Origin of the sequence: Maribacter sp. HTCC2170 (assembly GCF_000153165.2) — a bacterium.
Taxonomy (GTDB): Bacteria; Bacteroidota; Bacteroidia; order Flavobacteriales; family Flavobacteriaceae; genus Maribacter_A.
In genome coordinates this window covers 3097401-3328086 of sequence record NC_014472.1, presented here as the reverse complement: position 1 = coordinate 3328086, position 230686 = coordinate 3097401, and the positions used below count along the sequence as shown (strand labels likewise).

The following is a 230686-nucleotide window of genomic DNA, read 5'->3' as shown; positions in this document are numbered from 1 at the left end:
CGTCCACTTCGGTGTGTGTAAGTTTCAATTTCGTCAGGTAGTTGATAATTAATTACATGGGTTATATCGTCAACATCGATTCCTCGGGCAGCGACATCTGTGGCTACCAGCATTTGAATTTGTTTCTTACGAAAAGAATTCATGACTAAGTCTCTTTGATTCTGACTTAGATCACCATGTAAAGCACCTGCATTGTATCCGTCCTCAATCAATTTTTCAGCCACCCTTTGAGTGTCTCTTTTTGTTCTGCAAAAAACTACAGAGAAAATATCGGGATTCGTGTCTGCCAATCTTTTTAAAGCCGGGTAACGATCCCTTCCGCCAACAACATAATACTCATGCTGGACGGTCGTAGCTCCAGAATTTTTATCACCAACAGTAATTTCTTTTGGTGAATGCATGAATTTTTTCGCAATTACAGATACCTCTCTTGGCATGGTAGCAGAGAAAAGCCAAGTAGACTTTTCATCTGGGGTATTAGATAGTATATCTTTGATATCTTCGAAAAAGCCCATGTTCAGCATTTCATCAGCTTCATCAAGAATACAATAATCGATTTTGGTAATATTTACCAACCCACGACTTATCATATCTTTCATGCGTCCCGGAGTTGCCACTACAATTTGGGCACCTCTTTTAATCTGTCTCGCCTGCTCCGTTATACTTGCTCCGCCATATATCGCAACCACGTTGATACTTTTTTCATACTTGGAGTATAGTTTAAGTTCATTTGTAATCTGCAAACAGAGTTCACGGGTAGGTGATAGGATTAAACCTTGGGTGGTTCTACTTTCGCTATCAATTTTTTGAATTAGGGGAAAACCAAATGCGGCTGTCTTTCCAGTTCCTGTTTGCGCCAAGGCAACAAGATCGGTTTCATCTTCCAATAAAATGGGGATTGCTTTTTCCTGTACTTCCGAAGGGGTTTCAAAACCCATATCGGCAACAGCATTTAATAAGGACTCTTGCAGTCCCAATGCTTCAAACTTTGTCATAATGTATGTTACTTAATCGCAAATATGTGTGTTGTATAGAGCGATTATCGATTATAACCCATTAGACTCAGCGCAACACCTGCCATACCGGCGGCAATTATTAAAGCGGCAAAGGTACTGTTATTTTATTTATTTGGTGGTTCATGCTGCTTATGGTGCCAAAATATAGCCGTAAATAGACATAATTAGGCCAATTGTCCCGAATACAACCATTAATTTTATGAACATTCGCTGTAGTTTGGGATTGTCATAAATGATGATGCAAACAGCGCCCAATACAATGCTTATTTGAAAAAAAAGCATACCTATATCGAACTTTTTTGTGGCAACATCATATTCATCAGCTAATACTTCCCATTCTCTAACTCCAACGATTACGCCCATTTTGCCATCAAGATCTTGGGTCCAATTTTCTTTTGGAATATTTGCAGAACCTAACATTAATTCAGTTTTCTCAGCACCATATTTAGCAATCTTATCCGAAGTTTCTCTGATTCTGGTTTTTACTATCTCTTGATTTTCCTGTGTAACTATTCCTGCACTTAAAAGCGTTTCAAGATAGTTAAGTTCACCCTCTTTCAAACTTTCTTTTATACTTTTGGATTGATACCAGCTGGAATAATGAACCACCTTGTTATGTGCTATCATCATTTCTTCTTCAAGTTCGCCATTGACCATTTGGGATATGGCCATTAAAGCGGCAAAAAAAGCGATTAAAACCCCACCTATGGCTTCGGCATTTTCCGATGCCACCGAAACCTGCATGGTTTTTTCTTCTTTGTCCTCCGGTAATATGCTCATTTTTTTAGATATGAAATTAAAAGTTGAATGGCTTTTCCTCTGTGACTTATCTTATTCTTTACTGCCAATTGTAATTCCGCAAATGTTTGATTGTAATCGGTTGGTTTAAAAACAGGGTCATAGCCAAACCCACCATCACCTTTTTTTTCTTTTATGATTTCTCCTTCAGCCGCACCTGTAAACAATTCTTGTTTTCCATTAAGATTTAGCGCTATTACTGTTTTGAACCTTGCCGTTCTATTTTTATGCTTTTTCAATTCACTCAATAATTTGTCCATATTGTCCTCAGCATTTTTTTGCTCTCCAGCATATCGCGCAGAATAGACTCCCGGCTCCCCATTCAAGGCATCAACCAATAGACCAGTATCATCCGCAAAGCAATCATATTCGTATTTATTGGTAATGTAGTTGGCTTTTATTATGGCATTTTCTTCTAATGTGTTTCCTGTTTCTGGTATATCCTCTGTACAACCAATATCTTTGAGCGATAATAAGACAATACCCTCAGGAACAATTTTTTGGACTTCTTTTATTTTATTCTCGTTATGGGTCGCGAATACAATCTTCATGGGGGTTTTCCTTGTCTTTTTATTTTTTTTGAGGAATTGGTTATGTGAAATCCTAGGCGGTTCTTTAGCTAATGATTCAAAAGTAGTAATTTTATTTCCTAATTTTTGTGTGGATCATGAAGTTAAGAATACCACCTGTTCTTGTTTTTGTTATTTTTTCATCACTTATGTATTTGCTGTCCAGATTTTTGCCTTTTGGTAATTTTGAGTTTTTTGGACGTGTCTTTATAATATTCTTTTTGTTAGTTATTGCGACTATTGTCGCTGTATTTTCTTTGGTTCAATTCTTTTCGTCAAAGACCACAGTTGATCCTCGTAAACCAGATGAGGCTTCGGTATTGGTTGTCAATGGAATATATAAATACACCAGAAACCCAATGTATCTGGCGCTGTTATTAGTATTGTTAGCTTGGGGCATATGGTTGGGCAACGCGTTCAATACAATATTGGCTGCTGGTTTTGTAGCTTATATGAACAAGTTTCAGATTTTTCCGGAGGAGGAAGCCTTAGCATACAAATTCCCTAAAGATTATCGTCATTATTGTACTCAGGTTAGACGTTGGTTTTGAATTCAGTTTATTAGCTTTTTAACTTATTTAATATTAATATTAGTATATTTACTTATAATTTAATATATTAGCGTTTTAACTTATATGATATGATAGCCGTATTAACAGCTGATATAATCAATTCAGAAGGGCATGCAAGTATAAAATGGATGCCCGAAGTAAAAAAAATCCTAAACCAATGGGGCGGTACCCCTCAAGTTTGGGAAATTTACCGAGGTGATGAGATTCAGTTAAAAACACCTTTGAAAGATGCATTAAAAGCAGCTATTCTCTTAAAGGCAACAGTTAAATCAATCAAAGGTTTAGATGTAAGAATAGGCCTTGGTATTGGGGAAGAATCTTATCAAGGCGGCAGTGTAAGTGAATCTAATGGCACTGCATACCAACGTTCCGGTAGAACCCTTGAGTCATTAAAGAAAAATAAGGTAAATTTAATGTTGGCAACAGCCGATGAAAACTACAATAATACCCTAAACCTTATGTTGAAACTGGCTTCTGATTTTATGGATGACTGGAGTCCTGTTTCGGCGGAGATTATTAAAATGAATATATTGAACCCTGTGGCATCCCAACAAGAAATGGCCAAGGAGTTGCAGATAAAGCAATCGGCAATTAGTCAGCGGAAAAAACGCGCTAGATGGCATTTGGTTCAAGAGATATTGGGGTATTACCTTAACACAATTGATACAGTCGATAAATGATATTATTCGTAAAACTATTTCTGGCACATCTCATAGGAGATTTTTTATTGCAACCGGCTCGATGGGTTATACACAAAGAAGCCAATAAAATAAAGTCAAAGTACTTATATCTGCATATTGTTATTCATTTTGCAGTTACCATGTTATTATTATGGGACTATAAATATTGGAAACTGGCATTGGTTATTGCCATTTCACACTATATAATTGATCTAGGCAAGCTATACTCAAATAAGTTATTTAAAAAAAGTGCAATACCGTTTTTTATAGACCAACTGTTTCATGTAGTTATTTTATACATCTGTGCTTATTATGGAAATGTTTTAGGTCAAACAATGTCGATAATTGATTCAATTGATTGGGCCTTGGTCACGGCAATTGTCTTTCTAAGTTTTCCATCAGCTATCATAATGGCGAAATTAATGGAAGGGATGTCAAGCAAGATAGAGTTGGATCACAAGTCTTTACCCAATGCAGGTAAGTATATCGGAATTATTGAGCGCTTATTTGTCTTGATATTTATAATCTTGGGAAGATGGGAGGCTATTGGTCTGCTGATTACGGCAAAATCGGTCTTTCGTTTTAATGATTTAAAAGAAAGCAACAACAGAAAACTCACAGAATATATTCTCATAGGTACTTTGCTTAGCTTCGGGATAGCAATTGTTACTGGAATTATTTATACAAATGCATTGAATTAATAAAAGATAAAAATGAAAAAGCTTATCATTCCACTATTATTGACATTGATTATTATCTCTTGTGGGGATAAAACGAAAGAGATAAAAGATTCAATTGTTGAAGTTGAAATTGCAGAACGTTGGTCAAAAGAAAAGGCTTGGGAGTGGTTTGAAAAGCAACCTTGGTTGGTAGGAGCAAATTTTAACCCCAGTTCATCAATCAACCAGTTGGAATTTTGGCAAGAAGATACATTTGACCCTGAAACCATAGATAGGGAGTTGAAATGGTCCGCTGATTTGGGAATGAACCTTCATAGGGTATATCTACATAATTTACTCTGGCAACAAGATTCAGTAGGTTTTCTAAATCGATTGGATAATTATCTTTCGTTGGCTGATAAACACAGCATTAAAACAATGTTCGTTTTGTTGGATGATGTTTGGCACCCTGTTCCAAAATTAGGAAAACAACCCGACCCAACGCCACATGTACACAACTCTGGTTGGGTACAAGCACCGGGTGCTGAAATATTGGGAGACCCATCAAGACATGATGAGCTTAAAGGCTATATAAAAGGGGTCACCAGTCATTTTGCAAATGATGACCGTGTGCTCATTTGGGATGTATACAATGAACCGGATAACTCAGCTCATCAGTCGGGAAGAAGAGAATTAGAAGTAAAGAATAAGCAGAAGTATTCCTTACAATTATTGAGAAAAGTCATTAAATGGACGCGCGAGGTGAATCCTTCACAGCCTTTGACATCCGGTATTTGGAGAGGGAATATAAATCATTGGGGAACACTGGATAGTTTACCTCCAGTAGATAAGTTCATGATTGAGAATTCTGACGTGGTATCTTTTCATGCCTATGATGGAAATATGGATGATGTTGAGAAAAAAATAGAATTACTCAAAAACTATGAACGCCCACTTTTTTGTACAGAATATGTAGCGAGAGGAGGAGGCAACACATTTGAGAGTGTAATGCCAATCTTGAAAAAGGATAAGATCGCAGCTATAAATTGGGGATTCGTCGCTGGTAAAACAAACACCATTTACCCATGGATAAGTTGGGATTCAACCTTTACTGGGGAACCTAAAATTTGGCATCATGATATCTTGAGAAAAGATGGTACTCCATATTCCCAGTCAGAGGTAGACTTTATTAAAGAAATAATTGTAAATCCTTAATAACTCAATCCATGTCCGTATTGATATAATGGGTCTTTAGAGTCGTAGGGTACATCTTCCTTTTGGTTTTTAACAGCTTCCCATGTTGATGGTAGTTCAAAAGGTAGTTTTCCTTCAGGTTTGACTTCCCCAAAAAGTACTTTGACCAAAACTTCATCGCTGGTGCCAAATTCAGCAAAAAGCGCAGCACTTGTCTCCGCAATTTCGGTTAAAATTGCTGGACGTTCAAGGTTGGCAATGACTATGGATGGTTTCTGGGAGATTAGATCCAAAATTTCTTTTTTCTCATTTTCTGAAAAGTACAAGCGGCCTTGATGAAAGAATTGTTCCAGAAAGAAATCGGAACGGTCATCAAATGGGGTGCCAATTCTTTTTATAATTACATCGGCATCTTCAGGGCGCTTTACAAGTATTCCTTTGCTTTCAAAATCCTCAGGAGTCAACATCCCTTCTACATAAACTTTTGTACCTTCTTTCAAAGGTAATATGGCGTCATTCTTCAATAATACCATTGATTTGGCTTGTGCAATCTTCCCTTTATCTCTAAATGTCTTTTGCCCTGCTATTTGAATCGCTTTTTGCTCATCTACATAAGGATTATTGAATAGACCCAGCCGAAACTTGTCTTTCATAATTCTTTTAACGGAAACGTCCAGTCTGTTTTCGTCGAGCAAGCCTTCGTTTACCAATTCCACAATCAATTCAGGATTGCTTTCACCTCCAAATTGATCACATCCGGCGTCGAGTACTTTTTTAATTCGTTCTTTAAATGTAAGATGTTCAACCCCCCAGGCGCGACCTTCACCCATTTTTGTGTCCGAAATAATATTCCAATCCGTGCACACAACGCCTTGGAAATTCAAAGAATCCCTAAGCAACCCCTTAATAATGTCTTTATTGAATCCAAATGCTACGTCTTCACTGGTTTGGCCTAAAGGAATACCATAATATGGCATTATTTGGGCGGTTTTCGCAGGGAAAGCACCCTCAGTAAAAGGAATAACATGGTAATCGAAGTTATCTCCGGGATATACTTGATCCTTTCCATAAGGAAAATGGGCATCTTCGCCATCCTTTTGAGGTCCTCCGCCAGAAAAATGTTTGGTCATGCACGCAACGCTATTTTGATTCAGAGAATCTCCTTGGAAACCTAATACGTAGGCTTTAGTCATCATCGCTGACAGATATGCATCCTCGCCAAAAGTGCCGTTAGCACGCCCCCAACGTGGTTCAGTAGCTAAATCTGCCATGGGATGTAAGGCCAAACGAATACCAACTGAATTGTATTCATGTCGAGCAATATCTCCAAATTCACGAACCAAAATTGTGTCTCTTGTTGCCGCCAAACCGAATGAACTTGGCCATTTTGAAAATGCGGGGGTAAACAAGCCTGCTCCAGGGTTGTTTTCAGTACCATGCCTTGGATCTGTAGCTAGGGTGATGGGGATGCCCAATCTGGTCCGCTCTGCCATTTTTTGAATTAGATTGTTATATTTTGCCATTTTATCGGCATCCAAAGAAGCAAGTGTATTAAAACTGTTCATTTTTTTCCTGGCGATCATCTCCGAGTTCGAAGGTAACGCAAAAGACATCATTAAATTGATAGGGTTTGTCGATAGCACAGGTGTTTCCATAGGTTCCCCATCAGGGGTAGTGCCTATCATCGTTATGTACATAGATCCCGCCTTCTCCTCTAGATTCATTTGGGACACCAAATCGTTTGCTCTATCATCAATGCTCGCATTCGGATTCTCATAAGTATCCATTTTACCGTTTTTGTTCAGATCACGGTAAGAAATACCAGACTGATTTAGGGTAGGGGCCTCTACTCCTAAAAGCTCCATATTACTGTTGGATTTACTCTTTTTGTTCAAATATATTACAGCGATTCCTACAATTAGAATAGCTAAAATGCCTAACAATAAATATTTTAATACCTTCCAAACTTTCCTCATGACGATTTTTATAGTGTAAATATGACACAATATTACAAAATAAATTTATATTGTGCGATTATGACACAATAAACTTATACATTTGCCTATATGGATCGAAAGTTAAATGATTTTACCAGTCATGTGCTTGATGAATGCCTGCCAGGTAAATCAATTGATTGCGTTATTATTGGGTTTGAAGGACAACAATTGAAAGTGTTGCTACTTAAATGGAAGTACGAGGATATCTGGTGTCTGCCCGGAGGATTTATCCTGAAGGATGAGGATATGGACCAAGCGGCGCACAGAATACTGGAAATGCGCACTGGTTTAAAAGCCGTATTTCTAAATCAGTTTTATACGTTCGGAAGTGAGAAAAGATCCAGAATGAATGAGGAGGTGCAATTAACAAGAATGCGCCATGTTCTTGAGGAAATACATGGCAAGAATAAAGAATTCGAAGCTTGGATAACTCAGCGCTTTATTACTACTGGGTATTTTGCACTGGTTGATCTAAAAAAAACCGCACCTCATCCTGATCTTTTAAGCGAGAAATGTGAATGGAAGTCGATCGATTGTATGCCAGAATTAATGATGGATCACGAGGAAATTCTTCAGAAAGCCTTGGACCACCTTCGCATACAACTAAACTATCTTCCAATAGGTATTTCGCTACTGTCTAGAAAATTCACAATGCAAGACCTTCAAAGGCTTTATGAAGCTATTTTGAAAAAACCACTGGAGCGGAGTAATTTTCAACGTAAGATGCTTAAACTTGGCATTTTCAATCGCCATGAAAAACAGCTGACCGGGGCAGCAAACAAAGCTCCTTATTTATATAGTTTTAATACTGATAAATATGAAGACTTACTCAAACAAGGGATAGGGTTTAGGTATTGATCCACCTAGTGCGTTAACTTAATACGAATTCTTCAATTTTGTACCTGTCAAAAAATGATTTCCGTAATTATTTCTATATTTCCAAGGATAGGGTTCAGTTTTAAGGGTAAATCAGGTATTGGATGCTTTTTATATTTATTTTTATGCCCTTATTCAAAAAATAAAGTAAGGTGGGTAGAAAGTATGTTTTTGATTTTGATAGCACATTAACTCGTGTGGAGGCTTTGGATGTTTTGGCTGAAATGACTTTACACGGCAAATCGAATAAGGACGAAATAATTCAGGAAATACAACATATAACCAATCTTGGTATTGATGGTGATATCTCTTTTACCGAATCACTTGAACGTAGAATAAAATTATTAAAAGCCCATAAAGATGATTTGAATGGTTTGGTTGAGGAGCTGCGTCAGAAAATTTCTAAATCAATAGAATCGAATAAAGAATTTTTCGAAAAATTCTCGGACGATATTTATGTAATTTCTTGCGGATTCAAAGAGTTTATAGATCCCATAGTTGATGAATATAACATTCCTTCGGACAGGGTTTTTGCAAATACTTTTGAATTTGATGAGCAAGGATATATTGTTGGTTTTGACGAAGATAACCCCTTGTCACAACATAATGGGAAGATTGATTGCCTGGAGCAGATGAATCTAGAAGGCGAAGTACAGGTGATTGGTGATGGTTATAGCGATTATGTTATGCGGGAGGCAGGCATAGCCCATAAATTCTTTGCATACACAGAGAATGTTCACAGAGATAAGGCGGCAGATAATGCAGATCATGTGACACCAAATTTAGATGAATTTCTTTTTGTAAATGACCTGCCGCGTAATATTTCATATCCTAAGAATAGAATAAAGATATTGTTGTTGGAAGATGTGCATCCTGCTGCTTTTGATAACCTTTCAGAGGATGGTTTTTCAGTTGAATTGGTAAAGACAAGCCTATCTGAAGAACAATTGATTGAAAAAATCAAAGGTGTTCATGTATTGGGAATTCGTTCTAAAACACAAGTCACCCAAAAAGTTTTGGATGCCGCTAACAAATTATTGGTAGTAGGAGCTTTTTGTATTGGTACTACCCAAATTGATTTAGATTATTGTAAACAAAAAGGTGTGGTGGTCTTCAATGCACCTTACAGCAATACCAGATCGGTAGTTGAATTAGCAATTGGTCAGATTATTATGCTGATGCGAAACGTATTTCCCCGCAGTACAGAAATTCATAGTGGACAATGGAATAAAACAGCAATTAATTCTAGGGAGGTTAGAGGAAAGAATCTTGGTATTGTAGGTTATGGTAATATTGGTAAACAGTTATCTGTTCTTGCCGAAGCTATTGGCATGCGGGTATACTATTATGATATTGAGGATAGACTTGCCTTGGGGAATGCCATAAAATGTGATACGCTTGAAGATTTATTGAATGTTTCAGACGTAGTGACTTTGCATATAGATGATAACAAAGCGAATAAAAACTTCATTGGTGAACGCGAAATCAACCAAATGAAAAATGGTGCAATGTTAATCAATCTTTCTAGAGGATTTGTAATTGATATCAATGCCCTGGTTGAAGCACTAAAGAGTGGTAAAATTGCTGGTGTTGCTGTTGATGTTTATCCAGAAGAACCTAGAAGCAACGGAAAATTCGTAACTGAATTACAGGGAATACCCAATGTGATTCTTACTCCTCATGTTGGTGGAAGTACTGAGGAGGCGCAACGAAATATTGCGGACTTTGTGCCAAACAAAATAATGGACTACATTAACTCTGGAAATACGGTCGATGCAGTTAATTTCCCAAATATCAGATTACCAAAACAGACCAACGCCCACCGTTTTTTACATATTCATGAGAATGTTCCTGGTGTAATGGCCAAAATAAACGAAGTGCTGGCCAAATATGAAATGAACATCGTAGGTCAATATCTTTCAACCGATATGGATCTGGGTTATGTAATATCTGATATGGACAAGGAATACAATAAAGATGTACTGAAAGCCTTGAAACAAATTGACCACACCATTAAATTCAGGGTATTGTATTAATATTGTTGTCAAATCTCCATAATAGCTAAAGGGGTGAAAATAACAGAATTATAAAAAATTGGCTACTACCTGTGATGGTAAGGCTCATTTTTAAGAATGGTAAATGACCTATAAATTTGTTCTATCGCAAATAACCTCACCATTTGGTGAGAAAAGGTCATTTTAGAAAGACTTACTTTCCCCTGCGCTTTATTGTACACGGTATTACTGAAGCCATAAGGTCCGCCAATGACAAAAACCAATTGTTTAATACCTGAATTCATCTTTTTTTGTAAGTAACTGGAAAATTCAACCGAACTAAATTGTTTGCCATTTTCATCTAAAAGAACCAACACATCTGTATTGTTTAATTTTTTAAGGATCAATTCACCTTCTTTTTCCTTTTGTTGGCTTTCAGATAGGTTTTTTACATTTTTTATATCAGGTAAAATATCCAACTCAAACTTAACATAGTGCTTTAGCCTTTTCTCATATTCGTTGATAAGTCCTCGCATGGGAGCGCTATCTGTTTTACCAATTGTCAGTAGTTTTATTGTCATGATTCAAATTTAGAACTTTCAAGTAATAGGATGTTAAAATTGGATTTAGATTTTAGTAAATTAGCGCAAACCAATTTTATTGATGATTTCAAAAACCCAGTTCCAAAAAGAAATTGATTTGATTATTGCCAATGCCATTCGCGAGGACGTAGGGGATGGTGATCATAGCTCATTAGCTTGTATCCCTGCCACTACGAAAGGTAAGGCCAAGCTTTTGGTCAAGGATGATGGTATAATTGCCGGAATTGATTTGGCTAAGCAGGTGTTCAACTACGTTGATGATAAAATGCAAATTGAAACTTTGATTAAGGACGGGTCAAAGGTTAAATATGGTGATATTGCTTTTTATGTTTCAGGCAGTTCGCAAAGTATATTAAAGGCGGAACGATTGGTTTTGAACGCCATGCAAAGAATGAGTGCAATAGCCACCAAAACCAATGAGTTCGTTCAACTTTTGGATGGAACCGGTACAAAGATTCTTGACACCCGTAAGACTACCCCAGGAATTCGTGCTCTGGAAAAATGGGCAGTAAAAATAGGGGGAGGAGAAAACCACAGATTCGCACTTTACGACATGATTATGCTTAAAGACAATCATATAGATTTTGCTGGTGGAGTTACGAAAGCTATCATCAAGACACAACACTATTTAAAAGAGACAAACAAGAATCTTAAAATCATTGTTGAAGCCAGAAATTTAAACGAAATCGAGGAGATTTTAAGAACTGATGGTGTGTATCGTATTCTAATCGATAATTTCAATTACGAGGATACGAGAAAGGCAGTAGCTATGATTGGGGATAAATGCTTAACAGAATCCTCTGGTGGTATCAATGAAAGAACTATTCGAAAATATGCTGAATGTGGTGTGGATTATATTTCTTCGGGAGCTTTGACCCATTCGGTTTATAATATGGACCTTAGTCTTAAAGCAGTGTAAATGTCAGCAGAAATTGAGGCTAAAATTGAAAAAATCCCCATTCTAAATTGGTTGGTTTTACTTTTGAAAAAGGTAAAATTACCTGCTTTTGAAGGGCTCTCACTCTACGACCTAATTGAAATGTACATTCTAGGTATTGTTCAAGGTGCCTTATCTTCAAGGGCGAGTTCAATTGCTTTTAGTCTTTTCATGGCGCTTTTTCCATTACTTATTTTTTTGGTAACACTTGTGCCATTTTTAATTCCGTATGCCAGTGTGGGCAATGAAAATTTTGATGCCCAGTTTTTACTTTTTCTAGAATCTTTTTTGCCAACGGCAACTAGTGAGTATTTTGGTGAAATTTATCAACAAATTAAAAATCAACAGCGGGGAGGATTATTGTCGTCAGCATTTTTCATCTCTATTTTCCTGATGGCAAATGGGGTAAATGCAATTTTCGGAGGATTTGAGAATTCATACCATATAGAACTTACTCGAAATTTCATAAGGCAATATGCCTATGCCCTAATGGTAGGTCTTATCCTCTCGGTATTATTGATGTTTGGTGCTGCGGCTTATGTGTATTTTGAGTTTTATATTGTTGATTACTTAAGCGAATGGGCGGCAAAAACGAGGGGCTATGATCTTACGGAAAATGATATAGTTGGAGCCCAAATAGGTAAAGTTTTGTTTTTTGTTCTCTTATCATATTTCACTACTGCAATTCTTTATTATTTTGGCACCGCGGAGGGCAAACAAGCCAAATTCTTTTCAGTAGGAGCTCTAATGACCACTATTCTTTTTTTGCTTACATCATATTTGTTTGGTGTATATGTTGAGAAATTCGCCCGCTATAATGAATTATACGGGGCATTAGGGGGATTATTGATTCTTATGGTGTTCATATGGTTAAATTCCAATATATTGCTACTCGGGTTTGAGTTGAATGCATCGCTCAATTCTCTACGAAAAAACATCAATAAGAATGACAAGAAAGAGTAAATTATGGTTATCGGGAATGTTGGTGTTGTTTTCACTCTCTGCTCAATCACAAAGCGTATTCGGCAAATGGAAAACGATTGACGATCGTACAGGAAAACCAAAGGCTGTGATTGATATCTACGAGAAAGATGGTTTGATGTATGGGCATGTTGTTAAAATTTTAGAAGAAGGTAAAGAAGATGCCGTTTGTTCAAAATGTGATGGTGATCTAAAGGATAAACCAGTTTTGGGAATGACCATTATAGAGGCAGCAAAAGAGAATAATAATGGTGAATGGAAAGGAAAGAAGCTCTTTGACCCTCAACAGGCGATGACATTTAGGTGTAAAATTTGGCTAAACCCCAAAAATTCTGATGAATTAAAGGTTAGGGGGTATTTGGCATTTATTTATAGGACGCAAACTTGGCTGCGTGTTGAAGGATAGGAGGTAATGAATTTATGCAACACTTCATCAATGTAATATTACCCATTCCATTAGAAAAACTCTTCACTTACAGCGTTTCAAACGCAGATTTTGATTATTTGAAGCCTGGTATGCGGGTGGCCGTCCCTTTTGGGAAATCTAAAATTTATACCGGTTTGGTTTATGAAATCCATTCTACACCTCCAGAGGTATATGAGGCCAAGGAAATCCACAGAATACTTGATGAACATCCAATTGTAAACCAATTACAACTAAAACACTGGAGGTGGATAGCCGATTATTACATGTGCACTATTGGTGAAGTGTTTCGTAGTGCTATGCCTAGTGCTTTTTTGTTGGAAAGTGAAACGTTAATTTTAAAAAACGAAAAGGGTGTTGTAAATGAGGGCGATTTGAATGATGATGAATTTTTAGTCTATGAAGCCCTTCTGCATCAATCTATACTTAAAGTACACGAGGTCAGCGCCATTGTTGAAAGAAAAAATGTTCTCCCGATTCTTAACCGTTTAATCGAAAAGCAAGTCATTCTACTTAAGGATGAGATTTATGAGCGCTATATACCAAAGTTGGTACGGTATGTAAAATTGGGAATCAACTATACTTCCGAGGAAAAATTGGAGGAGTTGCTTGAAGCTTTAACCAGAGCCCCAAAGCAAAGTCAAGTGGTATTATCATTATTTCAATTACAGGCCAGAGAAAAAAAACCAATAAAAATTGATGATCTATCCATTGCAAGTGGAGGTTCTAAGGCGGTTATTAAGGCATTGATAGATAAAGGGGTTTTGGAAGAATATCGCATTCAGACTGATAGGGTGAACTATGAAGGAATTCATACGGATTATGGCTTAAAATCTTTAAACAGTCATCAGAAAAAAGCTTTGGAAGATATTCGTCAAAACTTTGATAAAAAGAAGGTTACATTACTTCACGGGGTTACTTCCTCTGGTAAAACAGAAGTTTATGTGAAATTAATCGAAGAGTGTCTAAAAGAAGGGAAGCAAGCTTTGTATTTGCTACCTGAAATTGCCTTAACAACTCAGTTGATTTCAAGATTACAAGATTATTTTGGAGAAAAAATTGCTGTATACCATTCAAAATATAGTGTACATGAAAGAGTGGAGGTTTGGAACAATGTTATCCAAAAAAAATCAAAGGCACAGATCGTAATAGGGGCACGGTCCGCTCTTTATCTTCCTTATTCAAATTTAGGTTTGATTATAGTAGATGAAGAACACGAAGGCTCGTTTAAACAATTTGACCCTGCGCCAAGATACCATGCAAGAGATGCCGCCATTGTTTTAGCAAATTTGCACGGTTCAAATATTATACTGGGTTCGGCCACACCCAGTATAGAGAGTTATCATAATTCCCAAACAGGTAAGTATGGGTATGCAAGTATAGAAAGACGTTTCGGTAATGTGCTAATGCCAGATATTGAGTTGGTAGATTTAAAAGAACAGACTCGGAAAAGAAGAATGAAAGGGCATTTTTCAGAGCGATTACTGAATGAAGTTACAGAAAGCTTGGAAAATGGAGAGCAGGTAATTCTTTTTCAAAATAGGAGGGGTTTTGCACCAATTGTAGAATGTACTACTTGCGGTCATTCACCACAATGTCCCAATTGCGATGTTAGTCTAACTTATCATCAGTACAAGAAACAGCTTCGTTGTCATTACTGTAGTCATCATATAGCCTTACCTGAAAGCTGTGAGGCCTGCGGCAGCCAAACATTGGATACAAAGGGGTTCGGTACCGAGCAAGTAGAACAAGAATTTAAAACACTGTTCCCAGAAGCGAAGGTTGGGAGAATGGATTTGGATACCACCAGAGGTAAATATGGTTATGAAAAAATAATCACTGCGTTTGAGCAACAGGAGTTGGATGTTCTTGTTGGTACCCAAATGCTGACCAAAGGACTTGATTTTAGGAATGTGAGTTTAGTAGGGGTCATGAATGCTGATTCATTGTTGAATTTTCCTGATTACAGGGCTCATGAGCGTAGCTATCAATTATTGACTCAAGTCGCTGGTAGGGCAGGTCGGACCAAAAAAAGAGGAAAAGTGATTATTCAGAGTTATAATCCTTATCATCAAATTTTGAAACAAGTGTCAGTCAGTGATTATGAAAACATGTACAAAGAACAATTGTACGAGAGAGAGCAATTCTTATATCCGCCAGTAAATCGAATAATCAAAATCACCTTTAAACATAAGAATTACAATTCATTGAATGAGGCAGCAGAATGGTTCGCAAAATCTTTAAGAAATGTATTTGGTAAGGGCATTTTGGGGCCTGAGTACCCACCCATAGCGAGAATTAGAAACCAGTACATTAAAAATGTAATTATTAAAATACCACTAGGTCAACCTTTGGGCAAAACAAAAAATAGCATTAAAAGAATCGAAAGATCTTTTAATGCTATTTCGCAGTTCAAAAGTGTACGGGTAATCTACAACGTAGACCACATTTAGAAATTATTCCTTTTATAAGGACTTAAACATTGCTTAGCGCTTCGGCTAGCTCTGTTTTCTTATTTCTACTTAAAGGTATTGACCTTCCGCTTACTTCAACATTTTTACTATTGAATTTTTCAACCTTTTCAAGATTCACAATGTAGGATTTATGAATTCTAAGAAACTTTTCGGCAGGCAATTGCTTTTCGAAAGATTTCATTGTTGATAAAATTACGATATTAGCTTCATCAGTGACCAATTTAATGTAATCACCAAGGGCTTCTATCCACTTTATATCGTTTAAAATAACTTTTCTTTTCTTAAGATTACTTTTAACGAAGATATGTTCTTCATCTTCGTGAACCCTATGCATTTGCTCATATTTAGCCACTGCTCTTTTAACAGAGGCATCAAAACGGGCCATGGTGATAGGTTTGTGTAAATAATCTGTTACGTCGTAATCAAATGCTTTCAATGCATAATCAGGTTTTCCAGTAATCAATATTACTTGAGGACTGTTTTCTAGGGACTCGAGTAGGTCAAATCCGTTGATGATAGGCATCTCAACATCCAGAAAGATTAAATCAATTTCGTGGTTTTTAATTCCGTTCTTCGCCTCGATTGCGTTGCTGTATTCGGCTACCATTGCTAAGTTTGGATGGTTGTTCACCAATTTGGCGACTGCCATCCTCTGCATGGATGAATCGTCTACAATAATACTTCTTAATTTCATAAATGGGTTGATTTGTGGGGTTAAATCATCGACAAATTACCGAATAAACACGTTGAACTGCAATAAAAGTTGTAAACAATGCATGAAATCCTGTGTAATTTGCAATGACCATAAGTTAAGATTTGGTTAAGTTCATTTTTATGATTATTCTATCTATAACGAAGATTTTTTCGTTTTCTTGTGATTGCTCGTAAATATTCTTATTTTTGCGCTCCTTAAAAACAAAATATTTATGAACAATTACGAAACTGTTTTCATTTTAAATCCCGTTCTATCAGATGTTCAGATAGAGGAAACAGTTAAGAAATTTGAAGATTTCTTAATTAAAAATGGCGCCAAAATGGTAGCTAAAGAAAATTGGGGGCTAAAGAAATTGGCCTACGCAATCCAGAACAAGAAAAGTGGTTTTTACCATTTGTTTGAATTTACTGGTCCAGGAGAAATTATTACTCCTTATGAGCAAGAATTCAGAAGAGATGAGCGTGTTATGCGTTTTTTGACTGTAAAGTTAGACAAGCATGCCATTGAATGGGCAGAGAAAAGAAGAACAAGGTTAAAAACTAAAGCGTAAGTACTATGGCATCTATAGAACAACAGGCAAAAGGTAAGAAAGATGGGGAAATCAGATATTTAACCCCATTGAATATTGAAACCAACACTAAAAAGAAGTATTGTCGTTTCAAGAAATCAGGTATCAAGTATATTGATTACAAAGATGCAGATTTCTTAATGAAGTTGGTAAATGAGCAAGGTAAACTTCTTCCAAGAAGGCTAACAGGTACTTCTTTGAAGTATCAAAGAAAAGTTGCACAGGCAGTAAAAAGAGCTCGTCATTTGGCACTTATGCCGTATGTTGGTGATTTATTAAAATAAAAGAAACGAAGCATGGAACTTATATTAAAAGAAGACGTACAAAACTTAGGTTTTAAAGACGATTTGGTAAGTGTTAAGAACGGCTACGGTAGAAATTATCTAATACCGCAAGGTTTGGCTGCTATGGCAACCCCTTCTGCAAAAAAGGTATTGGCAGAAAACTTAAGACAAAGAGCCCATAAAGAAAAGAAAGTAATTGATGCAGCTAATAAGACAGCTGAAGCATTAAAAGCGCTCGAGCTGAAGATTAAAGCTAAAACTGGAGCTGGTGATAAACTTTTTGGATCTGTAACTTCTATTGATTTAGCAGCAGCGATTGAAAAAGAAGGTCATGAAATAGATAAAAAATTCATCAATATTCATGGTGGTTCTGTTAAAAGAACTGGTGCCGCAAATGCACAGATTAGATTACACAGAGATGTGGTAATAGAATTTCCGTTTGAAGTAGTTGCTGAAAGCAAATAACGATTACAAGATTTAAATAAAGGCCTTTCAGTATTTTCTGAAGGGCCTTTTTATTTTTGCAGAATGAAATATTCAAGACTTACAAAACAGCAGCTGGAGGAGTTGCATCAAGAGTTTATAAACTTTTTGGCAACCCAATCAATAACAGGGGAAGAATGGGCTAAATTAAAAGTGGAGAAGCCAGATGTGGCAGAAGAGGAGCTCGATATTTTTAGTGATTTAATTTGGGAAGGAGTCCTTGCTAAAGTCACACATCTTGAAAATGTTTCAGCAACCCAAATGCATTTGTTCGAATTGATTGATAAGGAAATGAAATTGATTTCAGTTAAAATTATGAATCCCGATATTGATTTAACCACAGAATTAGGTTTCGGATGGTTCAAGAAGAACTGGCAATCAGATTTTGTTGAATACCTCACTGCTTCAAAGGCCTATACAGATGACAAGAATCTGGACAAGTTTGGTTTGATCCAACAGGGTGCTGCCATTACCAAAGGAGATTTGTATAGATGGTTCGATTCGATGATTGAATAAGATAATTGTCCCAGCTACAAAAACAGGAGTACAATACTATATATTTGCATAAGAAATCAACCAAATGGCGCAAAAACCAAGCATACCCAAAGGAACTAGGGATTTTTCTCCCGCTGAAATCGCTAAGCGTGATTATATATTTGATATCGTAAAAAAGCATTTCAAGACTTTTGGTTTTCAACCCATAGAGACTCCGTCTTTTGAGAATTCTGATACTTTGATGGGCAAGTACGGTGATGAAGGCGATCGGTTGATTTTTAAAATATTGAATTCAGGAAATTACATAACCGACAGTGATAAAATCATTGAATTCGGTAATATTGTCAATAAAGGTATTAGCTATAAGTTGTTTGAAAGTTTCTATGTTGGATTTATTAAAGAAGCGGAGATACTCTTTATTGATAAAAATATTATACCAGGTAAGTTTAGTGATTTTCAGCTAGAGAAAATAAAAAGTTATTTAAATTCTCATTTAAAAAGATATGTATTCTTTAATCCTAAGTTCAAGAATTCAGAAAAGGATGAAAGGTTAATAAAAGAGATACTAGATCTACAGTTCGACTTATTTTTAAAATGGACAAACGATATCGTTTTAAAAATGGTTACTATGGGTGGTAATAGACTATATTGGAAACAAAAGTTTGTTGATGGTAAAAACTCCTTTATTAATTCTTTTTATTCAAGACTTCTTTCAAAAAGAATATCGGAAAAAGCACTGCGCTATGATTTAACGGTTCCTTTTGCGCGGTATGTCGTACAACACCAAAATGAAATTGATTTTCCTTTTAAACGGTACCAAATTCAACCTGTTTGGCGTGCTGATAGACCGCAGAAAGGTCGTTTCAGAGAGTTTTATCAGTGTGATGCAGATGTTGTTGGGGCAAACTCTTTATTGCAAGAGGTTGAATTAGTGCAATTATATGATGTCGTTTTCACTTCTTTAAAACTTGAAGGAGTAACTATCAAAATCAATAACCGTAAGATTCTTGCAGGAATAGCAGAAGTAATAGGTGCGCAACGCAATTTGGTAAACTTTACTGTTGCATTGGATAAATTAGATAAAATAGGAGAAGAGGGGGTTAAAAAGGAAATGCTCGCCAAAGGTATTTCTGAAAATTCCATCGCTAAAGCCGCACCTTTATTTAATCTTACTGGTTCAAGTCGTGAACAACTTCAAGCCCTAAAAAATTTACTTGCCAATTCGGACCAAGGTATTGAAGGAGTTGAAGAAGTAGAGTTTATTGTTAATTCTATCAACGATTTGGGTCTTAAATCTGCGAAAATTGCTTTGGATGTCACGCTAGCCCGTGGACTCAATTATTACACAGGCGCCATCTTTGAAGTAGCTGCACCTGAGGGCATTAAAATGGGGTCTATTGGCGGTGGTGGAAGGTATGATGACCTTACCGGAATATTTGGTCTTAAAAACGTAAGTGGTGTTGGTATTTCATTTGGATTAGACCGAATTTACCTTGTCATGGAAGAGTTAAATCTATTCCCAGAGACTTTGGATAAATCATTGGACGTACTTTGCATGAATTTTGGAGAGAAAGAGTCGATCGCATCTTTAAAATTGGTAAATGAGCTTAGGTCACAAGGGATTTTAGCCGATGTTTATCCTTCTAAGACCAAGATGCAGAAACAAATGAAGTATGCGAACAATCGTAATGTTCCTTACGTGGTTTTAATAGGAGAACAGGAATTGACAAATAATTCGTTTGTGGTTAAGAATATGAAGAACAGCGAACAAATCACCTATAGCCTTGATTCTATTCAAGACTTTGCCAAAACTTTATAGATTTTCCTTAATTGCCTTTATAATCGATTTATAATAATCGATATCGTGGGGAACATATTTTTTAATATTGGCCATTCCCCAGGTTTCCTCCGCAAATCTGGTAAGTGGAATCAAAGCTATATCCTCAACTTCGGAATCTTGTTTTTTTAATTGATTTAGCGGGACTTTCAATTCACAAAGATAGGTGTGGTGAAATTCGCAGTCTATCAATTCTTCATTATGTTTTTGCACTGATTTAAAAACGCCAATTTTTTGTAACTGGTTTTTGGTGATTTCCAGTCCAATTTCTTCTGAAACCTCTCTAATGGCAGAAATTTCAAAATCTTCGCCGGCACCTATGTGTCCAGCCACCGATACATCCCAGAGCAGGGGATGGGTGTCTTTGAATTCTCCTCTTTGTTGAATTAATACTCGGGCATTCTTGGTATAAAACCAAACATGGACTGTTGGATGAAACAGACCATGTTTATGTGCTTTTGATTTCATAGTGGTTTGGTCAGTGAAGTTTCCCTCATCATCCAATATGTCCACTAATTCATCCATTTTAATATTTATTCTTGTCATTCCTGTAAGGGCAGAAATCCATAAAACTTAGTACTTAGAACTATCAATCAAAATAAGAGAAAGTCTCACCGTTCTTTATGGTCAAAACTGTTTCATAAATCAAACGAATTACGTTTTCCACATCATCCTTGTGAACGGTTTCCACAGTAGTGTGCATATATCTCAAAGGCAACGAAATAAGAGCGGAAGCAACACCTCCATTGCTATACGCAAAGGCATCGGTATCTGTACCAGTTGACCTTGAGGCCGCCATTCGCTGGAACGGGATTTTTTTAGACTCTGCCGTTTCAATGATACGCTCACGTAACTTATTCTGTACCGCTGGAGCATAAGAAATAACAGGACCTGCACCCATTTCTGTATGACCTTGTGTTTTCTTTTCAATCATAGGGGTTGTAGTGTCATGGCACACATCAGTTATAATCGCAACATTTGGTTTTATGGTGTGTGTGATCATTTCAGCGCCTCGCAGCCCAATCTCTTCTTGTACAGAATTGGTAATATAGAGGCCAAAAGGTAGCTTCTTTTTGTTTTCATGTAAGAGACGGGCAACTTCTGCAACCATAAATCCACCAGCCCTATTATCAATAGCGCGACAAACGAATTTATCCTTGTTCAATATTTGAAATTCATCAGGGTAAGTTATTACACAGCCCACATGAACGCCCATTTTCTCAACTTCTGCTTTGTCTTTAGCACCTATATCTATAAAAATGTTATCCAATTTTGGTGGCTCTTCTTTCGCTTTATTACGGGTATGTATTGCAGGCCATCCAAATACACCTTTTACTATACCTTTTTTTGTATGAATGTTAACCCATTTTGAAGGGGCAATTTGATGATCACTACCGCCATTACGGATTACATAAAGAAGACCGTTGTCTGTAATATAATTTACATACCATGAAATCTCATCTGAATGCCCCTCTATGACAACTTTGAAGTCGGATTCAGGATTAATTACACCGACCGCAGAACCATAAGTATCGGTAATAAATGTGTCTACGTATGGTTTAAGGTAGTTCATCCAAATCTTTTGCCCTTCCCATTCATATCCGGTAGGAGCTGCGTTATTCAGGTACTTTTCTAAAAAATCCATTGATTTTTTGGTGAGAATCTTCTTTGCGCTCATTTAAAATGTATTTAGATACAAACTTAACAATATTCACTTTTATTTTATAATAACAGTGACTAATAATCGTTAATTTTGGCAAAGCTTTTGCTTTTACTTCAATGATGAAAAGGGAGATTTTATTTTTTATATTTAGTCTAACTGTTTTACTTGTCTCAGGACAGGTAGAAGAGCAACCCATGGATTCTGTGGTTGAAAAAATGATTATAATTGAAGGTGATTCTATAATGCGAAGTTCTATTGATCTAGATGAAGTCTATGTGTTCAGTAAGCTTAAATTTCCTTCTTACAAGGATAAACTCAGGTATTATATTTTAAGAAGAAAGACCATAAAAGTGTATCCTTATGCTAAAATGGCAGCTGAGCGTTTGCTGGAATTGAACGATAGTCTGACAAAAATAAAGAAGTCCCGTAAGCGAAAAAAGTATACGAAAAAGGTTCAGAAATATATTGAAGGTGAGTTCTCAGAAGAGCTTAAAAAACTAACACGTACAGAAGGACAAATACTTATAAAGTTAATATATAGGCAAACAGGTAAAACTGCTTTTGGTTTAGTTAAAGAATTGAGAAGTGGGTGGCGTGCTTTTTGGTACAGTACAACGGCCAAAATGTTCAAAATTAGCCTGAAAGAAGAATATAGACCTGATGTTGTTCAGGAAGACTATTTGATTGAGGATATACTTCAGCGAGCTTTTGCAGCCGGTAGATTAGAGCCACAAAAATCCGCGTTGGATTTTAGTTATGCAGACCTGGATAATAAATGGAGTTCAAAAAATAAGGCCAAGAATTAAACCTTTGAATCATTTACTTTTCGAGCTTGTATTGAACAAAGCATCCATAATTAATTTTACACTGTAGAAACCCATCGCTATTGCTGCGATTGCCAGAATAATCCCAACTATCAGTACGGGAATATAGAACGCATGTTCCTGATTCTTAAAAGCTTGCCATAAGACTACTGGCGCCGTGAACATAAGAATAAAAGTATATACAAAATGCTTTACTCCCTTTATCAATAAATCTTTGTTTGTTCTCACAGGTGCAATGGGATTATATGGTTCAAAAGTAGCAATTATTGATTGTTTGTTACATCAATCCACAACATACTTTTACGTTTGGATAACTTGGTTATTCGATTTTTTAAATATTCCTTAAATGATTAAAAAAAGCAACAAGATTCAATTATTCAATTATAATTGAACCATTGAAAGTCTGGCATACTGCAAAAAACCCTAAGGCAAAATTGTCAGAATCGGTCAAATTAACAATGTTCCCTTTAACCGTCGCCGCCGGTGTTTGAAATGGTCCTTGGTCACCACCGCTTTGGACAATCAATTGATTCATGTAATTGTAAAAAATTTCATCAACTCCTAAAATGCTAATATTGAGCTCTTGCCCTGGTTCTAAACCATCTTCATAAAAATAGGAGAACTCAAAAGCCTGCCCTAGATAAAAAGTATCCTCCGACACCAAATACTCTTCAAAGTCAAAGTCAAAAAGATAAAAATCCTCACGGTTGGGCTCATCAGTATAAGACACCAATATTTCAGTTTCATCTCCTGAGAACAAAGTGCCATCTCCCTGAATAAGATTATCAAAAGGAACCGTTGGTACAAATGTTGTCTTTGCTTCATATTGACTGCCGTTGTAATCGATACTTAAAACAAGCTCTCCTTGCATTAGTTGGTCTACCGACCACTCGGCAATGTAGATTCCAGAACCCAAGGGGTTTTCTGTTAGATTGATATTTTGATTGGTGAGTGAATTTGTTAATTCAATCCTATCTAAATTCGCAGAACCAATTTCCTCAAAGAAAGAACTCGTCTCAGTAGCTACTATGCGAATTTCCGTATTTAGAAGATTGGTATTCAAGCGAATAAGACCATCAATTGATAAACGTGGTTCATCATTGGGTACATCAACTTCAATCACGTCCTCACAACCAACAAGGAGGGCGAATCCTGAAATTAAAAACAAAAATCTTTTCATAGCCTAAAATTTAAAATTATAGGTAACTGCCGGCACCACGCCAAAAATAGAAGTACGAACCGCTTCATTCATATTAGTGTCCTGATTTCTATTAAAAGAAATTGATGCTGCATTTCTTCGATTATAGGCATTATATATACTAAAAACCCATTCGCCTTGCCAATTCCTGTCCATATTCTTTTTTGGGGTTAAAGTAGCGGAAACATCCATCCTATGATAATTGGGTAATCGCTCTTGGTTTCTTAAACCATAATAGGGTACGGTAAGTCCTTGGAATTGAAACTGACCAATTGGATAATTGGTTGGTTGTCCCGTTTGAAATACAAAATTTGTATTGAAACTCCATTTTTTATTAAGATCGTAATTACCATAAACCGAGAAATCATGAGTCTTGTCATACGGTGTGTTATACCATTCGCCATTGTTTATGCCTGTTTCTATCTCATTTCTACCTGGTGTTCTTTGTTCAGATTTTGATAATGTATAGGCCAACCAACCCTTAAATATTCCTTCGTTCTTCCTTAATAAAAACTCAAGGCCATAAGCTCTTGCTTCGCCATTTAGGATTACCTGTTCTATTGCATCATTGGCAATTAAATTCGCACCATCAATATAGTCCATTCGATTTTGGACATCCTTGTAAAACACTTCAGTTTCCAAAGCGTATTCACCATTGTTTATGTTTTGAAAATATCCAAGAGCGTATTGATCTAAAAGTTGTGGTTTGGAAAATGGCCCACTGGGCGTCCAAACATCCAAAGGGGTAGGGGAGCTTGTATTTGAAATCAAATGTAAATATTGGGCAAGCCTGGTATAACTTGCCTTTATTGAGTTTTTATCACTAATTGAATAAGATAGTGATATTCGAGGCTCAAAATTATCAAAAGTGGCAAGGCTTTTTTTTCTTCCTGGATCAATAACATCAACAGGTTCACCTTCCTGATAAATTTGTAAGGTTTCATTGAAAACAATCGGATTATCGTTTTCATAAACATTGAGTTGCTCTTGTCCAAGCCTATTAAAATGGCTGAAGCGTAGTCCGTATCCCAAACTAAGGTTTTGGGTTATACTGTGCTCAACATCAACATAGGCGGCAAATTCATTGGCGTATTTTTGGGTTAATCGCTCTTCAAGTATTCCAGAATTTGAATTACTTGGTTCGATCTTTCCTGGATTGAATTGATAATAAATATTGTTTACCCCATAATTGACACGCAATTTGTCACTTAGATAATGTTTCAGGTCATATTTGATGTTGAAATTCTGGATTCCTGAATTCCAATTAAAGCCCACAAAATCCAGTTTTAATCCGTAATAATAATCAGAATAAATAAGTGAAAGATTGGAGAACAGCTTATCTGAGAACAAGTGATTCCAGCGAAAATTGCCAACTGCATTGCCGTAGGTATTAACAAAACTATCGCTTATACTAAAGACGTCCCTGCCAAAATAACCAGATAGAAAAATATTGTTTCTTTCATTTAGTCTATAGTTTATCTTGGTGTTCAAATCATAAAAATAGGCCGTATTGTCTACGTCGAATAGGGGCAAAAAAAGATGCGCATATGATCCTCGCCCCCCAATAAGGAAGGCTGCCTTGTCTTTTTTTATAGGACCTTCTAGAAGTAATCTACTTGCCACTAATCCAATACCACCATTAGCTTTAAATTTTTTACTATTTCCTTCTTTTTGAAAAATGTCAAGAACCGAGGAAACGCGGCCACCATACCGAGCAGGTATCCCCCCTTTGTATAACTTTATATCCTTGATGGCATCTGGATTAAAAACCGAGAAAAAACCGAAAAGGTGAGATGAGTTAAAAATAGTTGCCTCATCCAAGAGGATTAAGTTTTGATCAACAGCTCCACCCCGCACATTGTAGCCAGATGCCCCTTCACCTGCGTTGGTAACCCCAGGGAGTAATAAGATTGACTTTATTATATCTGCTTCGCCCAAGATTACAGGAATATTCTTGATTGTGGAAACCGCCATAGTGTTTACGCTCATTTGAGGTTTACGAATGTCTAGTTTCTCACCGTTATCAGTAACAACAACTTCATCCAATTGCTCAGCCTGTTCAAACATGAGAAAATTCAATTTTCGATTCTCTCTAAGTTCTATATTCTGGACTTGATCCTGAAACCCAAGGTAGGTTACCTGTACTTCATATTCACCTTCAGGAAGTGTAATGGAATAAAAGCCGTACTCATTGGTAGTAACGCCCGTACTTAATTCAGGAATCGCAATGGTGACGCCGATCATGGTTTCATTGCTGGTGGCCTCAGAGACCGTTCCGCTCAGGGTAAATCTTTGTTGGGAAAAAGACGAAAATAAGAATGCAAAAAAGAAAGAAAAAAATAAAAACCCTCTTTGGTTCATGTGAGCAATTTTGGATAAATGTATAAAGATAACAAGTAGTTTTTTAGTCCATTAACATTAATTTTAGAACAAAAAAACCTCTGCCATGGGACAGAGGTTTGTAATTCTATTAATGGTCTTTACTGAATTTCGGCCATTATATTATTTAGAGTTGAACTTGGGCGCATTGCATTAGCTGCTATCTGAGGGTCAGGTAAATAATATCCACCTAAATTCTGAGAACTCCCTTGTGCGTTTTCCAGTTCTTTTATAATTGTATCTTCGTTTTCTTCCATTTTACTGGCAATAGTTGAGAACAATGCCTTCAAATCACTATCCTTTGATTGATTGGCTAGCGCTTGTGCCCAGTACATCGCAAGATAAAAATGACTGCCCCTTGTATCTAATTCCTTTACTTTACGTGAAGGTGATTTATCATTCAACAGGAATTTTTCTGTAGCACTGTCCAATGCATCACCTAATATTTGTGCTTTTGGATTATTGTTCTTTTCTCCAAAAAATTCCAATGATACTCCCAAAGCCAGAAACTCACCCAATGAATCCCAACGTAGATGACCTTCTTCAGTGAATTGTTCAACATGTTTTGGAGCGGAGCCACCAGCTCCTGTTTCAAAAAGACCACCGCCATTCATTAATGGAACAATGGATAGCATTTTTGCACTGGTGCCAACCTCTAAAATCGGAAATAGATCGGTCAAGTAATCTCTAAGTACATTACCTGAAACTGAAATGGTATCTTTACCTTCCTTAATTCTTTTGAGTGTGAACTTTGTTGCCTCAATAGGTGAATGTATTTGAAGATCTAGACCTGAGGTGTCGTGGTCGGGAAGATACAGATTCACTTTCTTGATTAATTCGGCATCATGCGCTCTTTCTTCATCTAGCCAAAAGATAGCAGGAAGTTGGGATGCACGTGCTCTTGAAACAGCTAACTTGATCCAATCTTGAATAGGTGCGTCTTTTACTTGGCACATTCTCCAAATATCACCTGCTTCTACAGTATGCTCAATTAAAGTCTCCCCAGTCTTTTGATCTACAACACATACGGTGCCATTAGAACTTATTTCAAAGGTTTTGTCATGAGAGCCATATTCTTCAGCTTTTTGAGCCATTAAACCAACATTGGGAACAGTTCCCATGGTCGTTGGGTCAAAAGCTCCATTTTCTTTACAAAAATCAATCGTGGCGGTATAAATACCTGCATAACTGCTATCTGGGATAACTGCCTTGGTATCCTGTGATTTACCTTCAGCATTCCACATTTGTCCAGAATTACGAATCATGGCAGGCATCGATGCATCAATAATTACATCACTCGGTACGTGTAAGTTTGTAATGCCCTTATCCGAATTTACCATAGCCAAGTCAGGGCCACTCGCCAAAACTGATTCAATCGCTGCCTCGATTTCATTTCTTTTATCGTTAGGCAATTCTTGCAATTTGTCTAATAGATTTTCTAACCCATCATTGGCATTTACGCCAATTGAATCCAAAGTCTCAGCGTGATTTGAAAAGACATCTTTTAAGAAAACTCGTAAGGCATGACCAAAAATAATAGGGTCAGAAACCTTCATCATTGTAGCTTTCATGTGTAGTGAAAACAATACCCCTGTTTTCTTCGCATCTGCCACTTGCTCATTTAAAAACGCGAGCAATGCTTTTTTACTCATTACAGTTGCATCTATTATTTCCCCTTTTAATAATGAAATGCCTTCTTTGAGGGTGGTCGTACTACCATCTTGTGCTTTTAACTCTATTCTTACAGATGTTGCTGAGGGTAATGTTATCGATTTTTCGTTCGACTTAAAATCACCCTGGTCCATTGTGGCTACATGTGATTTTGAAGAAGAACTCCATGCACCCATTGAATGAGGGTTTTGTTTCGCGTAATTTTTTACTGCTCTTGGAGCTCTACGGTCTGAATTACCTTCTCTTAGTACAGGGTTAACCGCGCTACCTTTTATTTTGTTGTATCTAGCCTTTATATCCTTCTCTTCGTCGTTCTTTGGGTCATCAGGATATTCAGGTAAGGCATATCCTTTTTGTTGTAATTCTTCTATTGCCTCATTTAACTGAGGTACTGATGCACTTATGTTTGGTAATTTAATAATATTTGCTTCTGGCATTTTTGCCATTTGGCCTAAAACGTCTAAATCGTTTTCAACTCTTTGCTCTTTATTCAAATAATCTGGAAATGTAGCAATTATCCTAGCTGCCAATGAAATATCCTTGGTTTCGATAGTGATTCCAGATGTTTTGGTAAAGGCTTGTACAATTGGTAAGAATGATTGTGTCGCAAGGGCAGGTGCTTCATCTGTTTTGGTATAGAAAATTTTTGGCATGTACAAATTTAGTTTTGATTTAAGAGCTGCAAATATACAATTTTATAACATCCTAAATCGCTGTAAACCATCCATTATTTGTTAAAGAAACGTGTTTTATTATGAAATTATTGATTGCACTTTCTCGCGTATTGCCATAAACAACAAAAGCCATATCAATGTACGAGTACATTTGATATGGCTTTTTAGGATTTGTTAATAACAATTGTCATGTATTTACAACATAACTGCAACCATTGATTGCTGTTAAAAACTCTTCCCACGTTACGAAATACGGTGCAATTCTTAATTATTCAACCAAGTAACCACGATGTATTTCTTTTTGTCGTCTTAATGGGTCTATCTTAAATATAGAACCGAAGTTTTATGTTTAACGCAAATCCATCCCCACTATGTTTAAAAAAGCGACAGCCTTTTTACATAAGGTTCATCTTTTTAGTCCGTACCAGTCTGATTAAATCATCCTGTAACTTCTTAAAATGATTAAACAACAATATAAAGAACGTAAACTCTATAATCTCTCAAAACGAATATCTAATGACATTCTTTTTAATTGATGAAATAAATATAAGGTGAATTTATCTAAATACAAAGAATTAAAAATCAACATGTTATGAACTGTCGTTGTTAACAATTGTTCATAAAAAAACACCTATTGAAAAATAGGTGTTTAGTAAATATTGTATTCTTAATAGTTAAGAACGAACCTCTTTGATTCTTGCTTTCTTACCTGTAAGACCTCTGAAGTAGTATATTCTTGCTCTACGTACTTTACCTTTTTTGCTAACCTCTATTTTTTGAAGAGCAGGTAAATTAATTGGGAATATACGCTCAACACCTATTGTTCCAGACATTTTACGGATGGTAAATGTCTCAGTTGCACCTGTACCTCTTCTTTGAATAACAACACCTTTGAAAAACTGTGTACGGGTTTTGTCACCTTCCTTAATTTCATAATAAACTGTGATTGTATCACCAGCCGAGAAATTTGGAAATTCTTTTTTGGAAATAAACTCGTTTTCTACGAAGTTGATTAATGAATCCATTATATTGTTTTATAATTATGTTCAATCAACATTCACGATTTTCGTCAGAGGTTGAATTAACCGGGTGCAAAAATAGCTCTTAATTTAGAAACTACAAGAATAATATATTTATTTTTTGTTAGGTAACTCTTCAATACTTTTAATTTGTGTTAAAATCTTAGAATACTTTGTGTTAATAAGACAACGAGCTATTAATTATTGGTTTGTGTCCTTTTCTTTTAAAAGATCCGGACGTAGTGTTTTTGTACGCGAATAAGCTTCGTTTTCACGCCATTCTTCAATTTTTGGGAAATTACCGCTTAAAAGTACTTCGGGTACCTTCATACCCTTGTATTCTGAGGGTCGGGTATAAACAGGTGGAGCCAATAGATTGTCCTGAAACGTATCTGTAAGTGCAGATGTCTCATTGTTTAGGACCCCAGGGATTAAGCGAATTATTGAATCACAAAGTATTGCCGCTGCCAATTCTCCCCCCGAAAGCACATAATCGCCCACAGATATTTCTTTGGTAATGAATGCATCCCTAACTCTTTGGTCCACGCCTTTGTAATGTCCGCATAGTATAATAATATTTCCTTTTAATGAAATGGTATTGGCGATTTTCTGATTTAATGTTTCGCCATCCGGAGTCATATAAATGACCTCATCATAATCTCTTTCAGATTTGAGTGCAGAAATACATTTGTCGATAGGCTCTATCATTAAAACCATGCCTGCACCGCCACCAAATTGATAATCATCTACTTGGTTATAACTCAACACAGTATAATCCCTTAAATTATGCATATGAACCTCAACCAATCCTTTTTCAATCGCTCTTTTTAAAATTGAGGCTTCAAATGGACTTTTCAGTAACTCGGGAAGTACTGTTATTATATCAATTCGCATTTTTAACGGAATTATTGATTAGAAGTCCAAAAATAGTAAAAACAGTCAACGTCTTTGATCCAACCTAATTTTTCATATAGTTTTTGGGCAGGATTGTCAATGGCAGTTTCCAATGCGAGGCCCTTGGCTTTATTTTGAATACAATATTCCTTTGCCTTATTTAGAAGCGCTTCACCTATCTTTTTATTTCTGAAATCTTCAACTACAAAAAGATCATTCAGTACATAAGATCTTTGCATTGATACTGAGGAAAACATGGGATACAATTGAGTGAAACCAGCTGGTTGGTCATTATAGAAAGCAATGAAAATTGTGCTTTCGTCCTTTTTGATTCTATGTTTTAAAAACCTACTAGCTCCATTTAGGTTACTTGCTTGTTTATAAAACACGCGATATTGATCAAAAAGAGGGGTAATAATATTTAGATCTTTAATGGTTGCTATTTCAATCTTGACCATTGGGAAATTATATAAAAAAAAGCTCCTTTCGGAGCTTTAAGATTATTTTGATTTTTTATACTTGTTTATCTCGTCTTGTAGCTGCCTACTTATTTTTTGTTCCCTTTCGAGAGCTCTACGTCTATGGTCTTCATATTCAGATTCCAGTTCGGTTAATGCTGATTTGGCATCTTGTGTCAAAGTATTACTTCTTCTGAATTTGTAAACAAATAACAAGAACAAGAGTAGTAAACTCGCAATTACAGTCCAAAGAATGATATTATAAGTGCCTTTGGATACCAACATTCCTAAAAACGACATACTATCTTTTTCTTCAGTAACTGAAGACAGACTGCTTGTGGTTTCATCCAATTTTTTGTTCAATGAATTTATGGTCGCTTCATGTCCTGAGATAGTTGCATTCAATTCCGCTTCTTTTTTAGATCCGGCGTTCAAAGAATCCAAAACATTTTTACGTAATTTATCCAATGAGATAATACGAACAACTTCGTATCTTTTTCCATCGGCGCGGTAATTCCCTGATTTTTTGTAAATAAATTCGAATTGGCTGTCAATAGATCCTTTATCTAACGACAGCTCTTGGGTTGTCGCTTCTTGTTCCTGTGCGTAGGAAAAGGTGAATGCGAACAATGTCAGTACAATAAGTAGTGATTTTAAACCTTTCATAATAAAATGGTTCTAAGTATTAGTTAATGATTTAGAGGGGACTAAAGTAACTCAATATAATTAATTACGAAAAAAAACAGCTCATAAGCTACCAATAATTTATCAACGTTTAAACCTAATGGGTAACGAACTTATAACGCAAGATTTGAGTTAATAATACGTGAACCTTCTAACTTTTGCGATATATTTTGCCAACCTAATTACCTGATGCGAATAACCATACTCATTATCATACCAAATATATAGTACTATGTTCTTTCCATTATCAGCAACAATAGTTGCTTTACTATCATAAATAGAAGGGGCGGAGGTGCCAACAATATCTGAAGATACCATCTCTTTACTTAACGAATATTTGATCTGCTCGACTAGGTTTCCTTCAAGTGCATATTTTTTTAGAATGGTATTTATGCCGTCTAGCGATGTTTTGTTTTTTATTTCCAAGTTCAAAATAGCCAGAGATCCATTAGGCACGGGGACGCGAATTGCATTGGAAGTCAATTTTCCATGTAGAGAAGGTAGCGCTTTTGAAACTGCTTTCCCAGCTCCTGTTTCGGTGATTACCATGTTCAGCGCTGCAGCCCTGCCACGACGATATTTTCCATGCATATTGTCTACAAGATTTTGGTCATTGGTATAGGCATGTATGGTTTCAAGATGACCTTTTTTTATTCCCAATGAATCATCAATAACCTTTAAAACAGGTGTTATGGCATTAGTAGTGCACGACGCCGCCGAAAAAATGTGGGTATTATCCGGGTCATATTCTAAATGGTTAACACCATGAACTATGTTTGGTACTTCCTTGCCAGGAGCCGTCAATAAAACCTTTGCAATCCCCTTTGATCTTAAGTGTCTAGATAACTGCTCTTGATCTCTGAACGCTCCTGAATTATCAATAAGAAGAGCATCTTCTATTCCGTATTTAATATAATCAATATCCTCGGGTTGTTTGGCACTTATAACGTGAACGGTGGTACCGTTGATAATCAATGCACTATTTTTAATATCAATATCCACTGTCCCCAAGAATCGTCCATGTACGGAGTCCGTGCGCAGTAAGTTCGCCCTTTTTTCTAAAATCTCTTCACTAATTATTCCTCTTGTAACTATGGCCCTTAACCTTAATTGATTACCCTTTCCGGTCTTCGCCATTAATTCTCTAGCCAACAATCGGCCAATTCTTCCAAAACCATAAAGAACAACATTCTTAGGTTTGATCTCTTTAGAGTTGTTCGCGTTTTTTAGTTTACCGATTACAAAGGCCTTTACATCATTATAGTTGTTTTCATCAGAATGGTATTCATAGGTCAATTTACCTATGTCTAATTTTGAAGGAGGAAGTTTTATATCATTGATTGCCCTTAGAATCTCAACCGAATCAAAAATGGATATCGGCTTTTGAACAAATTCACCTGCATATTCATGTAAATGAATGATGTCGCTAACACTTTTATCTATTATTTGATTTTTGAATAAAACAACCTCAATGGCTTTATCATACCAGAGATCACTCGTAATCTTAATGAATTCCGTTGTTGCTTTTCTTCTATCTGCCTGAAAGGCCAATTCTTTTTCGTAGGATTTTGTTTGTCCCATAAATTTACGGAGAGTTAAAAAATTTCGGCAAAAATATATATTTCAAACGTTATAGTAGATGTTTTTAGTATTAAAATAAAAACGCCCTGACTTGTTTGACAGGGCGCTTATACGATTGAATAAGTTTTTATTGAAAAATGATACGTTCCCGTTCACCTTTTTGATTGAGCATTGTAATGCTTGTTTTACCATATTTTGAAATACCACCAAACAAGGTCTTGGCATCTTGAATATCTTCTACTTCTTCACCATCAACGGCGATGATGACTTTTCCGTTCAAACCATAATCTCTATATAACTCAGGAACACCAACAATTTTCACTCCCTTTTTTGTTTTAAAAGTTTTTTTATCCTCTGCGTTTAGATTCTTGATTTCAAGTCCCATTTCAGGCACATGTAAGGTCTGTCGAGATTTTAACATCACAGAAATATCGATTAGTTCGCCATCGCGATCAATTGACAAGGCAACAGAATCTCCGGGTCTTTTTGTGGAAACATAACCAGTTAAATCTGCGAAACGCTGTACTTTTATTTCATCAACTTGTTTTATAATATCCCCTTCTAATAGCTCAGCATCATCTGCTCCTGAATCTTCCTGAACTTTGGCAATATAAACACCTTCAATTTCATTAAGTCCATTTTCAATGGCATAAGGCGAATTCATTCTGGGTGGGTTAATGCCAATATACCCCTTCTGTACATTCCCATATTCAATGATATCATCTATCACTTTTTTAGCAATATTACTAGGAACAGCGAAAGAATAGCCAACATATGAACCTGTACGAGAAGATATGGCGGTATTGATACCTATCAAATCCCCATTGGTGTTCACCAGTGCACCACCACTATTTCCTGGATTAACGGCAGCATCAGTTTGAATGAAAGATTGGTCGCTCCTCATCAATGCCCGTGCTTTCGCACTTACTATTCCTGCCGTTACAGTTGATGTCAAATTAAAAGGGTTTCCAACCGCAAGTACCCATTCTCCAATTTTTACATTATCAGAATCACCAAAAGCCAAATAAGGCAGTTTTTTTTTGGCATCAATTTTCAATAAGGCTATATCAGAATTTGGATCAGTCCCAATCAACTCGGCATCATAGGTTTTATTATTATTGAGAGTGACCTGCAGTTGGCTGGCACCATTTATTACATGATTGTTTGTAACAATATGTCCGTCAGATGAGATAATAACTCCAGAACCAGTTCCTACTTGGGCTTTTTGACTACCACCAGACCCATATTGAAACAATTCCATAAGGCTGGTTGGGCCTTTACTTAGAGTTACATTTTTTACGTGTACAACGGCATTGACTGTGGTCTCTGCGGCAGATGTGAAATCTACTTCGTTTATTCCAGAACCCTTTGCCGATGACGGTAATAAACTGGTATTGAGTATAGAAGTGGAATTGTCATCAGTGACAATGGCATAATTCGTTTTTTCAAAAAATAGTTTATAGGCACCTAAAGTAACAGCCCCTGCAAAAAGGGCGATTAGCAATGAACTTCCTATTTTCTTCATATTTTGTACGCTTTTAATAATTAGATTTATATGTAAAATTAATTTTTTTAAATAAGCAGTGGTTAGAGTTTAACGACATTTTAACTGCCAAAAAAGCCTTAAAATTAACCTATCTTTGTTCCACAAATTTAATTATGCAACATACCTTTTATAAATATCAGGGTACTGGAAATGATTTTGTGATGATTGATAATCGCTCAAAATTATTTCCTAAGGAGAATATCAATTTGATAGCTCGCTTATGCGACCGGAGGTTTGGAATCGGTGCAGACGGACTTATTTTGCTCGAAAACGACGAAACCGTCGATTTTAAAATGGTATATTTCAACTCTGATGGAAACCAAAGCTCTATGTGTGGAAATGGCGGAAGGTGTTTGGTTGCTTTCGCCAATTATCTAGGAATGATTTCAAAAGAAACTGTATTTAGAGCCATAGATGGTTTACATGAAGCCACAATTACTAATGGCGTTGTAAATTTAAAAATGAATAATGTTGATGAAATTGTGGTTAAACCAAGTTCATTTTTTCTAGATACGGGGTCTCCACACCATGTACAATTAGTCAAGGATTTGGGCTCATTTCAAGTTTTTGAAGAAGGCAAAAAAATTAGATATGGGGTTTATGGACAAGAAGGAAGCAATATTAATTTTGTAGAGTCTACTGGAAAGGCAACTTTTGCTGTTCGGACTTATGAACGAGGTGTTGAAGATGAAACTTTGTCTTGTGGTACAGGAGTTACTGCCGTTGCCATAGCAATGCACAAAGCGAAAAAGGTTGATTCAAACGTAATAGACATTACGACAAAAGGGGGCGCGCTACAGGTAATGTTTTTAGAAGAATTCAATAAATATAGTAATGTGCGTTTAATAGGCCCGGCCAAACAAGTTTTTAAAGGAGAGATGTCTTGGTAAATTTAAAGGGAGAACATATACAGCTTCGAGCAATAGAACCAAAAGATTTGGATTTTCTGTATGAATTGGAAAATAACCCAGCTATTTGGGAAATAAGCGGCACCACCAAACCATATGCCAAGCACGTATTAAAAGAATATTTGGACAATGCCCATAGAGACATCTTTGAGGTAAAACAATTGCGTTTGTGCATATGTAAAGAGGATAAGGTGATTGGCTTGATTGATTTATTTGATTTTGACCCCAAGAATAAAAGGGCTGGAGTAGGAATAGTTGTGATGGAAAAAGAGAATCGGGACCTCGGTCATGGTTCGGAGGCCTTGGAATTATTGAGCAAATACACGTCATCAATTTTGGGGTTGAGACAACTTTATGCCAATGTGATGGAGAATAACAAACGAAGCTTGCATTTGTTCAAGAAATTAGGCTATGAGGAGATTGGTGTGAAGAAAGATTGGATTTTTTCCAATGGAGAATATAAGAATGAGATTTTATTACAAAAGCTATTTAGATAATGTACATTAAGAAAATATTACTATTAATTGTTTTGGTTGGATTGATTATAGGTGGAGTTTTCGCCTATAATGTGTATGATGCCATTTTTGCCCCGAATACAAAGTTCAATAACCCAGAAGCCCATGTGTATATTAAGTCGGATGCTTCAATAGCCGATGTTTCCAAAATGTTGGAACCGCTGTTGAACAATACTCAGTCTTTTATGAAGGTTGCGGAAAGGAAGGGATATGTCTCCAATATAAAAGGCGGGAAGTATGTTATAACAAAAGGAATGAACAATAATGATATTGTTAATTCGCTTAGAAGTAATAACATACCCGTAAAAGTATCTTTCAATAACCAAGAAACCCTAGCTAGTTTAGCCGGTAGGATTTCAGCTCAAATTGAACCTGATAGTTTAACACTCTTGTCTTTGTTTAATGAAGATGATTTTTTTAAGTCGAACGGGTTCAATGATGATACTAAAATAGCAATGTTTCTTCCCAATAGTTATGAATTTTTCTGGAACACCTCAGCTGAAAAATTCAGAGAGCGAATGCTAAAAGAATACAATCGTTTTTGGAATGATGAACGCAAATCCAAGGCTAAAGCCCAAGGCCTTACCCCAAATGAAGTGGTTGCACTGTCTTCAATAGTTCATAAAGAAACGGCAAAAATTGATGAAAGACCTAGAGTAGCGGGTCTCTATTTAAACAGGTTGAAGAAAGGCATGAAGCTTCAGGCGGACCCAACAGTTATTTTTGCGCTTAAAAAGCATTCAGGTAATTTTGATCTTGTCATTAAGCGGGTGCTCTATAAGGATTTGGAGCTGGACTCACCCTATAATACTTATAAATACAGGGGTGTGCCTCCAGGTCCAATAACGATGCCCGATATTTCGGCGATTAACGCTGTATTGAATCCCGAAAAACATGATTATATATATATGGTAGCTAATGTGGAAAACTTTGGATATCATAAATTTGCAAAATCAGGAGCGCAACACAACCGCAATAAGGCGCAATACATCCGATGGATAAATAGTCAAAATATCAATAGGTAGGTAACTAATCGGCTATTTAAGACTTATTAACTAAAATCGGATATTTTTAACAAGAGCTTTTAATTCTTACATTTTAGTCGCCATATCTTTGTAGGGTGAAATTTAAGCAGGCCATTTTCCGGCCATAGGTCTTAAGAAAATAGAGATATGAGAAAGTGTTTAATCTTTTTTTGTTCTCTTATCATGCTGTTGATTTTTGTAAGTTTTAGCGGATTATCTACTGATCAGAAAGTCCCTAGCACTTTAAAAGTCAATGAACCTACGAAAGTTTTGTTTCCCAAAAACAAAACTATTACTGCTTCATCAATAGTGGTGCCTCCCTTTTTGGGAAGTTCCTTTATTGGTTTTAAAGAGGCCTTGGCCTTTAAAGAATCGTCAGGTAATTATTTTGCCACGAATACCTTGGGATATTTGGGTAAATATCAATTTGGCGTTGGCACCCTTCAATTGGTAGGTGTTAACAATGCATCCGATTTTTTGAACGATCCCATTTTGCAAGAAAAAGCTTTTGAAACTAATATTGCCCGTAACAAATGGATTATGAGAAGAGACATCAAGCGTTTTGTGGGTAAACAGATAAAGGGGGTTGAAATTACGGAGTCTGGAATGTTGGCTGCAGCACACTTGGCAGGCCCAGGTAACGTGATGAAATATTTACGTTCTTACGGCAGGACCAATACCAAAGATGCTTACGGAACAACTATTGATGATTACATCGAGAAATTTTCCGGATATGATTTATCATTTGTGGTTGCCAAACGTAACCCAAAGATTTAAGATTTTATATACATATGAAAATGGTAGGCCCTGGCAGTTTTGTCAGGGTTTATTTTTTATGCTTGTAAAATAAAAATGGCAGGCCTTTTATTCAAATCCAAACTAGTGTTTTTCCAGTCTGCAATACTTTTGGTGGCAATAAATTCAGTTGGTAAGGTAATGTCACAAGCTATACAGAGCATAGTATGACCTGATAAAGACTTTAGAAGTTCCTGAAATAATTTCTCATTGCGATAAGGTGTTTCAATGAACATTTGGGATTGCTTCAAGTCTCTTGATCTCTTTTCCAGTGATTTAATTGTTTTTTTTCTGTCGTTAGATTCAATGGGCAGGTACCCATTAAAAGCGAAGTTTTGGCCATTCATGCCACTTGACATCAATGCCAAGAGTAAAGAAGAGGGGCCAACAAGAGGCACAACCTGTATGTTTTTTTGATGTGCTATTTTCACCACCTCAGCGCCAGGGTCAGCAATACCCGGGCAACCCGCCTCAGATAATATACCAACATCTATACCTTTTAAACAGGGGTCTAGAAAATTAGGAAGCTCGGTGGGCTCAGTATATTTGTTCAATACTTCAATCTGTAATCCAGGTTGCGATTTTCTGGGACTTATTTTTTTTATGAACCGTCTTGCGGTTTTTTCATTCTCAACAATATAATGATCAATTTGTTCTATTGTCCTTTTAATAGAAATTGGTAAGACTTCCAAAGGTTCATTGTCCCCAAGTGTGCTGGGTATTAAAAATAGTTTTCCTTTGACCTTGCCTTTGTCTTGCATAAAGATTAATTAGAATTGAGATTATTGGCAATAACTTCGCATGCCTCATCAATAAGGTTGAACACATGTTCAAACCCATCGTCATCGTAATAGGGGTCTGGAACTTCCTTGTCACCCGGCCCTAATTCATTCAACAATAATCGAACTTTCACAATTTCGTGATTATGGTTTGCTTGTGCTATAACATTTGCATAGTTGCTCTTATCCATCACGTAGATTAAGTCAAAATCCTCAAAATCATTTGGGATAAATTTTCTACACCGCTGATTGCGAATATCAATTTTGTATTTAAGTCCGACTGAAATACTTCGACTATCAGGTTGACTACCAATATGATAACCACCGGTTCCTGCCGAATCTACGATTACAACATCACTGTCAACTTTACTTTGAAGAATACCTTCGGCCAATGGTGACCTACAGATGTTTCCAAGGCATACCATTAAAACCTTAGTTGCCATCAAAAATGATTTAGGTAAGTTTCTTTGTTAAATCTTCGATATACTTACGGAACTGCTTGTCAGTTTCTGCGAGGTTATCAACTGTCTTACATGCATGCAGCACAGTGGCATGATCCCTTTTTCCAATCTGTGAACCAATACTTGCCAAAGAAGCTTTGGTGAACTTTTTTGCAAAGAACATTGCCAATTGTCTTGCTTGGACAATGTGCCTCTTTCTTGTTTTGGATTGTAAGGTGGCTACATCCATTTCAAAGTAATCAGAAACCACTTTTTGAATATAGTCAATAGATACTTCGCGTTTGGTATTCTTTACGAATTTCTCAACCACCTGCTGCGCCAATTCAATGGTCACCTCTTTTTTATTGAAAGAAGACTGTGCAATAAGAGAGATAATGGCACCTTCAAGCTCACGAATATTTGTTTTTATATGCTTTGCAACATAATCAACAATATCATTTGGCATTTCAACACCATCGCGATATAACTTGTTCTTAAGAATTGAAATGCGAGTTTCGTAATCGGGGTTCTGCAATTCAGCGGACAATCCCCATTTGAACCTTGATAGTAAACGTTGCTCGATATCCTGCATATCAACCGGAGCCTTGTCAGAAGTAAGTATTACTTGCTTGCCGTTTTGGTGCAGATGATTGAAGATATGGAAGAATACGTCCTGAGTCCCGGATTTGCCAGAAAGAAATTGTACGTCGTCAATAATCAATACATCTATCAATTGATAGAAGTGAATAAAATCGTTTCTCGTGTTCTTCTTTACAGACTCAATATATTGTTGGGTAAATTTCTCAGCAGAAATATAAAGGACTGTGCGTTCTGGATACTTATCCTTGATTTCGACGCCAATGGCATGTGCCAAATGCGTTTTTCCTAAACCAACACCACCAAATATCAATAACGGATTAAAAGAGGTGCCTCCCGGTTTATTGGCCACTGCCATACCTGCAGAGCGTGCCAATCTGTTTGAATCTCCTTCAAGGAAATTATCAAAATTGTAATTGGGATTTAACTGAGACTCTATTTTTATATTTCGAATACCAGGAATTACAAACGGGTTGCGTAATTCAGGGTTTTTAGATTTAATGGGGACATCCATTTCTTGTGGGCCCATATTGCCTCTATTTGAGCTTGGTATTTTTTCTGTGAAAGGTTCACGGTTGCCATAAGTGTTTTCCATACGGATGATATACACCAATTTGGCAGTTTCGCCCAATTCCTTGGTGAGTGCAACTTTTAATAATTTCACATAATGTTCCTCGAGCCATTCGTAGAAAAATTTACTCGGGACTTGAATGCTCAAGGCATTCTCTGACAGCTTAACAGGTTTGATAGGCTCAAACCATGTTTTGAATGCCTGCGGTTGGATATTATCTTTGATAAAAGCCAGACAATTGTTCCAAACGGAATTTGCAGTTACACTCATTTATTAATTCTTTCTTGTTTTTGGTTGGTTTTTAAGCATAATCAGCGAAAGGTCATCAGATATACAAGCGTAATTTAGGTCTGGCAAATATGTGAACAAAAATTCTAAAAAAAAAATGAAATGGGGTTGAATTTACCCTTTTTTTTTCGCATGTTATGGTGCTGCTTTCACAAGCATTTAAATATATCATTTTTAGTTGAAAAAACATGGATTTTAATGAAATTTCTTTTCGGGTGAGATATGGCGAAACCGACCAAATGGGTGTAGTCTATCATGGGAATTATCCACAATACCTAGAGATGGGCAGGGTGGAGTGGCTTAGGGTGTTGGGAATCTCTTATAAATCTATGGAGGAGAATGGAATTATTTTACCGGTGATTTCAATAACCATAAATTACAAGAAATCAGCGCTTTATGATGACTTGATTACGCTGCGCACGATTTTAAGAAAAAAACCTATGGTCAGGATTGAATTTGACTATGAGATTTACAATGAAAATGGAGATTTGTTGGCAGAAGCAAATACGGTACTTGCCTTTATGGATGCCAAGAAAAACCGACCAGTTAAATGTCCGGACTACCTTTTAGAGAAACTGAATATTTAGTCCTTTTTCTCAATGGCTCTAATATCCTTAAAAACATTAAAACTTTCTAAAATCTGCTGCCCCGTACTTTTAGGGGTACTTATTGTAATACTACAATCCATCTCTAGGTTCTGAGAGATGATTTTCAGTTGATTTTGTTTAATGATGCGCATAACATTATTCATATTGGCATAACCAAACTTGATTTCAATATGGGCATTAATTGTTTTTTCAATAATATTGGATTCTTCCAGTGCCATTTGCGCCCCAGTTCTGTAAGCGCTTATTAGTCCTCCAACACCCAGTTTGGTTCCTCCAAATATTCTTACGACAGCTACAAGGATGTTCGTTATATCGAATGATTGAATCTGTCCATAAATAGGCATTCCGGCTGAATTGTTGGGTTCACCATCATCATTGGCCCTATATCGTATTTCTGAAGTTCCTAATTGCCACGCATAGCATACGTGGTTGGCTGCATGGTGTTTTTTCCTCAGGTTTTCAATTATAGGTTTAATTTCATCTTCATTGTTAATTGGAAAGGCATAACCGAAAAATTTACTTTTCTTTTCCTTGAACAAAATTTCGGGAGATGGTTTTTTCAGCGTTTTGTATTTATCCTGTTCAGCCATTAGAATATTGCAACCAAAATTATACTTATAACTGCCAGCACAATACCGCCCCAGTTCTTAAGACTGATTTGCTCCTTGAATAGAAGAATACCTAACAACGTTGACAACATCACAACAGCAACATTGTTAATGGTGAATATAGAAGAGCTAGTCAAAGACGGATTTTGTAATGCTCGTAACAAATAGTAAACAGAGAAATAATTGGGGACACCAAGGGCAATTCCTCCTAAAACATTTTTAAGATTTATTTTTAGCGAGGTTTTGAAACTTTTTACTAATATGAAGCAAATCCCAACAAAAGCCGCTGCACCAAATACTGTGGCCGAAAAAAGTGGAAATTCGTTTTCACTTATATGCGATTCCTGAACATATTTAATACTGGTATCTATAATACCTGAGCCAAGGAATACCAAAATAGGCAACAACAAGGCGGACTTTCTGATAGAAATTTTGCTTTCCTTGATTGAAGCAAAATAGACTGCGGCCAAAGCAAGCAGTATTCCAATTATTTTAATTAGTCCGAGTTCTTCTTTATATACCAAAACCCCAAAAATAACAGGGATGACCAATGACATTTTAGTAGCTACAGAGGCCACTGAAACCCCAACAGTTTGTGATGTTCTCGCCATTAAGTTAAATACTATTATAAAGAGAAAACCTAAAAGTAAAGTACCTAAAAACCATGGCTTCGAAGAAATTTCAATTGGGTTGATTTCTCCTGAATAAAAGAATAAGCCAACAATACAGGCAACAACGTAGTTTGAGATGATGGCATAGAATGTTTCAATTTTATACACATCAAAAAGTTTGAAAATAACAAAGATCAAACTTGAACAGCATACACTTAAGGCCAGGTCTAGCATTATAATTTGGTTTTTAAGTCGATGATATCTTCTTTCCCTACAATCAAGTTCCAGGTATTGATCCCTAATTTATCGGCGGCTTCAGTATTTTCAAGAGTATCGTCTATAAATAGTGTTTCAGAAGCATTTAGATTATTTTCCGAAAGTACAAATTCAAAAATGTCAGCATTGGGTTTTCTTAAATGTATCTCATGTGAAAGATAGAATTGTTCAAAACTGTTTTTAAATCGATTGTAATTAGAATCACCCATAATATTTACAACTTCGGGAATGTGAAGTGCATTGGTGTTACTCAATAAAAATAAACGGTATTTATTTTCTTTAGCAAGCTTTTCTAAAAAATCCAATCTGTAATCAGGAAAATCCAACAACATACCATTCCATATGGTAATGATTTGTTCGGAAGTTGCTTTGGGAAACGACGATTTAAGTCCACCTACAAAAGTCTGTGGAGAAATTTCCCCAACTTCAAATGCCAAACTAAGACTCAATATTTCGGGGTTTAAAGTCGGGACACCTTGATTTTGCATTTCACGAAAAACAATCTCCTTGTCTAGATTAATGAAGATATCCCCAAAGTCAAAAATGATGTTTTCAATCATTACTGTAAATATTTAAAATATCCGATTCAATCGTTATACTTTTGAAAGCTTCTTTGTTCATTCTTGGAGCTTTAAGTCCTTTTTTGAAGTTGTTTTTACCTGTAAAAACCCTTGCCTCATCCCATAAATTTTCATCAATGAATGTTTGAAGTGTTTTTGCGCCACCTTCAATCAAAACACTGATTATATTTCTTTTGTACAGTACCTGGCATATCTGAGTAGTTTGGTTTTTTGAAAAATCAATTACCTCATATGCAATATTGGCTGCCCGTTTATCTTCATCGGTGTTTTGGGTTATTACAATAGTAGGTGAGCTTACATCTAACACATGGTGATTTGAACCTATGTTAAGTTTTTTGTCCATCACAATACGAATTGGTGATGTTCCGGCCCATGAACGCGTATTTAATTTTGGATTATCATCCAATACCGTTTTGGTTCCGACCAATATTGCTTGTTCCTCGCTGCGCCATTTATGCACTATCTGGCGGGAATATGAATTCGTTATCCAGTAAGGTTCTGCTTTTGCCTTTCTTTTGTTTTTATCAGGGGCAATGAAACCATCACTTGTTTGTGCCCATTTCAAAATGATATACGGACGTTTTCTTTGGTGAAAAGTCAAAAATCTTTTATGATGCTCTTTACATGCATTTTCTAAAACCCCCAAGGTTACTTTGCAACCTGATTCTTCTAGCATTCTTTTTCCCTTTCCAGCCACTTTTTCATGTGAGTCCAAAGTTCCAATAACAACTCTGGGAATGTTGTGCTTTATTATTAAATCTGCGCAAGGAGGAGTTTTCCCATGGTGTGAACAAGGCTCTAATGTTACATATAGAGTTGAGTTGGCAAGAATCGACTTATCTTCAACCGAATTTATGGCATTCACCTCTGCATGTGCTCCACCATATGGGCTTGTGTACCCTTCGGCAATTATCTTTTCATTACAGACAAGTACAGCTCCAACCATTGGGTTGGGAGCAGTAGTTCCTAATCCGTTTTTAGCCAGCAGTAAGGCCCGTTGCATATATAAATGGTCTAAAGACATTTATTTTATATGGATTTCTTCAGTATGGTCAATTGGGTAATCAAATGAAAAACCAGCAAGTTTATAGGTAATGTCACCTTTGAAATTCACTTCAATCTTCTTGTTCAATACCTGTTTGATAATTGCTCCTAAAAGACCTCCGTTATTTTCATTGAATATTTTAGAACTGGGGAAATTGACCCTAAGAGGCACTGTGAAAGTATCCTGTGGGGGAACTTTGAATGCCTCTGATGATACGGTTGCGATATAGGCATCATCAATAAAAACCTCAATCTCATCGGTCAATAACGTTCCACCTAAATCATTCCCATTGTTGAAAAGTGCATCGGCCCTTACGGTGATTGAATCTAGAGTAGCTTGTTCAAGGTCAATTTTTTCAATACCTAGAAATACTGGTTGCTTGTTTATTTTACAACTGACAACAAAAAGTACTAAAACAACGATGGAAAATATTTTTTTCACTTACTATACATATTAAATTCATGTATCTTCACTCCGCTAAAATAGGATATTAAAACATAGGCTTTTTACATTACATGAATAACGCAAAAATACGTGAAATTGAGCCAAAGGACAATGAAGAAGTTGCTACAGTAATTCGCAAAGTACTTGTTGATTTAGGAGTGCCAAAAGTTGGGACAGCTTATGCAGACAAAGCTTTAGACCATATGTTCGAAAATTATAATGTGCCAAAAGCAACTTATTATGTAGCTGAGTATAATAGTAAGATTATCGGTTGTGCAGGGATTGCTCAGCTGGAAAATTTTGAAGGCAACGTCTGTGAACTTCAAAAAATGTACTTTTTGGAAGAGGTCAGGGGTAGAGGTATTGGTTCAGTAATGATGAATAAATGCCTAGAAAGGGCAAAAGAGTCTGGCTTTGAACAATGCTATTTAGAGACTATGCCCTATATGAAAGCTGCTCAACGGTTGTACAAAAAATCTGGATTTGAATATATAGATGCCCCAATGGGAAATACAGGACATTATTCTTGTCCGGTTTGGATGATAAAACAATTGTAATAGATGCTTTTAAAGGAAATAAAAAACATATATCACAAAGAGTTGGATTCCATTTATCCAAAAGATGAGGTAGCTAGCTTTTTTTATCTGGCAATAGAGCATTATTTAAAACTTGAACGTTTTGTACTGGCTTTGCAGCCATCATTGATTATTAAAAAAGAGGAAGAGCAACCATTATTTGAGGCACTAAGTCAATTGAAATTGGAGCGACCCATCCAGTATATTCTTGGGTTGACTCAATTTATGAATTTAGAATTTAAGGTAAACGAGAATGTGCTTATTCCAAGGCCTGAAACTGAAGATTTGGTTCGTTGGATTGTTTCCGATTTAGAACATGGTAAATCTGAAATAAATATACTTGATATTGGTACTGGTAGCGGGTGCATAGCAGTTTCTTTAGCCAAGTTGTTACCAAATTCAAAGGTTTACGCTTTGGATATTTCAAATAAAGCATTGGAAGTAGCAAAGAAAAATGCCATTTTGAACCAGGTCGAAGTTGAATTTTTGCAGGCAGATGTTTTGACCTTGAAAGAGCTTCATTTAAAATTTGATGTTATTGTTTCCAATCCGCCGTATGTAAGGATGTTGGAGAAAACTGAGATGAATAAAAATGTCCTTGACAATGAGCCTGAATTGGCCTTGTTCGTTGAAGACAATGATGCATTGGTATTCTATCGAAAGATAGTCGATTTTGCAAAGGAAAACCTAGATCAAAACGGATCCCTTTACTTTGAGGTTAACCAATATATGGGCGAGGAGACAAAATCACTCTTAAAGAGTTATTTTTCTGAGGTGGAATTACGAAAAGATATCTTTGGAAACAATAGAATGTTGAAAGGTATCTATCAAAATAATAAAAATCAACATATGAAAAGTATCGTTGTATTTTGTGGAAGTAGCGAAGGTATTGACCCGGGAATTCTAGAGGCAGCGGAGGAATTGGGTAAGGCGCTTGCCAAACGCAATATTACTTTGGTCTATGGGGCCGCAAAGATTGGGGTAATGGGCAAAGTTGCCCAAGGTGCATTGAGTCAAGGGGGTAAGGTAGTAGGGATTATTCCTGACTTTTTGAAACTAAAAGAGGTGTGTCATACAAGGCTTACCGAATTGATCGTCACTGAAAATATGCATGAACGAAAATTATTGATGCATGAACGATCAGAGGGTATAATTACTTTGCCTGGTGGGTATGGTACCTTGGAAGAGTTGTTCGAGATGATAACCTGGGCGCAATTGGGGCTTCATCAAAAACCGATCGGAATATTGAACACCAATGGCTTTTATGATGATTTATTAAAAATGTTGCGTAAAATGGTGGCTCAGGGATTCCTTAAGATTGAAAACTATTCGATGTTGCTGGTTGATGATACGATTGAAGGATTGTTGGAAAAAATGGAGACTTATGTACCAAAGGCATTACCAAAATGGATTAAAAAAGAGCAAGTTTAGATGAGTGTTAGACAAAAGATAGAGGCACTACGTGCTGAATTACGCGAGCATAACCATAATTATTATGTGTTGGATAATCCAACGATATCTGATTATGATTTTGATATGAAGCTCAAAGAGTTGCAGGAGCTTGAGGCAAAACACCCTGAGTTTTATGATGCTACATCACCAACCTTGCGTGTTGGCGGTGATATTACGAAGAACTTCAATACTATAGTCCATGAACATCGCATGTATTCTTTGGATAACTCTTATTCAAAAGAGGATCTTGAAGATTGGGAAAAGCGCATACAGCGTATTCTAGGTGATGCGGAAGTGGAGTTCACCTGTGAACTAAAATACGATGGTGCTTCAATTAGTTTAACATATGAAGACGGTAAGTTGTCCAAAGCTGTTACCCGTGGAGATGGATTTCAAGGCGATGAGGTCACCGCGAACATAAAAACAATCCGTTCGGTACCGCTTCAACTAAAGGGCGATTATCCGCCAAAATTTGATATTCGTGGAGAAATTATTTTGCCATTGGATGGTTTTGAAAAAATGAACCAGGAGCGTGTCGCTGCTGGTGAAGATCCTTATATGAACCCACGTAATACGGCTTCTGGCAGTTTAAAATTACAAGATAGTGCCGCGGTTGCCCAGCGTCCTCTGGATTGTCTATTATATGGTATTGTTGGGCCAAACACAGGAATTACCTCTCAATATGAGATGCTAGAGAAGTCACGTGATTGGGGCTTTAAAGTACCAAGCATTGCGCAGCTCTGTAAAACTATTGATGAGGTGATGGCTTTTGTTGAGTATTGGGATGTTCATAGACATGATTTACCCTACGAAACAGATGGTGTGGTTATTAAAGTGAATAGTCTACAACACCAAGATGAGCTTGGTTATACCTCAAAGTCCCCACGCTGGGCAATGGCCTATAAATTCAAGGCAGAACAGGTATCTACGGTTTTGAATGAAATCACTTACCAAGTTGGGAGAACAGGCGCAATTACACCTGTGGCTAATTTGGAACCGGTTCTATTGGCTGGTACAACTGTGAAAAGAGCTTCTTTGCATAATGCGGATCAAATAGAGAAGCTGGATATTCGTGAAAGAGATACTGTTTTTGTTGAAAAAGGAGGGGAGATCATTCCAAAAATCATAGGAGTAGATATTCCAAAACGACCTGCGGATTCAGAGCCTATAAAATATATTACCCTTTGTCCTGAGTGTGAAACGGAATTGGTGCGTACCGAGGGCGATGCAAAACACTATTGTACTAATTTTTATGGGTGCCCTACCCAGATTACGGGTCGTATCCAGCACTTTATTTCCCGTAAAGCAATGGACATTGAAGGTCTCGGAGGTGAGACGGTGGAATTGCTCTTTAAAGAAGGACTCATTAGAAATTATGCGGATCTCTACATTTTGACCAAAGAGCAAATAATGCCATTGGAACGAATGGCAGAGAAATCTGCTGAGAACCTAGTGAAAGGGGTGGCCGATTCAACGACAATTCCTTTTGAAAGAGTATTGTTTGCCTTGGGAATTAGGTTTGTAGGTGAAACAGTAGCTAAAAAATTGGCTAAGGCCTATAAAAATATTGATGCTTTAATGGCGGCCTCTTCAGAGGAACTGATTGCTGTAGATGAGATAGGGGAAAGAATCGCCCAAAGTGTGGTTGAGTTCTTTCAGAATGAAAGAAATTTAGATAATATAGCTCGTTTGAAAAGCTATGGGGTTCAATTCGAAATATCAGCGGACAAACTTTTAAACCAAACCGAAATACTCAAAGGAAAAACATTTGTGGTATCAGGAGTATTTGAAACAATCAGCAGGAATGACCTTAAAAAACTGATTGAGGATAATGGCGGAAAGGTGGGATCCTCAATTTCTTCCAAAACTTCATTCCTAGTGGCTGGTGATAAAATGGGCCCCAGCAAACGAACAAAGGCAGAAAAATTAGATATTCCCATCATAACGGAACAGGATTTCCTTAATATGGTTTAAGAATTAAGACAATGATAACCAACACTACAAGACGTTTTTGGTATGCACTATTGTCTTCAATAGCATTTTTGGTACGTTACAGATATTCCAAAAAATGGCTATTGGCCATCGCTTTGATATTGGTTATTGGGTTCATCATTCCACAGAAAATGATAATTCCTGTTCAGGAGGCAACAACAAACAGCTGGGCAGAAGACTCTTTTTGGGCATATCCTTGGGGAACTTCAATTACTCATAAAGGCGTTGATATCTTCGCTGAGAGAGGAACAAATGTGATTTCTTCAACACATGGTATTGTGGTTTATACCCATGAAGGAGGAAAAGGGGGAAAGTCTGTAATGATTCTGGGGCCCAAATGGCGATTTCATTATTATGCGCATTTAGATACAAATGATGCTTTTGCCTTTCAACCTGTAAAACCTGGAACGGTTTTAGGTACAGTGGGTGATACAGGAAACGCAAAAGGAAAACCACCACATTTGCACTATGCGATAACCACACCTTTTCCGTACCCGCAATTTTATGATTCGGAGTCGGTTCAAGGATGGAAGAAAATATTCTACCTAAGTCCTGATACTTGGTTGCGAAAAGATTAGAATACCTGTGTTTTTGTCTTGGTTTCTGTTAATTTTGAAGAATACAATATATTTTAACCCCTTCCAATGAGTTATTTTCTGATAGCCACTATTCTCGTTTTTTTATCTGCCATCTTTGGTTTTATCAATGTTCGTTTTTTAAAACTACCCAATACCATAGGCCTTATGGTTATTACCATTGTTTTTACCTTGGGGGTTTTTGCCTTGAGCTATTTTGATGACACCCTTCTGAATGCTGAAAAGTACATTATTAAGCAAATTGATTTCAAAACCTTGCTGTTGGATATCATGTTAAGTTTCTTGCTCTTCGCAGGGGCATTACACACCAATTTTCAACAATTGCATGTACAACGATGGCCTATATTGGTTTTTTCGACCTTAGGGGTTTTAGTTTCCACGTTTTTAGTAGGAATAGCAACTTATTACTTATTAATGGCTTTTGGAATGGATGTTGACTTTGTTTATTGCTTGTTATTTGGTGCTTTGATTTCTCCAACTGACCCGATTGCTGTACTTGGTATTTTAAAGAAGGCCGGTGCTCCTAAAAAATTAGAAACCAAAATTGTCGGGGAGTCCTTGTTTAATGATGGGGTAGGGGTCGTAGTGTTTTTGACCATCTTCCAGTTTGCATCATCAGGTGAAGCACAAGTATCCGCATTAGATGTTTTGGAATTGTTTGGTGTTGAGGTTTTCGGTGGAATTTTATTGGGATTACTAATTGGTTGGATTACCTATAGATTAATGAAATCTATAGATGACTATGATATTGAAGTCATTATCACCTTGGCAACTGTAATGGTAGGAACCACAATCGCTCATGAGTTTCATCTTTCAGCTCCTTTGGCAATGGTCGCAGCGGGGCTGGTTGTTGGCAATGATACATTGCGTGAAAGCTCAATGTCTAAAATCACTGAAACATACGTAGATAAATTTTGGGAATTGATAGATATTCTCTTGAATACGCTCTTATTTGTGCTGATAGGGATGGAAATGCTAGTTCTTACGTTTGAATTGGATTATATGATTGCGGGGTTAATTTCAATTCCCATCATACTTACGTGCAGATATTTATCACTATTGCTGCCCATTAATTTTTTCAAAGAGAAGCTGGACTTTGTCCCTAATACCAACCTCATTATGACTTGGGGCGGATTGAGGGGCGGTATATCCATTGCGCTTGCATTGGGCCTAACCCAAGACATGCATCGTGATTTGTTTTTGGTGATAACCTACATCGTGGTGGTATTCTCCATTATAGTTCAAGGGCTGACAGTAGGTAAACTGATTAAAAAGCTATCGTGATGATTCCAAATAATTACATGGAATTTGAAGAAACTTTTCAAAGAGAATATCCTCCGAATGATTGGCCTGAAGGTTTAAAGGCCCTATGGTTTGATGCTAAAGGAAATTGGAATTCCTCACACGATCTTGCCCAAGAAATGCTTAATGATTTGGGCAGTTGGATACATGGGTATTTACACCGAAAAGAAGGTGACGAATGGAATGCAGGATATTGGTATCGCATGGCCAATAAACCTTTTCCTAAGAATTCACTTAAGGAAGAATTAAAAGAAATAGTTGAATATGTCTTGGCTTCGAAAGTTAGTTAAACGATGATGCTTGTCCCTTTCGACTGTTTGTTTTTATCGCTATCAAAATAAAAGTCAATGCGCCCAAGGTTTATCCCATAACAACCAACCTGATTGACCAATATGTTCGTGCCCAACGCATTTTTGATTACTGTTGGTTTGTCCAGGAAAGTATGGGTGTGACCTCCAATAATCAGATCAGTATATTTTGTTTTTGCCGCAAGTTTTAAATCGTCAGGTTTGTTTTCGTTTTTATAATGATATCCCAAATGCGAAAGACAAATAACCAAATCACAATTTTCCTCTTCTTTTAGTTTGGTTTCAATATCGGTTGCAATATCATAGGGGTCTAAATATTTTGTTTCTTTAAAAAGTTTTTTAGTGACTAACCCTATGAGTTCAATACCTATACCATAAATACCAATTTTCAAGCCACCGACCTTGTATGTGTTATAGGGCTTAACATGACCGTTTAATACCGTATTGCTAAAATCATAATTGCCCGATAATAATTCAAATGAGGCATGTGGTAATTGGGCAAATAACCCATCAATGCCATTGTCAAAATCGTGGTTTCCTATTGTAGCTGCATCATATTTTAGCTTGCTCATCAATTTAAATTCTAGCTCACCTCCATAAAAATTAAAATAAGGGGTGCCTTGAAAAATGTCTCCTGCGTCCAGTAACAGTGTGTTGGGGTTTTCGGTACGTATAGTTTCAACTAATGTTGCCCTCCTGGCTAAGCCACCCAAATTTGGAAAGTGGGAGTGGGTTTTTGGAAAAGCGTCGATGTGGCTGTGTACATCATTCGTGTGTAAGATGGTAATATGATTGGTTGACAAACTTTTGCACGAGCCCAAAGAAAGTCCTCCCAGCCCAACAAAGGCAGTCGAAGCTGAGGTTTTTGTAATAAATTTTCTTCTATCCATACTAATTTTCTATATAAAACCTGTCATCAACTTTAGGGGCCAGGGTGTCTACTTTCTTAAAATAATCGATCATCGCATTTCTAATCAGATAGTCTGTATCGGTAATAGATGTATTGTTTTTAAAGAATCCCATGTTATCACCTCCTGAGACTAGGTAATCTGATGTGGCAACGTAATAGGTTTTATCTACATCCAATGGTTTTTCCTGTATTCGAATCGATTTGACGGTCTTAGTCTTATCTAAAATCAATTGCATTCCTGAAATTGGATGGGCCCTACCAGATTTAATCAAATAGGAAATCATATCATTCACATCTGATCCTTTGAGCTCGGCAACCACTATATTGTTTTCAAAAGGCATTACTTCAAAAGCATTACGTGCACTCACCTTTCCTTCTGAAATAATAGCTCTGATTCCGCCATGATTTAGCAAAACAAAATCAATACTTTTCCCTGTTCTTGCTTTGAAAACTGGATTTGATTGGTTAAAAACGATATCTGCCATCAAATTCCCTGCTGTGGTGTTCAGTTCGCCATCAGTCTTTGTTATAGCTTTTGGTGCGTACGCTAAAGTGCTGTCCAACACCTCATTGATGCGATTACGATATGGCGCAACAAATTCTTCGATCAATTCTTTTTTTGAAAGAGAACTATCAATTTGTATCTGCCTTCCTTCAATTTTCAAAAGTTGATAATTATCTTGTTTACAGGATAAAAACACAATAATTGTTAGAAATAAAACAAAATGTTTGATTTTTAAATGCATTATAGTTTTTACATTAGCCTCGTGAAGATGAGTGTTTATTATTTACATTTGTGTAAATGTAAAAATACATGTTTTTAAAAGGATTAAAGGACAAATTCAAGCATAAATCTGGCTCTAAGTTCTTAAAGGAGGAATTGTTGAAACCGGCTGCCAATGTTCAAAGAAGCACAGGTATTACGGCAATTGGTTGTCTGGTCGATTTGGACAATTTTGAAAAGCCAGAATTGTTTTTTGAGTTTGTAGATGAGTATAACCTAAGACCCAATGCCGTTAAGATTATTGGCTATAAAAGCTACTACGATAAAAACTCACCCTATTCAACTCCTGTCTTTTCTGATAAGGATTTGGGTTGGAAGGGAGAAATTGAAAATAGCTATGCGCTTGAATTTTTAAGTAGGGATTATGACTTATTGGTCAATTATTATAATGAAGAGAATTTGTTATTACAATTGATGACGGTAAAAACCAAAGCTCGTGTGAAAGTTGGTTTTAAAGAAGTAGATCAGAGATTGAATGATTTAATATTGGAAATACCAATAAAAGATTTTAAAACATTTAAACTAGAACTTAAGAAGTATCTGAAAGTTCTAAATGAAATTACATGATGGATAAATTTATCGGTACCGGAGTTGCGCTGATCACCCCTTTTAAAAGTGATTTTTCTATTGATACAATGGCTTTGACCAATATCGTGAATCATTGCATAGATGGCGGGGTGAATTATTTGGTTGCCTTGGGAACCACAGCGGAGACTGCAACATTGACCTGCACCGAGAAAGAACTGGTTATTTCTACCATTGTTAGTGCTAACGCAGGTCGTTTGCCTCTTGTTTTGGGAATTGGCGGGAATAATACAGCCGCGGTTGTTGAGGAGGTTAAAAATCAAAACCTACAGGATTTTGACGCGATACTCTCCGTTTCACCTTATTACAATAAACCAACCCAGGAAGGTATTTATAGACATTTTATGGCCATTGCTGATAATTGCCCAGTTCCAATAATAATGTATAATGTTCCAGGTCGGACGGGGAGTAATATGCTGCCCAAAACTGTTGTTCGTCTCGCACAGGATGCCAAGAATATTATTGGTGTAAAAGAGGCCTCAGGCAATATGGCCCAGGTATTACATATTATTAAAGAAAAGCCGAAGAAATTCATGGTGATTTCTGGAGATGATATGACTGCTCTGCCCACTGTTTTGGCAGGCGGTTCTGGAGTTATTTCTGTTTTGGGCCAAGGTCTTCCGGCGGAGTTTTCGAATATGATTCAATTAGGGTTGAATTCTTGGGTTGATGCCGCCAATAAACTGCAATCTTCCTTGCACGATGGAATGGATTTGATTTTTGAAGAAGGTAATCCAGCAGGTATCAAATCCGTCTTTGAAGTATTAGGGCTTTCTACAGCGGTGGTTAGGCTCCCCTTGGTTGAAGCTACTGAGCAACTTAAGAACAAAATCAGCGAGTTCATCAAACCATATGCAGACCTACATACTGAGAAAAGTTCGTAAAGAACGTTAAATCTAAGCTAAATAGGGTTGTAGAGTATTGTGACCGTGCTATTTTAGCACCATAAATTTTGTTTTTTATATCCGTTCAGAATCCCTAATTTTGCAAAATGTTTTTAAAAATGAGAAAACTATTATCTTTTCTTGCTATAGCCGTTGTCTTGTCTTCATGTAATGAGTACCAAAAAGCACTTAAAAATGAGGATGTTAAGGCTAAGTATGATTTGGCTCAAAAATACTACGAGGAAGAAGATTATAAACGTGCAAATCGTTTGTTTGAGCAAATTGCTCCCAAGTATGTAGGTAAACCTCAGGGGGAAAGGGTGATGTTCTTTTTTGCCAACACCTATTTTGAAACTAAAGATTATAACACAGCAGGGTATCAGTTTGAGCGTTTTATAAAATCGTATCCCAAAAGTGAAAAAGTGCCACAAGCCTCATTTTTAGGAGCAAAAAGTTATTTTCAGCTTTCACCTTTACATTCATTGGATCAAACCGATACTGATAAGGCATTGATAAAATTACAAAGCTTTATAAACACATTTCCAGATTCTGAGTATTTTGATGAAGCCAATAAAATGGCTAAAGAATTGACTACGAAGAAGGAGAGAAAAGCATTTGAAATTGGTAAACAGTTCAATAAACTGGGCCGTTTTGATTATTCATTCTTAACACCTGCAATGGCAGCTTTTGATAATTTTATTTCAGATTATCCAGGTTCAATTTATAGGGAAGAAGCTTTGTATTTGAAATTTGAAGCTGCAACTGAGTTTGGCATGAATAGTTTTTCGAGATTAAAGCCAGAACGTTTGGAAGAAGCAAAAACGGCATATAGCGTACTTAAAAAGCAATATCCTGAGACTAAATTTGAAGATGATGCGGCAAAATTGCTCAAGAAAATTGATAAGGAACTTGGCAATAAGATTATAAACGAAGTAGAAGAAAAAGAAACAAAATAAACTGCGGTTATTATGAACATGAATGATTTAAAGAATTCCAAAGCGGCCGTTTCAACGGTAACGATAAATAAGAATGAGTTTGATCAGAAGACAGATAATATCTATGAGGCGATTTCAATAACTGCCAAAAGAGCCATTCAGATTAATTCAGAAATTAAGAAAGAGCTTTTGGAAAAGCTTGAAGAATTTGCCACTTACAGCGATAGTTTAGAAGAAGTTTTTGAAAACAAGGAACAGATTGAAGTTTCCAAGTTTTACGAAAAGCTCCCTAAGCCTCATGCCATGGCCGTTGAGGAATGGTTAATGGACAAGATTTACCATAGAAATACGGAGAAAGACAAAGAGTAGTATGTTAGGCGGAAAGAATATTCTTTTAGGAATTACTGGAGGAATTGCTGCCTACAAGACTACTTTTTTAGTACGATTATTGATAAAAGCTGGCGCAAATGTCAAAGTAGTTTTGACAGAGAGTGCCAGCTCTTTTGTTTCTCCGCTTACCTTAGCGACGCTTTCAAAGAACCCTGCAGTTACCTCATTCATCAAAGAAGAAGGGTGTGAGACTGACTGGAACAATCATGTAGATTTAGGGCTTTGGGCAGATTTAATGATAATTGCACCGGCAACAGCCAATACCCTATCGAAAATGGCTAATGGGGCTAGTGATAATCTGCTACTGGCGGTTTATCTTTCTGCAAAATGCCCTGTTTTTTTTGCACCTGCCATGGACTTGGACATGTATAAACATGAAACAACAAAGATTTCTTTTAACAAGTTGAAATCTTTTGGAAATATTATGATACCAGCTACTTCGGGAGAATTGGCGAGCGGACTTCATGGAGAAGGCCGTATGGCTGAACCTGAGGATATAGTTGAATTTATAAAGGAATATTTGTCTACTGGTTTGCCTTTAAAAGGTAAAAGAGTAGTAATAACTGCCGGGCCCACGCATGAGGCCATAGATCCTGTAAGGTTTATTGGAAACCATTCTTCCGGCTTAATGGGTTTTGAATTGGCTAAATCCGCTGCAAATCTTGGCGCCGAGGTAGTACTAATTAGTGGGCCATCAAACTTCTCAATTGAACAAGATTCAGTAACATTGGTAAATGTGATTTCCGCTGAAGAAATGTATGCTGCCGCACATGAATATTACGAAAAAAGTGATATTGCTATATGTGCTGCTGCTGTGGCCGATTATCGACCTAAAACCATAGCTTCCCAAAAAATTAAAAAGACTAAAGATGATTTTACCATTGATTTGGTTAAGAACAAAGATATTTTAAAGTCACTGGGAGATATTAAAAAAGACCAATTCTTGGTAGGGTTTGCTCTTGAAACCGAAAATGAATTGGAGAATGCCAAGGGTAAATTGAAAAAAAAGAACTTGGATGCCATTATATTGAATTCTTTGAATGACCAAGGGGCTGGATTCGCTAGTAAGACCAATAAAATAACATTTATAGATAAGAATTTACAGATAAAACCGTTTGAATTAAAAACCAAGGCAGAGGTAGCCGTGGATATTTTAAACGAAATCTTAATTCGGTTAGATGCGTAATTTACTTTTAGCACTTCTTTTATTAGTTTCAGTAGTCACAGTTTCGGGCCAAGAACTGAATTGTTTGGTGACTATAAATTCTGACCAGGTTGCACAAACCAATCAACAGGTTTTCAAGACATTGGAGCGCTCACTCAATGATTTTGTGAATAAGAATAAATGGAGTAATCGTGTTTACAAAGAAAATGAGCGGGTAAACGCTCAAATGTTCATTACCATTACTGAATATGAGTCCAACAGATTCAAAGGTAACATTCAAATTCAATCCTCAAGACCGGTTTTCAATACTTCTTATGAGACCCCGGTGTTTAATTATAAAGACAATCAATTCAATTTTGAATACATAGAATTTCAACCACTGATTTTTAATGAGAATGTATATGAATCTAATTTGGTTAGCGTAATATCTTACTATGTGTATATTATCTTGGGATTGGATGCAGATACTTTTTCTTTGGAAGGCGGTAGCGACTATTTTAGAACCGCTCAGAAAATCGTAACCCAAGCACAAAGTAGTAATTCGGCTGGTTGGAGCCAATCTTCTGATAGAAGTAGATTTGAACTGGTTGATAACCTAATGTCCAACACATATAGAGAATATCGCGTTGCAATGTACAACTATCACAGAAAGGGCATAGATATTCTTGCCGACAACAATAGTACAGGTAAACAAGTGATTGCCGGAACTATGAAATTGTTTGAAACAATGATTAAAAGAAGGCCCAATGCATTTTTGATTTCGACATTCTTCGACGCCAAGTCAGACGAAATACAGAACGTTTTCTCAGACGGGCCAAAAGTTGATATTGTTAAGCTAAAGGAAACTCTAAATCGTATAGCTCCTTTATATTCCAGCACTTGGAATAATATAAAATATTAGCCTCCGTTTTTTTCAACTGAAATAAAAATTATCTTTACAGCAATCCTAAATTTAAGTTTTGCTGAGTAATCTTTCTATTAAAAATTATGCATTGATCGATGGGCTGAATGTTTCATTTGCCAATGGATTTACCTGTATTACAGGGGAAACGGGTGCTGGTAAATCAATTTTATTGGGCGGGCTTTCACTGGTTCTGGGTAAACGAGCAGATCTTTCAACACTCCGGGATAAAAACGAAAAATGTATAATCGAAAGTGAGTTTGAAATAGAACAATATAATCTTGAATCCTTTTTCAAGAACAATGATTTAGACTACGAAAAAACCACGATTATTAGAAGGGAGATTTTGCCAAGCGGAAAATCTAGAGCCTTTATTAATGATACACCCGTTAATCTTGATGTGTTGTCCAAACTTGGAGCGAGATTGATAGATGTTCATTCTCAACATCAAACCTTGCGATTGGCTGAAAATGAATTTCAGTTTAAAGTGATTGATTCCCTTGCAAATAATGGTGAAGCCTTGAAGGATTATCAGGGTCATTTGAGAACTTATCAAAGCATTGTAAAAGAACTGGATAGATTAATGGATTTTCAAAGCAACGCCATCAAAGAACATGAGTATAATAGTTTTTTGTTGAATGAGTTGGAAGGGGCAAAATTGGAGGATGGTATGCTTGAACAATTGGAAGAGCAATACCAGCAATTGAGTAATGTAGAAACCATTGTTGAACAATTGTCCAAAGGGCATAATGTTTTGAATGATGATCAAGTTGGCATTTTAAATTTACTTACTGAGTTAAAGCAAGTATCGACAAGACTTTCGGGGTATGGAACGGCCTATGAGGCCTTGAGCGAAAGAATTCAATCTGTTTTTATTGAGGCGGATGATATAAGTTCAGAATTTCAAGAACTTATGGAGCACGCAGATATGAATCCTGGATTATTGGATGAAGTAAATACCAAATTACAACTGCTTTATAATCTTCAAAAAAAGCACGGAACCCAGGAAATTTCAGTTTTATTGCAAATAAAGGAGGAGCTTGCGGTCAAAGTAGATGCTACAGAGAACATCGAGTCTGCGATTGATGCTAAACGTGATGAATTGGTCAAGCAGAAATCACTATTGAACAAATTAGCCGCATTGATTTCAAAGGAAAGACAAAAAGTAACGCCAGAGCTAAAAAAACAATTAGAAGAACAGTTAAGTTTGTTGGGGATGCCAAGTGCACAATTCAAAATTGAATGGAGTCCATCAGAAGATTTTAAAAAGAATGGTCAGGATGAATTATCATTTTTGTTTTCAGCTAATAAAGGAACCGATTTTGGCGATATTAAAAAAGTGGCTTCGGGTGGAGAACTTTCGCGAATTATGCTAACGATTAAATCAATCCTGGCAAAATATGAGAATTTACCAACAATGATGTTCGATGAGATTGATACTGGGGTTTCTGGAGAAATATCGAATCGAATGGCTGATATAATGCTCGAAATGAGTAAAACCATGCAGGTTTTCTCAATTACGCATTTACCACAGGTAGCATCTAAGGGCAACCATCATTTCAAAGTATATAAAGAGGATCGTGACCAATTGACCCATACCAATATGAAGGAGCTTTCGCAGGATGAAAGGGTAGTGGAACTTGCAGAGATGTTAGGCGGTAAGGATCTATCAGATTCGGCCCTTGCGCATGCCAAAGAATTACTGAATTGAGACCTTTTTCATTTCACTTTTTACAATCTATTTTATTCAACTTATTTAAATATCTTTGACCACAATATCAAACTAAGAAAACTAGAACATGGCTTATAATTTATTAAAGGGTAAGAAAGGAATTATTTTCGGGGCGTTGGATTCAAATTCAATTGCTTGGAAGACTGCAGAAAGAGTACATGAAGAAGGTGGTACATTTGTTTTGACCAATGCACCTATAGCAATGAGAATGGGACAAATAAATGAGTTGGCAGAAAAGACCGGTTCTCAAATTGTGCCAGCCGATGCTACCAACATGGAAGACCTTGATAATTTAGTAAGCCAATCTATGGAAATTCTTGGAGGAAAAATAGATTTTGTACTTCACTCCATCGGTATGTCTATCAACGTTCGTAAAGGGCGTGCATATACCGACCAGAATTACGATTTTACACATAAAGGATTTGACGTTTCAGCTTTATCTTTTCATAGGGTAATGCAAAGCTTGCATAAAGCGGATGCCATGAACGAATGGGGAAGTATTGTTGCTTTGACCTACATGGCTGCCCAGCGTTCTTTTCCTGATTATAATGATATGGCTGATAATAAAGCTTATTTAGAATCTGTTGCTCGTAGCTTTGGATATTTCTTCGGAAAAGAAAAGAAAGTTAGGGTTAATACGATTTCTCAATCGCCAACACCAACTACTGCAGGTCAAGGGGTTAAAGGGTTTGACGGTTTTATCAGTTATGCTGAACAAATGTCGCCTCTTGGGAACGCAACGGCTTTGGAATGTGCGGATTACACATTGACACTTTTCTCTGATCTTACCAAGAAAGTGACAATGCAAAATCTTTTTCATGATGGCGGATTCTCGAATACTGGAGTAAGCCAGGAGGTAATGGATAAATTTGTCTAAAGAGCGTTTCTATTGTTCCATTTCAACTGAATCTGGAATGGTAGATTACTATTATTTAGTTATGATAGGGTTTTGTAACCAATTTCAAGTCTTTGTATGAACCTTTCTTTTTCATTTATAATACCTGTTTATAATAGGCCCAATGAAATAAAGGAGCTGTTGGAAAGTCTGGTTGATCAAACCTATCAAGATTCCTTCGAAATTGTAATTGTTGAAGATGGTTCAACTGTTGATTCAGCGGAAATCATTAATATGTTCAATAATAATCTGAATATTTCCTATTTAAAAAAAGAAAATTCAGGGCCTGGGGACTCTCGAAATTATGGTATGGAAAGAGCCAAGGGTAACTATTTCATTGTTTTGGATTCCGATTGTATCTTGCCACCACAGTATTTGGACGAAGCAGCCAAATCGCTTGCAGATAGTTTTGTGCATTGTTTTGGTGGCCCAGACGCTGCTCATGAATCCTTCTCAACTGTTCAGAAGGCGATTAACTATGCCATGACATCTGTTTTTTCGACTGGAGGAATTCGTGGCGGTAAGTCTTCGGTGGATAAATTTCAGCCACGAAGTTTTAACATGGGAATTTCCAAGGAAGCTTTCGAAAGGGTAGGAGGGTACGGCAAGATTCACCCTGGGGAAGATCCCGATTTGACAATTCGTATTTGGAATAAAGGCTATGAAACTAAATTGATTCCTGAAGCATTTGTGTACCATAAAAGAAGAATAGATTGGAATAAATTCTTCATTCAGGTGAATAAATTTGGTATGGTGCGTCCTATTTTAAATAAGTGGCATAAGGGGACGGCCAAAATTACCTATTGGTTTCCGACCTTATTTTGTTTAGGTTTTATCGGGGCTACCTTATTGTTGATTGTTGGTATTCTATGGCCAATGGCATTCTACTTGTTATATTTTGCTTTGGTATTTTTTGATTCACTTAGAGAAAACAAAAACTTCTCTGTGGCTATCCTTTCTATTATTGCAGTATGCATTCAATTTATTGGTTATGGCTATGGTTTTCTTAAATCAACCTTTTGGATTAATTTTAGCAGTAAGAAACCTCAAGATTTGTTTCCCAAGCTATTTTTCAATTAGAACATTTACAAGGTGATACTAAAAATCAAGAACTTACTAAAAAGACGAAAAGCAAAAATGTTTTTGATGTTCTTGATTTGCTCAAGTTTGATTTGGTTTATCAGTAACCTTTCAGAATCCTATATAGATAATGCTACCTTCAACTTAGTGTACGTTAATGTTCCTGACAGTTTATTGTTGTCCAAAGTATCTAAAAGCCAAGTTGATGTTAAGGTACAGGCTAACGGGTTTCAGTTCCTTGGTTTTAATGTGAAAAACAAAGAGGTGAAAATTGATTTGTCTTCTGCCAGTCGAACTAATACCAAATACTTCATTCCACAGAGTGTTTATAGAAAGCAAATAGATAAACAATTACGTTCTATGACATTGCTAGAAATAGATCGGGATACTTTGTTTTTTGAGTTTACACAAGTGACCACGAAGAAAATCCCAGTAAATTCGAGAGTTAAAATAAACCTTGCCCAGAATTATATATTGGATGGGCCGCTGAAGATTGAGCCGGCTATGATTACGATAAAGGGACCAAGTACAATTATAGATACTATAACCAAGATTAGTACATTGGATATTGAGTTTCCAGAAGAAACCAAAAATTTCGCCCATAAAGTAGATTTGTTCAACTATCCGGAATTACAGGATGTCACGCTTTCTAACAACTCAGTTTTTATTTATGGAAAAGTTGCGCGATTTTCAGAAAAAATCATCGATGTGCCAATCAAAGTCATAAATCTCCCTGATGGTTTCGAAATAAGAACGTTCCCAGATGCAGCATCTGTATTGTGCAGAGCTAAAATTGATAATCTGAAGAATCTTGATAGTACGGGATTTGAAGTAGTGGCAGATTACAATTCAATAAAAGACAATACCTCTAAGACCATTAATTTACAATTATTGAAAGCACCAGAATCCCTGCATAGTGCTAGTCTTAACGAAAGTCAAATTGAATTTATATTAAAGCGCCAATGATGGTTATTGGATTAACAGGAGGTATAGGCAGTGGAAAGACCACGGTGGCTAAAATATTCAAAAAACTTGGAGTTCCCGTTTATAATTCGGATAAGAAGGCCAAGAAACTAATGAAATCTTCCAAGAAGCTTAGAATAAGCATTAAGAATCTTTTGGGAGAAGAAGCTTACCACGATAAAAAGCTGAATAAAGTTTATATCGCCCAAAAAATTTTTCAAGATAAAGCCTTACTAAATCAATTAAATTCTATCGTACATCCAGCGGTTAGGAAAGATTTTGTTAAATGGTCTAAAAAGAAAGACGTCCCATATGTGATCCAGGAGGCTGCCATAATTTTTGAAAATGGATTACATGATTTTTATGATAAAACCATTCTTGTAACGGCGCCCAAAGAAATTCGTCTTAAAAGAGTTATGGACAGGGATAAGGTTTCTGAGGCAGATGTTTTTAGGCGTATGAAGAACCAATGGGAAGATGAAAAAAAAATCAAATTAGCGGACTATGTGATAGATAATCTGAACATGCAAGATACGATTACAAAAGTAGACGCGGTGCATAAGCTTCTCCTTGCCCATAGCGAGCGTTGAGCCATTTTAACATTTTTGTTAAGGTTAGGTTAAACGTACAAAAGGCTAGATGTTAAATCTTTAATTTTACGAATAGATGAATAAGAGGTTATTTGTTCTTTTGGTCATTCTAATGAGCCTCTCACTGATTGGGATAATTTTTGTACAGGGTTATTGGATCAAAAGATCTGTTGAGGATAAGGAAGAGCAATTTTCCAATAGTGTATCCGAAGTGCTTGATAAGGTAACTGAAAAGATTGCCAAACGAGAGAGAAAGAACTATTTTGATAGGTATTTAAATATCAAGGACAGTATTGGGGATTTAAAGAGTTCCCATTTCAAAAACTTCTTTTTTATTGATAAAGATATTAGTTCGGATGAAATACATTTTTATTCCCATGGTATTTTAGAGGAGGAATATAATATCGCATCAACGTTCTTTGACAATGGTAATGGTGATGATGCCACGACCATAAAAAATTATACCAGTAAGCGGGTAAAAGCAACATTTAAAGAGGATTTTGGACTTGACGGAAGTCGTAGTAGGTTCACACCACTTGAAAAATTTGAAAAGATTGGGGGACTATCTTCAACTGAAATCGCTGTCTTTGAAGATATGTTTGGTGAATTTGCCAAGCGAGTGCCAATATATGACAGGGTTTCAAAGACAGAAATTGAGTTGTTGTTAGAAGGGGAATTAGGTAGTCGTAATATAAATACCGATTACGAATACGGCATATCTAGCAAAGGGCTTCCTACTAATGTGAAATCACGGAAGTTCAGTTTTAGAAATGCAACGCCATATAAATCTTTGATTTTCAAGGACTCTGAGGAAAAATCGAATTATTCTTTAATGATTTCTTTTCCTAAGAAGAAAACGTTTTTGATTCGTCAAATTTTAGGAATGGCTGCTTTATCTCTGTTGTTCACGCTTGTAATAATTGTAGCCTATTCGAGTGCTATTTATCAATTGATTCGCCAGAAGCAGATTTCAGAGATTAAATCTGATTTTATAAACAACATGACCCACGAGTTCAAAACGCCCATTGCGACGATAAATTTAGCAGTTGAGGCGATTAAAAATCCGCAGGTCATAGAAGATAAGGAAAGGGTTATGCGATATCTTCAAATGATCAGGGATGAGAACAAGCGGATGCACGCGCAGGTAGAGAATGTATTACGAATTTCCAAGCTGGAAAAAAACCAACTGGATATAAGTAAGGACAGAGTTGATGTTCACGACATAATACAGGATGCTATTGCCCACGTTGAGTTAATAGTAGCAGATAGAGGAGGTTATATTGAAACGCACTTAGAAGCTGGTAGAAGAGACGTTTTAGCCAACGAGATGCATTTTACCAATGTTTTGGTAAATATATTGGACAATGCAATAAAATATTCTCCAGAAGCGCCTAAAATTGATATTTATACCCAAGAGGTAAAGAACAATGTGGTTATTGAGGTTAGAGATCAGGGAGCCGGAATGAGCAAAGCGGTTTTGAAAAAAGTTTTTGAGAAGTTTTATAGAGAGCATACTGGAGATATACATAATGTAAAAGGTCATGGTTTGGGATTGGCCTACGTAAAAAGAATAATAGAAGATCATCAAGGTGAGGTCTATGCGGAAAGCGAAAAAGATAAAGGAAGCACTTTCTATATAAAACTGCCTTTAATTTAATGAATTATGGAAACAATTAATAAGAAAATACTTTTAGTGGAAGATGATCCCAATTTCGGGATTGTTTTAAAGGACTATTTGTCAATGAACAATTTTGATGTAACATTGGCCAAGAATGGTATGGAGGGCTTTGAAAAGTTCAAAAAGGATAATTATGACGTCTGTATTTTAGACGTTATGATGCCATATAAAGACGGTTTTACCCTTGCGCGTGAGATTAGGGAAAAGAATGAAAATGTACCTATTGTTTTCCTCACGGCCAAAACCATGAAGGAAGATGTTTTGAAGGGGTATAAAGCTGGCGCCGATGACTACTTGAACAAACCTTTTGATTCTGAAGTGTTGTTGATGAAACTTAAAGCAATACTTCAAAGAAAAGCCTCTAATACGTTAGCTGATAGTAAGAAATTTGAATTTCAAATAGGAGGATTTCATTTGAATTCGAAATTGAGATTCTTAAAATATAAAGATGAAGAGTCTATTAAACTTTCTCCAAAAGAAAATGAATTATTACGACTTTTAGCGTTGCACGAGAATGATTTAATGCCAAGGGAATTGGCCTTGACCAAAATATGGAGAGATGATAATTACTTCACTTCTCGTAGTATGGATGTTTATATTGCCAAGCTTCGTAAATATCTAAAACGTGATGATACGGTTGAGATATTGAACATTCACGGCGAAGGGTTCAGACTGGTAATCAAAACGGAATCTGAATAAAGAAGAATCTTTGAACTATATAAAAAAGCCTTGGCACACTGCCAGGGCTTTTTTATTGGACTTAGTTTAATATTTTGGATATTATGACCTCTGGTGATTCCAGAATTGAGATATGAATCGCGTTTTTTGGAATTTCCAGTGTTTCAAATTGTGATTTTAATAGTTCTATAGGCATGTAGTGACCTTTTCTTTTCTTTAGGCGGGAATGTATTTCATCAAAAGAACCTTCGAGATGCACAAAGACCATTTGATCTTTCAAATCCTGTTTTAGTATAGCTCTATAACTCTCTTTAAGCGCAGAACATGCAATTACAGCCCCTTTCTCTTTATGTTCAACAGCAAGCTTGTTCAGCGTCTTAAGCCAACCTTCTCTGTCTATATCGTCGAGCGCAAGCCCATTTTTCATTTTTTTAACATTGGCATCGGGATGAAAATCATCTCCATCAAAAAAAGGGATATCAAGTTTTTTGGACAATAATGTCCCAATGGTGGATTTACCACAACCAGAAACACCCATAACTACAAACACCACACTCTTATTCATTCTGTACAGTAATTATTTCCTTATCTATTTTTTGAAAAACATCAGCTTTGCTCATATTAAAATCAAACCAAATGATATCTTGATTTTTTCTATACCAGGTCAATTGTCTTTTCGCGAATCGCCTCGTATTCTTTTTTATTTCAGATATGGCAAATTCCAGATCCCATTCACCATCCAAATAACGAAATAGTTCTTTATAGCCAACAGTTTGCAAGGCATTTAAAATTCTATGGGGATAAAGCTTTTTTGCTTCTTCCACCATGCCTTTATCTATCATTATTTCAACCCTTTTGTTTATTCGGTCATAAATAATCGAACGATCTGCTTGTAGCCCAATCGTGATTGTTTTAAAAGGTCGTTTTTCTTTGTCTTTATTAAGGAATGATGAATATGGTTTTCCACTACCAATACTAACTTCAAGAGCCCGTATTAATCTATGCGGATTTGCAAGGTCAATTGAGTTAGAACTTTTTTCATCCAACACCTTCAATTGCCTTTGAAGGGGTCCTATGCCTTCTTTTTTAAGTATTTCATTCAGGTTTTTGCGAATATCCGGGCTTACATTCGGGAATTTATCAAGACCTTTTGTGATTACATCAGAGTAAAGTCCGCTTCCGCCAACCATTACAACATAATCATTCTTTGCGAATAGGTGGCTTAAGAGCGCAATTGCTTCTTTTTCAAAATCACCAACCGAGTAATTTTCATGAATACTTTTATGGTGGATAAAATGGTGTGGTGCAGATGCCAATTCCTGAGAATTCGGTGCTGCAGTTCCAATTTGCATTTCTTTAAAAAACTGCCGTGAATCTGCGGAAATTATTTCTGCATTAAAATGGTTTGCCAACTCAATTGCCAATTTGGTTTTGCCAATAGCCGTAGGCCCTACCACCGAGATAAGTATTTTTTTTGACATTAACCTTTTAGCAATTTCTGGCCGCATTTTCTACAATATTGGGCGTCATCCCTAATTATTTCGGCAGTGCAATTGTGACATGAACGACCTTCATCGGCATTCTTGTCATGTTTTGCAGATGCATATTCCGCAGAAACAATTCCTGTTGGAACGGCTATTATTCCATAACCAATGATCATTACAAATGTTGCTATGAACTGACCTAGAGCAGTTTCTGGTGAAATATCTCCGTACCCAACAGTTGTTAGGGTCACAATGGTCCAATAGACGCTATGTGGTATACTGTTGAACCCATGTTCAGGTCCTTCAACCAAATACATTATTGTACCTAAAAGCACAGATACAACAAGGACAAAAAATACAAAGACAAAAATCTTAGTCCTACTTGCTTTTAAGGCTCTTACCAAGTTATTGGATTCACCCACATATCTTACAAGTTTCAAAATCCGAAAGACCCTTAACAATCGCAGAGCTCTAAAGGCCGTGAAATATTGAGAGCCAACAAAAAAGAAAGAGAGGTATTTAGGTATAGTGGATAACAGATCAATAATCCCGAAAAAACTGAAGATATACTTACTAGGGCGCTTAATGCAAATTAGTCTTAAAACATATTCAACCGAAAACAATATGGTTACAACCCATTCAGATATGTTTAAAAAATCATGAAAACGACCATCTATTCGGGGCACACTCTCTAGCATAACAATTATGATACTATACAGGATGAGTGCTAGCAGAATAATGTCGAACATTTTGCCGGCTGGCGTATGTGTACCATAGATTATTTCATGTAATGTAATACGCCAATTTTTCTTTTTTTCGTTTGCGCCCAATACTTATTCGTTTAAGTCGATTATTTTTTTGACCCTCTTATTTCTTAAATAGGATTCAACAATAAAGGTTGAATAGTCGTCACCTTTCATTGGAGTGATAATAGATTCTAAGATATGAATATTATTTATTTGATGGTTCAAATCATAATAACCGACACCCTTAAGATTCCCATTTCTTATTAAAATGACACTATATTCACCTATTTCCCGACCTTTATCAACAATTACAATATTCTTTTTAGCCAGACTGAACTTGTCAAGAATAGTATTGATCCTACTATTGTATGATTCTACATTTTCCTGCCCAATACAAGCCCCATGACAATTTCCCTCTGTTTGGTCACTGCAGGGAATTTTGGAACTGGGTATATCCCCGATTTTGGTACAAAGCTGAAATTCATCAGTGATTTTTTGAAGAAAGTTTTGGGCACCCACATAACTTTTAAATGATGTAATGCACTCTTTATCTTTCTTTTTTACAGCGATATTAAAGTATTTGTAGCCTTGGTCGTTTGCACATAAATAAAGACCATATAAACGTTTTGGTCTTTTGTTGACATTATATTTAGGATGGTTCTTTCTAAGTTCTTCGTTTTCTTTTAACAAGGCAACAAGTTCACTTCCTGTTTTCTCAAAGGTTATTTTCTTTGTTTCTTTTTGCAGTTGACGCGCTTTTGCTCCATCTTTAGTGAAATGTTGATTCACTCTTTTTTTGATATTGGTACTCTTTCCAATGAAAAGGATTTCACCCTTTTTATCGTGCATGTAGTATAAGCCAGTTTCAGAAGGCATTTGCTCCACAATATCAAGTTGTCTTTGGGAGAGTTCACCATGGGTTTCTTCTCTAACAACATCTTTGATTATACTTTTTTCTGAGTCTTTGGCAAGTAACAATTTAAAAAGTTTTAGTGTTGCAATTGCATCACCATTTGCTCTGTGCCGATCACTCATAGGTATGCCTAGTGATCTCACCAATTTACCAAGACTGTAAGACTCCGCATCTGGCAATAGGTATTTTGAAAGGTCGACTGTGCACAAGGTCTTTCGTTCAAAGTTATATCCTAACCGCCTGAACTCGGTTCGTAATATTCGATAATCAAATTGGGCATTGTGTGCCACGAGAACGGAATCCTCTGTTATTTCAACTATTCGCTTGGCAACTTCATGAAATTTAGGTGCAGTACGCAACATTTTGTTATTGATTCCGGTAAGATTTACCACGAACGGTTGAATGTCTTTTTCGGGATTTACAAGACTAATGAACTTGTCAACAACTTGATGGCCATCAAATTTGTGAATAGCGATTTCTGTGATACCTTCTTCATTGTATTTCCCTCCCGTCGTTTCTATATCTAGTATCGTATACATTAATCGTTATCAGTATTTTTTTAATAATTCCTTGCTCCAAAGATACTACTTCCTATACGTACCATTGTGCTTCCTTCCTCAATCGCCACAGTATAATCACCGCTCATACCCATTGAAAGAGTCGAAACATGTGGTAATGACTCCTTTAATACGTCAAATACGTCCTTGAGATTTTTAAACTCTTTTCTGATTTGGGTTTTATTATTTGTGAATGTAGCCATACCCATTAAACCAATAATCTTGATATTTTCAAGTCGTTTAAATTCTTCAGAATTTGTGATGGTTTTCAACTCTGACTCATCCAAACCAAACTTTGTTTCCTCATCCGCAATATGTACTTGCAGCAAGCAACTTATTGTTCGGTTGTGCTTTTTCGCTTGTTTATTTATCTCTTTTAATAGCCTAAAGCTATCAACACCGTGAATCAAGGAAACAAATTCACTCATGTATTTGACCTTGTTTCTTTGCACATGTCCTATCATGTGCCATTGAATATCTTTTGGAAGTGCTTCCCATTTCTGGGCCATTTCTTGGATTTTATTCTCGCCAAAAATGCGTTGCCCAGCCTCGTAAGCTTCTAAAATGCTTGTGTTGGGCTTTGTTTTCGAAACAGCAACTAAAGTGACATCGTCAGGTAATGCTTGCTTTATTTTATTAAGATTTGTTGCTATTGACATTATTGATTCAATATTAAAACTCATATATGGCCATGCCACTTCTCAGTTTGGGTTCAATGAAAGTACTTTTTGGTGGCATAACCAATCCAGCATCCGCTATAGCTTTTATTTCTTCTATTTTTAAAGGCAAGAGACTAAAACCAACTAAAAATTTTCCTTGGTCAATTTCATCTTTCATACGTATAACATTGTGCTTTCCGTAACCATATTGAATACGTTTATCGTTTCGCAAATCTGTAATTCCTAAAATAGGGTCCAACACGGTTTTGTAAAGAATCTGCGTATCGAGTCTACTAAGAACATCAGCGAATTTATATACTTTTCTTCGTAGGAAAAGTGAATAAAACTCTCCGTCAAGATACATGCTAAAGTGATGCTTCTTTGTAGGTTTGTACAGTACATTCCCCTTTTTGGTTATTCTGAAAAATACGTCTAGTTTAATTAGGAACTCTTCTTTTGTAAGCCCATTCAAATCCTTGACCATACGATTGAATTCGAAAATCCGTATTTCCGATTCAGGAATCAAATAGCTCATAAAGTAGTTGTAGGGCTCATTACCGGTATGACTAGGATTGTTTTTTTCAGAAATTCGGGCCAATAAATCTGAAGATGCACTTCGGTGATGGCCATCGGCAATGTACAACGATTCGATTCCTTTGAATTCCTTAATTAGTTTATCGACAATGTTTTTATTTGAAACTTTCCAAAGGGAATGTTTTATTTTGTCAGGAGTTGTAAAATAGTATTCTGGTTCATTCAGTTTCTCCTTATTTATTATTGATTCAATAGAGGGTTTATCCTCATAAGTAATTAAAACAGGTTCTGCATTGAAACCAGCGATTTTCAAATAGTTTGCGAATAACTGTTCACGTTGACTTATAGTATCTTCATGTTTTTTGATTATATCAGTGCGGTAATCTTTTACGCAAGTGGCACAAAAAATACCAGAGCACTTAAACTTATTCTTTTCAATTTGGTATATGTAGAAGCTGTCTTTACTATCTTTTAGGAAAATATTGTCTTCTAAAAACTCCAAATAACGATTGTGTACCATTTTGAATCGTTCCTCACCGGAGACCTCTTTGTCAAATTTAAACCCAGGATTAATAATATGTAGAAATGAAAAGGGGTTAAAATTTAGAGCGGCCTCTAACTCTTCATCAGAGTATTCTTGATATGACCTTGAGGAAACAAAAGCAACTTTGTCCTTAGTAGGTCTAACTGCCTTAAAAGGTTTTATTGTGGCCATTGTTTTTATTTAAATTGGAAGGAAACTTTCTCAGCTTTTTTGGATTCTGAGTAATCATAAAACCCTTCACCGGATTTTACGCCAAGTTTTTTTGCCATTACCATATTGATGAGTAGGGGACAAGGGGCATATTTAGGATTTTTAAAGCCGTCATACATTACATTTAGTATCGAAAGACAAACATCAAGGCCTATAAAGTCAGCTAGTTGTAATGGTCCCATAGGGTGGGCCATACCCAGTTTCATTACAGTATCAATTTCTTCAACACCTGCAACTCCGTTATACAATGTTTCAATCGCCTCGTTTATCATCGGCATCAAAATTCTATTGGCTACAAAACCGGGATAGTCATTAACTTCCGTTGGTGTTTTGCCCAATTTTCTTGATAAATCCATTGTGGCAACGGTAGTTTCATTCGATGTGTTGTAACCCCGAATAATCTCAACGAGTTGCATTATTGGAACAGGATTCATAAAATGCATGCCTATTACTTTATCTGGTCTTTCCGTCGCTGCAGCGATTTGTGTAATAGAGATTGATGATGTATTGGTGGCCAAAATAGCGTTTGTCTCACAAAGTGCATCAAGCTCCTTAAAAATCTTCAGTTTTAAATCCAATCTTTCGGTAGCGGCTTCAATAACCAAATCAACATTTGCTACTCCCTTGGCCATTTCTGTGTGGGTACTTATGTTTTTAAGGGTATTGGTTTTATCTGAATCACTGATTTTTTCTTTGGCAATCATCCGATCCAGATTTTTTGTAATGGTGTCAAGGCCACGGTTTAGTGACTCAATGGAAATATCAATAAGACTAACCTTGAACCCATTTTGAGCAAAGACATGTGCAATTCCGTTGCCCATTGTACCAGCTCCTATTACAGCTATGTTTTTCATAATCAGTGCGATTCTAGAATGATTTGATGATTTGTAAGGCGATCTTTAAGGCTTGCGTACCTTGCTTTAAACTGACCACTGGAGTTGTGTCATTGTTAATAGCGTCGGCAAAAGTTTCCAGCTCATCAAGAATTGCGTTATTTGCTTCAATTTCAGGATTCTCAAAATAAATCTGCTTTTTCACACCCTCTGCATTCTGTAAGATCATATCAAAGTCTCCGGGTGTTTCAGGTGCATCTTTCATTTTTACAACTTCAACTTTTTTTTCCAAAAAGTCAACTGAAATATATGCATCGCGTTGAAAGAACCTAGATTTTCTCATATTCTTCAAAGAAATTCTACTGGCTGTAAGATTCGCAACACAACCGTTTTCAAATTCAATTCGAGCATTGGCAATATCGGGTGAATTACTGATGACTGAGACTCCACTTGCGTTGACTTGTTTTACTTCGGAATTCACAACACTAAGAATAGCATCAATATCATGTATCATTAAATCCAATACAACGGGAACATCTGTTCCCCTGGGGTTGAATTCGGCCAATCTATGCGTTTCAATGAACATAGGGTCTTGGATTTTATCCTTGACTGAAATGAATGCGGGATTAAACCTTTCTACATGACCTACTTGACCTTTTACCGAATATTTTTTCTCCAGTTTAATTAATTGTTCAGCTTCCTCGAGTGTATTGGTAATTGGCTTTTCAATAAAGACATGTTTTCTTTTTTCCATGGCTTTTTTTGCACAATCATAATGGGAAAGTGTAGGGGTAACAATATCTACAACATCAACACCATCAATAAGCTGATTAATATTTTCAAAATAGGTGTATCCAAATTCCGCTGCTACTTTTTTTCCATTGATCTCATCTGGATCGTGAAAACCAATTAAATCATATTTGGGCGATTCGTTGAGTAGGCGAAGATGAATTTTCCCTAAATGCCCTGCTCCTAAAACTCCGATTCTAAGCATAGATGATATTTTATTCAAAAATAAACATAGTTTGGTAGTTTATGTGGCTTGAAGTTTAAAAGTTTTGGTGCTGATTATAGCTACATTCTATATTCTTAAACCAAACTTTGTTAACTTCGCTTTTTTGAACCAAACCTAGATAATATCAATTGAAAGATACGCTGAAACACCGAGGAATGCGCAACAAACTGGCTGATGTGTTGATTGCCAAAGGAATAAAAGATACAAGAGTCTTGGATGCAATCAGGACAGTGCCTCGTCACCTTTTTATGGATAGCAGTTTTGAAGGTCACGCCTATCAGGACAAGGCCTTTCCCATTGCTGCTGATCAAACTATATCACAACCTTATACGGTAGCTTTTCAAACTGAATTGTTAAAAGTTGAGCCTGGGCATAAAATTCTCGAAATTGGCACAGGAAGCGGTTACCAAACCGCGATTCTTTTGTTGTTAAAGGCAAAGGTTTATACGATAGAAAGACAACAGACTCTCTTTAAAAAAACAAATCTATTTTTCAAAAAAATGGGGTATCGTCCTAAGAAGGTAATTTTTGGTGATGGTTACAAAGGTTTGTCAGAAGAGGCCCCTTTTGATAGTATAATAGTTACAGCTGGTGCCCCTGAGGTACCAAAAGCCCTGATGTCGCAGTTAAAAATAGGTGGAAGGCTAGTTATTCCTGTTGGTGTTGAAAAGCAAATTATGACATTGTTCATTCGTAAGTCTGAAAAGGAATTTGAGAAAAAAGAGTTAGGGGCTTTTAGATTTGTTCCACTTTTGGAGGACAAGAACTAGTGTTTACCTCCCTTTGATTCTAATTATTAAAACTCTTTTTGATACGGTCCAAGTCTCTTTTATTGTCCCGATCTTTCATGGTTTCTCTTTTATCATAAAGTTTTTTCCCTTTGGCCAAGGCGATATTCATTTTGGCCAAACCTCTTTCATTCAAAAATAGATTTAGCGGTATAATTGTTAATCCGCTAGAAGCTACTTCCTTTTGAAGTTTCTTTAACTCTCGTTTATTTAGTAATAGCTTTCGCTCTGCTTTAGGCTTGTGGTTGTAATGAGATGCATGTGAGTATTCATCTATCTGCATATTGATTATAAAAAGTTCACCATTGTCATTGAATTCACAAAAGCTCTCACTGATCGAGGCCTTGCTTTGACGGATAGATTTTATCTCTGTTCCGGATAGAACAATACCTGCGGTATACTTATCCAAGATTTCATATTCAAACCGGGCCTTTTTGTTCTTTATGTTGATATTAGTCTGCATTGGTGAACAAAAGTAGCAACAATAATTCTATCTACAACTTCATTAAAACAGATTTAATAGTTGATTTTTGTAAAGTTAAAAGCACATTTACGAACTCTATACAAAAGAAGAATATGAAAAAGATTTTGATGATTGTACTATTTGTTGGATTTATTTCTTGTAAAGAGAAACAACATTCTCAATTAAATGCACAACAAATTGTTGACAAAAGTATTGAGATAAGTGGAGGGGAGCTTTATGGGGCAAGTAATGTTTCTTTTGATTTTAGGGATAGGAATTATGTCATGGAGCGGGTTGATGGAAAGAAAGTGTTGAAACGAATTCGAAAAAATGATACATTGGATTTGATTGATATTAAAACTAACAATCGATTTGAGAGATATGTTGATGGGAAATTGACGCAACTTCCAGACTCCTTGTCAAATTCATATGGTAACTCGGTGAATTCGGTTCACTATTTTGCTTATTTACCTTACGGATTGAATGATCCTGCTGTTAAGAAAGAATATTTGGGTGAAATTGTGATAAAGGATAAAGAATATTATAAAATAAAAGTGACGTTTAGCCAAGAAAATGGTGGCGACGATTTTGATGACGTGTATATTTATTGGTTTAATGTAAAAACATTAAAGCCAGACTATTTAGCCTATGAGTTTCATGTGAATGACGGTGGATTAAGATTTAGAGAGGCCTACAATGAAAGAATAGTTAGTGGTATTCGCTTTGTAGATTACAAAAACTTGAAACCGAAGCTTAAAAATCAATCTATTTACAAAATAGACAGTTTGTTCATTAAAGGTGAGTTAGAGTTGTTATCCCGCATTGAATTAAAAAATATAATAATTAGTCCGAGCAGTTACAATTAAAGTTCAATCGCATATCGGTAGCAATATCATTTACAATTTCAACAATAAAAAGGCTACCGTTTTGATGATCATCAATTTGACTGTATTTTTCTTGACCGATCATTTTGTTAACAAAGTCTGGTGTAGTGTTGCTATGCCCCACAACTAGAACTTTTTTATTTAAGTTATCTGCTTTGAATTGTTCGATGTCGATGGTTCTGGGATCATAAATCTGCACAGTTAGATTCTTTTTTACCGCAGAAGGCGCAGCCGTCATCTGGGTTCGTTCATAATCTGTAGTGTAAATCGCATCAATAGGTACATCATCGATAATTTCTGCCCAATGCATTGCCCTGCCCAAACCATCTTGGGTTAATTCTGGATCAATATTTTCTTTGTCAGACCTGTCTTTTTCTGCATGTCTAATAAAATAAAAAGTTGAAACACTATCTTCAATCTTAGGTTCGTCTTCACAACTTAAAACACTTAATACAAAAACAAAAATGAATAACGTTTTTAAAACCTTCATAATAGATAATTAGTTTGGTTAGGATATTTCTTTTAATCTAACTAAAAATACCCTAAAAAAGTATGTAAAACCCATGGTTTTTCGTTTTTTTGCATATGCCAAAAGCCAAACTCTCTATTTTATTTTTTTTGATTGCCTGTGCAATGAATTCACAAGAAGTTGGCCTTCCTTTAGATTTGAGGCAGCATAATCTTACAAGTAGTAACTCTGTTCTTTTCAATCCGGCATTCTCGAGCAACTACGAAAGTTCTCAATCCATAGGACTATGGACTCGTTGGCAATGGCAAATGATAGATGGTGACCCAACCACTTTGTTTCTAAATTACACGGGTAGATTAGATGATTCATCATCAATGGGGGTAGGTTTTTACCAGCATAATACAGGGGTTTACTTAAACACTGGGGGTGTTGTTAATTATTCAAGGACATATGATTTCGCTGATAATGTGCAGATTTCTTTAGGAATAAATGTTTTTGCTTACTTAAATCAGTTGGCAGATGACCGTTTCCAGATAGATCCTCAAATACAATTGCCCTTACAAAGCAATACAGAAGATTTTATAGTTCAAATTGCTCCAGGTATACTCTTTAGATATGACAAGCTTAGTTTGGGTCTTGTATCTGAAAATTTGATTGGATATAACATTACTACTAAGGAAAATAGTCCATTTTCTGCGGATAAGATTATTCTGGGTACAGTAGGCTATGTTTTTCCTTTAAGTGTAGGTGAATTAGAAAATTCGGCATTTATTAGCCCTGTTATTTATTTCAAGGCCATACCTGGGTTTAGCAAACAAATCGGGTTGAACACAAGCCTTATTACTAATAGGTTTTGGGCCCAAGCCGGATATAATAGTTTTTATGGAATTTCCATTGGAGGCGGTGGTAAGTTTTTTAATAGATTTTCACTTGGGGTCTTGGCAGAATTTGGTACTGAATCTGGATTAAAAGAAAAAGACCCTACTTTTGAATTGGTTACTTCTTTTGATTTTGGAAGAATTAAACCAAGAAAAAAGATTAAATCGTTCGAAGAACCTAAAGAAGAGTCATTGGAAGAGATTGCTGAGAATGAAAAGATAAAAGATGAATTGTCGAAAGCAGAAACTTTAGCCCTTAAAAAAGAGAAGCAGCAGCAAGCCAAAGAATTAAAAAGAAAAACAAGAGATTCACTTGCTTTAGTTAAGAAAGAAGCTGATTTAGCTGCCGATTTAAAGAAGGAACAGAATCGAAAGGCAGATTCTATTAGCAGATCGAAGCAGAAAGAAGCTTTAGCATTACAAAGGATAACAAAGCAGAAACGCTTAGACTCAATTACTGCTGCTAACAAAGCAAAATCGATTGCGGAGGTAAATAAGCAAAAAGAACAAGTTAGGCAGGATTCAATTAAAAAAGCGAAGGAAGCAGACGCATTGGCCGATGCACAACAAAAAGAAATACAAAGAAAGGTTGATTCTATAAATGCAATCAAGGTTGCTGCCGAAGCAGCTGCTAAGGAAAAAGCGAGATTAGCTGAAATTGCGCAGAAGACAGAGGAGGATAAGCCACAGGCTGGTGAGAAATATGAGGAGGTTGTTGGTGAAGATGGTCTTACTCCAGGTTATTACTTAATAGCGAACGTTTTTGGAACTAAGAGATATTTCGATGCTTTTATGGCTGACCTAAATAAAAAAGGTTTACAGCCTAAATCGTTCTTTAGAAGCCGTAATAAGTATAATTATGTATATCTAGAACGATATGATACCATGGGGGAAGCAAGAAAAGCTAGAGATGGAAAATTTAATGGTCGTTATGCTGAGAAAACCTGGATTTATAGGGTGGTAGCGAAATAAGATAAATGTTTACTTCTTAATTTCTTTCTTAACCAAGACCTCTATATAGGCAACTGTGTTCATAAGGTATTTACGATCTTTTGTAATGGTACTCATTGTAATAGCACCTTGAAGCATAGTGTACAATTGTTTCGCAAATTGTAGGGGAGGTACCGGTAATCGAAGTTCATTATTATTGACTCCATTTTCAAGGATCAGAGCAATCTTTCCTTCAATTGTTTTGACGGTTTCACTTGCCGCAGCTGCTAATTGTTTGTTATTATGTTGTGCGTCAACACCAACATTCAAAACGGGGCATCCTCCCATTTCGTTAGTGAAAACATCGTAATTTCGATAAAATTTTGTGAGAGAGAAAAGCTTTTCCAGAGAACCTCCTTCAATATTCAATCGACTATCAATCTCTAAAAGCAATTTGTCGATACTGTATTCGTAGGCCGCTAATGCCAAAGCTTCCTTGTTTTCAAAATTACCATAAAGGGCACCTTTTGTAAGACCTGTCGCTTCTGTCAAATCGCTCATACTCGTGCCAATATAACCGTGCTTATTAAAGACTGGTGCAACAGTTTCAATTATAAAAGCGGTAGTTCTTTCGGCTTTTGTGGTCATTGGATGGCTATTTTATACGAATATAAAAAAAACTATATACTGTATGGTATATATTTTTGATAAAAAAAGGCATTCAGTTTACGAATGCCTTTTTATATGATAAAATAAATTAATTCACTAATTCACTTTGGTTTCTAAAGACCAGTTGGTCATCAAAAGAATCTATCAAAACTATGCTGTCAGTTTTTATGGATCCACTCAACAATTCTTTGGACAGACTATTTAGCACCTCTTTTTGTATTACTCTTTTAATGGGTCTGGCCCCATATTGCGGGTCATAACCCTTATTAGCGAGATGTGTGATTGCCTCATTGGTGGCATCAATTGTTATATGCTGCTTACTGAGCATTTTTTTCAATTGCTCTATTTGAAGAACCACAATCTGGGTTATATCTGATTTACTTAAAGGAGTGAACATAATAATGTCATCAATTCTATTAAGGAATTCTGGTCGAATTGTTTTTCTCAATAAACCTAGAACTTCAATTCTGGCAGTCTCCGAAGCACTATGGATGTCTTTATTGTTTTCAAACTTTTCTTGAATAATATGACTGCCCATATTACTGGTCATAATGATTATTGTGTTTTTGAAATCAGCGACTCTACCTTTGTTGTCAGTTAGCCTTCCTTCATCAAGTACTTGCAACAGAATATTGAAAGTATCTGGGTGTGCTTTTTCAATTTCATCCAATAATACTACTGAATAAGGTCTTCTTCTAACGGCTTCTGTTAACTGGCCACCTTCGTCATAACCCACATATCCTGGAGGTGCACCAACCAATCTACTTACAGAGTGCCTTTCTTGATATTCACTCATATCTATTCTGGTCATTGCATTTTCGTCATCGAATAAATAGGCCGCTAGGGTTTTTGCAAGCTCAGTTTTACCAACACCGGTTGTTCCTAAGAAAAGGAAAGATCCGATTGGCTTTTTAGTATCTTGTAACCCCGCTCTACTTCTTCGAATGGCATCTGAAACTGCCTGTATGGCCTCTTCTTGACCAACTACTCGTTTATGTAACACTTCTTCAAGCTTTAACAATTTTTCCCGCTCACTTTGAAGCATTTTAGTTAAGGGAATCCCTGTCCATTTGGCAACGACTTCAGCTATGTCCTCATTGGTGACTTCTTCTTTTATGAGTGTATCTCCTTTCTGTTGCTCTAGAAGTTCATTTTGCAAAACGTCCAAATTCTCCTGAGCTTCTTTAATTTTTCCATATCTAAGCTCGGCAACTTTTCCGTAGTCACCACTTCTTTCGGCACGTTCAGCTTCTAGTTTATGGTCTTCAATGTCCTGTTTAGCTTTTTGAATAGCATCTACGACAGATTTTTCACTTTCCCATTTAGCAAAAACTCCATTTCGTTTTTCCTTATAATTAGCAAGATCAACATTTAATAGTTTTAACTTGGCCTTGTCATCTTCACGTTTGATTGCCTCAATTTCAATCTCAAGTTGCATTATTTTTCTATCAAGTACATCTAGTTCCTCAGGCTTTGAGTTGATTTCCATTCTCAGTTTAGAGGCAGCCTCGTCGATTAGGTCAATAGCCTTGTCTGGCAAAAAGCGATTGGTAATATAGCGTTGAGAAAGTTCAACAGCAGCAATTACTGCTTCGTCCTTAATACGAACTTTGTGGTGTGCCTCATATTTTTCTTTGATTCCTCTCAATATGGAAATCGCACTTTCAGTTTCTGGTTCATTGACCACTACTTTTTGAAATCTTCTTTCTAAGGCTTTGTCTTTTTCAAAGTACTTTTGATATTCATCCAAAGTAGTGGCACCAATCGCCCTAAGTTCACCTCTTGCCAGTGCTGGTTTAAGTATGTTCGCTGCATCCATTGCTCCTTGACCGCCTCCAGCACCTACAAGGGTGTGGATTTCATCAATAAACAAAACAATGTTCCCATCGGAAGAAGTAACTTCCTTTATTACGGCTTTCAATCGTTCTTCAAACTCACCCTTATATTTTGCTCCGGCAATAAGTGCACCCATATCCAAAGAATAGATAATTTTATCTTTTAGGTTTTCGGGAATATCACCCTGAATTATTCTATGGGCTAATCCTTCGGCAATTGCTGTCTTACCCACACCGGGTTCACCTACGAGCATGGGGTTATTTTTGGTTCTTCTCGAAAGTATCTGAAGAATGCGTCGAATTTCTTCATCACGCCCAATGACAGGATCTAGCTTACCGCTATCTGCCATTTGGTTTAGGTTTCTAGCATACTTTTCCAAAGAGTTGTATGTTTCTTCTGCACTCTGTGAGGTGACTTTTCCGCCTTTGCGAAGTTCTTCAATGGCAGCCTTAAGATCCTTTTCGGTTACCCCTTGATCTTTTAGTATTTGCGAAATCTTGCTTTTGGATTTTAAAATGGCAAGTAACAGGTGTTCAATTGAAACAAACTCATCTTCCATTTTTTTGGCGATAATACCTGCTTCGGTCAAGCTTTTGCCTGCCTCTCGGGAAACCATGATTTCGCCTCCAGAAACTTTTGGCAAACTTTCCAGTTCTTTTTCAAGAATCTGATTCAATAAGTTTGAATTAACGCTTAGTTTTTTCAAAATAAATGGTAAAACATTTTCATCTACTTGTGAAATTGCCTTAAAAATATGTTCGTTTTCAATTTGCTGATGCTCCCTTTCTTGTGCAACTTGCTGGGCGAGTTGAATGGCCTCCTGTGATTTTATTGTGAAATTATTAAAGTTCATTTTATAGTGTTTTCTAGTTATAGTTTACTTTTGGTTCATTAATGTCAACAACCCTACCAAGCGAATCAAGCAGACAAAATGGCGTTTAAATCTAACAGAATCAGGACATTTCGGCAGTAGTAAGGAATTACTCTTTATGCGACTTAAAACAAAAATGAAATATGGGATTATTCAATAATCTATTTGGAAAGACAAAAGATGATGATGGAAAAACTGGCCACAGGGTACCTTGGAAACCATTGGTGTCTGTTGATCAATTGGATGAAATTGCAGAAAAATCAAGTGATAAAACGCAGCTTATTTTCAAACATTCTACAACTTGTGGGATAAGCAGGATGGTATTAAATACTTTTAATAATAGCTATGAATTTTCAGAAGAGCAATTTGATGTTTATTATTTGGATTTGCATAGTTATAGAGAAGTGTCAAATGAAACAGGATATAAATTCCAAGTAATGCACCAGTCGCCACAGCTACTTGTTATTCGAAATGGAGTTGCAATAGCACATAGTTCTCATGGGGGCATCAATGATGTAGGGCTAAGTGAATATATATAATAAAAAAGGCCCCGATATTTTATCGGGGCCTTTTTTATTAGTTGAACCTATGACTGGTAACAATACCTTTTAATCTATTTTTAAGGTCTTCACCTGCATCATAGACCATTTGTTCATTAGTCGGGAATGGTATTGCCGCTAGATTCAGCAGTGAAACTAAATCATTGTCCAAAGCCCTTTTGTCACCATCATAATTGGCATATACGTGTTCAAAAACAAACTCACTTGATAATGGGTAGGAGTTTAGTTGTTGTTTTGTTTCCAAGTCTAAAAAGCTAACCAAGCCTGCAACTTGCGCAGTTTTGAATTGTGTAAATTGATAAAAGTTACATTTCACTGTTTTGAACTTGTCCACTTTTATCTTATTACCTAAGCTATCTTTTACAACATTACCGTCATTGTCCAACGCATATTGGTAACCATCCTTGATTTGCTTTTCTTTTATGATTTGTTTTTCATTTACCCGCTCTGGAGAGATGTTAATGTCTCTCAATTCAATCTGCATGTCATAATCATATGAAATACTGGAAAGATGATTGGTATGGTACTTTGTCCATTTATCTTCTAATCCAAAGGTGTTGAAGTTTAATAACTCCTCTTCTAACTTCACAGGAATAATTTTTTCTGTGTTGTTGATCATACCAACTTTCACATAATCTTGACCTTTGTCATATGCTTCCTCCATTTTATCCTTGCTATCAGAATAACCTGGATTTATTTCATTTAAGTAAACAAAATCATCGAAAGACTTTCTGTAATCCCATTTATTGCTGGCGTTTTTCAATAGACCCAATGCATTTTGGTATAAATAGGAGGAAAGTTCTTCCTTTGCCGCAATTATGTTGGTATTGTAATTAATAAGAGCAAATTCTGCGTATCTTTTCTCCTCTTGTATTTGCAAAGGGAGTAAAGGTCTAATGGTTTCTTGAATACGATTCAAGTTTTTATAACCATTGTATATTGCCTCAAGATTGGCAGGGTTGCCATCTTTTTTGAGGTAAGCAATATGCTCCATCTCTCTTTCCACATTCTTTTGGAAAGCTTCCTCTAATAAAAGAACATAGGTTTGATTTCCTTTTTTGTCTTTATTGTTGGACAGTTTTTGAACGGCATTGTTGATGGCGTTCAAATAATTACCAGTGTTTACGGCCTGTTGGGTCTTTTTGACACCACCACAGGCAATAAGAAAAAGTAAAATTCCGCTTAATAGTAAAATTTTTCTCATGACATTTAGATTTACCGTTTCAATGTACAATTTCAACACTCGTGCCAAAACTGTCTTTGTTGATAACGTAAAACGATAAACTATCGTATTGTCTCGTTGAAAAAACCTTTTTGTGTATTATTTGTTGGAATTGGATTCGAATGCCGGGAGTAATTTTGTGGACACTTCACCAAAACCTAGTTTTTGACCGTTTTTTTCACAAAAGCCCCTAATTACAACGGTATCATTGTCATGAATAAACTTTCGTTCGCTACCATCATTTAGTTCAACTGGTTTGGTGCCTTGCCAAGCCAGTTCGAGCATAGAGCCATAAGAATCGGGTGTAGGGCCAGAAATGGTTCCACTGCCCATCATATCTCCACTATTGACTTTACAGCCATTTACTGTATGGTGAGCCAATTGCTGGGCCATGGTCCAATACATATATTTGAAATTAGATTTTGAAACTGTAGTTGAGACACCTTTATCAGTAACAATGTCTAATTCCAGTTGAATATCAAAACTATGATCGCCACTTTGAGTTAAATAAGGTAAAGGTTCTGGATTTTGGCTAGGACTCTTAGCTCGATAGGGCTCCAAAGCATCTAGGGTTATGATCCATGGCGAGATTGAAGAAGCGAAACTCTTGGCCAAGAAAGGGCCTAACGGAACATATTCCCACTTCTGTATATCACGTGCACTCCAATCATTGAACAAAACCATACCAAAAATGTGATTCTCGGCTTCATTGACAGAGATAGATTCGCCCATTTTGTTGGCATCAGTAGTGATAAAGGCCATTTCCAATTCAAAGTCCACTAATCTTGATGGTCCAAAAACAGGTTCTGTTGCTCCCTTTGGCATGGTTTGTCCTGTTGGTCTATGTACTGGAACTCCACTCGGAATAATGGTAGAACTTCTTCCATGATAACCAACCGGTATGTGAAGCCAGTTGGGCATTAGCGCATTCTCGGGATCACGAAACATAGTGCCAACATTTGTTGCATGCTCGCGACTTGAATAAAAATCAGTATAATCGCCTATTTGTACTGGTAATTGCATTTCTATTTCATCAATATCAAAAAGAACGGTGTTCCTGTGATCTTGATTATTCTGTAGTGTTTTGTTTTCAATATTGAAGATAGAACTAATACGATTTCGTACAAGTCTCCAAGTTTTTTTTCCGTCGGAAATAAAATCATTCAAGGTGTCTTGAAGGAAAATATCATCGGTTAACGGGATACCTTCAAAGTATCCCAATTGGTGCATTGCGCCTAAGTCAATTGCTGTATCTCCGATTCTGGTTCCAATTGTAATGATATCATCTCTGGTCAAAAAAACTCCAAATGGAATATTTTGAATGGGGAAGTCAGTGTTTTCATGAGTAGGAACCCATGTTTTTAAACTTGGATTATTTGCGGTAATAGACATAAATCGATTGTTAATTTGTGTTTGATAAATTCCTTATCAAATATATTATTTTCTATTAATAACCAATTGGCAATTTGTATTTTTACCGCTCATTTAACAGAACTAGTAATATGCAACGCGACCAACTTATTTTTGATTTAATAGAAGAAGAAAAAGAAAGGCAATTAAACGGAATTGAGCTCATAGCATCGGAAAATTTTACCAGTCCGCAGGTGATGGAAGCTGCTGGGTCCGTACTAACCAATAAATATGCCGAAGGCTATCCTGGTAAAAGATATTATGGTGGTTGCGAAGTGGTTGATCAAGTTGAGCAAATTGCCATTGATAGAGCCAAGGAACTATTTGGTGCTGCTTATGCCAATGTACAGCCTCATTCTGGTTCACAGGCAAATGCCGCTGTATTCCATGCTTTTTTAAAGCCAGGGGATAAGATTTTAGGTTTTGACCTTTCTCATGGTGGACATTTAACGCATGGTTCTCCGGTCAATTTTTCTGGAAAATTATATAACCCCGTTTTTTATGGAGTAGAAGCCGAAACAGGTATTTTAAATTATGATAAGATTCAGGAAATTGCCGAAAAAGAAAGACCAAATTTGATTATTGCAGGAGCATCGGCTTATTCACGGGATATGGACTTTAAACGTTTTCGTGAAATTGCCGATAGTGTTGATGCCATATTAATGGCAGATATTGCACACCCAGCCGGTTTAATAGCAAAAGGCATTCTTAATGACCCAATTCCTCATTGTCATGTCGTTACCACTACTACACATAAAACATTAAGAGGACCTCGTGGCGGGCTTATTCTAATGGGGCAGGATTTTGAAAACCCATTTGGTATCCGCTTAAAAAACGGGAACTTAAGAAAAATGTCAGGTCTTTTGGATTTAGCAGTTTTTCCAGGAAATCAGGGTGGGCCTTTGGAGCATATAATTGCTGCCAAGGCAATTGCTTTTGGCGAAGCTTTGACAGATGAATATTTAAATTATATGATTCAAGTAAAGAAAAATGCTGCTGCAATGGCTGCTGCGTTCGTTGCCAAAGATTATAATATTATATCAGGTGGTACAGATAATCATATGATGTTGATTGACCTGAGAAACAAAGATATTACAGGTAAAGATGCCGAAAAAGTCTTGGTAAAGGCAGATATAACGGCAAATAAGAATATGGTTCCTTTTGATGATAAATCACCTTTTGTTACATCTGGAATAAGATTTGGTACTGCCGCAATTACTACCCGAGGGTTGTTAGAGCCTGAAATGGAAACAATAGTTGATTTAGTGGATAGGGTTTTGACCAATCCTGAGAATGAAGAAGTAATTTCAAAGGTAAGAGAAGAAGTTAATGCGTTAATGGAAGGTAGGGCATTGTTCAATGCATAAAATCTGCCTAACTACTGATTTAACATATATAAATCTTCATAAATGATTCTAGATTTTTTTAAATCATAGATTACAGCATCTTCTTCAGAATCAAAATATAAGGCCCAAAAACTTGAATAATTTTGGGTCTTTTTTGTTTTCGGAACATCCAGTTGCACGCTTTGCAATAAATCTTCCTCGAATACAGCTACAAAGATTTCATACGGGACTTCTGAATTTCCCTTTGTAAGCTGGAATTGGTGTTTATTCAATTCATTGAAAATACTATCTAGTTGATTTGATATACTTCGGTTGTATATTTTATCAATGACAATATTAGTGTCCTTAAGTATTATTGAAAACTCATCTACATCAATTGAAACCTTGTTCTTTTCTTCCAGAACTTCAATTTCAGCATCAAGAGAGTATCTTGACTGATTGAAAGCGCCCCAATTTCCTTTATCAGAGTGTAATAGCATTTCAAACAAAGTTAAATTGCACTCTAATTCTATTACCAAATTGATTTGATGAACATTTGAGGAATTATCTCGGACCGTAATTTTAGAGAAAAAATGTTTTTCTAAACTTTGTACAAAATCCTTTAAGCCAACAAAACATGCGGTTTTGGTATTTCGATTTGGTAAGATATTATCAAACTTTTCTGAATCTAAAGGCATGTGCTAAAATTAGGTTGGCTTCTGGATAACCATAAATTTAACTTTATGCCGTGGAATTAGAACTTAGGAAAACCTTATAAAAACCAAGGTTTCCCTTTATAATTAATTATATTTTAAGTAAAAAGCTGAAAATCAGAAACTTAAAGATATGGTAGAAATAAAAAAATCAAATAAAACCGCGTTTCCTGGCCTCTTCTATCAGTTCAATGTCATTCCCATGTTCAATTCCGAACAAATGTTTCAATTGTCTTTTACGGGACTCAACCGTTGTTCCAGCAACTGAAATCAAAGGCCCAATGTCCTTTGTTCTTGTACCAGTGGATATATGATGAAGTATTTTTTTGTCCGTTTCATCAACCAAATCAAAATCGTTTGCCATTTTTTTACGAATAGCGGATAAGGCACTTGCTGTATAATATGGTGGTTTTGTCATCACAGTACGAACCATGGCGCAAAGTGATTTCTCATCTATTTCCGATTTTACCATATACCCATCGGGGTCAACCGTCTTGAAAAGACTATTAATCCGATAACTATCACTAAAAGAGGACATAAATACAATTTTGGATTCTGGAACTTTTTCTCGCGCATATATACCTAAATCCTCGCCACTTCTTGTATCATTCGAATGAGCAGGAAATAGTGATATGTCAAACAAAAGGATGTCATAGCGCAATGAACGGGCAGAGAAATCTATCTTTTCTATTGCTCCTTCAAAGGTATTTATGGTATCTACTTTGACTTGAAAATCTTCAAATTCTGAACCTTCCAAAATATACTTATAACCCATTGCCGTCATCGCGTGGTCATCAACTGATAAAAGTCGTACAATCTTCATTTTTCCTTTATTAGTACTATCCTATTTTTTGTAAATTCTGTTTCTCAACTAAAATTTGAGGGTTATCCAAGCTCTCTTTTAATGGTATGTTCAAGGTAATTTTTGTTCCTTCTCCAACTACACTGTTAATGTCCCAATTACCATTTAGTTTACCAATCCTAGATTCAATGTTACGCATACCAATGCCTTTCTTACCAGATTTCGATTTAAAGCCTTTGCCATCATCAGATATCGTAACATTCAATATATTTTTGTCCCTTACAAAGCTAACCAAAATATTCTTACACTCTGAGTGTTTCACAGCATTTTGAAGTGTTTCCTGAACTACCCGATACAAGTTTATCTTAATATCACCAGACATCGAATCCCAATCAAAGGCCTCATCATAATCAAAGGTATGGTCAATATTATTAGCAGTTCCTACGTTTTTCATTAATTCTTGAATAGAACTAATGAAGTTGTTTATGTTTTGGTATGCAGCATGGCTTAACTCATGGGAAATTGCCCTGACCTCCCCTTCAACATCTTTTAGGGCAGCAATTGCAGAGGCACGTTCTTCAATGGCTTCTTCATTTGATCTTTTGTTCAAGCCTGTAAGCACCATACGTGCACCTAGCATTTTGCCAAGAACACCATCGTGAAGCTCTTCTGAAATTCTTTTTTGTTCCATTTTCTTGGTGTCTTCTATTTTTTGTTTTTGTGATAACATTAAATCGAAGATTTCTTGATTACTTGCCTGCTGCTGCTGCTGAAAACGCAATGCTTGGTTTTTTGAACGTTGGTTCAGAATAATGTAAACGGCCAGACCCATAAGAAAAATAACAAAAGCAACACCTGTCCAAATTTGTTGTTTTCTTGTAAGCACCTCATTTTGAGCACTTACCTCATTAGTTTCAAAACGTATTCGAGTGAACTTATCCCTGGCCTGACGTTCTTCTTGAATTAATTTATCATTCAAAGCAATATAATCAGAAGTATGATCAACTATATTGGGCTTATCAATCAACGTTAGGAGCTTGAGACTCTCTAGTAAACGTGTATTATTGGTGCTCTGAATGGCATATTGTTTTGAAAGTTGGGCATTTAACAATGCTTTATCGATTTCCCAGTATTTTAAATAATATTCAGCCAAACTGTAGTGGCTTTTTGCCATTCCTGCTATATCTTTTTGATTTATCCTAATTTCAAGTGCCTCATTTAATTGTTGTTTTACACCAACCGTGTCACCAGATTTAAATCTACTATTGGCCAAATTATCAAGATACATGCTATAGCTATCAGGTCTTTTAAATTTTAAACTATCTTTTGATAATGCATTCTCATAATATGGAATTGCATATTTGAATTTTTTTTGCGACTTAAATACATTACCTAAATTATTCTGTAAACCTGCATATTGCCCAGCTTTAAATTGCTCATCGGCCAGTTCATTTAGGTGTTCTTCAGCTTTATTAAAATTCTCCAATGCTTTTTTATACTCTTTCAATCGTGTAGAAGTTGAACCCAACAGGTTATAGCATAAAAACAACCTTCTATTATCCTTCAATGGTTTAAAAATTTCTATTGCTTTGTACGCATTAATTTCCGCTCCTGTATAATCTTTGATACTACTCTGGGTGGTAGCCATATTATATAAAATCCTAGCGGCAAGATTCTCAATTTTCATTGCATCATAAAGAAGAAAAGAATTGCGATAATTAGAGTAGGCACTATCAGGTAAGCCATTATTCCTATAATATGTTGCAAGATCCCAATGCGATTCAGCAAGAGAAACACTGTCTCCAGTTTCTTTGGCGAGTTGCGTACTTTCCATGTTCATTTTGAGAAAAAGCAAAGAATCCCTTAATTTTAAATACGCATTTGATAGCTTTGAAAAGTGCTTTGGTTTTATAGAATCATTGGCTAACTGTGAAGCCTGTTCATAAGCCATTTCTAAATATCTAGTTCTTTCCTCTATGGAAATCTTTGTATTCTTACCGTGTTCAATCCAAATTGAAATACTATCGTTTTCAACAACTGTCGAAATATTGGATTGATTTCTATTTTGGTTACAAGCAACTGCTAATAATACGAATACTAATGTCAATAACCATTTAGGGATTAAGAAGTATTTTGATTTGTTCATAGAAATAGATAACAAGAGATAATATCTAAGATAACAAAAAAATGGCCTTGAAAATTAATTCAAAGCCATTTCGTAAAAAAAAATCTTACTTATTTATACGGTCTCACGATCATCGGAATCATGTGCGCAATCATCGCAAAATGCTAAAGTTTCCCTATCGTCAGAATCGTGTGCGCAATCATCACATACCAGAGTTTCCCTATCATCAGAATCGTGAGCGCAATCATCACATGCCAGAGTTTCCCTATCATCTGAATCGTGAGCGCAATCATCACATGCCAGAGTTTCCCTATCATCTGAATCGTGAGCGCAATCATCACATGCCAAAGTTTCCCTATCATCAGAATCGTGAGCGCAATCATCGCACGTGATTACTTCTTGATCTTGAATTTCGTTTTCTGTTGTTGTAGCCAATAATCCTAATGTCATTGCTACTACTGCTAAAATACTCAGTGCTCTTTTCATAATTTTGTTCTTTTTTAGTTTTGGTTTTATTATGACATAAAACTAATAACCTATGGCTGCTATAAGCAGCTTTTTTAAAAAGTGAGAGTATAAAGCCAGGGTTTGAGAGGATTTAACCCAATTTTGAGAGGATTTTTCTAAGTAAGTGCAGATATTGTGTTTTTAGACAATGCGGCTTTTAAGCCATCAACATTTGCCCTATACGATTTGGAGAAAGGCAATTGAAGGTTGCGAAGTTTTAATGAACATAAAGATTTACCATAACTGATGCCCGAAATATAATCAGTGTTCACAATGAAACTTTGATGAATTCTCACGAAATTATTTGGTAACATACTTTCAAACGTTTTGAGGGTTTTAAAAGCATTTCTCATTGACCCATCTTTCATTACGAATTTTGTTGCATTATTATCGGCCTGCAAATACATAATATCACTAGCGTTCAAATATTGGAAATCCCGGTACGATTTTAGACAAATGGTTTTGGGTTGTGAAATCCCCAGTACAGGTTCTGGTATATGTTTTTTAAGCCTTAGCAATGATTTTCTAATGTCAAATTCATTATATGGTTTAAGCCAATAATCAAAGAAGCCATTTTTTATTGCATCGTATGCATATTCCTTGGCCTTGGATATGCCTATAATGACAGGAATTTTTTTCACATACTGATGCATCTCCATGACCATTTGAAAATATTCGGAAGCATTTTCATTAAGATTTACGAAAACAACGTCGGGAGAAAATTTTAAAATCGAATTAAGACCGTCGTTACTATTTTTAGCTAAAGATGAACATGAGAAATCTCCATATTCTTCCAAAAAATGCTGCAATTGCAAATTGGAAGTTGCGTCAGAATCAATGATGGAGTAGTTGAATTCCAATTGTTTAGACTTTATAGGGGAAAATTAATAATAGTGTGCGACTAAGAACACCAGCAAAACCTTATAAAAAGTAAGGTTTGTCTATATAATTTACAAAAATTCCATGATTTGAAGGAAAAAACTTCCAAAAAAAATGAATCCATAACAAATTCACCTTCATATGTTGACTTGTAGGTTCTGATAGCTCGTAGCTAATGTGGCACTATTCATTTGTATTTTTTCTTCTCTTGGTATAGTTGCAATACTGTTGAGTCTAAAACAAAAGTATGGGGTTCAGGGTGATCAAAATGATGAGAGTGGGATATTTAAAAGAGAATAAATAGGTTCCTGATATACGATTCCTGTTTTTCTTGGATTTCTTGATTAATAAAAAATCACTTATTGGCGAAAATGGCAGACTGCGCTAACTTTTTCTTGAGTTCATCAATATTTTTAATATACGATTTAGAAAAAGGCACTTGGGAGTTATTGAATGCTATGGTGCAGAGGTTTTTTCCATAGTTAATTCCCGAAACACAATCTGTATTCAGGATGTAGCTTTGATGAATACGTTTAAATTGTTCTGGTAACTGTTTTTCAAATACCTTCAAGGTTTTATAAGCAATTATTTCGGAGCTATTTTTCATAGTGAAACATGTGGTATTGTTGTCAGATTTGAGGTATAGAATATCATCAGTGTTCAAATATTGAAAATCCCGATATGATTTTAGGCATAGAGTTTTAGGTTCGGTTTTCTCAGGTATTTGTGCTTTGGCATGTAGTAAGGACTTGCTTATGTCCCATTCGCTGTAAGGTAAAAGCCAATAGTCAAAGAAATGATTTTTTATTGCTTTAAAAACATATTGCTTATCGTTCGAAATACCAATAATAATAGGTAGATTATGAAAATACTGCCGAAGTTCTACTACCATCTTAAAATATTCTGGCGCATTTTTTGACAAGTTTATAAAAACAATATCAGGACGATGTTTTAGAATAACGAATAAACCTTCTGTTTTATCTTTTGCGAACGAGACGAATGCTAAATCTTCATACTTCTTCAGTCTAAACTTTAAATCTAAACTAAAATCGCGATCCGAGCATATGATAACATAATTGTATTCCACAAGCATTTAATTCTTTTACATCTATGGATCTATTTTTTTACCAACCTGTTCACTTTTTAAGAAGTGTCGTTATTCAGTTCAATTTTGACCTCATTCAATTTCTTGACGAGGCTATAATTTCTTATCTTAAGGTTACAATGAGCTCTGTTCATTGTCGAATTTAATCTTCTGTTGAATATTTTTATGAGGAATTTTAATACAAAATAAATAAGAATTTTAATAATAATCAATAATGGATATATATGAGAGGTTAAAAGCAATCCTTAAAGATTTAGAAATAAGTGGCAGTAAATTTGATTCATTATGCGGATTTTCAAGAGGTTATATTTTAAAAACAATAGAACGTAGAGCAGATATTGGGTACGAAAGATTAATGAAAATTTTAACAATATTTGAGGATTATAGTCCACAATGGCTTTTGTTGGGAAAAGGTGATATGAAACTACCGACTAATAGTGATGATCTTTTTATGAAGAAGTTAAGGGATATTAGGAAGGAATTTCCCGCCATTTGCATTGCAGACAAGAATGGCAAGGTTGTTAGTATAAATGATAAGTATGCGGAACATACAGGTTACGAACTTAAAGAGATTAAAGGTAAACGCCCTGGGGACTATCTGCGGCACACTGATTTTCCTGAGAATCTAAGAAGAAGTTTTAACTTGTTACAACACTCCAAAGACTCTTTTTTTACAGAAATATTCCCTAACTACCACAAATTGGGTTACCCTATAGTGTGCAGACTTTTAGTTTTTCCAATTATTTATAGAGATAATATTGATGGATTCCTTTCATTTGCCAATTTTGAAAAGAAGTAAAAGAGGAATTACATGCGTATATGGTCTTAATTTTCCTCTTTTCTTCGAAATAAAGGAAATCAAAACAATTTGTTTGCAGAGATGACAAATCTGATTTTGTATATCTGCCCTAAGTTTAATTATCTGTAAGACTTAATTCTGTAAGGGCAATTCATATGCTCCAATATCTGGTAAAATAGTCCTATCTGTGCCTAGAATATCAAATGGCACAAGTAGTGCATTTTCTTGTTCCCCTTTATCCTTGGCGAAGGAAGATTCGCCAATCCAAAAAATATTCTTTGTAACATCACTAAAATCCACATCTTCATTTAAAAAGACTTGTTTATATAATAAGGTATCATCAAAATCATATAAAGGGTTGTTGTTGGTTTGACCTGGCGCATCATTATATTTAATAATTGAATGGTCAAATTGGAAGTTGAATGGATTTACTCCATTATCCTGTAGTGACAGTTCTCTGGTATTATTACCGTCAACAATACAATTGTAGAAATTGGCTTTGGTTAATTCCCCAACTTCATTTGGATCATGATTATCTATTCTTAACGCCGTTCCTGTCCTGAATCCGTGGATCCAATAATTTGCAATAGTTGAATGGGTAAAAGTGTAATTACCCCCAAGGTTACAATGTAACGAATTATTGCCTGCACCCCCAAGAATGACATTTTCCGCTACGATAAAGGCGTTTTTGGCCCAAAGATTTGTATTGGCACTATTATAGATTTGAGTGTTTCGTATGTTTAGAGTAGGAGAAAGGAGTTGCTCATCGCCTTCAACAAATACACCAGTAGTGGCATTTTTTAAAGTTAGATATTCAATATTATTGCTGTTACTGCCCGAGGCGATCCACAGTAATCCCCATTGTCCTGGTATATTTGAAAACTCTGGTTCCAAACGATCACCCTCAAAAATAACCTCATTCTCCAAAATATCACGATCATTACTTAATGACCCATTTATGCTGATTGAGGCACCGTCTGAGACGTAGATCCCTGAATTTTTATGAAAATGCAAACGACTACCTGCAGCGATATTTATGGTCTCACCTTCTTTTACCGCAGCAAAGCCATAAATGACATATGGTTTTTCATTGTTGAATTCCAACTCAGTTTCATCAAGATAAAAACCTTCTGCGTGTATTTCTTCACCATTTACATCTAAACCTAATAGAATTGTTTCCTTTGTTCCATCAGCTTGGGTTCTAGGGTATAAGAAAACAGCATCCTTGACCAAGGTTATCAAAGGGACTTCTTGCTGGTTTATTCCAGAGTCAAAAATAATAACGTCAGTATATAAAAATTTATTATCTATGCTGGCCGATTGGTCATAAGTGGTTTCAATGAAAATAAATAAACTGTCTTGGGCAAGAATGGGAATGTTTCTGAATTCTTTGCCGGCAACTCCATCAACATTTAACCTATACTTACTGTTTTGGCCTTGTTCTAGTCCAATAGTAGGTATTTCGATATCATCTCTATTAGGGTTGTAAACCTTTAAGGTATAAGTGCTGCTCCCGATATTAGTAAAAATTGTGTCAAGGAATACCGTATCCTTCGAAAACTCTAAATTGCCCACATTGGCAGCATATTCAAAATCTTTACGGCAAGAACTCCATAAAATAACTAGGAGCAAAACGGAGATGAAATATAAATACCGTTGCATTTTTTAGGGCATTGTTCTTTTACTTGCTAACGAAAACCTCCTTTATGGCCTCAGAAATACGTATGGGTTTTAAAGTAAGAGCATTAAGCAAGCACCATTCAGTATGTGAACGCACTAAAAGTTGATTTGTTTTATTATTATACATTTCAACACAACGAACAGAAATAGCACCTTTAGTAGCGGCGATATGTGTCTTGATTAAAATAGTATCACCTAAGACCGCTGAACTTGCATAATCTATATTGTGATTTTTAACGACCCAAAGAATTCCTGTTTTCATTTCTTTTGGTGCAACATTTTGCCAATGTTCTTTTGAAATGTCCTGTATCCATTGAACATATCGAACGTTGTTTACATGTTGTAAATCATCTAGGTCATCTTTGCAAACGAGTATTTTTTTTTCGAAGCGTTCCATTATTTTTTAATAATATTTACTTCGAACATCTTATCCCAATTCTTTCCTGTAACAAAAAAAGTCTTTCGTTCGGGGTGGTAGGCTACACCATTAAGTACGTCCAAATCTGCATGTTTAGTTACTTTTTCCTTTAACCCGCCAAAGTTGATTACTCCTTCTATTGCTCCACTTAATGCATCTATAATCATCATGCTAGGCTTTTGGTAGACATTTGCGTAAATTTTCCCATCAATATATTCCAATTCATTGGCCATATTGAACACCGATTTATTGGTTACGGTCTGAATAAAACCTTCTTCAGCCAAAGTGTCTGGATTCAAAAACCAAATTTTTTCTGTACCGTCGCTTTTAAATATTTTTTCACCATCATGACAAAGTCCCCAACCTTCTTTACTTTGACCATATTGGAAACTATCTATCTTTTTAAAATCCGTTAGGTCATAAATAAAACCAATACCATTTTGCCAGGTCAGTTGATATATTTTCCCGTTCATAATAGTGATTCCTTCCCCAAATTGGGTATTTTCCAAGTCTATTTGTGCTAGTACCTTGCCTGTGTTATAATCAACTTTGCGTAGAGAAGATCTACCTTTTTTTCCTGTGCTTTCATAGAGTATGCCGTCGTGAAACTCCAAACCTTGAGTATATGCTTTTATATCATGTGGATACTCATTGATAATTTCATAGGTATATAATGCCGGTGCAGTTGGTGCCAGAACTTTTATCTTCTTTGATATTTCAGCGGTAGTATCTTCATAACCGATGGTTGCCTTTAAAATTTTGTTTCCCAAAGTTGTTAGGTCCAATGCTATTTTGTTCCCGCTTAGTTGCAGTTCTTTACCATCTATAGTATAAATGATTTTATCGATTGATTTTTCCTTTTTGTTCTTTATGGCAATTCCGACTGATTGATTTTGCTTAAAGCTGGTTTTATTGCCTTCCAATTGAATTTCAAAAAGCGATGATGCAGATGTATTACCGCTTCCGCAGGCAACAAAAAATAGCAGAAAGAAGTTAAAGACTAATACTTTAAATGGATTCATGAATACTTTTGTTTGATGTTTTTAGGAAATATCTCCGTATTGATCTCTAAAAGAAATACTTACGAAAGCCAATAAAAAAGGCAAGTTAATTCATAAAAATTAGAATATAAAACGATTGAAAAAGTTTTAAAAGATTGTATATTTGCACTCGGCAAGTCCTACACGACCAGCTCCTGTAGAATCCCCCAGGGTGGGAACGCAGCAAGGGTATACGGTCGTAGCGGTGCGATGTAGGTAGCTTGCCGTTTTTTGTACCCCATAGTTTAGTACATTTTGTGAACAAGCCTGTCTTACCCGCTAATTTTTTCAGATAAATTATTTAGAGTGGTGCATCTCACTGGCCATAATAATTTGTTAATTTGCATCAATTATGGAGCAAAAAATAGTTCTTATTACGGGTGGTTCCTCTGGTATTGGAAGATCCATCGGAAATTTTTTGAAATCAAAAGGACACAAGGTCTACGGTACGACCAGAGATTTGAACAAATACCCGGATTTTTCTGATTTTGAGCTTCTGGAATTAAACGTAAGGGAAACCCATACTATTAAGACAGCAGTAAAGATTCTACTTGAGAAGGAAGGTAGGCTTGATGTTTTGATAAACAATGCAGGTGTTGGAATTACAGGCCCAATCGAAGAAATACCTCATGACGAGATTTTGAAAACCTTCGAGACCAATTTTCATGGCCCATTACATATGATAAAAGCCGTACTGCCACAAATGAGAGCGCAGGGTAGTGGTTTGATTATTAATATAACATCTATTGCTGGGTATATGGGTTTACCATATAGGGGTATTTATTCGGCAACTAAGGGGTCTTTGGAAATTACAACTGAAGCTATTCGAATGGAAACGAAAAATTTTGGGGTCCATCTTACTAATTTGGCACCTGGAGATTTCGCAACTAATATCGCCTCTGGCAGGTATCATGCGCCTGTGATAGAGGATTCCCCGTATAAGGTACCTTATGGTAATACTTTAAAGTTGATAGATGAGGATGTGTCTAGTGGTAGTGACCCAATTCAAGTTGCGCGGATGGTATATAGGATAATGAACACTAAAAAACCTAAGGTTCATTACAAGGTTGGTTCATTTATGCAAAAGTTCTCATTGACCCTTAAGAAAATATTGCCCGACAAAGTATATGAGAAGCTATTGTTAAACCATTATAAATTGTAATTTTACCCGGTTTCAAAATAGGTAAGGAACGAAAAAAATAGTAACCAAATAATATTCAAATTCATGAAATTTTTTATTGATACAGCCAATTTAGATCAAATTCGAGAAGCTCAAGAGCTTGGTGTTTTAGATGGTGTTACCACTAACCCTTCTTTAATGGCAAAAGAAGGTATAACAGGTAGAAACAATATACTAAAGCACTATGTTGATATATGCAATATTGTGGATGGTGATGTTTCTGCCGAAGTAATTGCTACCGAGTTTAAAGCAATGGTTAAAGAGGGAGAGGAATTGGCGGATCTTCATGAGCAGATAGTTGTAAAGGTTCCTATGATAAAAGACGGCGTGAAGGCTTTAAAATATTTTTCGGATAAAGGTATTAGAACCAATTGTACTTTGGTGTTTTCTGCAGGGCAAGCTTTATTAGCTGCAAAAGCAGGTGCCACTTATGTTTCCCCATTTATTGGAAGATTGGATGATATTTCGACTGATGGTCTTAATCTGATTGCTGAAATTCGCCATATATATGATAACTATGCCTTTGATACGCAAATATTGGCAGCTTCTGTTAGGCATACTATGCACGTAATCGACTGTGCTAAAATAGGTTCAGATGTTATGACAGGGCCACTTTCTTCAATTGAAGGTTTGTTAAAACACCCACTTACGGATAGCGGGCTGGAAAAGTTTTTGGCAGATTATAAAAAAGGAAACTAGTTAGATTTTTTGTAAAAATAATAGAAACCCGAAGGCATTTGTTTTCGGGTTTTTTATTTAAAAGACCTATACATATCGCCAAAAGCATTCACTATCATTTCGTTTTCGGTAATAATGCATTTATTCATTGGGTAAATGATTAAGGCACGAGTCAATTCTTCAAAATCTTCTGCCCTATATTGATTGGAGTCCTCAAAACCATGGACTTGGGCCAAACTCTTCCATTCATCACTTTTTGTCCGAACGTTTATACCAACAAAATTGTAATCAGGCCTTTTTTGTCTTAGCTCAATTACTCTATTTGACATGTCTTCTAAGTGTTTCTTATTTGCGCCGGACCAAAAGTAGAAAACGGTCTTATTGTCTTTTGCGATACGTTGTAAGGATACTTTTTCCCCATCGAAATTTGATACTTCTATATTCGGAATTCTCTTGTTGGGTTGAATACTTTTAATCCCCTCATAAAGACCATCAATCTCATCAATATGTCTGTTGTTTCCTGATAAAGCATGAAACACCTCAATAAAAATTTTATTATTCGCTTCGCTATCATGTACCTTCAACAAGTAATCAATGGCAACGTTTCTAAAAAGATTATCCTTTAACTCCTTTTCTTCAACAAGACTATCAATTAACTTTAATTTATGTTTGTTAAAGTGCAGGTGGTTTTTAGCCATCTTATCTTTAATATCACAACCGTGAGAACATGACATATAGGATAAATTTCCAAAATGATTGACCATATACTCATAATAGGGTCTTAGATAAGTAAGGTCTTTATTGTTATAGGTGAGTTCGTTACGATACGCATAAAATCCTTTGGATAGTTTAGGCACTTCCTTTTTTTTAGAAACTTTTTTGTGTCTAAAGGGATATCGTTCCTTGAAAATTGCATAATTATAAATGATGTTCGCCTCGGCGATTTGTAATTGTTTCTCAGATAGTTGAGATTCCAACTTCAATTCATTCAACAAATCAATCTTCATACGCTGTAACGAATCAATCCTTCTCGAAAAATCTTTTGAATTTAGGCTATAATAGTCATCAATCAGGGTTTTTTCCCCTTCGTTTGCTAAAAAGATTTCCATCATAAAATTGTTGATTTCCTCTCCTGTGCCTGAATATACAAGAGATTCATCAAAATCGACTGTATTTAATCTAATGAGAAGACTATCTCCTTTTTCCAAAAACACATATTGGTATTCTGGATCATGGTTAAAATGATACAGGCCATCTTCAATTGAATCAAACTTAAAGGAAAACATATTGTTTTCGTCAAGTGCTGAAGAGTCAATGACAACATCACCTTTAAAAAGAACTACATGTTTGCTGGAAGGGTTTACAATCTCACCACTGAAAAAAACGCTTGAAGAACTTTTTTTGCTCTCATTGCAACCGGCCAAAATGAAAAGAAATAGATAGAGTAATTTTTTATGCATATAAACATATCTACTATGTACCTAACAAAATTAAGCAACCCATATGCACTATCCTGTTAACTGCGAGTTAAAAAATAATCATTGACGTTAAGATATTCACCTAATTTAGAAGGAATGTTTCTTGGTTTAAGGGCATTAATTTGACTATTTTTGCACGGATTTAAAAAAAGGTAAAGATGTTATCAGTTTCTAATTTATCAGTACAATTTGGAAAACGAGTTTTGTTCGATGAGGTGAATGTTTCATTTACGCAAGGAAACTGCTATGGAGTTATAGGTGCGAATGGCGCTGGTAAGAGTACCTTTTTAAAGATTTTGGCTGGCCAGATTGATCCTACCTCTGGTCATGTACATTTAGAACCTACAAAGCGTATGTCCATCTTAGAGCAGAATCATAATGCTTACGATGAAAGTACTGCGTTGGAGACAGTTGTAATGGGCAACAAACCACTTTATTCCATAAAGAATGAAATCGATGCGTTATATGCGGATTATTCCGATGAAAACGCTGATAAAATTGGTGAGCTTCAGGTACAATTTGAAGAAATGAATGGTTGGAATGCTGATAGTGCTGCTGCAGCATTATTATCTAATTTGGGCATTCATGAAGAACTGCATTTTACCCAGATGGCTGACGTGGATTCTAAGCTAAAGGTTAGGGTTTTATTAGCTCAGGCCTTATTCGGTAATCCTGATGTTTTGATTATGGATGAACCTACCAATGATTTGGATTATGAGACTATAAGTTGGTTAGAGAGTTTTTTGGCAAACTATGAGAACACTGTTATAGTTGTTTCCCATGATAGGCACTTTCTAGATTCAGTTTGTACACATATTGCTGATATTGATTTTGGGAAAATGAATTTGTTTTCAGGAAATTATACATTTTGGTATGAAAGTAGCCAATTAGCAGCGCGTCAACGGGCTCAACAAAATAAAAAGGCCGAGGAAAAAGCTAAGGAGTTACAAGAGTTCATTATGCGTTTTAGTGCAAACGTTGCGAAAAGTAAACAAGCAACTTCCCGAAAAAAAATGCTTTCAAAGTTAAAGGTTGAAGATATTAAGCCGTCAAGTAGGAGATATCCTGCTTTGATATTTGAGCGCGAGCGTGAAGCTGGTGATCAAATCTTAAATATTGAAAGCCTTGCAGCCTCATCTGAAGATGGTGATCTTTTGTTCAAAAATGTAAATATTAATTTGGCAAAAGGGGATAAGGTTGCTATTCTTTCGAAAGATTCTAGAGCTACGAGTGCTTTTTATGAGATTTTGAACGGGAACAAGCAACCGGATGATGGAAAGTTTCAGTGGGGAATTACCACAAACCAATCTTACTTACCTGCAGATAATGACAGTTTTTTCAAGGCTAATATAAACCTTGTGGATTGGTTACGTCAATGGGCGAAGACCGAGGAAGAACGCGAAGAGGTTTATGTTCGAGGGTTTTTGGGAAAAATGCTTTTTAGTGGTGAGGAAGCCCTAAAGAAATGCACCGTGCTTTCTGGAGGTGAAAAAGTCCGCTGCATGTTGAGCAGAATGATGATGCTAAGGGCCAATGTTTTGATGTTGGATGAACCAACAAACCATTTGGATCTGGAAAGTATCACTGCATTCAATAATTCACTTAAGAATTTCAAGGGGACAATATTGTTTACAACGCATGATCATGAATTTGCCGAAACTGTGGCCGATCGTATCATAGAATTGACTCCTAAAGGCAACATTGACAGATATTTAACGTTTGATGAATATATGTCTGATAAGACTATAAAGGAACAACGTAATAAGATGTACGAGGTAATGGCATAGTTTTATCGCCCAAATTTTTACATCATGAAAACCTACAGCATCGTTTATGCCTTTTTGGCATTGGTGGTCATTGGTTGTAGTAAATCCAGTGATTCCGAGATTACTGAAAATAAGGAAGTTTTTTTTGACGCCGATTATGTTCTTCTTCAAAAAAGCAACGGTATTCTTTCTGCCCAATTACTTCAAACAAACGAGCAACAAGTGGATTTAAGCCATGCAGAAAGTTCATTTCAAAATGTTCCTCTGCCAACTATATATTTCACGAAAGAATCGATTTTCGCCTATTATACCAAGCTTACAAATTGCAGTGGTCAGGTAATGATACATGATTTCGAGGATGATATTTCAAGTAGTATTGATCTGTTTGACGATTTGATGGACTGCGACTTAACAGCCACATCCTTGGCCGTGGAGGGTGATAAGTTATATGTTTCATATCTGTTGGAAGAAACTTCAAAAATCGACAGGTACTATGTGCGGGTAATAGATTTATCAGCGCCCGAGGATAATAGTGTGGATGTCGAATTGGATAAAAAACCATTACAAATGGTATTTACAAATAATCGATTATTTGTACTGACTTTTGATTTAGATATTACCGATGAGAATGCACTTGCAGTGATAGATGGTGACACCGATTCCTTAATCCATGAAATTGACCTAGGTTATGACGTTGAACAGATATTTGCCGATACAAATTCAAATCTAATTATCTCCTATCTAGAGCTACATACGGTATTGAATAGTTCAACCATGAATGTTCAATATATTGGCTACGAAGAAGGTAAAGAACCTATGTTTTACCAGTCAAAATTAAATGATTTTGATAGCCAAGGTAGACTTTTCTATAAAAGACCAACAGATGGTGGGACATATGATAATATTCCAGCAATTTATGATTTTGCCAATAACCTATCTGTTTTGTACTATTATGAAAACTTTCTTACCGAATCCCAGTTGGAATTTGAATTCAAGATTGGCGATACATCTATGGTGAGTTATGACAACACCAATAGCATTATGCTTGTCGGATACCAAAAGATAGATGATGAAAACAAAGGGGGATTATTGAGGATACAACTAGATCCTGTTCCAGAGTTTTTGGACAATCTTGATTTAGACGCGGTTCCTATTCAAATCTTTTATCAGGATTAATTCAGGTAGATTACAGCCTTAGATTTTCTCAATTGTTAATATTATGTTAAAATAAAACTACCATATTAACTATTAGGGTTTTGAATAGGTTAATATTGTATATTGTCGATGATTCGATACAGTTTGTCGATTCGATATTATCAAGCCCTTAAGAGAACCTAAATGAAATGCTATGTCCCCCAGGTGACCTTGCTCACCCTTTTTTTCACTTTTTTCACTACGGCCCAAAATAATTTTTCAACCTTTGAGAATGATTTGTTGCCTTTAGAAAAAGTAGAAAAATCTATAACTACAACTACCAGAAACTCAGAGAATCACACTACTTTATTGGCGATAATGAAAGCTGCAGATTTGGCCGAAGTATTAAGTTATGACGGACCTTACACTGTTTTTGCTCCATCAAACATGGCTTTTGATAAGTCTTTGTCCTTTAAAACATCAGATTTATTTGATCCTGAAAACAAAAAAGATCTGCAAGCACTTTTGAGATACCATATCATTGCTGGAGAGTTTAGTGCTTCCAAGATTCTTCAAGCTATGTGCAGTGGAGAGGGCAAAGCGGTTTTTACTACAGTTCAAGGAGAAAATCTAACCGCCACAATGAGCGGAACGGATATTATACTGACAGATAGTTTTGGTAATTCTGCAAGAATAACTGCTGCTGATTCAAACCAATGTAACGGGGTTATCCATGAAATTGATAGCGTCATATTTCCAAAGAAAATAAGTTTCTTACCTTAATTGAGCTCCGAGATCTTTTTCGTATTTATTTTGAAGTTTAGACATTATTTTGTCTATCTGCTTATCAGTTAGGGTACTATTGTTGTCCTGCAATGTAAAACTAACAGCATACGATTTTTTGCCCTTAGGCAATTTATTTCCAGTATAGACGTCAAACAGATTCACTTTTTTGAGAAGATTGCGTTCTGTTTGAAAGGCAGCATCGTGTATTTCTTTAAAACTGATGGCATTGTCCAAAAGAAGTGCGAAATCCCGTTTTACCTCTGGGTATTTAGGAATAGATTTAAATATAATTTCTGATTTAGGAACCAGCTCTATTATATTATCCCAATTAAAATCAGCAAAAAGCACTTCTTGCTTTATGTCGAATTTTTTGGAAAGCGATTTATGGATAACCCCAAAATCAACGATTTTCTTTTTCTTGGAAACCAATGTTAATCCCTCAGAAAACAAGGTTGCTTCAATTGGTTTTGAGCTGAAATTCGAAATTCCCAATCTCCTCAGGATGCTTTCGACAACCGATTTAAAAAAGAAGAAATCTGTTTGTTTGGAAGGGGAGGCCCATCCTGTATTGTTACGGTTACCGGTTACCAAGAGGCTTAGATGTTTGTTTTCCACTCTTTTATCCTCAAATTGGTGGTATGTTTTACCAAATTCAAAGAACCTTAAGTTTTGGTTTTTACGATTGATGTTATAGGAAATGGTTTCCAATCCATTCAAAAGCATACTTTGTCTCATTGCTGATAAATCGGTGCTTAAAGGATTAAGCATTACAACGGACTGCTCAACTTTCAAATCATTAATCAACTCTACATAACTTGGTGAAGTGAGACTATTGGTCATTATCTCATAAAAACCACGGGCGGCCAAGAAATCACCTGTTCTATCTTGCAGTTTATAGTCTTCGTATTTTGAAATAGGGGAGATGGAGGCATTTAATTTATCCTTAAACGCAATATTATTATAGCCATATACCCTTAAAATCTCCTCAATAACATCAACCTCACGTTGAACATCAACTCGGTATGAAGGAATAACAAGACCCATGCCTGTTTCTGTCACATTCTTAACTTTGATTTCTAGAGATGCCAGAATGGATTTAATGGTATCACGAGGAATTTCCTGACCTATAAGTTTAAATATCTTATCAAAAGTTAAGAAAACCTCATAGTCACTTTTCTTTTTAGGGTAAAGATCCACAATGTCAGAAGTTATATCTCCACCTGCAATCTCCTTGATGAGTAGTGCGGCCCTTTTTAGACTGTACTCTACGTTCTCTATGTCAATACCTCTTTCAAATCTAAAGGATGCATCAGTATTCAGTCCATGTCGCTTTGCAGTTTTCCGAATAGAAATAGGATCAAAATACGCGCTTTCCAAGAAAATGGATCTTGTATTCTCTGTAACACCTGTATTAATGCCACCAAAAACTCCAGCGATGCACATAGGTTTTTCTGAGTCACATATCATAAGGTCTTCGTCATGAAGTTCTCTTTCAACCCCGTCCAAGGTCATGAATTTTGTTCCCTTGGGAAGTGTCTTTACAATAACCTTTTTACCTAATATTCTATCAGCATCAAAAGCGTGTAATGGCTGACCCATTTCATGCAAAACGTAATTTGTGGCATCAACGATATTGTTTATAGGGGTTAGACCTATTGCTTTTAACCTATCTCTCAACCAATTTGGTGACTGTTGAACAATTAAATTGCTGATGGTCACACCACAATACCTTGGTGCCAAATCGTTATTTTCTACAGAGACATCAAGCTTTAAAGATCTATCGGTAATATGAAAATGACTTGTGGATGGAGTTATAAGCTCAATTTCAATCTCTTTTTGCTTAAGACCTGCTTTTAAATCTCTGGCCACTCCGTAATGGCTCATGGCATCAGCCCTATTGGGAGTTAACCCAATTTCAAAAACTTCATCATTTTCCAACTCAAAAACTTCAGCACAAGGTGTCCCAGGTTCAAGTATTTCGCTGAGGATCATTATACCATCATGACCTTCACCAAGCCCCAACTCATCTTCAGCACAAATCATCCCATGACTTTCTTCCCCACGAATTTTACCTTTCTTAATAGTCCAGGATTCACCCTCTTTGGAATAAAGCGTAGTTCCTATTGTAGCCACAGGCACTTTTTGTCCTTTGTCGACATTGGGTGCGCCACACACAATTTGAACAGGATTTTCTAGCCCTATATCTACCGTGGTTAACTTTAAACGATCAGCATTTGGGTGCTTATCACAGGTTAGCACATGACCCACAACAATACCTTTAAGCCCTCCTTTTACAGATTCATAGGTTGTTACACCTTCTACTTCCAAACCTAAATCGGTTAAAAGTTCAGATGTGCGTTTTGAGTCCCAATCAGTATTCAGGAATTGTTTTAACCAGTTGTAAGAAATGTTCATCGACAGTATTTAAAGCTGGTAAAGATAAAACAATGAAGTAAGACATTCAATACTGTTCTAATTGAATTGTTTTAATTTTTTCATGTAAGTTTTTATGCGTTACTTCGATAGTAGATTAAAAAAGTGATTTATGTTGAAATATGGATTATTAGGAGCGATATTATTCCTGTTCTTTTCTTGCGGGAAACCTAAGGATGTTACGCTTAAAGAAGGTATTTGGTTAGCTGAACTCGCTGTTCAAGACAATGAGGTTCTTCCTTTTAATTTTGAATTAAAGAAGAGTGATGAGGGGCATATGTTTGCCGAGGTTTTTAATGCGGAAGAGGTTATTAAGGTTGAGGAAATAACAATAAATAATGACTCAATAGTAATCAGAACCCCGGTTTTTGAAGGCTATATCGCTGGAAAATTCACAGAAACCACAATTACAGGTGACTTTATAAAGGAAAGTTTGGATCGCGTTGTGCCTTTCAAGGCCACTTATGGAGAAAAAGAACGATTTACAACGAAGCAAGAACCGAAAGCTAATATTTCAGGAATTTGGGAAACGGAGTTCAGTGCCAACACCGAAGATAGCTATGCTGCAAAGGGAATTTTCATGCAAACAGGAAGTAAAGTCACAGGGACCTTTAGAACCAATACAGGTGATTATCGGTACTTAGACGGGGTTATTGATGGGGATACCATGAGAATCTCGGCTTTTGATGGTGCCCACGCATTTTTATTCAAAGCGAAAGTGACTGATAGCAGTCTGGTTGGAACATTTTATTCAGGGAATCATTTTCAAGAACCGTTTGTTGCAAAACGTAATGAGGGCTTTGAGCTCCCAAGTTCTGATTCCTTAACTTTTTTAAAGCCAGGATTCGATAAATTTACATTTTCCTTTTCCGATTCTTCGGGTTCTGTAGTTTCTTTGAATGACAATCGATTTAAGAATAAGGTGGTAATTGTGCAGGTTATGGGTACTTGGTGTCCCAATTGCTTAGATGAAACCAAATTTTTAGTGAATTATTTAGAGAAGTCCAATAGTACAAATGTTGAAGTGGTTGCCTTGGCTTTTGAATATGCGAAAACCAAAGAAAAAGCCTTCAAAAGTATTAATAGGTTAAAAGCGGCTATTGGAGTTAAGTATCCAATTCTATTGGCACAATATGGCACATCGAATAAAAGTAAGGCACAAGAAAAATTGCCCATGCTCAACCACGTGCTTTCATATCCTACGACCATTTTTATTGATAAAAAAGGCGATGTCAGAAAAATTCATACAGGATTTAATGGTCCTGCAACTGGCGAGAAATATGAAACATTTAGTAAAGAGTTTGATGATTTGGTGCGGGAAATGTCCGAAGAATAGCTCTGTTATTAAATAATAGTTGATTTTCCCAAATCAATATTTTCATCATTGATGTTTAGATTATTGTCAACATCGACAATGTTCGCTGCAATAAAGTCCCCAACGCTTTCAGTACCATATTTCGTGCCTCCCATGACATCTATCGTTACAATTTTTTTTCTGAAAGATTTATGCACTGCCGCAACTACAGAGTTGAACTCATCTGTTAGTCCAAAGTGATTGAGGAGTAGGGCGGCGCTCAATATTGCAGCAACCGGGTTAGCAATGTCTTTGTCTTTGGCCTGAGGATAGGATCCATGTATGGGTTCGAACATGGCATTTTCGGTGCCTATTGATGCTGACGGGAGAAGTCCCGAAGACCCAATGAGTACATTACATTGGGCAGAAAGAATGTCACCGAACATATTGCTGGCAAGAATTACGTCAAATTGACTCGGGTTGAGTGACATTAACATAGACGCATTATCAATATACATACAAGTAAGCTCAACTTCAGGGTAACTCTCAGCAATATTACCGACTACTTTTCTCCAAAGTCTTGAAGTCTCAAGTACGTGGGCCTTGTCTACCAAGGTTAGTTTTCTTTTTCTTTTTTTGGCTGCTTTAAAAGCCATATGGGCAACCCTGCTTATTTCTTCCTCAGTATACTTACAAACATCCATGGCTTCGGAGCCATCAGGACTTAAGCTTTTTTCGCCAAAATAAATACCGCTTGTGAGTTCGCGATAGATAACAAGATCTGTTCCGGCGATAACCTCTTTTTTTAAAGGCGAATTGTTTATCAATGCCGGGAAGACCTTTATGGGTCTAATATTGGTAAAAAGGTCAAGCTCTTTTCTTAAATATAAAAGTCCGTCTTCTGGGCGTACCTTGGCATTTGGATTATTATCGTACTCAGGAGTACCAATGGCACCAAAAAGGACGGCATCTGACTCTTTGCACAATTTTAGTGTTTCCTTGGGAATAGGGTCCCCAACCTTGTCCATAGCAGCGGCACCAATCAGTCCTTCGGTAAATGTGAAATCATGGCCAAAATTTTCTTCAACAGCTTGTAGACATTTTACGGCCTGGGCCATTACTTCTGGCCCTATACCATCTCCCCCTAAAAGAGCAATATTTAACTGCATTTATGATATGCTTTCGATGTTGATTTTGCTGACATCAATAATTTCATGAATATCATCATCCATTACTTCCTTTTTTCTATCAGCGTATTTAAGAAATTCCTGATAAACGGTATCCAATTGCACCTTTGTAAGCTCATAACCAACTTTTTTTGCTCGATAGGCAAGAGCTGCTCTACCGCTTCTTGCAGTAAGCACGATTGAGGATTCATTGACCCCAACATCGGCTGGATCTATTATCTCATAGGTTTCCCTGTTTTTAATAACCCCATCTTGATGTATTCCAGAGCTATGCGCAAAAGCATTGGCCCCAACAATTGCTTTATTTGGCTGTACCATCATCCCCATTTTTTCAGAGACCATTTGGCTAGTATCATAAAGTAATTTGCTATTGATGTTTGTGTCTAATTCTAAGTACGGATGCTGTCTTAAAATCATTACCACTTCTTCCAAAGAAGTGTTGCCCGCTCGCTCACCTAAACCATTAATTGTGCATTCAATTTGTCTAGCACCGTTGACAACCCCGGCTATGGAATTGGCAGTTGCCAAGCCAAGATCATTATGGCAATGACAGGAAAGCACGGCCTTATGAATGCCTGTGACATTTTCTTTCAGATATTTCATTTTGGCGCCATATTCTTCGGGTAAACAATATCCTGTCGTATCGGGAATATTTAAGACCGTAGCCCCAGCTTTAATGACCGCTTCACAGACTCTCGCCAAAAACTCATTTTCAGTTCTACCGGCATCCTCTGCATAAAATTCTACATCCTCCACAAATGTCTTTGCATAACTAACGGCACTAACAGCTCGTTCAATAATGGCATCTCTATCTGAATTGAATTTATGTTTTATGTGAGAATCTGAGGTTCCAATTCCCGTGTGAATCCTTGGGGTTTTGGCAGGTTTTAGAGCTTCAGCTGCTACCTCAATATCTTTTTTTACCGCTCTAGTCAAACCACATACTGTTGCGTTTTTTACAATTTTGGCAATTTCGCTGACCGCTTTGAAATCACCGGGACTCGAAATTGGAAAGCCCGCTTCAATAATATCCACACCAAGCTCATCAAGACGTTGGGCAATGACCAATTTCTGGTCTTTATCCAATTTGCATCCGGGTACCTGCTCACCATCTCTAAGTGTAGTGTCAAATATTTGTACTATATCTTTACTCATTATATTTACGTAGTTTTAACTAGTCATTACGAATATATGACCAATAGGGGAATTGACCTAAATTTTGAGATTACATTTACAACGTTAAGTTACTTTTTGGTCAATACAAAGTATTAGAAAACAACGACTTAAACTATATTTATTACGATGACAAATGCGCATAAAGATGCATTGTTTGTTCTGGTGAAATCACTTTCAAAATCTGAAAAACGGCAATTTAAACTTTATGTTGGCCGGTTGGGAGTGAATACTGACGCAAAATTCTTGGCCTTATTTAATCTTCTGGATAAGATAAAAAGATATGATGAGAAAGTCATCATGGAAAGTGGTATTGTAAAAAAATCACAATTATCGAATCTTAAAGCCCATCTCTACAAACAGATTTTGGTAAGTCTTAGATTAAATCCTGTTAATCAAAATATCAGGGTTCAGTTAAGAGAACAGCTGGATTTTGCTACGATTCTATATCAAAAAGGGCTTTATAAGCAGAGTTTGAAGATATTGGACAAGGCCAAGTATACGGCAATTGACAATGAAGAAAAGAACGTCGCCTATGAAATAGTTGAGTTAGAGAAAATTATTGAAACACAATACATAACTCGGAGTATTCCAGATAGGGCCGATGAATTGGCTATTCAAGCCAAGAAATTATCCGAGCAAAATGTTATGACCAGTAAGCTTTCTAATTTGTCGTTGCAGTTATATGGTCTTATGTTAAAAGTGGGGTATGTTCGAAACGATGAGGACTATAAAAATGTTGAAACTTATTTTAATAAACAACTTCCAAAATACCGAATGGAAGACCTTGGCTTTAGAGAGAAATTATGGCTTTACAAAGCACATTTATGGTATAGTTTTTTAATTCAAGATTTTCTTTCTTGTTATAAATATGCCAAAAAATGGGTAGATCTATTTTATAAGAATGAGCAAATGATAAAGTTGAACCCTGTTTTTTTTCTTAAGGGAAATCATTATTTGCTAGAATCTTTATTTTATGTTAAATACAGCACTCAATTTAAAGATACACTTCAGCGACTGGAAGCTATGGTGGAGGCCAAAAGTTTTCCAAAAAATGATAATATTAGCTCATTAGCTTTCTTGTATATAAATGCCAATAAATTAAACCAACATTTTCTTGAGGGCACTTTTGACAAAGGGTTATACTTGGTGAAGATCATTGAATACGGAATCGTTAAACACAAAGACCGTTTAGATGCTCATCATATTATGGTTCTATATTATAAGATAGCCAGTCTCTATTTTGGGAATGGTGACAACAAAAACTGTATACTTTACTTAAAGAAAATCATTGAGAATAAGAATTTAAAAATGAGGGAAGACCTCATGTGCTTTGCCAGGGTTTTGAGTTTGGTAGCCCATTATGAAGCGGGGATGGATTATCATTTAGAACTTCAATTAAAAAGTACGTACAAGTTTTTAATGAAAATGAACGACTTACATGCCGTACAAAAAGAAATGATCAAGTTCTTGCGAAACCTTGGTAATATTTACCCAAATGAACTTCGTAATGAATTTAAAAAGCTCTACAATGAACTTAAAAAGTATGAGAACCATCCTTATGAAAAGCGAGCGTTCCTTTATTTGGATATTCTTTCTTGGTTAGAAAGTCATTTAGAAGGTAAACCGGTAGCCCAGATAATAAGGGAGAAATCCAAAAAACTCACACGCTAAAACTTAGTTTGAAAGCTAAAAACCCACATCTTTCCCATTTGTTGGAAATAAACTTGGCCATGCTGTTTATCAGTACATCTGGCGCATTAGGTAGATATGTTGAACTGCCGGTTCCCGTAACCATAGCAACAAGGGGTGTTTTGGCGTTTTTTCTACTCTTTTTTTATTGCAAAATAAAGGGGATTTCTTTAAGGGTCAGGGCGCAGGATTTCACCTTGGTTTTTATTAGTGGTATCCTCATGGGGCTTCATTGGTTAAGCTATTTTTATTCATTGCAGATGTCCAACGTGGCGATAGGAATGTTGTCTTTGTTTACATATCCGGTAATTACTGCGTTTTTGGAACCGCTATTGCTAAAAACGAAATTCCAAAGAGTACATTTATTGTTGGGTGGATTGGTATTATTGGGCATCTATTTTCTTGTTCCTGATTTTAATTTGGAAAATTCATCAACCATTGCAATTGGTATGGGAATATTATCTGCATTATTTTATGCTTTACGAAACTTGATTCTAAAGACGAAGGTCAAAAATTACCATGGTTCAATGCTAATGGTTTACCAAACCGGTATAATTGGACTGTTTTTATTTCCTTTTTTATTTTCTGTGGAAACAAGTGAACTATATGGGCAGTGGGAGGGTATAGTTGCCTTAGCCGTAATGACAACAGCAATTGGGCATACATTGTTTTTAATGACGTTTAAACACTTTTCTATAACCTCAGTTAGCATCATTAGTAGTATACAGCCCGTTTATGGGATAATCATAGGAGCATTATTCCTATCCGAAATACCCGCACTAACCACTCTTTTTGGTGGTGCACTTATATTAAGTTCTGTGATAATTGAGAGCGTTAGGTCATCAAAATGACCTTAGAGTATAAGTTTGTGCTCTATTCTTTTATACCTGGGGTACCAGTACTAAATTGCTGAATGAGCCCTTCTCCCAACTTGCCAAATTCATCATTTTTTGCCATTTCCCTTACCTTAACAGGGTCAAAATCGCCATTGAAATATAGAAATGAACCGTTGATATTATTATTGTTGTAAATCAATATTTCTTTAACACTGTTCCGTTTTTCCCTTATTGAGACCACGTTGCGTTTTAACTCTTCATTTTTGCGAAAAACTTCAATAAATGAAGTGCCGGTAATACCGTTCATTTGACTGTTCAAAAATCTTGTCCTTGCAGGGGTTGCGCTTGGAAACTGCATATATCGTAGATCACGAGTGTTACCTACTAGGGCTTTCATTTCTGGGGAAATTCCACTTATCAATGAAAGCATGAACTGTGGTACCCTAACCGCTGTTACATGGTCATCGTTTTTATGTGCATTATAAAAAGTGTCAATAGAGTTGTAACTTCCACAGGAAGTCAAAAGAATCAAGCTCAAAAATAAAAGTGTTCTCTTAATCATGGTGTAGTGTTTAGAAATTAAATGTAACAAAAAAACATCAACAAGCATTCCAAACTGGGTCATTTGGTGTCGGGGCTACTATTTCTAATGGCTCTTTTTTTACTGGATGTATGAACGACAACTTTCTGGCATGTAAATGAATACTTCCGCCTTTGTTACTTCTATCAAAACCATATTTAAGGTCACCTTTGATAGGACTTCCAATGGCAGTCAATTGAGCTCGAATCTGATGGTGTCTTCCAGTTTTTAAATCAATTTCCAACAAAAAATATGAATTCAACTTTTTACGAATCTTATATTCCAATATCGCCTTTTTACTGTCTGGTACTTCTTTCTTATTGGCGTAAGACTTGTTTTGCCTAGTATTTCGTTTAAGCCAGTGGACTAATTGATCTGCTTGTGAGGGCGGTTGGTTTTTCACTATTGCCCAATAGGTCTTTTTAGCCTCTTTTTCTGCAAATAATTTATTCAATCTAGGTAAAGCCTTTGATGATTTTGCGAAGACGACAATTCCTGAAGTGGGTCTGTCTAATCTATGTGGCACACCTAAATATACATTCCCTGGCTTGTTGTATTTTTCCTTGATATACTGTTTAACTATATCGCTTAAGGGGTTGTCGCCGGTTTTATCACCTTGAACAATATCCCCAGGTCGTTTATTAATGGCAATGAGGTGGTTATCCTCGTATAGGATTTGAAGATTTTTTGGGTTAGAGCGTATTTTTGACATACTTAAATTGATAAATTTCTATAACGAAATACCAAAAAAAGCAGCAACAGAACACCAACGGTCACAGAAACGTCTGCCATATTGAAAATGCCGGTTCGAAAAACTCCCCATTTTATTTGAAAAAAATCGGTCACAGAACCATAGGCTATTCGGTCAATTAGATTGCCTATACCACCCCCAATTACAAAAGTGAACGCCAGTACCATCCATCGATTGAGATTCGATTTTTGAAGCATCCTAGCCAATAAAACAAGAAGTACGATCAAAGGCAATCCTTGTAGAAAAATCATTTTAAGAATAGGGGATAAATCTGAACCAAAACCAAGCATTGCGCCTGTGTTTTCCACATTGGTTAAAATAAAATTATCGTTGACCAACTGAACATACTGCATGGGTTCAATATTTTTACGTACCAAATCTTTGGATATTTGATCACATCCAATATTCAAGAGTATAAATGACAGTATGCCAATTCTTTTTAACATATTTTAAATAAGAGAATTAGTATTGCTCCTCATCGTTAGGGAAGTCCCTACTTTTAACATCGGTTACATATTGCGAAATGGCGTTTCCCATATCCTCATATAAATTCATATATCTTCTTAAAAAACGTGGATTAAATTCATGGGTCATCCCTAAAAGATCATGTATGACCAAGACTTGTCCATCTGCATGTTTGCCACCTCCAATTCCTATAGTTGGGATAGAAATACTTTCAGACACTATTTTGGTCAGTTCAGCCGGAATTTTTTCTAAAACGATTGCAAAGCAACCCAAACGCTCCAACAACTTCGCATCAGCAATTAGTTTTTTAGCTTCTTCTTCTTCCTTTGCCCGGACGGAGTATGTGCCAAATTTGTAAATCGCCTGTGGGGTTAAGCCTAAATGTCCCATTACCGGAATACCAGCATTTAAAATTCTTTTAACGGATTCTTTGATTTCTTCTCCTCCTTCAACCTTAACGGCATGAGCACCACTTTCTTTCATAATTCTAATGGCAGAACGTAAAGCCTCCTTTGGGTCACTCTGGTAGCTTCCAAAAGGGATGTCTACAACAACAAGAGCTCTATCAATTGCCCTAATTACTGAGGAAGCGTGATAAATCATCTGATCCAAGGTGATGGGTAAAGTGGTTTCATGACCCGCCATTACATTACTGGCAGAATCGCCAACTAAAATCACATCTACTTTTGCCGCATCTACAATTTTTGCCATTGAATAATCATAGGCCGTGAGCATTGAGATTTTCTCACCGTTCTTCTTCATATCAACGAGTGATTTTACGGTAACTCTTTTATATTCTTTTTTAGCTGTGGACATTTGCGGTTTTTTATAAGCGATAAATGTAATGATTTTACCCGATTGTTGCAGTCATCAAATATTGGTTTTAAAACCGAACTTGTGCAAATAGATCATTACTTTTTTTATTTTTGAGGAAACAACATGAGGATGAAAAGACTACTATTTATGGCATTACTGTTTGGTGGTGTTACCATTTCTGCACAAGAACCTGAAGAATTAAAAGTGCAAAGCACTATTGAGGCCTTTTTCGACGGGTTTCACAAACAAGATTCGATGTTGATAAAACAAACAGTTTCAGACGGAATTATCGCTCAGACAATTGGTCGAAAAAAAGATGGTTCAACAGCAATGAGAACTGAGGATTTTGGTAGATTTTTGAAATCAATTGTAAGCATTCCTGATTCTGTGAATTTTAAGGAAAAGTTGCTTTCTTTCAATATTCAAGTTGATGGGGCGATGGCAAATGCATGGACACCGTATGAATTTTGGTATAATGATGCCTTTAGCCATTGTGGCGTAAATTCTTTTCAACTTTTCAAAGATGGTGAAGATTGGAAAATCATTTATTTGATAGACACACGTCGAAAAAAAGGTTGTAAATAATAGTTAGAATATTTTTTAAATTAAAAAACACTTACGAAATATGAACTTCAGATCATTAAAGGGCTTACCGCTAATAGTTTTAGCTACAGTTTCACTTCAAATAAATGCACAAAATTCCGAATCACTGGAAGGGCGATGGAATTTAACCTTGTCCTATGACGGTAAAGAAGTACCATCTTGGTTAGAGGTGGGCCATTCTGGTTTAAGTACACTTGTTGGTCGGTTTGTATTTCTTAATGGCAGTGCAAGACCAATTTCCGAAATACAATTGGAAAATGGGGAGTTTTCCTTCGAAATACCTCCACAATGGGAGGAAGGGAATGACCTTAAGTTTAAAGGAAAACTAACCGATGGTAAACTAAACGGCACCTTGCTTTACACCGATGGTAAAAGCTATAACTGGGTGGGTACAAGATCACCAAAATTGACATATAACGCTAATCCTGTTTGGGGAGAATCGAAGGCGCTTTTCAATGGAAAGAATCTTGATGGCTGGCAAGCGATGGGTGTAAACCAATGGATGGTAAAAGATGGAATATTGACCAGTGAGAAATCAGGAGCTAATTTGGTATCGAGCGAAAAATTCAATGATTTTAAGCTGCACATAGTATTTAGATACCCAGAAGGCAGTAACAGTGGTGTTTACTTAAGAGGTAGGTATGAAGTACAAATCGCCGATAATATTGGATTGGAACCTTCAAGCATATTGTTCGGCGGTATTTATGGATTTTTGACACCCAATGAAATGGTTGCAAAGCCAGCAGGGGAGTGGCAAGAGTATGATATTACTCTGATTGGCAGACGTGTGACCATTATTGCCAATGGAAAGGAAATAATAACGAATCAGAATATTCCTGGTATGACGGGAGGTGCATTGGATAACAAAGAGGCCGAAGCGGGCCCCTTTTTGATACAAGGGGATCATGGTCCTGTGGAATTCAGGACTATTGAGGTTACCCCAATAATGAATTAAGTAGTTAATTGACTTGAAAAGTAAATTCCTAATCGTTTATAATGGTTGGGAATTTTTTTAAGAACCCTGATACAAATGCTCACAGGTAGGGCATATGGAAAGACTGTAGTTTGCAGGTAACTTTTCTACCCAATCGGGTACCCAATCCCAGATTTCTGGCTGATCAGCTCTTTGAGTATGTCTACAGTTGCTGCATTGAACAATATGTCCGTTTGATTGAAAATATCTTTCTTCAATAATATGGAATGTTTCATAATTCATGTTGCTCATGGGTAGTTTATACACTTCTGAATGTATAATCAATATACCAGACTTGTTATCAAGCGGGTATACACTTTGATGTAGAAGCCTGTGTTTTGTTTTTTCTATATTCTCATACTGGTGATGCCATATTTCGCCAGAGCTTATTACTTTTTTGTAGTTTTTCCTAAAATACAATTTAAGACGAATGCCTTTAAATAACCTTAATGCAGAAGTGCCTAAAACTTTTTCGTCGGAAATAAGTTTTACATGTCCGTTATTCTCAGCAAACCTGCACCAGTCATGGTTAACGTAAATAAATTTTAATTTATTTGAGAGTGCGCAAATGGAAAACCTGCTTTTTTCCAATACATTAAAATCGAACCCTCCAAGATTATCCAAAAATTCTGTGGTGTATCTTTTCATTATGATTTGTAGGAAATACGATAATTTTCGACTAACGTTTATTATTATTTGAGTAATGAAAAGAGTGTAAAAGTAATTTGGTGTAGAGGTGCAAAATATGACAATAGTCAGTATTGAAGAATAATGGATGAAATAGTAAGACTGCAAATTAACTCTTAAAATTGTATAGAATTCCTACATTGTTTTGACCTCGAACAAAGTATCTAAAACAAATAGTGGTTTAAAGGAATATTCCTTTAAACCACTTTATTAAAAAAATGAACTTTATTCTTATTCTTCTATCAAAATACCCATTTTTCCCATTTGATAATCACGCATCGCCTCAAGTATTTCTGTTTCAGAATTCATGACGAAAGGCCCGTGTTGTACTATTTTCTCATTCAAGGGTTTTCCGGATAAAACAAGAAATTCGGCCTTCCCATTTGTTGAGACTTCAATTTGGTCACCACCGTCCTCGAAAATAACCAAATTCTCTTTTTCCACAAGTCCGTATCCATTGATTCTCAGATTTCCCTTTATGGTATAGATCATAGTATTGAACCCCTTGGTAATGTTAAAGGTCTGGGTGTCTTTTCCAATACCATTACTCCAAAGCATCAATAACTCACTTTCAGTTTTGATTTTCCCTTTCAATGAACCATAATTACCAGTAATTACTTTTGTGGTCATATTTTTATTTTCAGAATAAAAGACAGGGATTTCATTCTCAGGCACGTATTGATAACTTGGCTCGATCATTTTTCTATCAGCAGGGGAATTTACCCAAAGTTGAATCATTTCATTGGATCCATTTCTATCCATCAAATCCTGTGATGGTCTTTCGCTATGCACAATGCCTGATCCAGCATGCATCCATTGTACTTCTCCTTTCTTGGCAATTTGATTGTTACCACGACTATCTCGGTGATGTATCTCACCTTCGATGATAAATGTCACAGGGGTGAAACCTCTATGAGGGTGTGCACCAACTCCTTGATGAATTGCTTTCCCATCTTTTCTATATTTCAAAGTACCATGATGCAACAGTAGAAAAGGATCAACCTGTTGCACATTATTAGTCGGTAGGGCTTGTTTTAACGGAATTCCACCCATATCTATATTAAAGGCGGGAATCAATGTCTTAACCTTTTTCAACATGATGTTATTTTTTAAATTGCTTCCTGAAACATTTGAATCTTTTGACCTAAGGTTTCATTTAAATCTTTATTTTTTAGTCCTTCTTTTGAATAATTATCGTAAAAATCGGGTAGTGAAAAATCGGCAATGACATTACCTCCAAAAAAAGGAAATGCTGCTTTTGCTGTATTTAAAACCGTGACACCACCTCTGCCTCCTGGAGAAGTGGCCATTAAGAACATTGGTTTATCTTTCCAAACCTTTTGATTTATTCGTGATAACCAATCAATGGTATTTTTAAAAGCTGCAGTATAGGAGCCATTGTGCTCGGCCATGGAGATTACAATACCGTCCGCTTCTTCAATCAGGCTATTTAGCTGCTTAGCATTATCTGGAATCCCCTTTTCGTTTTCTAGGTCGATTCCATAAAGAGGCAATTCATAGTCATTTAAATCGGCCACTATAGTCTCTGAATTTGTTATTTGATTGGCAGTATATTGTGCTAGTTCTTTGTTGATGGATTTCTTACTGTTGCTACCACCAAGGGCTATTATTTTTTTCATCTGTTTTTTGTTTGCTGAGAAGCTTTTTCCGTGAATCGAAATCCCATTCTCTTTTTATGATACAAATATCAGTCGTAAATAATAGCTATGCATTAACCTAGATTAAGAAATGAAATTGTTCTAGTTAGACTTTGCCCTTTTACCTTTAACCTTACTCAAGGCTTCTGGCGTAATTCCCAAATAAGAAGCAATCATTCGTTGGGGCACGCGCTGCATAATTTGCGGGTATGTAGATTTAAAATGCTCATAGCGTTCAATGGCAGTTGCACTCATTAGCATAATCACCCTTTCCTGCAAAACCGAAATTCGCTTGATCATTGCTGCTGTGCGCTGTTTATCACTGGTAAGTGTTTCCGGAATGTACTCTTCCTCGAATAGCTTTTTGTTTATAATTTCGATTTCAGAATCTTCCAATACATCAATAAAAAGCTGACAAGGAGAACTAAAGTCGGCTCCATCTGCAATTATCCAGTCTTCTGGTGCGAACATGAAAATATGCTCTTTTCCCTTATCATCAATCATATAGCTACGTAGTAAACCTTTTTTTACGTAGTAAATTCTGGAAATCCTATCGCCATTGCGTTGTAGAATCTCTCCCTTCTTGAATGTTTTGACAGAGATTTTAGCCTTGAGTGCCTCAATTTCTCTGGATGGATTTAAATCTTGGTTTAATATGTCTAGAAAGGAACTCAAAATACTAATGCGTTGTTGTTATTCTTTTTTCAAATCTAACCTTTCTAATTCCAATTTCAGTCATCCATTCATCAATCAACGCAAAACCATTTTTTTCGTATAAGGCTATTGCTGGAGGATTCTCGGCTCCCGTTTCGACCGTAAAAAGAATCGTATTAAATGTGTTAAAAGTGAAATCCAATAGTTTTTGACCTATTCCTTGTCGAAAAAAATTGGGATCTACCACGAGGCTTTGAATATGGGTTGATTCGCAATCAGCTTTAATTTCAATAACCGCGGCCAAGAATTTATCTGCTATAAAACCATAAAACCCATTATCACAATCTATAAACTCGGCAACTGTTCTTTTAAGAGGGGGAAACTCTTTCGCTTTTAATAATTTTGCCTCTACAGCATAAGAAATTTGAAAAACATCCCGTATTCGGCTTGCAACCCCAGAATCTTTGTTGTTCAATTTTTCAATCATTCCCGGTTAATTCTATACATGTTGATCAATAAGAATAACATTGCCATCGGGATCCATAAACATGAAACTGGCAGGGCCATTTGTGCTTTCATCAACTTCGCCCATTAAGTCTATGCCATTTTGTTTTAGACTTTTCTGAATATCCCGCACATCGGTAAATGAATCCAATTTATTGGCATTATGGTCCCAACCGGGATTAAAGGTTAGAATATTATTTTCGAACATACCCTGGAAAAGGCCAATATTGGTACTCCCATTTTGCATGATTAAATAATTGGATTCCATTTGACCTGCAAAAACCGAAAATCCCAAATTCTCATAAAACTGTTTAGAAGCCTCAAGGTCTTTGACACTAAGGCTTACTGAAAATGCTCCTAATTTCATATGACTTTTATTTAATAAGTCATAATTTAAGGAATCAAATTCAATTTTCACCTTTGGAGGTCAACCATTGACTAATTGTACTAAATTCATACGGCCTTTGATGCCTATTTTAGTGTATATTCTATGTGTATGGTCCTTTACCGTCTGTAGGCTAATAAAAAGCTCATCGGCGATTTGCTGATTGGTTTTACCTTTACAGATTTGTTCTACAATCTCCCTTTCGCGCTTGGTAATTCCATACTTTTCAAATATCAAGGTTTTCTTCTCCTCAACGGGGTTTACAGCAGAGATGGGCGTGAATATCAAATCTGAATTTTGGCGGAGATAGAGTAGGGGGATTAAGTTTGAAAGGAAATAGAATAAAATCAATGCAGCAAGAAGCCAACTGTTCATGAAAAGGAAAGGAACTACAACAACTCTAATACAGAAACCCAATAGCATAAAGAATACAAATTGCTTTACAGTTTTATCATGAGGTCTGTTCTGCTTTTTGGAATGACGAATAACGGTTCCTATAAAAATGACCATATACAGCAATTCTATGAGCATGATTATTCCAATTAGCGTATACGCCAATTGTATTCCCAAAAACCAGGTTGAATTACCTAACAAAGAATATAAACCCCATACTATTGGGATGATTAAAATGAATATAACCAAGTGGCTCCGGATCAAATTATTCTTTATGGGTATTTGCAATAGTGAATGTCCCATTTTTAATAACATAATCCAGGAAATCAAAAGAAACGGTACCCCCAATACAGGAAGAAAGTTAGCGATCATTTCAATTTCTTTACTATCTGTGTTCATACTCTCTAATAAGACGCGCATGAGAATCTGACCCCAAATGGCGTAGAATGCAAATCCAAAAAAAGTGACCAGATAATAAAAATAATTCCTGTGAAAAGCTGTGTTATAGGTTAATATGAACCCATGCCCAAGTAAAACCGCCGCTATGGCAATTGCAAAGCAAAAAATAAAAACGACAATGAATGTAAGACTTAGCAAGGTTGGTGATTTATAGGTTAAAAGTATATAAATGCCTTTAAATGCAACCAATACCTTGGTAGTGATTTTGGAATCACTACTAAAGTTGGAAGGAAATGTAATAGGAGCCCCGTACATTTATGAAAATTTAAACAGTGAAGATCATGGAAGAGGTAAAAGAAGGGCTTAAACCAAAAGTAACAGCAACGGGAAGTTATAAATATGGCTGGCAACAAATGTGGAAGTATTTTCTTTATTTCTTTTTGATAATGATCATTGTAGGCCTTATTGAATCACCGGTGTCAGCTATTCAGAATTCTGAAGATAAAAAAGGGGCACTTATGATTTTACTTCATTTTCTTATTGCCATATATGGTATGTTACTGTTACCAGTGGTGAAATATGGTAGAGACCAATTGTATCTTAGAGGAATCAGAAATGAAAAAGTAGATATTTCTGAACTTTTTGATGGTTTCAAAAAGAATTATTTGAACATAATTCTAGCGAACCTACTCACTTTTGCCATTATTGGTATTGGGTTTGTTTTTTTGATTGTACCGGGAATAATCTTGGCCTGTAGACTGGCATTTGTTTCCTATTTGGTAATGGATAAGAATTTAGATCCTGTGGCCGCAGTTGAGAAAAGTTGGGCAATGACCAGAGGACATGGTTGGAAAATATTCAGAATGGGCTTGCTTGCCATTCTTGTTTTTATATTAGGGTTACTCTGCTTAGTAGTAGGTGTATTTATCGCGTTTATTTGGATAGGTGCGGCTTTTGCGGCCATTTACCATGCAATTGACCTCGAAGAGCAAAAATCATTGAATGATGTTGAAGCGAAGGAGGTATTTTAATTACTTGGCACACTCCCGGTTTCGTCCAATATCCCATCCATTTTCAAATGAGTAACTACAGGCTCCTTATCCATTCGTACTATTGTCACATGGTCAAATGATAGTGAATCATTTTTGTGTTGACTTCCACCGGTAGTCCCCAAAATTGTATAGTCACGTCCAAGGCGCTTACGATGGGAGAACGAATGAAAATGACCATTGATGACCGTATAAGGGCGTTCGCTTAATAAACCTTCCAGTTGTCCAAGGCCTTTATCGTCTTCGCGCATCCAAAGTGGTTTATGCATTAAAATGAATGTCCATTTTGGATCTGGATACTTTTTTAGAACACTATTAAAATATTCGAACTGATCATTGCTCATGCCGCCAATTCTACGTTCTGCCATATGAAAGTATTCAGAATCTTCATATTCACCTTCTAGTTCTCCGGCAATTATTTTTAATGCCTTAGCTCTGGCTTCATAAATCTCTAGCATTCTTTTTTCTTCATAATCCTCCGAATCCATCATTAAGAAAAGAACGTCTTCGTAAACGAAATGATAATATCTGGGTCCAAACCTGTTTTTCCAAAACTCGCGCATTACTGGGTTGGTCAAATCGTGATTGCCCCCTAAGTAAAAGAAGGGCATATTCAATTTTGAAGTTCTTTGATCAAACGAATCCCATTCTTTGGCCAATTGTAGAGAATCCTCGGTGCCGCCATCAATTAAATCACCTACACTTAAAACAAAAGTTGGATCCAAACGATTTAATTGTGAAACAGCTGTACTATAAACACCCGGCCTTTCACCTCCATTTAAGTCAGATATAATAGCGAATGTGAAATCTTCTTCTTCCAACTCAAAATTGGTATCGGTCCATGGAGTAGGACCACTGGAGACGTCGTGCTGGAATTTAGGAACAGGTTCTGTATTGGTTTTGCAACTAAGGAAAAGGATGAATATAAAAATTGAAAGTGGGTTTATTGATTTCATATTTTCGTCTACTTAGTATTTTAGTTTAAAATTGATTAATTGTTCAATATCTGGAATTATGCCATCATTTATTATATCTAATCGAAGGCCAGTGCCTTCGCCATATTTTGGAGCCCGTCTTAATTCTTCTTTTATAGTATCAGATATAGTACTTTCCATAATATCTTTTAGAGCCCTGTTTCCAAAAATAAAACCTGCTTTGAAAAAATTATCGCGGGGTGAAAAATAAATGATTGCCCTTTTTTTATCCTTGATTCTATAGTTCCAGCCATACTTTTTTCCAGAATAAAACCATTCTTCAGCCCCTTCAGGATATTTTTCCAAAACAAGGGAGTTAATTTTTTTCCATAAATCATGAGTTTTACCCAGTTTACTTGCCAGGTTATTTTCAGTAGGCTTTTTGGCTTTATCCGGGAAAATACTTAGATCATCCATATCCAAATTATTAATCAATAACCAAATAAAAGAATCTTATCTAAAGTTAAAGAATATCATGTTAGGAACGAAGCTTTCGTTGGCTAAAAAGTGCTTTCTTCTTATGCTTTACCCTTGTTTTTTTTGGCGTATGCCAAACCACCAAGATATGTAAATATGAAAATTGAAATCAGCATTGCTGCAGGTACCCATAAAGCTTCAGGATATACAACATAAAATGTATAGAATGCCCATAAAGAAAGGATGATTCCAATTCCCAAAGTAACCTTAAAAATGCTGCTATGGGTAATTCTGGCCCCCAGTAACCCTCCAAGGAAGGAGCCGATGGATAAACCAATAATTGTAGTAAACCAAGTATAGGTACTCGTAGAAGCCACACGTTCCGCCACTGCTTCTGGGGTTGACGGATCCATTAATTCAGGTGGGGTAGGGCTTATCAAATTGGCGATAAAAGCCATGATAAAAAAAACAATGGAACCAACTATTGCACCTATGATAATTGATACGGTACCTCTCATGCCTTAATGTTTAAATTATCAACATAAATTATTGATAACAAGGTGAATAAAGATACGATTTTAAGTACTGGGTTAGACGATATAGAATCAAATTGGAGTTTTGGCCACATGATGTGCATATATCCAATTGAAAATAACATTTTTGCTATTGACATTGTCAATCACCCTCTTAGAGCATTTTGACAAATCTTTTTTGAACATTTTAGAATCGTCCAGTTTATAACAACCCTTGATTAGTTGTATGCATTCCCATAATTCACCTAAATTCAATTTGTATCCCATTAAAGGATTATTGAATCCCAGATCATCTATTTTAAGATGAGATTCTTCAAAAAAATCAATTTAATCTATTGAATTGAACGATGAGGCATGAACATATGCAGCTCCCATGATTATAGGCATTTCTCCTTCATTACCACCACTCATAGTTCGAAGCTTGTCACCATCATATCTAAGAAAAAACAAACTCTGTTGGCCAACTTCATAATCTATATATCTTTTACCACAATTCCACTCTTTGAATTTCTGGACAGTAATTACATGTTCATCTTCTAGTATGCTCTTAATCACGGTAATTTGAAATACATCATTATCAACACAGCTAATTTCTCCCTGAACTATTTTATCAGCTTTTAATACCAACATGTGAATTTTTGGAGGAACATAATCGGCCTTTAATAGCGATGTAAAGATTAGGAACATAGTAAGAAGTATGCTTTTCATTATAACTAATTTGTCTTAATTAATCTTTACAATTGATATCTATTCATAAAAGACTGCAATTTCATCCATTTCTTTTCTTTTTAAATCTGGCACATATGCAGGTTGTTTTGCGTATCCAACGGGAAGCAACAAGAATGCTCTTTCGTTACTTGGTCTTTCAAGGATGTTTGTCAAAAATTTCATAGGGCTTGGTGTGTGTGTTAAAGTAACCAAACCGGCATTGTGTATTGCTGCAATGAGCATGCCACATGCAATACCAATAGACTCATTTACATAATAGTTGTTCAGTTTTTCCCCATTTTCACCATGTTCATGAACTTTTTTAAAAGCAACAATCAGCCAAGGAGCAATTTCTATAAATGGTTTGTGCATATCGGTTCCAATATGTTCAAGATCCTTTTTCCAACGCTCACTCATTCTACTTTCATAGCTTTCTTTTTCCTCAACCTCGGCTGCTTCTCTAATCTTTGTTTTTAATGTGGGATTGGATATGGCACAGAATGTCCAGGGTTGCTTATGCGCACCTGATGGGGCAGTAGAGGCACTTTTTATAATGTTTTCAATGACTTCTTTAGGAACAGCTTTGTCTGAAAAATCACGTACAGACCTTCTTTTATCCAACCATTGGTAAAACTCTTCACTTTTCGGAATGATTTCGTCTTCAGATATTTCCGTACGTCGGTATTCAAAATGCTTATGCCCGTTAATAATAATATGGTCTTGAGACTTCATGTGCTCTCGCTAGTTTAATAGTTTGATCGAAGATAATTGATTTCAAATGCATTTATTACTTTACTTTCTGGCTTTTTTAATCAACTTATAAGCCCAGTCATAGTGACTTGAGGTAGCTGAGATTAAATAAGCTCCCAACGAAGTTGAACCTGTCCATTTATATCGTTTTTTCTCGAACAATTCTTCATCGGTATGTTTCTTAATCAATTTTTGAAGTTGAGCGTATGATTCGTCTAAGTTGGCTCTAACTGTACCTAACTCTTCATTAGCGTATTTTTTCAAAATGTTATGATTGAGGTCGGAGGTGGTTTTCCAAGTATAACCTTTTGCGGGCAATTCAGGTTTTTCGCCTGACATTCCCACTTTATACCAGCCTTGGACCAACAAATGCCAATGGTGTAAATGACCTAAAACATCCCTGATATTTCTATTCATGGTTCCTTCAGGAAATTCTTTCATATGTTCTTCCAGAGGGAATGAATCAACATAATTATTAAGCTTTTTATAGTTCTCGTTGCTTAATTGCAGTAATTCGGTTTTGGTCTTTGGTCTTGGCATTGATACGCTATGATTAGGAATTTGTCATTTCACCTAAATTTATGAAGACAAAACTATCTAGGTGCTATAATCTCAATTATTAACACTTCATTTTTTCAACATTTCTATTTCATATAGATCAAGACCTTTTCCCCAATAGTCTTTCTCTGTTCTGCTAAGTGAATAACCAAATTTTTCAAAAAACCTATAGGCGAGTTGCGATGTTGTAACTACAAATTTGTGTACACGCTCATCATTTTCTAAAATTGATAAGCAATATGCAACAATCTCTCTTCCTAACCCTTGTCCTGAATATTTAGGATTAAAAAAAATCCAAGTAATGTGCCCAGATCTTTCTTGGTTGTTGATATAATACCCTGCCCCACCAACAATCTCATTGTTCAGTTCGGTTACCAAATAGGTGTCAGCTCTTTGCTTCAAATACTTTTCAAAGTCTATAACTTCACCCTTGTCAAAATATTTTGGAGTATTCAGATTGAAAATTTTCACCAAATGCTTTTTATCTGATGGCTGGTATGGTCTGATTACAGTACTTTTCATCATAGTTAGAAAAACTCTCCTCTACATTGAATATCAAACTTCTGGCAAGGAATTAAACTCTTTTCTTTTACCATCATACCAGTTGGCCATTGCATCGGGAGCCTGCATCTTGTCTTTCATTTCTTTCATGGCCCTTAAATGTGCCATATCATTTTTTTGGAACATTTCCATGCCATGTTTTTTACTCATTTCGGCCATTTCTTCGAAGGTTTCAGCTTCAAATACTAAATCACAGGCTCCCCCAAGTTGTTTACAGGTCATTTTTTTCATTATTATGGTTTTAGGATTAAACGAGTTTTTTCCATTTTATCATTCGAACGAGATATCAAGATTTATTTCGAAACTTTAAGTATTCTTTCATATTCTTCAAATCTGTGCTCGCGAATGGGTCTTATTTTGGGTTCAGTTGAAAAATACAGCAATAGACATGGTGAAATGTTTTTATATTTCTGTACATATTCATAATTGATCAATTCATTGTTGTTGATCCGTTGCTTTATTCTGTTATGATAAGGGTACATTATGTTTTATTTGCCAATTTGCCTCCCAACCAAGCCATTGGAATATAGGCCAATAAAATATCTACAACTGTGAACCAAGTTGGACCAGGTAACATGGTACTTACTATAATTCCTCCGATAAGGAATAAAGCCCCAATAGCTAATGCAAATTTCATTTTGAAGGTAGCCGCAATCATAAAGGCAATAGCCGCACCGGCCAGTGTACCAAGGGCATGTGCCAGAAAAGGGAATATAAAATATTTAAAATCCAGCGTAGGCATGATTTCAGCCAAGGCAGTCATGTCATTGGGGTCAATACCTTCGATAGGGATTAATTTATGACCTAGTTGTATTAAACCCATATTTACAATGCTACCCCCAAGCCATCCAGCGATTACCGCTAAAATATTTCTGATAACTGGATTCATAATCGGTGTTTTTGTTTTCTGAAAGCGAATTCAGATGGTTGTTCAACAAGATAATAAAAAGTTTCCTTCGTAACGGCCTCGTATACGAGTCGTTTTTATTTTATAATTTCTATCTGCACATCATCTATCCAAACCGATCCAAAATCTCGAATATGCGTAGTGCGGGATTTCGAAGCTACAACTTATCAGACCGTTACATTGTTTATTAAATGCTCTAAAGTTCAAATTGCCCAAATCGGCCCGTATTGATTATATTTATTGTTAGCACACGTAATCACTTGTTATTCATTGATTCTATTTCTGTTTTCAGAAAATTTGTCACTAGTTCACTTAGTTTTTCATATCCTAGATTTGAATAATGAACATCATCTAATCCCTTTCCATATTTTTGGTGAATTGGAATAGATTGTTCATATATATCATTTACAATAATCGAATGTTTTTGCATTATCTTTTTTGCTGCGTCATTATACCTTATTGCATCGTTTTTATATCTACCAGCCTCATTTTCGGGCACAAAAGATGTAGTTAAAAAAATTAATTTAGCTTTACTTGTCGTTTTTAGGATAGTAACAATTGAATCAAGATTAGAAGCATATTCATCCATCGTAAAAGTGATTTTCCCATTTTCTTTATCCCTGTTTCCTTGAACTTTAGAATCAGCGTGGCGATAACATAAATCCCATAATCCCCAGTTAAATTGAATTGCATCCCAATCATTATCTCCAACCCAGGTTTCAATACTTTCTAGTCCAGTCCCTGTATGTTGTGCATTTCCAGGATTATGGTATACATCTGCTATACCCTTTAAATTTTCAGAAACAAAGGGGGTGTATCCTATCGAAATAGAATCTCCAATTATCAAAATCTTAGTTTTGTTTTGTTGACAACTTGAAATTCCTAATACCAATAAAATCAAAATTAAATTTCCTTTAAAATTTTTCATTATCGTTTTTTATGTGTGCTAACGTCTCGGCCATGATGCGTTGCGGAAAATGTTCACCGGACTTTTCCGTCATAGCATAAAGTTAGTTAATGAGCGAGGATTTCCGTTTAGGAATTCAGCCGCAATTGATTATAAGGTTTGTTACCTGCTGGCTTTATTCCCGAAGTTGTTTTAACCTATCAATTGCATTTTGGTTTTCAGGATTTATTTCCAACGACTTTTTGTAATTGGAAATAGCATTTTTAAAATCTTTATTGTAGAAATAACCTTCAGCTAAACTATCATAAAGATTTGCTGATTTCGGATATATATGTAAAGCTAACAAAAAGACATTAACACCTTGTTCTATCTGTTTGGAATTAAGTGACAATCGCAAACCTAAGGTGTTTAGCATACCTTCTTGAAGCTCAAGCTCTGGATGTTTGGTAATTGTTCTTTGATATAACGGAATTAAATCTTTATAACCTTGATTGAATGCTAAATCGTTAAAATCTTTATAATCGAATTCCCCCGTTTTTACTTGTTTCATTTTTTTTGAAATCAAAGTTTCAGAAAAACCATTTTTATCAGGGCTATTTTCAATAAACTCCTTTCCATACTTGTCATTTTGCAAAGTCGCATTTAAAAACTGTAAAGTATGTTCAGAAACTAGTTTATAGGATGCCATAACTTTATTATCACTTTTGTCTTGCCTTTTATCTCTGTTGGCAAATAAAACACCGAAAGAACTAAAATAGGAATGAGTTAGGTCGTGTAATTTATAACTGTACGCCTTGCTATATTTCAATGAGTCATATAATTGGAATTTGTAATTCAATTCGGCAGGAATTTTATCACTGGTCAAAACCTCTTCTGGAATTTCTTTTTGAGCAAAATGGATATATGGAATAGTAAACTTTTCTAAATTAAAGTAAGGTGATTTTTCCAGGACAGGGTAATTATATCTTTCCGTTCCATCTAAGCTCACAATTGCTTTTACGTTCTTATTTTTCATTACTGTTATAGCGTTGGAAAGTCCACCAAAACTAAATCCCATAAGAGCTATTCGGTCAAAGTCTATATTTTCGTATTTATTAATTTCTTTCAAAAGAAGTTCAACATCTCTAGATTGTGTTTCCATATCTTTTGTAGTTCCTCCTTCCAACCATCTTGTATCTGTTCCTCTTGAAGGACTTGATATCACTACAAAACCATTGCTAGCTAAATATTCGAACAGTGTAAAATTCTCAATTGATGAAGCTTGGTAACTTGGCGCATATACTACAACTGGAAATTTACCAATTAAAAAAGTTGAATTTGAAAAAGCATTGACTTTTTCAGAAAGATGTGCTCTATTATCGGGCGTATTCCATAAGTATGGGAACCAATCCAGTAAAAAATCGTTTGGCAAGTTTTCCCATTCTTCCTCTTCTTTTAAAATCTCCAAATAATCCAAAACAGCTAACTGTTTGGAAATATTTTTTTGAATTTTTGCGGGATACCAAATGCTGATAGGAATTGGTCTATCAATGAATTGATTGTTAAAGTCATTTCTAATTTGATAGGTTCTCGTGCTATCTATAATTGTATAATGTTTAAAACCTACTTTATGCTTTCCGCTGATTAGGTTTATTTCTTTTAATGATGTCTGGCCATAAGATATTGTGGATAGAACGATACAGGTTATCAATATGGTTAATCGCATTATTTTTGAATTAGTGTCCATATTAAAGATGCAATAGGTTAATGATTGTTACAACGTCTCGTATAAGATCAATAGGGTATAATAGCACACTTCTTTTCAAGATACTAATTTAATAGAAAATAGCGATTCAAGTTAAACCCTAAACCGCTATTGCTTTTATACATTGTTGTAGTTAGTTATATTAGTGAGGGCTTATATTTTCATTCTTTGACATGCTTACACATAACGTGTTTGTACAACGACCATTATTTAAGCCTAACAACAGCCATTTATTATACCCGTTGTTGTGCGTAGTTATTTTTTCGTCTGCTTTTGAATCCAATCCATAAGTTCATCTTTATTTATTGCATCCCAAGTTGATTGAGTATTCTTTGTGGTTGATGGATTGTCCTCGGGTTGTAATACTATTAATTCGGTATTTTCATTTCCTGCTAGTTTCAATTCAGCTAAAAAGCCAACTATATCTGTCGAATTATTCTCGTATAAGGTTCTTAGTTGTTTTGTCAGCTTATATTTTATTGCGGGTTCTATATACGCTCGAACTCCATAGTCTTTGTAAATCTTAACATTTTCATTCTTTTCATCAAAGTAGCTATACGATGAGAAGTTGTTATAATTTTCAGGATTGGTTTTTGGTGTTCCTCCCAAGTACGTTTCCAATAGAAAGTTAATAAATTTTGGTTCCCAAAGGTCAATTCGATTAAGTCTTATGTCACGTTTATGTTGGTACCATTTTCTTGTAAAATCCATTGTGAAGTTGCAAGTGACAATACCTTTTATTTTCAATTGAAATTCGAAGTCACTCTCTTTCATAAATTTAATATATCGCATCGCTCTATGTCCGACTAAACTCGCTCCCAAAAAGAAAATGTTGTCATTTGGTAAATGATGTTTTTTAAAGACTTCTCGAATTAGCTTATGCGTAGAAATCATAGATGATTTTGAAAAGTAAAAATCAAGAGGAATTTCGGTTGAAATAGATAATACTGCAAAGTCTTTTTCCGATGCTTGAATATACATCTGCTTTGAGCTCCTATTCTTGTTGTCATACTTTGAATCTTCGAGGAAAATTAGCACGCCTTTTATTATCTTATTTTCAGGAAGCATTATGGTATACCCTTTTTGAATAAAAGGTAAAAAGTCATTTTCCCCTATTCCAACTCTTAGGCTATCATTTTTTACTGGGTCGTAATGTTCGACCATTTTCTGTGAAAAAGATTTCGTGCTAAAAATAGTCAGGAAGAGTAAAAATAATACCTTAAAAGGTGTTTTCATTTTCGTTTGGCTTAATTACGCACAACGTTAGGTGTATGGTTTAGTTGCGAGTCTAGCTCAACTAATTTAACAAAAGTAAACCTAACCTTAGGAAAATCCGCGAGGATTTTCGTAAGTAGGCGAGAACAAGCAATGAATTATATACGTTGTTCTATAGTTTTATTTTCTAGCAGCTTTAAATTCACTTCCATTGTACCATTTTGGGAAATATTCTTCATTAGATAATTTAAAGCCGACATTAAAAAATAGTTGTAAATCTAATTGAACACCACTTAATTCTGTCGTCTCAGAATTGTATTCGTCAGAAGGTTGATGATATTTATACATACGATAATTATCATTGTACTTTTTTATTTCTTCAATACTAAGATCAAACCCTTCATAAGAACCACTTGCATACAAGGCAGGGATTCCAATTTTTGCAAAATTGAAATGATCTGATCTAAAGAAATATCCTTTTTCTGCTTCTGGATCAGGAATAATGTACCTGTTTTGTTGATTAGCAGCTTCTTTGGCATATTCATCCATTTCAGATTGACCAAAACCTGTAATTGTTAAATCTTTCATTTTCCCGGGACTATCAAGCGCATCAATATTAATGTTTGCTATTGTTTTCTTAGGACTAAAAATTGGGTTTTCTGAATAATACGCTGATCCTAACAAGCCTTGCTCTTCTCCTGTAACAGCTAATAGGACGATTGAACGTTTAGTAGCTTCAGATTTTTTGAACGCTTCGGCAATTGCTAATAAACCTGCCGTGCCAGATGCGTTATCTACTGATCCATTGTAGATCGAGTCACCATTGATAGCTTTACCCACGCCAAAATGATCCCAATGAGCTGAGTATATAATAAACTCGTCTTTTCTGTCCGTACCTGGTATAAGAGCAACTACATTTTTGGAAACATCTTTCTTAATTTCATTTTTAATTTTTACTGAAACTTTTAAGTCTAATGCAATTGGTTTAAAGTTTTTATTTCTAGAAAGTGTTTTATAGTCTTGACCTTTCATTGTTGAAATTTCAAACATTTTCTCAGCACTTTCACCACTGATCCATGACTCAATATTTAATTGAGGTAAATCACTTTCTATAATTAACCGTGCACCGGTCCAACCAGATTCAATTACATTCCAACCATAGGAAGCTGGTTCTGTATCATGAATAATTATAAGCCCATCGGCACCTTGTCTTGCAGCTTCTTCATATTTGTAAGTCCAACGTCCATAGTAAGTCATTTCATTTCCTTTAAATAAGGTTGAATCACCAGAATTAAAACCAGGATCGTTTATTAAAACAACAGCAGTTTTTCCTTTCCAATCTATACCTTCATAATCATTCCATCCATACTCAGGAGCAACAATACCATAACCTGCAAATACAAGTTCTGAATTATCAAGGTTTAGATCAGGTTCTGTTTTATTTGTTGTTGCAACAAAATCCTTTAAGTATTCTAAATTAAAGCTTTCGTTATTTCCTGAAATAATCATTTTTTCTGATGGAGTTCCTGTAATTTCTACCATTGGAACATCTTGAAAAAAACTACTACCATTTCCTGGTAAAACTCCTAATTTTTCAAACTCATCTTTTAAATAGTTTACGGTCTTTATTTCCCCTTCAGTAAATGGTTTTCTTCCTAGAAACTCATCGGACGCTAGACGTTCAATGTGCTTTCCGATAGTTGTTTGATCAATTTCAACTATTTTCGTATTTGGCTTTTTGTCGTTTTCACAACTGCTAAAAAGCATTGCTACTACTAAAAATTTTAAATAATTTTTTATCATTTGTATTTTGAATTGAATGTTCGATTTAATTACTGCCAACGTACTAGTTTAAGAGTAGTAGCGGATTAGAATGCAACTATTTTTCGGAAAACAAGATACTTAATTAAATGCAAAACGGCTTGAATAAAAACCCAAGCCGCTATTACTTTTATACAATGTTAGGCATAGTTTTTTTCTTTATCTACCTCTTGTTTTTAGTGAAAGGAATAATCATGGGCACTTCTTTTTGGTACGTTTCATATTTTTCTCCAATAAATTTACGAAGGTCTTTTTCCTCCAAATATTTTACAGCTATAAAAATGTAAATTGTAGTTACTAGAGCAAATAGTAAATGTCCAACTGTCATAGTAGGCGTTGCCCAAAAGGCGATTATAAAACCTAGCATTATGGGATGTCTAACAATTTTATATAAATAGTTGGTTTGAAATTTTGGGTTAGCAGTTTGTTTGTTTTTTAGATTATCGAAAATTTGGGATAATCCAAAAAGTTCAAAATGATTAATCATAAACGTAGAAAGTAAAACAATAAGCCAACCTAGAAAAAATATTCCAGTTATAATACTAGAAAGAATTGTGTTTTCGGTTTCCCAAACTATAGTTGTTATTGGTTGCCATTGCCAATAGATTAAAATTAAAGCTAAACTAGATAGTAGAATATAAGTGCTACGTTCCATAGCTTGACTAAAAATGGAATTAAGCCATTCTTTAAATTTTGGTCTCGCCATTATACTATGTTGCAAAGCAAAAACACTTAATAATATTACATTGATAAATATGGAAGAATACATTGTAGTATCTGCACCAGAGTCTATTGATTTTGGAACAATTATGTTACCTACAAACCCAATGGCATATAAAAAAGCAATTAGAAAGACAAAATAAGCTACAATTCCATATAATAAGATGATTGATTTTTTCATAATTTATTGTTTTTAGTTTTTGATTTTAACGTCTGCATTTAAAGTAATTGGGATGCCCTTTTTTATAGTTTGATAGACAATACAGCTGCGTTTTGCTCCTTCAATTAGTTTATGTAAGAGCTTTTCATTGGTGTTTTTAGCAATAATTAATACATCAATATGCATAGATTGAAATCCAACTGGAACAGATTTATCAATCATTAACGTTCCTCTTACATCTACTTGAGCAGTTGCTCTTACTTTTGTTTCAAAGAGTTCTATTCCTAGTTTATTGGAAATCATTCTAACGGTACTTTCAAAACAGGAAGCTAAAGAAGCACATAGTAAATCGCCTGGGTTTGGAAAATCGTGATCTCCACCAACTGCTTTATGAACTCCAATTCTGAATGGAACTTTCATTTCATTATTGATGGAAACCTTTGTTCTAAAAGGGTCTTGTAGATTAATTCCATTGACCTCCGCAGAATCAGTAATCCAAGCAGTTGCAGGATTCTTTTGATACTTTTCGTGAAGAACTAAATGTCTTTTATGTACTACAGAACTATTCTTTATAGATTTTAAATCTCTAGTTGAAAATTCCTGACTTTGCATGATATTAATTTTTCCAATTAACTGATACAAAGGACAGGTTTTATGTTTTATACGAGATTCCTTAAAAGTTCAAAAAGTGTTCTTAAAAGTTCAAAAAGTATAATTATCATTCTTTTTTGAGCGTTCTAAATTTTTTGGGAGTTACGTTTACTTTCTTTTTAAAAGCTTGAATAAAGTGCGAGTTGTTTTTAAATCCACATTCGTAACCTATTTCACTTACGGTTAGATTCGTTCCTATCAATAGGGCTTTGGAATGTTCTAATCTTTTATCGATTAACCACCTACTTGGTGTAGTGTTAAAACATTCTTTAAACTCACGTTTAAAAGAAGATAAACTTTTACCACAAAGTTTAGCAAAATCAGCTATTTTCAAATCGTATTGAAAATTTTCTGTCATAATATTTTCAATATTAGATTTGGCATCTTGCGTTATTGAATTGAAGAAAAAAAGTAGTTGGTTATTGTTTGAATTAAGCACTATATTAAAGAGTAATTCTTTAAATTTAATTTCCACTAGCTCTTTCGGAATTTCTTCTCCTTGCTTTAAATAATGGAATATGCTTTCTATTAATGTTTTAAACACTTCATTAGTAGTAATGTCGAAAATTTGATTATGCTCTTTCCGATGATTTAATTCTCTTTTAAAAGATGGGTTTTCTGTAATAAATCTTTTGATGAATTTATCGTTGATAAAGAACAGCATTACACAATAATCACTTTCTAGATATTGCTTTGTTGTATAAACTCCTTTTCTAACAAACAGAGTGTCTCCTGCTGTAAGCTTATGTGTTTTATTTGAAGTAATCCAATCTTTTTTACCACTTACAACATACGTTATTAAGTGATTCTCAATCCACAATTGATATTCTTCAATATTAAGAGGGCATTTATATTCTACGAATAAGAAATCATTTCCAACAAGCTTGTTGAATTTTGGATGATTTTTAAAGTATTCGTATGCATTAATCACTATGTTGATTTCAGTTTTTAAATTATGCCTAACGGTTGAGCTATGAACAGTACGGGAGCAAACTGGCGTTTGCTTTCCGCCACGCACATAGCGAAATCTTTTTGTTTTCTTTTTTTCTTTGTCGCGCTAAAAAGCAAAATCCAAAAAATTTTGCGGACCTGCCTGCCGGCAGGCAGGCTTCATAAAAATAGACAAACCTTTCGTTTAAGCCGGAAGCCCTTATTGTTTATAGGTTTTGTTGGGCAACGTTTTTATATATACATCCAAGGTAGAAAATCTATAAAACGTATGCTTCTAATCGTTTCACGTTCTATGTTGACTAAACCTCCATACATGAATAGAATAGGTTCTTTAAAGTATGGTCTCTTTTCACTATCATAGGTTTCTAAATTTCGTAAATACGTTTTAGTTTTATTGGTTTCCAGACTTTCATTGTATCCTTCTTCATCTACTTCATATACTACGTTTGGAAATACTTTTAAATGAGCTATAAACTTATATTTGTCATCTTCTGAATCTTTGTAAGTGTAATATTCAATAACTTCTACTTTTTCTATTTCGGATTTTTCAACTTTTTTTTCGTAACAATTACTGCTATATCTGCCACTGACGTAACTTAATAAAGCTCCAATGTCTTTTGTCAAGTCTTTTAGTATTCTCTCTTTTTTAATTTTTTGGAGTAGTAATTCTGATGTAATAAAATTGAAATTGAATCCTTTTTTGTGCAAGAAGTTTAAAATTGATTTTTCGACTTCTATATTTTCTACTCCGTAATTTTCTTGAAGCATTTGAAATAAAACATTTTCTTCAAATCCCTTATCCTTTGTTATAAAAGTCACTATACTTTTATTGAACTTAATTTTTCTTTTACCTGATTTTACTATTCTATCTTCGCTTTCTAAAAAAGCAAAGTTTAAAATTGAATCCCAAATTAGAGATTATCTAATTTGAACATTACTTTCTTTTGATTCACGGCTTTCTAAAATAAATTTAGTCAATTCAAGTCCGTCTATTTGAGTCGGTTGAAGAACTGCTATTCTATGTTTTTTTACTGGGTCAATTGATAATGTTTTTCTGAATTTTTGAATAGCTTTTTTAAATTCCTTTTCTACATCATCTGTATTTAATTGAGGGCTTTTGAAAAAGCCATCTCTCTTTAAATCGTTCGTTGATTTTAAATATGCATTAGTTTTAGACTTTAAACTCTCTTTGTAAAAATTTGTAAACTCCTCAATTACAATGTTCGATAGTAATACTTCTCCATCAGTATTCATTGTAAAATTACAGAGGTTTTGATAATCAATATTTTCATTGAATTTAAATCCAAGTTCCCTGTAAATCGAAGTGTCTAAAATCACATAATTTGCCATTTTTCAAATGTTGCCCAACGTGTTTGTGTATGATTTCGTTGCGTGTTTCAGCAACTAAATTAGTAAACTAAAACGAACCAGAGGAAATTCCGCAGGAATTTCCAAGTAGGCGAGTACTAGCAATGAATTATACACGTTGTTGGGAACAGTTTTTTCTTTTCAATTTTATTTAGCTACTTCAATTGCCACATTCTCTAACATCGTATCAAGTCTTTGTCTGTCGTAATATTTGCCGTTAGACAAAACTGAATAAATTCGTTTTGTATTGCTAATATTATCTAACGGGTTTTCATTTAGAATGATTAAATCCGCTTTCAGACCTTCTCTAACATTTCCAAGAAATTCTAATTTATCAGAGTATTCTGCTGGATTTAGCGTAGCTGTTTGAAGTGCTTCCAATTCTGTCAAACCTGCTTCAACTAGCAATTCTAGCTCATCATGCAGTCCAGATCCGTAATGCACTCCAAATACACCACAGTCAGAACCTGCTAGAAGTTTGACTCCTGCTTTATTCATATCACCTACAATATCAAATCGTTTTTCTCGAATTAACGGGTCTTGTATTCCTAGAACTTCCTTTGTTGTTATTTCATCCTCAATCCAAAATTCATGCTCTATCTTAGGTAAATATTTAAGTCTTGGGTCATCTCTCCAATCATCCTTTCTCAAGATATTATCCATTTCAGTGGCAACTAAAGTAGGTGTGTAAAAGGTATTGTTTTCGAGAAATTTCCTAATGACTTCCTGACATTTTGCATCATCATAAGTTTTAACCAACTCTAAAACCAAACTATACATGTTTTTTGGTTCTCTTGATTGGATAACTTTAGTGATTTGTTCACGAAGTTTTTTTTCTTCTGAGCTACACTCTTCAAACAGACTGCCTGCACAACAATGTTCAATGCTTTTTTGACCTGCATCTGAAGCTTCAGATGCTTTTATTGATACTGGAACATGACCTGCAATTGGTAAGCCTTTCTTTTTAGCCTCTTCTGCTATTCCAAAATATGCATTTCTAGGAATTTCGTCGTAAATCTTAATAAAATCAACTCCTCTGTCTAATAAAAGATGAACAAGTTTTTTTCCGTCTTGTCTGTTACCGGGTTCTTTTATAGTTGAAGGTTTTCCAGGTATTGCACCATTAATATATGTACTCCCAAATATTGCATTTGGTCCAACTAGAATTGAATTTTCAACGTCACTTTGAAGTCCTTTTGACTGGTCAATATTCATTTGTAATTCCCAACATGGTTCAAAACAATCAGCACTTAAAACACGAATTCCTGTTATACCATTAGCAATAAATGAGGGATAAAGTACGCTTCTTGTAACTGATTCAGAGGACGTATGGGCGTGCATATCCCAAAGACCAGGAATGATGTATTTTCCTGTTCCATCTACTACCTTTGCCTTAGAAGGAATTTCTAATTCATTTGACTTTCCAATTGTTGAAATTATACCTTTTTTGATAATCAAGGTCATTCCTTCTGCAATTTCACCATCATTCATGTTAATAATAGAAGTGTTGGTAATAGCAATTAAATCATCGGTCTTTTCCATATTAGGGCTATTGCATGAATAGATTCCTAAAATCAGAATTCCTAAAATCTGTATCTTTTTTAATATTAATTCCAAAGGTTATTCTAAATTGTTCCCAACAATTGGCTAAGCGTAATATTACGCTTAGCCCTTTTTTATGAGTATCACTAAATTCCTACAAAAAAATTAATATTACAAGTGTTTACTTAGAAAAGCGCGATGTAAACAGTTACAAATGAGTACAAACGTTTAAAGTGTTTTTATAACAAAGTTTAACAATCACTTAAATACACCCCAACAGCGAGCCCACCTTCCGAGGTTTCTTTGTATTTTGAGTTCATATCTTTTGCGGTTTCCCACATGGTCTGTACTACCTTGTCCAATGGTACTTTGGCATCTTCTGGGTCAGAGCCCAAGGCCAATTCAGCGGCATTTATGGCTTTGATTGCGCCCATAGAGTTTCGTTCTATACAGGGTACTTGCACCAACCCACCTATGGGATCACAGGTGAGTCCCAAATGATGCTCCATGGCGATTTCTGCGGCCATTAAAACTTGCTCTGGTGTGCCGCCCAACAACTCGGTCAACGCCCCAGCGGCCATAGCAGATGAAACTCCAATTTCTGCTTGGCAACCACCCATAGCAGCGGAGATTGTAGCTCCTTTTTTAAAAATACTGCCGATTTCCCCAGCTACCAATAAGAACTTCTTTATTTGCTCAAAACCTGCTTTATGGTCTTCGATGACCAAATAATACATCAACACAGAGGGTATAACTCCTGCGCTCCCGTTCGTGGGTGCTGTGACAACACGACCCAAAGATGCGTTCACTTCGTTCACCGCAAGTGCAAAGCAGCTTACCCATTTTAAGATCTGCCTGAATTTAACTTCAGTCCTGCGAATGGTCTGTAACCATTCCTTGGGGTTGGAGTAGGGTAGGTCGCCTTTTAGCCCTTGGTGCATATCAAAGGCACGTCGGCGTACATTGAGACCGCCTGGTAAACTTCCCTCGGTATGGCAGCCTGTGTACATACACTCCAACATGGTATTCCATATACGATGTATTTCCTCATTTATTTTAATGGTAGTACGAAGCGAACGTTCATTCTCGATTACAATTTCCGAAATGCTTTTGTTCTCTTTTTTACAATAGTCCAATAGTTCATCCCCCAATTCTATGGGATAGGGAAAGGTCTGGAAATCCTCGAACTTATGCTTGGAGTTTTCCATGGCCTCGACTACGACAAAACCACCACCGATTGAATAATAAGTCTCAGAGGTCTTCCCCCCAGATTTTAACATAGCCTCGAAGGTCATGCCATTGGCATGAAACGGTAAAAAATCACGGTGAAATCTTATATCTACTTCGGCATCAAAAGCAACTGTTTTTTCATTATTAAAGTGTAGCACTTTACTATCCTTTATTTTTTGAACAATACCATGAATATCATCAACAGGTATATATTCAGGATCCGCACCTGAAAGACCTAACATTACAGCATAATCAGTGGCATGGCCTTTTCCTGTTAACGACAAAGAGCCGTACATATGTACCTGGACTTTCTCAACTTCATGAAATAATTTCGAGGATTTTAACTCAGTTATCCAACGTTCGGCAGCACGCCATGGCCCCAAAGTATGTGAGCTAGATGGGCCTATGCCAATTTTCAACATATCAAAAATACTGACACACTCCATTTACAGTTTTTATTTAGTCGGGATAAAGATAGAATTATTGTTGAATGAAGAGGAGGTATTTATATAGATCGTTTTTTATAAGCGATGGTATAATGTTATTCCAATACTTGGATATATAATGCTACCACTTTTAAAGTCAAAGTCGAACCAGCCATCGTCATTTTCAAACTTTTCTATTTCGTTTTCAGCAATGATAAACATAGGTCCAATACCTAGTTGAATACCAGTTTTTACACCAAGACTGAAGTCCCAACCAATTCTAATGTCCAGTGTGCCATATTTACTGATGCTCGAATAGCCATCCTCTCGTAAATAACCCAAGCCCATTCTAAAATATGTTCGTTTTCTATTGGCCTTATTGACTTTACCTCCAAAATGATGAAAAAAACTGCCTGAAAGTGAAAGAACATCTTCATTTTTTGATAACGTACTACCAATACTTAGACCAAAAATATTGTTCTCATTAAATTCATAACGAATACCTAAGTTTAAGAGTTCTGGAATACCTGCCCCGACAGTAATATTTGGTTTTTGTTGTCCTTGGACAAAAACAATGGAACAAAAGCAAATGAAAAATAATTTAACATATCTGGAATTTAATGGCACATGTTCCATGCTTGATAGATTAAAATTAGACTCGTACAGTTAAAATATTTGATTTAAAAGGGGGAAGTAATCGTAGTTTACAATATACAAAATTTTACTTTGAATTTCTGGATTATTAGAAATGACATCATGTCATGTTTTGTTGATTGGCATGTTGTTTGTCATTTACATCCCGACATAGAAAAACAAGCACTAATATTTTAAAACATAAATAATGAGCAAAATTATAGGTATAGATTTGGGTACGACCAACTCCTGCGTTTCTGTAATGGAAGGTAACGAGCCTGTTGTAATCCCTAATGCCGAAGGAAAAAGAACAACACCATCGGTTATCGCATTTGTAGAAGGTGGTGAGATCAAAGTTGGTGACCCTGCAAAACGTCAGGCGGTGACCAATCCTACCAAAACGGTTTATTCGGTTAAACGTTTTATGGGGAACAAATTCTCTGAATCTAAAAAAGAAGCTGACCGTGTACCTTACAAAGTAGTAAAAGGTGACAACGATACACCAAGAGTGGATATAGATGGTCGTTTATATACACCACAAGAACTTTCTGCCATTATTCTTCAGAAAATGAAGAAAACGGCCGAGGATTATTTAGGTCATGATGTTACACGTGCCGTAGTTACTGTACCTGCGTATTTTAATGATGCACAAAGACAAGCTACAAAAGAGGCTGGTGAAATTGCTGGTCTTAAAGTAGAACGTATTATCAACGAACCTACTGCTGCTTCTTTGGCATATGGTATGGACAAAAAAGACACGGATCAAAAAATAGTTGTTTTTGATTTTGGTGGTGGTACACATGATGTTTCTATTCTGGAATTGGGAGATGGCGTTTTTGAGGTATTGTCTACAGATGGTGACACGCATTTAGGTGGTGATGATGTTGACCAAAAAATCATAGATTGGTTGGCTGAAGAATTCAAGAGCGAGGAAAATATTGACCTTCGTGATGATGCAATGGCCTTACAGCGTTTGCGTGAAGCTGCTGAGAAAGCTAAAATTGAATTGTCTTCTTCTTCACAGACCGAGATTAATTTACCTTACGTGACTGCAACAGCTTCTGGACCTAAGCACTTGGTTCGTTCTTTGACAAAATCAAAATTTGAGCAATTGATTTCTGATTTGGTAAAGAGAACTATTGAACCTTGCCAAACTGCACTGAAAGCTGCAGGTTTGTCTAAAAGTGATATTGACGAGATTATCTTGGTTGGTGGTTCAACAAGGATTCCTGCTGTACAGGAAGCGGTTGAGAAGTTTTTCGGAAAAAAACCATCAAAAGGGGTTAACCCTGATGAAGTTGTAGCTGTAGGTGCTGCGATTCAAGGTGGTGTTTTGACAGGCGATGTTAAAGATGTATTGCTATTGGATGTTACTCCGCTTTCTTTGGGTATTGAAACCATGGGTAGTGTAATGACTAAATTGATAGACGCCAATACAACTATCCCAACTAAAAAATCACAGGTATTCTCTACGGCAGCTGATAATCAACCATCGGTTGAGATTCATGTATTGCAAGGAGAACGCCCAATGGCAGGGGATAATAAAACTATCGGACGATTCCATTTAGACGGAATTCCACCTGCACAAAGGGGAACACCACAGATTGAGGTTACTTTTGATATTGATGCCAATGGTATCATCAAAGTTTCTGCTACAGATAAGGCAACGAACAAGACACAGGATATTCGTATCGAAGCTTCTTCTGGATTGACTGATGAGGAAATCGAGAAAATGAAGGCAGAGGCAGAAGCCAATGCTGAATCTGATAAGAAAGCAAAAGAAACTGCTGATAAATTGAATGAGGCCGATGGAATGATCTTCCAGACTGAAAAGCAATTGACCGAATTTGGGGACAAATTATCTGATGATAAGAAAAAACCAATCGAGGAAGCTTTGGAAGAATTGAAGAAAGCACATGAAAGCAAAGATGTTGCTGTAATTACTCCAGCTTTGGAAAAAATCAACGAAGCATGGAAAGTTGCTTCTGAGGAAATGTACAAAGCTCAAGCAGAAGCTCAGCAAGAAGGTGGCGCACCAAATGGTGAGGAAGCTCCAGGAGCTGAAGCAGCTGAAGGTGATAACGTAGAAGACGTAGACTTCGAAGAAGTCAAGTAGCCTGTCCTGAGCGCAGACGAAGGGTAGACTTCGAAGAAGTCAAGTAGTTTACTTCACTATAAATTCAAAAAACACCCTGACGATTTCGTCAGGGTGTTTTTGTTTAAGTCAGATCTAGATTATTTGATTTTTAGAGCTCGATTGGGTTCTCTACCATATCCTGTTACGAAAAGTGAATCTTTTCTGAAAGCCACCGTGGCAAAGGAAGTGCTGTCCTGAGTGTCGACCATTCCTTTAAAGTTGAGGTAATGCACGCCATCTTTTTGAACATATCCGCCTGCATGGTTATGCCCATTAAAATAAAATTTCACACAATCATATTTTTCAATAATGGAGAGCAATTGATTGTAGTTCCATAAGTTGTGGTCATTTGTTTCTCCAAGGGTGGGGAAGTGGCAATAAAAACCTACATTTTCATTTTTCGCTGCAGCCAATTGTAATTCATTTTCTACCCAATCCAATTGTTCTTGGCTCAGGCCACCATTCCATGTTTCTAAATTAGGCAGGTTCTTAGTGGTCAATAGGTTAAAAAGTGAATCTGTTTGTTGTTTTTTTGTAGCTGTCAAAGCCCCATGTATGCTAAGGTCATTTCCATCCAGAACAATAAAACGCCATCCGTTTTTCACTATACTGTAATACCGGTCTTTTAAATCCATTTTATTAAAAATCAAATATTTTAAAGAATCCGCTACACTAAAATCATGATTCCCCAGAACATGGTATTTTTCTGATTTTAGATTTTTCCAAATAGGAGCAATAGTATCAAAACTGCTAAAGTTTTTATCAATGAAATCCCCAAGATGAATGGTATAATCAAGTGACTGTTTGTTGAGAATACCAACAGCTTCTTTCAAACGGTCAGGGGATTCTTTGTAAAAGCGTGTTGTCGTTGGTTCGCAATAGCAATACTGGCAATCGGCTATAACGCCAATTTCGAATTCAGGAAATTCGGTCGAACTTTCTTTTTTGGTATTACAGCTGATAAAGAACAAGATGCACGCGACAGGAATCAATTTTTTCATTGATATTTTGTATAAAATTAAGGGATATCCAATGTAAAGATACACGACAGCATTGATTAAATTTTGATTTCATCGAAATGCCACGGGTCTTCGCAATATTGCGGCACGTATTTTGTTTTAAAGTAACCGTATTATAAAGTACTTTTGAACTATGGATAAAAATTACCTTGCTACTGTACTACATTTTTTCTTTACCCTGGCGTTTGTTGGGACGGTAAATTTTGTCCAATCACAAGAGATAAAAATATTCACGTTAGATGATTTTGATTTAAAAGGGCCGGTTGAATCCTGTTTGGTGAGTACCAAATATGGTAAAGAAACATATGAGTTTAATGAAGAAGGATTGTTGACAAAATCTGTGACTCGTTATAATGATGAGGATTACGATGTTACCTATTATAAATACGTAAAAGGAGAACTTATCGAAAAGCGTTTTGAGAACTATCGAAACAGTATTTTTGACAGAAGTACTTCCTATGCCAATTTTTATGAAATAGATACGATTCCGGTTCGGAAAGTAACCGAAAAGATTATTACATATGAAAAGGAATTTTTAGATCGGTACGAGTACTTATATAATGCCGATGGTATTTTGGTAAAGATTATTAGGACCAATAACGACGGTAATGATGAGACCTTAATAGAATATACCGATTATAAAGGTGAGCAGACACAGACCAACTCTTTGAACGGTACTGTTTTAAAATCTGTTCGTAAGTCAACGAAGATTGGAAAGAACAAGAAAAAACAGCAGATAACACTTACTAAAAAATTCCTTGAGGGAGAGCCTTTGTCTGCCTTGGAGGCCATTTATAATGAAGATGGAAAATTAGTATTGGAAACCAAGTTTGAGCAAGACCCAAAGAAGAATCAATTTGCTCCCCACGAAATAATCACATATGAGTATGATGAAAAGGGAATGTTGGTGAAAGCTGAATCTAAATCAGGCAATACCGTTGATGTAAAAGAATATATCTATCAATTTGATAATGGTGAGGAAGGCAATTGGATAAAGGAAATAATTACTCCTGCGAATACCTATACAACTCGTAAAATCTCTTATTATGAGGTAGAAGAGGACGGGAAGGACGAGGAGTAGTCAATTCGAGTTTCTGTTTTTCCATTCTTCTTTCAAAATACCATAGCAGCAGGTATTTCGCTTAAAGCCATCTAGGAGAAATACATTTTTTCTGAGTGTGCCTTCTAAAATTCCGCCTAGTTTTTCCACGGCCTTTCGCGATCTTACATTGCGCTCATCAATTCTAAATTCAATTTTTTCAAAGTCCATTTTTTCAAATGCATGATTGATCATAAGATCTTTCATGTGGGAATTAAGTCCACTCCCTTGAAATTCCCTGCCGATCCACGTAGAGCCAATTTCAAGCACTTTATGTTGCCAATTAATATTCATATATCGCGTACATCCTGTAAAGGAGTTTTGTCTCTTGTCAAAAATGATAAAGGGGATACTCTTCTTTTCTTTTTGTTGCTCCAAAGCCGTTTCAACATACTTCTTAAGGGCTGAAGGAGTTTCAATATCGGAAGGTGAGAACTGCACCAATTTCTCTTGAGAAGCAATAGGGATAAGTTCAAGATGGTTTTCTATTGTTAGCGGAGACAATTTTACAAAATCGTTTTCAAGGATGATGGTCTTTTGCATTAGACCAAAGTATTTATTATTTCCTTTTTCACCTCATGTTTTCCATCAAAAATGATTTGTTCGGCTATACCTTGAAAAAGTAATTCTATTCGTTTTGATTCTATTTCCAGCCTTTCCTCATTTATATATTCATCATTGTTTCCGACCAAGGTGGTGATTCTTGTATCTGTGTTGACCAGGTGTTCAAAATCAATTGGCGTTAGTTCTTTCGGAATTCCCCCTGCATAAAGTATCAAATGATTACATTCTATTTTTCTTCTAGCGACCCAACGTGTAGCGATAGACACCCCTTGGGAGTAACCAAAAACTATAAGATTAGAGTGTTCACGTAATTTTTCTACGTCATAGATCTGATCTATATAAGCTAAGATGTTTTCTGTTTCTATAATAGTATCTTCTTTGGTCAACCAACTTGCCCCAACATGTCGATATTGATTATTTAAGTAATATTTTGAAGGAGCTTGAGGGGCGATTATATAGTTTTCTTCAGCGGGTAGTTGATCAAAGTACTTTAAGAAAAACCTACTCAGGTAACCAATACCATGAAAGACTATCCATACATTTTTGGTTTTATCCGTTATCGTATTCAGTGTTCTATAAGAATTGGTGGTCTCGTAAGCAACTTGTTTCTCCTTTTGGCCCATTTAACTCTATTTTAATTCATATATGAATGTTGCAATAGTAATGCTTAATTTTACAAAAAAATATTATTTGGATGGACGATTACAAAGAAAAAATCCTTAAGGTTTGCAATGAATCTTCAAAGAATACATTAATGCAGACATTGGAGATTGATTATGTTGATATAGGGGAGGATTTTTTAGTGGGAAGAATGCCAGTGAGTCCCAAAGTGCATCAACCTGATGGCGTTTTACACGGTGGAGCTACGGTCGCCCTGGCCGAGAGTGTTGGTAGTATGGCATCCTATATATTCATGGATGCAGAAAAATTGTTTGTTCGTGGTATTGAAATATCCGCTAATCACGTAAAAAGTGTAAAAGAAGGTTATGTTTATGCAAGGGCATCATTTTTACACAAGGGAAGAACCACCCAATTGTGGGAAATAAAAATAACCGATGAGGAGAAAAACCTAATTTCCATCTGTAAACTTACCACTGTTGCATTACCAAGAAAATAATATGTTTTCGGCGTTTTTGAAAAGGGCAGGGGAGCAACTTAAAAATGAGTTGCCTTTTGTGATATATAGAAAGCCAAAAGAATCCTTGGTCAAAGGTATTCTACAAAAAGATGATCAGCTGCATTATGCCTCTGATTATACAGAGAAGGGCTTTGTTTTCGCACCTTTTGATAAAAAAGAACAGACTATTCTTTTACTTCTGGACGAGGGGTTGAGTGCTGATTTTGAACCAAAAGAACCTTCAGTAAGAACCAAAGATAGGCTGTCAAGGGAAGATGTTGAGGAGAAAGAATTTCATTTGGATTTGATTCAAAAAGGAATTGAGTACATTATTGCAGGAAACCTTCAAAAGGTGGTACTTTCCCGAAAGATTGAAATTGGTAATACAGAATCACCTTTTTCATTGTTTAATAAACTATTAATCACCTATTCCAACGCTTTTTGCTACTTATGGTATCATCCGAGGGTTGGTATGTGGTTAGGAGCTACCCCGGAAATATTGTTACGAGCAGAGAATAATAGGGTAACCACCATGTCTTTAGCAGGAACCCAGACGTACAAAGGGAATGATAATCCCACCTGGGGAAAAAAAGAGTTGACTGAGCAACAGTTAGTGACTACTTACATTACCAATGTTTTAGAAAATAAGGTGTCCGATATCAATGTGTCTAATGTTGAGTCGATACGTGCAGGTCAACTATTGCATCTGCGTTCCAAAATCACTGCTAAATATAATAATAACCTAGATGAGATTATTTGTTCGCTCCACCCAACCCCAGCCGTTTGTGGAATGCCTTTAGAACTGGCAAAACAGTTTATTTCACAAAATGAAAATTACCATCGAGGGTTCTATACCGGATTTTTGGGAGAATTGAATCATAGAGAAGAAATAGAAAGAAATCGAAGTAACAGAAACCAAGAGAACAAATCGTATAAAGCCATAAAAATTGCTACTGAGCTTTTTGTTAATCTACGCTGTATGCAGCTAAAAGAGGGCAATGTCCATATTTATGTGGGAGGGGGAATAACCAAAGATTCCGACCCAAAGAAGGAATGGTTGGAGACGGTTGCAAAAAGTAATACAATGCTAAATATTTTGGATTGATTTTCTATTGATAATTCGAATTGGGTTAAATGATTTAGGGGTTGTATTTTTGTTTCAATGAACTACTCTAGCATACCGTCGGCCCAAACCGTCATTCAGCATTGTAAAGCCAAGGGCATAAAAGACATCATTATATCACCAGGTTCAAGAAATGCGCCGATGACCATTGGTTTCACCGAAGATTCTTTCTTTAACTGTTTTAGTATTGTTGATGAACGTTGCGCTGCTTTCTTTGGGCTGGGAATGGCCCAACAATTACAGAAACCTGTTGTTGTTTTATGTACATCCGGTAGTGCCTTGTTGAATTATTACCCGGCCGTGGCTGAGGCTTTTTATAGCAGGATTCCATTAATGGTTATATCAGCGGATAGACCTTTCTACAAAATAGATGTAGGTGACGGACAGACAATTCGACAGGATTATGTTTTTGATAGGCATATTGGCTATTCTGCAAATTTGAAACAAGATGTTTCGCATGCCACAGAAAAAGTCAAGAAATATGCTCCAGGCAGTATTCAAACGACTATTGACAATGAACAAGAAAAGATCCAGGAGCATAATGACAATGAGTTGAACAAGGCCATGAATTTGGCCATACATAAACAGCTTCCAGTACATATTAATGTTCCATTTGAAGAACCGTTGTACAATACGCATGAAAAATTAACTGTTACTCCGAATATTGAACAAAAGGTACAGGTGAATGTGCCTTTGGTTGAGATTGAGGGTTATGCAAAACAATGGAATTCTGCCAAGCGCAAAATGATTCTGGTAGGGGTGAATCATCCAAATTCAGTTGAGCAAAAATATTTAGATCAACTTGCCGCAGATCCATCTGTCATTGTTTTGACGGAAACGACATCAAATCTTCATCATCCGAATTTCTTTCCAAGTATTGACAGTATTATCGCTCCTATTGAAAAGTCGAAGGTAAAAGAAAAATTGTTCAGTGATCTTCAACCTGACATTCTACTCACTTTTGGTGGCTTGGTGGTTTCTAAAAAAGTAAAGGCATTCTTAAGAGTGCACAAACCAAAACACCACTGGCATGTTGATGAACAAAGGGCATATGACACTTTTTTTTCTTTATCGCACCATTTTAAGTCTAATGTAAATACTTTTTTTCATCGATTTTGCCCCCTTTTAAGCAAGGTTGATAGTGAATATTTTGGGTGTTGGAACAAATTTAAATTGGCATATGAGGCTAAACGGGCCGAATATTTGTCGCAAATTGAATACTCTGATTTTAAGGTTTTTGAAAGGATATTCGAGGCAATTCCAGAAAATACACAGTTGCAAATGGCGAATAGTTCAACTATTCGTTATGGGCAGTTGTTTAACCTTAAGCCCTCGATTGAGGTATTTTGCAATCGTGGAACCAGTGGAATAGATGGAAGCCTTTCTACGGCAATAGGTGCATCCTTGGTACAGCGCAAACCTACCGTTCTCATTACCGGGGACCTTAGTTTTTTCTACGATAGTAATGGTTTATGGAACAAGTATATTAAAGCGGATTTTAGAATTATCCTCGTGAACAATGACGGGGGAGGTATATTCAGGATTTTACCCGGACAGGAAGAGACAGAGAATTTTTCCACCTATTTTGAGACCATTCATGAGTTAAATGCAGCTCATTTATGTAAGATGCATAACGTTGAGTATTCATGTGTAATTGAAGAAAATTCTCTCAAAAATGAATTGCCGAAATTCTTCGGAGCTTCGACCATACCCAAACTTCTGGAGATTAAGACACCTAGAATATTGAACAATAAAATTTTGATTGAATACTTTGATTTTATATCTTCGGGTATTATTAATCATATTCATTAAGAACACTAACTATTATGAGTAAAAGAGACGATTTGATCAAGAAGTACGCAGAAGACATTAAAGACAAGTTTGGTGAATCAGCTAACATGGATCTTTTGACAAAAGTAACTATAGGTTTAGGGCCATCTATTTATAATTTAGATGCTTCTAAAGTTTCAGGTGCTGATGAGAAAGAATTGGAAACTGTTAAGAACAACTATTTAATCAAAAAATTAGGAATGAGCGATAGCGCTAAACTAATGGATGGGATTAATACTGTAATGGACAAGTATGGTTCTTCAAACAAGAACAAGCACAGAGCAGTAGTTTATTACATGCTTTGCAAACACTTCAAAAAAGAATCTGTTTACTAGAATAGTATTCGAAATAAGAAAGAGCCGCTCCAAAAAGAGCGGCTTTTTTTATACCCAATGCATTTAAATCTTACTTTTGCAACATGATAGCATTAGGAACATATAATACCCTCGAAATTCTTCGTGATACGAGTGTAGGTCTTTTTTTAGGCGATGGTGAAGGGAATGACATATTACTACCAAATAAATATGTTCCAGAAAGCTACGAAATAGGAGATTCACTTACTGTCTTTTGTTATTTAGATCATTCAGAACGACCTGTAGCCACTAATTTGGAACCTGAAATCCTGGTAAATGAATTTCAATTATTAAAGGTTGTAGAGGTTAACGATTTTGGCGCTTTTCTGGATTGGGGTTTAGAGAAACATCTTCTAGTGCCTTTTAGGGAGCAGCGCAACAAAATGCAAGAAGGGAATTGGTATATAGTATATTGCTATTTGGATCCTCAAAGTAACCGATTGGTGGCTTCGAATAAAATCGATAGGTTTTTAAGCAATGATACCTTGTCCGTTAAGGAAAATGATGTTGTTGAGTTGGTGATTTCAAGACAAACCGATTTGGGTTATGAGGTAATAATCAACAATAGCCATAAAGGTCTTGTTTACTTTAATGAGGTCTTTAAAAAAATCGCCATTGGCGATAATACAAAAGGAGTTATTAAAAGAATACGCCCTGATAATAAAATTGATGTTTCGCTACAACCGCTTGGAGAAAAGATTTTGGAACCAGCTGCCAATAAGATTTTTAATCAATTGATAGCGCATGGGGGCTATTTGGGATTGCACGATAAATCTGACCCAGAATTGATAAAGGATGAGCTTCAAATGAGCAAGAAAACCTTTAAAAAAGGAATAGGTACGTTGTATAGAGCAAGGAAGATCCAGATAAAAAGTGATGGTATTTATGCAATTGAAGGAACAGTTAACTAAACGCACGAAATATGTATCTGTAAAGAGGTGTTAATCAATATAGTATCGATGAAATACATCGTTATTTATTGGCCATACCACGAAAAATTATATATTTACAACTTTAATCAAATATATTGCAGAACCATTAAACATTTTTGGTTACCTTTAGCCGATAAGACCCCTAAAAACCTAATAACACATGCCATTTATTGAAGAAAGCGATTTACTGGAATTGCATAAAGATATAGACAAGGCGCAAATAATAAACGAACGCCTTTTAGATCAAATAAAAATAAAAAACAAAGAGCTTAAGAAAAGTAAAATACAGCGTAATTTTTTGGCTGGTATTACGGCACTGTTCTTAATAGGAACCTTTGGAATAACCACCTATACTGCTGGATTAAGTACGTCAAGTGACTATGACAATAGAAACAATCTTTTGGTTTCTATTGATAGTCTTGAAGCGCATAAGGCAAGAATAGATAATCTTAGACAACAAAACGAAGAGTTGAGTTTGGTCAAGGAGTTTTATTTGGCCAAAAATTTCTTGGAGAAAGAAAAGATTTATTCTGTGCAAATAAAATCCTTCGTTGATAACAACGTCACCTTGGCTTCTGAATCACTTACCAATACTTTATTTGTTAAAACTAACCCGTTTTACTCTTATTCATTGGGTAATTTTGAGACTTTGGGTGAAGCACAGAAATTCCGTAAACAATTGGTGGACCTTGGATTTAATGATGCTTTTGTGGCTTCATACAAGGAAGGTAAACGATTACAAATAGAAGACCCATACTAGATTGCCAAAATTATCTTCTTGGATCAACGCGGCTAGATTAAGAACACTTCCACTTTCAGTTTCTGGAGTTTTAGTAGGTACTGGTCTTGCCAATTTCTATGGCAAAGGCGACTATGTGGTTTTTGTACTTGCCCTCTTGACCGCCATTGGTTTTCAAATCACATCTAATTTTGCTAACGATTATGGTGATGGCGTTAAAGGAACCGATAATGAAGAGCGAATAGGGCCAAAGAGAGCATTGCAGAGTGGATTAATATCTAGAAAAGTACTCAAAAGAGGTATAATATTTTCAATCTTCATCAATATTATCCTAGTGATAGCTGTTGTATATTTTTCCTTTGGAATTGAGAATATAGAATTCATACTATTGTTTTTAGCCTTAGGAGGCTTAAGTATTTGGGCGGCCATAAAGTACACGGTAGGTTCATCGGCTTATGGATATCGGGGTTTGGGTGATGTTTTTGTCTTTCTTTTTTTTGGATTACTTGCGGTATTGGGCTCCATGTTTCTATATACAAGGAGTTTACATGAAATGGCAATACTCCCTGCCATATCTATAGGGTTTTTGAGTACAGGAGTATTGAATTTGAACAATTTAAGAGATCATGACTCCGACAAGAATGTGGGTAAGAATACACTCGTAGTCAAAATGGGTTACGCTAAAGGAGTTAAATATCATACTGCACTTATAGCAATAGGGTTATTGTCCATTTTATCATTTATTATTTTGAATTATAAGTGTTATATACAATTAATACCACTATTGATTTTTATTCCTGTGCTATTGCACTTAAGAAGAGTATATAAGGCAAAAAGCCCGTCATTGTTGGATCCAGAATTAAAGAAACTGGCAATAAGTACCTTTTTACTATCCTTACTGTTTTATATCAGTAATAATATTTTTTGTAATTTTGAGTTGTAACTATCTAAACTACTACTGCCTTGGAACAACCTATTAGAATACTTATCGTTGAGGATAATGTAATTATTGCGGACGATATGCAATCCATGTTAGAAGAGATTGGTTATGAGATTGTAGATAATGTTATTGTCTACGAGCAAGCCGAAAAAGTTCTAAAGACCGAACAAGTTGATCTTGTTTTGATTGATATTATCCTGGCCTCGGATAAAACTGGAATTGATCTTGGAAAGCATATTCGTGAGAATTATGATATCCCATTTATTTTTGTGACCTCCAACTCCGATAGGGCTACAGTGGAAAATGCAAAAACTGTAAAACCAAATGGTTACTTGGTTAAGCCATTTGAACAGCAAGATTTGTATACTTCTATAGAGATAGCGTTGTCTAATTTTACTTACGGCACCAACAAGTCTTCTTCGGAAGCTGATGGAGTGCGGGAAGAAGATGTTCCTATGTCAAATTCTGTGCTTAAGGATTCGATTTTTGTAAAGAAACAGCATTTATATTATAGAATTCAATTTGGCGATATTCAGTTTATTAAAGCAGACAATGTGTATTTAGAGGTAAATACGGTTGATAAGAAGTTCTTGGTACGCTCCCCGCTAAAAGATTATTTGCAAAAACTACCAAATAACAAGTTTTATAGAGCACACAAGTCTTATATAGTTAATGTGGATCATATTGATGCCATAAATTCTAAGGATATTATGATCAATAATAACCTTATACCTATTTCAAAAGATTTTAAAGAATTTATCATCTCTGCGATGAATTCTTAACTTGATGACAGCAAAATAAAAAGGGGCGCATTATGCGCCCCTTTTTATTTGCAATAGCATCTTAAAGATAGTACACCACAAGAATTTAAGAATTCACAACATTTAGTTTTCGGCATGGAACTTTCCCAATACATTAGCAATGTGATACTGAAAGAGGTATTACTAAAAAGAAGTAAATAATTTTTTCATTTTCATATAGTGTTCTCGTAAAAGAGCTTTGTTTTCAATAACAGGGCTCTTTTTAGTTTTTATCATATCTGATTGTATTTTGTTCAAAAAAGGAGAAGGTTTCCCAAGATTGATTTTTCTCACAAAAACTCCATGAAACGCACAAAAAACCGATGAAATACAGTAAAATTGATGTTTGCTTCATTTCACAACAAAAAAGGTGGGTTACACAACAATATTGTAATATCAAAACTTCTATATTTTAATTTTGAAGAGCAAATTGCTTCCCAAAGCTTGCCTTTTACTTACCTAAAATTATGGGCCATTTTTTAGCCTATCTTCTTATGCTCTAATATAGATCCAAAGATCAGGACGTGTACTGCGTTTGTAGGATATTATAATAGTTTGTGGCGCTTTTAGAAAAAATAACGAGAACAATCACTAGTGTAGATATTGTTTTAATCTGATTAAAACTTTGCAAGCCGTAGGTTTGGTTTACAACAAAAATTTAATGAAACCATCATTTACAAGTAAGTTTGGTTTTGTTTTTAAATGAGTATGAAAAAACTTCTTTACAAGTCTTTTATTTTTAGCATCATTTGCTTGTTTCTTTCATTGAACTGTTTTTCACAAGATTCGGTTCCTTTGGTAGATGATGTTTACCAGAATTTTCAAAATCAGGACCAACCTCTTGAAAGATTTTCATTCTTCTTTGATACACCGAATAGGTATAAATTAAATTCTCCCTATGATTGGCTCGATTCTGTAAACAAGTATTTAGACAATGCCATTAAGAAAAAGGATTCAATTGCCATCAGGCATTATATGATCATACAATCACAAGTCTATTATGATTTAGGGGATTACAATCGCAGTTTAGCCATTTCTAGTGAACTATATGATATTAAAGATAGTTTCAATCTAGATTACAAGACAAAATTATTGGGCTTAATGGATAGCACCTATTCGCAGTTGGGCCTATATAACGAGCAAATAGATATACGTAATGAAAAGAAAGAACTTGGAATTACAGAGGACATTGCTTTTTATGATATCTACTCGAACTTAGGATTACATAATAAAGCAATGAAACTTTATATCATCGAAATGCGCAAAACCTTTGCCGATGATGATCTATTTAGTTTGGCAAAATACCATAACAACATCGGCACCTACTTGCGCTTGGATAATTCGCCTTCAGTAGCTCTTAATAAATATAAAGAGGCTAAAGGCCATCTTACGGTTTTTCTTAACAATATAACCTTGGTCAAAACCGAAAGTGAGCTGATCAGTGCCAATAACCTTATGGGTATAATTGATGGGAATATTGGAAAATGTTATTCAGAACTTGGACAGTATGAAGTTGCTATTCCTTATTTGGAGTCAGGAATTGTTGCTATTTCAGAAAATAGTAAAGGCAAGTTTTCCAGTGAAATAGTTGAAAACACTTTGGAAATCGCAAATTGCTATTTGCAATTGGAGAATTTTGAAAAAGCTGTTGAATACTTGAGTTCGGATTTATATTCAAATAAAACGAATCATATTCTTAAACGAAACAGATTACTATCATCGTATTATGATATGACCGGTAATTTCAGAAATTCAGTCGACTACCTTAAGCGTAATATGCGGATAAGGGATTCCGTTGACACCAATGAATCTGAGCTTAGAAAGCAACAGTTGGCCACTGTCATGGGGCGCGATTTGGCCAATAAGGAAGCCGTAATGAAAGCTCAAAAAGAGGACCTTGAAAAACAAAGGTTGGAAATGTCCGCTCAGGACGAGAAAATTAATTTGGTTTTCATTTCTTTGGTATTCACCTTGTTAGGCTTTGCAGGTTTGGTGTATGCCTATTTAAAAAGTATCAAGAATCAAAGATTGATCGCAGAACAAAAGCATATTATTGAAAATTCATTAATAGAGAAAGATTCTTTATTGAAAGAGATTCACCATAGGGTTAAGAATAATCTTCAAATGGTTTCCAGTCTTTTAAGCTTACAAACAAAGAATACTAGGAGCAAGGCTGCTATAGAGGCTTTGGAAGAAGGTAAGAGCAGGGTAAAGGCTATGGCCTTGATTCATCAAAAGCTATATCAAAATGATGATCTTTCGGTTATTGAAATGCAAGGCTATATTGAAAGTTTGATAAACAGCGTGCAATCGGTATATAAAAAAGGAGGTCACAATATTAATATTACAATTGATGCCGAAGGTGTAGAATTGGATATTGACCGCGCTATACCCTTTGGTTTAATGTTGAATGAATTGGTTTCCAATTCCTTTAAATATGCGTTTCCGCATGATGAGGAAAATGGTAAGATTTACATTCATTTAAGAAAACAGAATGGCCAAGAAGGTTTCTTTGAATATACTGACAATGGTGTAGGATTACCAGAAGATACGGATGAACGTGCAAAGTCATCAATGGGAATTAGGCTAATGAACCGTTTGGCAAACCAATTACAGACCAATTTGAATGTTGATAAAACTTCGGATGGTGTCCGATTTTGGTTCAATTTTAAATAGAGTTCAGTAACTTTGAGGTATTCTAAATACTTCAAAAATGAAAATCACTTTCTTAGGTCATGCTTCTCTATTGATTGAAGCTGAAAACTCAACCATTTTAGTAGATCCTTTTATTTCTGGAAATGAAAAAGCTTCTGGAAAAATCGATATTCAAGAATTGAATCCAGATTATATATTAGTGACCCATGCTCATCAAGACCATGTTTTAGACGTCGAGGCAATTGGTAAAAAGTCAGGGGCCACTGTGGTAAGCAATTATGAAATTGCAATGTATTATGAAACTAAGGGCTTAAAGGCGCACCCTATGAACCATGGCGGCAATTGGAAATTCGATTTTGGTAACTTAAAATATGTTAACGCCATTCATACCTCTTCTTTTCCTGATGGTTCATACGGCGGTCAACCAGGTGGATTTATTGTTTCAACCGAAGATAAACATGTTTACATTGCAGGTGATACGGCCTTAACCATGGATATGAAGCTTATCCCAATAACGACAAAATTAGACCTTGCCGTATTACCAATTGGGGATAATTTTACCATGGGCGTAGATGATGCCGTCATAGCTTCAGATTTTATTGAATGTGCTTCTGTTCTCGGGTATCACTATGACACCTTTGGTTATATCGAAATTGATCACAAGGATGCTGTAAAAAAATTCAAAGATTCAGGAAAGCAATTGAACCTTCTAGAAATAGGGGAATCAATGACTATCTAACTTGGCTTCTTAATACTAGTTTATGTAATAGTTTTGGGAAGAATCTTTTCATATAAATACCCTTCACTTCTCCACGACCTATATAGGCTTCAAACTTTTTGCGTTCTATAGCCCTGATCATTTTTTTTGCGAATACCTTGGTTGGCAGACCATTTTGTGTAGCCGTATCATCAGATTCTTGCATGCTTCCGTTAGCGGTCAAAGCATTTTTGGCCACATTAGTCTGTACAAAACCAGGACAGATCATTGTTACATCAATGTTGTCTTTTTCATGCTCCATCCGTAAGACATCAAAAAATCCATGTAATGCGTGTTTTGCCCCGCAATACCCAGACCTATATGGTGAACCAAATTTACCCATCAAACTTGTGACCGTAACAAAATGGCCTTTTTTATGCTCAATTAGATGTGGTAAAAGTGCCTTTGTCAAAGCAACCGTACCCAAATAATTAATATCCATGAGTTTTTTGTAGACGTTGAAATTTGTCTCTACAATTAAGGAGCGTTGACTAATACCTGCATTATTCACAAGAATATCTATAGGGCCGAAGAATGAAAGTGCTTCTTTTACCCTTATGACCATTGATTCAAAATCACCAAGATCCAACGGCAAAACGATGACATTCTCCTTATGGGTACAATTATTTTTGACGATTTTCAGCGCTTCTTCATTACGTGAAGAAATAATCAATTTGCAATTTTTCTGATCAAGGGCATAAGTGAGCGCTTCGCCAATACCTGATGAGGCACCGGTTATCCAAACTGTTTTACCATTTATCCTTTTCATTCTTTGGTTTTTAGAGCTAAAATATAGTTAAATTTGGCAGCAACGAATGAACGCAAGAGTAAAAAAATACATACTTGATTTTAAAAGACCAAGCGGCACTTCACGTGGAATCCTGACCAATAAGGAAACATGGTTTCTTATTCTGGAAGACAATGGCAATTATGGAATAGGGGAATGTGGTATGTTCAAGGGACTTAGTCATGATGACCTTCCCGACTATGAAAACATGTTGAAATGGACATGTCGGCATATTGACAAGGGTGTTGAGTATTTACTTGATAAGTTAATCAATTTTCCCAGTATTCAGTTTGGATTGGAACAAGCGTTTATTTCGCTTAACTCAAATAACCCTTTTGAGTTATTTCCATCTGACTTTACCGAAAATGAAGCGCAAATACCTATAAATGGACTTGTTTGGATGGGTGATGAAGGGTTTATGTTGGAGCAAATTCAAAAAAAATTAGAGGAGGGCTTCACGTGTATTAAAATGAAAATTGGAGCTATTGACTTTAAGACTGAAATTTCATTGCTTGAGACGATAAGGAAGAATTATTCACACGACCAGATTGAAATACGGGTAGATGCGAACGGGGCGTTTAAACCTAGTGAAGCACTGGATAAATTAAAAGTTCTTGCCAATTACGACTTACACTCGATTGAGCAGCCTATAAAACAGGGTAATTTTATTGAAATGAAAAGGTTATGTAAGCGTTCACCACTGCCAATTGCCTTAGATGAAGAACTAATAGGAATTACGACTGTAACTAAAAAGGAAGAATTGCTACATACCATAAAGCCAAAATATATAATTCTAAAACCTACATTGGTTGGTGGATTTAAGGGTAGTTCCGAGTGGATCAGGCTAGCCCAAAAATATGATATCGGTTGGTGGGTGACAAGTGCTCTTGAAAGCAATATTGGGTTGAATGCCATTGCACAATGGACCTATTCACTTAAAAATCCAATGCCTCAAGGTTTAGGAACTGGGGGTCTTTTTACAAATAACTTTGATTGTCCTTTAAAGGTAAAAAAAGGATATATTTATTACGATAATAACGAAAGCTGGAAAGCAGATTTAATTAAAGATTTATGTATATAGAACAAGGATACAAGGGAAATATTGGCATGTGGAAATATTGGATTCCCATTTTAGGTTTTTCGACCCTAATGGTCGTTAATTATATTATGACGATAAACTCTCCCATTGACCCTGATGTTATGATCAAGAGTTTTATTGACAAAGTAGGGCTTAATGTATTTTTTGTTTTAGCAATTGGCCCATTGGTGGCAGGTTTTTTTGTGATCTTGGGATGGGTTTATTTGGTTCATGGCCAGTCTATTACCTCATTGACCACATCTCGAAAAAAAGTTGATTGGAAACGGATAATATTTGCTTTTGCCCTATGGGGAGGAATTACTGCGTTAATGATCGGGGTTGATATTTTTTTGTCGCCAGAAGATTACGAATACAATTTTAAGCCAGTTCAATTTATAATTTTGGTTGTGATGGCGATTTTATTAGTGCCATTTCAAACAAGCTTTGAAGAATACCTTTTTCGAGGACATTTAATGCAAGGACTGGGAATTGCCGTAAAAAATAGGTGGGTTCCTTTGATCGTGACTTCTGTGCTTTTTGGCATTATGCACGCAGCGAACCCTGAAGTTGGAAAATTAGGGTATGGAATCATGGTATATTACATTGGTACAGGTTTTTTTCTTGGGATTTTAACCTTAATGGATGAAGGCTTGGAGCTTTCCTTAGGTTTTCATGCAGCAAACAACCTTGTGGCAGCCTTATTGGTCACAGCAGATTGGACTGCCTTTCAGACCAATTCTATTTACAAAGATGTGTCGGAGCCTACTTTGGGATGGGACGTATTTATACCCGTACTGGTGATTTATCCAATATTACTGTTTGTTTTCTCTAAAAAGTACGGTTGGTCTAATTGGAAAGAAAGACTTACAGGAAAAGTCATTGGGAAAGAGATGTATCTAGCGCAAAATACCAATGGAACTGACGTATAAAAGAGTTCATCCAAGTTTTAAGCTAAATGGTATTGCCATTACGTTCGAAGATTTGGATGAAGTTAGTTATAGTCTTATTAAAGAAGGTGAAGCTTTTGAGCATTATATTGGTGCATTTTTACTGGATTGGATTGATTCCAGCGATGAAATAATTGTTAAAACTTCTGGTTCAACGGGAGTTCCTAAGAACATAAGCATAAAAAAGCAACATATGGTCAATTCTGCTTTGGCCACTGGTGACTTTCTTAATCTTCAGGCGGGTGAGAAAGCTTTACTTTGTCTTCCTGCTGAGTTTATAGCAGGTAAGATGATGTTGGTTAGGGCAATGATTTTAGGTTTGCATTTGGACGTGGTTGAACCCTTGTCCGCTCCTTTGTCAATCACAAAGAATGACTACGACTTTTGTGCTATGGTGCCTTTTCAATTGGAAAATTCATTGATGCAAATCAATAGGGTTAAGACCTTAATTGTAGGTGGTGCGAGTATATCAGAATCCCTTAAGATAAGAGTACAAGAGGTTACAACCACGATATATGAGACTTTTGGCATGACTGAAACCATTACCCATATAGCGCTAAAAAAAGTCAATAATGCCACTAACGAAGGCTCTATAGAAGATGAGCGTTATTTTAAAACTCTACCAAATGTAACGGTTGGGAAAGATGGAAGGGGTTGTTTGGTGATTAATGCTCCAAAAATCAATAAGGAGCCCATAATTACGAATGATGTGGTAAACTTGATGTCCAAAACTGCATTTGAGTGGCTTGGCAGATTTGATAATATCATTAATTCTGGAGGATTGAAACTGGTCCCGGAGCAAATTGAAGCTAAAATGGTTTCGATTATCGATAGTCGATTTTTTGTCGCTGCAATTCCGGATGAGCGCTTAGGTAATCAAATGGTACTTTTTATTGAAGGCTCTATCGATAAAGAGGAGCTAAAACAAAAGCTTTCTTCCATAAAATCGTTCAACAAATATGAAATCCCCAAGGAAATATTTTGTGTTCCTCGATTTATTCAGACAAAAAACGGAAAATTGGCAAGGGCTGAAACTCTAGCACGTTTTTTAAATTCCAAAAGGTAATAATACTTCGATAATTTGTATTTTCATGGGATAATCCAGACTCATGAAAAAACTTGTTTTCCTATTCCTTTTTGTTTTCCCTTTAACAATCATTTCCCAACAAATTCTGCCTGAAGAAGAACGTGCTAAAGTAGTGGATGAAATATTGGCTGACCGCTTTAATAACCTTTTACCACAATTAATGGATGAAACAGGTGTTGATATGTGGGTCCTTATTTCACGAGAATACAACGAAGACCCAGTACTCAGGACTATGTTGCCAGCCACTTGGCTAAACGCAAGGAGGCGTACGATTTTGGTTTTTTACAGAGATAAGGCTAAGAAGACTATTGAGAAATTGGCCGTTGCCAGGTATAATGTGGGAGAGAATATAGTATCTGCTTGGGACAAAGTAAAGGAACCCAATCAATGGAAAAGATTAATGCAATTGATTGAAGAAAGAAACCCAACTAAAATTGGATTGAATTTTTCCAAGGACCACAATATTGCCGATGGTTTAGATAAGACCGATTACGATGAGTTTATGCAAAATTTGCCCAAGAAATTCCATAAAAAAGTAGTTTCAGCAGAACAATTGGCTGTTCGATGGATTGAGACTAGAACAGAACGTGAAATGGTCATCTTTAATCAGTTGGTCGATGTTACGCACGACATAATTGCCGAAGCTTTTTCAGAAAAGATAATAACCCCTGGCGTTACTACTACAACAGAAGTAGAGTGGTTTATGCGTCAAAAGGTAACCGACTTGGGGCTGGAGACTTGGTTTCATCCTACTGTAGATGTGCAGCGAACAAGTGAAGAATTAGTAAGTCATTTGTATTCGTTTTCTGGTCGACCTGATGATATGATTATTCGACCTGGTGATTTATTGCATTGCGATTTTGGCATAACCTATTTGCGTTTGAATACCGATTGTCAAGAACTGGCTTATGTTCTAAAGCCTGAGGAAAAAGCAGCTCCAAAATTTCTTATTGATGGTTTGAAAGCTGGAAATCAGGTTCAAGATTTCTTGACAACAAATATGATAAAGGGGCGGACTGGAAATGAGATATTAGCAAAAGCTTTGCAAGATGCCAAGGCAGCAGGGCTTCGTCCTGCTATATACACACATCCACTTGGGCTTTATGGTCATTCTGCTGGTACCACCATTGGAATGTGGGATGCCCAAGGTGGTGTTATGAAAGATGATGGTGAAAACTACCCATTGAACGAGAATACCGTTTATGCCATTGAGTTGAATACTACCATTACAATTCCTGAATGGAAAAGAGATATTCGTATCATGCTTGAAGAAGCGGGCTTTTACGGTGAAGATGGTTTTAGATATGTAAATGGCAGACAAACTGAATTGTTATTGATTCCACGAGTAAAGTCTCATCAGGGCAATTAAAATGAGCTATGAAAAAGGTCTTGCTCTTTCTTTTGTTATTTCAAGGCCCATGGTCGCTTTTCTCCCAAGATCAAAAGACAAGTTTACCAAGTTCATCTGCTGAAAAGATTTATCTTCAGTTGGATGGAGGTGTTTATACTACAGATCAGACTGTTTGGTTTAAGGCGATTGTCGTAAATGCCTCATATCATGAATCAAGTGTAGATAGTGGGGTTCTTCATGTTGAATTAATCGATGAGAAAGGTCAGATTACTGAAAAGAAATTAGTAAAGCTTACTAATGGTTTGGGACAAGGCTTTTTTGAATTGAATCAAACATATGAAGCAGGTTTATATTTGGTTCGGGCCTATACGGAATGGAATAAAAATTTTGGGGACGATTTCGTATTTAATACTTACATAGACGTATTTTCAAACACTATAGATAAAAAAGAAGCCCCTATTAGTGATATCTCCCTGATAGAAATGCAAAAAGGGGAATTTATACTAAAAGCAACACTTAAACCCCATTTATTGGATGAGAAACATCGTAACAAACTCAATGTTTACTTAGCGTTTGATAAACAGAAAGATTCCCTTGTTATAAAAAAAAGTAAAGACAATACCTATCAATTATTACATTCGGTACCGTTTAATGCAAGTTTTGTCAAGCTTACACTTGTTACCGATAATCTAATTCGCCATTCACAAACCGTTGTACTTAATGATAAATATCTTGATATTCAGTTTTATCCTGAAAGCGGCCGAATGGTGCATGGCTTGACTAACAAAATAGCTTTTAAAGCGCTTGACTATTCTGGAAAAGGTACATATGTGGCAGGAGATGTTGTTGACGAAAACGACAGTATTGTTAAAACTTTCGGCAGTAACCCAAAGGGTATGGGTACTTTTCTTATTCAGGCAAACAAGAACAAGGCGTACTATGCTAGAATTCCTTCTCATTCAAATCAGGGCCTGTTTCAAAAGTATCCGCTACCAAAGGTCGTTGATAAAGGCAGTATTCTTTCAATTACAAAAGCGGGTAAAAACATTAGAATAAAGGCTTTTTCCAACTATAAGGAAACCGATAGTGTATTTATACGGGTAAGCTGTAGAGGAATTGACCATTATCTTATTGAAGGAACGTTTAAAGATAGGCTATTAATTGCCCAACTACCTGCGAATGAACTTCCTGAGGGTATTCTGGCATTTTCAATGTTGGACCAAAATAAAATGCCAACTGCAGAAAGGCTTTATTTTAACGAATTACCAAGAAATAGACTAAGAATAGAACTTAGTACCGATAAAGAGAGTTATGGTCATCGTGAAAAAACCGAATTGAAGGCGCAGGTATTTGGTCAAGATAGACAAGCTGTAGATGCCAACCTATCTATACTTGTCATAAACAGAGACCAATTGGGGGAACTACAAAATCGTCGTGTGAACATCTTGTCCTATTTTTTATTGGATTCTGAATTAAAGGGTCCTATTGAAGACCCACGATATTATTTCAATTCTGAAAATCGGGAAAGGGTTAACGATTTAGATGCTCTATTACTAACTCAAGGTTGGCGGAAATACAATTATAGTGAGGGGCATAGGGATACCATAATGTATCAAACTGAACCTACACTACAGTTAGGTGGTACCGTCAATGCTAATTATTCAAAAAAAAAGCAGTTTGGCGGTGTAAACCTGAGCATGATGACCTTTGGGGAAACACCATCCTTTTATAATCAGGTAACTGATAGTTTGGGGCGATTTAAATTTCAATTACAGGATGAATTTGGCCCACCTATAAAGGCACTAATTCAGAGCGCGAACAAGTCGGGGAAAAAGAGGAGTTATGCGATTACCTTAGATGCGACGGAAACGCCTGACATAGTAATTGACTCCAGAAAATCTATAGAGAAGCTGGATAGTGTGGTTCATTTAATTGCTGAAAAACACCGCGAACGAAGAACAATTGAAGATTCCTATAAACCTGATTATGGGGTTACAGCGCTTGCTGAAGTAATTGTAGAAGGTCAAAAATTGACTCCCCAACGAAAAAAAGTAATAGATGAATACGGAGAACCAGATATAGTGATTCCTGGTACAGAAATAAGAGATAAAGAAAAAAAGTGGTCTTATGGTTTGTACAGTGTGCTATTGTTCAATTATCCTAATGAGATTAGTATAGAGCAATTTCCTGATGGCTTTATGTTGGCCCATATCAATGGCGGTGGTACGACATTGGTGGTTATTGATGGCATACCCGTTTTGGACTTTCAATACCCCTTGATACCCCATATTTCACCGTCCGAGGTCAAGAGCGTGGAACTAATAAAATACATCAAGAATTTTGTCAAGTTATATACAACTGTCTTTTCTGATTATGCTATTGAAAGCATACCCAAATTAGGCAGTGTTATCGCGATCTTTACACATGCCGGTAAGGGCATTTCAGGGGTACATAAGGCAAAAGGGCTTTCTCAAAATTTAATCCCAGTATTTTCTCCCACGAGACAATTTAATGCACCTAATTATAATAAACCTAATACAAGTACAGCATTCCAACCCGATTTACGATCATTGATACATTGGGAACCAATTGCAGAAGTTAATAGTGATGGAAGTTTTGTAACATCATTTTATAATGCGGATACATCTGGGAAAATGTTGGTTATTGTAGAAGCCATAACCGAAAACGGAGAGATAGGCTACACGGAAATGGTCTATCCAGTCAAAAATGAAAGGCCATGAGCATTTTCGAAAGCAAAGACACCTCTCTTAAAAACATAATTTCAGTGTGATTTTTTTGGAATAATTCTTTATAATCAACCCTTTTATGAAAACAATTATTTATTTGTTTTTTTTCTTTTTCATTTTAAATGTTGAGGCACAAAATTCGGTCAATCAAATCAGGGGTAATGTAACTAATTCAGGTAAGCCACTTTCCAATGTAAATGTTTTAATTAAAGGGACTTCGATTGGTGTTCAAACCAATAGTAAAGGAGCGTATTCAATCAAAGCCAAGCCAAAAGATGTGCTGATTTTTTCCTATGTAGGTATGCAAACGCTAGAATTAATGGTGGAAGACCATACTTCAATTATGGACGCAGAGCTTTTGCCAAAAGTTGAGTTGTTGGATGAAGTTACTGTAAAAAAGAAAAGACCCTTTACCCAAAAAGAACTATTGATAGCATACCCCAAGAACAAGAGTTTAATAAAGACTTCTCGAGGTATCTTGGACAAAGATCGTGCTTCTTTTTCTTTACGGGTCATTGATGGTAAAGAGCTAATTCCCGTGGGAACGGATTTTTTATACTCTTTACAAAATCTGTATCCGCAAATGAAGGTAATTCGTGAATGTGAACCAATTGACCCAATTTGTCCAAAAGTTATTTTACAAAAATGGAGCAGTGGTGCACGGCCTACGGCGATTTTTGATGTGGATGGATTCATTTATGAAAAGCCTCCAACTTTCATACAAGTGAACGATATTGAAAGAGTTGCTATAATGGTGAGAAACGGGGCCATATCAAGATATGGTCCACAGGGTATTGGGGGCGTCATCATCATAAACACTAAGAGTAAGACTTGGATGGATGATATCTCGATAAAGCGGACCTATGACAATTCTGGTCTAAGGGATAGCCTAATCTTGGCACTGAACACAATTGACAAATACGCACCAGATTTTCCTAATTATTTGAAGAAGTTCGATGCTGCAACATCTATGGGAAAAGCGCTTAAGATATTCGATGACTTGAAAAAAGAGTACGGGGATACACCCTATTATTTTATTGAGGTTTCCGATTTTTTTAATAGAAGATGGAAGAACAGAGAAAAAGCAGGGGAATTACTCGATGTTTTGCAAAGGGATTTTCCACAGGACGTGGCTGCCCTTAGGGCATCTGCCTATAAATATGAAATATTAGGCCAGTATGGTAAAACTTTAAAGACCTATTTGAAAATTTTATCATTGAATTCAAGAGCCGCCCAATCGTTTCGAGACGTAGCGAACACTTATAACGAGCTGGGTAATTACCGTAAGGCTCTTGCTTTTTATACACGTTATGAAAAGGCCATCAATGAATTAGACAGTATTCCTTTTGATGCCAATGGTACAGATATACTTATGACGACGGAAGTTTCCAATATTCTTAAAATGAATGAAGAACAACTCAGCAAAAAAAAGAATACAATTGAAGAGGCAATGGTCACGTCAAGTACAAGATTGGTATTTGAATGGAACAATGACCAAGCTGAATTTGAACTTCAGTTTATAGATTCTGATGATTCTACTTTTAATTGGAAGAAAACCAAAAATGAAACTGATGAATTATTTCAAAATCAAGTGCAAAAAGGGTATAGCACCAAGCAGCTGTTTTTTGAAGATGAATTGAATGCACAATGGAAAGTAAACATTAATTACTTGGGTAACGGATCAAACTTTCCAACATACTTGAAAGTAACATCGTTTTTTGATTATGGTAAACCATCACAAAAGAAAGAAATAAAACTTTTCAGACTTTCAAATGAAAATCAGAATGTCCATTTATTCACAATGGATATAGGGTTAAAGCAAATATTGAATTAAACTTGCAACACTCCCATATTAAATGGTTTTTCAATTGGTGCATGATTTGCTGCCTCTATTCCCATTGAAATCCATTTACGAGTGTCCAACGGATTTATGATAGCATCTGTCCATAATCGTGCTGCTGCATAATAGGGTGAAACTTGATTATCATATCGTTGTTTTATTTTGCCATACAACTCATCTTCTTTAGCTTTTGTAATGGTTTCGCCTTTCTTTTTTAAAGAAGCTTTTTCAATTTGCAGCAACACTTTCGCAGCTGAATTTCCACTCATTACGGCCAATTCGGCGCTTGGCCAGGCAACAATAAATCGTGGGTCATAGGCCTTGCCACACATGGCATAATTCCCGGCACCATAACTATTCCCAATTACGACGGTGAATTTTGGTACGACCGAGTTGCTAACAGCATTCACCATTTTAGCCCCATCCTTTATTATTCCGCCTTGCTCGCTTTTACTTCCAACCATGAACCCAGTAACGTCTTGGAGAAACACCAATGGTATTTTCTTTTGATTGCAATTGGCTATAAAACGGGTCGCTTTGTCTGCAGAATCAGAGTAAATGACACCGCCAAACTGCATTTCTCCCTTGGCTGTTTTTACAACCTTACGTTGATTGGCTACAATACCAACTGCCCAGCCATCAATCCGGGCATATCCTGTGAGTATGGTCTTACCATAGCCCGCTTTATATTCTTCAAATTCTGATTTGTCGACCAAACGATTTATGATTTCATGCATATCATATTGCTCTGATCTCGATGCAGGAAGAATCCCAAAAATATCCTCAACATTTTCCTTGGGCTTTTGTGTTTTTGAACGATTAAAGCCCGCCTTTTCAAAATCTCCGATTTTATCTACAATGTTCTTTATCTTATCAAGGGCATCTTTGTCATCTTTGGCCTTGTAATCTGTAACGCCGCTTATCTCGCTATGAGTAGTTGCCCCACCCAATGTTTCATTATCAACCTCTTCGCCAATGGCCGCCTTTACCAAATAGCTACCTGCTAAAAAAATACTGGCTGTTTTGTCAACGATAATTGCCTCATCACTCATAATGGGTAAATAGGCGCCACCCGCAACACAACTTCCCATTACTGCCGATATTTGAGTAATGCCCATACTACTCATTACCGCATTGTTCCTGAAAATGCGCCCGAAGTGTTCTTTATCTGGGAAAATTTCATCCTGCATGGGTAAAAATACGCCTGCACTATCAACAAGATAGATGATGGGTAACCTGTTCTCTATGGCAATTTCCTGGGCTCTCAAATTCTTTTTCCCTGTGATGGGAAACCATGCACCTGCCTTAACCGTGGCATCGTTAGCAACAACTACACACTGTTTTCCTTGTATATGACCAATTTTAATTACAACACCACCTGACGGACATCCGCCATGCTCCTCATACATGTTTTCACCAACCAAAGCTCCAATCTCTATGCTTTTTTCATCGGAGTCCAACAAATAAGAAATTCGTTCACGTGCTGTCATTTTTCCTTGTGCATGCTGTTTTTCAATACGTGCCTTACCTCCACCTAAATTTACCTGTGCAAGTTTCTTTCTAAGGTGGGATAATTTAAGTTTGTTCTGATCTTCGTTTTTGTTGAACTTAATGTCCATATAGTATCCGATTTATAAAATATTGGGTTAAAGATAAGGAGTAAAATTGATTACATTTGGGATTTATCTAAAATGAATATGGAACGAAAAATCAAATGGGGAATTGTTGGATTGGGTGGAATCGCTAATAAATTTGCCAGCGACCTTCAACTTGTGGAAAAAGCAGAAATAAGTGCGGTTGCTTCTCGTAGTATAGAAAAAGCGAAAGATTTTCAGAGTGAGTATAATGCCACACACGCTTTTGGCAGTTACACAGAGCTCTTCGAAAATGATGAAGTTGAGGTCATTTATATTGCTACCCCGCACACTTCCCATAAGGAATTGAGTATAGAGGCCATGAAACATGGAAAACATGTTCTTTGCGAAAAACCAATGGGGATGAATCTGAAGGAAGTTGAGGAAATGGTTGCCGTGGCCAAGGAGAATAATGTCTTTCTTATGGAAGCCCTATGGTCCCGTTTTAATCCAGCTATTCGAAAGGTAAAAGAATTGGTTGATGATGGTACTATCGGGGAATTAAAATATTTACATGCTGATTTCGCTTTTTATGCGCTCGACAGACCTGAGGATGGCAGGTTGTTGAATCCAGAACTGGGTGGAGGAACTTTATTGGATATTGGTATTTATCCAATTTTTATTTCTTATCTATTATTAGGAAACCCAGAAAGTGTTATTTCTAAATCTAAATTCTATAAGACCGGGGTTGAAATACAGACATCTATGCTCTTCGAGTATAAAGAAGCGCAGGCTATACTTTATAGTGGTTTAAATTCCGGGTCTAAAATGGAGGCTGAGATATCAGGTAGTGAAGGCACATTGTTTCTAAAGCCTCAGTGGCATTGCGCAGAAGGTTATTCCATTAAAACAGGGGACAAGGTTGAGCATGTTGATATGCCAACACTCGGGAACGGGTATACCTTTGAAATTGAAGAGGTACATGATTGTTTATTGAACAATAGATTGCAGAGTGAGCTTTGGAGCCATCAAAATAGCCTTGATTTGGCCCGACTAATTCAGGATATTCGGACTGAAAACAACATTACTTTTCCATTTGAATGATAAAGGTCTTGTTGATTACAGATTAATCCTGTAAAAATTCCGATATTTGGAGTTACCAAAAACCAAACTAAACAAAATGGGAATGAATAAGAATACAGTGCTGGCTTGGGCTACATTTATAATGATAATCGTAGGACTTGCGCTTATTGCTTTAGGTGCCTTTAGATATGACGAAGTTGCTGGTTGGGGTTTTGCCTCTGTAGGTATTGGCTTTTTCGCTATCGCTTGGGTTTTCAATGCACTAAAAGGTAGAGTTTAATCATCCAAAATATCCATTAATCTAATATACAATATCAAATGTCTGACGATAAGAAAGTCATTTTCTCAATGTCCGGGGTTACTAAAACGTATAAAAATGCGAACACCCCGGTACTAAAAAATATATACCTAAGCTTTTTCTATGGTGCCAAAATCGGGATTTTAGGCCTCAATGGTTCGGGTAAATCTACACTATTGCGAATCATAGCAGGTGAGGATAAGAACTACCAGGGAGATGTTGTTTTTTCTCCTGGTTACAATGTTGGTTACTTAGAACAGGAGCCTAAACTGGATGAAGAAAAGACTGTTTTGGAGGTTGTGAAAGAAGGAGCGGCAGAGACTGTGGCCATTCTTGATGAATACAACAAGATCAATGATATGTTTGGTTTGCCTGAAGTTTATGAAGATGCTGATAAAATGCAGAAGCTTATGGATAGGCAGGCTGCTTTACAAGATCAAATAGATGCTTCTAATGCTTGGGAATTGGACACTAAACTTGAAATAGCCATGGATGCCCTTCGTACTCCAGATGGCGATAAAAAGATTGGTGTTCTGTCAGGAGGAGAGCGAAGACGGGTTGCCTTATGTAGGTTATTGTTACAAGAACCTGAGATTTTGCTTTTAGACGAACCAACTAACCACTTAGATGCTGAATCGGTACATTGGTTAGAACATCATTTGGCACAATATAAAGGAACTGTAATCGCAGTAACGCATGACCGTTATTTCTTGGACAATGTTGCAGGTTGGATTTTGGAGTTGGACCGTGGAGAAGGTATTCCCTGGAAAGGAAACTATTCCAGTTGGTTGGATCAAAAATCAAAGCGATTGGCTCAAGAAAGCAAAACGGCCTCAAAACGTCAAAAAACTTTGGAACGAGAGCTGGAATGGGTTAGGCAAGGAGCTAAGGGCAGGCAGACCAAACAAAAAGCACGTTTAAAGAATTACGACAAGCTCATGAGCCAAGACCAAAAACAGCTTGATGAGAAGTTGGAAATATATATACCCAATGGCCCTCGATTAGGAACAAACGTTATTGAAGCTAATGGGGTAAGTAAAGGGTATGAAGATAAATTGCTCTATGAGGATTTGAATTTTAATCTACCGCAGGCTGGGATAGTTGGGGTTATAGGCCCTAATGGTGCTGGTAAGACCACTATTTTTAGAATGATAATGGGAGAGGAAACTCCAGATAAGGGTGAGTTTGTTGTCGGGGATACAGCTAAGATCGCATATGTTGATCAGAGCCATTCGAACATTGACCCAGAGAAAACAATTTGGCAAAATTTCAGCGATGAGCAGGAGCTCGTTATGATGGGGGGTAGGCAAGTGAATTCAAGAGCTTATTTAAGTCGTTTTAATTTTTCTGGTAGTGAACAAAATAAAAAAGTTAATATGCTATCTGGTGGAGAAAGAAACCGCCTTCATTTGGCCATGACCTTAAAAGAAGAAGGCAATGTATTACTTTTAGATGAACCTACTAATGACTTAGATGTCAATACATTACGTGCCTTGGAAGAAGGTCTGGAAAATTTTGCTGGTTGTGCAGTGGTTATCTCTCACGATAGATGGTTTCTAGACAGAATATGCACACATATATTAGCTTTTGAAGGTGATTCCCAAGTGTATTTCTTTGAAGGTTCTTTCTCCGATTATGAAGAGAATAAAAAGAAACGACTGGGTGGTGATTTGATACCAAAACGTATCAAGTACAAGAAGTTGATACGATAATAATCATATTGCCAAGTCGTATTAAGTTTGGATATTTAGGTCTCGATTTGGCTCAACCGAACAGATTTTGATTAGAATGCATCATTGGGATACCAATCTAATTGGATTACTTCAATATCAGGATTCGTTTTATTCACAAATTTTTTGAATTTGGCGACATCACCAATGTCTGGCTTTCCTCGATAGTGATAAGGATATACTTGTTTGGGTTTAAATTCCAGAACGGCATCGGCAGCACTTTCCACAGTCATTGTATATGGTAGGTTCATGCAAACGAAAGCTTTGTCTATGTTCTTTAATGCTCTCATTTCTGGGATATCTTCAGTATCACCTGAAAAATAGATTCTTTGCCCTTCCATATTCAGTACATACCCATTTCCACGGCCTTTTACATGGAATTTCTTTGCCTCTTCCCGAAGATTGTACATAGGAATTGCTTCTACTTTTATTCCATACCGATTTTTAGAATCCCCATTGTTTAAGACATCAATTTGAGGAGTGAATTCCTCCGGCATTTTGTCGGCCACGGCTTGAGGAACAATGATTTTTGCATTTTTTGTGTTTAGACTATGTATAGTCTCTAAATTAAAATGATCTCCGTGAATATCAGTGATCAATATTAAATCAGGTTGTTTTTGATCTTTAAAAGCTTCTGAACCTCCAACTGGATCAACATAAACTGTAATATCCTTCCATTCCAAAATTGCCGTGGCATGTTCAATTGGAATAATAACAATATCCGTTTCACTATGCTTTTCAATTTTTGGAGGTGGGGGTGGTACTCCATCCGCTTCTAACTTGGGTTCTGAATCCAGTAAAGGGCTATTCTTTTTTTTATCCTTACAGGAAATTACCAGTAATGTAATCACAATTAAGGGGAGTATTGATTTTTTCATTTTTCAAGATTTAATTCCAGTTCCATTTTTACATCACTTCTTACATAAGGTAGGTCTTTTTCCAACTCTACATGCTTAAAACCATATTTTTCATAAATATAAACTGCCGTGGGTAGCTTTGAACTAGAGTAAAGAACTATTTTGCTCCATTGTTTTTCTTTAGCAAAATCTATTGCAAAACCCAAAAGTGATTGTCCAATTTTATAACCTTGAAATTTCGGGTCAACGGCCATTTTGCCTAACTCGAAAATTGTGTCATTAAATGGAATAAAAGAAAAGCATCCTACTATTTTTCCGTCATATTCAGCAAAAAAGATGAATCCACCTTTTTCTATTATTGATTTTTCACAATTTTCTAGAAGTTCTTTGTCCTTGGGTTCAACATAAAAATACTTTTCTAACCATGCAATGTTCAAATCACGGAAGTTATTGATATACTTAGGGTTAAAGGGAATTATCTGTGTTGGCATCCATATTGTTTTACTTAATTTAAACCATAAAGTTAGAATATGAATTTCTTATCGTCCTAAAAATGTTAATTTTTTTAATCCTAAAAAATCCAATCGTTAAAATGAACCGTATATAGAAAACGAACAAACACTTTATTTAAAGTAAAAAGGTTAATTAATTTTTAACATTATGACTGAGACAAAGAACAACAATGGATTAAAAGTATTGGCAGGATTGCTAGGCGTAATACTTTTAGGTGTAATCATCTACACAGTTAGTCTTTACCAAGACAAGAAAAAGACTGAGACTGTACTAACACAGGAAAAGGAGTTGGTAGTTGAAGACCTTAACAGCTTAAAGTCAGAATATGACAAAGCAATTTTGGAAAGCAATGCAACTAATGAGGAGTTGGTAACTGCAAGAGACAATATTGCAAAATACATCGATTCTGTAAAAAGCATGAAGGGTGATATTGCCTCATTGTCAAGATATAGAAGACAAGTAGGTGTTTTAAAAGCAGAAAGAGAACAATTGCTCGCGCAAGTTGATTCCCTTACAAGATCAAATACAATGATTGCTATGCAACGTGACAGTACGTATGTTGAATTGGAAAAGCAAACTGTTTTTAATGATTCTTTAGTGGTTCAGAACACTCAGTTAGCTGATGTTGTTGAAAAAGGATCTGCTTTGAATCTTTCTAAGTTCAGTGTTGACGCGGTTAGAGAACGTAATAGCGGTAAGCTGGTTTCTACTTCAAGAGCAAGAGCTACTGATAAATTCAAAATCTGTTTTACAGTTGCTGACAACGTAATTTCTGAAGCTGGAGATAGAGAATTTTTTGTTGAAGTTCTTGACCCTCAAGGTAACGTTCTTGGTGAGAGCTATTCAAAAACTAACGATGATGGTGCTTCTGTAACTTATAGTAAAGGAACTAATTTTTACTATGAGAACAAGTCTTTAGATGTTTGTGATTATATTAATAAGCCATCTGGTGATTTCCAAAAAGGAAATTACATGGTAAATGTTTATGATGACAAATTGAAATTATTGGGAACTTCTAAGTTCACTTTAAAATAGTACACACTATCCATTTATATTAAAAAGGGGCAATCTTAATTGATTGCCCCTTTTTTATGATGTATATAGAAATGTTATTTTAAACTACCAACCATATCCTCTGGCTTAACCCACTCATCATAATCTTCTGGAGTAACATAGCCCAAATTAACAGCTTCTTCTTTTAAGGTCGTCCCATTTTTATGGGCCGTATTTGCAATTTCCGCTGCTTTGTAATATCCAATTTTTGTGTTCAAGGCAGTTACCAGCATTAAAGAATTGTTCAAAAGCTCTTTAATCACCTCATGATTTGGTTCAATACCTGCAGCACAGTTTACATCAAAACTAATGCAAGCGTGGCCTAAGAGCTCCGCTGACTGCAAAATGTTAGCAGCCATTACTGGTTTGAATACATTGAGTTCATAATGCCCCTGAGTTCCTCCTACAGAGACGGCAACATCATTACCCATTACTTGGGCACAAACCATAGTCAACGCTTCACACTGTGTTGGGTTCACTTTTCCCGGCATAATTGAGCTACCTGGCTCATTTGCAGGAATAATGATTTCCCCTATACCAGAACGTGGTCCTGAAGCCATCATACGTACATCATTAGCGATTTTGTTCAACGAAACCGCCAACTGTTTCAATGCTCCATGGCTCTCAACAATGGCATCATGGGCCGCAAGTGCTTCAAATTTATTTTCAGCCGTTTTAAAAGGTAAGCTGGTAAATTTTGCAATGTGTTTTGCTACAGTGACATCGTACCCTTTGGGTGTGTTGAGTCCTGTGCCAACTGCGGTTCCGCCCAAGGCCAATTCACTCATGTGGTCCAGAGTATTCTGTAAAGCTTTTAAACCATGTTCCAATTGAGAAGCGTAACCAGAAAATTCTTGTCCTAAGGTTAGGGGAGTGGCATCCATTAAATGGGTACGCCCAATTTTTACCACACCTTTAAAATCCTGTGCTTTTTTTACCAATGTATTTTTCAACTGTGTCACCCCTGGTATGGTTACCTCTACAATTTTCTTGTAGGCGGCAATATGCATTCCAGTAGGAAATGTGTCATTGGATGATTGGGATTTGTTCACATCGTCATTTGGTTGTATGGTCTTTTCACCTTCACCAATAACTTTTCCAGCAATTTCATGAGCGCGATTGGCAATAACCTCGTTCACGTTCATATTACTTTGCGTGCCTGATCCAGTTTGCCAAATAACCAAGGGAAATTGGTCATCATGTTTACCATCCAATATTTCATCGCAGACGGTAGCAATCAAATCTCTTTTTTCAACCGCTAGTACACCAAGTTCGTGGTTTGCATAGGCCGCAGCTTTTTTTAAGTAAGCAAATCCGTAAACAATGTCCAACGGCATGGAAGCTGATGGCCCAATCTTAAAATTATTTCGGGAACGTTCAGTCTGTGCACCCCAATATTTATCGGATGGCACCTCAACTTTTCCCATCGTGTCTTTTTCAATTCTGAAACTCATAATAGGGTATTTTGGTTTACTACAAAGGTACTTCATTGGTGGATTTTAACCCTCTTGGATATGCTTAATTTTTAATAAAAAAAGATTTTTTTTACATTTGATTTGCTCTTTTGATTCTTTTCAAAGTATCTTTGTATAATAAATTAAAAACAGATGTTCGAATTCGACCAATATTTAGGATTTTTAGCCTTTTTAACCATTTTGACCATTGGATTCTGGTTAATGATTTTCTTATTGACATTCGTAGTGCCATATTGGTTGTTCGGAAATATTAGGGAATTAATGAAAGAAAAGCGTAAAGCCAAAAGAGCTGCGCGTTTAGAAGAATAGAAAAAGGAGCCAATTGGCTCCTTTTTTATTTATTGTTATTTCTGAATTTAATTACCCCTCCTCAAACTCAAAATCATCTCCACCACCTCCATTACGTTGTCCGCTTCTGTTTCTTTGATTTTGTGGTTGATTGAATCGATATAAGAAAGACAATCTAATTGAACGTTGCCTACGTTGAAATTCGCTATATGTAAGAACATTGTCTGTTCTCGTTTCACTTCTACGTTTTCTAGTATTGAACAAATCACTGATATTTAAAGAAACAGTTGCCTTATCTTTTATAAGGTCTTTGCTAAAAGCCATATTCGTGCTTAGCATACTTTTGTACTTAGATTGAGCACCTTCAGAAGGTCCCATATAAAACATATTGGTTTGAAAATCAATCGTACCAGGTAATGGAAGTTTTGCACTGAATCTTGTGAACCATGTAAAATTTTCAGTATTAAAATCCTGTGAAATTACTTGATTCATAGAGTTAGTATAGCTATGACTTCCCTTTTGATTACGCTGAAAGAGGTTCAAATTCCAACTCAATCTCCAATTTCTTTTAGGTATATAAGAGGTAGTGACCTCCATACCAGTTCTACTTTCAGTTGCCAAATTTATTGGCGTTCGCACCTGTACGGGCACAAGAATAGGGTTCAATGGATCATTTGGGTTTTCTATTTCAACGAAATCGCCAGTTTCCTGTGTTATGAATTGGAATACTCCAGTTGATTTGTTATAATAGGCGGAAGTATTAAAGGTGAATTTGTCCCACCGTTTTAAATAGCCGAGATCAAAGGCGTTGGTATACGTTGGGTCTAAATTGGGATTACCCTGAAATAAATTAGTATTACTCGTTCTTGATGGGAAAGGATTGATGAATCTAGATCTTGGTCTTCGTAATCTTCTACTATAACTTATTGTAACCTGTTCTTTATCAGTGAATTCATACCCAACAAATACAGAGGGAAACCAATCCGTGTACTTTTTATTGGTTAAATCATTTGTTTCCAACAACTGAACATCTATATCTGAGGATTCCATTCGAAGTCCACCAAGAAAGTTCCATTTATTCAATTTTGTTCCAAGTTGAGTATAGGCCGCATTTACATTTTCTTGATAGTTGAGTTCATTGCTAAAATTTGGGTCGCTTTGTAATATATTGTTTTCGAGAATTCCAAAATCAAAATCGGTGTTGAAATTATTAAAAGTACCTCTATAACCAAATTCAAATTGAGATTTGTTCTCTTTACCAAATGGTAAGGTATAATCCATCTGAATTAGCTGTCGTATTTGTCTTTCATCATTTAATGTTTGTTCGGTAGGAAAAAAAGTACTTTCACCAACAATTGATTCGTCTATTTTTGAACTCTCCAGTTCATTTCCAGTTGAGTATTGATAGTCCATCTTAAGCTCGTGTCCATCTTTATCAAATTTCTTTAAATAGTTCACTGAATATTGAATACTCTCATCATCTTCAGTTTCAAAAGAAGATCTATTCCTTGCTATTGTAGGATTGTTTAGTGCGTCAAAATTGAAAAAATCAATACTTGTATCATCCTCACCGGTTGAGTTCCTATAGACAAATGAATTGGTAATACTACTAGTGGAATCAATGAAATATTCAAAACCAAAACTTGTATTGATTCCTTTTCTTACCCTACTATAATCCCGGTATTCATTTTGGAAGCTGGCCGTACTTCCATCCTGATTGAAATTTTCTTGTTCAAACAGGGCCTTTCCAGGGCCACTTCTATAGCTATATGAAGTATTCGTGAATATATTGAATTTATCACGTCTTAGATTCAGATTTACTGTAGCTCCGTAACTTTCAGGATGACCTACATTTAAGCTCATAGAGCCATTTACACCTGCCGTTTTACTTTGTTTCAATACTATGTTCAAAATACCAGCTGTTCCTTCAGCATCGTATCGGGCTGAAGGGTTGGTAATCACCTCTACTTTTTCAATAGCTTCAGCCGGAAGTTGTTGTAGCGCTTCAGTACTTAGTCCCGATAGGGCAGAAGGTTTTCCATTAATAAGAATACGTACACTTTCATTACCCCTTAAGCTTATGTTGCCCTCAACATCAACAGAGACTGAAGGAACATTATCAAGTACATCTGTTACGGATCCACCTTTAACGGTTAAGTCAGAACCAACATTATATATTTTTTTATCCAGTCTTAATTCAACAGTGGTTCTTTCTCCCGTGACTTCAACACCTTCGAGTTGTGCAACATCTACAGCAAGTCTAATTGTACCAAGATCTGTTGAACTTCTAAATGTTTGTGCTTCAAGAACGTACGTTTTATAGGATATGAATTCTACGCGGACATTATATCTGCCCGGCATGGTCTGTACGTTGAATTTACCGCTAGCGTGGGTAATTCCACCTGTAACCCTATCAGGGTTTCTTAAACTCTGCAAGATGAGAGTGGCATATTCTAGGGGTTGTCCGGTATCTTGATCTAAAACTATTCCTGTTATGTTAATTGGACTCGGTCTTTGTCCTTGAGGTCTTTGTGCAAAAGTAATTAATGAAGTAAATACGAGTAATAACGTGAATAGTTGTTTCATTTAAAGTGTATAGTTAACCTTTATCGGTCTTTTTGTTTTTCTTTTTTTTTCTTTTCTCTTTCTTCTTTTTTTCTTTATTGGTCTTTGCTACACCATTTTTTTGGAGTTCAACAAAAGCCTCATACTTTTCGAGAGGTAAACCGGCTTTAAGTTCTTCTGTTTGTCGTTCGGTTATTTTTTCCATGCCCTCACGCATTTTTTCAGGAGTCAGTTTCAGTATTTGCATTTCAATACGCTCCTGTACATACTTTTTAAGTACACTGCTCAGTACTGCGGTTTCAAATTCATTTAACTCCAAGGCTGATGCAATTGCTGGCATTTCGTTATCAACTATTTGATCAGCAGTCAAATTTTCTGGTTCTTTTTGAGGTGCTTGGGCTTGTGGGATTGAACTCATTCCCCTTCCATAGCCATAACCTCCTCGACCATAACCATAGCCTCCGCCGCCATATCCATATCCTCTGCCGTATCCGTATTGTGCCTGCAATTCTGCTCCTATTAGAAATAAGGCAAATAGGGCAATCAAATGTGTTCTATTGATTTTCATGATGTTAACGGTTTTTAGATTCTAAAATTAATCGAAGGTTTAATCCTTCTTCGTTAAAACTTTGTTAAAGAGTATTTGTCCTGTTAGCCTAGGTAGCAAGAAAGATGCCAGAAAGGTGTTTGCAAGACCATTTGTGTTCTGAAATGAAACTATGTATTCCTATTGTTTTAATAGGGCATGAATTTTTTCAGTTGGTCGGCCAATTACTGCCTTATTACCCTTGATAACTATTGGCCTTTCAATAAGTTTTGGATATTTGATCATAGCTTCTATTATCTCATCTTCGCTTAACTCTTTTCCACGAAAGTTCTCTTTCCAAATAGCCTCGTTCTTACGCACTAGTAATTCTGCAGGCATATTTAGACTTTTCAATACTTTTTTCAATTCTTCTTTGGTTGGAATTGTATCTAAATACTTTATGATTTCAAATTGTTCGCCTGAACTCTCCAGTGCTTGAAGGCCTTGACGTGATTTAGTGCATCTTGGGTTATGGTATATTTTTATCATTTTTTAATGATTTTTAGATTGAAACATTTAGAACTTTTAACTCTCTGGTTAATTGATTGGCATTTTTGAAATGGATACCCTTGATACCACAATTTATGGCGGCGTTGACATTATCAAGATTATCATCAATAAAGACAGCTTTCTCAGGAGTTATGTTATAACGTTCCAAAGTGATGTCATAGATTTTTTGAAAAGGTTTTCTTGTCTTTTCAGTTCCTGAAACGACTATTCCTTCAAAACATTTCAAAAACTCAAACCTCTGCAAAGCCACAGGAAATGTTTCACCACTCCAATTGGTCAAGGCATATAAATTATGGGTGTTTTGTTGTTTTAATTTATATAAAAGATCAACCGTTTCGGAAATGGGACCTCCCAGCATGTCTGGCCATCGATCATAATACATTCTAATCCATTCCTCATATTCTGGATATTGGGCAACAAGTAATTCGGTGCCCTCATCCAATGGTCTTCCTGCATCATGGGCGACATTCCATTCAGAAGTGCAAATATCATTTAAAAACCACTCAACTTTCTGTTCATCTCCATCAAAAACATCACGATAAACATATTTGGGGTTCCAGTCAATAAGTACACCGCCAAGGTCAAAGATAATTGTGTCTATTCCCATATCGTTACTATTAATACGCTATTAGTCTTCGTCTCGCTGTCCCATCATCATCAGAAAGGCTTTTAAAAACTGGTCAATATTGCCATCCATTACTGCATCTACATTTCCAGTTTCCTCACTGGTTCTTACATCCTTTACTAATTTATAGGGATGCATAACGTAGTTCCTGATTTGCGAACCCCATTCTATCTTCATTTTAGAGGATTCTATCTCTTCCCTTGCTTCCATTTTTTTGCGAAGTTCAATTTCATACAGTTGTGATTTCAGCATCTTCATTGCCGTAGCCCTGTTATCATGTTGAGAGCGAGAATCTGAACATTGAATTTGAATCCCGGATGGTTTGTGAACCAGTTGCACTTTGGTTTCTACTTTGTTCACATTTTGTCCTCCGGCCCCACTAGATCTTGCAGTGGTTATTTCGATGTCGGCAGGGTTTACATCAATCTCTATACTATCATCGACCAATGGGTAAACATAAACGGATGCAAATGAGGTGTGTCTTTTGGCATTACTGTCAAACGGTGAGATTCGTACTAAACGATGCACTCCATTTTCTCCCTTTAGCCAGCCAAAGGCAAACTCACCTTCAACCTCCAAGGTTACCGTTTTTATTCCAGCAACATCACCTTCTTGATAATTGAGTTCTTTGACCTTAAAACCATTTTTCTGACTCCACATCATGTACATGCGCATAAGCATTGCTGCCCAATCACAACTTTCTGTACCACCAGCTCCTGCCGTAATTTGCAGAACAGCAGTAAGCTCATCACCTTCTTCAGAAAGCATGTTCTTGAACTCCAATTTCTCTATTAAGCCGGTTGCTTTGGAGTATTGGCTATTAACCTCATTTTCAGAAACTTCACCTTCTTTCAGAAACTCCATTAGAACTTCTAAATCTCCTACAAGCGTTTGTGCGGCGTTAAAATCATCAACCCAATGTTTTTTGGATTGAATGAATTTCATTTGTTCCTGTGCTTTTTTTGGGTCATCCCAAAAATCGGGGGCAAGTGTTTTTTCTTCTTCGTTCTCTATCTCTATAAGTTTGGCATCTATGTCAAAGATACCTCCTTAACGCGCCAAGGCGATCAATAAGATCTTTGGATTGATCTACAGTTATCATTCTAAAACATTTTTAGCAAAAATAGGATTTAACTATGGTTGTGCAATCTATTTTATATAAATTTAGTCCAGACTAATGCTAGCTTAAACACCATGAAAAACAATTACATCTCCGCCCTGTTTTTAATATTGGGCTTTACTACTGTTAACGCCCAGTTTGAAGATAAGAGTAAAGATTTTGCCAAGTTCAACGGATTGTTCAATTTTTATCATGACGATAAGAACGATAAAATATATCTCGAAGTAGATGAACTTGAAAAAGAGTTTTTATACGTTTACTCGTTGAGTAGTGGAATAGGAAGTAATGATATAGGTTTAGATAGGGGGCAACTTGGAAACGAGCAAGTTGTGTTTTTTAGAAAAGCAGGAGGAAAGTTACTTTTGATTCAGCCTAATTTAAAATTCAGGGCTTTGACTGATAATGAATTGGAACGTAAATCGGTTGAGCAGGCATTTGCAAAATCAGTATTATTCGGTTTTAAGATTGAGGAAGAAAACAATGGAAAGTACATAATAGATGTTAGCGACTTTCTCATGCAAGATACACATGGCGTTGTTGCCAGATTAAATAGATCCAAGCAAGGTTCTTATAGCTTGGATAAATCAAAAAGTGCTTTTGCACTGGATAGAACCAAGGCCTTTCCAAAAAACATTGAATTTGACGTGACGCTGACCTTTAAAGGTGATGCCAAAGGCGGTTATATTAGATCTGTTGCCCCAAATGCAAATTTGGTAACCGTAGCGCAACACCATTCGTTTATAGAATTACCTGATGACAAGTACACCAAAAGGGTTTTTGACCCTCGGTCAGGTTCTTATCCAGCAGCTTATTACGACTATTCCACTCCAGTACAAGAGCCAATTTTAAAGCGATTTATCACCAGACATCGCCTTGAAAAGAAGAATCCAGCTGCGGCGCTGAGTGAGGCTGTTGAGCCAATTGTTTACTATTTGGATAATGGTACTCCAGAGCCCATTCGTTCTGCTCTATTGGATGGAGGTAGATGGTGGAACCAGGCTTTTGAGGCAGCTGGCTATAAAAATGCTTTTCAATTGATAATGTTGCCAGATGATGCGGACCCACTTGATGTTCGCTACAATGTGATACAATGGGTGCACCGGTCTACAAGAGGATGGAGTTATGGTAGCAGTATAACCGATCCTAGGACAGGGGAAATTATCAAAGGTCATGTTAGCCTTGGTAGTTTGCGCATTCGCCAAGATTTTTTAATTGCCCAGGCTTTGATGAACAAACCATTTGCAGAAAGGGATGATAATTATAAACCGATGCTGGATTTGGCTTTAGCAAGGATTCGGCAGCTTTCGGCACATGAAATAGGACACACATTAGGATTTGCACATAATTATGCAGCGTCAACGAATGATAGGGCTTCGGTAATGGATTACCCGCACCCACAATTCTCGCTAAAAAATGGGGAGGTCGATTTTTCTGATGCTTATGCAACGGGAATAGGTGAGTGGGATAAGGTTACTGTCGCCTATTCGTATACAGATTTTCCTGATGGAGTTAATGAAAAAAATGGTTTGAACTCTATTTTGACTGAAGCCAATAAAAATGGACTAAGATATATAACAGATCAAGATGCCAGACCAATGGGTAGTGCACACGTTTTAGCTCATTTATGGGATAATGGGCAGCGTGTTAGCAAAGAATTGAAAGATATGTTGAAATTGCGCTCAGCTGCGATTGATAACTTTTCTATTGATAATATTAGAAGCGGTGAGCCAAATACCGTGTTAGAGGATGTTTTTGTGCCACTGTATTTTTTCCATAGATATCAGACCGAAGCTGTTGCCAAGGTCGTTGGGGGAATGGAATATAATTATGCAGTTAAGGGCGACGGTCAGCGAACTGTTTCGATTGTAGATAAGAAGATGCAGTCGGAAGCATTGTCAAGTATTTTAAAAACTTTGGACGCTGCTGAAATTTCAATTCCCAAAAATAAATTATCCCTTTTCCCTCCCAGAGCTTTTGGATACGCCAAAACGAGGGAGTCTCTAAAAGGAAAAACAGGCGTTTCCTTTGATGCCTTGTCTGCGCCCGAGACTGCAGCAGATATGACACTTGGACTACTATTACATCCTGAGAGGGCTTCAAGATTGATACAACAGAAAGCTTTGGAACCCAATAATCTATGTCTGTCTGAGGTTTTGAGCACAACAATTAAAAGTACAATTGACAAGCAGCATAAAGATGTTTACATTTCTGAAGTGCAGCAGAATATTAATTTTAGGGTTCTGTACCATTTGATGAATTTGGCCGCTCATAAAGATGTTCATCCTCAGGTTAATGCGATTGCCAATCATAAACTAAAAGAATTAAGAATGCGTCTTATGACTAAAAGTGATATTATCGCACCTGAAATGGTTCGTAGAATTGATAAGTTCATTAAAGCCCCTGAGAAATTTGAAGTCATCCAAGCACCAAAAATTCCTGATGGATCACCAATCGGTATGGACTGTATGAACTAGAATCGGCAGAATCGTTATTAGTAGTTAATAGGAGCACACATTTCATAAAAACACAATACTTACAGTGAATATCAATTTAATCAGTGATACGGTAACCAAGCCTTCTAAAGGGATGTTGGATGCAATGATGAATGCCGAAGTAGGTGATGACGTTTTTAAGTCGGACCCTTCGATAAACTTATTGGAAGAGAAAACTGCTAAACTATTTGGTAAAGAAGCAGCATTGTTTTTTCCAAGTGGTACGATGGCCAATCAAACTGCAATCAAACTGCACACACAGCCCGGTGAGCAGTTGATTTGTGATAAATATGCACATGTATACAATTATGAAGGTGGAGGGGTTAGTTTTAGTAGTGGGGTTTCTTGTAAGTTGATCGATGGTCACAGAGGTATGATGAGTGCAGAACAGGTGCAGGCTGGAATAAATCCGCCGGACTTTTATCATAGCCCTTTAACCACTTTGGTCTGTATTGAAAACACGACAAATAAAGGTGGTGGTGCATGTTGGGATTTTGAAGAGCTGAAAAAAATAAGGCAAGTATGTATTGACCATGATTTGGCGTATCACCTTGATGGTGCACGCCTATGGAATGCTCTAACGGCAAAAAAAGAAGAGCCTAAACAGTATGGTGAACTTTTTGATACTATAAGCATATGTTTTAGTAAAGGGTTAGGCTGCCCGGTTGGTTCAGTTTTAGTGGGAAGTAAAGAATTGATGGTCAATGCGCTTCGTGTCCGTAAGATTTTAGGTGGCGGAATGCGTCAAGCGGGTTACTTGGCCGCTGCTGCGAATTACGCATTAGATAACAATTTGCAACGTTTGGTTGAGGATCATAATAAGGCCACAGAAATTGGACAAGTACTACAAGGTCTAAATTTTATTAAAAAAGTTGAACCTATAGAAACCAATATTATCATTTTCGAAATCAATGAAAATGAAATGACAGAAGACCAATTTGTGAACAAATTGGCCGAAAAAGGAATTTCAATTATTGGCATGGGGCAGGGGAAATTAAGAATAGTCACTCATTTGGATTATTCTGATGAAATGCATGAAGCATTCATTAAAATTCTTAAAATGCTCTAATTCTACGGAATTTCTTAGGCAACAATACTCTTTTTATCAACGTTAATACCATCTTTTCAATGTTGAATGGTCACTACCTTATAACCCTTTAAAGCTAAAAACTCACTATAGCGTTATCGATTATTTTGAAAGCTCCATTATTGTTGAATTTGGTACGTCGACATTAAACCTGCATTGAGTAAAATCAAGATATTTATAATATTTTTCTTCCAAAATAAGTATTTCATCGATGAAAAATGTGCTTTAGCGATGTTTTTAACAAAAGTTTTCAACTTGAAATCATACCATTAGCAATAATTTATTTTCGCGCTACTTAACTATAAACATTAACAAACACTAACAATTATGAAAAAAGTTCTCTTGTTTTTTGCGGTCATGACCGCATCGATTACAATGGCACAAGATTTGCCAGCGAACCCTGAACCTGGAAAATGTTATGTACGCTGTACCACTCCAGATGTTTACGTGAATGAAACCGTTACATTGACTGTTAAACCTGCATATAAGGTTTTAAAAACTGTCCCTGCAACTTTTAAAACGGTTACAGAAAGAGTTGAAATAAAAGCAGCTGGAAAGAAGTTGACTGTAGTACCTGAAAAATGGGGAACAGAAACTGTAACCTATGTTTCAAAAGAAGGTGGTAATACTTTAAGAATTTCCGCGGCTTCATTTAGGCCGAGTTCTGAAACAGTTGAGATTAAACCAGCCTACGCACAGTGGGAGTTGGGAGCTCCTGCCCCTGACTGCGCATCAGGAAATCCTGATGACTGTAGATATTGGTGTTATAAAGGATACCCTGCGGAATTCACAACTTTGGACACCCAGGTATTGGGAGCAGATGCTTCAGTTGCAAAAACACCTATCGGGTCTAAGAATGCAAGCTATACTAAGAGGGTTTTATTGGAACCGACAAGAGTGATTGAGGAAGTAATCCCGGCACAATATGATGAAATTACCAAAACTGTATTAGACAAAGATGCCTATACCGTTGAAGAGACTGTACCTGCTGTTACTAAAACGGTTACCAAAGAGGTGCTTAAAGAAAAAGGTGGATTAACCACTTGGAATGAGGTTGAATGTTCTTTAGTTGAATATCAAGCTTTACCTATTAATTGGAATTTAGGAAGTGCTACTTTAACTTCTTCGGCCAAAAATATAATAGATACACGGTTAATGCCTGTATTACAGCAAAACCCAGGAGTAAAGTTAGAAATAGCTTCTCATACCGATGTAAGAGGTAATTCAGGATCTAATCAAGACCTTTCTGAGAGAAGAGCTAAGGCAGTTGCTGATTACTTGATTACAAAAGGGGTGAACTCAAGTTTATTGGTAGCCAATGGTTACGGTGAGAACAAGGTTAAAAATAGATGTAAAGAGGGTGTTTCTTGTACCGAAAGAGAACATGCCGTTAACAGACGAACTGAATTTAGGTTGATAAACAACTAAAAAAGTTTGCACAATAGATAATTAAAAGGGCTTCCAGAAATGGAAGCCCTTTTAACATGTATTAATTTTGATTATTTATACTTGTTCAATAACCTTAGATGATATTTAATCTCCCCATTCATACTATAGCCAGAATATTTATCCAACGATTTTCCTTTGGCATCTGTAATATTTAATAAGGGAAATACACTTTTCTTATTGAATTTCTTTACAAGCTCTTTATTGTGCTTCAATTGACTGGAACTTAACAAGTCCTTGTTTCGGGGAATGTCAATATATAAGAGCACATAATCTTTGGAAATAGACTTAAACTCATCGGTATCAAATAAATCTGTTTTTAGCATTTTACAAGGAGGACACCAATCACTACCCGTAAAATATAGTAGAATATTCTTTTTGTCTTTTTTTGCCACTTTTAGAGCTTTGTCATAATCGGTCAACCAGTGAGGTTCATTGACTACTTCAAAATCTGCTTGAGCATTTAAGAAGATAGGTAATATGAATAGTATAAGTACTTTTTTCATTGGAGTGTTTTTTCAATATTCATCAAAAAACTTGCCAGTATACTATTTGAATAACGAATCCATTCCTGGAATATTGGGCATTCCCTCTTTTGCAACTGCCGCAAGTTCAGTTTCATTTACGCTGCTAGCTTTCTCAATTGCTTTGTTCAATGTAAGTATCAGGTAATCTTCAAGTTGCTCTTTATCAGCCAATAGGCTATCATCAATTTTGATTTCCTTAATAGTTCTGTTAGCGGTAATAGATACTGATAACAGGTCATCTGTAGAATTTTCTTGAAGATAAACTGTATCCAATCTTTTTTTTGTTGCTTCTACCTTTTGTTGGGCTTCTTTGAGTTTCCCCATCATTCCCATCATATCTCCGAACATATTTTCCTTTTTTAAGTGATAGGTCAAAATTACTAAATTGTGACAACAAACTATTTTTTCATGTTACAAGCAGGAAAAGAATGCTTGTTTTTATCGTATGCCTTATTTTTGCCGTTTCTTGCCAAATTGAAAAGAATAGCATGACAAAATATGGGGCGCCTATCGCAAAAAAGGTATCAAAGGAATTGATTATTCATGATGATATTAGGATTGACGATTATTATTGGATGAACAATCGCGAGGATGATAAAGTGATTGCTCATTTAAAAAAAGAAAATGATTATTACAATGAATTGACCGCTCACATGAAAGACTTTCAAAAAGATCTGTTCAACGAGATGAAGTCAAGAATTAAAGAAGATGATTCATCTGTGCCCTACGAGCAAAACGGGTATTGGTACGTTACGAGGTATGAAACTGGAAAAGAATATCCTATTTATAGCAGACATAAAGAATCTTTAAAGGCCCCTGTAGAAGTAATATTCAACTGTAACGAAATGGCCGAGGGCCATGAATTTTTTAATCTAGGAGGTATTGCCATAAGCCCCGACAATAAGATGGCTTCATTCGGTGTTGATACTGTTTCTAGGCGGCAATATACCATCCGAATCAAAAATCTAGAAACGGGTGAGATATACAAAGATAAAATCGAAAACACTACAGGTGGGTCCGTATGGGCGAATGACAACAAAACACTTTTTTATAGTAAGAAAGATCCAGTGACCTTAAGGTCAGATAAAATCTTTAAGCATGAGTTTGGCACCAAATCATCAGAGGATAGAATGGTTTTTCATGAGGAGGATGAAACATTCGGCACTTACGTGTACAAATCAAAGTCTAAAAAGTACTTAATTATTGGTTGTTATAGTACTTTGACTTCCGAATTTCAAATATTGAGTGCAGATGAACCCAACGCCGAATTTGAAGCGTTTGCCCCGAGGGAAAGAGGCGTGGAGTATTCCATTTCCCATTATGGTGATTCTTTTTATGTTTTGACAAATAAAGACAAGGCAAAGAATTTTAAACTAATGAAAGTAGGAGAAAGTGATACTTCTTCTAATAATTGGAAAGAGTTTATAGCACACCGCGAAGATGTACTTCTTGAGGATATAGATATTTTTAAGGACTATTATGTCCTGTCCGAGCGTGAGAATGGTTTGAATAAATTAAAAATATGCCGATGGGATAATGAGCACAGTTATTATCTGCCTTTTAAGAGCGAAACGTATACAGCCTACGTAGGCAGAAACCCTGAGTTTGATACCGATACTTTAAGATATGCCTACAATTCAATGACAACCCCAAGTTCAGTCATAGATTTTAATATGCAGACTAAATTGAAGGTGGTAAAAAAGGAACAGGAAGTTCTTGGCGGAAAATTTAAAAAAGAGAACTATAAATCAGAACGAATTTGGGCGACCGCTAGAGATGGTGTAAAAGTTCCGATGTCAATTGTTTACAATAAGAATACAAGGATTAATAAAGACACGCCTATCTTGCAGTATGCCTATGGTTCTTATGGCTCAACTATCGACCCTTATTTTTCAACGGTAAGATTAAGTTTGTTAGACAGGGGGTTTATTTATGCAATATCACATATTAGAGGCGGGCAATACTTGGGCAGACAATGGTATGAGGATGGAAAGCTTTTAAAAAAGAAAAACACATTTACCGATTTTATTGATTGCTCAAAGCATTTAATTGATAATAACTACACAAGCCCAAATCATTTATATGCCATGGGAGGTTCAGCCGGTGGACTTTTAATGGGAGCAATTATAAATATGGCACCAGAATTATACAATGCTGCAATAGCGGCAGTACCATTTGTTGATGTTGTTACTACCATGCTTGATGATTCCATTCCTTTGACTACAGGAGAATACGATGAATGGGGGAACCCAAATGAAAGAGAATATTATGATTACATGAAATCATACTCACCGTATGATAACTTAGAAGTCGCGAATTACCCTAATATATTGGTGACTACCGGACTACATGATTCGCAAGTCCAGTATTTTGAACCGGCAAAGTGGGTAGCGAAGATTAGAGAGCTTAAAAAAGATGACAACTTGTTGTTGTTCAACATTAATATGGAAGCTGGTCATGGCGGTGCATCCGGTCGTTTTGAATCACTGAAGGAGGTTGCTAAAGAGTATACTTTTATATTAGATTTAGAGGAAAAAACCTCCTAGTTCAAAAAAAATAGTAATTTTGTCGAGGAATTTTAACAATTTCAAAATTGTATAAGTTCGTAACTTAGATTGTCTTTATGGAAAATAAGATAAATGCCTACAATAGTATCCTAGATTTAATAGGAAACACCCCTCTCATCAAACTAAATAATCTAACTGCAAATATTCAAGGTAATTTTTACGCCAAGGTAGAAGCCTTTAATCCTGGTCATTCTTCAAAAGATAGGATTGCGGCGTATATTATTGATCAAGCAGAGAAGAAAGGAATATTGACCAAGGAAAGTACTATAATAGAGACAACCTCTGGGAATACTGGTTTTAGTCTTGCCATGGTCAGTATTATAAAAGGCTATAAATGCATTTTAGCAGTAAGCTCAAAATCATCACAGGATAAGATTGATATGTTGAGGTCAATGGGGGCAACGGTACATGTATGTCCTGCCCACGTAAGTGCTGAGGACCCAAGATCATACTATGAGGTTGCCAAACGTTTGCATGAAGAGACGAAAGGATCGGTTTATATTAACCAATATTTCAATGAATTGAACATTGATGCACACTATACTTCTACGGGACCAGAAATTTGGGAACAGACAGGTGGAAAGATCACTCATTTGGTTGCTTGTAGCGGTACAGGTGGAACAATTTCTGGTATTGCTAAATATCTGAAAGAGCAGAACCCTGATGTCAAGATAATTGGTGTTGATGCTTTTGGGTCAGTATTGAAAAAGTACCATGAAACGGGAAAGTTCGATGCAAATGAAGTTTATCCTTATCGTATAGAAGGGCTTGGTAAAAATTTAATCCCTTCTGCCACAAATTTTGATGTTATTGATGAGTTTATAAAGGTAAGTGATGAGGAGAGTGCACATTCTGCAAGAGAATTGGCAAGGACAGAAGGAATATTTGCCGGGTATACTAGCGGTGCAGCAATGCAGGCGGTGAAACAATTAAGTGCTTTGGGTAAATTTAAAAAAGACAGCAATGTTGTAGTTGTTTTCCCGGATCATGGTTCCCGTTATATGAGTAAGATTTATAGTGATCAATGGATGGAAGACCAAGGATTCCTTGTTTCTGAGGCAAAGGAAGAAACACAAAAGGTACAGTATATTAAATAACTTTCAATCCATTTTGAAGATATCAAAAGCAATAGTGATTCCACTATTGCTTTTTTATTGGGGTATAAATAAAGTTATGAATGCTAGTTAAAAATCTATACTTTTGCAGGCAAACCAACTAGGTGTAATGAGAGATTTATTTGAAAGAATAATTGAGAACAAAGGTCCATTGGGAAAATGGGCTTCTCAGGCAGAAGGATATTTTGTTTTCCCAAAATTGGAAGGTCCTATATCAAATAGGATGAAGTTTCAAGGAAGGGATGTGATAACCTGGAGTATCAATGATTATTTGGGGCTAGCCAATTTGCCTGAAATAAAGAAAGTAGATGGTGAGGCCGCAATGGAGCATGGAGCCGCCTATCCTATGGGGGCACGAATGATGAGCGGACATACCGAGTTTCATGAGCAATTGGAGCAAGAATTAGCCGAATTTTCTCAAAAGGAAGCTTCATATCTTTTGAATTTTGGATACCAAGGCTTTATGTCGGTAATAGATGCACTTGTTACAAAAGATGACATAATTGTCTACGATGTTGACTGTCACGCCTGTATTATTGATGGCGTTCGTTTACACATGGGTAAACGATTTACTTTTATACATAATAACCCTGAAAGTTTAGAAAAAAATCTTGAAAGGGCCACCAAAATGGCAGAACAGACAGGAGGAGGTATTTTAGTTATTTCCGAGGGGGTTTTTGGGATGCGTGGCGAACAAGGAATTTTAAAAGAAATCGTAGCCCTTAAGAAGAAATTCAATTTTAGATTATTGGTCGATGATGCCCATGGTTTCGGTACTCTTGGTAAAACTGGAGCCGGAGCAGGTGAGGAGCAAGACGTTCAAGATGACATAGATGTGTATTTAGCTACTTTCGCAAAATCAATGGCCGGTATTGGTGCCTTTGTTGCTGCGGATCAAGAAATTATAGATTACCTTAAATATAATCTAAGATCGCAGATGTTCGCTAAATCTTTACCAATGGTTTTTGTAAAGGGGGCATTGAAGCGTTTGGATATGCTACGTACTAGACCAGAGTTAAAAGCTAAACTTTGGGAAAATGTGAATGCATTACAATCAGGATTAAAGGAAAAAGGATTTGATATTGGTACGACCACTAGTTGTGTTACACCTGTGTATTTGAATGGTAGTATTCCAGAGGCGATGGCTTTGGTGAAAGATCTACGGGAAAATCATGGTATTTTCTGCTCTATCGTAGTATATCCTGTTATTCCAAAAGGATTGATATTATTGCGTTTAATCCCAACGGCAACACATACCTTGGAAGATGTGGAAGAAACGTTAATAGCCTTTTCCTCAATAAGGGAACGTTTGGAAAACGGTACTTATAAAAGGTTATCTGCTGCAGTTGCGGCGGCTATGGGAGAATGAAATTCATTATAATAAAAAATAAGCCCCAAAAATGTAATTACATTTTTGGGGCTTATTTTTTATAAGTTTTTCTTATAAGTTCTTCGTCTTTTATAAATCTCAGGATCAAAGTGTTTCCAGATTTGTTTTATGGCAATATTATCTTCCAATTCGGGAGTTCTAATACAATTGACAATTCCCTTTGCTGAAAAAGTTTTGTGGTATTCATTGAATATAACTGCCGTTACACCCTTGTTTTGATAGTCTGGGTGCACTCCAATTAGATAAAAGATTACATCCTTGCTTTTCTTTTTTGCCCTTAGTAAATGAAAAATACCGAATGGGAACAATTTACCTTTTGCTTTTTGTAGCGCTTCAGAAAAAGAGGGCATTACAATGCCAAAAGCAATGAGTTTATCATCTTTGTCCAAAATAAACTTAATGTATTCGGGATTAATGAAACTAATGTATTTCTTTTTAAAATAAGCCTTTTGTACTTCTGTGATAGGAACAAAGGAGGATAAAGATGCATAAGATTCATTGAATAGATCAAACATCTTATCTGCCATTGGCAAAACATCTTTGGTTTTGGTAAAATTAACTGCTTTTACCCCATATCTTCTTTTTACCAGTTCATTTGCTTTAGCGAAAAATTTTGGTTTGGCATTTGAAAAAGGGAATCTGTTTTCCATATATTCCTTTTCCTTTACAAACCCCAATCGTTCAAAATGACTTTGGTAGTAGGGATGGTTATACCAAGTGATCATAGTTCCCATTTGATCAAACCCTTCAATGAGAACACCTACCTTATCCAAATTTGAAAAACCAACAGGCCCTTCCATAAACTCCAAATTATGTTGCTGACCAATTTCCGCTACTTTTTGCAATAATGTCTCTGAAACCTCATAATCATCATTAAAATCAAACCACCCAAACCTCATTTTTTTTAGTTTTTGCTGGTTTATTTCTATCCAATTGACAATTGCTACTATTCTCCCAACAATAACATCACCTTTGTAGGCCAGAAAAAACCTAGCTTCAGCGTTTTCAAAAGCCGGGTTCTTGGTTTTGTCAAACGAATCAAGTTCATCATTAATAATAGGAGGCACCCAATATGGAGAATCTTTATAGAGTGAAAAGGGAAATTTGACGAAGCTCATTAAAGCGTCTTTGGAGGTAGCTTCTTTAAGGGTGACCATACGTTTGTTTTGTGAGGTCAATATTAACGATATTAATCAAAAACAAGAAATCATTAAACCAATATTTGAGAGTTTGGTTCATATGAACAAAATAGCAAAAAGACTTGTTCAGCCATTATTTTTCTTTTGTGCTTTTTTGAGCTTACGAAGTTGTTTTTTTGTCGGACCTAAATCAATATCTTCAGCACCGGAGCCTTTGCTTTTATTCCTTTTCTTCTTTTTTTTCATGGTGTTTTTCTTGATTTCACCACCATTTTGGTCTGAATTCTGATCTTCTATAGCCTTTGGCTTATCCTTATGGAAATCAAATCTATAAGATGCTCCTGCACTGATAAAAATCCTAGAAGGCGTATCCTTGAAGCTGGCGCCTAAATTAATGTCTGCTTGAAGGTTTTCATCAAATAAATGGACAACACCACCCCTTAAAAGTATATCAGAATAGCGATCACTCTTTATCCCCTGGTTTTCAACAAAAACACTCCATTTAGGATTCCTAAAGGCATGTGATAAAGAAATAAGATAACTCATTTCAGGAAAATCGCTTCCAATGCGATCATAGGCCAAATTTGAAATAAACACAAATCTAGGAGTAACGCGACTCTGCGTGGCAACCATTACACGGGGAGAAACAGTAGGGTCACCAACATAATATGGATTATCACCCATTACAAAATTTGCCCCTGCGTATAAAGACACTGATGGAATCAGGTTCTTAAGTTGAAATACATTGTTAGCTCTCCAGCTATATAGGTTTGGTTTATCTTCTTTGTAACGGTCATAAATCAAGAACTTAAGTCCTATTCTATTTCTGTAAAAATCAGTCCATGAATCATTTGTGTCAAAATCTGTGAATGTTATATTATGGTTTTGGAAAGTGCCTTCCCAATTAATTTCAAGTTGCTCGAACAACAAGCCGTATCGAAGTGAAATATCGGTACCTAGTATATTGCTCTGTGTATTCAATACACTATGATCTTGTTGTTCATAGAATATTCCTGTTTCCAATTGTAGTACATTTTTACCTATGGCATATGCGCTTACAGATAATCCAGGTCTATTTGAATTAATAACATCGGTATATTGGGATACTCCTAAAAAAGGAACTACGAAGAGTATTATTAAAGCAAAATGCTTAATTTTTTTCAATTCAAAATAACCGCCCATAGTTTGATTTTATTAATATTTTAAGACTTTTGCTCTTCTATTACAACGTTAGAATTGTACTTTTGATATAAATTATTGAAAAATTAATATGGCTTTTCTTAAAACGATTTTAATAATTCTATTGGTATATTATCTGCTAAAAATTTTAGCTAGGTGGTTTGCTCCTAAGATATTTAGTTATGCCGCCAAGAAAACCGAGGAAAGATTCCGGGAGAATTTTGGAGGATTTTCCAACCAGCCAAATGTTGATGACGAACAAATTGGAGATGTAATTATTGATAAGAAACCAACCAAGCAAAATAACCCTTCAAAAAAAGTTGGTGAATACATAGAATTTGAGGAACTAGATTGATTATTTTAGCAAAATCAACCACATAGAAAAACCAATGAAGTTAGGTTTAAAAGCATTTTACACCCATTTTTTTGTTCTTGTTCTTTTCATAATAACTGCCTTGGCCTACTTCAATCCGGTACTTCAAGGTAAGGTCATTGAACAATCTGATATTCGCCAATATACAGGTATGGCGAAGGAACAAAATAACTTTCGCAAGAAAACTGCCGAGGAGCCATATTGGACGAACAGTGCTTTTGGAGGTATGCCCACATACCAGCTCGGTGCCTATTACCCTCATGATTATGTTAAGAAACTTGACAGATTAATTCGTTTTCTACCAAGACCTGCAGATTATCTTTTTATATATTTTCTTGGTTTTTATATTCTACTTTGTTGCTTAAAAGTAGATTATAGGTTGGCCGCTCTTGGAGCTTTGGCTTTCGGTTTTTCCACCTATTTGATAATTATTTTAGGTGTTGGTCATAATGCAAAGGCCCATGCTTTAGCATATATGCCTATGCTTTTGGGGGGAATTGTTTTGACATTCAGGGGTAAATATCTTTGGGGGTTTGTTCTGTCGGCACTTGCTATGGCATTAGAAGTTGGTGCTAATCATTATCAAATGACCTACTATTTTATGCTCTTGGTATTAATATTGGGAATCGTCTATTTGGTATATGCCGTCCGTGAGAATAAGTTAAAGAATTTCTTTACCTCGGTTGGGTTGCTGATTGTAGCAGTGGTTTTGGGCATTGCTGCCAATGCCACAAGTTTAATGGCCACTAAGGAATATGCCGATTGGAGCACACGAGGAAAATCACAGTTGACCATTAACCCTGATGGTTCAACAAAATCAGATACAAAAGGATTGAGTAAAGACTATATTACCCAATATAGTTACGGGGTTGTAGAATCTTTGAACATATTTGTGCCTCGTCTTTTCGGTGGCTCAAACGGGGAAAATTTGGGAGAGAATTCCAAAACTTATGACTTTCTTATTGATCAAGGCATTTCTCGAAGTCAGGCTTTAGACTTCTCTAGGAGTTTGCCGCTTTACTGGGGTAATCAACCCGGAACCGCAGGACCGGCCTATATAGGAGCCATTGTCTTTTTCCTTTTTATTCTTGGATTGATACTGGTGCGGGGTAGAGCTAAATGGTGGCTTTTAGGTGGTGTAATTATGTCACTCATTTTATCTTGGGGTAAAAATTTCAATTTGTTGACAGATTTCATGATTGACTATTTTCCACTTTACAATAAGTTTAGGGCCGTTTCTTCCATCCAAGTAATTCTGGAGCTCTGTGCCCCAATTTTGGCCATTTTGGCCTTAAAAGTATTGGTGGACTCTTCGGTGAAGAGTAGCAAAAAAATAAAAGCCTTGAAGATTTCCTTTTTTACGGTATTGGGCACTGGTATTGCTCTGCTTCTATTAAAAAGTATTTTTAGTTTCGAGAGCTTTTCAGACGGTACATTAAAGCAATATTACGGTGATGAAATTCTTTCATTGATTCAGTTGGATAGAAAGGCGGTCTATACAAATGACCTTTTTAGGACTTTGATTTTTGTTGCGTTGTCTGCTGGGGTTATTTGGTTGTTTTTAAAAGAAAAATTGAAGGAGAATGTTCTTGTCCTTGTTTTGGGAGTATTGATTGTTGTTGATTTGGTTGGTGTGGATAGACGTTATGTGAATAAAGACAATTTTGTCTCTAAACGCAAAATGACACAGCCTTTTCCAGAAACTCCTTCAGTTAAACAAATATTGCAGGATGAAAGTGTTTATAGGGTCTATGATCCTCAAGAAGGGCTTAATGGAGCCAGTACTTCATTCTATCATAAATCAATTGGGGGGTATCATGCGGCCAAACCCGGCGCAATACAAGATTTATTCGATTTCTATATTTACAAGGGTAAGATAGAGATTTTGAACATGCTTAATGTTAAGTATGTGATTCAAAGAGATGAAGAGGGTAGAAGTGCACCATCAATGAATCCCAACGCAAATGGTAATGCGTGGTTTGTTAATAGATTGGTTGAAGTCAAGTCTGCTGATGAAGAAATTAGGGCATTGGATAGTCTAGACGTCAAAAATGAAGCTGTTGTAAATACTGCTCGTTTTACCAATATCAATAGATTTAATTTTCATACTGATTCTTTAGCGATTGTTAGTTTAACGGATTACAAACCTAACCATTTGACTTATAGAGCGTCTAACCCCAACGCAGGGGTGTTGATCTTTTCTGAAATGTATTATGAAAATGGATGGAACGCATATATAGATGGACAGTTGAAGGATCATTTTAAAGTGAACTATGCACTTCGTGCCTTAAGAGTTTCAGGGGGAGACCATACCATTGAGTTCAAGTTTGAGCCAGAAGTTGTAAAAAAAGGGAGCCAGATAACATTAGCAAGTTCAATAGTTCTTGGCTTAATTGTTTTAATCGGATTAGGGTTTTCCTTAAAATCAACTCCTAAAAAAGAGGATGACGAATGAAAAAGGTATTGATCATTACGTATTATTGGCCACCGGCAGGTGGGCCAGGTGTACAGCGATGGTTGAAATTTGTAAAATACCTTCCTCACTTTAATATTACTCCTGTTGTTTACATTCCTGAAAACCCAAGTTATCCGATTCTAGACGAAACCTTTGTTGATGAAATACCTGAAGGGATAGCTATTTATAAGCACCCGATTAAGGAACCTTACAAATTTGCAAGTTTGTTCTCTAAAGAAGACGCAAAGCGAATAAGTTCCGGAATAATCAAAAGTAAGGATCAATCTGTTATAGAAAAGGCTATGTTATGGGTTCGAGGTAATTTTTTTATCCCCGATGCTCGTAAAAATTGGGTAAAGCCTTCCGTAAAATTCTTAAACAGTGTTATTGAGAAAGAAGCTGTTGATATAATAATTACAACGGGGCCACCACATAGTGTTCATTTAATCGGAAATCAATTACAGCAGGATAAGAATATAAAATGGTTGGCAGATTTTAGAGACCCTTGGACATCTATCGGGTATCATAAAAAACTGAAACTTACCGCCAAATCTCAAAACAAACATAAGAAGCTGGAGCACATGGTGCTTAACAATGCAGATAGTATCGTTGTTACCAGCAATACTACCAAAAAGGAGTTTCAGGGTATAACTTCTCGACCAATTGAAGTTATTACTAATGGATATGACGCAGCGTATCAGGATGAATTACCTCTCACGAAACAATTTACAATTTCTCATATAGGCTCATTACTCACAGGTAGAAATCCAGATTCGCTATGGAAAGTTTTGGCACAATTGATTCAAAGTAACGGTGATTTTAAAAAGAGTTTTAAGTTACGATTGGCTGGTGTTGTTAGTGAAGATGTACTGCAAAGTATTTTTAATTCCGGTTTAAAAGAGAATACGGAATTAATTGGTTATGTTTCTCATGAAGAGGCTGTAAAACTTCAGCGAGAATCACAGATTCTTCTATTAGTAGAAATTGATTCCTTTGAAACACAAGGCATTCTCCCGGGAAAACTGTATGAATACATGTCGGCCAAAAGACCAGTCCTCGCAATTGGCCCTGAAAAATGGGACGCCCAGGAGATTATTTTAGAAACAAACATAGGTTCAACCTTCAATTACACATCTGAAAAAGAATTAAAAGACGTAATTTTAAAGTGGTTCGCTCTTTACCAAAAAAATAAACTTAATATAGACACTAGAAGTGTCGATAAATATAGTAGGAGAGAGCTCACACGAGAATTAGCCAAACTTATTTAATGGGAATAGTCACCAAACAAGCACTGAACAATACCATAATTACCTATTTGGGTTTTGGTGTTGCTGCCGTAAATACACTATTTCTATATACTAATTTTTTAACTGGGGAGTATTATGGGCTTGTCACAGTAATTCTTTCAACTTCTGCGGTTTTAATGCCTTTACTGGCCTTTGGTGTTCCCAATACTCTGGTTAAGTTCTATAGCAGTTTTAAAAAAGATGAGGATTTAGAAAGTTTTGAGACTTTGATGCTTTTATTGCCTCTAATTTTGATAGTTCCTATTGCTATTTTTTCATTTTTCTTTAATGAGGCAATAGGTAGTTTTATATCACAAGAAAATACCATTGTAAAAGACTATGTATGGCATATATTTTTAATTGGAATGGCCATGGCATATTTCGAAGTGTTTTATTCGTGGGCCAAGGTTCAAATGAAATCGGTTTTTGGAAATTTCATGAAAGAGGTTTTCAATCGGATCGGGGTAATGATCTTGTTGTTTTTAGTGTATGTTGAATTTATCACTGTCGATTTCTTCCTGAATGCCTTGGTTATCCTTTACTTGTTGCGTTCTCTAATTATGAAATTGTACGCCTATGGATTAAAAATGCCAAAATTAAATTTTAGTTTCCCTGAGAATATCAGATCTATTTTGAACTATAGCACTTTGATAATTCTCGGAGGGTCAGCGGCTGTAATAATATTGGAGATTGATAAGGTAATGATCAATCAGTTTATCCAGATAGAGAATGTTGCCTATTATGGAGTGGCAATATATATTGCTACTACCATTATTGTCCCATCCAGGGCTATGCACCAGATTACCTACCCGTTAACGGCGCAGATATTAAATAGGCAAGATAAGCCGGCTCTTAAGTCATTGTACCAAAAATCATCTTTAACCCTGTTTATTGCCTCTGGAATATTGTTTGTTTTGATTATTACCAATCTTAACGATTTGTTTTTGGTACTCCCTGAAGAATATCGAGGAGGATTCATCATCGTATTTTTAATAGGATTGGCCAAGGTCTATGATTCTCTTCTAGGAAATAACAATGCAATATTGTATAACTCAGATTATTACAAAACGCTTTTGTCAATGGGGATACTATTGGCATTATTAGTGGTAATCTTGAATATTTGGTTTATACCAAAATTCGGATTGAACGGAGCGGCCTTAGCTACCTTTCTTGCTATTTTCAGCTACAATACCATCAAATTATTTTTTGTGAAATCTAAATTTGATATAATTCCATTTTCAAATGAAACAATAAAGGTTTTAGGGATTTTGGTGATTTTAGGTGTAGTTTTTTACTTCGTGAGTTTACCGTTTCATCCAATTGTGAACATACTTCTTAAGAGCGCAATTACGGGCATTGTTTATTTGGGGTTCCTTTATCGATTTAGAATATCGGAGGATGTCTATGGTATGCTTTCAAAATTCATTAAAAAGTAAACCCCGCGGAAACAACCAAATTACCACGGGGTTTAACAACTAACCAACCTAAAAACTATCTTACTGTCTTCTAGAGCTTCTTGACTGTGTAGCTCTAGAACTGCGACTTTTACTGTTACTTCTTGTTGCTACACTTCTGCTTCGAGAAGGTGACTTGCTAACCGATGATCTTTTATTGGAACTTCGCGTTGAAGGTCTTTTAGCAACTGACCTCTGTGTTCTAGTAGTACTGCTACGTACGTTCCTGCTATGGGTTCTGTTTTCAGGTTTTTTGTACGTTTTTGTACTTCTAGTTACCGTTCTACTTCGAGGCGTTTGGGTTACCGTTCTTTTAGTAACCGTATTTCGTTTTGGTGATCTAACTGTAGTTGATCTCTTGTTTACAGCACTTCGCTGTGGAGATCTTACAGTTGTGGATCTTTTTGTTACCGATCTGTTGTTAGATGACCTAGCATCATTCTTGCGAACTGATCTTCTCTCTATATTCTTCGATCTATCAACAGCTGATCTTCCTGCAACTTTTCCGTTTGAACGATTAGAACGTGTTCCTGAGTTTCTTACAACATCACCTCTTCGATTATTAGATCTGTGAGATTTGTATGAATCATTGTTACGTGCAACACTTCTGTTACTGCGAGTTCCGTCATACCTTCTGGTTCTATTCTCGCGCTGAACTACACGTTTGTCATTTCTATAAACCGAAGCTCTATCTCTTCGAACTTTGTTGTATCTGTGCTCTCTACCGATTTTTGCATAAGCTCTACGCTTATTATATCTGTAAGGTCTGTAATATGTATATCTATAAGGGTTATAGTACCTTCTATAAGGACTGTTGAATACTAAGCTAAATCCAAAAGCTGGTCGTATAAAGTGCCTATGGAAAGGTCTGTATACATAGTGCCTGTTATAAATATTAATGTATCCTGAATGGTAGTCGTAATATCCACGATTGTTGTAGTAAACATACATTCCACCCATTCTATGAACTCTATTGTTTCTGTAGCGAATATCTACATCACCAATTTGGGTTACACGACCATAATGGTCATAATAAATACCTACGTTCTCAACTTGAATAACTGCACCATAATCATCATATTGTGCATAAGGACTGTAATCGTATCCTGAATTGAACGTTACACCATTTCTACGTCCAGAAACATGATTGTCAATGTAAAAGTCAAACTCTCCATCGGGATATACTGAAAACGTAATGCCATTCTCAACAAAAATGAAAGAGTTATTGTATCTATAAGCATTGCGTATTGCAACCTTATCTTCAACTGTACTAGCCATGATACCCGTGGTACCTAAAATGAGGGCTGTAAAAAGGAGTACTATATTTCTCATGATATAAGGTTTTAAATTCCCGAATGCAACTATTCACATTCGATTAGTACATACCAAACAGCGTGCCACAAATTTGTGTACAGGCATAAGTAATTGATAAACAGACGATAAAAAATAAAATTATATTATTTTTTCTCTAAGGTAATTGGCCGTAAACGAAGTTTTACTTTGAATTATTTCTTCTGGAGTACCCTGGGCTAGTAGTTGCCCTCCATTTTCTCCACCTTCTGGACCAAGGTCAATAATATGATCTGCACATTTAATGAGTTCAATATTATGCTCAATAACTATAACAGAATGTCCGCGTGAAATCAAGGCATCGAAAGATTTCAGTAATTTTTTGATATCATGAAAATGTAAGCCAGTTGTTGGTTCATCAAAAATAAACAGGGCTTTATCTTTGGAAGTTCCTTTGACTAGAAAAGAAGCCAACTTTATACGTTGCGCTTCACCACCTGATAGGGTAGAAGAAGATTGCCCTAAAGTAACGTATCCCAATCCCACAGCTCGTAGGGGGGTTAGTTTGGTTACAATTTTGGTTTGACCATATTTTTCGAAAAAGTCAATCGCATCATCAATAGTCATATTCAGGACATCATCAATACTTGCATTTTCGAATTTTACCTCAAGAACTTCCTTTTTGAATCGTTTACCGCTGCAGGTATCACATTCAAGGTGTACATCGGCCATGAACTGCATCTCCACCGTAATTTCACCCTCACCTTTACATTTTTCACAGCGACCACCGTCTACATTAAAAGAAAAATGTTTTGGCTGATAAGCTCTGATCTTACTTAGTTTTTGCGAAGCAAATAGAGCTCTAATATCATCGTAGGCTTTGATATAAGTCACGGGGTTTGAGCGGGATGATCTTCCTATAGGGTTTTGATCTACGAATTCAACATGTTTTATTGTTTGATATTTTCCGTCTACAGAAGTAAACTGGCCTGCTTTTGCACCATAACCCCCAACTTCTTTTAAAATTACTGGGTATAACAATTTTTTGACCAACGTACTTTTGCCGCTTCCTGAGACACCTGTGATAACAGTGAGCATATTAAGGGGGAAAGTAACATCTATATTTTTAAGGTTGTTTTCCCGAGCACCTTTAATCTCAATGTAATTTGTAGAGACTCGCCGCTCTTTAGGGATTACAATTTTCTCCGTTCCGTTCAGATAACCTGCGGTTAATGATGTAGATTTCAAAATTTCTGACAAAGTACCGTGAGCCACAACCTCACCACCATGTGTTCCGGCTTCAGGTCCAATATCAATAACTTCATCAGCTGCATTCATTATATCTTCATCATGTTCCACAACAATGACGGTATTGCCCAAATCACGAAGTGATTTTAATACATCGATTAAATTCTCGGTGTCCTTGGGGTGTAAGCCAATACTTGGCTCATCCAAAATATACATAGAACCCACAAGACTACTTCCTAAAGAGGTTGCTAGGTTTATTCTTTGACTTTCGCCTCCTGAGAGCGTATTTGATTTTCTATTTAGAGTAAGGTAGTTGAGACCAACTTTTTCTAAGAACCCTAACCTTGTATTGATTTCTTTTAATAATCGTGAGGCGATTTGAGAATCATATTCGTTCAAGGAAAGATCATTAAAGAAGAGCACTAACTTTTTAATTGGTAACTCAACCAAATCTGAAATGGAATGGTCATCTACTTTAACGTAATCAGTTTCTTTGCGGAGACGTTTACCGCGACAAACATTACACTTGGTTTTGCCTCGATAACGAGAAAGCATCACCCTATTTTGGATTTTGTAACTCTTCTCCTCCAACATTCCAAAAAACTTGTTAAGTCCGGTGAACTGAGAATTACCATCCCAAACTAATTGTCTTTGCTCTTCTGTAAGTTCAAACCATGGTTTGTGAATGGGGAAATCAAATTTATAGGCGGAGTTAACCAACTCGTCGCGATACCAACTCATGCTCTCACCTCGCCAAGGAAAAACGGCATTTTCAAAGATAGACAGTGCCGTATTCGGAACAACAAGGTCTTCGTCTATCCCAATCACATCACCATAACCTTCGCATTTTGGACATGCGCCATATGGATTATTAAAACTGAACAGATGTACATTGGGTTCTAAAAAAGACATTCCATCTTTTTCAAACTTATTATTGAAAATGGTTTGTCTTTTTGTTGCAAGTTCTTCGATTACGCATTCCCCTTTTCCTTCAAAAAAAGCAGAATCAATTGCATTGGCCAATCTATTGTAAAAATCCTCATCATTTTTTGTGATGATTCTATCGATGACGAGACTGAATTTAGGGCCTATGTCTTTTGGTGCAGCATCAATTCGAATAACCTTATCAATATGTTTAATCCTTGCGTAACCTTGTTTGGAAAAAAGCTGTAAAGACTTTATTGGGTCTCTACCTTCTTTGATTATAATCGGAGCAAGTAATAGAAGTTTTTCTCCTTCATCGTAACTTTTTATATGTTTTACAACATCTGTAACGGTATCTTTTTTGACTTCTTCGCCCGATTTTGGGGAAATGGTCCTACCAATGCGGGCATATAGCAGTTTTAGATAGTCATATATTTCTGTGGTAGTACCAACGGTTGACCTTGGGTTTGTGGAATTGACTTTTTGCTCAATAGCAATCGCAGGAGCTATACCCTTTATATAATCTACTTTGGGCTTGTTAAGTTTTCCTAGGAACTGCCTGGCATAAGAAGATAAACTTTCTACATACCTACGTTGCCCTTCGGCGTACAAAGTGTCGAAGGCCAAACTAGATTTTCCTGAACCTGAAAGTCCCGTTATGACCACCAATTTATTTCGAGGTATAACAACATCAATATTTTTCAAATTGTGCAATTTAGCACCTTTGATAATTATATTTTCCTTTGGATTTGCGTCTAGTATTGAAGGCATATTCTTTGTTAGATGGGCAAAGATACAATATGTGAAATGCAATTGCCAACAAAGCTATTTTATACTTTAAATTCATGATAATCACGTTACTATTTTTCTAAAACCTATATTTTTTTCTATATTTGAACTCAACAAAATGTTAATACGCCTATAGTAAACAATTACTTTTTTAAAATTAGTGTATAACCCACAAGGCCTTTTCTGTAGAATTGGCCCCTAGTTTTAACTCAAAAAAAGTAATTGATATGGAGCTTCAGATAGCAGATTCCCTACTTATACAAAACTACATTCAAGGAGACGAAAGAGCTCTTGAAATATTAATCAATAGACATAACCAACGCCTTAGTAGTTTTATTTATTCTAAGGTGAACGATCGCGAGATTACCGAAGATATTTTTCAAGATACCTTTATCAAAGTAATAAGAACCCTTAAGAGGGGAAGATACAATGAGGAAGGTAAATTTTTACCTTGGGTAATGCGAATTGCGCATAACCTTATTATAGATCATTTTAGAAAGAACCGTAGAATGCCCTTATTCGAAGGTACTAGTGCGTTTAATATATTCTCAGTTATTAGTGATGAGAAATTGAATATTGAAAAACAACTTATCAAAAATCAAATAGATGAGGATTTGGTTTTACTTATTGAGGAGTTGCCAGCAGACCAAAGAGATGTTTTGGTAATGCGTATATATAAGGATATGAGTTTCAAAGAAATTTCTGAAAATACAGGTGTTAGTATAAATACAGCTCTTGGGCGTATGCGTTACGCCTTGATCAATCTGCGAAAGATCATTGAGGAGAATAACATTGTTTTAACGAACTAATCGGACCTTAGGTCGAGCATCAAATAGTTTTGACGAATTATCTAGCTTTAGGTCGAACGTATTTACTATATTTATCGATGTGGCGTTTTCTTTATGAAACAATACTGAAATAGATATGGAAAAATTTTACGTTAAGAATAAAAATAAGTGTAAAGTAGTTAAGGCAAAACCTGAAACGGTTGATTTTTTGTTGAACTATTCAAAGTCTTTAAACATAACTGATGTCAAAGGAATAAAGTTCGAAAGCAATATGAACTGATAGTTCCCAAGAATAAATCTAAAACCCTTGTTACTGTAGTAGCAAGGGTTTTTTTGTACCCTTTCCCGATTCAATTTTCAACTATTCGATTAAAACATAGTGCAATTAGGTTGAATATTAGGTATTGATGTGAATGGTCGGTGCAACTTCTATAATCCTAAATTATTGTGATAAAAATCAAAAATGATTGTTTCACATCAAAATCCAAGGGTTTGACAACATAGTTTTTTCCACACACCCCCTTTTATCTAGTTTTAAGTCATAATTAAAGAATAGCACAGTTTTTATAATAATCGTGTTAAGATCTCAAAGTAAGACCAAGTAACTAAAATTAAGCTTTAACCAGAAAGCCCCTAATCTTAAAAAAAACAGTAATTTGTATGGAACTACAAATAGAAGATTCAGTATTAGTAAGAGATTATATTAGTGGAGATGAAAAAGCCCTAGAGGTTTTGATCAATAGACACAATCAACGTATTTCAAGTTTTATTTATTCCAAAGTATTGGACAGGGATATCACAGAAGATATTTTTCAAGATACTTTCATCAAGGTAATCAAGACCTTAAAAAAAGGATCATATAGTGAGGAAGGTAAATTTTTACCTTGGGTAATGCGAATTGCACATAATCTTATTATTGACCATTTTAGAAAGAACAAAAGAATGCCGATGTTTGAAGGCAATGATGACTTTAATATTTTTTCTGTTATCGGGGATGATAAGCTTAATGCCGAAAAGCAATTAATCAAGGATCAGATCAATTCAGATTTAAGATATCTTATAGATGAATTACCAGATGACCAGAGAGAGGTACTTTTCATGCGTATCTACAAGGATATGAGCTTCAAGGAGATTTCTGAAAATACGGGAGTTAGTATAAACACTGCTCTAGGAAGAATGAGGTATGCTTTAATCAACCTTAGAAAGATCATCGATAAAAACAACATAGTTCTTACAAATTCATAGTACTTAGTTTACCAAAAACAATATTTTGATTTTAGTTGCGTTATTCTAGCATAACAATACTATAATCAATATGGAAAAAATTTACTTTGAGAATCAAAAAAAGAGTAGTCCAGTGATGGCCTGCAGAGAAACAATCCAGTTTTTGACTAGTTTTTCCCAGTCTTTCTGTATTGTTCACCAAAATAACTTACAGTTCGAAATAAACTTGAATTAATAAATAGACCCGTAATTAACGGGTCTTTTTATATTTATAGTAATTATTTAACACTGTTTTTCTGCCGATTGTTTTTGTAATAACATCCTTTTCAAGGTCCCATCCTCTTGCCGGAGAATATTCGCGACCATACCAGATTATCTGTAAGTGAAGGTCATTCCATATTGCTTTAGGAAATATTCGTTTTGCATCCTTTTCTGTTTGAACCACATTTTTACCATTCGTGAAACCCCAGCGGTACATTAATCTGTGAATGTGTGTATCAACAGGGAAGGCCGGAGTCCCAAAGGCTTGGGAAACAACTACACTAGCCGTTTTGTGCCCTACAGCCGGTAATTCTTCTAATAAGGCAATATCGTTGGGTACCTTACCGTCATACTTATCAATCAAGATTTGGGATAAACCATGGATACCTTTTGATTTCATAGGGGAAAGTCCGACCGGTTTGATGATTTCACGAATTTCCTCCACAGTTAATTTAACCATATCATGGGGGTTGTCTGCCCTATCAAATAATAAAGGTGTTATTTTGTTGACTCTAACATCTGTACTTTGGGCAGACATTAGTACTGCTATTAGTAGCGTATAAGGGTCTTTGTGATTTAATGGAACGGGTATAGTGGGATATAATTCCTGTAGTTTATTTATTGCGAAGACAACCTTTTCCTTTTTAGTCATATTAACCTAATTTTGCTATTAACAAAGGCTTGCTAATTTATACAAAAAAAGACAATGAATACATTAAAAGTGGGGGACAAGGTTCCTGAATTTATTTCAAAGGATCAAGATGGGAATGAAGTAAAATTTTCAGATTTCAAAGGAAAAAAATTAATTGTTTTCTTCTATCCAAAAGCTAGTACGCCAGGGTGCACAGTTGAAGCTTGTAACCTGAGGGATAATTACGGAGAACTTCAGGCCCAAGGTTTTGAACTACTGGGTGTAAGCGCCGATTCTGAAAAAAGGCAGACTAATTTTAGGAACAAGTACAATTTCCCTTTTCCATTATTGGCAGATGAAGATCATACTGTATTGAACATTTTCGGCGTTTGGGGACGTAAAAAGTTTATGGGCAGAGAATATGATGGCATTCACAGAAAATCCTTTGTTATGAATGAGGAAGGTATTGTAATAAAGGTCATAGACAAGGTAAAGACTAAAGACCATGCTGCCCAATTACTGGACTAGTAAATAATTTTACACAAAAAAAGCGTCCAGACAAATCATTATCTGGACGCTTTTTTATTATCTAAATCGTTACGCTTTAATCTTATCCTTTTTTTGGGGATTGGGGGCGAAAAGATTTTTTTCTTTTATGATTTCTGCAATTCCTTCAGGTAGGGCATCTTCCCAACCTTCTTCGTGATTTACAATTTTTTTGAATACGTCACGTGAGAAAATATGCATGATTTCAGGGTCGTAGTCAATAATGTCCATCACCTTGCCATTGTATTTAAAGAACTTGTACAACTCTTTCATTCTCGGATGAACCTTAACATTGTTACTTGTCATTATTTGACCAGTTTCGGCATTTTTCATAGGGTACAAGTACACTTGAAGTTCTTTAAAGAAGAGTTTACCAAAAGCTTCAAGAATACCACCGCTCAAATGACGATAGTACTTTTCATCAAATATATCGACCAAGTTATTCACGCCCATGGTCAAACCTATTTTGGCCTTGGTGTAATTATTAAAGTATTCAACGAGTTTGTAATATTCTTGGAAATTGGATATCATAACCGTATGGCCCATAGAGCAGAGTAATTCCGCCCTGTCCATAAAATCACGTTCATCAATTTCACCTGATGCTTTTAGGTTTGAAAGTGTAATTTCAAAAATTACAATAGTCTTTTCTTCATCAACAGCCTGATCTCGTATAAAAATATCATACGATTTTTCAAGCATATCCATATTTACCTTCGTGACCGGTCTAAAACTTCCACGAAGTGCCATTATATTCTTTTTATAAAGCTTGGCAGCTGGTAGAAGGTTATTTCCGTCAGGTCCAAACATAACGGCATCGGTCATGCCGTTCCTGATCAATTGTAAACTCATCAGCCTATTATCAACACCTTTAAAATTTGGTCCAGAAAAATTGACCATGTCCAGTTCAATAGTATCTCTATCAATATGGTCATACAAGTATTTTAAAAGCTTTCTAGGCTTGTGGTATTTGTAGAACGCCCCATATATTAAGTTAACTCCTAATATTCCAAGAGTTTCTTGCTGTAATCGCGCTTCATTCTGCTTAAAACGAACGTGGAGTATTATTTCGTCGAACTCTTTCTGTGTTGGCTCTAACTGAAATCTAATACCTATCCATCCATGTCCTTTATATCTTTTTGAAAAGTCTATTGTTGCAACCGTATTTGCATACGAAAAATAAAGCCTTTCAGGATGTTTGTCCCTAGAAATTCGCTCCTCCATAAGTCTCATTTCATGGGATAGCATAGTTTTAAGTCTAGGTTGGGTCACATAACGGCCATCTGCTTCAACGCCATATATGGCATCACTAAATTCCTTATCGTACGCACTCATGGCCTTTGCAATAGTTCCAGAAGCACCACCTGATCTAAAAAAATGTCTTACGGTCTCTTGACCTGCACCAATTTCCGCAAAAGTTCCGTAAATGTCGGGGTTTAGGTTTATTCTCAGGGTTTTGGCCTTGATTGAAGGAATGTTCTCAAATGCGGTGTCCCTTTTTAGAACTGAAGACATAAAATGGTTTTTGTTTAAGGCAAAGTTAATAAGATTGGGTAATCTATTAAATAAAATAGTTATAAATTTGAAATAAATAGACAAGGGGTTGAATATTACTTTTTTAGGTACGGGAACATCGCAGGGAATCCCCGTAATTGGGAGCGATCACCCAGTTTGCCTTAGTGAGGATCCTAGAGATAAACGACTAAGGGTTTCTGTACTTTTGTCATGGGATGATTACAATTATGTAATTGATTGTGGACCTGATTTTCGGCAGCAAATGCTGACTACTAACGTGTCTAAACTTGATGGTATTCTTTTCACCCATGAACACGCCGACCACACTGCGGGCATAGATGATATTCGACCATTTTTCTTCAGACAAGGAGATATACCAATTTACGCCCACGAAAGGGTCGCCGAATCTTTAAAGACACGTTTTGATTACATTTTTGCCAATGAAGACCGTTATCCTGGAGCACCGGCCGTAGAGGTAAATATCATTCAGAATAATATACCGTTTGTGTTAGGAGGTCAAATGGTAGTTCCCATTAATGCACACCACAATAGATTGCAGGTTTTTGGTTTTCGAATTAATGGTTTCACCTATTTGACAGATGTAAAGACAGTCGATGATGAAGAAATTGAAAAAATAAAGGGTTCTAATATTTTAGTAGTCAACGCTTTGAGAAAAAAGCCGCACCATTCTCATTTTAATCTAAAAGAGGCTTTGGAATTCATCGAAAAAGTAAACCCCAAGAAAGCTTATTTATCGCACATTAGCCACTTATTGGGATTTCATGAAGAGGTAGAAAAAGAATTACCAAATAATGTACATTTGGCCTACGACAACCTTCAATTAAGTTTATAAAACCTTACAATGAAAAGTAAAATATTTTTATACCTATTCGTGTTTACTGCCCTTATTTGTTTGTTTATGGTAGTAAGCAATGGGAAAATGCAAAAAGACAAAGAATTAAAAATCCAAAGCTTAAAATCAAGTGTTGTCGATCTGAAAGATTCTCTTCAAAATTCACAACTAAAGGTGTTGGACATGCAATACTTTTCGTTAGAAAACAATGATGATGCCCTGGCCTATTATGATCATCTTGAATTGGAAAACCCAAGTCGTTATATTGCCGATAAGTTATTGGAAACCAATGAATCCAAAGGGGATAACCCTTTGATACCTTATGAGGGTATGGAGAGTGATTTTAAGTTGAACAAAATTAAAATCCTAAATCATAAATGGATAGTGGCCGATTTTTCCGATGGTAAATTCTGGGGTGAGCTTTTGATTAAATATGAATTAAAAGATGATATGGGTGTTGACTTTACGTTGGCGGACCATCTTTTATACACAAGAAGCAATTAGATTTTATCTTCCAACCATTTTTTAAAAGAGTAAAAGTTTTGAGGAGCTACACCGTGACCTACTGGGAACTCTTCATATATATAGTCAACCCCTAAGTTTTTTAATTGACCGGGTATCTTTTGTGCCCATTCTGGAGGAATTACTTGGTCCACTTGCCCGTGAGAGGCATATATCTTTAAATTTGAGTGGTCTTTTTCTTCCGATTTTTCTGAAATTATTTTTTCGTTTATGTATCCACTTAGGGCAACAACATTCTTTATTTTTTCCGGATATGAAAGTGCTACGGCATAGCTTAATATTGTGCCTTGGCTAAAGCCCAATAAGGTTATTCGGGCAGTATCCAACGAATAAGTGGTACAGGCCTCCTCAATAAATGAAACGATTTTTTCACGGGAATCAATGGCCTGATTATCGTCACTCCATTTTCCTTTTTCAGCATCAAAATTTATGGCGTACCAGGCATTGCCAAAAGGTTCCATTGGGTAGGGTGCACGTACGGAAATTATGCAAAACTCAGCTTGCAGTTCCGGAGCAAATGAAAAAAGGTCTTCTTCATTGCTACCGTATCCATGAAACATGAATATAACGGGAGGTTTTCCAGTTTTTAGAGATGATGGTCTAATTAAATGAGTAAGTGAGAGCGGGGCAGTTGTCATATTATGAAATAAAAGTAAACCATTTTTGAAAATATGGACCTATTGCAGGAACCATTTGTTTCTTATCACTTAAAGCTCCAAGAAAACCATAAATCCAGAGAATAAAATAACAAAGATAAAGACCGTATAACGCAAATTCATTGAACCATACACTTGAAAATAGCGCAAACCCATGAAACATGAGATGTAGACCAAAAGCTTGTCTTGTGTGAAAACGGGCAAATTCATTTTTAGGCTCCATATTCATGGTAATCGCTATCAAAGACCCAATAATCGTAAGATATGCTATTATAGCTGTTGTTTTTCCTTCTTTTTTAGTGTCCATAAAAATGGTGTGAAATTTAGCGGAATGATTTGATTAAAAGCCTATGCTAGTATCAATTGATTCTTGTTTACAATACCATAAACTTTTCCTTTAAGAGTTTGACCTACGGCCATACTGTTTTTTGAGGTTGAAATGATATTGTTTTTTTCAAAGTTGTACTCTTCATCTGGATCAAATAGGGTCAGACATGCTCTGTGTCCTTCAGAAAGTTTATTCTCCTCAATATCATAGCGCTCCCTACCTTTGGTCAACAACCCTACACATATCTCGGCACCAAATGTCTTGTTCAGCAAGCCAAAAGCACTTTCTAATCCAATTGCTCCATAGGCTGCATTGTCAAATTCAACTCTTTTCAACTCTACATTTAGCGGTGTATGGTCCGATGTAACAAAATCAACCACCCCGTCTTTAAGTCCTTTAATCAGCGCTTTGGAGTCTTTCTTTGAACGTAATGGTGGCATTACTTTGTATGCAGTATCAAATTCTTCCAATACTTCGTCTGTAAACACTAAATTATGAACAGCAACACTACAGCTGACATCCAATCCTTTTTTCTTGGCATCTGCAATAAGTTTTACAGCGTTGGCCGTAGAAATGGTTGGTATGTGCAATTTACCCCCAGTATATTGCAATATAAACAGGTCTCGTGCAATTTGAAGTTCTTCGCCCAAAGCAGGGATTCCCTTTAAGCCCAACTTTGTTGAAACTGGTCCTTCATTGACCATTCCTTTACCCGCTATTTTAGTGTCTAAAGGTTGTGAATAGACTAATCCGTCAAAATTCTGAACATATTGCAATGCAATTTTCAAAAGATTGGAGTTTGTAATCGGTGATTTAAAATCAGAGTATCCAACCGCACCTACATTACCCATGTCATACAGTTCGGCCAAGTCTATCCCTCGTGATTTCATTGTTAAACTCCCTATAGGGTAAAGACTTGTTGCTGACGATTCTGCTGCATTCTTAATAAAGACTATATCAGAACTACTATCAGGAACTGGATTTGTATTAGGGTTTAACACAATGTCGGTAAAACCGCTTTTTGCAGCGACATTAAGTCCGTTTGTTATCGTTTCCCTTTCTTCGAAACCTGGTTCCCCGAAGCTCACACTGCTATCAAACCAACCTAAAGAAACATGTAAATTTTTCAGATTTACCACTTTCGTCGTTCTAGACGGATCTATTTTTGATGCTATTTTTTCAATTATCCCATTTTTGATAAGGATATCTCTTTTTTTTAAGTGCAAATCTTGACTCTGCTCGTTTACTATTCTTGCAGATTTTAAAAGTATGTTCATTTCCGCTTGTTTATCTATTGATTATATAGATCATTTTAAATATTTTATAATGAGCACTTCAATAAGAATAAAGAGTGCTGCTAAAATAACAAACCATTTCCAAAGCTCCGATATACTATCACTGTTTTCCAGTTCTTGAAATAAGTTGGTAATTGAATCCTGTTTGTTTATTGTTGGTAACTCACTCAGATCATCATAAACAAGATTACTTTCCTTTCGTGGATAGTTGAAACTAATGTTTCTTATTGATGTTCCATTTTCTGAAATGCCGTAAATACCATCTTCTGTGGGATTATCATTGAAAGTTAGAGAAACCTTATTCGCGTGGTTTCGTTGTTGTGGAATAAATTCAATATCTTCTTTGGTTACCTTTAGAATATGATCTTTTGTCATTTTTTTGACGATGTCCACCACAGCTAGGCTACTCATAGTATGGTACAATTCAGTACTTTTTAAACTATTGACTCCCATTTTATAAAATGTAGGAACTATAAGAGGGGATTGCTTAAAATTTGAATTTTGCAGATCCAATGAAGATGAAAACAAATAAATGCGATTTGTGCCTACAAGAAAGGGATCCCCATTTTGGAATCTTAGGATCGATGCACTATTGGATCTTAGTTTAAAGAATTGGGAAACTTTGGGGTATTGGAAATTATTGATGTTCTTTTCAAAAACATTTTCATAGAGTGGGTGGGAGAAGGCTATTTGGGTAATATTGGACATGGTGTTCGTTTGTTCAATAAATGAACCTATTGCCAAGCGGGAGAGCAATTGATTATAATTGTCCATTTGGGCATTTATAGATGGAATAATAACCAAATTGCCGCCGTCTTCCACAAAGGATGATAAACTAGCAATTAGTGAAGAGGGGATATTTTTTATTTCATTCAACACAATCAAATTTTGTGTCTCAAGGTTCCTATAATTTAGGTTCTTTAGGGAATATAAAGAGAAAACAAATTCATCTTCTGTATAAATCTTTTTTAAATATTCTGAAGACGAATCTCCGATTACAAGTATATGAGGCTTTTCCTTTTCATCTATATTAAAATAGAGGAGATTATCATAACCCAGCTGATTGTCAGTAATTTCAATTTTTCCATTTATTACTTCATTTGCCCCAACGGTAAATATTATTTCCCCTTTATTGTTTTTAAAGAGAGCAGAAGATTTTGCAATCAGTTTATCACTGTTGTACAATGAGATTGGTGTGGCTTGAATACTGGAAGAGGCGGAGAGTTGGGCAGTAATTTCAATATTTTCAGTTCCGTTTCTACTAATGTAACATGTATCAATCGTTATATTGGGCAATTCATCGGCAGTTAACTTTACCAAATGGTTTTTGACATTTTCATTCTTAATCGAAAGGGGAGCGGATCTTTGTTGAAAATCTGAAATTAGAACCAAATTTTTTATTGAGCTGTCGTCTTTTGAAAAAAATGTGTGCCCTTTTAGTTGTATTTCTTCAAAATCCAATTGTTGAGAAGTTGGTTTTAATTTTAATAATTCATTTTGAATATTCGCAAGCTGCACATTTCTGTATTCCGTAGTATTGGTAAAAAGGCTAAAACTCTTATCGGACGGAACGTTTTTAAGCAATTCTTGAACAGCATTGTCCAATAAAGTTCCTTGTTTCGATTTTGCCTGCATGCTAAAAGAATTATCCAAGTAGATAACAGTTTCTTTGGGCTGCATTGCATTTTTCTTGGCAAAGAAAGGTTGAGCAAAGGCAACAATTACAAATGTGAACACCAATAATCTAGTGAAAAGAAGTAGCCACTTTTTTAATGAATTGCTTTTTCTTGACTCAGCAACCACTTTTTTCAACAATTTTACATTGGTGAAAGGGGTTTTCTTAAATCTTCTAAGCTGAAAAAGATGAATGAATATAGGAATCAGTAGTAGAAATAAGGCCCAAAGGAGTTCTGGATATTTAAACTGCATTCCTGAATTTGATTTGACAAATATAGTTAAAAGTATCAAGTGCCAGTATCATATTAACTTATCATTTTTGAAAAATAACTATCTTTTTCCAAGGCACTCGATTCTTAACAAAAGAAGAAATAATCTTTCATTAGCAGTTTGTTCAATGACTCAAAGAAAACCTTTATCGATGCCTGCTCTTTTTCATTGGCAACGGTAATGATATTTTGTGGGTTTTCAATCTCCTTCAGAATTCCAAAATGGTAAAGTTTTTTACCATAGATGTTTTTGCCTATTTTGTTTGGGTTATCACATATCCACGTAAAATCTATTTTTCTGTCAATAAGTTTTTTGGCAATTGTCTTTCCTTTGTTTCCCGCTCCCCAAACAACCAACGGTCTTTTAGGGTCATAATCCAATTTCAGGAAATAATGCAGCTTAATATCTAAAAAGTAATTGGCGGCGTAATGCGCACTTGTTCTCGAAGTTCTCGTACTATAGTCCCTCCAATGGTGTAGAATTGTATCACAGGGAATACATTTTAGATTGTTTTCATAAAAACGAAAAGTAAGATCATAGTCTTCAGGATAGCGTTCGGACTCAAATGCACCACAACTGTCTAAATCTTCTTTGAACACCATCCAGCAAGGGGATGGGATGACACATTCTTTGTATATCTCTGAGTAGTTAGATCCATTTTTTGTGAGTTTGTTCAGCCATTTTTCGTACCGTTCATATCCGTTACTTATTCCTTGTTCAGAAAAGTATTTTACTTTGCCAACGGCAATATGACCCTTACCATTTATCATAAGAGAGTTGACCATAGTTTCGATTCTTTCAGGTAACATAATATCGTCGGAATCCATTCGGGTGATTAGTTGACCGGTACAGCTCACATACCCAGTCCGCAATGCGTGTATAATCCCAGTTCCTGAATTTTCTATGACTTTGAACCGAGAATCTTTTTTGGAAAAATCGAGAGCTATCTCTTTACTTTCATCTGATGACGAGTCATTAATGGCCAAAACCTCCCAATTCTTATATTGTTGGGAAAGAATTGAACTAAGGCATTCTGAAAAGTATTCTTCAGTGTTCTTAAACGGAATAAGGATACTGACCAAAGGTTGCTCCATATAGGCAATTTAGGCAATTAAAGAAAAGACCAAAAATATGATAACAAAAAACTCACAACTTACGTTATGGGTTAATTTCGCGGAGAAAGAGGGATTCGAACCCCCGGAGGTGTGACCCTCAATAATTTTCAAGACTACCGCATTAGACCACTCTGCCATTTATTATAACCCTTAGGACTTTTTCTTATTTATTGAATAAAAAAGCATTTTGTTCGGTGTATTCTGTTCGTTCCAAAAAAAAAAGAGTTTACGTTTTTTAATCAAGAATTTTAATTAAGAAATAACTATAACCTCAGATAAGTTAATAAATCTTGATTTCTGAATTATTAGGAATGTACTAAATATGATAAAAGTCATGAATGTTAGGGATTAAAATGTATAATTTTATAGATTAGATATGTTTTATATAAGCCCTGAATTAAAGATAACCATTAACTGTAAACAGCATTTGAATAAACTTGTATATCTCTTCCCGTTACTTTTCATAGCAGATAGGCAACTAGGATCCATTATGTTGGGAATAAATGGATAAAAACAATCATGCATCCAACACAATGACTAAATTCGCATATTACTTTTTTGAATTAATGTGACTGCTGATTATATCTTCAAAATAAATTAAAAAGTATGAAAAAAGTATTACGATCAACCTTAGTAAAACTATCATTGATTTCATTGGGGTTTTCTTTTTTCGGTTGTTATTATGATGAACCTGAAGAAATTGATTCTTCAACAATTGTTTCCTTTACTACAGATATTCAACCAATTTTCAATGCTAGTTGTATTTCTTGTCATCCATTAATCCAAGCTGTACCCGATTTGACCGAAGGCAATTCATATAATAGTATTGTGACAAACGAAATGATTAAAGCCAATGATTTGGAAGCTAGTGTATTATATCAAAGACTAATCGGAAATCCAACTATTATGCCCTCTAGCGGTAGCCTGCCTTCAACTGAGATTAACTTGGTAAAGATTTGGATTGAACAAGGTGCTTTAAATAATTAGTATTCAATTACCTCGAACATGAAAAAAAATATTAAATCAATTCTTTTTGCTTTTGCTCTCGCGCCTTTTTTAGTGGTTTCCCAAGGGAAAAAGGATAGCATTCCTGAGAAACCCCAACGCCCAGCTTTTGAAAGCTCGTTTATCATAGATAACCCAACGAACATACTCTTTTCAAAAAAGAGTATGGAAATGCATATTAATCACAGATTCGGATTGATAAGTGGGGGGAATAATGATCTTGCAGGACTATGGGCTCCGGCAAATATACGACTAGGATTAACCTATGCTTTTTTTGATGGATGGACGGTTGGTTTTGGAACAACGAAATTTAATCGCCTTCAGGATTTTAACACAAAAGTGAGCTTGTTAAGGCAAACTAGATCTGATAAAGTACCTGTGAATCTCTCCTATTATGGCAATTTTGTTATTGATGCCAGACCCAAAGAATTATTTGATTTTGATACAGATAGATTTTCATACTTTCACCAATTGATAATTTCCAGGAGGTTCAATCGCAATTTTTCTTTGCAACTAGCTCCTAGTATTTCACACTATAATTTGGCTGAGCTAGGTAAAAAAAATGATGTAATTAGTGCTGCACTCGGGGCCCGCTATAAAGTTAGTCCTCAAACTTCAATATTGGTGGATTATAGTCAACCGTTTACGAATTATGGCGAAGGATTAGATCCTAAACCGGGATTAAGTCTAGGGGTGGAGTTTTCTACTTCTGGCCACGCCTTCCAAATAATTGTTTCTAATTATAATGGTATCGTTCCCCAAAAAAACTATTCTTTTAATCAAAATGATTTCTTCAACGGAGATATCTTGATAGGCTTCAATATAACAAGGGTCTATAAATTTTAAATGATTGTATACTGCATTTATCTCAGGCAAATGAACGGCTTTATTTAAAAATCAACAGAATATTAATTCTCTTATCATAATTGGAACGATTTGTGCAATACATATAAACAGAAATATTAACCAGATTTTTATTAAATAAAAGATAAATGAATTTTAGATTCCTACCATCTTTTCAAAAGAAATTTAATTATGAAGAATAAGTTCTTACATCTTGGTACCGTGCTAATTGGGAGTGCTACTTTATTATCTATGACCGTTATGAAATCAGTCGATCAAGAGCCTTGGAATGTACCTGTTGAATATCAAAATTTAAAAAATCCATATGTTAATGTTGATGATGAGGATAGAATAGGGTTAGATGTATATTCGAAGTATTGTAAATTTTGTCACGGAAAAAAGGGTAAAGGAGATGGGGCACAGGCTAATTTGGTAGAAACACCAGTAAAAGACTTTACCTTGGATTCATTTAAAAATCAATCCGATGGTAGTATTTATTATAAAATATCAATTGGGAGGGGTGATATGACAGGTTTTGAAAAATTGATACCCGACGAAGAAGAAATGTGGATGTTAGTTAACTATATTAAAAATTTTTAACCGATAATTAAGACAAACATATTAACTGAAAACCCTTGGAGTTACCAATTCCAAGGGTTTTCAGTTAATATGTATCACCTATTTCTATAATCAGCTATAAACCCTTCAATAATTGCTCTTAGAATTATTTAATTAATCTAGGGAGTCGATATAAGTATCGATAAGATCAAATCCTTCTGTATGAATTACTGTTGATCCGATTAAGGGCATGAAGTAACCGGATACAGGACTGCTCATTCGGTCTACAATAGGTATTTTTACATCATTGATTTTACTATCCTCGAAAGATGTTTCATAGCTAAGGTCGAATTCTCCACCATAATTCACATTATAAGATCCTCCTGGTTGGTGACAATGTGCACAATTAACATCTAGATAGGCTCGTGCGCGATCCTCTAAAGTATTGGTTTCATCAGACCAATTGGGTAGAATTTCTATTTGTGAGATGTCTGGAGCACCAGCGAGTAATTCCAAGTCAATAAATTTTTGTATTTGATTACTTCCATTATAAACAAAATTTAGAGCTCTTGCCTTAGGTCCAATAGGAAGAGTGGTGCTATTATAGTCATGACATTGAACACAAAAGTTACTTGAAAGTACCTTATAGTTAGTGGACCTATCATTACCAGAATTGTCAATCCAATCAATCTGAATTGAATGAATGTTTTCGTCATAATTGGCTTCAGTCTGTTGCTCGTTCCAAAGATAGTTTCCTGTTGTCCAAGTTCCATTTAGCTTTATCATTACTCTTGTTTCAATTATTTTTTTACCTAAATCCGGATCTCTTTCATCATTGAGATAATAAAAAGTTTGGGTTAGGATTGTATTCTCTGGAAAATTGAACAAGCCCTCACCATTATATGTCATTTGAGTTCCTCTTGGAAGTGCAATGGAACGTAATATTTTAGAATAATCAGAAAAAACAGAAGTACTTATACTGTATTCATGGACAGTTTCATTAAAATTCAAATCTGAAAGATTTCCTTCAAATAGCATGAGTTCCGATAAAGTCGGTAAAAAACTGGCTATGGGATAAATTCTGTCATCGGGATTTAAAGATTCATTTACATAAGGGTCGCTATTATTTTCTACTTCATCAGAGTTTATTGTTCCATCACTATCACAATCGGCTATCGACCATAATATGTTTAATGGATCATAGGACGTATAACCCGAAGATTGGACAGGGTCACAAGGGTCATTCTTGTTAGTGCCATTCAACATTTCATCACTATCAATAATTCCATCTCCATCTGTATCTTTATCAAAATCCTCTGAGCTAACAAGGCGATCATGAGTACAGGAATACAAACCTATTAACATAAAAGTTAGAATAAATCTAAATTTTCCTTTGGAAAACAATAGTTTATTAGTCTTGAACTTTGGCTTAAAGCATGATTTTTTCATAATGCTGGGATAATAATTACTAATTCTTAACTATTAATTCTAAAACAATCTTTTCACCGCCATTCATTTCAAACCCAATGAAATAAACACTTCCACTATTTAATGATGAAATAGGGATTTCATAGAGTCCGTGCGCGAAGATATCTCGAGGATTGTATAAACCAATCAATCGTCCACTTGAGTCATGTAGATAGACTTTATTTACAATTTTACTTACTTCTCCATTGTCTATTAAAAGAACCTGAGCGACATCTTTCGCAGGATTAATTATTAATAATCCATTTAATTCATTTGTGTCAACAGTGCTTTCCGAAACAACGATTGTAATGGTACTGGAATTACTTAAGCCCTCCGCATCCGTAACTGAAAGTTCAACTAAATATGAGCCAGCTTGAACAAAAGTGTGAATTGGGTTTGCTAAATCAGATGTTGAAGAACCATCATTGAAATCCCATATATAACTTACAATCTCAACATCGTCAGTTGAATTACTACCCGAAAATGTAACTTCCAAAGGTATTGTTCCACTTATTGGAGATGCACTCACTACCGCTACTGGTGCTTCATTGGAAGGTGTGCTTGCAATAATAGTAATTGTCGTGGTATCAGTTAAACTTTCTTCATCCTCAACCGTTAATTCAACAATATAGGTGCCTCCATTACTAAACATATGAACTGGGTTCATCGTCGTTGACGTTGCGGTACCATCCTTGAAATCCCATAAATACGCTGTAACTGCAACATCATCAGTTGAATTACTTCCTGTAAAAGTAACTTCTAAAGGAATTGTTCCATTTGTAGGAATAGCACTTGCCACGGCAACCGGAGCTTCATTTGGTGGCATATTTACTTCTATTGTAACAGTTGTTGCATCGTTTAATCCCTCAACATCTTCTACTGTTAGTTCTACAATATATGTACCCTCAGTTGTAAAAGTATGAATTGGGTTAATTTCTGCGGATGTTGAAGAGCCATCTTTAAAATCCCATAGATAACCAGTAACAGCAGTATCATCAGTTGAATTACTTCCCATAAATGATACTTGAAGTGGTACATTTCCACTTAACGGATTGGCAGTAGCAACAGCAACTGGAGGCTCATTAATTGGAGTGTTGGCTTCAATGCTTATAATAGTTGAATCAGTAAGGCCTTCTCCATCTTCAACGGTAAGCTCAACAATATAAGTTCCTGCAGTGGTAAAAGTATGCGTTGGGTTGGCAAGTGTTGAAATTGGCGTCCCATCTTTAAAGTCCCAAGTGTAGCTCACTACCTGAACGTCATCGGTAGAGTTACTTCCCGTAAACGAAACAGCCAATGGTATGTCGCCACTCGAAGGTGATGAACTCCCTACAGCAACTGGAGCTTCATTAGCGTTTCCTATTACTTCAATTGCCGATATTTTTGGTTGGTTTGCCCCACCAGTACTTGTTAAAGCTGAAAAATATATATCTACAGAACCATCTAATACAGTTATGTCAAAAGATTTGGAAACTTCAGTTTCTGCTCCTACATCATCATAGATATCATAATCATCCAATACAAGAGACCCTTCTAAACTAACATCGAAAACCCTAATACCAGTCGCACCTGATCCTCCTCCAGTTGCTCCCCAATAAATCTCAGCAAAATGTAAGATAACTGTATAGTCTCCGTTTTGAACTGGTATTTGATAGTCAAAAGTTAGTGATGATGAAGTATGCTCAGATTGGAATAATTCAGGAACTTGTGCATTTCCATTAACATATGATTGCCCTCCAACATAATGTTGGTCAGCATTAAAAATATTTCCATCATGAACCACCTGTGGACCTCCTGAATTTATTCTAATAGCTGTTGAGTTATTTTCTAAAATAACATTTAAGTAATCGAATGTGCCTTCCAATTCAACACCAGATGTATTTGAAGTGCCTATTATGCCCACTGCTAAATCGGAATTTGATTGCTGAATAGCTGTAAGAATACTCCCTTGTGCAGTTAGTGTTCCTGCCAAAACTCTCGAACCTCCATCTATTGCATATTCAAATTCTATTTCTCCATTTGATGGATCAATCACAAAATAAAGAACTATGTCAGTAGTTGGTCTATCTTGTATGGCAATTGGCACATTTATAGGTGTTTGCGGATTATCATTAATCTCCTGAAGAATTGTTAATCCATTGGTCGTTAAGACCATTTTAATGTAATTACTTTGCGTTCCGTCTCCGATAAAATAACCAAGTTCACCGCCGATGACTGAACTATTTCCATAAAGACCCAAAGATGTTGAAAGATCAAGAAGGTTTCCTATTACAGTGAAATTTCCTATATTCTGGTCTGCTTGAATCCCATATTGAAATGCTTTCTCTTGGTTGTTATTCACCCCCATTGCCGTACCTGAAGTCATTTGTATAACCATCAAACCCGACGCTCCACCTAAAATATCGTCTGGGTTCGGTCCTTGACCTGAGTCATCCAACCAATCTAACCAATTAGGGTTTGGATCTCCATTATTCATTAATCCTGTAAGACCAAGATTATCGTAACCTCCTAAACTTACCTGCGTATTGAACAGATCATTACTTATTGGAAGAATAAAAGCATCACTGCCACTAGTATTTGGATTTCCTAACTGAAAAGGGTCATTGGCATCGATTATCCCATCAGCATCATCGTCTGAATCATTTAAATCGGAAACTAAAACACCTCCTACGGACATGTCAAAATCATTAGGTTGTGAAGCTCCGTTACATGCATCAGTACCGTTATCCTCTTCATCTTGGTTTGTATAACCATCACCATCATAATCAGCATTAGCGTCGTAGCCAGGATCGCCTGGTGTAAGACAAGTGTTGCTATTATAATCTGAAGGTTCAAAAATCACAATTTTACCATTTAAGGTACCTGCCCAAATGGTTCCTGGGAAGTTGTCGATATCACTATTACATGTTATACCAAGTGCGTCACCTCCAATACCTGTTTCAAAAGGATCTATAAGTTGATTTAGCGAACCATTTGGATTTAATATTACTCGTTTAATTAAGCCATGGTTTTCCCCGGCAATTAGGTCACCTTTCATTGCATTACTAAAGTTTGAAGCCGTATATTCATCAATTCCGTTCGTATTGGTTGTCCAAATAGTAACAGCATTATCGTCCGGACCATCAGGATTGGTTTCGCCAGGACCTCTCCAATCTCCCTCGTCAATATTTGCTGAAGCAACGGGAGGCCAGTTTGCTGGCAAGGCTATATTTGGGTCTGTTGTTGAGCCTGGTGTAGACCCATCTGGATCATATTTCATAGTTCGGAATACAGCCCCGACAGTACCAAATTGCTGAGGAGCCGTATAAAGCCCTGCACCATTTGGATTTGCTCGAATAGGATTTGGATGCCCTCCATAATAGCTTCCAAAAGTATAATTTTGTAAATCAGTTGTTACCAATTGCAAATGATCTTCATTATTAATTTGTTCCCCACCTGAAGGTGAAGTGCTACCTGGTTCTGTAGGGTCGTAATCGTTTGTTACAGCTCCGGTTCCTTCATTAACAGGAAAACCTCCCCAATTTCCATTCGCCCCATTATCTGTTACGTACAGTGCACCACTTTCGGTAACTACTAAATCATAAGCATTTCGATACCCAGGAGAAACAATTTGAACTGGGCCTCCTGGAACAACAACCGCTTGATTTAATCCATCATTTCCTCCAAAAGGATCATTGACGTCAATCCCATCGTAACCTGGGGTATCAGGATCTGTAATACCATTCGCATTGGCACGAGTTGGGTCGTCTACTGTAGGTAGGTCATAAATGTATTTTCTTCCGTTACCATCAGTGTTTATAGTCATACCGTTTAATGCCGTTAGGTTAACTGAAAGTACTGCACCCGAAAGGGCATATTCACATACGTAGGTGAAATTTTGTGAAGGAGCACCACCATTTGTATGTCCACCGTTAGCGATAATTAAATAATCCGACCCATTGATATTTACAATCTCCAATCCGTTTGTAGCGTGATTTTCTTCAGATCTAGGAAGGCCACGAACAAGATCCACAACGTCCCAAGCGCCACCATTCCAGGTCATTCTTGTAACTATACCTGAATTGGTGTCAAGGTCAACATCACCCTCAGAAAAACCCGCCCCAATTCTGGGGTCACTGGAAGTTACATAGATTATTGGATTTGCAGCCGTACCGGATACTGTGAGCCCAGTGGTTTCCCGATATGTTTCTCCTGTATTTGTTGTCCCGTCATCATTGCGGTTCACAATATCGGTAATACCCGAAAGTGTTTCAACATCCGTAACAATGTAGTTGTTTGCTGCACTTCTTTGAATGGTTAAAATCCTAATGGTCCCTGAAGGGTATTCTGATAGATAAAATCTACCATCTGGGCCAAACATAATGGAAGTCGTACCTAACTCAAAACTAAATTCCCCATTTAAATCCAAATTACTTTTGGTAAAACTAATTTGTGCATTTAAATTGGAAATAGACCCAGTCAATAAACATAAAAATAAACCGATAATGTAAAGCGGAAGATGCTTGGGGTATTGTTTTTTCATAATTCAAGGAATTTAATAGCAATTTTGACCAACTGATATGGTTTTGCCCCGATTTTCAAAGATAATTCAATCGCAAATCTCATCAAAGAAAATAGTCTGTTTAATCGATAAACAAGAAACCACATCGGTGAAATCTACAATTGTTGGTTTTAAAAATATAATAAAGGAAGAATTATCGCTCTTATAAAACCTGTATGTAACTATATGTGATAAGTTTAAAAGAAATTAATACTAATTTTCCATTATAGAATATGGATAACGTTTTTAAACCAGCTGATGCAATAATATGATTAAACTGTATTATGATTCTTCTAATCAATTTGAAAATGAAAAATCATGAAATAATATTTTTGTATTAAGCAAAACAAAAAACCCACAACTTACGTTATGGGTTAATTTCGCGGAGAAAGAGGGATTCGAACCCCCGGAGGTGTGACCCTCAATAGTTTTCAAGACTACCGCATTCGACCACTCTGCCATTTCTCCTTAGCGGATGCAAATATAGAAACCTTTTTCAATTCTATAAAAGGAAAGTTCAATATTATTTTTATTCAAAGGCTGATTTATTCTTTTCAAGAAGCTATTTTTGCCAAATGGAAGAATGGTACCATTATCCACTTTTGGTCGTTGTCGGGTTTGCCGTTGGGTTTATTAATACCGTGGCTGGTGGTGCATCATTGATATCTCTTCCCGTGCTCATATTTTTGGGTTTACCTCCCAGTGTGGCCAATGGCACTAATAGAGTGGCTATTGTTTTTCAGACCGCAATAGCGACTGCTGGTTTTAAAAGCAAAGGGGTGTCCACGTTTCCGTTCAATATTTATTTAGGAATATCGGCACTTTTAGGTGCCATAATAGGGGCACAGATTGCCATAGATATCAAAGGCGAGACTTTTAACCGGATTTTAGCCATAATAATGATAGCCGTGGTTTTGATTATCGTTTTTAAGCCCAAAATAAACTTTAAAGATCTTGCGGAACGTACTACCGGTAAATACCTCTGGATCTCTTTGTTGGCATTTTTCTTTTTTGGTATTTATGGAGGGTTTATCAATGCTGGTATCGGTTTTATAATCATTCTTTTCTTGCATTATGTGAATCGCATGAACCTCGTGAGGGTCAATGCCACTAAAGTGGTCTTAGTATTCATTTACACCTTATCGGCCCTGGTGGTTTTTGCTCTAAACGACAAAGTCAATTGGAAAGTGGGTGGCGTATTGGCTTTGGGAAATGGGCTTGGTGCTTGGCTATCTAGCCGTATATCGGTTAAAAAAGGAGATGGTTTTATCAAAACATTTTTAGTGGTCATGGTAATAGTTATGGCCATTAAATTGTGGTTTTTTGATTTATAAATGAAAATGAATTTATTGAAAATGGAGAAAAGTATTGAACATTTAAAATGGCGTTATGCGGTCAAAAAATTTGACCCGTCAAAAATATTGCCCAATACAAAAGTAGAGGGCTTAATGCATGCCTTTAACTTAACAGCTACTTCTTATGGCTTACAACCTATTAAAATGATTGTAGTAAGACATAAAGAGCTGCAAGAACAGATGGTACAGTATTCTTATGGTCAGACCCAGGTTCAAGACGCGTCTCACGTATTGGTACTTTGCGTGGAAAATACAATTGATAAGAAATTCATTACCCAGTATTTTAAGCGTGTTAAAAGTACTAGGGGCACGAGTGATTCGATATTAAAACCATTTGAAGAGTCGTTGGTCAATAGTTTTTCAAAGAAAGAAAAAAAAGAAGTCAAGGGCTGGGCAACGAATCAGGCTTATTTGGCTTTAGGTAATCTTTTGTCGTATTGTGCCATGGAAGAAATTGATTCATGTCCCATGGAAGGTTTTATTCCTAAGGAATATGATCGTCTTTTAAATTTGGACGAAAAAGGGCTAACTTCAGTTTTAGTATTGCCTGTGGGCTACAGAGCAACCGATGATATGTTTTCAGAATTGAAAAAAGTCAGAAAAGATATTGAAGAAAGTGTGATTGAAATTATTGAATAATCCATAAAATATATTTGAATGCCGGGTTTTGAGTTTTTTGGTGAAAAAGAAAAAAAAGAAGTACAAGACGTCCTTGACTCAAGTGTTTTGATGCGCTATGGTTTCGATGGCATGCGGAATGGTCATTGGAAAGCGAAAGAGCTGGAGGCCGAAATTTCATCGCGAATGGGTAGCAAGTATACACAATTGCTTAGTAGTGGTACAGCTGCTTTAACCGTGGCTTTAGCTAGTGCTGGTATTGGTGCAGGAGACGAGGTCATTATGCCCACTTTTACTTTTGTAGCAAGTTTTGAATCTATTTTGGCAATTGGGGCAGTTCCTATATTGGTTGATGTTGACGATACTTTGACATTAGATCCAAAAGCTGTAGAAAAGGCAATTGGCAAAAACACAAAGGTTATTATGTCAGTTCATATGTGTGGTTCTATGGCAAATTTAGATGCCTTGAAAGAGTTATGCGACAGACATGGTTTATTACTGCTAGAAGATGCTTGCCAGGCCATAGGGGGAAGCTACAAAGGAAAAGCATTGGGGAATTATGGTGATTTAGGCTGCTTTTCTTTTGACTATGTGAAAACCATTACTTGTGGAGAAGGCGGTGCGGTGATAACAAATAATGAGAAATACCATAAAAATGCCGATCACTATTCCGATCATGGGCATAATCATGTTGGGAATGACAGGGGAGCGGAGACTCATCCATTCTTGGGGTATAATTACCGAATTTCTGAATTGAATGCGGCAGTTGGACTCGCACAAATAAGAAGATTGGATGAATTTTTGGATATTCAAGAACGAAATTATACCATTTTAAGAAATGCCTTGGAAGCAGTTGGGGGTGTAACTTTTAGGAGAGTCCCGGAAGGTGGAGTTGAGAACTATTCGTTCTTAAGCTTTTTTCTGCCTACCAAAGAAAAAGCAGTACGTACACAAAATGCATTATCAACTGCTGGAGTGGATGGTTGCTTTTATTGGTTTGACAATAATTGGCATTATTATCGTAATTGGGATCATTTGACTAACAACATTTCTTTGGGTAAACTGCCTGCCGAAGTATTGAACCAAATGCCTGATTATAGCCAATCTAATTTTTCAAAATCCGACCAATGGATAAGCCGTAATATTTCCTGTTTGATAAAACTGGGATGGTCTGAGTCCGAAGTTCATGAACGCGCAGAAAAGATGGTCGAAACCCTAAAAACAATACTTGACTAGTAGGTTACGTAATCCACTATTTCTAATCCATAACCAACTATACCCACACGTTTTTCTTGCAACGTATTTGTGAGGAGTTTTATTTTAGATATGTTCAAGTCGTGCAAGATTTGAGCACCAACCCCAAAATCACGAGTATCCATATCAATTTTCGGAGCTTTATAAACTCCTTTGGATTGTAAACTTTTCAATTCGGTTAATCTGTTCAATAGATTAAGCGATTGCGATTGTTGGTTGATAAACACAAAGGCACCTTTTTCTTCGTTATTGATTGCTTTGAACATATCTTCCAATTTTTTGTCAGGATTATTTGTCAAAGTACCCAGAATATCATTGTTCACCAAAGTAGCATTGATACGGGTAAGAATGGGTTCATTTATACTCCAATCGCCTTTCGTCAACGCTATATGCACCTGATCATTTGTTGTTTGTTGGTAAGCTCGTAATCTGAAATTGCCAAAGCGAGTGGTTATCTCAAAATCTTCTTTCTTTTCAATCAAACTATCATGTTCCATACGATAGGCCACAAGATCTTCGATTGAAATAATCTTTAGATCAAAATTCTTGGCCACTTCCACTAACTGTGGTAACCTGGCCATTGTACCATCTTCATTAAGAATTTCAACAAGAATGCCCGCCGGTTTATAACCAGCAAGACGAGCAAGATCAATAGCAGCCTCTGTATGCCCTGTTCTTCTTAATACCCCACCATTTTTTGCGCGTAGCGGAAAAATGTGCCCAGGGCGTCCTAAATCATGTGGTTTTGTCGTGTCGTCAACCAACGATAGGATTGTTTTTGAACGGTCATGAACTGATATGCCCGTTGTACACCCATGTCCTATCAAATCTACCGATACCGTAAATTGGGTTTGATGAAGTACCGTGTTATTTTGGACCATCATTTCAAGATCCAATTCCTTGCAACGATCTTCGGTCAATGGAGCGCATATTAACCCTCGGCCATGTTTGGCCATGAAGTTTATCATTTCTGGTGTTACCATTTCGGCAGCAGCGATAAAATCACCTTCATTTTCACGATTTTCGTCATCAACTACAATTATCACCTTTCCTTTACGAACATCTGCAATGGCTTCCTCTATAGTATTTAATTGTATTCTTTTTTCCATGCTTGTTATCATGTTGTCGCCGCTTCTTTATCTTTCTTTTTGAAAATCTTTTGAAAGAATTCTACAAATCCATTTAAATTCATTAAACCACGATCTGCGGTGGCCCTTTTGGTCAAAACAATGCTCAAAGGTAACATTATCATGGTAGATAACCACGCACCGATTATTGGGTGAATTTCGTTCTTTTTGGCGTAGTTCTCGGCAAACACGCCAATAAAATAATAGGTCAGAAATAAAACAATTGCTATCACCATAGGTAATCCTATTCCTCCCTTTCTTATTATAGCCCCTAAGGGAGCGCCAACAAAGAAAAGAATTACACAGGAAAGGGCCAAGGCATATTTTTTATGCAACGATATAATGTGTCGGTTATAGATTTCATATCTATTTTCAAATTCTTTCTTTTTACCTTGAATTGAGTTAAGAATATTCGAGGCATTTGTTTGTGCAGCACCCATTAACTGTATTCTTTGCCAATCTTGGTATAAGTCCAGAATATTTTCAACAGATTTTATCTCAATATTATTAATACTGTCTTTTAGTTTTTTCTGTTTTTTGGAAAGCTGGGCATTCTTTGCCATCATTTTTTCGATATGTGTCGAATCTTGCCCCGTTAGGGGAGCAAACGCACCCACACGGCCATTAATATTTTTAGAGAATGCTGTAACGATTCTTAAATTATCCTTCCTTAAAGAGTCTATATCTTTCGTTAACCGAAACACATTTTTCATTTTTTCGGTTTCTCTATCCCGCACCTCGTCCATATCAACATTGTTGAACTCTGAAAGATCAATGTTCATGGTGTATGTTTCAAAATCAGCCTTTGCAAAAGGGTGCTTGTTTTTTGCCTTTTTTGAGGATTTAGGCAAATCTCGGTAATAATGCCCGTCGTATAGGACCAATTGCAAAATATCAGACGTTTCACTACTCTTAAGCTCTCCTGATTTTGCCTTTATCACTGTACTATTTACCTTAGTTTTGGTTTTCTGGTGTATGGTAACATTTTCAAGAAAACGATCATTCTCGCCATGTTTCTTATCCACTTTAATGTTCATGTCTGCTCCTTCAAAATCACTAAAAACCCCTTCAACAATTGCAACTGCCGGTTTTACTTTGGCAATATTGCGTCTTAGATTATAGATTTTTTGCTCTGAAGCGGGAATTACACTATTGGCGAAATAAAAAGTGACCCCACCGAGAAAGACAATAAAGACGATTAAACTTAGCATGGCCCTTTGCAATGAAATTCCCGAAGCTTTCATCGCAGCAAATTCATAGTTCTCGGCCAGCGTCCCGAACGTTAATATAGAGGAGAGTAATACAGTAAGGGGAAGAACCTTCTCTGTTAAATTGGGCATTAGGTAAAAAAGGAATTTACCAATTATGATAATATCCAATCCCTTACCCGCTAAATCATCTATAAAAAGCCAAATCGTTTGAAATATGAAAATAAACATCAATATTACAAACGAGCTGAAAAAATTAAATAGGAATCTCGATAAAATATATCGGTCTAGTATTCTCAATGGTCTAATTTCTTATGATGTAGTACCCTTCGTCTTTGTACTTGTTCTCATCAAAAGTAAATAAGGTTTTTGATAAAGGCTGGTTTGTTTTAAAAGAATTAACAGTAATAGTGGTGGCTGTACCATTTTTACCAGTCTCTATAACCTTGAATATATGCTTTGTTTCGGCATCTATTCCCAAAAGAATAGATTGAATCTCTGTATTGGTATCTATTGGGATAAGTTTGATGAACTGTATTTTTCTACCTTGTACATTTTGAAGAATATCCCACTGGTAGGTATGTCCCTGTCGATAAAATGTCAACATCTTTGATGGGGTGATAGTATCTTCATCATTGGACTTATCCTCAATGGTAACTTCTTCATTTTCAGGAACTATCGTGTATACTTTGCTGCCATCATACAATTGTTGCGCACCAAAAAAGTTTGCGACATACTTATCACTCTGCATGGTTACATCCCCTCTTGTTTCATCATTTATCCCAGCTTCTTGATTATTTAAGACATATTTGAAATCAACAAAAATATTATCATACCCTTGTACCTTATCATATACATCATCCAATAAAGCTTTTGCTTTTTCAGAATTCTGGGCTGTACCCATGTTAAGGGCAAAAAGTGCAATGGCGACTAAAACTATCTTCTTCATTATGTTTTATTTGACTCGTTATTCAATAATTGATCTAATGCTATCATATCCGGTACCAAAACTTGTCTTGCTTTACTACCTTCAAAAGGTCCAACGATACCAGCAGCTTCCAATTGGTCAATAATACGACCGGCTCTATTGTAGCCCAGTTTTAGTTTTCGTTGTAATAAAGAGGCGGATCCTTGTTGAGCAATGACAATTACTTGTGCGGCATCTCTAAACATTGCGTCTCTTTCGCTTATTTCATAATCAATACTTGTGCCAGAATCTTCTCCTACGTACTCTGGTAATTCATGGGCTTGGGGATAAGCTCGTTGTGAACCTATATATTCTGTAATTTTTTCGACTTCCGGAGTGTCAACAAAAGCACATTGCAAACGCGTTACCTCGTTGCCCTGGGTGAAAAGCATATCGCCACGACCAATCAATTGGTCAGCACCTTGGGCATCCAAAATTGTTCTGGAATCTATTTTTGAAGTTACCCTGAATGCGATACGTGCCGGGAAGTTTGCTTTGATTATTCCAGTAATAACGTTCACGGACGGTCTCTGGGTCGCAATAATCAAATGAATACCAATTGCCCTTGCCAACTGTGCCAGTCTTGCAATTGGAGTTTCCACTTCTTTACCAGCGGTCATGATCAAATCGGCAAATTCATCAATTACCAGTACGATATAAGGAAGAAACTTATGTCCATCATTTGGATTTAATTTTCTGGCCCTTGAACTTGGTATTATATTCCCCTGAGGTTACGAACCATAGCTAGTTTCAGTAATTCGTACCGATTGTCCATTTCTATACAAAGCGAATTCAATGTATTGATCACTTTTGTGTTGTCTGTAATAATTGCTTCTTCAGAATCAGGTAGTTTAGCCAAGAAATGCCTTTCTATCTTATTATATAGTGTAAGCTCTACTTTCTTAGGGTCTACAAGAATAAATTTGACCTCTGCAGGATGCTTTTTATATAATAAGGAAGTAATGACAGCATTTAAACCTACCGATTTACCTTGACCAGTAGCTCCGGCCATTAGCATATGCGGCATTTTTGCTAAATCGACCACAAAAGTTTCATTACTAATGGTTTTACCAAAAGCAATTGGTAGCTCCATTTCCGCCTTTTGAAATTTGCTAGAAGCAATTACAGAACGCATAGAAACGACTGTGGGTTTTTTGTTTGGCACTTCAATACCTATTGTGCCTTTTCCAGGAATTGGAGCAATGATCCTTATTCCCAGGGCGGCTAACGACAGGGCAATGTCATCCTCAAGATTTTTGATTTTCGATATTCTAACACCGGCCTCTGGAACTATTTCGTAAAGCGTGACAGTGGGACCTATAGTAGCTTTAATCTGGGCAATACCGATTTTATAATTCTTAAGGGTATCAACAATTTTGTTCTTGTTTTCCTCTAGTTCCTCTTGATTTATAGTAATTCCCCCTGAAGTACCATGTTGAGCCAAAAGATCAATTGTTGGGAATTTATAGTTGCCCAATTCAAGTGTTGGGTCAAATTCGCCAAAATCATCAACCAGTTTATCAGCAATATTATCCTTTTCCTCCTTTTCCTCAACAATCTTTTCAACCTCCATGGCCAAAACCTCTTCCTCAATAACTTCTTCCTTTGGGAGGGTCACTTCAAAATCGTCTTTGACCTTTTCTTTTTCCAAAGGAGGAATATCTTCTTTATGGGTATAGGTGTCAATAATTACCGGT

General features: G+C 36.1%; 219 protein-coding genes, 1 tRNA gene, 1 other RNA gene and 1 pseudogene (2 of these 222 only partly in view). 102 read left to right on the top strand and 120 right to left on the bottom strand.

Annotated features, from left to right (window positions below; genetic code table 11):
- The 3 genes from FB2170_RS14615 to FB2170_RS14605 all read right to left on the bottom strand — a co-directional run.
- A protein-coding gene (locus tag FB2170_RS14615) for a DEAD/DEAH box helicase (protein ID WP_013307358.1) crosses the window boundary here: on the bottom strand, positions 1–995 show its 5' portion. 817 nt of this gene lie to the left of the window's left edge; only the first 995 of its 1812 coding nucleotides appear in the window; its start codon is at positions 993–995; its stop codon lies beyond the left edge, outside the window.
- A gap of 150 nt (positions 996–1145) precedes the next feature.
- A complete protein-coding gene (locus FB2170_RS14610; protein WP_013307357.1) occupies positions 1146–1796 on the bottom strand; it encodes a DUF4337 domain-containing protein in 651 nt (216 codons plus the stop codon).
- Positions 1793–2365 (bottom strand): non-canonical purine NTP diphosphatase, encoded by a 573-nt coding sequence (locus FB2170_RS14605; RefSeq protein ID WP_013307356.1) that lies wholly within the window; start codon positions 2363–2365, stop codon positions 1793–1795. Before FB2170_RS14605 ends, FB2170_RS14610 begins: the two co-directional genes overlap by 4 nt.
- A 116-nt stretch (positions 2366–2481) precedes the next feature.
- On the opposite strand from FB2170_RS14605, the gene FB2170_RS14600 reads away from it, so the two are divergent.
- The 4 genes from FB2170_RS14600 to FB2170_RS14585 all read left to right on the top strand — a co-directional run bounded on the left by FB2170_RS14600 (position 2482) and on the right by FB2170_RS14585 (position 5509).
- Complete coding sequence (locus FB2170_RS14600; protein WP_013307355.1) at positions 2482–2934, top strand: methyltransferase family protein; 453 nt, start codon at positions 2482–2484, stop codon at positions 2932–2934.
- An 89-nt stretch (positions 2935–3023) separates the two neighbouring features.
- On the top strand, positions 3024–3635 hold the full coding sequence (locus FB2170_RS14595; RefSeq protein ID WP_013307354.1) for a hypothetical protein: 612 nt from the start codon (positions 3024–3026) through the stop codon (positions 3633–3635).
- Positions 3632–4336, top strand: coding sequence for a DUF3307 domain-containing protein (locus FB2170_RS14590; RefSeq protein ID WP_013307353.1), 705 nt, complete (start codon positions 3632–3634; stop codon positions 4334–4336). The genes FB2170_RS14595 and FB2170_RS14590 overlap by 4 nt, the downstream gene beginning before the upstream one ends.
- Positions 4337–4348: 12 nt before the next feature.
- A complete protein-coding gene (locus FB2170_RS14585) occupies positions 4349–5509 on the top strand; it encodes a cellulase family glycosylhydrolase (RefSeq protein ID WP_013307352.1) in 1161 nt (386 codons plus the stop codon).
- Here the strand turns inward: FB2170_RS14585 and FB2170_RS14580 are convergent.
- Positions 5506–7464: a glycoside hydrolase family 3 protein gene (locus tag FB2170_RS14580; RefSeq protein ID WP_013307351.1), complete on the bottom strand. Its 1959-nt coding sequence runs from the start codon at positions 7462–7464 to the stop codon at positions 5506–5508. The genes FB2170_RS14585 and FB2170_RS14580 overlap by 4 nt on opposite strands.
- A gap of 90 nt (positions 7465–7554) precedes the next feature.
- On the opposite strand from FB2170_RS14580, the gene FB2170_RS14575 reads away from it, so the two are divergent.
- Positions 7555–8343, top strand: coding sequence for an NUDIX hydrolase (locus FB2170_RS14575; protein WP_013307350.1), 789 nt, complete (start codon positions 7555–7557; stop codon positions 8341–8343).
- A gap of 170 nt (positions 8344–8513) precedes the next feature.
- Positions 8514–10397, top strand: a complete 1884-nt coding sequence (serA, locus tag FB2170_RS14570) for a phosphoglycerate dehydrogenase (protein ID WP_013307349.1) — start codon at positions 8514–8516, stop codon at positions 10395–10397.
- A 65-nt stretch (positions 10398–10462) separates the two neighbouring features.
- Here the strand turns inward: serA and rlmH are convergent, their stop codons facing one another.
- A complete protein-coding gene (rlmH, locus tag FB2170_RS14565; protein WP_013307348.1) occupies positions 10463–10936 on the bottom strand; it encodes a 23S rRNA (pseudouridine(1915)-N(3))-methyltransferase RlmH in 474 nt (157 codons plus the stop codon).
- A gap of 82 nt (positions 10937–11018) precedes the next feature.
- On the opposite strand from rlmH, the gene nadC reads away from it, so the two are divergent.
- Genes nadC through priA form a run of 4 tightly spaced genes read left to right on the top strand, consistent with a single transcriptional unit; the run spans position 11019 to position 15752 of the window.
- A complete protein-coding gene (gene nadC, locus FB2170_RS14560; RefSeq protein ID WP_013307347.1) occupies positions 11019–11876 on the top strand; it encodes a carboxylating nicotinate-nucleotide diphosphorylase in 858 nt (285 codons plus the stop codon).
- Entirely contained in the window at positions 11877–12857 is a 981-nt protein-coding gene (locus FB2170_RS14555; protein ID WP_013307346.1) for a YihY/virulence factor BrkB family protein, read from the top strand.
- Positions 12841–13281, top strand: coding sequence for a DUF2147 domain-containing protein (locus FB2170_RS14550; protein WP_013307345.1), 441 nt, complete (start codon positions 12841–12843; stop codon positions 13279–13281). Before FB2170_RS14555 ends, FB2170_RS14550 begins: the two co-directional genes overlap by 17 nt.
- A gap of 14 nt (positions 13282–13295) precedes the next feature.
- Positions 13296–15752: a primosomal protein N' gene (gene priA / locus FB2170_RS14545; protein WP_013307344.1), complete on the top strand. Its 2457-nt coding sequence runs from the start codon at positions 13296–13298 to the stop codon at positions 15750–15752.
- 22 nt (positions 15753–15774) lie between these two features.
- Here priA and FB2170_RS14540 read toward each other — a convergent pair whose 3' ends face one another.
- Positions 15775–16467, bottom strand: coding sequence for a LytR/AlgR family response regulator transcription factor (locus FB2170_RS14540; RefSeq protein WP_013307343.1), 693 nt, complete (start codon positions 16465–16467; stop codon positions 15775–15777).
- A gap of 232 nt (positions 16468–16699) precedes the next feature.
- Here FB2170_RS14540 and rpsF point away from each other — a divergent pair, with 232 nt between their 5' ends.
- The 5 genes from rpsF to hisS all read left to right on the top strand — a co-directional run bounded on the left by rpsF (position 16700) and on the right by hisS (position 20137).
- Positions 16700–17038 (top strand): 30S ribosomal protein S6, encoded by a 339-nt coding sequence (gene rpsF, locus FB2170_RS14535; RefSeq protein WP_013307342.1) that lies wholly within the window; start codon positions 16700–16702, stop codon positions 17036–17038.
- A 5-nt stretch (positions 17039–17043) separates the two neighbouring features.
- Positions 17044–17340: a 30S ribosomal protein S18 gene (gene rpsR, locus FB2170_RS14530; RefSeq protein WP_013307341.1), complete on the top strand. Its 297-nt coding sequence runs from the start codon at positions 17044–17046 to the stop codon at positions 17338–17340.
- Between the two features lie 12 nt (positions 17341–17352).
- Positions 17353–17805 carry a 50S ribosomal protein L9 gene (gene rplI / locus FB2170_RS14525; RefSeq protein WP_013307340.1) on the top strand — a complete coding sequence of 151 codons (453 nt, stop codon included), beginning with the start codon at positions 17353–17355 and terminating at the stop codon, positions 17803–17805.
- 63 nt (positions 17806–17868) lie between these two features.
- On the top strand, positions 17869–18339 hold the full coding sequence (locus FB2170_RS14520) for a DUF6495 family protein (protein WP_013307339.1): 471 nt from the start codon (positions 17869–17871) through the stop codon (positions 18337–18339).
- Between the two features lie 64 nt (positions 18340–18403).
- A complete protein-coding gene (gene hisS, locus FB2170_RS14515) occupies positions 18404–20137 on the top strand; it encodes a histidine--tRNA ligase (protein ID WP_013307338.1) in 1734 nt (577 codons plus the stop codon).
- On the opposite strand, the gene FB2170_RS14510 is transcribed toward hisS, so the two are convergent.
- Both FB2170_RS14510 and FB2170_RS14505 read right to left on the bottom strand, forming a co-directional pair.
- Positions 20132–20680: an NUDIX hydrolase gene (locus FB2170_RS14510; RefSeq protein WP_041633251.1), complete on the bottom strand. Its 549-nt coding sequence runs from the start codon at positions 20678–20680 to the stop codon at positions 20132–20134. The genes hisS and FB2170_RS14510 overlap by 6 nt on opposite strands.
- Positions 20681–20744: 64 nt before the next feature.
- Complete coding sequence (locus tag FB2170_RS14505) at positions 20745–21833, bottom strand: M42 family metallopeptidase (protein ID WP_041632885.1); 1089 nt, start codon at positions 21831–21833, stop codon at positions 20745–20747.
- Between the two features lie 104 nt (positions 21834–21937).
- On the opposite strand from FB2170_RS14505, the gene FB2170_RS14500 reads away from it, so the two are divergent.
- Positions 21938–22624: a DUF4294 domain-containing protein gene (locus tag FB2170_RS14500; RefSeq protein ID WP_041633250.1), complete on the top strand. Its 687-nt coding sequence runs from the start codon at positions 21938–21940 to the stop codon at positions 22622–22624.
- Positions 22625–22633: 9 nt separating this feature from the next.
- On the opposite strand, the gene FB2170_RS14495 is transcribed toward FB2170_RS14500, so the two are convergent.
- From FB2170_RS14495 to FB2170_RS14450, 10 genes are all read right to left on the bottom strand, one after another.
- Positions 22634–22870, bottom strand: a complete 237-nt coding sequence (locus FB2170_RS14495) for a DUF6095 family protein (protein ID WP_041632884.1) — start codon at positions 22868–22870, stop codon at positions 22634–22636.
- 145 nt (positions 22871–23015) lie between these two features.
- Positions 23016–23822, bottom strand: coding sequence for a DUF4249 family protein (locus FB2170_RS14490; protein WP_013307332.1), 807 nt, complete (start codon positions 23820–23822; stop codon positions 23016–23018).
- A 3-nt stretch (positions 23823–23825) separates the two neighbouring features.
- Positions 23826–26201, bottom strand: coding sequence for a TonB-dependent receptor (locus tag FB2170_RS14485; RefSeq protein WP_041632883.1), 2376 nt, complete (start codon positions 26199–26201; stop codon positions 23826–23828).
- A 119-nt stretch (positions 26202–26320) separates the two neighbouring features.
- Complete coding sequence (locus FB2170_RS14480; protein WP_013307329.1) at positions 26321–28543, bottom strand: NADP-dependent isocitrate dehydrogenase; 2223 nt, start codon at positions 28541–28543, stop codon at positions 26321–26323.
- A 695-nt stretch (positions 28544–29238) separates the two neighbouring features.
- On the bottom strand, positions 29239–29589 hold the full coding sequence (gene rplS, locus FB2170_RS14475) for a 50S ribosomal protein L19 (protein WP_013307328.1): 351 nt from the start codon (positions 29587–29589) through the stop codon (positions 29239–29241).
- 195 nt (positions 29590–29784) lie between these two features.
- Positions 29785–30477, bottom strand: a complete 693-nt coding sequence (gene trmD, locus FB2170_RS14470) for a tRNA (guanosine(37)-N1)-methyltransferase TrmD (RefSeq protein WP_013307327.1) — start codon at positions 30475–30477, stop codon at positions 29785–29787.
- Positions 30478–30488: 11 nt separating this feature from the next.
- Complete coding sequence (locus tag FB2170_RS14465; RefSeq protein ID WP_013307326.1) at positions 30489–30935, bottom strand: GNAT family N-acetyltransferase; 447 nt, start codon at positions 30933–30935, stop codon at positions 30489–30491.
- Positions 30936–30977: 42 nt separating this feature from the next.
- The gene (locus FB2170_RS14460) at positions 30978–31601 is read right to left on the bottom strand and encodes a hypothetical protein (protein ID WP_013307325.1); all 624 of its coding nucleotides are present in this window, start codon (positions 31599–31601) and stop codon (positions 30978–30980) included.
- 150 nt (positions 31602–31751) lie between these two features.
- Positions 31752–33200 (bottom strand): glyceraldehyde-3-phosphate dehydrogenase, encoded by a 1449-nt coding sequence (locus FB2170_RS14455; RefSeq protein ID WP_013307324.1) that lies wholly within the window; start codon positions 33198–33200, stop codon positions 31752–31754.
- A gap of 127 nt (positions 33201–33327) precedes the next feature.
- Positions 33328–34725 (bottom strand): S1C family serine protease, encoded by a 1398-nt coding sequence (locus FB2170_RS14450; RefSeq protein ID WP_013307323.1) that lies wholly within the window; start codon positions 34723–34725, stop codon positions 33328–33330.
- A gap of 134 nt (positions 34726–34859) precedes the next feature.
- Between FB2170_RS14450 and dapF the strand changes: the two genes are divergently transcribed.
- The 4 genes from dapF (at position 34860) to FB2170_RS14430 (ending at position 37971) form a co-directional block, all read left to right on the top strand.
- Positions 34860–35636 carry a diaminopimelate epimerase gene (dapF, locus tag FB2170_RS14445; protein WP_013307322.1) on the top strand — a complete coding sequence of 259 codons (777 nt, stop codon included), beginning with the start codon at positions 34860–34862 and terminating at the stop codon, positions 35634–35636.
- Positions 35630–36151, top strand: a complete 522-nt coding sequence (locus FB2170_RS14440; protein WP_013307321.1) for a GNAT family N-acetyltransferase — start codon at positions 35630–35632, stop codon at positions 36149–36151. Before dapF ends, FB2170_RS14440 begins: the two co-directional genes overlap by 7 nt.
- Positions 36151–37194, top strand: coding sequence for an endolytic transglycosylase MltG (gene mltG / locus FB2170_RS14435; RefSeq protein ID WP_013307320.1), 1044 nt, complete (start codon positions 36151–36153; stop codon positions 37192–37194). Before FB2170_RS14440 ends, mltG begins: the two co-directional genes overlap by 1 nt.
- 183 nt (positions 37195–37377) lie before the next feature.
- Positions 37378–37971, top strand: coding sequence for a hypothetical protein (locus FB2170_RS14430; RefSeq protein ID WP_013307319.1), 594 nt, complete (start codon positions 37378–37380; stop codon positions 37969–37971).
- A 56-nt stretch (positions 37972–38027) separates the two neighbouring features.
- Here FB2170_RS14430 and FB2170_RS14425 read toward each other — a convergent pair whose 3' ends face one another.
- Genes FB2170_RS14425 through dnaA form a run of 3 tightly spaced genes read right to left on the bottom strand, consistent with a single transcriptional unit; the run spans position 38028 to position 40646 of the window.
- Positions 38028–38750 (bottom strand): SAM-dependent methyltransferase, encoded by a 723-nt coding sequence (locus FB2170_RS14425; RefSeq protein WP_013307318.1) that lies wholly within the window; start codon positions 38748–38750, stop codon positions 38028–38030.
- Between the two features lie 5 nt (positions 38751–38755).
- Complete coding sequence (locus FB2170_RS14420; RefSeq protein WP_013307317.1) at positions 38756–39211, bottom strand: low molecular weight protein-tyrosine-phosphatase; 456 nt, start codon at positions 39209–39211, stop codon at positions 38756–38758.
- 10 nt (positions 39212–39221) lie between these two features.
- Positions 39222–40646 (bottom strand): chromosomal replication initiator protein DnaA, encoded by a 1425-nt coding sequence (gene dnaA, locus FB2170_RS14415; RefSeq protein ID WP_013307316.1) that lies wholly within the window; start codon positions 40644–40646, stop codon positions 39222–39224.
- 206 nt (positions 40647–40852) lie between these two features.
- Here dnaA and FB2170_RS14410 point away from each other — a divergent pair, with 206 nt between their 5' ends.
- Complete coding sequence (locus FB2170_RS14410) at positions 40853–41251, top strand: acyl-CoA thioesterase (protein ID WP_013307315.1); 399 nt, start codon at positions 40853–40855, stop codon at positions 41249–41251.
- On the opposite strand, the gene FB2170_RS14405 is transcribed toward FB2170_RS14410, so the two are convergent.
- From FB2170_RS14405 to FB2170_RS14385, 5 genes are read right to left on the bottom strand one after another with little or no spacing between them, the layout of a single operon-like run.
- A complete protein-coding gene (locus tag FB2170_RS14405) occupies positions 41248–41862 on the bottom strand; it encodes an IMPACT family protein (protein ID WP_013307314.1) in 615 nt (204 codons plus the stop codon). The genes FB2170_RS14410 and FB2170_RS14405 overlap by 4 nt on opposite strands.
- Complete coding sequence (locus FB2170_RS14400) at positions 41862–42725, bottom strand: EamA family transporter (RefSeq protein ID WP_013307313.1); 864 nt, start codon at positions 42723–42725, stop codon at positions 41862–41864. Before FB2170_RS14400 ends, FB2170_RS14405 begins: the two co-directional genes overlap by 1 nt.
- Complete coding sequence (locus FB2170_RS14395) at positions 42725–43327, bottom strand: HAD-IA family hydrolase (protein ID WP_013307312.1); 603 nt, start codon at positions 43325–43327, stop codon at positions 42725–42727. Before FB2170_RS14395 ends, FB2170_RS14400 begins: the two co-directional genes overlap by 1 nt.
- Positions 43320–44372: a bifunctional diaminohydroxyphosphoribosylaminopyrimidine deaminase/5-amino-6-(5-phosphoribosylamino)uracil reductase RibD gene (gene ribD / locus FB2170_RS14390; protein ID WP_013307311.1), complete on the bottom strand. Its 1053-nt coding sequence runs from the start codon at positions 44370–44372 to the stop codon at positions 43320–43322. The genes FB2170_RS14395 and ribD overlap by 8 nt, the downstream gene beginning before the upstream one ends.
- The gene (locus FB2170_RS14385; protein ID WP_013307310.1) at positions 44373–44834 is read right to left on the bottom strand and encodes an LEA type 2 family protein; all 462 of its coding nucleotides are present in this window, start codon (positions 44832–44834) and stop codon (positions 44373–44375) included.
- Positions 44835–44908: 74 nt separating this feature from the next.
- Between FB2170_RS14385 and FB2170_RS14380 the strand changes: the two genes are divergently transcribed.
- From FB2170_RS14380 to FB2170_RS14355, 6 genes are all read left to right on the top strand, one after another.
- On the top strand, positions 44909–45394 hold the full coding sequence (locus FB2170_RS14380) for a GNAT family N-acetyltransferase (protein ID WP_013307309.1): 486 nt from the start codon (positions 44909–44911) through the stop codon (positions 45392–45394).
- Positions 45395–45397: 3 nt separating this feature from the next.
- Positions 45398–46843 carry a peptide chain release factor N(5)-glutamine methyltransferase gene (gene prmC / locus FB2170_RS17660; protein WP_013307308.1) on the top strand — a complete coding sequence of 482 codons (1446 nt, stop codon included), beginning with the start codon at positions 45398–45400 and terminating at the stop codon, positions 46841–46843.
- On the top strand, positions 46844–48838 hold the full coding sequence (gene ligA, locus FB2170_RS14370) for an NAD-dependent DNA ligase LigA (RefSeq protein WP_013307307.1): 1995 nt from the start codon (positions 46844–46846) through the stop codon (positions 48836–48838).
- Positions 48839–48849: 11 nt separating this feature from the next.
- Positions 48850–49434 (top strand): M23 family metallopeptidase, encoded by a 585-nt coding sequence (locus FB2170_RS14365; RefSeq protein ID WP_013307306.1) that lies wholly within the window; start codon positions 48850–48852, stop codon positions 49432–49434.
- 66 nt (positions 49435–49500) lie between these two features.
- Positions 49501–50736 carry a cation:proton antiporter gene (locus tag FB2170_RS14360; protein ID WP_013307305.1) on the top strand — a complete coding sequence of 412 codons (1236 nt, stop codon included), beginning with the start codon at positions 49501–49503 and terminating at the stop codon, positions 50734–50736.
- Complete coding sequence (locus tag FB2170_RS14355) at positions 50736–51044, top strand: hypothetical protein (protein WP_013307304.1); 309 nt, start codon at positions 50736–50738, stop codon at positions 51042–51044. The genes FB2170_RS14360 and FB2170_RS14355 overlap by 1 nt, the downstream gene beginning before the upstream one ends.
- Here the strand turns inward: FB2170_RS14355 and FB2170_RS14350 are convergent.
- Both FB2170_RS14350 and FB2170_RS14345 read right to left on the bottom strand, forming a co-directional pair.
- Positions 51041–51952: a bifunctional metallophosphatase/5'-nucleotidase gene (locus FB2170_RS14350; protein WP_013307303.1), complete on the bottom strand. Its 912-nt coding sequence runs from the start codon at positions 51950–51952 to the stop codon at positions 51041–51043. The genes FB2170_RS14355 and FB2170_RS14350 overlap by 4 nt on opposite strands.
- A gap of 1 nt (position 51953) precedes the next feature.
- Complete coding sequence (locus tag FB2170_RS14345; protein ID WP_237701142.1) at positions 51954–52637, bottom strand: 5'-nucleotidase C-terminal domain-containing protein; 684 nt, start codon at positions 52635–52637, stop codon at positions 51954–51956.
- Between the two features lie 149 nt (positions 52638–52786).
- Here FB2170_RS14345 and FB2170_RS14340 point away from each other — a divergent pair, with 149 nt between their 5' ends.
- The 13 genes from FB2170_RS14340 (at position 52787) to FB2170_RS14280 (ending at position 65253) form a co-directional block, all read left to right on the top strand.
- A complete protein-coding gene (locus FB2170_RS14340; protein WP_013307301.1) occupies positions 52787–53323 on the top strand; it encodes a DUF6913 domain-containing protein in 537 nt (178 codons plus the stop codon).
- On the top strand, positions 53323–54225 hold the full coding sequence (gene dapA / locus FB2170_RS14335) for a 4-hydroxy-tetrahydrodipicolinate synthase (RefSeq protein ID WP_049782672.1): 903 nt from the start codon (positions 53323–53325) through the stop codon (positions 54223–54225). The genes FB2170_RS14340 and dapA overlap by 1 nt, the downstream gene beginning before the upstream one ends.
- A 107-nt stretch (positions 54226–54332) precedes the next feature.
- Positions 54333–55181, top strand: a complete 849-nt coding sequence (locus tag FB2170_RS14330; RefSeq protein WP_013307299.1) for an outer membrane protein assembly factor BamD — start codon at positions 54333–54335, stop codon at positions 55179–55181.
- A 12-nt stretch (positions 55182–55193) separates the two neighbouring features.
- Positions 55194–55529 (top strand): DNA-directed RNA polymerase subunit omega, encoded by a 336-nt coding sequence (locus tag FB2170_RS14325; RefSeq protein ID WP_013307298.1) that lies wholly within the window; start codon positions 55194–55196, stop codon positions 55527–55529.
- A gap of 1 nt (position 55530) precedes the next feature.
- Positions 55531–56736, top strand: a complete 1206-nt coding sequence (gene coaBC, locus FB2170_RS14320) for a bifunctional phosphopantothenoylcysteine decarboxylase/phosphopantothenate--cysteine ligase CoaBC (RefSeq protein ID WP_013307297.1) — start codon at positions 55531–55533, stop codon at positions 56734–56736.
- Positions 56729–57616: a DUF4835 family protein gene (locus FB2170_RS14315; protein WP_013307296.1), complete on the top strand. Its 888-nt coding sequence runs from the start codon at positions 56729–56731 to the stop codon at positions 57614–57616. Before coaBC ends, FB2170_RS14315 begins: the two co-directional genes overlap by 8 nt.
- A gap of 58 nt (positions 57617–57674) precedes the next feature.
- Positions 57675–59327, top strand: coding sequence for a DNA repair protein RecN (recN, locus tag FB2170_RS14310; RefSeq protein ID WP_013307295.1), 1653 nt, complete (start codon positions 57675–57677; stop codon positions 59325–59327).
- 88 nt (positions 59328–59415) lie between these two features.
- Positions 59416–60225: an enoyl-ACP reductase gene (locus FB2170_RS14305; protein ID WP_013307294.1), complete on the top strand. Its 810-nt coding sequence runs from the start codon at positions 59416–59418 to the stop codon at positions 60223–60225.
- A 96-nt stretch (positions 60226–60321) separates the two neighbouring features.
- The gene (locus FB2170_RS14300) at positions 60322–61323 is read left to right on the top strand and encodes a glycosyltransferase (RefSeq protein WP_013307293.1); all 1002 of its coding nucleotides are present in this window, start codon (positions 60322–60324) and stop codon (positions 61321–61323) included.
- Positions 61324–61389: 66 nt separating this feature from the next.
- The gene (locus tag FB2170_RS14295) at positions 61390–62289 is read left to right on the top strand and encodes a YbbR-like domain-containing protein (RefSeq protein WP_041632880.1); all 900 of its coding nucleotides are present in this window, start codon (positions 61390–61392) and stop codon (positions 62287–62289) included.
- The gene (coaE, locus tag FB2170_RS14290; RefSeq protein WP_013307291.1) at positions 62286–62876 is read left to right on the top strand and encodes a dephospho-CoA kinase; all 591 of its coding nucleotides are present in this window, start codon (positions 62286–62288) and stop codon (positions 62874–62876) included. The genes FB2170_RS14295 and coaE overlap by 4 nt, the downstream gene beginning before the upstream one ends.
- Before the next feature lie 76 nt (positions 62877–62952).
- Entirely contained in the window at positions 62953–64533 is a 1581-nt protein-coding gene (locus FB2170_RS14285; RefSeq protein ID WP_013307290.1) for a sensor histidine kinase, read from the top strand.
- 6 nt (positions 64534–64539) lie between these two features.
- The gene (locus FB2170_RS14280) at positions 64540–65253 is read left to right on the top strand and encodes a response regulator transcription factor (protein ID WP_013307289.1); all 714 of its coding nucleotides are present in this window, start codon (positions 64540–64542) and stop codon (positions 65251–65253) included.
- Positions 65254–65314: 61 nt separating this feature from the next.
- Here the strand turns inward: FB2170_RS14280 and FB2170_RS14275 are convergent, their stop codons facing one another.
- Genes FB2170_RS14275 through FB2170_RS14240 form a run of 8 tightly spaced genes read right to left on the bottom strand, consistent with a single transcriptional unit; the run spans position 65315 to position 72706 of the window.
- Complete coding sequence (locus tag FB2170_RS14275; RefSeq protein ID WP_013307288.1) at positions 65315–65797, bottom strand: gluconokinase; 483 nt, start codon at positions 65795–65797, stop codon at positions 65315–65317.
- On the bottom strand, positions 65790–66713 hold the full coding sequence (miaA, locus tag FB2170_RS14270) for a tRNA (adenosine(37)-N6)-dimethylallyltransferase MiaA (protein ID WP_013307287.1): 924 nt from the start codon (positions 66711–66713) through the stop codon (positions 65790–65792). The genes FB2170_RS14275 and miaA overlap by 8 nt, the downstream gene beginning before the upstream one ends.
- Positions 66713–67546 carry an ion transporter gene (locus tag FB2170_RS14265; RefSeq protein WP_013307286.1) on the bottom strand — a complete coding sequence of 278 codons (834 nt, stop codon included), beginning with the start codon at positions 67544–67546 and terminating at the stop codon, positions 66713–66715. Before FB2170_RS14265 ends, miaA begins: the two co-directional genes overlap by 1 nt.
- A 3-nt stretch (positions 67547–67549) precedes the next feature.
- On the bottom strand, positions 67550–68914 hold the full coding sequence (locus tag FB2170_RS14260; protein WP_013307285.1) for an exonuclease domain-containing protein: 1365 nt from the start codon (positions 68912–68914) through the stop codon (positions 67550–67552).
- Between the two features lie 20 nt (positions 68915–68934).
- Positions 68935–69591, bottom strand: coding sequence for a YggS family pyridoxal phosphate-dependent enzyme (locus FB2170_RS14255; RefSeq protein ID WP_041633247.1), 657 nt, complete (start codon positions 69589–69591; stop codon positions 68935–68937).
- Between the two features lie 13 nt (positions 69592–69604).
- Positions 69605–70840, bottom strand: a complete 1236-nt coding sequence (locus FB2170_RS14250) for a DUF1015 domain-containing protein (RefSeq protein ID WP_013307283.1) — start codon at positions 70838–70840, stop codon at positions 69605–69607.
- 5 nt (positions 70841–70845) lie between these two features.
- Positions 70846–71733 (bottom strand): 3-hydroxyacyl-CoA dehydrogenase family protein, encoded by an 888-nt coding sequence (locus FB2170_RS14245; protein WP_013307282.1) that lies wholly within the window; start codon positions 71731–71733, stop codon positions 70846–70848.
- A gap of 13 nt (positions 71734–71746) precedes the next feature.
- The gene (locus FB2170_RS14240) at positions 71747–72706 is read right to left on the bottom strand and encodes a Gfo/Idh/MocA family protein (protein ID WP_013307281.1); all 960 of its coding nucleotides are present in this window, start codon (positions 72704–72706) and stop codon (positions 71747–71749) included.
- Between the two features lie 149 nt (positions 72707–72855).
- On the opposite strand from FB2170_RS14240, the gene FB2170_RS14235 reads away from it, so the two are divergent.
- Complete coding sequence (locus tag FB2170_RS14235) at positions 72856–73497, top strand: protein-L-isoaspartate(D-aspartate) O-methyltransferase (RefSeq protein WP_041632878.1); 642 nt, start codon at positions 72856–72858, stop codon at positions 73495–73497.
- A 19-nt stretch (positions 73498–73516) separates the two neighbouring features.
- Here the strand turns inward: FB2170_RS14235 and smpB are convergent, their stop codons facing one another.
- Positions 73517–73978, bottom strand: coding sequence for an SsrA-binding protein SmpB (gene smpB / locus FB2170_RS14230; RefSeq protein ID WP_013307279.1), 462 nt, complete (start codon positions 73976–73978; stop codon positions 73517–73519).
- A gap of 113 nt (positions 73979–74091) precedes the next feature.
- Between smpB and FB2170_RS14225 the strand changes: the two genes are divergently transcribed.
- Entirely contained in the window at positions 74092–74844 is a 753-nt protein-coding gene (locus FB2170_RS14225; protein ID WP_041633246.1) for a DUF6503 family protein, read from the top strand.
- On the opposite strand, the gene FB2170_RS14220 is transcribed toward FB2170_RS14225, so the two are convergent.
- Entirely contained in the window at positions 74822–75352 is a 531-nt protein-coding gene (locus tag FB2170_RS14220; protein WP_013307277.1) for a SixA phosphatase family protein, read from the bottom strand. The two genes, FB2170_RS14225 and FB2170_RS14220, sit on opposite strands and share 23 nt — an antisense overlap.
- A gap of 95 nt (positions 75353–75447) precedes the next feature.
- On the opposite strand from FB2170_RS14220, the gene FB2170_RS14215 reads away from it, so the two are divergent.
- Positions 75448–77181 carry a type IX secretion system membrane protein PorP/SprF gene (locus FB2170_RS14215; protein ID WP_013307276.1) on the top strand — a complete coding sequence of 578 codons (1734 nt, stop codon included), beginning with the start codon at positions 75448–75450 and terminating at the stop codon, positions 77179–77181.
- Positions 77182–77190: 9 nt separating this feature from the next.
- Here FB2170_RS14215 and FB2170_RS14210 read toward each other — a convergent pair whose 3' ends face one another.
- Together FB2170_RS14210 and clpB are read right to left on the bottom strand one after the other, a co-directional pair.
- A complete protein-coding gene (locus FB2170_RS14210; protein WP_013307275.1) occupies positions 77191–77787 on the bottom strand; it encodes a TetR/AcrR family transcriptional regulator in 597 nt (198 codons plus the stop codon).
- Positions 77788–77896: 109 nt separating this feature from the next.
- Positions 77897–80497, bottom strand: coding sequence for an ATP-dependent chaperone ClpB (clpB, locus tag FB2170_RS14205; RefSeq protein ID WP_013307274.1), 2601 nt, complete (start codon positions 80495–80497; stop codon positions 77897–77899).
- A 161-nt stretch (positions 80498–80658) separates the two neighbouring features.
- Here clpB and ytxJ point away from each other — a divergent pair, with 161 nt between their 5' ends.
- Positions 80659–81054 (top strand): bacillithiol system redox-active protein YtxJ, encoded by a 396-nt coding sequence (gene ytxJ / locus FB2170_RS14200; RefSeq protein ID WP_013307273.1) that lies wholly within the window; start codon positions 80659–80661, stop codon positions 81052–81054.
- 37 nt (positions 81055–81091) lie between these two features.
- Here the strand turns inward: ytxJ and FB2170_RS14195 are convergent, their stop codons facing one another.
- Both FB2170_RS14195 and fahA read right to left on the bottom strand, forming a co-directional pair.
- Positions 81092–82279, bottom strand: a complete 1188-nt coding sequence (locus FB2170_RS14195) for a hypothetical protein (protein WP_013307272.1) — start codon at positions 82277–82279, stop codon at positions 81092–81094.
- Positions 82280–82396: 117 nt separating this feature from the next.
- Positions 82397–83689 carry a fumarylacetoacetase gene (fahA, locus tag FB2170_RS14190; protein ID WP_013307271.1) on the bottom strand — a complete coding sequence of 431 codons (1293 nt, stop codon included), beginning with the start codon at positions 83687–83689 and terminating at the stop codon, positions 82397–82399.
- Between the two features lie 110 nt (positions 83690–83799).
- Between fahA and glyA the strand changes: the two genes are divergently transcribed.
- Positions 83800–85074, top strand: coding sequence for a serine hydroxymethyltransferase (gene glyA / locus FB2170_RS14185; RefSeq protein ID WP_013307270.1), 1275 nt, complete (start codon positions 83800–83802; stop codon positions 85072–85074).
- Positions 85075–85085: 11 nt separating this feature from the next.
- Here the strand turns inward: glyA and FB2170_RS14180 are convergent, their stop codons facing one another.
- The 6 genes from FB2170_RS14180 to FB2170_RS14155 all read right to left on the bottom strand — a co-directional run bounded on the left by FB2170_RS14180 (position 85086) and on the right by FB2170_RS14155 (position 91151).
- Positions 85086–85730 carry a hypothetical protein gene (locus FB2170_RS14180; protein ID WP_013307269.1) on the bottom strand — a complete coding sequence of 215 codons (645 nt, stop codon included), beginning with the start codon at positions 85728–85730 and terminating at the stop codon, positions 85086–85088.
- A 166-nt stretch (positions 85731–85896) separates the two neighbouring features.
- Positions 85897–86568, bottom strand: coding sequence for a response regulator transcription factor (locus FB2170_RS14175; protein WP_013307268.1), 672 nt, complete (start codon positions 86566–86568; stop codon positions 85897–85899).
- Between the two features lie 16 nt (positions 86569–86584).
- Positions 86585–88693: an ATP-binding protein gene (locus FB2170_RS14170; RefSeq protein WP_013307267.1), complete on the bottom strand. Its 2109-nt coding sequence runs from the start codon at positions 88691–88693 to the stop codon at positions 86585–86587.
- A 93-nt stretch (positions 88694–88786) separates the two neighbouring features.
- Positions 88787–89158, bottom strand: a complete 372-nt coding sequence (locus FB2170_RS14165) for a hypothetical protein (RefSeq protein WP_013307266.1) — start codon at positions 89156–89158, stop codon at positions 88787–88789.
- 137 nt (positions 89159–89295) lie between these two features.
- The gene (locus FB2170_RS14160) at positions 89296–90039 is read right to left on the bottom strand and encodes a LytR/AlgR family response regulator transcription factor (protein ID WP_013307265.1); all 744 of its coding nucleotides are present in this window, start codon (positions 90037–90039) and stop codon (positions 89296–89298) included.
- Between the two features lie 374 nt (positions 90040–90413).
- Positions 90414–91151, bottom strand: a complete 738-nt coding sequence (locus FB2170_RS14155; RefSeq protein WP_013307264.1) for a LytR/AlgR family response regulator transcription factor — start codon at positions 91149–91151, stop codon at positions 90414–90416.
- 226 nt (positions 91152–91377) lie between these two features.
- On the opposite strand from FB2170_RS14155, the gene FB2170_RS14150 reads away from it, so the two are divergent.
- Positions 91378–91962 (top strand): PAS domain S-box protein, encoded by a 585-nt coding sequence (locus FB2170_RS14150; RefSeq protein WP_013307263.1) that lies wholly within the window; start codon positions 91378–91380, stop codon positions 91960–91962.
- A gap of 132 nt (positions 91963–92094) precedes the next feature.
- Here the strand turns inward: FB2170_RS14150 and FB2170_RS14145 are convergent, their stop codons facing one another.
- From FB2170_RS14145 to FB2170_RS14135, 3 genes are read right to left on the bottom strand one after another with little or no spacing between them, the layout of a single operon-like run.
- Positions 92095–93624 carry a hypothetical protein gene (locus tag FB2170_RS14145; protein ID WP_013307262.1) on the bottom strand — a complete coding sequence of 510 codons (1530 nt, stop codon included), beginning with the start codon at positions 93622–93624 and terminating at the stop codon, positions 92095–92097.
- 19 nt (positions 93625–93643) lie between these two features.
- On the bottom strand, positions 93644–94039 hold the full coding sequence (locus FB2170_RS14140) for an acyl-CoA thioesterase (protein ID WP_013307261.1): 396 nt from the start codon (positions 94037–94039) through the stop codon (positions 93644–93646).
- Positions 94039–95082, bottom strand: a complete 1044-nt coding sequence (locus FB2170_RS14135; RefSeq protein WP_013307260.1) for a glutaminyl-peptide cyclotransferase — start codon at positions 95080–95082, stop codon at positions 94039–94041. Before FB2170_RS14135 ends, FB2170_RS14140 begins: the two co-directional genes overlap by 1 nt.
- Positions 95083–95231: 149 nt before the next feature.
- Between FB2170_RS14135 and ffs the strand changes: the two genes are divergently transcribed.
- The 3 genes from ffs (at position 95232) to fsa (ending at position 96979) form a co-directional block, all read left to right on the top strand.
- An RNA gene (ffs, locus tag FB2170_RS17255) (signal recognition particle sRNA small type) lies at positions 95232–95330 on the top strand.
- Between the two features lie 122 nt (positions 95331–95452).
- Positions 95453–96262, top strand: a complete 810-nt coding sequence (locus tag FB2170_RS14130) for an SDR family oxidoreductase (protein WP_013307259.1) — start codon at positions 95453–95455, stop codon at positions 96260–96262.
- Positions 96263–96325: 63 nt separating this feature from the next.
- Positions 96326–96979, top strand: a complete 654-nt coding sequence (fsa, locus tag FB2170_RS14125) for a fructose-6-phosphate aldolase (RefSeq protein WP_013307258.1) — start codon at positions 96326–96328, stop codon at positions 96977–96979.
- Positions 96980–97032: 53 nt separating this feature from the next.
- On the opposite strand, the gene FB2170_RS14120 is transcribed toward fsa, so the two are convergent.
- Complete coding sequence (locus FB2170_RS14120) at positions 97033–98418, bottom strand: TlpA family protein disulfide reductase (RefSeq protein WP_013307257.1); 1386 nt, start codon at positions 98416–98418, stop codon at positions 97033–97035.
- A 176-nt stretch (positions 98419–98594) separates the two neighbouring features.
- Between FB2170_RS14120 and FB2170_RS14115 the strand changes: the two genes are divergently transcribed.
- From FB2170_RS14115 to FB2170_RS14105, 3 genes are all read left to right on the top strand, one after another.
- Positions 98595–100223 carry an ABC-F family ATP-binding cassette domain-containing protein gene (locus tag FB2170_RS14115; RefSeq protein ID WP_013307256.1) on the top strand — a complete coding sequence of 543 codons (1629 nt, stop codon included), beginning with the start codon at positions 98595–98597 and terminating at the stop codon, positions 100221–100223.
- A 24-nt stretch (positions 100224–100247) separates the two neighbouring features.
- Positions 100248–101378, top strand: coding sequence for a hypothetical protein (locus FB2170_RS14110; protein WP_013307255.1), 1131 nt, complete (start codon positions 100248–100250; stop codon positions 101376–101378).
- A gap of 162 nt (positions 101379–101540) precedes the next feature.
- Positions 101541–102119 (top strand): fasciclin domain-containing protein, encoded by a 579-nt coding sequence (locus FB2170_RS14105; RefSeq protein WP_013307254.1) that lies wholly within the window; start codon positions 101541–101543, stop codon positions 102117–102119.
- Here FB2170_RS14105 and pheT read toward each other — a convergent pair.
- Complete coding sequence (gene pheT / locus FB2170_RS14100; protein ID WP_013307253.1) at positions 102111–104537, bottom strand: phenylalanine--tRNA ligase subunit beta; 2427 nt, start codon at positions 104535–104537, stop codon at positions 102111–102113. The two genes, FB2170_RS14105 and pheT, sit on opposite strands and share 9 nt — an antisense overlap.
- Before the next feature lie 130 nt (positions 104538–104667).
- On the opposite strand from pheT, the gene FB2170_RS14095 reads away from it, so the two are divergent.
- Positions 104668–105891 carry a TlpA family protein disulfide reductase gene (locus FB2170_RS14095; RefSeq protein ID WP_013307252.1) on the top strand — a complete coding sequence of 408 codons (1224 nt, stop codon included), beginning with the start codon at positions 104668–104670 and terminating at the stop codon, positions 105889–105891.
- Positions 105892–105899: 8 nt separating this feature from the next.
- Here the strand turns inward: FB2170_RS14095 and leuB are convergent, their stop codons facing one another.
- Both leuB and FB2170_RS14085 read right to left on the bottom strand, forming a co-directional pair.
- Complete coding sequence (gene leuB / locus FB2170_RS14090) at positions 105900–107018, bottom strand: 3-isopropylmalate dehydrogenase (protein ID WP_013307251.1); 1119 nt, start codon at positions 107016–107018, stop codon at positions 105900–105902.
- Positions 107019–108191 (bottom strand): 2-isopropylmalate synthase, encoded by a 1173-nt coding sequence (locus FB2170_RS14085; RefSeq protein WP_013307250.1) that lies wholly within the window; start codon positions 108189–108191, stop codon positions 107019–107021.
- Positions 108192–108338: 147 nt separating this feature from the next.
- Between FB2170_RS14085 and FB2170_RS14080 the strand changes: the two genes are divergently transcribed.
- Positions 108339–109883 (top strand): hypothetical protein, encoded by a 1545-nt coding sequence (locus tag FB2170_RS14080; protein WP_013307249.1) that lies wholly within the window; start codon positions 108339–108341, stop codon positions 109881–109883.
- Positions 109884–109891: 8 nt separating this feature from the next.
- Positions 109892–110752, top strand: coding sequence for a DMT family transporter (locus FB2170_RS14075; protein ID WP_013307248.1), 861 nt, complete (start codon positions 109892–109894; stop codon positions 110750–110752).
- A 22-nt stretch (positions 110753–110774) separates the two neighbouring features.
- On the opposite strand, the gene FB2170_RS14070 is transcribed toward FB2170_RS14075, so the two are convergent.
- The 4 genes from FB2170_RS14070 to panB are packed head-to-tail and all read right to left on the bottom strand — an operon-like array spanning position 110775 to position 113349.
- Positions 110775–111299, bottom strand: a complete 525-nt coding sequence (locus FB2170_RS14070; protein WP_237701140.1) for a DUF4252 domain-containing protein — start codon at positions 111297–111299, stop codon at positions 110775–110777.
- Positions 111300–111336: 37 nt separating this feature from the next.
- A complete protein-coding gene (locus tag FB2170_RS14065) occupies positions 111337–112029 on the bottom strand; it encodes an RluA family pseudouridine synthase (protein ID WP_013307246.1) in 693 nt (230 codons plus the stop codon).
- Between the two features lie 2 nt (positions 112030–112031).
- Positions 112032–112514 carry a signal peptidase II gene (gene lspA / locus FB2170_RS14060; protein ID WP_013307245.1) on the bottom strand — a complete coding sequence of 161 codons (483 nt, stop codon included), beginning with the start codon at positions 112512–112514 and terminating at the stop codon, positions 112032–112034.
- A gap of 16 nt (positions 112515–112530) precedes the next feature.
- The gene (gene panB / locus FB2170_RS14055) at positions 112531–113349 is read right to left on the bottom strand and encodes a 3-methyl-2-oxobutanoate hydroxymethyltransferase (protein WP_013307244.1); all 819 of its coding nucleotides are present in this window, start codon (positions 113347–113349) and stop codon (positions 112531–112533) included.
- Positions 113350–113478: 129 nt separating this feature from the next.
- On the opposite strand from panB, the gene FB2170_RS14050 reads away from it, so the two are divergent.
- Both FB2170_RS14050 and FB2170_RS14045 read left to right on the top strand, forming a co-directional pair.
- A complete protein-coding gene (locus tag FB2170_RS14050) occupies positions 113479–113934 on the top strand; it encodes a 3-methyl-2-oxobutanoate hydroxymethyltransferase (protein ID WP_041632876.1) in 456 nt (151 codons plus the stop codon).
- A 40-nt stretch (positions 113935–113974) separates the two neighbouring features.
- Positions 113975–114907, top strand: a complete 933-nt coding sequence (locus tag FB2170_RS14045; RefSeq protein ID WP_013307242.1) for a DUF1080 domain-containing protein — start codon at positions 113975–113977, stop codon at positions 114905–114907.
- 57 nt (positions 114908–114964) lie between these two features.
- Here FB2170_RS14045 and FB2170_RS14040 read toward each other — a convergent pair whose 3' ends face one another.
- The 7 genes from FB2170_RS14040 to FB2170_RS14010 all read right to left on the bottom strand — a co-directional run bounded on the left by FB2170_RS14040 (position 114965) and on the right by FB2170_RS14010 (position 119920).
- Positions 114965–115573: a hypothetical protein gene (locus tag FB2170_RS14040; RefSeq protein ID WP_013307241.1), complete on the bottom strand. Its 609-nt coding sequence runs from the start codon at positions 115571–115573 to the stop codon at positions 114965–114967.
- A 270-nt stretch (positions 115574–115843) separates the two neighbouring features.
- Positions 115844–116710 carry a pirin family protein gene (locus FB2170_RS14035; protein WP_013307240.1) on the bottom strand — a complete coding sequence of 289 codons (867 nt, stop codon included), beginning with the start codon at positions 116708–116710 and terminating at the stop codon, positions 115844–115846.
- Between the two features lie 11 nt (positions 116711–116721).
- Positions 116722–117252 carry an NADPH-dependent FMN reductase gene (locus FB2170_RS14030; protein ID WP_013307239.1) on the bottom strand — a complete coding sequence of 177 codons (531 nt, stop codon included), beginning with the start codon at positions 117250–117252 and terminating at the stop codon, positions 116722–116724.
- A gap of 120 nt (positions 117253–117372) precedes the next feature.
- Complete coding sequence (locus FB2170_RS14025) at positions 117373–117945, bottom strand: Crp/Fnr family transcriptional regulator (protein WP_013307238.1); 573 nt, start codon at positions 117943–117945, stop codon at positions 117373–117375.
- A 4-nt stretch (positions 117946–117949) separates the two neighbouring features.
- A complete protein-coding gene (locus FB2170_RS14020) occupies positions 117950–118411 on the bottom strand; it encodes a GNAT family N-acetyltransferase (RefSeq protein ID WP_013307237.1) in 462 nt (153 codons plus the stop codon).
- A 12-nt stretch (positions 118412–118423) separates the two neighbouring features.
- Entirely contained in the window at positions 118424–118795 is a 372-nt protein-coding gene (locus FB2170_RS14015) for a VOC family protein (protein ID WP_041632875.1), read from the bottom strand.
- Positions 118796–118855: 60 nt separating this feature from the next.
- On the bottom strand, positions 118856–119920 hold the full coding sequence (locus tag FB2170_RS14010; RefSeq protein WP_013307235.1) for a helix-turn-helix transcriptional regulator: 1065 nt from the start codon (positions 119918–119920) through the stop codon (positions 118856–118858).
- 26 nt (positions 119921–119946) lie between these two features.
- On the opposite strand from FB2170_RS14010, the gene FB2170_RS14005 reads away from it, so the two are divergent.
- Entirely contained in the window at positions 119947–120636 is a 690-nt protein-coding gene (locus FB2170_RS14005) for a hypothetical protein (protein ID WP_013307234.1), read from the top strand.
- Here the strand turns inward: FB2170_RS14005 and FB2170_RS14000 are convergent.
- The 21 genes from FB2170_RS14000 to FB2170_RS13890 all read right to left on the bottom strand — a co-directional run bounded on the left by FB2170_RS14000 (position 120633) and on the right by FB2170_RS13890 (position 139432).
- Positions 120633–121610: a metallophosphoesterase family protein gene (locus tag FB2170_RS14000; protein WP_013307233.1), complete on the bottom strand. Its 978-nt coding sequence runs from the start codon at positions 121608–121610 to the stop codon at positions 120633–120635. The two genes, FB2170_RS14005 and FB2170_RS14000, sit on opposite strands and share 4 nt — an antisense overlap.
- Positions 121611–121622: 12 nt before the next feature.
- Complete coding sequence (locus FB2170_RS13995; protein ID WP_013307232.1) at positions 121623–122045, bottom strand: DUF3788 domain-containing protein; 423 nt, start codon at positions 122043–122045, stop codon at positions 121623–121625.
- A gap of 101 nt (positions 122046–122146) precedes the next feature.
- Positions 122147–122563: a hypothetical protein gene (locus tag FB2170_RS13990; RefSeq protein ID WP_013307231.1), complete on the bottom strand. Its 417-nt coding sequence runs from the start codon at positions 122561–122563 to the stop codon at positions 122147–122149.
- A gap of 342 nt (positions 122564–122905) precedes the next feature.
- Positions 122906–123286 carry a hypothetical protein gene (locus FB2170_RS13980; RefSeq protein ID WP_013307229.1) on the bottom strand — a complete coding sequence of 127 codons (381 nt, stop codon included), beginning with the start codon at positions 123284–123286 and terminating at the stop codon, positions 122906–122908.
- A 39-nt stretch (positions 123287–123325) separates the two neighbouring features.
- The gene (locus FB2170_RS13975) at positions 123326–124018 is read right to left on the bottom strand and encodes a nitroreductase family protein (protein ID WP_013307228.1); all 693 of its coding nucleotides are present in this window, start codon (positions 124016–124018) and stop codon (positions 123326–123328) included.
- Positions 124019–124078: 60 nt separating this feature from the next.
- Complete coding sequence (locus FB2170_RS13970) at positions 124079–124576, bottom strand: ClbS/DfsB family four-helix bundle protein (RefSeq protein ID WP_013307227.1); 498 nt, start codon at positions 124574–124576, stop codon at positions 124079–124081.
- A gap of 87 nt (positions 124577–124663) precedes the next feature.
- Entirely contained in the window at positions 124664–125119 is a 456-nt protein-coding gene (locus FB2170_RS13965) for a GNAT family N-acetyltransferase (RefSeq protein WP_013307226.1), read from the bottom strand.
- A 30-nt stretch (positions 125120–125149) separates the two neighbouring features.
- A complete protein-coding gene (locus tag FB2170_RS13960) occupies positions 125150–125386 on the bottom strand; it encodes a hypothetical protein (protein ID WP_013307225.1) in 237 nt (78 codons plus the stop codon).
- 250 nt (positions 125387–125636) lie between these two features.
- On the bottom strand, positions 125637–126044 hold the full coding sequence (locus FB2170_RS13950) for a hypothetical protein (RefSeq protein WP_013307223.1): 408 nt from the start codon (positions 126042–126044) through the stop codon (positions 125637–125639).
- Positions 126045–126318: 274 nt separating this feature from the next.
- Entirely contained in the window at positions 126319–126990 is a 672-nt protein-coding gene (locus FB2170_RS13945; protein WP_013307222.1) for an SGNH/GDSL hydrolase family protein, read from the bottom strand.
- A gap of 154 nt (positions 126991–127144) precedes the next feature.
- Positions 127145–128674, bottom strand: coding sequence for a prolyl oligopeptidase family serine peptidase (locus FB2170_RS13940; protein ID WP_148232114.1), 1530 nt, complete (start codon positions 128672–128674; stop codon positions 127145–127147).
- A gap of 294 nt (positions 128675–128968) precedes the next feature.
- Positions 128969–129949, bottom strand: a complete 981-nt coding sequence (locus FB2170_RS13935) for a hypothetical protein (RefSeq protein WP_013307220.1) — start codon at positions 129947–129949, stop codon at positions 128969–128971.
- A 159-nt stretch (positions 129950–130108) separates the two neighbouring features.
- Positions 130109–131770: a M28 family metallopeptidase gene (locus FB2170_RS13930; RefSeq protein WP_237701139.1), complete on the bottom strand. Its 1662-nt coding sequence runs from the start codon at positions 131768–131770 to the stop codon at positions 130109–130111.
- A 142-nt stretch (positions 131771–131912) separates the two neighbouring features.
- Entirely contained in the window at positions 131913–132650 is a 738-nt protein-coding gene (mddA, locus tag FB2170_RS13925; RefSeq protein WP_013307218.1) for a methanethiol S-methyltransferase, read from the bottom strand.
- Positions 132651–132662: 12 nt separating this feature from the next.
- Positions 132663–133241, bottom strand: coding sequence for an OsmC family protein (locus FB2170_RS13920; protein ID WP_013307217.1), 579 nt, complete (start codon positions 133239–133241; stop codon positions 132663–132665).
- 106 nt (positions 133242–133347) lie between these two features.
- The gene (locus FB2170_RS13915) at positions 133348–134298 is read right to left on the bottom strand and encodes a helix-turn-helix domain-containing protein (RefSeq protein ID WP_237701138.1); all 951 of its coding nucleotides are present in this window, start codon (positions 134296–134298) and stop codon (positions 133348–133350) included.
- Between the two features lie 164 nt (positions 134299–134462).
- Entirely contained in the window at positions 134463–135050 is a 588-nt protein-coding gene (locus tag FB2170_RS13910) for a hypothetical protein (protein ID WP_013307215.1), read from the bottom strand.
- A 99-nt stretch (positions 135051–135149) separates the two neighbouring features.
- Entirely contained in the window at positions 135150–135581 is a 432-nt protein-coding gene (locus FB2170_RS13905) for a PIN domain-containing protein (RefSeq protein WP_013307214.1), read from the bottom strand.
- Positions 135582–135746: 165 nt separating this feature from the next.
- Positions 135747–137141 (bottom strand): amidohydrolase family protein, encoded by a 1395-nt coding sequence (locus tag FB2170_RS13900; RefSeq protein WP_013307213.1) that lies wholly within the window; start codon positions 137139–137141, stop codon positions 135747–135749.
- Between the two features lie 251 nt (positions 137142–137392).
- Positions 137393–138817 (bottom strand): L-serine ammonia-lyase, encoded by a 1425-nt coding sequence (locus tag FB2170_RS13895; RefSeq protein WP_013307212.1) that lies wholly within the window; start codon positions 138815–138817, stop codon positions 137393–137395.
- Positions 138818–138892: 75 nt separating this feature from the next.
- Positions 138893–139432: a hypothetical protein gene (locus FB2170_RS13890; protein WP_013307211.1), complete on the bottom strand. Its 540-nt coding sequence runs from the start codon at positions 139430–139432 to the stop codon at positions 138893–138895.
- 205 nt (positions 139433–139637) lie between these two features.
- Here FB2170_RS13890 and dnaK point away from each other — a divergent pair, with 205 nt between their 5' ends.
- Positions 139638–141545, top strand: coding sequence for a molecular chaperone DnaK (gene dnaK / locus FB2170_RS13885; RefSeq protein WP_013307210.1), 1908 nt, complete (start codon positions 139638–139640; stop codon positions 141543–141545).
- Positions 141546–141664: 119 nt separating this feature from the next.
- Here dnaK and FB2170_RS13880 read toward each other — a convergent pair whose 3' ends face one another.
- Positions 141665–142567 carry a metallophosphoesterase gene (locus FB2170_RS13880; RefSeq protein ID WP_013307209.1) on the bottom strand — a complete coding sequence of 301 codons (903 nt, stop codon included), beginning with the start codon at positions 142565–142567 and terminating at the stop codon, positions 141665–141667.
- Between the two features lie 151 nt (positions 142568–142718).
- On the opposite strand from FB2170_RS13880, the gene FB2170_RS13875 reads away from it, so the two are divergent.
- Positions 142719–143666, top strand: a complete 948-nt coding sequence (locus FB2170_RS13875; protein ID WP_013307208.1) for a hypothetical protein — start codon at positions 142719–142721, stop codon at positions 143664–143666.
- Here the strand turns inward: FB2170_RS13875 and FB2170_RS13870 are convergent, their stop codons facing one another.
- Both FB2170_RS13870 and FB2170_RS13865 read right to left on the bottom strand, forming a co-directional pair.
- Positions 143667–144227: a GNAT family N-acetyltransferase gene (locus tag FB2170_RS13870; protein ID WP_013307207.1), complete on the bottom strand. Its 561-nt coding sequence runs from the start codon at positions 144225–144227 to the stop codon at positions 143667–143669. It abuts the gene before it with no gap.
- Positions 144227–144871, bottom strand: coding sequence for an alpha/beta hydrolase (locus FB2170_RS13865; protein WP_013307206.1), 645 nt, complete (start codon positions 144869–144871; stop codon positions 144227–144229). The genes FB2170_RS13870 and FB2170_RS13865 overlap by 1 nt, the downstream gene beginning before the upstream one ends.
- Before the next feature lie 71 nt (positions 144872–144942).
- Between FB2170_RS13865 and FB2170_RS13860 the strand changes: the two genes are divergently transcribed.
- The 10 genes from FB2170_RS13860 (at position 144943) to FB2170_RS13815 (ending at position 155476) form a co-directional block, all read left to right on the top strand.
- On the top strand, positions 144943–145365 hold the full coding sequence (locus tag FB2170_RS13860) for a PaaI family thioesterase (RefSeq protein ID WP_013307205.1): 423 nt from the start codon (positions 144943–144945) through the stop codon (positions 145363–145365).
- A gap of 1 nt (position 145366) precedes the next feature.
- On the top strand, positions 145367–146470 hold the full coding sequence (locus FB2170_RS13855) for a chorismate-binding protein (RefSeq protein WP_013307204.1): 1104 nt from the start codon (positions 145367–145369) through the stop codon (positions 146468–146470).
- A 57-nt stretch (positions 146471–146527) separates the two neighbouring features.
- Positions 146528–148300, top strand: a complete 1773-nt coding sequence (gene menD / locus FB2170_RS13850) for a 2-succinyl-5-enolpyruvyl-6-hydroxy-3-cyclohexene-1-carboxylic-acid synthase (RefSeq protein WP_013307203.1) — start codon at positions 146528–146530, stop codon at positions 148298–148300.
- A gap of 14 nt (positions 148301–148314) precedes the next feature.
- On the top strand, positions 148315–148653 hold the full coding sequence (locus FB2170_RS13845) for a DUF2853 family protein (RefSeq protein ID WP_013307202.1): 339 nt from the start codon (positions 148315–148317) through the stop codon (positions 148651–148653).
- Positions 148654–148736: 83 nt separating this feature from the next.
- Entirely contained in the window at positions 148737–149582 is an 846-nt protein-coding gene (locus FB2170_RS13840; RefSeq protein WP_013307201.1) for a S1 RNA-binding domain-containing protein, read from the top strand.
- 181 nt (positions 149583–149763) lie between these two features.
- A complete protein-coding gene (locus tag FB2170_RS13835) occupies positions 149764–150363 on the top strand; it encodes an SPOR domain-containing protein (protein ID WP_013307200.1) in 600 nt (199 codons plus the stop codon).
- Position 150364: 1 nt separating this feature from the next.
- Entirely contained in the window at positions 150365–151285 is a 921-nt protein-coding gene (menA, locus tag FB2170_RS13830) for a 1,4-dihydroxy-2-naphthoate octaprenyltransferase (protein ID WP_013307199.1), read from the top strand.
- 20 nt (positions 151286–151305) lie between these two features.
- Complete coding sequence (locus tag FB2170_RS13825; protein WP_013307198.1) at positions 151306–152064, top strand: LytR/AlgR family response regulator transcription factor; 759 nt, start codon at positions 151306–151308, stop codon at positions 152062–152064.
- A 726-nt stretch (positions 152065–152790) separates the two neighbouring features.
- Positions 152791–154758 carry a sensor histidine kinase gene (locus FB2170_RS13820; RefSeq protein ID WP_237701137.1) on the top strand — a complete coding sequence of 656 codons (1968 nt, stop codon included), beginning with the start codon at positions 152791–152793 and terminating at the stop codon, positions 154756–154758.
- Positions 154759–154795: 37 nt separating this feature from the next.
- Positions 154796–155476, top strand: a complete 681-nt coding sequence (locus tag FB2170_RS13815; RefSeq protein WP_013307194.1) for a metal-dependent hydrolase — start codon at positions 154796–154798, stop codon at positions 155474–155476.
- Here FB2170_RS13815 and FB2170_RS13810 read toward each other — a convergent pair.
- Complete coding sequence (locus FB2170_RS13810; protein ID WP_013307193.1) at positions 155469–156263, bottom strand: SDR family oxidoreductase; 795 nt, start codon at positions 156261–156263, stop codon at positions 155469–155471. The genes FB2170_RS13815 and FB2170_RS13810 overlap by 8 nt on opposite strands.
- Positions 156264–156309: 46 nt before the next feature.
- On the opposite strand from FB2170_RS13810, the gene FB2170_RS13805 reads away from it, so the two are divergent.
- The 6 genes from FB2170_RS13805 (at position 156310) to FB2170_RS13780 (ending at position 165325) form a co-directional block, all read left to right on the top strand.
- On the top strand, positions 156310–157362 hold the full coding sequence (locus FB2170_RS13805) for an o-succinylbenzoate synthase (RefSeq protein WP_013307192.1): 1053 nt from the start codon (positions 156310–156312) through the stop codon (positions 157360–157362).
- The gene (locus FB2170_RS13800; RefSeq protein WP_013307191.1) at positions 157353–158288 is read left to right on the top strand and encodes a CPBP family intramembrane glutamic endopeptidase; all 936 of its coding nucleotides are present in this window, start codon (positions 157353–157355) and stop codon (positions 158286–158288) included. Before FB2170_RS13805 ends, FB2170_RS13800 begins: the two co-directional genes overlap by 10 nt.
- Entirely contained in the window at positions 158272–159372 is a 1101-nt protein-coding gene (locus FB2170_RS13795; RefSeq protein WP_013307190.1) for an AMP-binding protein, read from the top strand. The genes FB2170_RS13800 and FB2170_RS13795 overlap by 17 nt, the downstream gene beginning before the upstream one ends.
- Positions 159373–159415: 43 nt before the next feature.
- On the top strand, positions 159416–160762 hold the full coding sequence (locus FB2170_RS13790; protein WP_013307189.1) for a M24 family metallopeptidase: 1347 nt from the start codon (positions 159416–159418) through the stop codon (positions 160760–160762).
- Between the two features lie 8 nt (positions 160763–160770).
- A complete protein-coding gene (locus tag FB2170_RS13785; RefSeq protein WP_013307188.1) occupies positions 160771–163485 on the top strand; it encodes a hypothetical protein in 2715 nt (904 codons plus the stop codon).
- Between the two features lie 85 nt (positions 163486–163570).
- On the top strand, positions 163571–165325 hold the full coding sequence (locus FB2170_RS13780) for a carboxypeptidase-like regulatory domain-containing protein (RefSeq protein ID WP_013307187.1): 1755 nt from the start codon (positions 163571–163573) through the stop codon (positions 165323–165325).
- Here the strand turns inward: FB2170_RS13780 and FB2170_RS13775 are convergent.
- Entirely contained in the window at positions 165322–166950 is a 1629-nt protein-coding gene (locus FB2170_RS13775; RefSeq protein ID WP_013307186.1) for an acyl-CoA carboxylase subunit beta, read from the bottom strand. The two genes, FB2170_RS13780 and FB2170_RS13775, sit on opposite strands and share 4 nt — an antisense overlap.
- Positions 166951–167028: 78 nt before the next feature.
- Here FB2170_RS13775 and FB2170_RS13770 point away from each other — a divergent pair, with 78 nt between their 5' ends.
- The 3 genes from FB2170_RS13770 to ettA all read left to right on the top strand — a co-directional run bounded on the left by FB2170_RS13770 (position 167029) and on the right by ettA (position 169998).
- Positions 167029–168009 (top strand): Gfo/Idh/MocA family protein, encoded by a 981-nt coding sequence (locus FB2170_RS13770; RefSeq protein WP_041633242.1) that lies wholly within the window; start codon positions 167029–167031, stop codon positions 168007–168009.
- A gap of 76 nt (positions 168010–168085) precedes the next feature.
- Complete coding sequence (locus tag FB2170_RS13765) at positions 168086–168268, top strand: CAL67264 family membrane protein (RefSeq protein ID WP_041632873.1); 183 nt, start codon at positions 168086–168088, stop codon at positions 168266–168268.
- Between the two features lie 38 nt (positions 168269–168306).
- Entirely contained in the window at positions 168307–169998 is a 1692-nt protein-coding gene (gene ettA / locus FB2170_RS13760; RefSeq protein ID WP_013307183.1) for an energy-dependent translational throttle protein EttA, read from the top strand.
- 71 nt (positions 169999–170069) lie between these two features.
- Here the strand turns inward: ettA and FB2170_RS13755 are convergent, their stop codons facing one another.
- On the bottom strand, positions 170070–170894 hold the full coding sequence (locus tag FB2170_RS13755) for an MBL fold metallo-hydrolase (RefSeq protein WP_013307182.1): 825 nt from the start codon (positions 170892–170894) through the stop codon (positions 170070–170072).
- Positions 170891–171364, bottom strand: a complete 474-nt coding sequence (locus FB2170_RS13750; RefSeq protein ID WP_013307181.1) for a GNAT family N-acetyltransferase — start codon at positions 171362–171364, stop codon at positions 170891–170893. The genes FB2170_RS13755 and FB2170_RS13750 overlap by 4 nt, the downstream gene beginning before the upstream one ends.
- Positions 171365–171533: 169 nt before the next feature.
- Between FB2170_RS13750 and FB2170_RS13745 the strand changes: the two genes are divergently transcribed.
- A complete protein-coding gene (locus tag FB2170_RS13745) occupies positions 171534–172421 on the top strand; it encodes a hypothetical protein (protein ID WP_013307180.1) in 888 nt (295 codons plus the stop codon).
- Between the two features lie 74 nt (positions 172422–172495).
- On the opposite strand, the gene fumC is transcribed toward FB2170_RS13745, so the two are convergent.
- Positions 172496–173893 carry a class II fumarate hydratase gene (gene fumC, locus FB2170_RS13740; protein ID WP_013307179.1) on the bottom strand — a complete coding sequence of 466 codons (1398 nt, stop codon included), beginning with the start codon at positions 173891–173893 and terminating at the stop codon, positions 172496–172498.
- 153 nt (positions 173894–174046) lie between these two features.
- Between fumC and FB2170_RS17440 the strand changes: the two genes are divergently transcribed.
- On the top strand, positions 174047–174223 hold the full coding sequence (locus FB2170_RS17440) for a hypothetical protein (protein ID WP_013307178.1): 177 nt from the start codon (positions 174047–174049) through the stop codon (positions 174221–174223).
- A 51-nt stretch (positions 174224–174274) separates the two neighbouring features.
- Here FB2170_RS17440 and FB2170_RS13730 read toward each other — a convergent pair whose 3' ends face one another.
- The 5 genes from FB2170_RS13730 to prfB all read right to left on the bottom strand — a co-directional run bounded on the left by FB2170_RS13730 (position 174275) and on the right by prfB (position 179590).
- On the bottom strand, positions 174275–176788 hold the full coding sequence (locus tag FB2170_RS13730; RefSeq protein WP_013307177.1) for a TonB-dependent receptor domain-containing protein: 2514 nt from the start codon (positions 176786–176788) through the stop codon (positions 174275–174277).
- A gap of 13 nt (positions 176789–176801) precedes the next feature.
- Positions 176802–177335, bottom strand: a complete 534-nt coding sequence (locus tag FB2170_RS13725; RefSeq protein WP_013307176.1) for a hypothetical protein — start codon at positions 177333–177335, stop codon at positions 176802–176804.
- A 159-nt stretch (positions 177336–177494) separates the two neighbouring features.
- On the bottom strand, positions 177495–177842 hold the full coding sequence (gene arsC / locus FB2170_RS13720; protein WP_013307175.1) for an arsenate reductase (glutaredoxin): 348 nt from the start codon (positions 177840–177842) through the stop codon (positions 177495–177497).
- 13 nt (positions 177843–177855) lie between these two features.
- Positions 177856–178470: an HAD family hydrolase gene (locus FB2170_RS13715; RefSeq protein ID WP_013307174.1), complete on the bottom strand. Its 615-nt coding sequence runs from the start codon at positions 178468–178470 to the stop codon at positions 177856–177858.
- Between the two features lie 21 nt (positions 178471–178491).
- A protein-coding gene (gene prfB, locus FB2170_RS13710) for a peptide chain release factor 2 (protein ID WP_148232113.1) occupies positions 178492–179590 on the bottom strand; the annotation gives its coding sequence in 2 pieces (ribosomal slippage) (positions 178492–179526 and positions 179528–179590; 1098 coding nt in all).
- A gap of 92 nt (positions 179591–179682) precedes the next feature.
- Here prfB and FB2170_RS13705 point away from each other — a divergent pair.
- From FB2170_RS13705 to FB2170_RS13695, 3 genes are all read left to right on the top strand, one after another.
- Complete coding sequence (locus tag FB2170_RS13705) at positions 179683–182082, top strand: zinc-dependent metalloprotease (protein ID WP_013307172.1); 2400 nt, start codon at positions 179683–179685, stop codon at positions 182080–182082.
- Positions 182083–182146: 64 nt separating this feature from the next.
- Complete coding sequence (locus tag FB2170_RS13700) at positions 182147–183169, top strand: threonine aldolase family protein (RefSeq protein WP_041632872.1); 1023 nt, start codon at positions 182147–182149, stop codon at positions 183167–183169.
- Between the two features lie 345 nt (positions 183170–183514).
- Positions 183515–184615, top strand: a complete 1101-nt coding sequence (locus FB2170_RS13695; RefSeq protein WP_013307170.1) for an OmpA family protein — start codon at positions 183515–183517, stop codon at positions 184613–184615.
- 71 nt (positions 184616–184686) lie between these two features.
- On the opposite strand, the gene FB2170_RS13690 is transcribed toward FB2170_RS13695, so the two are convergent.
- Complete coding sequence (locus FB2170_RS13690; protein ID WP_013307169.1) at positions 184687–185139, bottom strand: thioredoxin family protein; 453 nt, start codon at positions 185137–185139, stop codon at positions 184687–184689.
- Positions 185140–185181: 42 nt separating this feature from the next.
- On the bottom strand, positions 185182–185508 hold the full coding sequence (locus FB2170_RS13685) for a YbaB/EbfC family nucleoid-associated protein (protein WP_013307168.1): 327 nt from the start codon (positions 185506–185508) through the stop codon (positions 185182–185184).
- Between the two features lie 80 nt (positions 185509–185588).
- Between FB2170_RS13685 and FB2170_RS13680 the strand changes: the two genes are divergently transcribed.
- From FB2170_RS13680 to FB2170_RS13670, 3 genes are all read left to right on the top strand, one after another.
- Positions 185589–187706 carry a S9 family peptidase gene (locus tag FB2170_RS13680; RefSeq protein ID WP_013307167.1) on the top strand — a complete coding sequence of 706 codons (2118 nt, stop codon included), beginning with the start codon at positions 185589–185591 and terminating at the stop codon, positions 187704–187706.
- Between the two features lie 77 nt (positions 187707–187783).
- Complete coding sequence (locus tag FB2170_RS13675) at positions 187784–188824, top strand: PLP-dependent cysteine synthase family protein (RefSeq protein WP_013307166.1); 1041 nt, start codon at positions 187784–187786, stop codon at positions 188822–188824.
- 127 nt (positions 188825–188951) lie between these two features.
- The gene (locus FB2170_RS13670; RefSeq protein WP_013307165.1) at positions 188952–190211 is read left to right on the top strand and encodes an aminotransferase class I/II-fold pyridoxal phosphate-dependent enzyme; all 1260 of its coding nucleotides are present in this window, start codon (positions 188952–188954) and stop codon (positions 190209–190211) included.
- 59 nt (positions 190212–190270) lie between these two features.
- Here FB2170_RS13670 and FB2170_RS13665 read toward each other — a convergent pair whose 3' ends face one another.
- Together FB2170_RS13665 and FB2170_RS13660 are read right to left on the bottom strand one after the other, a co-directional pair.
- Positions 190271–191389: a hypothetical protein gene (locus FB2170_RS13665; protein WP_013307164.1), complete on the bottom strand. Its 1119-nt coding sequence runs from the start codon at positions 191387–191389 to the stop codon at positions 190271–190273.
- Between the two features lie 108 nt (positions 191390–191497).
- Complete coding sequence (locus FB2170_RS13660) at positions 191498–192553, bottom strand: transporter (RefSeq protein WP_013307163.1); 1056 nt, start codon at positions 192551–192553, stop codon at positions 191498–191500.
- 88 nt (positions 192554–192641) lie between these two features.
- On the opposite strand from FB2170_RS13660, the gene FB2170_RS13655 reads away from it, so the two are divergent.
- The 4 genes from FB2170_RS13655 to FB2170_RS13640 are packed head-to-tail and all read left to right on the top strand — an operon-like array spanning position 192642 to position 198100.
- A complete protein-coding gene (locus tag FB2170_RS13655; protein ID WP_013307162.1) occupies positions 192642–192905 on the top strand; it encodes a DUF4834 family protein in 264 nt (87 codons plus the stop codon).
- 34 nt (positions 192906–192939) lie between these two features.
- A complete protein-coding gene (locus FB2170_RS13650) occupies positions 192940–195378 on the top strand; it encodes a YfhO family protein (RefSeq protein WP_013307161.1) in 2439 nt (812 codons plus the stop codon).
- On the top strand, positions 195375–196646 hold the full coding sequence (locus tag FB2170_RS13645; protein ID WP_013307160.1) for a glycosyltransferase family 4 protein: 1272 nt from the start codon (positions 195375–195377) through the stop codon (positions 196644–196646). Before FB2170_RS13650 ends, FB2170_RS13645 begins: the two co-directional genes overlap by 4 nt.
- A complete protein-coding gene (locus tag FB2170_RS13640; protein WP_013307159.1) occupies positions 196646–198100 on the top strand; it encodes a polysaccharide biosynthesis C-terminal domain-containing protein in 1455 nt (484 codons plus the stop codon). The genes FB2170_RS13645 and FB2170_RS13640 overlap by 1 nt, the downstream gene beginning before the upstream one ends.
- A 60-nt stretch (positions 198101–198160) precedes the next feature.
- On the opposite strand, the gene FB2170_RS13635 is transcribed toward FB2170_RS13640, so the two are convergent.
- Positions 198161–199450 carry a hypothetical protein gene (locus FB2170_RS13635; protein ID WP_013307158.1) on the bottom strand — a complete coding sequence of 430 codons (1290 nt, stop codon included), beginning with the start codon at positions 199448–199450 and terminating at the stop codon, positions 198161–198163.
- A 120-nt stretch (positions 199451–199570) separates the two neighbouring features.
- On the bottom strand, positions 199571–202351 hold the full coding sequence (gene uvrA / locus FB2170_RS13630) for an excinuclease ABC subunit UvrA (protein WP_013307157.1): 2781 nt from the start codon (positions 202349–202351) through the stop codon (positions 199571–199573).
- Positions 202352–202596: 245 nt separating this feature from the next.
- Between uvrA and FB2170_RS13625 the strand changes: the two genes are divergently transcribed.
- Positions 202597–203178: a sigma-70 family RNA polymerase sigma factor gene (locus FB2170_RS13625; protein ID WP_041632871.1), complete on the top strand. Its 582-nt coding sequence runs from the start codon at positions 202597–202599 to the stop codon at positions 203176–203178.
- Between the two features lie 639 nt (positions 203179–203817).
- The gene (locus tag FB2170_RS13620; RefSeq protein ID WP_013307154.1) at positions 203818–204402 is read left to right on the top strand and encodes an RNA polymerase sigma factor; all 585 of its coding nucleotides are present in this window, start codon (positions 203818–203820) and stop codon (positions 204400–204402) included.
- Positions 204403–204631: 229 nt separating this feature from the next.
- Here the strand turns inward: FB2170_RS13620 and FB2170_RS13615 are convergent, their stop codons facing one another.
- Complete coding sequence (locus FB2170_RS13615; protein ID WP_013307153.1) at positions 204632–205294, bottom strand: endonuclease III domain-containing protein; 663 nt, start codon at positions 205292–205294, stop codon at positions 204632–204634.
- A 54-nt stretch (positions 205295–205348) separates the two neighbouring features.
- Here FB2170_RS13615 and bcp point away from each other — a divergent pair, with 54 nt between their 5' ends.
- Positions 205349–205801, top strand: coding sequence for a thioredoxin-dependent thiol peroxidase (gene bcp / locus FB2170_RS13610; protein ID WP_013307152.1), 453 nt, complete (start codon positions 205349–205351; stop codon positions 205799–205801).
- A 69-nt stretch (positions 205802–205870) separates the two neighbouring features.
- On the opposite strand, the gene FB2170_RS13605 is transcribed toward bcp, so the two are convergent.
- Positions 205871–207331 (bottom strand): hypothetical protein, encoded by a 1461-nt coding sequence (locus FB2170_RS13605; RefSeq protein ID WP_013307151.1) that lies wholly within the window; start codon positions 207329–207331, stop codon positions 205871–205873.
- Between the two features lie 88 nt (positions 207332–207419).
- Between FB2170_RS13605 and FB2170_RS13600 the strand changes: the two genes are divergently transcribed.
- The gene (locus tag FB2170_RS13600; protein ID WP_013307150.1) at positions 207420–208184 is read left to right on the top strand and encodes an MBL fold metallo-hydrolase; all 765 of its coding nucleotides are present in this window, start codon (positions 207420–207422) and stop codon (positions 208182–208184) included.
- 9 nt (positions 208185–208193) lie between these two features.
- Positions 208194–208688 carry a hypothetical protein gene (locus FB2170_RS13595; RefSeq protein WP_013307149.1) on the top strand — a complete coding sequence of 165 codons (495 nt, stop codon included), beginning with the start codon at positions 208194–208196 and terminating at the stop codon, positions 208686–208688.
- Here the strand turns inward: FB2170_RS13595 and FB2170_RS13590 are convergent.
- The 5 genes from FB2170_RS13590 to FB2170_RS13570 form a co-directional block, all read right to left on the bottom strand.
- Entirely contained in the window at positions 208685–209344 is a 660-nt protein-coding gene (locus tag FB2170_RS13590) for an alpha/beta hydrolase (protein WP_041632870.1), read from the bottom strand. The genes FB2170_RS13595 and FB2170_RS13590 overlap by 4 nt on opposite strands.
- Position 209345: 1 nt before the next feature.
- A complete protein-coding gene (locus tag FB2170_RS13585) occupies positions 209346–209669 on the bottom strand; it encodes a hypothetical protein (protein ID WP_013307147.1) in 324 nt (107 codons plus the stop codon).
- Between the two features lie 41 nt (positions 209670–209710).
- Positions 209711–210967 (bottom strand): dihydroorotase, encoded by a 1257-nt coding sequence (locus FB2170_RS13580; RefSeq protein WP_013307146.1) that lies wholly within the window; start codon positions 210965–210967, stop codon positions 209711–209713.
- 30 nt (positions 210968–210997) lie between these two features.
- Positions 210998–212914 (bottom strand): BatA domain-containing protein, encoded by a 1917-nt coding sequence (locus FB2170_RS13575; RefSeq protein WP_013307145.1) that lies wholly within the window; start codon positions 212912–212914, stop codon positions 210998–211000.
- 104 nt (positions 212915–213018) lie between these two features.
- Complete coding sequence (locus FB2170_RS13570) at positions 213019–214026, bottom strand: glycosyltransferase family 2 protein (protein WP_013307144.1); 1008 nt, start codon at positions 214024–214026, stop codon at positions 213019–213021.
- Positions 214027–214653: 627 nt separating this feature from the next.
- Here FB2170_RS13570 and FB2170_RS13565 point away from each other — a divergent pair.
- The 3 genes from FB2170_RS13565 to FB2170_RS13555 all read left to right on the top strand — a co-directional run bounded on the left by FB2170_RS13565 (position 214654) and on the right by FB2170_RS13555 (position 216495).
- Positions 214654–215034: a hypothetical protein gene (locus FB2170_RS13565; RefSeq protein WP_013307143.1), complete on the top strand. Its 381-nt coding sequence runs from the start codon at positions 214654–214656 to the stop codon at positions 215032–215034.
- An 18-nt stretch (positions 215035–215052) separates the two neighbouring features.
- On the top strand, positions 215053–215898 hold the full coding sequence (locus tag FB2170_RS13560) for a DUF5777 family beta-barrel protein (protein WP_013307142.1): 846 nt from the start codon (positions 215053–215055) through the stop codon (positions 215896–215898).
- A gap of 189 nt (positions 215899–216087) precedes the next feature.
- Positions 216088–216495, top strand: a complete 408-nt coding sequence (locus FB2170_RS13555) for a c-type cytochrome (protein WP_013307141.1) — start codon at positions 216088–216090, stop codon at positions 216493–216495.
- 132 nt (positions 216496–216627) lie between these two features.
- On the opposite strand, the gene FB2170_RS13550 is transcribed toward FB2170_RS13555, so the two are convergent.
- The 3 genes from FB2170_RS13550 to FB2170_RS13540 all read right to left on the bottom strand — a co-directional run bounded on the left by FB2170_RS13550 (position 216628) and on the right by FB2170_RS13540 (position 222928).
- Entirely contained in the window at positions 216628–217818 is a 1191-nt protein-coding gene (locus FB2170_RS13550; RefSeq protein WP_049782654.1) for a hypothetical protein, read from the bottom strand.
- Positions 217819–217921: 103 nt separating this feature from the next.
- Positions 217922–222442, bottom strand: coding sequence for a PKD domain-containing protein (locus tag FB2170_RS13545; protein WP_013307139.1), 4521 nt, complete (start codon positions 222440–222442; stop codon positions 217922–217924).
- A 401-nt stretch (positions 222443–222843) separates the two neighbouring features.
- Positions 222844–222928: transfer RNA gene (locus tag FB2170_RS13540), tRNA-Ser, on the bottom strand.
- Between the two features lie 107 nt (positions 222929–223035).
- Between FB2170_RS13540 and FB2170_RS13535 the strand changes: the two genes are divergently transcribed.
- The 3 genes from FB2170_RS13535 to FB2170_RS13525 are packed head-to-tail and all read left to right on the top strand — an operon-like array spanning position 223036 to position 225669.
- Positions 223036–223794, top strand: coding sequence for a sulfite exporter TauE/SafE family protein (locus FB2170_RS13535; RefSeq protein ID WP_041632869.1), 759 nt, complete (start codon positions 223036–223038; stop codon positions 223792–223794).
- Positions 223795–223815: 21 nt separating this feature from the next.
- On the top strand, positions 223816–224454 hold the full coding sequence (locus tag FB2170_RS13530) for an NAD(P)H-dependent oxidoreductase (protein ID WP_041633239.1): 639 nt from the start codon (positions 223816–223818) through the stop codon (positions 224452–224454).
- 18 nt (positions 224455–224472) lie between these two features.
- A complete protein-coding gene (locus FB2170_RS13525; protein WP_013307135.1) occupies positions 224473–225669 on the top strand; it encodes a DegT/DnrJ/EryC1/StrS family aminotransferase in 1197 nt (398 codons plus the stop codon).
- On the opposite strand, the gene ribB is transcribed toward FB2170_RS13525, so the two are convergent.
- The 4 genes and pseudogenes from ribB to FB2170_RS13505 form a co-directional block, all read right to left on the bottom strand.
- Positions 225666–226796 (bottom strand): 3,4-dihydroxy-2-butanone-4-phosphate synthase, encoded by a 1131-nt coding sequence (gene ribB / locus FB2170_RS13520; protein WP_237701135.1) that lies wholly within the window; start codon positions 226794–226796, stop codon positions 225666–225668. The two genes, FB2170_RS13525 and ribB, sit on opposite strands and share 4 nt — an antisense overlap.
- An 8-nt stretch (positions 226797–226804) precedes the next feature.
- A complete protein-coding gene (locus tag FB2170_RS13515) occupies positions 226805–228253 on the bottom strand; it encodes an LptF/LptG family permease (RefSeq protein WP_013307133.1) in 1449 nt (482 codons plus the stop codon).
- A 73-nt stretch (positions 228254–228326) separates the two neighbouring features.
- Positions 228327–228971, bottom strand: coding sequence for a LolA family protein (locus FB2170_RS13510; protein WP_013307132.1), 645 nt, complete (start codon positions 228969–228971; stop codon positions 228327–228329).
- Positions 228971–230686 (bottom strand): annotated as a pseudogene (locus FB2170_RS13505) (DNA translocase FtsK 4TM domain-containing protein) (it continues 662 nt past the right edge of the window). Before FB2170_RS13505 ends, FB2170_RS13510 begins: the two are co-directional and overlap by 1 nt.

Coding starts and splice junctions, on each gene's coding strand:
- FB2170_RS13995 (WP_013307232.1), bottom strand. CDS start 122,045: ATGGATGATCTAAGTATTTTCCCGGATAAAGCCAAAAAGCCTACTGAA.
- coaE (WP_013307291.1), top strand. CDS start 62,286: ATGATGGTTATTGGATTAACAGGAGGTATAGGCAGTGGAAAGACCACG.
- FB2170_RS14015 (WP_041632875.1), bottom strand. CDS start 118,795: ATGAAATTAGGAGCATTTTCAGTAAGCCTTAGTGTCAAAGACCTTGAG.
- FB2170_RS14305 (WP_013307294.1), top strand. CDS start 59,416: ATGGCTTATAATTTATTAAAGGGTAAGAAAGGAATTATTTTCGGGGCG.
- FB2170_RS14080 (WP_013307249.1), top strand. CDS start 108,339: ATGACAAATGCGCATAAAGATGCATTGTTTGTTCTGGTGAAATCACTT.
- rplI (WP_013307340.1), top strand. CDS start 17,353: ATGGAACTTATATTAAAAGAAGACGTACAAAACTTAGGTTTTAAAGAC.
- FB2170_RS13795 (WP_013307190.1), top strand. CDS start 158,272: ATGGAACTGACGTATAAAAGAGTTCATCCAAGTTTTAAGCTAAATGGT.
- FB2170_RS13755 (WP_013307182.1), bottom strand. CDS start 170,894: ATGAAAAAATCAATACTCCCCTTAATTGTGATTACATTACTGGTAATT.
- FB2170_RS14000 (WP_013307233.1), bottom strand. CDS start 121,610: ATGAAATCAATAAACCCACTTTCAATTTTTATATTCATCCTTTTCCTT.
- FB2170_RS14480 (WP_013307329.1), bottom strand. CDS start 28,543: ATGCCAAAAATTTTCTATACCAAAACAGATGAAGCACCTGCCCTTGCG.
- FB2170_RS14140 (WP_013307261.1), bottom strand. CDS start 94,039: ATGGAACGCTTCGAAAAAAAAATACTCGTTTGCAAAGATGACCTAGAT.
- mddA (WP_013307218.1), bottom strand. CDS start 132,650: ATGAAAAAATCAATCATCTTATTATATGGAATTGTAGCTTATTTTGTC.
- FB2170_RS13525 (WP_013307135.1), top strand. CDS start 224,473: ATGCCGGGTTTTGAGTTTTTTGGTGAAAAAGAAAAAAAAGAAGTACAA.
- FB2170_RS14210 (WP_013307275.1), bottom strand. CDS start 77,787: ATGACCACAAAAGCCGAAAGAACTACCGCTTTTATAATTGAAACTGTT.
- dnaA (WP_013307316.1), bottom strand. CDS start 40,646: ATGAGTGTAACTGCAAATTCCGTTTGGAACAATTGTCTGGCTTTTATC.
- dapA (WP_049782672.1), top strand. CDS start 53,323: ATGGATAAATTTATCGGTACCGGAGTTGCGCTGATCACCCCTTTTAAA.
- FB2170_RS13705 (WP_013307172.1), top strand. CDS start 179,683: ATGAAAAACAATTACATCTCCGCCCTGTTTTTAATATTGGGCTTTACT.
- FB2170_RS14575 (WP_013307350.1), top strand. CDS start 7,555: ATGGATCGAAAGTTAAATGATTTTACCAGTCATGTGCTTGATGAATGC.
- FB2170_RS14400 (WP_013307313.1), bottom strand. CDS start 42,725: ATGCTAGACCTGGCCTTAAGTGTATGCTGTTCAAGTTTGATCTTTGTT.
- FB2170_RS14070 (WP_237701140.1), bottom strand. CDS start 111,299: ATGATTAAGAGAACACTTTTATTTTTGAGCTTGATTCTTTTGACTTCC.
- FB2170_RS13870 (WP_013307207.1), bottom strand. CDS start 144,227: ATGCAAAAGACCATCATCCTTGAAAACGATTTTGTAAAATTGTCTCCG.
- FB2170_RS14490 (WP_013307332.1), bottom strand. CDS start 23,822: ATGAAAAGATTTTTGTTTTTAATTTCAGGATTCGCCCTCCTTGTTGGT.
- FB2170_RS14505 (WP_041632885.1), bottom strand. CDS start 21,833: ATGAGCGCAAAGAAGATTCTCACCAAAAAATCAATGGATTTTTTAGAA.
- FB2170_RS14585 (WP_013307352.1), top strand. CDS start 4,349: ATGAAAAAGCTTATCATTCCACTATTATTGACATTGATTATTATCTCT.
- FB2170_RS14035 (WP_013307240.1), bottom strand. CDS start 116,710: ATGTTGAAAAAGGTTAAGACATTGATTCCCGCCTTTAATATAGATATG.
- FB2170_RS14510 (WP_041633251.1), bottom strand. CDS start 20,680: ATGGATGAATTAGTGGACATATTGGATGATGAGGGAAACTTCACTGAC.
- FB2170_RS14115 (WP_013307256.1), top strand. CDS start 98,595: ATGTTATCAGTTTCTAATTTATCAGTACAATTTGGAAAACGAGTTTTG.
- FB2170_RS13835 (WP_013307200.1), top strand. CDS start 149,764: ATGCCATTTATTGAAGAAAGCGATTTACTGGAATTGCATAAAGATATA.
- FB2170_RS14165 (WP_013307266.1), bottom strand. CDS start 89,158: ATGAAAAGAGCACTGAGTATTTTAGCAGTAGTAGCAATGACATTAGGA.
- FB2170_RS14395 (WP_013307312.1), bottom strand. CDS start 43,327: ATGATTGAAAACATCATTTTTGACTTTGGGGATATCTTCATTAATCTA.
- FB2170_RS14550 (WP_013307345.1), top strand. CDS start 12,841: ATGACAAGAAAGAGTAAATTATGGTTATCGGGAATGTTGGTGTTGTTT.
- FB2170_RS13565 (WP_013307143.1), top strand. CDS start 214,654: ATGAAAAAAGTATTACGATCAACCTTAGTAAAACTATCATTGATTTCA.
- panB (WP_013307244.1), bottom strand. CDS start 113,349: ATGTCCACAGCTAAAAAAGAATATAAAAGAGTTACCGTAAAATCACTC.
- FB2170_RS14250 (WP_013307283.1), bottom strand. CDS start 70,840: ATGGCCACAATAAAACCTTTTAAGGCAGTTAGACCTACTAAGGACAAA.
- FB2170_RS13965 (WP_013307226.1), bottom strand. CDS start 125,119: ATGATGAAAAGTACTGTAATCAGACCATACCAGCCATCAGATAAAAAG.
- FB2170_RS14380 (WP_013307309.1), top strand. CDS start 44,909: ATGAATAACGCAAAAATACGTGAAATTGAGCCAAAGGACAATGAAGAA.
- FB2170_RS13725 (WP_013307176.1), bottom strand. CDS start 177,335: ATGAAAATCAATAGAACACATTTGATTGCCCTATTTGCCTTATTTCTA.
- FB2170_RS13765 (WP_041632873.1), top strand. CDS start 168,086: ATGGGAATGAATAAGAATACAGTGCTGGCTTGGGCTACATTTATAATG.
- FB2170_RS14605 (WP_013307356.1), bottom strand. CDS start 2,365: ATGAAGATTGTATTCGCGACCCATAACGAGAATAAAATAAAAGAAGTC.
- FB2170_RS14095 (WP_013307252.1), top strand. CDS start 104,668: ATGTTGAAATATGGATTATTAGGAGCGATATTATTCCTGTTCTTTTCT.
- FB2170_RS14145 (WP_013307262.1), bottom strand. CDS start 93,624: ATGCAACGGTATTTATATTTCATCTCCGTTTTGCTCCTAGTTATTTTA.
- FB2170_RS14005 (WP_013307234.1), top strand. CDS start 119,947: ATGGAAGAGGTAAAAGAAGGGCTTAAACCAAAAGTAACAGCAACGGGA.
- FB2170_RS13605 (WP_013307151.1), bottom strand. CDS start 207,331: ATGTCTTCAGTTCTAAAAAGGGACACCGCATTTGAGAACATTCCTTCA.
- FB2170_RS13890 (WP_013307211.1), bottom strand. CDS start 139,432: ATGGAACATGTGCCATTAAATTCCAGATATGTTAAATTATTTTTCATT.
- fahA (WP_013307271.1), bottom strand. CDS start 83,689: ATGTCTATTACCGCAAATAATCCAAGTTTAAAAACATGGGTTCCTACT.
- prmC (WP_013307308.1), top strand. CDS start 45,398: ATGCTTTTAAAGGAAATAAAAAACATATATCACAAAGAGTTGGATTCC.
- FB2170_RS13940 (WP_148232114.1), bottom strand. CDS start 128,674: ATGCGATTAACCATATTGATAACCTGTATCGTTCTATCCACAATATCT.
- FB2170_RS14285 (WP_013307290.1), top strand. CDS start 62,953: ATGAATAAGAGGTTATTTGTTCTTTTGGTCATTCTAATGAGCCTCTCA.
- uvrA (WP_013307157.1), bottom strand. CDS start 202,351: ATGCCTTCAATACTAGACGCAAATCCAAAGGAAAATATAATTATCAAA.
- FB2170_RS14280 (WP_013307289.1), top strand. CDS start 64,540: ATGGAAACAATTAATAAGAAAATACTTTTAGTGGAAGATGATCCCAAT.
- FB2170_RS14295 (WP_041632880.1), top strand. CDS start 61,390: ATGTTCTTGATTTGCTCAAGTTTGATTTGGTTTATCAGTAACCTTTCA.
- FB2170_RS13555 (WP_013307141.1), top strand. CDS start 216,088: ATGAAGAATAAGTTCTTACATCTTGGTACCGTGCTAATTGGGAGTGCT.
- menD (WP_013307203.1), top strand. CDS start 146,528: ATGAACTACTCTAGCATACCGTCGGCCCAAACCGTCATTCAGCATTGT.
- FB2170_RS13625 (WP_041632871.1), top strand. CDS start 202,597: ATGGAGCTTCAGATAGCAGATTCCCTACTTATACAAAACTACATTCAA.
- priA (WP_013307344.1), top strand. CDS start 13,296: ATGCAACACTTCATCAATGTAATATTACCCATTCCATTAGAAAAACTC.
- FB2170_RS14365 (WP_013307306.1), top strand. CDS start 48,850: ATGATAACCAACACTACAAGACGTTTTTGGTATGCACTATTGTCTTCA.
- FB2170_RS13620 (WP_013307154.1), top strand. CDS start 203,818: ATGGAACTACAAATAGAAGATTCAGTATTAGTAAGAGATTATATTAGT.
- FB2170_RS13750 (WP_013307181.1), bottom strand. CDS start 171,364: ATGCCAACACAGATAATTCCCTTTAACCCTAAGTATATCAATAACTTC.
- FB2170_RS14580 (WP_013307351.1), bottom strand. CDS start 7,464: ATGAGGAAAGTTTGGAAGGTATTAAAATATTTATTGTTAGGCATTTTA.
- FB2170_RS13680 (WP_013307167.1), top strand. CDS start 185,589: ATGCTTGTTTTTATCGTATGCCTTATTTTTGCCGTTTCTTGCCAAATT.
- FB2170_RS13515 (WP_013307133.1), bottom strand. CDS start 228,253: ATGTTTATTTTCATATTTCAAACGATTTGGCTTTTTATAGATGATTTA.
- rlmH (WP_013307348.1), bottom strand. CDS start 10,936: ATGACAATAAAACTACTGACAATTGGTAAAACAGATAGCGCTCCCATG.
- FB2170_RS13645 (WP_013307160.1), top strand. CDS start 195,375: ATGAAAAAGGTATTGATCATTACGTATTATTGGCCACCGGCAGGTGGG.
- FB2170_RS13780 (WP_013307187.1), top strand. CDS start 163,571: ATGAAAACAATTATTTATTTGTTTTTTTTCTTTTTCATTTTAAATGTT.
- FB2170_RS13865 (WP_013307206.1), bottom strand. CDS start 144,871: ATGGGCCAAAAGGAGAAACAAGTTGCTTACGAGACCACCAATTCTTAT.
- FB2170_RS13980 (WP_013307229.1), bottom strand. CDS start 123,286: ATGAAAAGCATACTTCTTACTATGTTCCTAATCTTTACATCGCTATTA.
- arsC (WP_013307175.1), bottom strand. CDS start 177,842: ATGATAAAAATATACCATAACCCAAGATGCACTAAATCACGTCAAGGC.
- FB2170_RS14110 (WP_013307255.1), top strand. CDS start 100,248: ATGAAAACCTACAGCATCGTTTATGCCTTTTTGGCATTGGTGGTCATT.
- FB2170_RS14195 (WP_013307272.1), bottom strand. CDS start 82,279: ATGAGAAAAATTTTACTATTAAGCGGAATTTTACTTTTTCTTATTGCC.
- trmD (WP_013307327.1), bottom strand. CDS start 30,477: ATGCGAATTGATATAATAACAGTACTTCCCGAGTTACTGAAAAGTCCA.
- ytxJ (WP_013307273.1), top strand. CDS start 80,659: ATGGGATTATTCAATAATCTATTTGGAAAGACAAAAGATGATGATGGA.
- dapF (WP_013307322.1), top strand. CDS start 34,860: ATGCAACATACCTTTTATAAATATCAGGGTACTGGAAATGATTTTGTG.
- FB2170_RS13580 (WP_013307146.1), bottom strand. CDS start 210,967: ATGAACATACTTTTAAAATCTGCAAGAATAGTAAACGAGCAGAGTCAA.
- FB2170_RS14405 (WP_013307314.1), bottom strand. CDS start 41,862: ATGGCTGAACAGGATAAATACAAAACGCTGAAAAAACCATCTCCCGAA.
- FB2170_RS14220 (WP_013307277.1), bottom strand. CDS start 75,352: ATGAAGGTTTTAAAAACGTTATTCATTTTTGTTTTTGTATTAAGTGTT.
- FB2170_RS14330 (WP_013307299.1), top strand. CDS start 54,333: ATGTTTTTAAAAATGAGAAAACTATTATCTTTTCTTGCTATAGCCGTT.
- FB2170_RS13935 (WP_013307220.1), bottom strand. CDS start 129,949: ATGAAAACACCTTTTAAGGTATTATTTTTACTCTTCCTGACTATTTTT.
- FB2170_RS13950 (WP_013307223.1), bottom strand. CDS start 126,044: ATGAATCCAGTTATCAGAAATATTTTAGCGGTAATCGCTGGATGGCTT.
- FB2170_RS13855 (WP_013307204.1), top strand. CDS start 145,367: ATGTTTTCGGCGTTTTTGAAAAGGGCAGGGGAGCAACTTAAAAATGAG.
- FB2170_RS14455 (WP_013307324.1), bottom strand. CDS start 33,200: ATGGGACAAACAAAATCCTACGAAAAAGAATTGGCCTTTCAGGCAGAT.
- FB2170_RS14450 (WP_013307323.1), bottom strand. CDS start 34,725: ATGAAGAAAATAGGAAGTTCATTGCTAATCGCCCTTTTTGCAGGGGCT.
- ribD (WP_013307311.1), bottom strand. CDS start 44,372: ATGTCTTTAGACCATTTATATATGCAACGGGCCTTACTGCTGGCTAAA.
- FB2170_RS14170 (WP_013307267.1), bottom strand. CDS start 88,693: ATGAACAAATCAAAATACTTCTTAATCCCTAAATGGTTATTGACATTA.
- FB2170_RS14600 (WP_013307355.1), top strand. CDS start 2,482: ATGAAGTTAAGAATACCACCTGTTCTTGTTTTTGTTATTTTTTCATCA.
- FB2170_RS13945 (WP_013307222.1), bottom strand. CDS start 126,990: ATGAAAAATTTTAAAGGAAATTTAATTTTGATTTTATTGGTATTAGGA.
- FB2170_RS14175 (WP_013307268.1), bottom strand. CDS start 86,568: ATGAAGATTGTACGACTTTTATCAGTTGATGACCACGCGATGACGGCA.
- FB2170_RS13805 (WP_013307192.1), top strand. CDS start 156,310: ATGAACGCAAGAGTAAAAAAATACATACTTGATTTTAAAAGACCAAGC.
- FB2170_RS13715 (WP_013307174.1), bottom strand. CDS start 178,470: ATGGGAATAGACACAATTATCTTTGACCTTGGCGGTGTACTTATTGAC.
- FB2170_RS14500 (WP_041633250.1), top strand. CDS start 21,938: ATGAAAAGGGAGATTTTATTTTTTATATTTAGTCTAACTGTTTTACTT.
- FB2170_RS13535 (WP_041632869.1), top strand. CDS start 223,036: ATGGAAGAATGGTACCATTATCCACTTTTGGTCGTTGTCGGGTTTGCC.
- FB2170_RS14485 (WP_041632883.1), bottom strand. CDS start 26,201: ATGAACCAAAGAGGGTTTTTATTTTTTTCTTTCTTTTTTGCATTCTTA.
- FB2170_RS14420 (WP_013307317.1), bottom strand. CDS start 39,211: ATGGCAACTAAGGTTTTAATGGTATGCCTTGGAAACATCTGTAGGTCA.
- FB2170_RS14460 (WP_013307325.1), bottom strand. CDS start 31,601: ATGAAAGGTTTAAAATCACTACTTATTGTACTGACATTGTTCGCATTC.
- FB2170_RS13550 (WP_049782654.1), bottom strand. CDS start 217,818: ATGTTAATAGGTTTGTATTCCTGTACTCATGATCGCCTTGTTAGCTCA.
- FB2170_RS13685 (WP_013307168.1), bottom strand. CDS start 185,508: ATGTTCGGAGATATGATGGGAATGATGGGGAAACTCAAAGAAGCCCAA.
- FB2170_RS14590 (WP_013307353.1), top strand. CDS start 3,632: ATGATATTATTCGTAAAACTATTTCTGGCACATCTCATAGGAGATTTT.
- rpsR (WP_013307341.1), top strand. CDS start 17,044: ATGGCATCTATAGAACAACAGGCAAAAGGTAAGAAAGATGGGGAAATC.
- FB2170_RS13510 (WP_013307132.1), bottom strand. CDS start 228,971: ATGAAGAAGATAGTTTTAGTCGCCATTGCACTTTTTGCCCTTAACATG.
- FB2170_RS13585 (WP_013307147.1), bottom strand. CDS start 209,669: ATGGACACTAAAAAAGAAGGAAAAACAACAGCTATAATAGCATATCTT.
- FB2170_RS14315 (WP_013307296.1), top strand. CDS start 56,729: ATGCGTAATTTACTTTTAGCACTTCTTTTATTAGTTTCAGTAGTCACA.
- FB2170_RS13560 (WP_013307142.1), top strand. CDS start 215,053: ATGAAAAAAAATATTAAATCAATTCTTTTTGCTTTTGCTCTCGCGCCT.
- dnaK (WP_013307210.1), top strand. CDS start 139,638: ATGAGCAAAATTATAGGTATAGATTTGGGTACGACCAACTCCTGCGTT.
- rpsF (WP_013307342.1), top strand. CDS start 16,700: ATGAACAATTACGAAACTGTTTTCATTTTAAATCCCGTTCTATCAGAT.
- coaBC (WP_013307297.1), top strand. CDS start 55,531: ATGTTAGGCGGAAAGAATATTCTTTTAGGAATTACTGGAGGAATTGCT.
- pheT (WP_013307253.1), bottom strand. CDS start 104,537: ATGAACATTTCTTACAACTGGTTAAAACAATTCCTGAATACTGATTGG.
- FB2170_RS14340 (WP_013307301.1), top strand. CDS start 52,787: ATGTTTTTAAAAGGATTAAAGGACAAATTCAAGCATAAATCTGGCTCT.
- FB2170_RS13745 (WP_013307180.1), top strand. CDS start 171,534: ATGACTGAGACAAAGAACAACAATGGATTAAAAGTATTGGCAGGATTG.
- FB2170_RS14260 (WP_013307285.1), bottom strand. CDS start 68,914: ATGTATACGATACTAGATATAGAAACGACGGGAGGGAAATACAATGAA.
- FB2170_RS14150 (WP_013307263.1), top strand. CDS start 91,378: ATGGATATATATGAGAGGTTAAAAGCAATCCTTAAAGATTTAGAAATA.
- FB2170_RS13815 (WP_013307194.1), top strand. CDS start 154,796: ATGAAAATCACTTTCTTAGGTCATGCTTCTCTATTGATTGAAGCTGAA.
- FB2170_RS13880 (WP_013307209.1), bottom strand. CDS start 142,567: ATGAAAAAATTGATTCCTGTCGCGTGCATCTTGTTCTTTATCAGCTGT.
- FB2170_RS14360 (WP_013307305.1), top strand. CDS start 49,501: ATGAGTTATTTTCTGATAGCCACTATTCTCGTTTTTTTATCTGCCATC.
- FB2170_RS13790 (WP_013307189.1), top strand. CDS start 159,416: ATGAAAAAACTTGTTTTCCTATTCCTTTTTGTTTTCCCTTTAACAATC.
- FB2170_RS13675 (WP_013307166.1), top strand. CDS start 187,784: ATGGAAAATAAGATAAATGCCTACAATAGTATCCTAGATTTAATAGGA.
- FB2170_RS14355 (WP_013307304.1), top strand. CDS start 50,736: ATGATTCCAAATAATTACATGGAATTTGAAGAAACTTTTCAAAGAGAA.
- FB2170_RS14350 (WP_013307303.1), bottom strand. CDS start 51,952: ATGGATAGAAGAAAATTTATTACAAAAACCTCAGCTTCGACTGCCTTT.
- leuB (WP_013307251.1), bottom strand. CDS start 107,018: ATGCAGTTAAATATTGCTCTTTTAGGGGGAGATGGTATAGGGCCAGAA.
- smpB (WP_013307279.1), bottom strand. CDS start 73,978: ATGCAGACTAATATCAACATAAAGAACAAAAAGGCCCGGTTTGAATAT.
- FB2170_RS13730 (WP_013307177.1), bottom strand. CDS start 176,788: ATGAAACAACTATTCACGTTATTACTCGTATTTACTTCATTAATTACT.
- FB2170_RS13595 (WP_013307149.1), top strand. CDS start 208,194: ATGAAAAGTAAAATATTTTTATACCTATTCGTGTTTACTGCCCTTATT.
- FB2170_RS13695 (WP_013307170.1), top strand. CDS start 183,515: ATGAAAAAAGTTCTCTTGTTTTTTGCGGTCATGACCGCATCGATTACA.
- bcp (WP_013307152.1), top strand. CDS start 205,349: ATGAATACATTAAAAGTGGGGGACAAGGTTCCTGAATTTATTTCAAAG.
- FB2170_RS14040 (WP_013307241.1), bottom strand. CDS start 115,573: ATGAAAAGATACACCACAGAATTTTTGGATAATCTTGGAGGGTTCGAT.
- FB2170_RS14065 (WP_013307246.1), bottom strand. CDS start 112,029: ATGTCAAAAATACGCTCTAACCCAAAAAATCTTCAAATCCTATACGAG.
- FB2170_RS14120 (WP_013307257.1), bottom strand. CDS start 98,418: ATGCATAAAAAATTACTCTATCTATTTCTTTTCATTTTGGCCGGTTGC.
- rplS (WP_013307328.1), bottom strand. CDS start 29,589: ATGGATTCATTAATCAACTTCGTAGAAAACGAGTTTATTTCCAAAAAA.
- mltG (WP_013307320.1), top strand. CDS start 36,151: ATGTACATTAAGAAAATATTACTATTAATTGTTTTGGTTGGATTGATT.
- FB2170_RS14595 (WP_013307354.1), top strand. CDS start 3,024: ATGATAGCCGTATTAACAGCTGATATAATCAATTCAGAAGGGCATGCA.
- FB2170_RS14010 (WP_013307235.1), bottom strand. CDS start 119,920: ATGTACGGGGCTCCTATTACATTTCCTTCCAACTTTAGTAGTGATTCC.
- FB2170_RS13920 (WP_013307217.1), bottom strand. CDS start 133,241: ATGCAAAGTCAGGAATTTTCAACTAGAGATTTAAAATCTATAAAGAAT.
- FB2170_RS13530 (WP_041633239.1), top strand. CDS start 223,816: ATGGAGAAAAGTATTGAACATTTAAAATGGCGTTATGCGGTCAAAAAA.
- FB2170_RS14275 (WP_013307288.1), bottom strand. CDS start 65,797: ATGAATAAGAGTGTGGTGTTTGTAGTTATGGGTGTTTCTGGTTGTGGT.
- FB2170_RS13845 (WP_013307202.1), top strand. CDS start 148,315: ATGAGTAAAAGAGACGATTTGATCAAGAAGTACGCAGAAGACATTAAA.
- FB2170_RS13690 (WP_013307169.1), bottom strand. CDS start 185,139: ATGAAAAAAGTACTTATACTATTCATATTACCTATCTTCTTAAATGCT.
- FB2170_RS13975 (WP_013307228.1), bottom strand. CDS start 124,018: ATGAAGTCTCAAGACCATATTATTATTAACGGGCATAAGCATTTTGAA.
- fsa (WP_013307258.1), top strand. CDS start 96,326: ATGAAATTTTTTATTGATACAGCCAATTTAGATCAAATTCGAGAAGCT.
- FB2170_RS13840 (WP_013307201.1), top strand. CDS start 148,737: ATGATAGCATTAGGAACATATAATACCCTCGAAATTCTTCGTGATACG.
- FB2170_RS13575 (WP_013307145.1), bottom strand. CDS start 212,914: ATGCAGTTTAAATATCCAGAACTCCTTTGGGCCTTATTTCTACTACTG.
- FB2170_RS13820 (WP_237701137.1), top strand. CDS start 152,791: ATGAAAAAACTTCTTTACAAGTCTTTTATTTTTAGCATCATTTGCTTG.
- FB2170_RS13905 (WP_013307214.1), bottom strand. CDS start 135,581: ATGGCAAATTATGTGATTTTAGACACTTCGATTTACAGGGAACTTGGA.
- FB2170_RS13615 (WP_013307153.1), bottom strand. CDS start 205,294: ATGACTAAAAAGGAAAAGGTTGTCTTCGCAATAAATAAACTACAGGAA.
- FB2170_RS13960 (WP_013307225.1), bottom strand. CDS start 125,386: ATGAAAAAAATGACCTGTAAACAACTTGGGGGAGCCTGTGATTTAGTA.
- FB2170_RS13810 (WP_013307193.1), bottom strand. CDS start 156,263: ATGAAAAGGATAAATGGTAAAACAGTTTGGATAACCGGTGCCTCATCA.
- FB2170_RS14555 (WP_013307346.1), top strand. CDS start 11,877: ATGTCAGCAGAAATTGAGGCTAAAATTGAAAAAATCCCCATTCTAAAT.
- FB2170_RS13875 (WP_013307208.1), top strand. CDS start 142,719: ATGGATAAAAATTACCTTGCTACTGTACTACATTTTTTCTTTACCCTG.
- FB2170_RS14465 (WP_013307326.1), bottom strand. CDS start 30,935: ATGGTCAAGATTGAAATAGCAACCATTAAAGATCTAAATATTATTACC.
- FB2170_RS13635 (WP_013307158.1), bottom strand. CDS start 199,450: ATGAGAAATATAGTACTCCTTTTTACAGCCCTCATTTTAGGTACCACG.
- FB2170_RS14520 (WP_013307339.1), top strand. CDS start 17,869: ATGAAATATTCAAGACTTACAAAACAGCAGCTGGAGGAGTTGCATCAA.
- FB2170_RS13900 (WP_013307213.1), bottom strand. CDS start 137,141: ATGGAAAAGACCGATGATTTAATTGCTATTACCAACACTTCTATTATT.
- FB2170_RS13590 (WP_041632870.1), bottom strand. CDS start 209,344: ATGACAACTGCCCCGCTCTCACTTACTCATTTAATTAGACCATCATCT.
- glyA (WP_013307270.1), top strand. CDS start 83,800: ATGCAACGCGACCAACTTATTTTTGATTTAATAGAAGAAGAAAAAGAA.
- FB2170_RS14135 (WP_013307260.1), bottom strand. CDS start 95,082: ATGAATCCATTTAAAGTATTAGTCTTTAACTTCTTTCTGCTATTTTTT.
- FB2170_RS14430 (WP_013307319.1), top strand. CDS start 37,378: ATGCTGTTGATTTTTGTAAGTTTTAGCGGATTATCTACTGATCAGAAA.
- FB2170_RS14030 (WP_013307239.1), bottom strand. CDS start 117,252: ATGAAAAAAATAATAGCCCTTGGTGGTAGCAACAGTAAGAAATCCATC.
- FB2170_RS13895 (WP_013307212.1), bottom strand. CDS start 138,817: ATGGAGTGTGTCAGTATTTTTGATATGTTGAAAATTGGCATAGGCCCA.
- FB2170_RS13640 (WP_013307159.1), top strand. CDS start 196,646: ATGGGAATAGTCACCAAACAAGCACTGAACAATACCATAATTACCTAT.
- FB2170_RS14130 (WP_013307259.1), top strand. CDS start 95,453: ATGGAGCAAAAAATAGTTCTTATTACGGGTGGTTCCTCTGGTATTGGA.
- FB2170_RS14540 (WP_013307343.1), bottom strand. CDS start 16,467: ATGAAATTAAGAAGTATTATTGTAGACGATTCATCCATGCAGAGGATG.
- FB2170_RS17440 (WP_013307178.1), top strand. CDS start 174,047: ATGTTCGAATTCGACCAATATTTAGGATTTTTAGCCTTTTTAACCATT.
- lspA (WP_013307245.1), bottom strand. CDS start 112,514: ATGTTAAAAAGAATTGGCATACTGTCATTTATACTCTTGAATATTGGA.
- ribB (WP_237701135.1), bottom strand. CDS start 226,796: ATGGAAAAAAGAATACAATTAAATACTATAGAGGAAGCCATTGCAGAT.
- FB2170_RS14020 (WP_013307237.1), bottom strand. CDS start 118,411: ATGATTGAAAAATTGAACAACAAAGATTCTGGGGTTGCAAGCCGAATA.
- FB2170_RS13860 (WP_013307205.1), top strand. CDS start 144,943: ATGGACGATTACAAAGAAAAAATCCTTAAGGTTTGCAATGAATCTTCA.
- FB2170_RS14410 (WP_013307315.1), top strand. CDS start 40,853: ATGGATTTTAATGAAATTTCTTTTCGGGTGAGATATGGCGAAACCGAC.
- FB2170_RS14245 (WP_013307282.1), bottom strand. CDS start 71,733: ATGAAAAACATAGCTGTAATAGGAGCTGGTACAATGGGCAACGGAATT.
- FB2170_RS14610 (WP_013307357.1), bottom strand. CDS start 1,796: ATGAGCATATTACCGGAGGACAAAGAAGAAAAAACCATGCAGGTTTCG.
- FB2170_RS14180 (WP_013307269.1), bottom strand. CDS start 85,730: ATGCCTTTAGATTCAGAAAAGTTTGATAATATCTTACCAAATCGAAAT.
- ettA (WP_013307183.1), top strand. CDS start 168,307: ATGTCTGACGATAAGAAAGTCATTTTCTCAATGTCCGGGGTTACTAAA.
- FB2170_RS13770 (WP_041633242.1), top strand. CDS start 167,029: ATGGAACGAAAAATCAAATGGGGAATTGTTGGATTGGGTGGAATCGCT.
- FB2170_RS14085 (WP_013307250.1), bottom strand. CDS start 108,191: ATGAGTAAAGATATAGTACAAATATTTGACACTACACTTAGAGATGGT.
- FB2170_RS14225 (WP_041633246.1), top strand. CDS start 74,092: ATGAAAAAGATTTTGATGATTGTACTATTTGTTGGATTTATTTCTTGT.
- fumC (WP_013307179.1), bottom strand. CDS start 173,893: ATGAGTTTCAGAATTGAAAAAGACACGATGGGAAAAGTTGAGGTGCCA.
- nadC (WP_013307347.1), top strand. CDS start 11,019: ATGATTTCAAAAACCCAGTTCCAAAAAGAAATTGATTTGATTATTGCC.
- FB2170_RS14045 (WP_013307242.1), top strand. CDS start 113,975: ATGAACTTCAGATCATTAAAGGGCTTACCGCTAATAGTTTTAGCTACA.
- FB2170_RS13660 (WP_013307163.1), bottom strand. CDS start 192,553: ATGGGCGGTTATTTTGAATTGAAAAAAATTAAGCATTTTGCTTTAATA.
- FB2170_RS14325 (WP_013307298.1), top strand. CDS start 55,194: ATGAACATGAATGATTTAAAGAATTCCAAAGCGGCCGTTTCAACGGTA.
- FB2170_RS13970 (WP_013307227.1), bottom strand. CDS start 124,576: ATGCCAAGACCAAAGACCAAAACCGAATTACTGCAATTAAGCAACGAG.
- FB2170_RS13990 (WP_013307231.1), bottom strand. CDS start 122,563: ATGAGAGGTACCGTATCAATTATCATAGGTGCAATAGTTGGTTCCATT.
- FB2170_RS13650 (WP_013307161.1), top strand. CDS start 192,940: ATGAAGTTAGGTTTAAAAGCATTTTACACCCATTTTTTTGTTCTTGTT.
- FB2170_RS14425 (WP_013307318.1), bottom strand. CDS start 38,750: ATGCAAGACAAAGGCAAGGTCAAAGGAAAACTATTTTTAATACCCAGC.
- miaA (WP_013307287.1), bottom strand. CDS start 66,713: ATGTCAAAAAAAATACTTATCTCGGTGGTAGGGCCTACGGCTATTGGC.
- FB2170_RS14155 (WP_013307264.1), bottom strand. CDS start 91,151: ATGCTTGTGGAATACAATTATGTTATCATATGCTCGGATCGCGATTTT.
- FB2170_RS13800 (WP_013307191.1), top strand. CDS start 157,353: ATGTATATAGAACAAGGATACAAGGGAAATATTGGCATGTGGAAATAT.
- FB2170_RS14255 (WP_041633247.1), bottom strand. CDS start 69,591: ATGTCAATAGCAACAAATCTTAATAAAATAAAGCAAGCATTACCTGAC.
- FB2170_RS13670 (WP_013307165.1), top strand. CDS start 188,952: ATGAGAGATTTATTTGAAAGAATAATTGAGAACAAAGGTCCATTGGGA.
- FB2170_RS14050 (WP_041632876.1), top strand. CDS start 113,479: ATGAAAAGACTACTATTTATGGCATTACTGTTTGGTGGTGTTACCATT.
- clpB (WP_013307274.1), bottom strand. CDS start 80,497: ATGAACTTTAATAATTTCACAATAAAATCACAGGAGGCCATTCAACTC.
- ligA (WP_013307307.1), top strand. CDS start 46,844: ATGAGTGTTAGACAAAAGATAGAGGCACTACGTGCTGAATTACGCGAG.
- FB2170_RS13570 (WP_013307144.1), bottom strand. CDS start 214,026: ATGGAGCAACCTTTGGTCAGTATCCTTATTCCGTTTAAGAACACTGAA.
- FB2170_RS13655 (WP_013307162.1), top strand. CDS start 192,642: ATGGCTTTTCTTAAAACGATTTTAATAATTCTATTGGTATATTATCTG.
- hisS (WP_013307338.1), top strand. CDS start 18,404: ATGGCGCAAAAACCAAGCATACCCAAAGGAACTAGGGATTTTTCTCCC.
- FB2170_RS14300 (WP_013307293.1), top strand. CDS start 60,322: ATGAACCTTTCTTTTTCATTTATAATACCTGTTTATAATAGGCCCAAT.
- FB2170_RS13545 (WP_013307139.1), bottom strand. CDS start 222,442: ATGAAAAAACAATACCCCAAGCATCTTCCGCTTTACATTATCGGTTTA.
- FB2170_RS14215 (WP_013307276.1), top strand. CDS start 75,448: ATGCCAAAAGCCAAACTCTCTATTTTATTTTTTTTGATTGCCTGTGCA.
- FB2170_RS13785 (WP_013307188.1), top strand. CDS start 160,771: ATGAAAAAGGTCTTGCTCTTTCTTTTGTTATTTCAAGGCCCATGGTCG.
- FB2170_RS14105 (WP_013307254.1), top strand. CDS start 101,541: ATGAAATGCTATGTCCCCCAGGTGACCTTGCTCACCCTTTTTTTCACT.
- FB2170_RS13665 (WP_013307164.1), bottom strand. CDS start 191,389: ATGGTCACCCTTAAAGAAGCTACCTCCAAAGACGCTTTAATGAGCTTC.
- FB2170_RS14240 (WP_013307281.1), bottom strand. CDS start 72,706: ATGCTTAGAATCGGAGTTTTAGGAGCAGGGCATTTAGGGAAAATTCAT.
- FB2170_RS13775 (WP_013307186.1), bottom strand. CDS start 166,950: ATGGACATTAAGTTCAACAAAAACGAAGATCAGAACAAACTTAAATTA.